Here is a 230,686-nt window from a genome sequence, read left to right on the forward strand (position 1 = left end):
GGCTGTCTTCTAGGCTTACTCGCTGTGAGCCAACCCCCATCGCAATGCCCATTTCACTGGCAGCTTCTGCCAAACGACAGTTGATGATTTCTGCGTCTTTTGCGCCGCCCGTCATGGAACTGATTAAAAACGGTAGCGCCAATGAATGACCAAGAAACTCGCTAGAAAGATCGATAGCGTTAAAGTCACATTCAGGCAACGCACAATGCTCAAATTCGACAGACTCAAAGCCCGCCGTTTTGCTTTTCATCTTCATGTCATGATGTAAAACAGCGTCAAGGTGTAAGTCTTTTCGATTAGATTGCGGAGCCATAATGTCACCCTAAAGTAAAACAGTCGCGCAGTATTGCGATCCTCGTCATTGACGTCAATGCGAAAATTCGGAAATTGAACAATTTATTTACCGAATCGAGCCTTGTGGGCTCTCGCTTTATGACTAAGGAACCATATCGAGGTGCAGCGTTTCAAACACTGCGCCTCACTGCTCTATTAAGCTTGGGTAACGATTGACAATGTTGCCACTCCGATGTGCCAAGAGTGGCAGTTCTATACGACATTTGAGCTATTGAGTCTCAATCGATTGAATAAGCGCCACCACCGTGCTGGTGGTAGGCGGAGTGAACTGTTCTGGATCATCAAAGAACTGAATTTTGTCTTTCTCTTCAACATGGAAAAGTGGAATCACCAGATTGTCTTTATGGTGCTCAAGGTAATCTTGGTAAGTAAAACTTTCACTTAACTTGGTGTGTTTGATTTCCGCACCTTGGCTCAACAAACTCGCCATTTGAGTGTAACTGACGTTGCCGCCCATCAACAATTTGCCGTGATACTCTTCCGCAACCGAGTGTTTTTCACTGCCGTTAGATTTGGTTTTCTGTAGACAATGTACTTTATCTTCGCCGAATTCACTGACAAATTGCATACAAGCCATGATATTGAAGTGTTGGTCTGGCGTTAGTGCCACCACTTGCCCGATACCAATCAGGTTCAGGTTGTCATCGGCGTGGCTAGAGATCGGATTGCCGTAGTAATGGTCTAAGCCCAGCATGCGAACTTGGCTAATGTAATCCCAGTTCGAATCGGTGAGCAGAACTTTGCGATCGTATCTCGCCAGTGCTTTTCCTATCTCTTGCGCCACTCGGTTTGCGCCAATCAATAGAAAGCCTCTCGGTGCGGGCTCAGCCACGCCCAGCACTTTAGCCATAGGGCGCGCCGTCGCACTTTGTAGTACCACGGTGCCGATGATCACCATAAAGGTCATTGGCACCAACAGCATGGCTTCTGAAATGCCATATTCTGTCAGCTTGATAGCAAACAGAGACGAGATGGATGCTGCAACAATACCGCGCGGCGCAACCCAAGAGAGGAACAGCTTATCTTTGAAGCTTAAATTACTGCGGATAGTCGAAGCGAAAATCGACAGTGGGCGAGACACCAATTGCATGAAAACAAACAGCAGTACCGCCCCACTACCCAGAGCTGTAAATTCATCAAGACTGATTCGTGCCGCTAAGAATATAAACAAACCAGTGATCAGCAATATGGTTAAATGCTCTTTAAAGTGCAGAATTTGCTGAATGTTGATGCCCTTCGCGTTCGCCAGCCACATCCCCATTACAGTGACCGTCAGCAACCCTGCTTCCGACTCCATTTGGTTAGAAATCGAGAACACACCAAGTACGACCATTAGTACTGAAAACGGCTGAAGATATTCCGGTAGCCAAGCTCTGCGCAGCACGGTTGCGACAGCCGCTCCAGAAGCTGCACCAAGAATCAAACCAACCGCAATAATGGTACCGAATACTTCTACGCTGTGGACGGCGTTGTGCGAAACGATGAATTCGTACACCATCACCACAAATAGCGCCCCCAATGGGTCAATTAAGATACCTTCCCAACGCAGAATGTTGGCAAGTTTGGAGTTTGGCCGAACCGTTCTGAGCAAAGGCACGATCACCGTTGGACCAGTTACCACGGTTAAGCTGGCAAACAAAATCGCAAGCTCCCAAGTAAAGTTAAGGAAGTAATGTGTCGCCACACTGGTTGCCACCCAAGAGATAATGGCACCGACAGAAACGATGCTCCAGACGGAACCGCTCACCCCACGAATTTCTTTAAAGTTAAGGGTTAAACTGCCCTCAAACAGAATCACCGCCACCGCGAGAGATACTAAGGGAAAAAGTAGGTCCCCGAGAATGTCGTCTGGGTTGAGCCATTGCAGAACAGGCCCAACAATAATCCCAGCTAACAGTAAGAACAGAATGGCAGGCAAGCGCATTCGCCACGCTAACCACTGACAACCTAAACCTATTACCCCAACCGCCGACAGCACCAGCGCTTCGTTGCCCACTTGCATTTATCATCACCTAATTTGTTATTGTTCTGGTGAGCTTTCACCCAAAACCGATTAACTCTATAAAAAAGATTAGTTTAGTGTGGATGCTCCGCCAGTTTTCGTTCAAATATGCGACTCTCTCTCAAAATTATCGGTCTGTGTTGTATACCCAAGTAACCTCGAGATGCTCGGTTCAGCGAGAATGACTGGGTTTGTAGACGCGGCGGCGATTTAAAGGTCTAGTGGGTCTAAATCAAGAATCGACAACAAAGTATACAAGCCCGGTCAACTCGCCCTTTGGGAGCGTGTCATTGACCCGATTGCTGCGTCAAACAACTTGGAAAGAGCAGGCTATTACGCTACGTTGTTTTCCTTGCTTGCTTTCGGTAAAAACAGGGAATCAATGACAACGCTCTGAATCCTGCATTTTGAAGTCACTTGGGTATATATCCCGTTAGCTTGTCACACAGTGAACTAAGCTTAGCTAAGTTGCTCAAAGTTAAGGATTCTCAAACAACGATAGGGAGTGCAGCAGTTGTTTATCTCATTAGCGGTTATCTTGGCAGTTTTCGCCATGCTCATCACGTTGAAAGCGGTCGGTCGAATAACGAGGCTCGAAGACGAAGTGTCTCAGCTTCATAAAGAACTAGCAGAGCTGCGTGCGCGTTGGTTTGAGAAAGACGCATCACCGATTTTTAAACCTGAGCAACAGGCTCCTCAGTCACAGCAAGCACCAACGCCACCTGACAACTCCAAACAACTCAATGGACCAGCGACAGAATCGGAGTCTGAGTCAGAAGTTGCACCTCTAGCAGCGAAAGAAGTGCCACAACCAATTGTTGAACCAAACCTCCCTTCAGCCGATGAAGTGCACATTGGTGAGCTGGCACAAAGCAGTGAATCCGTGTTCGAGAAACAAGCCAATAAGCTGCTGACCAACATCCAAGAGAACTGGTTGGTTTGGGTTGGCGCGCTCGCCATGTTGATTGGTGGAGGTTATCTCGTGCAAGTAATTGGCAGCCATATTGAGTTTTCACCAATCATGCGTGTGGCTATCGCATTCTCAATCTCTCTTGCTACAGTGGTGGCTGGTGAATGGTTCCATCGCCGCGAACAGAAAACCCCAGACCGAGCAGAACGAGCAAAAGGCTTTACTTACGTTCCTGCCGCCATTACTGGAACGGGGTTAACCGGGATTTACTGCACGGTGATCTTTGCATTTGTCTTCTATCAACTCTTATCGCCAAGTGCATCACTGCTGATCTTGGCGGGCGCGGCATTTTCAAGCTTAGCCCTCTCTCTGCGCCAGGGGCCTTTGATGGCCGTGCTCGGTTTAATCGGAGGTTACTCTGCCCCGCTTTGGATTGGTGGGGCAGAACCCAACTATTACTTACTCGCGGGCTATATCACTGCAATTTCAGTTGCCGCAACGCTACTGATGCAAAAGATCCGACACGCTTGGATTTCACCATCGATTACCGTGCCACATGTTTTGTGGATGTTGTTGCTGATTGAGAGCATGCCGATAGAGCAACTTTTCGCATGGCTTGCGATCTTCCTATCACTCAGTTTGTACCTGCTGTTTGCGGTGCCAAGAATGGGTTGGATACTCAAACCGCGTTACCGTCATTGCCAAGGCAGATGGACGCATCCACCGACAGGTATTGCTCTCGCGATTACATTATTAGTGCTGTCGGCATTGGCTCGCATGTCTAGCGTTGACACCGCTGAGATGATTTACTTCTATGCCTTCTTTACTGCCATGATTTGGCTGCCTGCCGTTCGTAAAACTTGGTCATTAAGAGTCTATTTGCCATCGATTTTGGTGCCTTCTACCGCGATCACGCTACTTTCTATCGCGCTTGAGTCTATCTATATGACAGAGGGGCAAACGCCGGTACTCATCGCGCTCGGCATTAGTATTGCGTTGATTGCACTGCGAACTTTATTCCAGACACTGGCCGGTGATCGCTCTCAACTGACAAGCATCCTATTCCTTGTGCTTGCCCCTGCAATGACCTTGATTGCCCTGCTTTACACATACGAGTTTATGAGTCGTCATGTTTTAGGTTGGACACTCTTCACCACAGTGATTGCGGTTTACTACACCTTGATCGGACAAAAATTCAAAGCTCTGACACTGGAATGCTCTGCCATCATGCATGCCATCATTGCCGGGACGGCTTTCGTTTGGCTGAATGACACGTGGCTCACGACTGCCATTTCGATTCAAGTGGCGGTGATGGCGCTGCAAACTCAAGCTAATTTGTTCCGCCCTGCTAGTTGGGCAGTCAAAGTCGCAATGGGCATCTTGGTCGTTCGTCTGACCCTATTACCGTTTATACCAGAGTGGCAGCCTGTCAATACGGGACACTGGGCTTGGGTGCTGATCAGTTATCTGCCTTCTTTGGGGATTCTTGCTTACGCTCGCACGGTATTGCACCGCTCAGATACAGAGCTCGCAAATTGGTTTGAAGGTGCGTTCTTACACGTATTCTTGATGGCGGTATTCACCCAAACTAACTTCTGGCTGACGGGGCAATACGGCTACCTTGGCTACATCGATTTCACTTCGGCGATTGTATTTGCTAACCAAGCATTGGTGATGGGTTTGGTTTACAGCTATCGCAGCCAGTTTGCGCAGCAACTAGAACGCGTTTATCAAGCTTACAGCTACCTACTTTGGGGCGTATTTGTTGTGTTGATGATGCTACTCAATAGCATTGAGTCACCGTTGATGATCAATAATGTTTCCGCTGAGTCCATGCCTGTGTTCAACATGCTGTCACTTGGCTGGCTACTACCTGCGATAGTTTTGCTAGTAACCGCTTACAAACGCTGGAATACATTGCAGATACCGCGCCCTATTATCGCAAGCTTTGGCCTTATCTTAGTGGCGGCCTGGCTAGGTATGTCGATTCGCCAGTTCTGGCAACCTATCTCGATGACACTAGCTCAGCCGACTGGCATGGCTGAGCTGTTTACTTACTCGATTGCTGGTTTGATTGTCGGCGGCTTACTGACTTGGGTTGGCGCAACACGTAAAGCAATGACGATTCAACGCATTGGCTTAGCCGTGTTGGCGTGCGTCGCGCTTAAGGTGTTCTTGTGGGATGTCAGATCATTGGATGGCTTCTGGCGTGCGATCAGTTTCTTGGGCCTAGGTGCATCACTGATTGGATTAGGATGGTTATTCCAAAAGCTCCATCGTTCGGTCGCGGAGCCTGCTGAGCAAGCAGAATAGAGTTCGAGGTTAAAAGAGATTCCCAACTCTTTTCTGGTTTTTGAAACCACACATAGAATCGAGAAGGGAATCTTATTGTATTCTTGAAGCGCTATTTCAGCAGTGCCACTACTGTGTGACGACGAACATTCGCTTGAGCATTCAACGCTTGGAACGTTGATGTAAACTGACCTGATGATGCTAAAAAGCTGTCCAGTGCACTATTTACTTTATCCACTGGCAGTACTTTTGCCTGGCTTTGGATCGACTGCATCTGAGTTTGTAACTCGCCATGAAATGACTTGGCTTGATCCAAACTGCTATGTACGTGTTGTAAATGCTTATTAACCTTAGCAATAGACTGTTTGATGCCATCGCGTGAACCCAAATCAAAACTGAGCTCTGTTATACCATCGGGCTCAGCTTTTAAATTCAAGGCGTTAGCCTGTCCCGCGGGGAAGCGATGCCCCTCACCAGTAACAAACACACGCTGTTGCATTTGGCTATATGCGCCCTCTCGAGCCTCGAATAAGATCGTTCCGTCTTCGGCAAGTGATGCACGCATGCCCATAGCAATTAAACTGCGATCGAGCATTTTTACTGTGCGGTTCCCATCGGCTTGCCCATCGAATTGAATCATTACCGACTGACCTTGCGGAAAATCTAAACGAATCTGTTCTGGCTTTTCACTCAATCTATGAACATTTAACCCTGGAATTGAAAAACGACGAATATCAGCTCTATCAAGTTTTAGATTAAGTTCATTGTCTACTACTTTTTTACCGTCAAACCTAGCTTGTTCCAGAGCGATATGTAAGTTCTGCTTTGAACGACTTAAGTTGTCCTGTAAACCCGATACATTTTGAGCACCTACATTCAAGGCTTGCGACAGATATCGCTTGATCGCAGTAAGCTCCTTGCCAATGACTTGCAAAGACTTAGACGCAATTTGCACCGACGTCGCTTGTTGTTGCCCTTGGGTCAGTAGTACCCCAGAAACAGAATAGGCTGACGTTGTGCCAGCCTGAGAAGGTTGTGGTCGCGGAGTTATCTTGCTACTAGAGTCCGCCGACCGAGTTGGCATGATAGAGGTCTGCTCTTGACCACCTAGTCGAATACTATGCGGCCTAACCTCTACTGTGCTCATTACCATAAAATAACTTCCTAACCTTATAGACGGTCAAACAAATTAAGATCGTTGATCTTCACGTAACTCGCTTGGGTTGCTTGTAAAGCTGCAAGGTAGTTACTCAAACGAACAGAAGCCTCACCATAATCTAATGCGGAAAGGTCACTGCTTACTTTGTCGACAAATAGTTTGTTCTCGCCATGAGCGCTATCAAGGAGATCCAAATTATTGTGACGGCCGCCAATCTCTGTCATTGCACCTAGAACATTGGCAGAAGTATCATCGATGACTTGAAGTGTTGCGTCTACTGTAGCTCTAAAATTAGGACTCGGAGTCTCAAATTCCACAATTAATGCATCAATCTGGTCGAGTACATTATTACCGCCGCTCAGTTCTAGTATGTCCTTGGCAGTCATGTTCGATTCCATAGTAACGCCTTTCGCGACTGTCACGACACGCTTATCACTGTTACCATCGATAACATAAGTACCACCAGCGCTATTTACTGCAGGAGTATCTGTCTTCGTCCCTGAGAACAGATAATGACCTTCTTCATCTTGAGCGTTAAATGATGACTCAACGGAATCTCGCAAGCTCTTGAGCTCGGTAATCATGCCATCACGGTCAGCATCCGTTAACGAGCCATTCGATCCCCACAACACAAGATCACGAATACTTTTTAAGCTCTCATTCACCGAATCTAAGTGCGTTTCTTGACTAGAAAGAGTGGTCTTAACGTTGGCAATATTCGACTGATATTGATTAATGGCGCTGCCTTCTCGCTCCAGATTGAGCAATTTGATTGAAGCCATCGGGTCATCTGATATTTTTGTCAAACGGTCACTTGTCGACATTTGTTGCAGCACTTTACCAAGGCCCGCATTATTACCTTGCAAGCTTTGTAACATCATTTGACTAAACTGACTGTCACTAATTCGCATCATTACTTCCTTTCTAGAATAACTGCAATACGGAGTCGAAAAGCTCATTTGCTGTGCTAATCACTTTCATATTGGCATTGTGAGCATTGGCAAATGTCATTAGATTCGCCGCTTCTTCATCACTATTTACTGCACTCACATTATCTCGAGCAGCATGGGCCTGCTTATTCACCGTTAACTTGGCGTCAAAATCTGCACTTGCTTGGCGCGCTTTAATTGCAGTCTCACCAACCATTGCCGTGAAAGCATCATTTAAGCTCAATGTCCCATACCCCGTAATCGCCATGGGTTTATTGCCAAGATCAATAATGCTACTCAGAACATCAGAATTGCCAGGCGTGCCATCACTCGAGAAAGCTAATTCATCAGGCTGAATATCTGTAATGGTTAAACTTGCAGAAGGGTTGGCTGGATCATAGCTAAACAAAGGCTTACCCGCGTTACCATTTAAGTCCTTTCCTGTAGCCAGTACTGCATTAAACTCGTCGGCCAAGGATTTAGCCATATCATCTAAAGCCACTTGATTTGGCTTCAACACGTCATTTTGGTAATCCGTAATGGCGCCTAACTTACCGCCCACAGCACCTAAGATCGCAAAATCCTGTTTTCCAAATTCAACATTTAAGTTGGCCATATACGGATCTGCGGGATCTGGGTTCGCTTTGATTTTCCCTGCTTCAGAGCCCATCACTAAAGGTTGCCCAGATACTAACGTTACTTGGATTGTGCCATCAGGCTGATTTGTCGTTTTTACTTCGATAACTTGTGATAGCTCACCAATCAGAGCATCCCTCGCATCCATAAGATGAGCGGGATTCCCTCCGGTTCCCTGCATTTCAGTAATCTGCTTGTTAACTTGTGCGATGTTACTCAGTAGACTGTTAGCATGTGAAGTCGCAGCATTACGCTGATCACTCATGTCTTTATGCTGATTATGCAGTGATTCATTTAAAGTATTAAAACGACGTGAGAGCGCTTCCGACTCATTAATGATTTGTTGTCGATAGGGAATAGACTCGGGTTTTACTGTCGCATCATTTAACGAAGCAAATAATGTATCTAGGCCAGCAGAAAGGCTAAAGCCATCTGCAGATAAGGTATTCTCTAGCAAGGTCATGCTAGCCGTATAGTTTGAAGCGTAGCCTGCAAGACTATTGGTTGACCACGTCTGTTTCACCAAGAACTGATCTGCAACGCGTCGAATACTCGTCACTTCAACACCAGCCCCTGGGCTCAGACGATCATAGGATCCAGCGCCCACCGATGCATTTACCGCTTGCTGACGACTGTATCCTGGGGTATTGATGTTGGCGACGTTTTGAGCTGTCACATCCAACGCAACTCGGTTTGCATTTAAGCCTGATAGTGCAATATTAACCAGGTTCATCTACAGCTCCACTTTTCGATTAAGTGGCTGAGAAAACGCCGTTGTCATCCCAGCCTCACTTAGTACTTGTCTTACTGAGGCGACCGCTTCAGCTGAAGAATTAAGAGCATCATCCATTTTTAGTGCTCCATCTTGATAAAGTTGTGATGTAGATTCCGCTTCTTTCAATCCCATCGTTTGGAACTTAATATCATTTGCAGAGCCGACCGCTAACGCCCCTCTGAGCTCAACTTCTCGCATTGAAGGACTTAACTGTTGCACTAACATATTTGCGATGCCTGAGTTTTGTTTTTTCGCGAGTTCAATCGCGAGCTGGCCATCGTACATGTCTCGGAAAACGCCTTGCTGCTGGCTCGCAAAAGGACTGTCCTTATCAGCTAGGACATCGCTACTGCTGCGCATTTGACGCAATACCATTTGCAAAAACATAGCTTCAAACTGGCCAGCTACCGCTTCAAGTGTCGCTTCATCATCATGACTATTTTTGATTCTATTTAGCGCACTATTGTCGTGATACAGTACATTCGTTAGTTGAGTTTGGTCATTATCTAACTTCATTTGATTCTCCTTAGATGACGACTAGCTCGGCATTGAGCGCGCCTGCTTCATTTAATGCCTGTAAAATGGACATCAAATCGGTCGGCGTTGCACCCAAGCTATTGACCGCGTTGACAATCGTGTTCAATTCAGTGCCCGGAGGCCAAATCACCATTTGAGCTTGCTCCTCATCAATGTCGATTTGAGTTTGATCAACCACTTTAGTCTCGCCATCAGCAAATGCGTTTGGTTGGCTCACTTGCTGTGATTCTGAAATACGTACTGTGAGGTTGCCATGACTGACAGCAGCTTCACCCACCTTGACGTTCTTACCAATCACAACAGTACCAGTACGTGAATTGAAGACGATTCGAGCTGGCTTTCTTCCCTCTACAACACTCATTTCTTCCAACATGGACATCATGACTACACGTTGCTGAGTATCCATAGGCGCACGCATTTCCACTCGCGCCTTACTAATAGCTTTCGCGACATTAGGACCAAAAGTATTATTGATTTCGCGAGCTATGTTTTTCGCTGTAGTAAAACTTGGTTTGCGTAGATTGAGGGTAATCTCTTCACGTTCATTGAAATCAGTAGCGATCTCTCGCTCCAGCGTTGCACCGTTAGGAATACGACCCGCTGTTGGAATATTAATGTTGATTTTGGAGCCACTTTTTCCCTCAGCTGACAACCCGCCTACCACAACATTCCCTTGCGCGACCGCGTAAACCTCACCGTCAATACCGCGCAGTGGCGTTAATAGTAGGGTGCCACCTCGTAAGCTCTTAGCATCGCCTATTGACGAGATAACCACATCTAAGGTTTGACCCGGACCTGCCATCGGGTCTACCGATGCCGTCACACTCACTGATGCGACATTTTTTAGTTTGGGATTCATACTGTCATCAATTTGTACTCCAAATTGGCGCAACATATTCGTGATTGATTGGGAGGTAAATTTAACTTGGTTACGGTCACCTTGCCCATTGAGGCCAACCACTAGGCCATAACCCACCAATTGGTTTTGACGTATGCCTTGCACATCCACCAAATCCATCAAATTAATTTCTGTATCCGCTTGAGTCGTAGTGACAACTCCTAAAGACAACACCATTAGGAGTGAAGATAAAAAGGCTCTGTGTTGTTTCATTAGAATGGTACCCAAGGGCTATTAAAGAACTGAGTCAACCAACCCGCGGCATTGCTATCAGCCAATGCGCCACGGCCTGAGTATGTGATTCGTGCGTCACCGATTCTCTGGGATGACACTTGGTTATTTCGGCTGATATCATCAACCCGGATAATGCCGCTCAAACGAATAAACTCATCACCTTGATTGAGTCGTAACCACTTTTCACCGCTAATTCGAAGCACACCATTTGGTAATACTTCATGAACTGTAACGGTAATTGCCCCTTGCAGTTTATTACCTTGAGAACTAGAAGCACTGCCATCAAAACTTCGGCTTCCATCAATGCTGACACCCAGCTCATCAATGGTTTGAGTGCCTATTGTCGGGGCAGCAAAATTTACACCAGACTTCTTACCAAATTGAGTTCCAGCCTTTTTGCTCGACTCCGTTTCTTCAGATAAAAGAACCGTAAGAATATCCCCGACACGATAAGCACGACGATCTTGGAACAGCGTCATCGTATATTGGTGACGATAAAGACTACCGGACTTGGCCTCTGGTAACGTATAGTCTAATTTTGGCGGCGCATACTCTTCGCTGTCTGGAGAGGGAGGTACAAACTCCTGCCTTCCAGCACAGCCAACTAACAACACCGCGATTAAGACCCAAGCTTGGGAAAGCGTTTTGATTGCTTTGTCTTTCATCATCACCACATTACTTACATTGATTGCGCGACAAACTTCAGCATGTCATCGGCAGCAGATACAACTTTGGCGTTCATTTCGTAAGCACGTTGTGTCGTGATCATATCAACCATCTCTTCAACGACTTGCACGTTAGAACCTTCTAATGCGCCTTGCTTAATGCTACCGACACCATCTTCACCGGCAACGAGTTCATCAGCAGCGCCACTTGCTTCCGTTTCTTTGAACAGGTTTCCGCCTACCGCTTCTAGACCAGCAGGGTTAATAAACTTCGCCAGTGTGATTTGACCAAGCTGTTGAGGCGTTGGGTCATCAGCACTTACAGAGGTTACTGTGCCATCAACACCGACCGAAATAGCCGCAGCGTTGTCAGGAATCTGAATTTGTGGCTCTAGTGGCAAGCCTTGGCTATTCACCATTAAACCTTCAGAGTTGATATGAAACTGACCATTTCTGGTATACATGATTTGGCCATCAGAGTTCTCAATCTGGAAAAAACCCTGTCCCATAACCGCCAGATCAAATTGCTGGTTGGTATTTTGTGTGTTGCCCTGAGTGAATACCTTTTGTGTACCGACCACACGAACACCCGAACCCAGTTGAACACCACTTGGTAGTTCGTTTACTTGGTCAACCTGTGCACCGGGCTGGCGTTGGATGCTGTAGAACAAGTCTTCAAACACGACTCGGTCACGCTTAAAGCCGACCGTGTTGACATTCGCAAGGTTGTTCGAAATGGCAGTCATTTTGGTATCTTGGGCTGCCATGCCTGTTTTACTTACCCATAATGCAGAGTGCATTGCTTATCTCCTTGGGAGGCGAAACTATCTCGCCGCCATTAATTTGTTGCCAGCTTGAGCTAGAGTCTCAGCGGTTTTCATCATGCGAACTTGCATTTCAAAGTTGCGCGTCAATGACATAACACTAAGTAATTCATCAATCGCAGATACGTTGCTGCCCTCTAGGTGCTCTGGGGCTATCTGTACCGTCTCATCAACCGGGAATGGGCCACCGTCAACATTGTGCAAAAGGCTGTCACTCTCTTTTTGCAGCTGCCCTTGAGGTGGATTCACCATTTTCAGAGTACCGACTTCCAGTTCAGCGCCACCGCCTGGTGGAGTGACGGATATTCGTCCTCTTTCACTGATTTCTACTTTCTGATAGTCAGGTAGGACGAGAGGGCCATTTTCACCGAGTAAAGGAAAGCCATTGATGCTCATAGCACCAAAAGTGTCGACCTTGATATTGCCCGCTCGGGTATACGCTTCTTCACCAGCAGGAGTTTCAACCGCGAAGAAACCATCTCCTCGAATTGCGATATCAAGTGGACGACCTGTTTTAATTAAATCACCGGCATCAAAACGAGTTGAAGCTGAGTTAGTGACGACCATTGTTCGGCCATCAAAACCTGCACCTTGCACTTGAACACTCTGCACTCTCTCCATATCCGCCCGAAAGCCTGCAGTATCAGCATTTGATAAGTTGTTGGAACGTACATGCTGAGCTTTTAGTACTCGGCTAGCTCCCGACGTCGCAGTAAATAGCAAGCTATCCATATCAGACCTCGTTAAACAGCGTTAAATAGGGCTTGAGTCAGTTTGTCACTGGTCGAAATGGTTTTCGCATTTGCTTGATAGTTGCGTTGGGCCGTCATTAAACTTACTAATTCGTTAGTCAAATCGACATTTGAGCCCTCTAATGCGCCAGGAGTTAAGCTACCAAGAACACCTGTACCCGGAACACCAACCGCAGGGGAACCAGAACCAAAGCTTTGCGTCCAAGCAGTACCACTAACCTTGTTAAGGTCTTGAGGGTTTGCAAAATCAGCCAACACAACTTGACCTTGCAGAAGAGACTGGCCATTCGTGTACGTTGCGTAAACTTCACCATTATCTTCAACACGAACGCCAGTCAGTTCTCCTGATGCATATCCATTCGGGCTGTTTGTGCTGACGCCGAATGCCGCACCAAATTGGGTTGTACCCGTTAGATCAACATTGACGCTCATATCCTGTGCACCAGAAGCTTTAAATGCAATATTGAAAGGAGTGGTTGGCGTTGCTAACTTACCATCGCTGTCAAAAGTAACCGTTTGTGCCGTAGTCGGCGCTGTCAAAGCCGTGGATCCACCATCAACTTCAATGTTCACTTGCCAAGTATTGTCAGCTGTCTTGGTAAAGTACTGAGTTACCGTGTGCGAGTTACCCAACGAGTCATGTACTTTGGTAGTGTAAGAAGAACTAAAAGTCTTTGGATCTTTTGAGTCAAAGGCTGCGGTAATAGCCGGAGAAGTCGCGTCAAAGTTGGCTACAAAGTCCATTTTATCTGTCGCTTTCGCACCCAAAGAAGCATTGGAAATTTTAATGTCGCCAACAGTACCGGACATAAGTTGGTTATTGCTATCAACGCTGTAGCCTTGCAGCTTTGCTCCATTGTTAGCGACAACATAATTGTTCTTATCAGGAGCGAAAATGCCTGCACGTGTGTACAGTGTTTGCCCTGAGTGATCTTTAGTCACAAAGAAGCCATTACCGTTTATCGCAAGATCCATCGCACGACCAGTACTGGTTACTGTGCCGTTTTTATCAAAGTTTTGCGAAATTGATGCCACTTCAACACCACTAGCCTGCATTCCACTGTAAACCGATGAGAACTCGGTTCGAGCACCTTTAAAGCCGAATGTCGACGCATTCGCAATGTTGTTACTGATCGTATTCAATTCCGAGTTAGTAGCATTTAAGCCACTTAGTGCAATATTAAAGCTCATAACTGACCTATATTTTCCTTATTGGGTTAAGCACCAAACTGAGAGATTTGATAAAACGGGACGCTACCGACACCGTCAACTTTAACGAGAGCTGCGCCACCAGTACTTGGGATACGCACTTGTTCTACTTTTCCTGCCAACAAAACATTCGGGCTTGCTTGGCCTTCTTCTACTTCAACTGAAACCGAATATTTGCCAGGCTTTAAACCGAGTTTTTCTGGGTCTATAGAAAAATCCACATCCCCAGCAGCATGGGCGCCAAGTGGCACCTTTGTTTTTTGACCATACTCATCTTTAACGACAAGCGTGACTTGGTTCGATGCATGCCCAAGTTCAATGCGCCCACTTTGCACGCCATCTGTGAGTTCGAATTCATTTGAAGAGACATAAACGGTTTGACCAACCAAGCCAGCGGTAGATAGCACCTGCATGTTATCGAGCAATACCATGCTGTTTTGCATCAAGCCGGACATGTTTTCCATACTCTGAACTTGCGAGAACTGCGCAAGCTGGCCAACGTATTCAGTGCCGTCCAACGGGTTCAGAGGATCTTGATTTTGAATTTGCGCGACCATCAGAGTGATAAACTCATTCTCTAATGACGTGGGGTTACTTGTGTCTCTAGGGTTATTGGACACTGCTGGTGTGTCATTTGAAGCCACGGCTACAGGGGTATCCGCTGATAGAGCGGTATATTGTGCAAGACTCATTAGCTGCCCTGCCCGAGTTTAAGCAAACCTTGTTGCATACTTTTCACATTGGCAAGAACTTCAACGTTGGTTTCAAAACTACGCGTTGCCGACATCATATCGGCCATTTCTGCCACAACATCGATATCTGGGTAGTAGACGTAACCCTCGTTATTCGCTAAAGGATTATGAGGTTCAAAGCGCTTCTCTGCCTGTCCGGCACTTTGTACTACGTCAACGACACGCACTTCAGCATTAGGGTAAGCACCGTTTTCTGTCGCCATTTGAGTTTTGTTATAAACCGTAGCAAAAACGGGTTTAAGGGCTTTATAGGCATCGTTGGGATTTGCGGATACCGCATCAGCGTTCGCTAAGTTACTCGCTACAGTGTTTAATCGCACGGTCTGTGCGTTCATTGCCGAGCCAGTAATTGAGTAAATATCGGTAAATGACATATTTAACGTCCTTCAATTGCTTTCGCCAGTCCATTAAATTTCATATTCAGAAACGTCAAGCTGGTTTGAAAATCCATATTGTTTTGAGTGAACTTCGCTTGCTCTACACCAAGCTCCACCGTATTCCCATCTTTACTATTTTGGTATGGCACCGTGTACTGTGTTTGTACCTGTAATTTCGGAATAGGACTGTTTACGCTGCCGGTAGTCATTTGGCTCATGACTGTTGTAAAGCTCAAATCTTTTGCCAGGTATCCAGGGGTATCAACATTTGCTAGGTTACTGGCGAGTACTTTGGTACGCTGAACACGGAAGTTAAGTGCGTCTGGGTGAACGCCTAGAGCACTATCAAATGTGATCGCCATGCAAGTTTCCTTTAAGTCGTTGTAATTCTGACTAATAAGAAACAAAATACGTGCCAACAAAATAACACCTAAAAATCAATGACCTACACAAACAAAGGGAACTCAAACTTCCGCCTTACGGAAGAAAACAATAGGACCTGGAAGCGAAAGATGATGGCGCTTCCGCGAATATTGCTTCCAATGATGTTGGGGCTTTATCTCGCTCCTAGTTCCGCCATTGGTGCAACCAATGAAGACATCATCAGACAGGATGTTTCCGCTCAGTTTGAACAAGAAGTAGCGAGATATGGCAATAACGCTGGATGGAGTAACTACCAACTAAGTTACGATTTATGGGTACCCAAATCAGTAAATCATCTGCCTAAATGCAACCAACCTCTTGTGGTTTCAGCACGAGATCATCAATCACAACCCGTTGGTAACCTAAAGCGTTCCGTCAGTTGCGATGACTTAACAAATAGTTGGCGTGTAAATGTAACCATTAAGTCTAATGTGTCGTTAGATGTTGTTGTGGCAGGCAACACCATTAACCGAGGTTCCTTAATTTCAACTAATGATTTAAAAATTGAACGTCGGATACTCTCAAGGCAGGATGACATCTTTACCAGTATGGCTAAGGCCACTGGCAATGAAGCAACAAGGCGTATTCGCAGCGGACAGTTGCTAAACCAGAATAACGTTGAAGCACCAGCATTGATTGAAAAAGGTAATGAAATTGTCTTGATCGCGACTAAAGATGGATTTACAGCCACGACAAAAGGCATCGCACTAGAAACTGGTTACCGAGGAGAACAAATAGAAGTACAAAATAAAACGTCTGGTAAAGTCGTTCACGCTATTGTTACCGGACTGAATCAAGCGAACACACAATTTTGATTTTGGACTCCAGTTATCACTTTTAAGTAAGGCCGCTCGTAAAGAAATAAAATACGTTTCAAGATGCGAAGGTTTTGAGCATAAAAAATCATGAATTTGATTTAACTATCGTCAATTTATGGTCGCCTAAGTTCAATAGAAGACGATGATTGAGGATTACAAAATGAAAATCGATAAAGTTGCTGGCGGACATGTACCACAAACAAGCTTACAGCAGGCAACGAAAAAGCCTCTTGAAACACCTGCAAGAGCACAAGTTCAAGAACATCATTTCCAAGCTGATACATCTGCGATCGATAGAGCTCAAAAAGAGATGGCTTCGCTTCCTAACGTAGATATGGAGAAGGTGGAACAGATTCGAAATGCCTTAACAAAAGGTGAGCTAAGCCTAGATACAAAAGCTTTATCCAAAGCATTAATGCAGTTCCATACTGGTCACGAATAAACCGACTGATGAGGAAACCGGTATGGCATCACTAACGTCTCAGCTAATTCAAACATTTGTAAAAAGTATTGCGATTGATATAAAACTTTATCAAGAGTTGCTAAGGCTCCTTCAAGAGCAAGCATCAATCTATCTAACCTTCGACAGTGATGCGTTGAATCGCAATATCGCGAAGCAGATGCCTATCCTCAATCAGCTAGGTACTCATGCGACAGAAAGAAGTCTGTGCATGAGAAAACTGCGTCTTCCAACCAATGAACAAGGTGTGCAACGAATATTTAATGCTCTCCCAGCAAAGCTGAACGTCAAAATTAGAGCTCAATGGAGCACTCTTGAAGGCTTAATTGAGCAGTGCCAAACGTTCAACCAACGTAATGGACAAAGCTCCGCAGCCTTTCATGAACTCATGAATCAACTCAAACATCCTGTTCAGCATACCTATGAAGAACAAACCTTCTAGCGTCAGTTGGGTTCGCTCGTCTTCATGGCTACCATTCCGACGTTGCTGGCCGAGCACCTGTTTAGTCATAGCAAGTCTAGTTGTCTCTACATTTGTCTTTGGACAACCTCATACTCAAGCTATCCAGAAGCAGGTCATGCTACTTCAACCCTATCAAGAACAAATCAACAAACGTCTTACACATTCTCAAGGTATTGTGGGGCACATTGCTACTCGATTGACGAAACAGTCACTGCCAAGATCTTTGATCCTCATTCCTATGCTCGAGTCATCTTATAACTCTAAAGCAATATCTCACGCAGGTGCTGCAGGTTTATGGCAGCTAATACCGTCCACTGCTAAACGGTTTGGCCTAAAAATAGACGCAACTCAAGATGAAAGATTTAACACAATTGAAAGTACAGATGCAGCGATCAGTTACTTAGCCTTTTTGTACCAGAAGTTTGGTGAAGACCTAGCCCTTACTTTGGCTGCCTATAACGCAGGTGAAGGGCGCGTCGACAGGGCAATAAGGCGAGCTAAAACTAATCAGTATTCCTCGTTAGTATTACCTGAGGAAACCATCCAGTATGTTGAACGATTTTATGCATTAAATCAGATTGTAAATTTACAAGAAGTAATACCACCACAAGCGAAGTCATACGCTTTGTTTGGGCCCAACTTTTCAGCTCAGAACCAGCCCCTGGTTGACTTAAAACCACTTCCTCCATTAATCAACCTTTAGTGCTAGCTATCTTGTAACTTTATGTTTTCATGCAGACAGATATTCCAACTCGTGATCTTGGTGCAAACATGTTCAAAAAAGTTACGTTATCTTATCTCGAAAGTAAGAATTGACAGTGGTTAGACTCAAGACAAGCTAATTCTAGCCGCTAGCTTTATGATATCTGTCACTATAGCTATGTAATTGGTGTGTAATCCAGCAGGTTAGACCTAATGATTATTTACACAATGAATATAAAACGGCTATTGTTTTTAAAAGAAGATAACTCAAGATGACGCTTCGCTTGCGCGTCTGGAATGAGTCCGGGTTCCGGGGGGGAGCTCGGACTTTTTTATTGGCTGGAGTTTATACCGTTAGTTGGTACTGATTTACAACAACTCTTTTGCTATCAACTGAAGCAAAAAGGTTTCGCGTTCAATGCTCATACCTTTTTTCGGGCTTTCTGCCATTGTCTTTTCATTATGTGCAATCGCATCATGAACATTCATCCAAACAGGACGCATGCCATTCTTCACCTCATAATCTTCATAGGATGTTTCACCTAACTCACGGTCGATCTTGCACGTGTAGCAATATGACGTCATATGCATCACATCCGCATCGTCTTTGTACCATGGACGAAATTCTTCGAAGATACCAAAAGGCTTGATGCTGTGAATGTTCTTCGCACCCGTTTCTTCTTCTAGTTCACGAACCAAACCCGCAATCACATCTTCGCCTTCATCGATACCACCTCCAGGCAATGTGTAGTCATGGTAACGCTCTGTATAGAGGAGCAGAACATCTTCACCGTCGAGCACAATAGCGCGTGCTGCATTACGTTGGAATATGATTTTATCATCCAAATGTTCGATGTCTGGGTGCGTAGTGGTTTTTAAATGTCTCATCGCAGGATCCGCTGTGAATATTTTGCGCGCATACTACCGAATTTTATACGTATTCCCAAGTTTCAATTTTAGCCATGATGCACGTGTTTCGGTCGAACAGTGAGCAAATTCTAAAATTGCGACAATTCCTGTATAAGCGTCGTGGTTTTAACAAACATAAGACAATATTTTACTTAAACTCTCCTATAATCAACACACTACTCGTAAATCCCATGCGGAGACCAAGAATGAAGAAGACGACTATTGTAACGGCAGTGGCAGCAGCAATCGTGTTGGCAGGTTGTTCAACTTATGAAGGTGCGACTCGCTCAAACGAATATGCATCTGCAGCAAATCCAGCAGCGGTATACTGCGTACAGCAAGGCGGCGAGCTAGAGACAGTGACCGAAAATGGTGAACGCGTGACTTACTGTCTGCTGTCTGAAAATGAGCGTGTTGAGCAGTGGGAATACTTCCGTAAAAACCACAAGCAAGAAGACGAGTCATAAGTATCGTCAACCTTATCGCAATCTAAGATTGCAAAACATCAACAAAGGAGCTCTCAGCTCCTTTTTGTTTACCGCAAATCTCCTTACATTACGGCACTTATCCCTTTATTTATCGGCATTACCGCATAGCGATACGATATCGAACGGCGTTTTATTTCTGACACTCCTCTGACATAACTTTCCAAGTGGTCAATAAAATTCTTCGCGCACATCACAAAATTTCACGTTTTTTCCACATTTTTATTGGAGCGGGTGGTCAGGATGAAAACAGATACAGTCAAACAAGCCGAAGCGGCACAATCCAACCTTGTTACAACAAACTCAAAAATCACAGAAGACTCAAAGCGCATCATCTACAAAGCGATGTTGAGTACATTGACCATCATTGCGATTAGTATTCTAGTGAACTTAAGTATTCGTGTAGATTACGTTCTCTTAGGCTCAAGCTTAGGTGAAACATCCGTCACTGAAACGCTTCAACTGATCATGTTAGCCGTCGCTTCTTGGTCTTTCTTTCGCATTTCTAAACAAGAAAGCCATGTATCTCATGCAGCGATCCTTATCTCAGGTTTCTTTGCTGTATTGATGATCCGTGAATTGGATTACTGGTTTGATATGATTCGTCATGGTTCATGGGTTTTCCCTGCCCTTGCAGTGACAGCCTTAGCTTGCGCTAAAGCGTACCAAGGTGGTAAAGGTACCGTGAATGAGATGGCAACTATTCTACAATTGCCATACATGAAGTTGCTTATCGGCTCTGTGATCTTGTTGTTGGTTTTCTCTCGCCTATACGGCATGGGCAGCTTCTGGCAGCACGTAATGGGTGAACACTACGTACGCGATGTGAAAAACATCTCTGAAGAAGGCATCGAGTTACTTTGTTACAGCCTAATCGCGCTTAGTGCGGTACGTACACGCCGTGAACTAAAACGCCAATAAGTTTAGTTTGCTTCTCTAGGTATTTGTCTCAGGATCAAGGTGTAGGTTCAGCGACGTAAGCATCGGATGGAACACGGCTAGCCCTTGCTCTGCTGCACAAACTGAATCATCAAAGGCCGTCATTTCGATGGCCTTTTTCATGTCTGCTATTTGCTTTTGGACATCTTGCCCTAAATCTAGCGCTTGAAGCCTCTCTACAGCTTGACGGGCGATTGCTAAAGGCTTTGCTCGTACCTCAACCAAATCACGCTTAAATACGCCACACTTTACTCCTTCTAGATACACTCGATACGTCGTAAGCTCATCAAACAGCAGAAACGCCTCGGCTAACACACCTTTATTGGGGTAAGGCACGCTAATATGTTTAGACAGTTTGAGGGGAATATTGAGGTATACTCCCATTTCCGCGCAACACGATTTCAATATTCGCAACAAACCTTGCTCATCCATTAACGTTTGAATCTCAATGATTCGCTCTAGGTGATAATCATTGGAGAGCAGAATAACCTCTAGGGCCTGTCCTGTGTGGCAAAGACCACTTCGCAATAATTCAGTGGCGGCATTTTGCATGTTCTGCACAGTATTGAGTGAACGGGTCTCGATTACGACTTGCTGCTCTGGAAAATCGATTCCTTTTGCCTCAATCAAATCACGAAAGTAGCCATACATTGCGTCCGCTTCAGATACAGTCTGCCCTTGGGTTATCCCACCACAAAACACCAATGCCGTAGTATCAAAACAGAGCTCGTTTAAAACATTAGACAGCGCTTCCACACGCGAACGGCCCTCAGCACTTAGCTTATCGTGCACCAAGCGCTTGCCTAGAATGATCACTACTTTGTTTAACTTCATTACCGAGATCTCAATTACTTGTACTTTCACGAACAATTTGTATACAAAAATTTGCTTTGCCAATACCCTTTCAGGCATTAACATCTAATTAACAATGTCGTTCTAGAGACCATGACAAAGGTCCGCAAAGAAAGGAAGTCAATTATGCTGTCGATTTTCGATATTTTTAAGGTCGGTGTTGGCCCATCCAGCTCCCACACCAATGGCCCAATGCTCGCAGGTTACCATTTCACTCAATTACTTAACGACTCTATGGCGAAAGTACATAAGGTGCAAGTTGACCTTTATGGTTCTTTGTCACTAACTGGAAAAGGCCACCATACAGACCGTGCAACCGTACTGGGGCTGATGGGAAATAAACCCGACACCATTAAAATGACTAGTGCAAAATCGGCGCTACAACATACCATTGAGCACGGTACGCTCTCAGTCGCTGGCGTACATGAAATCGTATTTAGTTATGATCACGATATTGTCTTCCATAGCGACAATCTCCCCCTGCATGAAAACGGCATGACGATTACTGCTTTCGGTGTGAACGGTGACCGAGTTGCTTTTGAAACCTACTACTCTATCGGTGGCGGTTTTATTGCAACGGCCGCCGAGTTGGAAAACGGCAGCAACGAAGCAGAAATTCCGGTGTCTTACCCGTTTAAGTCAGCCGACGAAATGCTAGAAAAAGCGGAGCAAAACGGGTTTAGCTTAGGCGGTATGATCCTGCAAAACGAGTTGGCTTTCCGCGAACAAGAAGAAATCGATCAAAAAGCAGAGCAGATCTGGAAAGTAATGTCACTATGTATGCAGCGCGGTTTTGATACCGAAGGCATCCTTGAAGGTGGGTTAAACGTAACACGTCGTGCACCAAACCTTCTTAAAAAGCTTGAAGCCAACGCGGCGGTAGAAAACGACCCGATGGAGATCATGGATTGGATTAATTTGTTCGCCTTTGCTGTAAGTGAAGAAAACGCAGCTGGTGGCCAGGTCGTAACGTCCCCAACCAATGGTGCTGCAGGTGTGATTCCCGCAGTCCTGATGTATTACCATCGCTTCATTAAAGAGTTGGATACCAAACAGCTAAAAGACTTCTTAGCCGTAGCAGGAGCCATTGGCATTTTATACAAAACCAACGCTTCTATCTCTGGCGCCGAAGTCGGCTGCCAAGGTGAAGTGGGCGTTTCATCCTCTATGGCCGCAGCCGGGCTAACCGCCCTTCGTGGTGGAAGTAACGAGCAAATCTGTATTGCTGCAGAGATTGCCATGGAGCATTCACTGGGCATGACTTGCGACCCAATTGGCGGTTTGGTTCAGGTTCCGTGTATCGAACGAAACGCTATGGGTGCAATAAAAGCCATCAACGCATCGCGCATGGCACTAAAACGGACCAGCAAATGCCTTATTTCATTAGATAAAGTTATCGAAACTATGTACCAAACAGGTAAAGACATGAATAAGAAATATCGTGAAACATCACTTGGTGGTCTGGCGGTGATTCATATGGCGCCACCGTGCGAATAGCATACTTTATATCAGTTATTGCTAATTGATAATTCTCATTGTTGGCGGACAAAATTCCGCCAACGTCTTTGTTCTTATGCCGAAATTACACCAACTCCTGTCCTACTCTCTCTTGCATATTATTTCAGCGACATTTCAAAACCTTAAAAACCACTCAAGAATAACCATCTTATAAATTGTTACTTTTTGGTCATTTATTCACGTAATTTCGAGTTGATCTAGAACAACACATTAGTGAGGCAAACGTTTCGCATTAGAAATTTTAGTGCATTAAATTCGTTTTATGCGACAATTGTTTCAATATGTAACATCCCGTTTAAGTAACATTTAACAGAAATAATAACTACCTTTCTCGCAATAGTGAGTATTTAATTATGTGGAATAAACTAAATAAATCTATGATGTTCTGCCAAATGATGTTTGGCTTATCATTTTACGGCGTGTTAGTCAGTCTAACGCGCTTTTTCTTAGAGGATCTGAATTACAACGAAGCTGATACCATGATGATCGTGGGTGCCTTTTCGGCAATTGGCCCGCTATTTGCGATTGCTGGCGGTTTCATCGCTGATAAATTTTTAGGTGCTTACCGTTCTCTATTGATTGCCTTCCTAGCATTCGCATCTGGTTACGTACTGCTTGTTCTTGGTGCTTCGGCAACCAACGTGCCGCTTTCTATGTGTGGTATCGCACTAGCAAGTTACGGCCGTGGCTTAATGTCTCCTTCTTACCCTAGTCTGTACAAACGTACCTTTAAATCTCAAGAAGACTTCGAGAAAGGCTACCCAATTAACTACTCAGTGAATAACGTTGGTGCCTTCCTAGGCCAATACTTGTTCCCTATGATTGTGCTAATCATTGGTTTTAATGGTGGTTTCACTATTTCAGCAGTGATGGCTGGCGCAGCATTGGTCATGCTACTTGTGTTCCGTAAAGGCTTGGTTGGCGTTGCTTCTGATCTAGATCGTCAAACCGTAAGCATGAAGAACTGGATTTTCTTCGCGATTATCTCAGTGGCGATGATTGCACTGGTATTCTTCATGTTCTCTAACATGGATATCGGTCAAAACATCGTTTACGCGATCGGCGGTTCTGCTATTCTTTACTTTGTTTCTTTGATGTTGAAAGCGAGCAAAGCGGAATCATTGAAGATGGGTACCATTCTTATCGTAACCTTCCTAACCACGTGTTTCTTCGTTTACTACGGTCAAATGATGACTTCAATGAACATGGTAGCGATCAACACTCTGAAAGGTTCTCTATTTGGCTTCATCCCACTAGAACCTGAAGCAGCAATGGCAATGAACCCTCTTTGGTGTATGGTTGGTGGCCCTATCGTTGCTGGCTTCTTTGGCATGCTAGAAAAACGCGACATTCACCTATCAACAGCGACTAAGATTGCATTGGCATTTGTGCTAACCGCTATCGCGTTCGGCATTCTGACTTTCGCGGTAACAACAGTTGGTGAAGATGTAATCATCCTGCCTGAGATCTTCCTAGCGATTCACTTCTTCCAAGCAATCGCAGAGGTTATCGTAGGTTCTATGGTAGTGGCATTCATCCTATCGGTTGCACCTAAGCACATTGAGAACTTCTCTGTAAGCTTGTTCTCTGTAGCCATCGCGCTCAGTGGCATCGTTGGCGCCGCATTCTCGACTTCTATCGCTCTAGAAAAAGGTCAAGAAATCACACAAGAGATCGTACAACACGTGTACGGCGAATACTTCCAGCTGCTGACTATCCTTGCCGTTGTGATGGTGGCTATCGCACTAGGCGCATCATTCATCATTCGTAAGATGCTTGAAGCAGCAAAACAAAGCGAAACTGAATTGGAAGTAGTTGAACAAAACTAATTGCTCATTTCACCTAAACGCAAAAACGGAAGCCAACTGGCTTCCGTTTCTTGTTCTAATAGCAGGCCATTTCAGGTATAGAGTTGAAAGCAAGAGCTCTTAGTTACTGCACCCACGTAACTGAACTGAGTATGCATATGCCTGCATCCCCTCTTAATATCGAACTGCCATCGTTTACAGCAGTACGAACCACTAAACTAATTACTGTTTCGTGTGATTCAATCCATCATCCAAACGTATTCAAAGCAAAACTAGAACTTGATTTGACCCAACACGCCTAAAGTAATTGCTTGATGATGTTTGTTGATGTATTCAATATCTTGCAAGTAAGCAGTATGGTGACAATCTTCCATATTCACTTGAAACTGCGCATCACCATTGGCTGCCATTAACCGTATATGGTCAACCAAAGCGGTTAAACGTAGTGTCATCATTTCCACCAATTCTTCGCGCTCTAATCGGGTGCAACCATAGGCATCACAGAAAATTTTTGCCCGTCGAATTTGATCTTCAAGCGTCCCCATCTTGTCATCTTCATCGGTCTTAAATGGGGCCCAGCCATAAATAGAAAAAGCGATATCCCAGATTCGAGGGGCTGGGTGAGCAGTATCAAAATCGAATACACCAACAACAACCTCCTCCTTTAAGGCCACGTTATATGGCATAAAATCGCCATGGCAGATGACCTCTTTTGGTAAGCGGGCTGGCAACATCCAATGGTGAACATCTTGAGCATGTTGTTTGAGGAAACTTTCCGATGCATCGTGAAAACGACGAAGCAGTTTTGCAGCAGATTTCAGTGCTATGAGCGAAGCGATATTTCCCTCTAGAGGGTAGTTGTAGCTCTCACCTTCAACAAAGGTAAGTAGTTCTTTTCCACCTTCAATCGACACCGCTTTTGGGCAAGCCGTAAAACCATGCTCATGAAGATGCTGGAGTAATTGATGGATAGTCATCGTCCAGTGACTTGCAGGTCTGCTGACCAAAGCTCCTTTACGATAAATAGCGTTGCCTCTACCACCTTCTAACACTTCCATTACTGCTCCTTAATAACCCGAAGGAAATGAAACGAACCGAATCATCTTATCACCCAAATTTTGCTCCAGGAGAGGAATAATGTTTCAGGTTGTAAAGTGAAGCTCATTTATCTTGATCAGAGTAACTCTAGTTTTGAGTTGAAAGCTTAGATTTGTTAAAGGCACCCCAATTTATTGTTTCTGTAACTAAAAGCCAGAAGAGAAAATGCGATAAATCAGGATCGCTAGCAAATAAAAAAGCCAGCGATAAACGCTGGCTTTTAAAAAATACTAAGTTAATAACGAATTATTTAACTTCTTCCGTTGTTTGATATTGGAATGCAGGAACAACCGCTTCTACGCGACGGTTCTCTTCACGACCTTCGCGAGTTTCGTTGCTCGCTACTGGGTTAGCTTCGCCCATACCTTTAACTGTCATACGGTCTGCTGCGATACCTTCAGCTTGGAAGTACTCAGCAACTGCTTGTGCACGCTTCTCTGTTAGCTGTTGGTTGTAAGCTTCAGAACCCGTTGTGTCACTGTAGCCGTTGATTTCAACTTGAGCTTGTGGGTAAGTGTTCATTAGCTCAACAGTACCGTTGAACGCAGAAGCATCTTGTAGTTCAGCACTTTCTAGACCAAATTGTGCTGTTGCTGTTTGAGCAGGGAACTCATTTTCAACAATACGAGTCGCTGGGCGAGTTTCAACTACTTCTTGAGCTACTTCTTCTTGAACAACTGGCTCAGAACCAAACTTGTAGTTGAAGCCAATACCGAAGAAGTCTGCATCCATATCGTTGATAATGTCATCAGACATATCTTGGTAACGTTGGTACTCAGCGCGCAGGCTCCAGTTGTAGTTGATTTGGTATTCAGCACCTAGAGAGCCAGTTGGTACGAAATCTTTCTCGTCACCAGCCATCATGTATGCAGCACCTACTTTAGCGAATAGGTTCCAAGAATCAGTTAGTGGTAAGTTGAACTTAGGAGCAAGAGTCAGTGCCCATAGGTCACCGTCTACTGTATTTAGACCAGGCTTGTTGAAGTTAGCCTTAAAGTTACCTAGGTAATCAACGCCGTATTCAGCTGCAACGTATTCATTGAAGTTGTAGCCAATATGCATGCTAGCAGCAACGCTATCATCGTCACATGGTGCATTTAGGTGGCATGCATCATTTAGAGAGTTGTAGCCAAGCTTGCCGCCGATGTAAGTGTCTGCAAGAGCAACATTCGACATTACGCCACCAGCTAGAACGGTAGCCACTGCAAGTGCGATTTTTTTCATTATTTTTACCTTTAATACGAAGGTGACCCGACTACTCTCTACCACCTATAGCGGTCATCACGACAGTCAGAACCTACACTGTTTCAAGTGATTAAAAATTACGTCAACAATACAACCATACTCATCTAAACGATGCCTTAAGTAAGTATTCCCCACCCAAAACCGTGGCTAGGGTCTTGACCCACAACGATCTCTATTTTCTTCCTGCACTGATAAGTCAGTTAAAAACAAAAAAGAACAGTTCTCTCGGATCATTCACTTCCAAGACAAGGGCTATCCGACTTGAGCCTCATGTGTACATAGTGACTAGAGAAGCTTTTGGCAGTAGTGAGTGCCAACATACACATCGAATACATATGATTTGTAAATGGTTGAGATTAGATAACTTTTGTGACGTAAATCTCAAAAGCGACTTTAACAGAACAACTCTCTTTATCGTAAATTAAATTTCTTATCGTAACGATTAGTTATTCTAATCAATAGCCAGATAAGCACCAGAAACTGAAGGATTTTTGTTTTAGTTGACGAAAAAGTTGACACAAACCACACATAAAGTGAGGAAAAGTCCTACAAAGAACACAGCCCGCGAAGTGCGGGCTGTGAACGAATTGGCTTAAATCTTGTCCGAGACCGCCAATGTGGCTGCCAAAACATCTTGCCCAAACAGCACACTACGCTCCGGAGACCACCCGTATAGCGGATCAGGATGGTTGTTATTGTCCTTGAATGGCATCTCAATGGTGTATGACAAACATTTGAATTGTTCCGCAACCCAATTCGAGCCGACCGTTAGGTTCGCTTTGCCTGGTTCATCTTTGTCATAACCAATCTCGTCTTGGAACTCTGGCGTAATAGTCAGAAGTGCTTGCTTAAACATATTTTCTAACTCGGCCATACCTTCATCATAAGAAGGAATACCTTCAGAACCCGCCACGAAGTTGTAAGGGATAGCTTCATCGCCATGAATATCAAGGAACATATCTACCCCAGTTTTTAGCATACGCTCACGAACTAAAAAGACTTCAGGGCTCTTTTCCATCGAAGGCGTTTGCCACTCACGGTTAAGGTTTACACCCACTGCGTTAGTACGCAAATGACCACGAATACCACCATCTGGGTTCATGTTTGGTACCACGTAAAGTACTGCTTTTTCTAGCAATGCTCGTGCGACCGTGTCGTTTTCATCCAGTAGACGTTGGATCATACCTTCCATAAACCACTCTGCCATGGTTTCACCCGGGTGTTGACGGGCAATCATCCAGATTTTCTTTTTACCTTCTTCTGGCTCACCAAAGGTCAATAGGCTCATGTCATTACCATCAAGCGTATGACCAAGCGTTTCTAGTTGGCAATGGTGCGCGCTTTGTGCCATGTGTAACAGGTCTAGGTGACGATCGTAGGTGTATGGTGCAAAATACGCGAAGTAGATTGAGTTGCGCTCTGGGATAACAGTGAAGCTCAGCGTATCGCCATCGAACTCTGCTGGAACACGGAACCACTCTTCACGATCATAAGACGCAACCACGTCGTAGCCTTGCCAGCCTTCTGGGTAAGCCGATTTTGATAGGTCGAGTAATTTGATGGTGTGTGATTGTTCGGTTTCTGTCTCAAGACGGAAGTGGAACCATTGGTAGAATTCCGACATATTGTCGTTAGGAATCTTAAGTTGGATGTCGTTTTTGTCGTCCGCTTTCACTACGTGAATGCTGCCACTGTCGAAGTTGCTGAATACTTTCATTCTATTACTCACCTTTGCATCTGAGCTTGAAAGACTGAGGCTAACACAAAGGCAACAAGAGCCCCTATTACTTTCACCTCTAGACTATCTGTTTGCGAGAAAAACATGCAGTTCACTCAGAATTACTAGGGGTTTAAAAATAGAAAAGTACGCTATTCAATGCTGGTAAAAACATCAATCATATACACTACCATTTAGACAATATATAAGCTTTAGTGGACGAGACCAAAAAGCTTATATATTATGAAATAAAGATAAAATATAACTTAGTATTATATTTATAATCATCGGTTACCTGATTCTCGCATGCGATACTTATATTTTAAGCTTAGTACAGGCTGATATAATATTTGTCCATTGGATTGGAGAAATTCATCAATAGTAACTTTTGCACTTATAACTTTAAATGATTGACGATCGACAAGTTCGAATGGAGTTTTAAGTTCATCACGAAGCTGCGGTGATGATTTAGTTTGATAACTTTGAATCATTTCAAAACCTTCATCATAAGCAGCTTGCTTGCTATCTACGATAATACCGTGAATAGTTTCAATATTATTTTCCCAATGATAGCCACCTGCTTGGGCTAAAATTGGAACTGTACCTAACGCGATAATACTTACTAAAGAAATTAAACGGTTCATAATGTTCTCCTTACTTACCTATAAATATCGAGTTCATGGAAGTCGATTTATTTAGGTTACATATAGAGACCTTTTTAAATTCAATTTAATTTCAGTTGTCAGTAATTATTTCTTTGGTTACTCCTCTAGATCTATAAGTACATTTAAACCAATCGAATTAACAGAAAGCAAACTTACATTTATGCCTACAGGTTGCATTCGTCATTATGAAAATGAGTTATAGCATCCTAGTTTTTATAACCAATCGAAGTAAGCCATCTCAATCCCGACATACTCTTACCAACCCATACAATACTACGCGTTCGTATTCTCTTAAGATAAATAAAAAACACCATTCAAAACCAATACATCAAAGCAAACCCATGCAAGCGTTCTATGTACAGCTATTGTTTCTGGTTTGCCTGTGTCGGAACGAAAAAGTTTAGACGAGGAGTCTGGAGCAAAAAAACATGAATAAATCCATCCTTCACCACACTAAGACCATTTACGCTGATGAATACGCCGCAGCATACAATCCAATTTGGGTATATCGAATTAAATTTATCGCTCGGGCACTTTTTTATCGGAGAGCTTTAATGCACCTTACTAATAATATAGAAGCTCCACTACTTGAAATGTTATGTTCGCGGACACACCGATTTTTAGAAAAGCCATTTCGTCCCTACATAGTGAAAAGCAGCCCCGCATTCAACCGCTCAGACCTTGTAGTAAGCCATTACAATCAGGTTTCAGAGCTTTTTTCTGTATCGAACATGCAACAAATTTACACGGATGTCGCGGGTTTAACGCTAACCGAATTTATGATTGACGACATCGCATATTCTGTACGATTAGTGTACGAACCACGTTACCAGAAAGAAGGTGATATGAGCCTAGTTCTATTTAGTGAGGAAGACGGTAACTTTTACACTCTTTCATTTACTTTAGGGGTTCAGCAAGGTGCTCGCATCATTATGATTGGGGGCTTACAGGGAGCGCCAAGCAGTGAAAGTAATAGCCTGAAAATAAAGAAATTAACACGAAAACTCTATGGTCAGAGACCGAAAAGTTTAATGGTAAGCCTACTAACACTATTGGCACAAATTTGGGGAATAGAAACCATCCTCGCCGTAAAAACACACTCTCATACTTACGCAGCTAAGCGTTACAGCAAAGGAAGAATCAAAACCGACTATGACGCACTCTGGCAAGAGTTGGGCGGGATAGAGTTCGACCGGAACTTCTACTCCCTTGCGGTGAATGCCCCAAGACGAGATATCGAAGATATGTCTCGTTCAAAACGTTCGATGTACCGTCGTCGTTATGAATGGCTAGACAACACCAAAGCAACATTCGAACAAGTACTAAGAAACTAAAAAGCTAAAAGGCTAAAAGGCTAAAAAGCTGAGGAGAAACGTTCATGCGTTATTCATTCGTTGCTGCTCTGGTGTTGTCGACTCTTTCTTTGTCTGCCAACGGAACCACCAGCGAACACATCATAGGTACAAACATTGGCTATGGCGGTGTGAACTACAACGCGCCGACGAGCGAAGAATCAGGCGACATGTTCTTAGGTGAGATTTATTACCGCTACATGCCAACGCATAACTTTGGTATCGAAGCAGGTTACAAAGGCGCGTTTGAAGGTATTGGTTCGATACTCGTGAGTCCGATTTCAGAAGTCACCGATACGAGCTTTTCCGGACCTCGCTTAAGTGGCTATGCTAGCTATCCACTGGGTTCAGGCTTCGAGCTTTACGGCAAGGCAGGTGTCACTCTCTACACTCTCGAATACACCTATAAAGTAAACGGTCAGAGCAAAAACATCGAACACTCAAGTGTTGGTGGTGAAGTGGCTGGCGGTATTGGCTGGAGCTATAAACACTTTGGTTTGAATGCAGAATATGTGTATTCAAAAAACAGCGATTTTGACTCTAGCGGCGTGATGTTTGGTGCGCAATTGCGTTTCTAAACAAGTCTTACAGGTTAATACAAAAGGCAGCTAGAGGCTCATTCGCTGCCTTTTCTTTTTTGTATTTACGGGCGCATACCCCGCTCATTAATTAATGCGCTAATGAACTAGTGCGTTAATGCCAAAATAATCCCCACCAGAATCGAAGTAACCCCAATACCCCGAGTGAGATACCATTTCTCAGACAGAAACCAAATCCCCATAAACAATCCAAACACAATGCTGATTTGCCTTAGTGCCACGACCAAGCTGACGTTGTCTGTCATAGTCATAGCAAACAGCACCAAACCGTAGGTTGATGCCATCATGACCCCTGCCATGCTGGCGGTTTTACGGATCTGCCAAGCTGTCTTAATCTCATCTGGCTTACCCGTAACTAAGCACCACACAAGAGCTGGAATACCTATCGCCCAAAACTGCACACCCAAGTAAAAGATCGCACTGTACTGATCATTCAAGATCTCTGACGCTTGTCCTGTGAGTAAACTCAGCGCTTCTTTGTCGACCACCGAGTAACCCGTTGTGCCTAGAGCGGCAATCAATGCCCAGAACACACCGACATTCAAATAAGAGCCCAATTTCATTTGACGAAAATTCGTCAGTGGTACCAGCATACAACCAAGGGTTATCAGCAAGAATCCAAGCCACTGCTGACTAGATAATTCATGCCCCAATGCCACACTGATTGCGCCAACCATCATTACAGGCAGCGCCCGAGCAATGGGATAAACCACACCCACGTCTGCGTGCTTATAAGCGACAATCAAACCGACCAGATAGACCATTTGTGAAATGCCGCTAATGAACAGCAATCCCCAAAACTCACTCGGTAATGATGTCCAGCCAATGGTTGCCAAATACCAAATCAAATAAGGGGTAAGAATGAAACATGCAGAAAAGCTGGCCGCCATAGTAAACGCGAGTCCAGAGCCTGAGTTGCTTTTACCAAGGATATTCCAACCCGCATGGAGAACAGCAGAAAAAACGACGAGACCAATCGCCAACAAATCCATTTCAATGTTCCTGTCTGAATAAAATAAAGGCCCCGAGATGGAGCCTTAGATGATGAGAAAATCCACTTAACGATTGAGTTCCGCCAAAGATTCAATGCTGATGGCATCGTGTCGCCAATACTCGATATCGCAATCAATCAACTCGCCGTGTTGGTTGTAGTTGATGCGCTCCACCACCATCGCTGGCGTGCCGGCTGTCGCGCGCAATGCCTGAGCCATTTCACCCAACAAAGTACTGGTTGAAATGCGGTAGCGAATCTTTTGATACGTCACGCCATAATGATCGCGGTAAATGTCTGTCAGTGAATTTGATAAATCGTAATCCAGCAGGTTCGGAAACAGCTCTGGGCGAATGTAGTTTGTTACGAATACCACAGGTCTATCTTCAAGGTATCGCACACGGTCGACTCGATACACATCCGAGAAAGGTTGCAAGTCCAGCAAGCGCGCGGCTTGTTTGTTTGCCAACGTCCCTTTTGCTGCGACCAACTCCGTTTTTGGCACACGATTTTGCGCTTTTGCCATGTTCGGGAAATTTAGCGTTTGGGTAGGGTCGTAACGCAATGGCTCAGGTGAGATAAACCAACCTCGGCGATCTTCGCGATAGATTCGACCTTCTGCTTCCAGCAGTGATAAAGCTTCACGCAGAGTGACGCGTGTAGTATCGAACGACTCCGCCAACTTACGCTCTGCTGGCAGTTTTTGACGCGGCGATAGCATGCCCGCTTCAATCTGTTCAACAATCGAATCTTTAATTTTTACGTATTGCACGAAGTGTCCTTATCTTTTGCGCCAAGCTTGTGTGCGATTCTCTAACAATTTACCCAAAGTCATCTGAACAATCTTCGCAATTGCGGCAGCAATCATGATCATGACAGCCATTGCCGCTGCAGCGCCAGTTTGACCGGCATCGTCCATATTCAGAATCGAGACCGAAGCCGGAATCGTATCGGTTGAGTAAAGGAATACTACCGCAGAAGTGGTGGTCAATGCATTAACAAACAAGTAAGTCGCAATGTCCAAAATCGCAGGTAAACACACAGGTAATGTCACTTTAAAGAACAACTTGTATTGAGGAAGCTTCACCGATGCTGCTGTGGCTTCAATCTCCGATGGCAACTGCTTTAGCGCTGTCAGTGCAGTCATGTGACCCACGGTGTAGTAATGCACTACCGTGTTAATCACCAAGAATGCCATGGTGCCATAAAGTACGTTCAGAAGATTGTTCGCATCATTGAAGTAAAAGATGTAACCCAAGCCAAGCACCATACCCGGAACCGCCATTGGCACCACGCTAAGCATTTGCATCACCTGGCGAATTGGACCGAACGCACGCCCTTTCTCAATGCAGTAAGCACCGACAAAGATGATGGCTGTACCAATAACTGCCGTCCAACCTGCCAGCGTTAACGAGTTGAAGAATGGACTCCAACCGTAAGTGCTCATTTCGGCAAAGTTGTAGTTGTTTAGCGTCAGTGCTTTGTTCCAAGGCCAGAACGTCACTAACGAGCCATACACCGCCATACCAAGTACTGCCAGCACTGCGATAGAAATGATGCTGCAGTAAACCAAACAAATGCTGTCGCGCGCTTTATTAGGTTCTGGCTGATAAGGCACCGAGCGAGTGTCGAATAAGCTCTTTTGTTTTTTCTGTACCCAGCGGTCTGCGCCAAACGCCATTACCGCAGGGAATAACAACATAATGCTAGTCACCGCACCCATGGCAAAGTTTTGCTGTCCCACGACTTGCTTGAAGATGTCAGTCGCCAGAACGTTGTAGCTGCCCCCAATCACTTTCGGCACACCAAAGTCCGTGATAACTAGCGTAAAGACGACGATAAGCGTACTGATCAAACCGTATTTCGCCGCAGGTAACGTCACCATAAAGAAGGTTTTGATGGGCGATGTTTTAAGTGCACGGGCGGCTTCATACAAGCGAGCATCTGAAGTACGCAGCGAAGTGGTTAAAATCATCAATGCATGAGGAAAGGTCCAGAAAATCAAACCCATCGAGATACCAATCACGCCGTAAATCGAGTTTCCTAACAGCATCTCTTTGGCAATGCCTTGATTACCGAAAAGGAAGATCAAACTGATCGCTGGTAACAAAGAGGGCGCAAGGATTGGCGCAGTACCTAGGATTTGAAACAAACCTTTAAACGGCATGCATGAACGAGTCAGCGCATAGGCATAGCCAAACGCAAGCACACCCACGACCGAGGTCACAATCACGCCCAAAGTGAAGGTGTTTCCCACCGACACCCACAAGCTTGAAGAGGAAAAGTACGTCGCAAAGTTTGCCAGACCGACAAATTCGCCATTGGCATTTTGCACACTCTTGGTCAACATTGCCCAAAGCGGCATTAAGATGAACAGCACCATCATGGTCGACAAGCCAGCGAGCAAGCCGAACAACACAAGGTTGTCGCGGCTAACACGTCCGAGTAGGGATTTTGCTTTGTCTTGTGTGGTCAGGCTATTCATCGTCATTGTCTTCGCATCCATGTTTACACCTACGCCGCTAGCGCTTTATCAACCGAGGGCACGGCGTAACCATGCAGCCCTTCTTCAGCAAACTGGATGTAACGTACATCGCCCGCCTTGATATTGAGTTTTTGAACCGTTTCCACAGGCACATCCACGACGATGGTTTTCGTTGAGCTGTCGTTTTGCAATACGCAATCAATGCGGAAAAACGCCCCCAGAAACTCGGTAGCGGTAACTCGCACAGGTAAAGAGTTATTGTAGTTTTCAACGAACTTGATGCTTTCAGGACGCACCGCAAGGTCAAAGCGGTCACCACGTTGGATCTTACGATTGGTCAAGCTTGGCGCTGGCATCAAGGTTTCGGCAATGCGTACTTGGGAGTCCGTTGCGACTGAGGTTTCAATAAAGTTCATGCTGCCGACAAACTCAGCGACAAAGCGCGTTGCTGGTTGTTGGTAGATCTCTTGAGGTGTACCGACTTGCTCAATCACGCCATGGTTCATCACCACAATGCGATCCGCCATCGACAATGCTTCGTCCTGATCGTGCGTAACCATGATGGTGGTGATGCCCAGCTTACGTTGCAGCTTGCAAATCTCATCACGTAAGTGAACACGTACTTTTGCATCCAGCGCTGACAGCGGCTCATCAAGTAGCAGTAGACCCGGAGATAGCGCCAATGCACGAGCCAAAGCAACACGCTGCTGCTGACCACCAGAAAGTTGGTTAGGGAATTTCTCTCCAGAGGTTGGAAGACCAATGGTTTCTAGCCAGTAATCTACTTTCTCTAACGCTTCTTTGGTCGACATACCTTGGTTCTTCAAACCCACCGCAATGTTCTCTTGCACAGTTAGGTTCGGAAACAGCGCGTAAGATTGGAATACGATGCCGAAATCGCGCTTCTCTGGTGGTAGGAATGTGGTCTCTTGACCGTTTTGAAAAATCGCACCAGACGTTGGTAAGTCTAGACCGGCAATGGCACGTAGCAGAGTGGTTTTACCGCAGCCAGAAGGACCAAGAAAACAAACGAACTCGCCCTTTTCAATCGCTAGCGAGATTTTCTTTAATGCAGTGAACTGTCCGAATTGCTTCACTACATTTTCGATATTTAGGTAATGTTGGTTAGTTGACATAACACACGCTCCAAATGGTATATACCAACTTTAGTTTTTGAGTGTTACGTTCCAATGACAAATTTATAGCCAGAAGATGACAAATAGATGAAGGGAGATGAAGTTTGTTCAAGTGGTAATTAGAGATTCCCGACTCACTCCTCCGTCGCTCTCGAGAATGACGTGGTAAGTGTGGATCATAAATTCTGAATCACACTCATTGCCTAGAATTACTAGCTTTGACTTTCACGCTATACCCTTAATATCGTCATTCCGGACGAGCCTAATCGAGCCATCCAGAATCTCTTACAGGCACTATATTCCGAGATTCCCGACCCGCTCCTCCGTCGCTCTCGAGAATGACGTGGTAAGTGTGAAGCATAAATTTTGAATCACACTCATTGCCTAGAATTACGAGCTTTGACTTTCACGCTATACCCTTAATATCGTCATTCCGGACGAGCCTAAGCGAGCCATCCGGAATCTCTTACAGGCACTATATTCCGAGATTCCCGACTCACTCCTTCGTCACTCTCGAGAATGACGTTGTGAGTGTGGATTACAAATTCTGAAATCACATTCGCGGCTCAGAACGACAAGTTTTGACCTTCACTCCATATACTTAAGATCGTCATTCCGGACGAGCCTAAGCGAGCCATCCGGAATCTCTTACAAGCACAATGCTAAGGAATTGCCTACTAACTCCTCCGCCGCTCTGGGAAATAACAGTCCAGCTGCGCTCAGCTTTTACAACCCCCTCCAACTCCCCCTTTTCTTGACATGGTTTGCCAAGCATTTGAATGTCGTTATCAAGAGGGAGAGTTTTCTTTGCTGCAGTGAGTTCGGTGCTTTCCCGACGTCATTCTGAAGGAGCCTAGGCGAGTATTCAGAATCTACTCGAAGCGCGTAGTGATGTTGCATTTTGAATTGAATTTTTCGCGAATGCAGAACCAGTCCCTCCCTTTTACCAGCGTGACTGTTGTAGTCCCTCGAAGTTAAAGCCAAGGGGAGGTTAGGTGGGGTTGCTGCTTTTAGGCTTTTGACTTTCGCCTCTTCTAAAAACAAAAAATCCACCTCAACCAAGGTGGATTTCAGCATTCAATTCAAAGCAAACTCAAAGCAAATTCAATTAAGACTTTGGCTCTGATTTCGCGTCAAACTTCTCAGACCAAGCCGCTAGAATCTCTGCACGCTTGCTACCCATTTGAGCGAAGTCCATCTTCGCCATATTCTCTTGAACGTTCGGGAAGTTAGATACGGTCGCTTTCACTTCTTTATGTGCAACCACTGGGTACATTTCTACGTAAAGCTCGTTTGCTGCTTTAGAGATTGACCAGTCGACAACACGTTTCGCTGCATCCGATTCTTTTACTAGACCAACGGCTTCTGATTCCCAGCCAATGCCTTTTGGTGTGATAACCGCTAGTGGTGCACCTTGTGTTTTCAGCTTCGCGCCGCGGCTTGCCATCGAGATACCGATAGCCACTTCACCCATACCCGCTTGAACACATGGCTTAGAGCCAGAGTGCGTGTAGTGTGCAATGTTCTTATCTAGGTCACGCATGTAATTCCATGCCTGATCTTCACCCATGTTTTGTAGCCAAGCAGAAACTTGCATGTAGCCAGTGCCTGAAGACGCTGGGTTCGGCATTGCAATGTGACCTTTGTAAACCGGCTTTGTTAGGTCTTCCCAAGACGTTGGTTTCGGTAGGTTAAGTTGTTTCGCTACCGCTTCGTTGAAACAAACTGCGTTAAAGAACGCATCGTTACCGAACCAAGCTTGGTTTGATTGAGGGTCGTTTAGGTTCGCATGCAGCTCTTCCAAACCTTTTGGTGTGTAAGGCTTAAGAAGACCTTCATCTTTAAGCAGTGCCATTGACGAGCCAGCAAGACCCCAAACCACTTCCGCTTGAGGGTTGTTCTTTTCTGCCAGCAATTTCGCCGTCATGATACCGGTTGAATCGCGAACCCACTTAATCTTGATATCTGGGTTATCTTTCTCAAACGCAGACTTGTATTTAGCAAGAATGTCAGTTTCGAAAGCGGTGTAAACCGTGACTTCCTGTGCTGCCATTGCATTCGTAGCTAGCAGAGAGACAAGTGCAGCCAGCGATCCTTTCATCAAACGGTTTTTCATCATTTTCTCCAGTTAATTTGGCTAAGTTTTCATTTGGTCTGTACCAGTTGACAATACCACCCTACTGAGCCTTTGTGACGAAATCATGACCATTAAATGGCAGTTTTACGAAAATTCGCGCTGAATAATCGTTCAATTGATCCGCCATTTTCTGGATATTAAAGTTTTATGAAATTGGAGATTCGCCTATTTACTGCCCTTTTCTTCCTCGCTAGAGTGAACTCGAAATTTGGTGTAGACCAATTAGACTATTCTGATGGAAATCGAGATGAAAAACGAATACCTACTACTGACTCCAGGTCCTCTATCTACTTCTGAAACAGTACGTGAAGCCATGCTAAAAGACTGGTGTACTTGGGATGATGAATACAACAAAGACATTGTAGAAGTGATCCGCACTAAGCTTGTAAAACTGGCGACGGAGCAAGACGGCTATACCAGCGTACTAATGCAAGGTAGCGGCACCGCGTCAGTAGAAGCGACAATTGGCAGCGCCATTGGCAAAGATGGAAAGTTGTTGGTTGTCGACAACGGTGCTTACGGTGCACGTATCGCTCAGATCGCTGATTACCTAAATATTCCATGCCATGTAGTTTCCCCAGGCGAAACATCACAGCCACACTTGAACGAGGTGGAAACTGCATTGGCATCGGATCCTGCGATCACACACGTGGCGATTGTTCACTGCGAGACAACCACTGGCATGCTTAACCCAATTGAGGCATTTGCTTCTGCAGCGAAAGCACACGGTAAAGTGGTAATTCTCGATGCCATGTCGAGCTTTGGTGGCATTCCTATCGATATTGCAGAATTAGGCATCGATTTTATGATCAGCTCTGCAAACAAGTGTATTCAAGGCGTTCCGGGCTTTGGCTTTGTGATTGCGAAACAAACTGAGCTAGAAAAGTGCCAATGTCAGGCACGTTCTTTGAGCCTTGATCTTTACGACCAGTGGCACTGCATGGAAGTGAACCACGGTAAATGGCGTTTTACGTCTCCAACGCACACGGTTCGCGCTTTCTATCAAGCATTGTTAGAACTGGAACAAGAAGGCGGCATTGAGGCTCGTCATAACCGTTACCAAACTAACCAGAAAACACTGGTTGCAGGTATGCGCTCTTTGGGGTTTGAGCCACTACTGAGTGATGACCTTCACTCGCCAATCATCACTTCTTTCTACTCTCCGACGCACAGTGATTACCAGTTCAAAGCTTTCTACACACGTTTAAAAGAGCAAGGTTTTGTGATTTATCCGGGTAAGGTATCGAACGCAGATTGCTTCCGTATCGGCAACATTGGCGAAGTTTACCCAGCAGATATCGATCGCTTAATCGGTGCAATTGAAAAAGCAATGTACTGGCAAGTTGCGTAAAGCAGCCTTCTGATTGAGAAAGCGTTATGACTCAGAATATCAAACCGACCCATTTTCGTAGTGAAGGCGATGTCAACACAACACCAGCGCGCCAAGCTTGGAATGCATCGATGGACGACGAACGCACGCAAGCTTTGTTGAAGCGTGATTCGAAGGTCTTTCTTCACCAAGCCATGTCAACGCCTTGCTTAGATACATTGGAATCAGCAGAAGGCATCTACATCCAAGATGTTACCGGCAAAAAGTACATGGACTTCCATGGCAATAACGTTCACCAGTTGGGCTATGGTCATCCGCATGTGATTAAACGTGTGCAAGAGCAAATTGCCAAACTGCCGTTTTCACCACGTCGTTTTACCAACGAAACCGCGATTGAATGTGCCGAAAAACTCACCCAAATCTGTGGCGGCGAATTGAACCGCGTGTTGTTTGCTCCAGGTGGCACATCTGTGGTTGGCATGGCACTTAAACTAGCGCGACACATCACGGGCAACTTCAAGGTGGTGTCGTTGTGGGACTCCTTCCACGGTGCATCGTTGGATGCCATCTCAGTTGGCGGCGAAGCGTGTTTCCGCCAAGGCATGGGACCATTAATGGCAGGTGTTGAACGCATCCCACCAGCCGTATCTTACCGTGGCGCTTTCCCAGTTGCGGACGGCAGCGACGTGCATTACGCCGACTACCTTGAATACGTGATTGAGAAAGAAGGCGGCGTGGGCGCGTTTATCGCAGAAGCTGTTCGCAACACGGATGTTCAAGTGCCAAGTAAAGCCTACTGGAAACGCATTCGAGAAATCTGTGACAAACACAATGTCATGTTGATCATCGACGACATCCCGAATGGCATGGGTCGCAGCGGAGAATGGTTTACCTACCAAGCCTACGACATCGAGCCAGATATGCTGTGCATCGGTAAAGGCTTGGGTGGTGGCTTAGTGCCTATCGCAGCCATGGTAACCAAAGACAAATACAACACCGCCGAGCAAATCTCCATGGGTCACTACACTCATGAGAAAAGCCCTATCGGTTGTGCTGCAGCACTGGCAACCATGGAAGCCATTGAGCAAGACGGCTTGCTAGATAAAGCCAAAACAGACAGCCAGTTCATGCGTGAAAAGCTGCTAGAGATGAAAGCCAAATACCCAGTGATTGGTGATGTGCGTGGTATCGGCATGTTATGGGGCATTGAACTGGTCACCGACCACGAAAGCAAAGCACGCGCGTATGACGAAGCGGAAGCTGTGTTGTACCAATGCCTCAACAATGGTGTGAGCTTCAAGGTGTCGCAAGGTAACGTGATTCAACTCAGCCCACCGCTGATCATCACTCGCGAACAACTAACAGAAGCGTTGGCGATCTTCGAAGAAGCCATCGCCAAAGTGTGCGAAGACTTTAACTACATTTAGGTTTTGTTGACCTTTTGAGCTGATTTTTGCAGCAGTTTGTGGGTTCTTTATGCAAGGCAGAGGCTTTGAGTTGTAGCTGTTCTACCTGATAAGCCGATAACGCAGGAGAAAGGAACCACAAACGCTGCCCGATGGGTTCGGCTAAAAGCGTTTTACTCTTTGTTGTGAGGTGTTGTGCTTAGAATGACTAGGCTACAAACCTCTCGCCGCGATTAAAACGCTTTTATCTCGAACAAAATTTAACCGCAAAAGGTCAACAAAACCTAGAGTCAATAGACCTCAACAAAAACCAATTTATTCAGAGCGCGGTTCCAACGTGTAGGCAAGCGCTCTGGCAAGCAAGAAAAAAGGATTGAACATGAGCATTTCACCAATTCAAGCAGTGATCTTTGACTGGGCTGGCACTATCGTCGATTTTGGCTCTTTTGCGCCAACCAGTATCTTTGTGGAAGCGTTCAAACAAGGCTTTGATTTCGAAATCGACCTTGAAGAAGCGCGCGAACCAATGGGGCTTGGTAAGTGGGATCACATCCAAGCTGTGGGTCGCATCCCTGCGGTTGATAAGCGTTGGAATGAGAAGTTTGGTCGCTCAATGACCAGCGAAGACATCGATGCAATCTACGCAGCATTTATGCCTTTGCAAAAAGCAAAAGTGGCTGACCATGCAGACCCAATCCTTAATGCGATTGAAGTTGTAAACGGTCTGAAAGACAAAGGCATCAAGATCGGTTCTTGTTCTGGTTACCCTCGCGAAGTGATGGAGGTATTGATTCCAGTGGCGACGGATTACGGCTACAAACCGGATTACGTAGTAGCAACGGATGACCTGCCTCAAGGTGGTCGCCCAGCACCATTTATGGCACTGAAGAACGTGATTGAGCTAAATGTTACTGACGTTAATGCGTGTATCAAAGTGGATGACGCCGCACCGGGCATCGATGAAGGTCACAACGCCGGTATGTGGACCGTTGGTTTGCTGCTTTCTGGTAACGAAGCAGGTCTAACGTTTGAAGAATACCAAGCTGCGGACGAAGCAACGCTTAATGCTGCTCGTGAAAAAGCGCGTGCAAAATTGCTCAAGAGCTCGCCGCACTACCTTATCGATACGATCGCTGACTTCCCAGAAGTGGTTGCAGATATCGAACGTCGCCTAGCGGCAGGTGAGCGTCCTTAGTCTTCATCTTCCACAAATAAAAGAAAACAAACGCCCCTTACGTGAGGGGCGTTTTTCTTTTTGGCACTATCTTAAGGAGGTTTGGCTTATTGAAGCGTACTTCCGTTAGATAGCAGCTTTCTTGTCGGCTCTTGCTCGGTGTATTCGACCGCATCGTGAGCGGCGAGTTTATCGACTTCCGCCTGTTCACCCACCACAACCAACACGTGTTGTTTCACCAGAGCGTCGACCACTTCAATGTTGTGCTGACTAAGAAGCGCTCTCACTTCGCTCTCTTTCCCTTCATGATACTTAACAAAGTAACGTGTAGGTTGCTGCTCGGCTTGATCTTGGCGTTCATCCACGAGAGGAAATCCTTGATTGTTCGCCAAGCTGCTTGAGCTCAGTCCGATTGCCAATAGTGCGGTAGCGCCTACCGCAGACAAAGAAAGTAAGGTCAACTTCTTCATAGTCACTCCTTATTGAAAGGTCAGAGTCCAACCGTTGATGGTGCCCGTGTCTCTTCTGGCATTGTCCACCGCTTTAAGTTCCCATGTGCCTTGTGATTCAAAACCAGAGAAATCCGCTTGGAAACTGGTTTTAATGTCGTTTGCACTGCCGCCCGCATTGTCGTGCAGTACCACTTGACCACCATCTGGCGACGTTAATGTGACATAAAGATCACCAATGTAGGTGTGAGTGATATCCAAGTCGATAGTCACTGAACCTGCATCGCCAGAGCGAGCCACATCTAATGAGCTTACAACGCCAGACGCTTTGTTATCAGGAATCGCTACCGCGTCCGAGTTGGTGTAGCTAGAAGGTGTAGAGCCGCCACCAGATGAATCACCCGAACCGTTATGCGTCGCGACAAGAGAAACACCAGAGTACGCGCTGTAGCCGTAAACCAATACTTCATATTGCCCTGCGCCAGATACGTTCAAGCTACAGCTTTCGCCATTACCGCCCGCCCATGAACGACAGTCGTAAGTGCTAGTGCTTGGTGTGCCATTAAAGCGTACGTAAAGGTCAGCATCACCAGAACCGCCACTCATGGTGAATGTCGCTTGCGTTGCGTCTGCAGGGACATCAAACACAAATACTGTGCTTGATTTGCTGCCCCCAGAAAGCTGCGTTTTCGCCACACCGTTTTCTAGAACGTTGTCGTTGCCAGAGCCGCCGCCATCCGGACCATTGCAGCCAGCATCTAGGTATTGCTTCGCCGCATCGGCATTCACCAGACCGTGACCAGTACGGTTATCACGGCCTGTTACGTCGATGTCCGTTGCTGTCTTGATCAGTGCGTTACGTACTTGCGCAGCAGTACAGGTTGGATGGTAACTCCACACTAAACCTGCAACACCCGTTACATGCGGCGTCGCCATCGAAGTACCGTTGTAGTACTCGTAGTCTTCACCCTTGGTGGTCGATACCGTGATCTCTTGACCAACGTAGCCCAATAGCTCCTGACCGAAGGCACGATCAACCGTTACCGACACAATACGCGCCGCGTTGTTTTGATCGACAAGGAAAGGATTCTGCAAACCCGGAAGCTCAGAGTTACTATACACAATCGCCGCACTTGCACCTGCGTTGTAACACGCTTGAACTGCATCGATTTCTGGGTAGTTGCCCGATGATTGGTTACCCACACGCTCAGTCAAACAGATCTTGCCCGACATATCGCCACAGCTGAAGCTGCTACCAGAGACGTCACAGCTTGCTAGTGTCGCCGTGATAGAGCCGGCTACTGGATCAGGACCGTAACTGCCGCCCGATTGGATCAAGCGGTTGTGAGGAACGATGCCACGATCGAACTGGCTAACACCGTTCAAACGAATGTCTGAAAGCTTACCTTCGCCAACTGTCACCGTAGACAGAATTGCTACACCCGGACCTGCGATTTCAACTTGGTCTGTCGCTTGAGAGAACGCCGCGTGATCACGCTTATCATCCACCGCCGCAACGGACATAACTGAGTCGTAAGATGCTGGGTAGCTGTGCGCAGTATTACCATCGTTACCCGCAGCGGCAATCAGCAGCACGCCTTGGTCGTAAATGGTTTGCAACGCGTTTTTTTCCGTCACACTCGATTGGCTACCACCAAGACTCATGTTGACCACGTTCGCGCCGTTGTCAGCACAAGTTTGTACCGCTTTCACCAAGCTGGATGAGTAGCCCCACCCCGCTTCATTGAACACCTTAACGATATGTAAATTCACGTTTTGGTTTGGCATGACGCCTTTGATGCCTTCCGTGTTGGCAATCGCAGCAATCGTACCTGCTACGTGCGTACCGTGAGCGTTGTTATTCCCCGGAACACTCCAAGAGCCGGTACCGCTATCGTTTGTACCCGACACTCGGTTACCACTCAGATCGTTGTGTGCGAGATCGTAGCCTGAATCAATGATACACACAGTGCGGTTACCTGCACTCGAGTCATCCAAAAGCTGAGCGTTAACCGCCTCGTAGCCCCATGGGATAGTCTCACTTAACAGATAACGCGGTGGGTCAATCTCCACGTATTCCACATCACTGCGGTTGCGCAGTTGCCCCAGTTCCGAGTCTTCCATCTCCACACTGTAGATTGCGCGGTTTCCTAGCTTTTCCACTTTACGCGCTTTGAGCTGATCTAAAACCGACTCTTGCGCGATGCGTGGCCCCCAGAATGAGTTTCCACCTAATGCTGAAGGACTGGACGTATCTTCTTTAAATTTGACGATGTATTTAGTCGGCAAGTTAGATTCGTCGAACCCCGTCAGAGGAGCCGCATGCGCTGACATCGAAAATGTCAGTGCCACTGCAACGGCAGACAATGAAAACAAGCCATTTAATTTAGTTGTTGTGTAGTGCATTTGCTCTATTCCTTTTTGAGCTGATTTTTATTCACTCTGTGTTCATGAAAAATCAATTACACGTCATTAACACGAGCTACTCAGCTATAGATTATCGATTAAAAATGCCAAACAATTTGTTTTATGAATGCACAACAATGAACAAAAGATCATCAAAACAACATATTTAGTTAACATACAAAAACATAACAAAAAACTTATAAAGCAATTACTTATTAACGAAAAAGTGAATGTTAAATTAATGTTGGTGAGTAATTATTCTATATTTTATAAAATTAACCCATTTACTAAATCTATTGAAACTAGATTGTGGTACCAAAATCAACATTTTGAATATTTAGATATTTGACTAATTAGTTCTTTTACTCAAAATGGGGTAGTAGATGAGATATATTCTCACTTAAATCATGACGATAATCATTACAGAAGAGTCAATCATGAAAAAAACGATCACATTATTAAGTGCATTACTCCCTTTCGCTGCTGCCCATGCTGCAGAACCTTCTTTGTCTCCAGAAATGGTCACCGCAGCACAAGTTGTTAGTGCTCAAAGCCACCAAACGTATACTTATGTTCGTTGTTGGTATCGAACGAGCTATTCACTTGATGAGCCTGCGACTGATTGGGAATGGGCAGAAAATCCTGACGGCAGTTACTTTACAATCGATGGCTACTGGTGGAGTTCAGTTTCTTTCAAGAACATGTTCTACACTGACACACCACAAAGCATCATCAAGCAACGTTGTGAGCAAACCCTTGATCTCGCGAATGAAAACGCTGACATCACCTTCTTTGCAGCGGATAACCGGTTCTCATACAACCACACTATCTGGAGCAACGATCCTGTAATGCAACCAGATCAAATCAACAAAGTGGTTGCGTTGGGTGACAGTTTGTCGGATACAGGCAATATCTTTAATGCTTCACAATGGCGCTTCCCAAACCCGAATAGCTGGTTCTTAGGGCACTTCTCAAACGGTTTCGTGTGGACGGAATACATTGCTAAAGCGAAGAACTTACCGCTATACAACTGGGCGGTTGGTGGTGCTGCCGGTGAAAACCAATACATCGCGCTGACGGGGGTCGGTGAACAGGTTTCCTCTTATTTGGCGTATGCGAAACTGGCAAAAAACTACAAGCCAGCCAATACCTTGTTTACGCTTGAGTTTGGTTTGAATGACTTCATGAACTACAACCGTAGCGTTCCAGAAGTGAAATCAGACTACGCTGAAGCCTTAATCAAACTGACCGATGCTGGTGCGAAGAACTTATTGTTGATGACACTGCCAGACGCCACTCGTGCGCCACAATTTACGTACTCGACTCAAGAAGAAATCGACAAGATCCGTGCAAAGATCGTGGAAATGAACGAGTTCATTAAAGCACAAGCGGCATACTACACGGCGCAAGGTTACAACATTACCTTGTACGATACGCACGCGCTGTTTGAAAGCCTGACCGCAAATCCAGAGCAACATGGCTTTGTGAATGCAAGCCAAGCTTGCCAAGACATCAACCGATCTTCATCAGCAGATTACTTATATCATCATGCATTGCGCTCGGAGTGTGCCTCTTCTGGCTCAGACAAGTTTGTGTTCTGGGATGTGACTCACCCAACCACGGCGACACATCGTTACGTAGCAGAACAAATGCTAGAACACAGCAATCAGTTATCTAATCACCCGTTCTAAACTACATAATTGGAGCCTCTCTTATTAGAGAGGTTCCCCAACATTCACAACAAGCGTAACAAACGCAATGAACTAAAATGCAATGCGATATTGTCTATAGATTGTGCCAATGCGTTGTTTAACAAAGATAAGAAGAACAAGGAGCCTGCGTGTTAAGGTTATTACAAATTGTGGCGCTGATTAACATCATCGCTGCTGCAGTGGTTTTTGCGCTATCTCACTACATACCTCAATTTCAATCCACCCATTTAAGTGATTTTCTATTCTTCGTCCTTGTAGTTATTTGGGCACTAGCGAAGTTTACTTGGGAAGGGGGCATGTACTCCCGCCATTCGGAATTCGATGATGAGTTCACTGATAAAGTGCATTCAATGGTAGCTCGACAGCATTTGGAGACAGACTTAAACAAAAACTATCAGCTTGGATTTATCTTTTTTATCGCAGGTTTACCGTCCCTTTTCATTAACCTTGCAATGATGATTTGGTAGCTTTATCAAAGCAGAACCTAAATCAGCAGCATTTAAGATAACGGTGTATTCAGCAGGCGGATCCTTCTTACACTAAACCTTTTAGTTTAGCTAACCCATATGCTGCGATGGTCACACAGTCTTTGATTTCACCGTCGATCATCATTTGCTCGAACGCTTCAACTGAGAACGAGCGCGTGATCAAGTCTTCTTCTTCACTGTCTAGCTGATTGCCCACTTCAGACAGCTCACTAGCGAAATAAACATGGCAAGTCTGGTTTAAGAACCCATAAGCGATGAACTGCGCACCAACGTATTCCATCTTATTGGCTTGCATGCCCGTCTCTTCTCGAAGCTCACCTTTTGCTAACTCAAGATGATCCGCATCTGGATTTGATTCCCATGCCCCTTGTGGGATCTCCCAACAACGTTGCCCTACGGTATAACGAAACTGCTGTACTAAGTGAATTACGCCGTTATCGATCGCCAGAATCGCTGCACAGTCTGGCTTGTCGACCACACCGTAAATACCTTCGGCTCCGCTAGGACGTTGGATTTTATCTTCACGTACCGTCATCCATTTGTTTTGATACACAACTTTGCTGTCGAGCTGCTTGATGTCTGCCATGAGAGTCCTTACTGCTTGATTCTTCGAAATTAGTTATTGGATTAGAAGCCATTCTAACGCTGTTTTCGTGTCAGTTTGTAGACGATTTTCAAATTCAACGCGCTTATTGGAATTCAATATATCCCATCAAAACAATCATTCATCACAATGATTACGATGGCGCGAAATGGCAAGTTTTCAATTCGAGGAACTCATATAGTTAACCCATCGACGCAAGGCATGGCTTTGCAAACTTGTTCACTATTGATTGAGGGTTCTTATGAGCGCATCGGATAAAGTCTACGGTTTCAACACTCCACAACGTCTGTTTGTTGGTTATACCTTGGCGGTATTGGTAGACCTTACGGTACTGAACTTCTATGACGAATATTGGGATTTCGTAACCATTGATTCGTTTACGATTTCTTTCGCCGCGGCATTGCTGCTTCAGTTGCTCTTGAAGCTGTCTATCAAAGCGGAACACAAAATCGCAGAGTACTTTAAATCGAAACCGGGTACAGCACCTAAGATTTACCGTGGTATCTCGACTTACATTATCTTGGTCGGTTCGAAGTTCGTAATGCTGGAAGCCATTAACATTATGTTCGGTGACAAGGTTGACTTTAGTGGTCCTTGGAACGGTGTTGTCGCCTTCTTTGCGGTGGTGTTTACCATCCTGATTTCAGAAGTCATCGTCGGTAAGGTTTACTTCAAGCTTGGTGAGAAAGAGCAACGAGAACAACGTGAATTAGCTGAAAACAACGCTAGCTAATAAGCAAGATCGATGAATACAAAACAGCATCGATAAAAACCAAAAAGCGCTGAGAAATCAGCGCTTTTTTCGTTTACTTGTTCACTTAAGCCACAAGGATGTTCTTAAGCTCGTTCAACGATTCCACCGTGTAGCTTGGTGCAATACGCTCATCCACACTTGCACCTGTGGTGTTCAACCAACACGTTTCAATACCGAAGTTGTTGCCACCTAAGATATCAGAATGCAGGTTGTCACCCACCATTAATACACGCGTCTTACATGGGTTCCCCATTTGCGTCATCGCGTACTCAAAGATGCCTAGATCCGGCTTGGCAATACCAACTTGCTCAGAGATCACTACGTGCTCAAAGTAATCCGTCATACCTGTACGTTCTAAGCGAATCGCTTGCAGCTCGGTAAAGCCATTGGTGATAATGCCCATCTTTGCATTACCTTGCAGCGCTTCCATCAACTCTTTCGCACCCGGCAGCAAAGTACAAATGTCTGCCATCGCTTCTAAGAATGCAGTGTTGAGATCCGCCGTCGTCGTATTGAGCTTTTCTGCCCACTCGGTAAAACGTTTGTGCTTGAGCTCATCTGCCGTCACTTTACCATCTTGGTAATCTACCCAAAGTGGCTTGTTGACCGTTTGGTAGTGGGCAAAATCTTGCTCGGTGAAGTCTACGCCTTTGCGAGAAAACATCAGCTGCAAACCTTTGAAGGCATCAAAGTGAAACAAGGTTTCGTCAGCGTCAAACAAGATCCAATCGTATTTCATTTTCTTCTTTCCAATATCCAGGTCGTTTTCTGCCGCATAGTCTAATTGTTTTCTTCTTTAAGATAATCTCTATAATTGGAAAATGATTGTATCGTTTTTCTCAACAATATAACTAGGAGCACACCGTGAATGCCATTGCGTCACTGCCAGTATTTGTCGCTGTCGTAGAATGCGGCAGCTTTTCCCTTGCCGCCAAGCAGTTAAACCTGACTAAATCGGCGATCAGTAAACGCATTAATCAACTCGAAGATGACCTCGGTATTCGCTTGCTTAATCGCACCACAAGAAAGCTCAGCCTTACCGAAGCTGGACGTCGATACTTTGAGTATGCTTCACAAGCAGTGAACCTTGCTCAGCAAGGTGTTGATGCCGTTTCTGAGTTACAAGGCTCACCTCAAGGCAGGCTCAAAATCACTGCGCCGATGTCTTTCGGCGTGTTGCACGTGGCACCACTTATCAGCGAATTTCTCGCACGTTACCCGAAAATTGAGGTCGATTTACAGCTAGAAGACGCCATGGTGGATTTGGTCGAACAAGGCTTTGATTTGGGGATTCGCATTGGCGAACTTGCGACTTCTAACCTTGTAGCCAAGCGCCTTGCTCCGTGTAAAAGCGTACTGTGCGCCTCTCCCGCATACCTAGAAGAATTTGGCGTACCAACTAAACCAAGCGATTTGGTGACACACAACTGTTTGCGTTATTCGTATTTCCGAGGCGGTGTCGAGTGGATGTTTATCAACAGCGGTAACGAATACAAAGTGCTGCCGAAGGGCAACTTTGTGGTCAACAACAGCGAAGCGATTCGCCAGTTGCTATTAAGAGGCTCTGGCATCGCGCAGCTACCGACTTTTATCGCCGCGAAAGACTTTGCTGCAGGCAACTTAAAACCCTTGATGGAAGAGTTCTCTCTCCCTGAGCATGCCATCTATGCAGTGTTTCCAGAGCGTAAGCACATGCCATTGAAAGTACGAGTGTTCATCGACTTCATCAGCGAGAAGCTCGGTACCGATACTCCTTACTGGGATCGCTACTAATAGGTGCTGGTACTTGATATCGTTTAGCGCGATTATATTTAGTTAATCTAATGTTTCATTTTTAACAGGTGCGTAACCATCACTAGAGCGCTAACTTAAGTAGCACGTTAACCACACCGGAGTGTGAAGCTATGAAAGTACTGATTCAATATACCCAAGCGGGTAAATATCGTGACCAAGCATGGGAATCACTGACGCTAAAAGCAAAAGGCGAGATGCAAGCCGTGACCCCTTCTTATGCCGCTCAGCTTATAGAGCAAAACAAAGCGACACTTGTAATGACCGAAGAGGAACAAGTGATCTTCCATTCTTGAATAAAAAGAGCCCTTTCTCTAGGGCTCACTGATAGATTGATTTACTCTCGGAGAAATGGGTGAACATCGTGAACTGAAGTTAGCGTTATTTTTTGACTGCTAAGTATAGGCTCCAGGCTAGCATCGCAATAATGCCTGTTGGGTACGTAATGAAGAGTAGCCAAGGTAAAGCTTCTGAGCCTCCCCTTACAAACGGCAAAACCTTTTTTACGACACCATCAATAAACAGAGGAACTAGAATTGGTGCTTGCATCAAGAAGTAAATTTGTAGGTAAACCAGATAACTTTTGAACCAGTTAGTCTGATTAAAATGCCCATAACTGGCCATCACCAACAAACTTATCCAGACAAAAATGTTAACCCTCGGGCTAAGAAGCATCTCGAACATAATATCTAGCGGTGTTTTCATTCCCTTCTTCCAACGCTGTTAGGTCATCTTTAACTTATGCATTCATTTGAGTAGTGAAATTCTGACATTTCTGCAAGATATTATCTGCGCATGGCGTTCAAGTTTTAAGCCTAAAAGCACCACATGACAAATAGAAAGGCCTGCTATGACGCAGGCCTTCGATTTAGCTACATTTTTTCAAATTACTCAAAATCACTCGCAGATGGCAAACGATCTAATTTTTCGTAGTACTCACCTGCCACCGAGCCGATGTCGCCATTTAGGTAAGCTTGAATAAGGGTTAGGTCTTTAATCCATAACTCTTTATCTGAATCTGATGCGCTAGCGTAGCCTGCGTAAACATTGTCTACCGCAAACATCATGCTACTTGTGTAGTCGTTGAAGATAAGGATCATCGCATCCGAATACGCGGCATAAACTTTAGCTTCATCGTGCGCTTTACCACCTTTAAAGCTCATCGTCGATGCGACTTCATCGTACACCAAATCACCTGATGCCATATTCGTCGCTACAAAGTTGGCGAATGATTCGTTGATTTGACCAACATTAGCAGCAATATCCTTGTCAATGGTCGCTTTCATGGCATTGACCATAGGGGCGTCTAGAAGCAATACTGCATCATGATAAGCAGACTTAATATCAGTTCGGAACGTTCCCCAAGCAGTATCAATGCTTGTAGCAATACTACTCAACTGACTCGCATCATAGTTATCAAGGTAAGTTTTTAGATCGTAACCTTCTGATGTTACTAACTGGTTCGCATAATCGTAAGCCAGTTTGTTTGCTTTGGTTGCAACAAACTTCTTCCCGTCAATTACAAATTCAACTTTATCACCAGCAATGATCCCGTAGCGATCTTGCTGCTTGGTAAAGGTGTCAAATTGAGCTTTACCACGAGACTTCACTTTGTAGTCATTAGATTGCATTTGACGTACACCCATCTTAAGGATCACGTCTCCAATACGCTCACGACTACGGCTATCAATACCTAAGAAGCCTGCAATACCTCTCGGCATTGGCGGTAACGACTCCATCTGCTCGGTAAGATGAAGATTGACTTTAACACCATTCAGTTGAGTGTATGCGTTACCATTTTTGTCCACCAATTCAATTGGAGTATTCAACGCATCACCAGCTACAATGTTGTTCATGATGTCTTCGTACTCAGCTTGTACTCCTGGGATATCAAGCAATGATGCAAAGCTAACCTCATCGGTGTAACGGTTAGAGAAGCGACGAGCAAGGAAGTAACTCGCAAGTGCTTTGTCAGGCCAATTACCCAATACAGAGACAGCGTTTGACCATGGGTAATCAGGGTCAAAACTACCAATTGAGTTTAGGAAGCGACCATTTTTCGTTTCAGCTACTGCCGCATAACCAGCTTCTGCGTCTGCAATAAATCTTGCAGATAACTCATCAAAACAAGACGCGCTTTGCAGATCATAATCAGCTGGAATCAGGTGCGAATTGTTATCTAACAATTGACCAAACGAAATAACTTTTTGACTGCCAGCTTCGTTCTCAATCACACACTGGTGTTCAGGAGTGCGTAATACATCCAAGAAGAATGCTGCTGATTTTTTCGCACCGTATGTATAGTCACAGAACCATGAATTGTCTGCTTTGCCTTCGCTACAGTATTGTGGGTTTGATGCTATACGTAGTAAGAAATCACCAGGTTTATCCGTGTTAGCGGCATAACCTAGGTTGGTGTACAGATTGTCAATACGCTCAAGATCTTCCATCTTGTCACGAATTGAGCTCATCTCCATATAGCGACGAACTAGGTAGCTCGGATAATCTGCAGAATAAAGGCCATTTGTTCCGTACAGCGCTAGATTGCGACGGTCATAGCTATCGATGTAGTTCTGCCATTCATAAGAGACAATTTCTTCTAGATTCGTACCTTCATCAAAACGGTTACAGTCACTGTTTAATGACACGTTACCGTCAGTACAGAAGTCGTAAGATTTACGTTCGATTTCATTAACCTTATCTAGATAGTACAGTACGCCATAACGAGTTTTCTCACTCTGTACTGCATTATCTGAAAGCGCAGCAGTATCAAAGCGACTAAAATCACAGTTATATAGCGACTTGCCAGCCTGATCTCCCGACAGTTGTTTCACTTCCGAACACACCATCAAAGATTCATTTGATGCATTACTGCCAAACTTGTAAGCAAAGCTATCTTCGTATGCTTGCTTGTCAGCTAGGTAGCGATTGTAGGCAGCTTTCTCTTCATCTGTTGCGTTGTCTGCAGGCTTCACAACTGGTGCAGGAGCCGCACCTGAAGAATCTTGAATAGTCTCAACCTTTCGACCGTACGCAAACTTAAACGCCGCGATATCATATAGACCCCATGTTGGTGTTTCATCCAACATGCTTGGCGCGTAGTCCATTGTTGAGCTATACGCCGGAATATTGTTTAAGCCTAGTTGATGCGCCTGCTCTAGCGTGTAGTAATTCGCCTTGTCATTTGACCCTTTGAAGTTATGACGCAATCCCATGTTGTGCCCAAGTTCATGCACTAGCGTGTTACTGTAGGTCGCTACGGTAATTGCATTGGCAGCTTCGACTTGCAAATCTTTTGGCAGGTACTTCCATCGTTTCAGATCACGAGAAACTTCGTTACCTGCATCGTCGCGTTTGATATCAAAGTAGCGTTCATCATCCAGCTTCAGGTTATCCAACATAGCCTTGTTGGTAGAAGAGACCCAAGACGCTTCAATTGGATAAACATTGTTTTCAGCCCAGAAGGATAAGCGATTCTCCTCAGCCTTAACAACATCTTCAAAATCCATGTTGTCATCAAAGCTTTCCTGAAGTTGTGTTGGGTTCTTAGTTGTTGCAGATGCCGCTACCACTTCGTCTTTAGATACCAAAGGCACATTGATATTTTCATTGGCTTTCAGCTTAGCCATCGCTGCCATGGTCGAAAGAGCTTCAATTCTTTTTGTTACTTCAGTTGTTACGCCTTGATCTTCAGTTGGCAGTGGAGCTAAGCCATCCAGATTAAGTTGGTTGCGGTTATAGAAGCGCGCTAAGTTATCCCAGTAGAAAGGTACACCAGTTCGTGCAACACCAGCATATTGGTTTACGTGCGCCTTAATGATTTCACCCGTCATCGGGTTAGAAACTGAAGGACCATAACCTAACAAACCATTTGCTAAAGGCTCATCAATCAGATTGATAACGTTGTAGCGTAAGTCACCAGGATGAACCCCTTCAGGTTTTGTTTTATTAACAATCTCTATTTCTGGTTTTCCTGCGTCAGCACCAAACACATTCAGCGCTTTGTTCATCTTGTCTATTGATTGAAGTGTCGCATCCAAAAATAGTTTGTTTTTCTCTTCGAAAAAGTTATCGGTCAAATAGTACTTGATCGAGTCTTGATCTGGGTTGAATCGATTTAGGTAAACGACATCACGATCATACTTGTTGGTTACTGGATTTAACTGCTTAGTCGACGTAGTGAAAAAGCCAATATCATTCTCATCACCTACAGGATACAAGATAGGTTGGTAACCCTCTGTAGCAACCTCACTCTCATGAACTAGCGAGTAATAGAAGCGAGATTTAAACGCTCCGTCAACCAGTGCTTCCTCTAGGCTCGCTTTAGTAGCAAAGTTGATGTATTGGGAGATTTTATCCAGGTCAATACGGAACGTACGCTCCAACTCAAAGTTGAGCACACCGTTCTTAGGATCAAAATCCCATGAGATTAGTCTTGGTGTACCTTGTTCAGAGATGCCATCGGTAACGCCGTATAGATCTTCCATGTTGAACTCTGAAATCTCTAGATCTTCAGGCTTTGGCGTAAAGTGGGTTTTCTGCTTGTAGTTTAAGCTAGCATCATCATTCGTTTCTTCTTTGTTAGTACAATCACCGTAAGAATCTTCCTGACAACGATAAGCAGCAAAGTCACCAGGAATGGTTAACACCTGCGCAAAGTTAACATCATCATCATCTGCGACGAATTTCTCTTCACCACAATAGTTATTCTCATCTTTTGTTAGATGAGCATCTGGGTAGTTTTTGTCATAGCTGCGAACTTCCAAGCCTTCTTTTGTGAAACACAGCTCAACATAGCGCGGTGAACCTTGAAGAAAAGGGAACTGATTTAACGCAAACCGAGGCGCTGCACCTGTAGTAGGCACATAGAACCATCGACCGTCCTTCAAGTCTTTAACCGCAACCTCTTTTGCATCTCTTTCAACATAATCATAAGCCTGATCGTCTGCACCACAGCCTGCAAGTGCTGCCGTAATTGCTGACACCAGTGTCAACTTCTTAAACATTATTCTGATATCCTTAATTTTATTTATTTTCCTAGAAGGAGTAATTCACTGTCGCGATGTACGAAGCTCTTTCTTGGTCGAGCAAGTCGATATTGCCAAGCGTCCCTCGTTCTGCATCTTGGTAGAAGCCAGTAGAAGACGCTGCCAACAGTAGTGACCAGTTTTCATCGAATTGGTAGGTTCCGTATAGAGCACCTTCATAGTGCCAACTGCTTCGTCGAGTTCCTTGATAACTGATGGTGTTCCCGCCTAAAGCTGTCATGCCTAGCGCAAACGAGTCCCAAGACTTTTCAGCGACCGAAAACAGTGAGTAAGTCCACTCTGTCAGCGAACGCCCGCCCATCGTTTTGTATTTATGGAAGTTCTTTTTAACTCGTGGTGAGATAGAGAAGTCGACGCTCCACAGAGAAAAAGAGACCGGGATCGCTATACGGAATGCGGTTTGTAGTTCATCCTTCCGCGAAGATTCTGAAGTTGGAATCGTAAATTGACCAGAAGCACCAATACTTCCCGTCTCACCAAATTCATATAGGTTTGAATATCTCATCCCTAAAACGGTATCAGTGGCGTAAGTACCCACTTCATCTTCAAGTGCACGATAGCCACCAGCGGATAAGTAAGCTTTGGTATCATCAGATAAGGCATAGACCAAACTACCACCCCATGAGAAATTGCGGACAGAACGGTGATCGTCCTTGTCATAGATGTTTGTATCGTAAGAGAGGTAAACGGACCCACTCAGATTACAAACAACGCAGGACGATTCTCCTTCATTTTGTGTAGATTCAATCCCACTGCTATCGTCTACGCTGGCTTCCTCTGCAAGTGACGGCATTGAAAATAGCGTACTTAACAACATAGCAAGTGGGGTCATCGTCCACTTAGTTGTGTGCTGCATGTTATAAAACTTCCATGAAAATTAAGTTTATTAGAATAAACTTAAAGACAAACAGATTATTGGCATAGCATTCCAAATAAGAATTAGACCAATAAACCTATCAACCATAAGAGTTTTCTTATGGTTAAATCCTTATTCTATTTTTGATAGATTTGATTTTAGCTATTCGCGTTATTTACAGTTATATCGAGTAAAAAATCACTGCTATTACAATAAAACCATCATTCTTTTTAAATTGTATAGCTCATATAAAGCAATCGATACCGTCACCAGAAAGAAAAACAAAGAACCATAACAATCAACAACTTGAATAATATTTATAGTTATATAAAACAGAGATGGTAAAATACACGCCACTTTAGAAAGCTCAGTTATGAGAACATCATTCTGTTATAACAATCCTTGTTATGTCATTTAGGTAGGTTAGCTATTAAGCCTTATAACTGGAAAATACAAATTAATGACATCATCAAAACCATCCGTTGCTAATAATGAATTTCGCATTTAAAACAAAAGATGGAAATAAGATCAAATTCGAACCTTCTAATATATTGAATTGATGCCAGAGTGGTTTGAATAGAAAATCACACATAAATGTCGATAAAATTTAATCAAACATTCACACAATGAATAGATAAGGGCGTGACAATTTAATAGCAGCACAGATGGGCTGCATATTTGTGAATTTCTATTCAAAAAATATTTTTTTATAAATTTCAATTTTATGTGATACAAATCACATTTAATCATAATGAGACGCACTACTGACTGTTGGTTAAGCGTTATCTATCTCATGAAATCTTGGAATTTGAAGGGATTTAACGTTACTTACCTTCCCTACTCTTGCTGACAAACTTGACTTATTTATCAATAATAGCAGCAACTTAGCAGTTGACTCTTATCCCTTCCAAACTAAGTTACAGACGATTGAAGACCTTGAGAGCAAAAACACTAACTCGATAAAGGTCTGGTTTGAATAGTCAGCGAATCAAAACGCACACTTATGCTCACCGTCTTGCATCATGATCATGAGTTAATCTTGTATGGTTTTATGACCGCAGTTCTCGCAAATCAAGTGACGAGAAAAATCATCCATGGAAGCGAGAAAAGCACCAAAAACGGTACTTTTTAGAAAGCCTGTAATGAATTCCTTTTTACTGCGATTCTTATCTCCCTCAAAAGCGCTTTTCTTTCTGACTAACACCACGACATGATGCGTTTCCACACCACATGAAGGACACATTAGAACTTCTGTCTTATTAGACATCTTAATCTCCTTAAGTTTTTGACACCCTCTTCACCAAGGTCTTGCATCAACCTTGTCTCGTAATACTCGAGCATACTCCGTTAACAACCTTGCATTATCTGCGCTTTTTCGATTGCCACATACCTCCCCTTGGTAGGTAATATTTGGACTGGAGTAGATAGGTAATACTTTTTCCTCGTAGCTCATAACGCTCCCGGCATCACCACAAAGCGCGCCATAGGCATAACTCTTAAGTTTGGGAAGATCCCACATGGCAATGCTTTCCCTAACTGGGAAGAGTTCTTCTTTCTCTTGTCTATCAAATGTTTTGATATCGTGTTGTGCCCAAGCTAAGTGACCTAACTCGTGTTCCAAAACGTTATCCGAGAATCGAAGATCCATGACGACAAACTGGGGCTTGATATCCACCCAGGCACTACCAAGCGTAACCATTCCTTCTTCACCCGACTCATTGGTCACGAGTGGAGGGGTTACCAAAATATAAAACTGATCAGGAGATTCTTCGTAGGAAGCCATAATGTACTCACCCAGTACTTGTTCTAGCGCATAGTTGGCCGTTGAAAAGTCAAAGATGGTGTAGCCAGACAAATCTACAAACTCAATAGACGCTTTCTTTCGCTCCATTGGGATACAAGAGTTTTGTAGTGTTTTGTTAGAAAACTGGATGCTGCGATCTACGTACGCTTCTATTTCTTCTACGTAAAGGTAGTCAAGTGTTCGTTCGTCAAAATAGAAGTTCAACCAAGTTGTAACGGTTTCCTCTTCTGAACATTTTGGGGTGATGAGTTTTCCATCAATAAGAGGTTGGAGATAAAATACAGTAGCAACTGAAACAACAGCCATCAGCAGGCAAGCCATTACAACATTCAATTTCATACATTCTTCTTATGAATTTCATAGACAGCAAAAATAAATACATGAAATTTATAAATTAATTTGAATGATATGTAAATAAGCGCTTATTGATTATGAGAATAAGCGCCTTGGGTATGTGTGCTTACTCGCCCTCGTTTAGGCGACGAATCAATTTAGCTGGCGTACCGCCATATAAACAATCCGGTGGTACATCGCTGTTTACCACTGAGTTAGCAGCAATCACAGAGCGAGCACCAATGGTCACGCCTTGGTTGATGACCGAATTGCCACCAATCCAGACGCTATCTTCAACTGTGATTGGCTTACAAAAGGTTTCCCACTTGAGTCGGCTGCGGTAATCGAGAGAATGCGAAGCAGTGTAGAACTGAACGCTAGGGCCGATAAGAACGTGGTTACCAATGGTGATTTTAGCGCCATCCAACATCACGACATTCATATTGATGAAGGTCTCTTCGCCAATTTCAATCGTCTTACCAAATTCACAATGCAGCGGAGCTTGGATGATGCTTCGCCCAACTTTACCAAATAGATTCTTTTGCAACACGTCGCGTTGAGATTCATCGGTATTGTTATTAAATGCCATCAACGCATGGGTTGCGTGAGTGCGGATCGCATCGATTTCTTTATCTGCACCATCAAACACTTGGCCAGACATCATTTTTTCTAGTTCGGTCACTGGATCATTCCTACAACTTTTGACCAAGCCAGATTAGCGTAAAAGGGGAATAAAAAAAGAGAAAAGCACGGGCTTTTCTCTTTCCTATTTTTTCAATTTTTCACGTGAGTGATTATACGATTTCCCAGCTGTGGGTCATCTCAACCCCTTCACCTAACATTAAGCACACTGAGCAGTATTTCTCTAGTGAATCCGCCGCAACTTTCGCCACGATTTCTGAGTCTAGTGCATCACCAGAAACTTCAAAGTGAATGTTTACTTGAGTAAAGATACGTGGCGCGGTTTCACGGCGCTCAGTGGTTAGCTTCGCGTTAACAGAAGCCACTTTCTGGCCTGCCGTTTTTAGACCATCAACAACGTCTACAGAACTACAACCACCTGCGGCCATAAGAACCATTTCCATCGGACTTGGCGCTGTTGCACCGCCATTACCATCCATCACGACTGAGTGACCAGATTGAGACTGACCTAGGAATTTAAAGTCTTCGACCCATTTTACTTCTGCTTGCATGGTTTCCCTCATTAATGCTTCTGCCTCACCGATGATTGTCTTCCGATGAGCGTGTATTTTATGCCGTTACTGTAGCCCCCTTGAAAAAAAGGGCAAAGAAATTTTCATCTTCACTGTAATTTTTTCGCTCTTCAGTCTGTCCTGTTACGTAAGATTCATTGAGAAAATGACGTTTGAGGAAGTTATGAAGAAAGTATCTAAGTTGTTGGTGGGATTCTCATTCACACTGCCTGTACTGTTCATCTTGCTAAGTAAAACAGGTACTGCCGATACCATGGATAAGATGAACGCATCACAAAAAGCTGACATCGCAACATTAGCAGGTGGTTGTTTCTGGTGTACCGAATCGGATTTAGAGCAATTACCAGGTGTGTTAGACGTGATTTCTGGTTATTCGGGTGGTGATTTAGAAAACCCAACTTATCGACAAGTCTCTTCTGGCAAGTCTGGCCATATTGAAGTGATTGAGGTGAAGTACGATCCTGCTGTTGTGAGCTACGAGCAAGTATTGGATTACTTCTTCCGCCATATCGACCCGACTGACGACAAAGGCTCATTCGTCGACCGTGGTCCCCAATACCGCCCTGCGATTTTCTACCATAATGCCGATCAAAAACAGGTTGCCGAGCGGTTTATGATGGAAATCGACAAGGCGATGATCTATCCAAAACCGTTGAAAACAGAGCTGATCGAGTTTGAAAAGTTCTACCCTGCGGAGTCGTACCATCAGGATTACTACAAGAAGAGTAGCCTGAAGTATAAATACTACCGCTACGCGTCTGGTCGCGATAAATACCTAGACGAAGTATTTGGTGATGATCGTAAAGACAACCCGAAGTCACTGCGTGAGCTCATTAATGAAAAAGACCTGATGACAAAAGTTAAGGTCTACGAAAAGCCTTCAGACAAAGAGATCAAAGCAAAGCTGACTGAACTTCAATACTACGTCACTCAAGAAGAAGGCACCGAGCGACCTTTCAACAATGAATATTGGGATAACAAAGAAGCTGGAATATACGTAGACATCGTAACTGGTGAGCCTTTGTTTTCATCAACCGATAAGTATAAATCCGGCACAGGGTGGCCGAGCTTTACTAGGCCGATCAATCCGGGTTACATCGTTGAGAAAACCGATTTCAAACTGGTTTATCCGCGTACCGAGATCCGCAGTAAATTTGGTGACTCACACATCGGCCATGTCTTCAAGGACGGCCCAAAGCCAACCGGCTTACGTTACTGTATGAATTCCGCTGCGATGAAATTTGTCCCAGTGAACAAGATGGCGAGTTTAGGCTACGGCGATTACCTGTACCTATTTGATAAGTAAATAGCCCCCTGTTTTAACCAAATTAGGAGTGAACATTCAGCGCGATGAAAGGTTTTGAATCCAACCTTCCCATGAAAGTCTGTCCGGTCTGTCAGCGCCCGTTTTCTTGGAGAAAGAAGTGGGCGCGAAATTGGGAGGAAATCGTTTATTGTTCTGAGCGTTGCCGAAGAAATAGATCAACGAAAACGTAGGGCACTCCGACCCTCTCTGCACATCGTGCTGCTTTGCTTTTGTAATAACGCTTTTACCAAGGCAATAACGTCCCATCATAAGCCCAAAACGCCCCGCTACCTTGCGGGGTTGCTTTTTCTATCAAGCCAAATAGATCCTTTGCGACTCGCTCTGGTGTGAACAACTTTCTCTCTGGCACATTGGTCTGGAAAGGTGCCGACAAAGCGGTATCCGTAGTACCTGGGTGAAGTGAAAGCACCGTGCCATGTTTGACCATTCTCTGCCATTCGATCGACATGGTTTTAAGGAACATATTTAGCGCAGCTTTCGACATTCGGTAGCTGTACCAACCACCTAACTGGTTATCACTAATACTCCCCACTTTGGCCGATATGGTAGCGAACTTGGGTGCAGTACTACGTTTGAGTTTGGGCGTAAAGTATTTGGCTAACAAAACACTGGGTAGCGTATTCACTGCGATGGTTTGTTGGAAAAAGTCGGCGTCGAGCGAGCTAAGGTTCTTCTCAGGGCCTTTCTCGTTGGTGTGCAACATACCAACACAGTTGACCAACCAATCGACATGTTCAATCTGCGCGCTAAGCGCTTTCACCCGCTCATCTTGCGACACGTCCAGTTGATGCCAAATCACATTTGGGTGTTGCCAATCTGGTTGCTGCTTACGATAAGTGGCATGCACGCGCGCTTGAGGGAACCGAGCGGCGGCTTCTTGCACCATCGCCAAACCAATTCCACCATTGCCACCGACGATGAGTATTTCCATCACAAGTTCTCCACGTTTTCTATGTAATGCTCTGCGGTATCGAGTATCGCTTGGCGTTGTTGTTCTTCCATGTTGTCCCAAGAGCGGAAAATCATCCCGATTCTTGGGTTGGTTGCGAGACGCTTGTCGTGCTTGTTCATAAAACGCCAATAAAGACTGTTAAACGGACACGAGCCTTCGCCACTGCGCGCTTTATTGTCGTAATGGCAACCCTTACAGTAATCGCTCATCTTGTTGATGTAAGAGCCACTCGCCGCGTAAGGCTTGGTGCCAACAATGCCGCCATCCGCAAACAACGCCATGCCACGAGTGTTCGGCATTTCGACCCATTCAATTGCATCAACATAGATACCGAGATACCACTCATCCACTTGGTCTGGATCTATCTCGGTTAACAAGCAAAAATTACCAGTCACCATCAAACGTTGGATGTGGTGTGCGTAGGCGTAATCGAGAGACTGACCAATCGCATTGCGCATACAGGCCATTTTGGTTTCGCCATTCCAAAAGAAGTCTGGCAGCTTTCTTTCTGCGCCCAACTCGTTCTTTTTCGGGTAATGAGGCATGTTTGCCCAATAGACGCCACGGATGTACTCTCGCCAACCTAAGATTTGGCGAATAAACCCTTCGACTTGAGAAATGTCGATGTCCGCGTTGGAGTGAAACGCCTTAAGAGAGGCATCAATCACCTCTTTCGGATGCAGCATCTTGCTGTTCAGCGAGAACGAAATTCGGCTGTGGTATAAGCTCCACTTAGCATCGTGCTGACCTATCATGGCGTCTTGAAAACGTCCAAACAATGGCAAACAGACTTGGCAAAAATGTGCGAGTAAAGAGAGGCTTTGCGCGCGATTAATCGGCCACAGCAAGTCACCCCCAAGATTTCCGGTGGTTTTGATGTCATGTTTTGCCAACCGCTCAATAATGCCACGTACGTCGGTACTGAACATCAAAGGTTGTGGCAGTTGTTCAATGTCTTTGACCTTGAGCTTATTACGGTTATGGGCATCGTAATTCCATTTCCCGCCAACTGGTTTGCCGTCTTGCATCAAGATGTCGAAGCGCTTGCGCATGCGGCGATAAAAGTGCTCCATCATGATGTGTTTGCCTTGAGGAAACTGCGATTCTATCTCCTCAAACGGCAACAAAAAGTGTTCCGAATCAACACATCGCGCCACGACCCCATCAAGCTTTAGTTTGGCTAACTGCTCTAGTAAACGGTATTCATCGGGGCGTTGATATTCAAACTTACTTGCACCAACTTCGCTCACGTAGTGATTTAAGACTTGCTCCAGATCGTCGAAGGATTGTGTGTCATCCAACGTGAGATGCAAAACTTGATGGCCTTCACTCTGACGCTCTTTCGCAAACTGTTCCATCGCAGAGAAAAACGCACACACTTTCTGAATATGATGCGTCACGTAGGTATTCTCTTGCTTGAGCTCCGCCACCAGGTAAAGAACACGGTCATCTGGTTGCTTAAACCAAGAATGCTCACTGTTGAGTTGATCACCCAAGACCAATCGTAGGGTTTCAAATTGCATTATGACTTCTCCTGCGATGACGACTTTTCAGTGCGTTCATTCATGATTGGCCAGTCAACCATATCAACACTATCCGAACACGCGTCTACACTGCGTCCTTGCCATCGGTTGATGAACTCCATGTGCGGGTCGTACATTTCGGTTTGCTTTTCGAGATTGAATTGTCGTGAGCCACGAGGATCAGCACCAACGCCCGCGAGGTATTGCCAATTTCCCCAGTTCGATGCCACATCGTAATCAACCAGTTGTGACTCAAAGTACGCAGCGCCATAGCGCCAATCGAGCCCTAGCTCATGCATCAAACAACTGGCGACCAACTGTCTGCCACGATTAGACATATAGCCCGTTTCGTTAAGTTGGTGCATGCAAGCGTTCACAATGGGAAACGGGGTTTCTCCCTTTTTCCATTGCTGAAAACGATGTGCATAAAAGCTCGTCAAAGGAACTTGATTGCGAATACCACCAAACCGGAATAACCGTCGTCCGTATCGACGTGCATACCAATAAAAGTACTCACGCCAAAGCAGTTCGAAGTAAATCCAATAGGTTGAATCATTTGCGCCATTCTCCGCTTCATAACGTTTCAACATGCCATAAATAGTTTTCGGCGACAGACAACCGTGGGCTAACCAAGGGGAGAACTTAGTCGAGTAATCCATACCATCTAAGCCATTACGCGTCTGCTTATATTCACTGGCTAATGTCGAGGAAAAATACTGGCGACTGTGTTCAAGCCCAGCTTGCTCTCCCCCTGAAAATAGCGCTGGCTTCAAGTCGCGAGTTAGGCTCAGTGTTGATATCGGGAGAGTTTCCGGCGCAGGTGGGAGTGCAGAGACTTTTTCGACTGGCTCTGAAATATGGAGCGCTTCAACTTGTTTGCGAAACTTCGTAAAAGTATCTGGTAAATCGTCTGTTTTAAATGGCAACTGCCTAGCACAAAAAAGAGTTTGCGCCTCTTGTTGGACAACAGAAATATGCGGGTATTCAACTTGTAACTTCGCAAGCACGGCTTGTTCATCGCAACCCGAAATAGCACTGACATAAAGACGTGAGACACCGAAGTTTTCAATAGCATGCTTTATCGCATGATAAGGATGCAAAATAACCACCAATAATCGCTGCTTCAATGTATTTAAAGATGAGTTGAGGCAAAATAATGACTCATCCAGAAACTGTTGTTTCGCAACACCAAACTGAGACACTTGCGCATATTGAGCTAAATAAGAAGATATCTTGGGGTAGCAATAAAGGCAGACAAGAAGATCAACTTCCGAAGTAGCTTTAGTTAAGTTTGGGTTGTCGTGCACTCTCAAGTCGTTGGTAAACCAATATAAGCCAATACTCATGATTTTATCTCAGATTTAATTAAACTCTCTCAACACGTTACGAGTAGAGCCTGAGATCGATCACTGTGTCAGAACATGGCAATAGGAAGCTCTTGTCTAGGTGTACTGAAATAGTAATTGCATATGGTTTACCTGACATCATTCAGCAAACTATTTGATAGTGAGCCAAGTTTTTTTTAATTTTTGGACTAAAAATGACAAAAATTAAAGCGATATTAACCAAAATTCGCTAACCTATGCGCAATACAGTTTGCTAGTGCTTTCGCGACAATGAGTGACGAATTTAAAAAATCGACTGCAAACTTAAAAAAAGCAGTCCCATTGATGATAAAAAACCACGTAGCTGCCACTCCAGCTAACTATGCGCTTTGGTATACCTACGTGGACAAAACCATTCCTGAGTTAAACCAGGAGTTGGATATGGTGCTTGAAAACTACGAAGTTTGCCCACCAGCAACCAACAAACAGTTATACAACAGTTATGTAGCCAGTAAGTCTGAAACCAGTTTAGAAGAGCTAAAGACAAATGTTGAGGTTCTGCTTGGTGAGGTTGCAAGCTCTATGACGGATACGTTGACCGACACTTCTTCTTTCTCCGACATGGTAGATAAAAGCTTTGGCCGCCTGGAAAAAGTGGAAGATGACGGTTTGAGCATTGAAGAAGTCATGGGTGTAATTCGTCAATTAGTTTCAGAATCAAGAGAAATTCGTCATTCCACCCGTTTTTTGAACAACCAGCTTAGCAATGCAAGCGAAGAAATCTCACGCTTGAAGCAACAACTGTCAGAGGTGCAAAAAGACGCACTGTTTGATGGACTGAGTCAGTTGTACAATCGCCGTGCGTTTGATAACGATTTACGTATGCTTACTAGTAGCAATCAAGCACTGAGCTTGATTATGCTGGACATCGATCACTTCAAAACTTTCAACGATAACTATGGCCATTTGTTTGGTGACACCGTTATCAAAGCCATTTCCAAAAAGCTCCAGCAAAGTTGCAGAGAAGGCATTAGTGCTTATCGATTTGGCGGTGAAGAGTTCGCATTGGTCGTACCGAACAAGTCTTTACGAATTGCACGCCAATATGCCGATACATTGCGACGCGTCATAGAAAAACTTCGAGTTAAAGATAAGCGTTCAGGGCAACAGATCGAAAGTATCACTGCATCTTTTGGTGTGGCAGAGTACCGTGTAGGTGATAGTGCGGAAGCGTTAGTCGAACGTGCGGACAAGCAACTTTACGAAGCCAAGCAGTTAGGTAGAAACCGAGTGATGCCGTTGTAAAACTGAGCTTCAATAAAAATGCTTTGTTCAACAGAACTAAAAACCCCAAGCGCGTGCTTGGGGTTTTGCTTTTCTTGGGCTGCTTAGTTAGTCGGCTAAGCTATCGATGATTTAATCAATGCTGTAGCAGTAGCTTAGGAAGTAATCATCGCCGTTTTTCGCGGTGTACTCTTTGTCTTCACTGCATGCCATTGGTTTACCTTTCTTGTCGCCTTTGATTAGGCTGATCCAATGACGCATTGCAGTTGGAGCATTACCAGTAAGTTCTGGGCTAAAAGTTGTTCTCGTTTCCAGTTGGATATCATCAATATCCATCAACTCCACACAGCCAGTACCCTTGTGACAACCAAACATCACTTCAGCGTGACTGCCAGATTCGTCTTTAAATAGGATTGATTTTGGATCTTCTTTTTCACCTGTATATGCCACGAAATGTTTTGGGCTTTTCAAACCACTGTGTGTTCCGTCTTTGAAGTAAGCCATAACATGGCGGTAGTCGATAACGTAGCTTGATACATCTTGATGTGAGCCGCTCTCTAATGGGAACATGCGGTCTAGTAGCTGCTTCGCCTTAACTTGTTTCTCGCTCTGCTGCTCAGCACATACCGCCTCGACGGCAAATACTGCTTCAGCGATAAATGGGCGTTCTTGTTGTTGGATGTCATTTTTATCGAAATTTAGCATATTCATCGTCGTTTCCTCGCACTTAAACACTCTTCCTAGAGTAAAAACTTAAAACCTTTGTTTAAGTTTCAGACAATTCTGTGAAGTAGATGGTTAATTTCCTTGCCTGCTCATTATGTAGACTAGCGAATTATTGACTACAATTTCACAACAAAAATTTTACAATGTGAATTTTACAAAATGTCTGTGTCAAAAAGTCTTATACGCCAATCTCACTTCTTAGGGACGAAAATTCGCAACCTAAGGAAAAACAACCATTTAACGATGGAGGATTTGTCCGCGCGCTGCGTACGAATTAATCCAGAGTATGCTCCTTCTGTATCTTACTTATCTATGATTGAGCGGGGAAAACGCGTTCCAAGTATTGATATGTTGGAAGTTATTGCTGAAGTTTTCCAAAAACAACCTACTTGGTTTCTGGATGATGAGCCTGAACTCGAAGCCATTACACCTAACAAGGGGAATCGAGGAGGCATCAGTGGTATGGCTTTAGAGCCAAGCTTCTTATTCTCTAATGAAATCCTACAAATCGCGATACCTGAAATGCTCTCACAGACCGGTATCACCGGGCGTCAGTTCGCGCATCTCTTAATTCGGGCGCACCAAGAAAATCACCAAAACCACTTCCCCGATCTAGAACGAGCTGCCGAAGAAGTTGGTTTGAAGCGTTTAAACCTGTCGGTAGAGGATTTAATCGATATTGCTAAATCGATGGGGCTAGACATTCGTTGGATAGATCGCTCTCCACAAGATGTGATCGACGAACTCGGTGTGAGTGCGAAGCAGTTGATTACTTCCTTTATGGAAGCACCTGGAACCATCTATTTAAACAAACGTATGCGCGATTACCCTACTCGTTTGAAGTACGATTTAGCCGTGTATATCGGCCATCGAGTCCTGCACAGCAGTGATGGCATGAGTAACGTGTTGTCTATTGGTCACCAGAACAACTGGGAGCAAAGTGGCGCACAGGTCTCTAATTCTGAGCTCAACTCACAAGACATTCTGCAAGCTTGGCGTGATTTTGAATCGAGCTTCTTTGCAGGCGCACTATTATGTCCAAAAGTGCCGTTTCGCCAGTTGCTTGATCGTTCTGGCTATGAAATCGATGTGCACAAAAAAGCGGGGGTTTCACCTTCGGTGGCGATGCGCCGTATGACGGTAGTGTCTCCTTATCCGCACTGGCATTACTTTGATGCCTATGGTCCAGGTAAGCTCAAAGCCGTATATCGAGGTAATGGTATCCCACTCCCATGGGGCAACATGCGTAAAGTGAACGATCCTTGTCAGCACTGGGCGGTATTCCGCCGCTTATCACAACCACTAGATACGAGCTCAGCTCAAATTTCCATCCTCAACGTAGGAGATGAACCAAGAATCTACTGCTGTGAGTCTGTCAACGTCTTCGATCCTGCAGGTAACAACCGTGTACTCTGTGCTGGTATTGATCTTAACCCTGCCATTTCTGCACAAGGTGGGGATGCCATTGAGATAGCCGAAGAGCTTAAGTCACTGTGTGTGACGTCAGGTGGAAGTACGGTTATCCCCCAGCATATTAAGAAAGATCTCACTACCATCGCAAAAATTCTTAATATCAACTGGATAGAGCGTGGTATTCAAACTCAAGCAAGATTGATTTGCTCTAGAGGAGCAGTCTGCCCGCGACAACCAAGTTGTTACAGTAAGTGTGGAGAATCAGGTGAGACTGGAGACGAAGCACAAATTATTGATCTTTAGAAAGAAAAAACGCCAATCACAATATTGTGATTGGCGGTATATAACTGTGAACAATATGTATTCACTAACAACGTCAGTTGGCTAGGTGACCCTCGGCTTAATAAGGGTCACTTTGTATAAAGCACGATGCGTGCCAACTTTGCAAAAGCTCATTTTCCTTGTTTTTTAGTGCATATTGATGAGTATTTAAACAAACCTTTCGCAAAATGCATTTTCATTTTGCAAATCAAACCAGATTCTGCCACTCAATTTGTTGATATTAATCACTTCATCAACAAAAAAAGCGGACGCCAAAGCGAATACTCAATTAATCCCATAAAGGCTCTCCTATACTTTGATTAACTGAGGAAAAATGACCTCGCATCGACGTTATAAAACCCAAGTTGGAGACCAAAATGACAAGCTTACTCCGCCGATTTCCTTTATATGTAGTGGTATGCATCGTGGCAGGAATTCCACTTGTGATTGCCATCATACTGTCTACCCAAAATGTCCTAGTTTTAGAGCGACAAGCTAAAATAGCAATAAGAGATACACAGTTGGTAGATTTGGCCACTAATTACGATAACTTGGCGCATAATTTGGCAGTAGAAAGAGGGCTCACAGCAGGAGTACTGGGTAGCAAAGGAAACCCAGAAATTGTGAATAAACTCCGCCAACAAAGATTAAAAGTCGACCTTGCCGTCTCTGCTCTCTCCCAATCTAATACTGACATGCTTGATAGCAAGCTGACTACATCACTTGCACAAGATATTCACCTACAACTAGCACAACTTAGCAAAGTCAGAAGTGGTGTTGATCAACTGGCACCTCATATTTCACCATTTCATTACTACTCAAATCTCAACCAACTCATCATCGACAACATTAAAATAGTGATCGCCGAAACTCAGAGTAACGAACTCACTCTTATAGGCGACTCCCTTGTTGCAATCGTGACAATGAAAGAACGAGCAGGACAAGTTCGTGGGGCACTTAATGGTGTATTTGCTAGCAAAACCGCAACCCCGGTGCTTTTTTCAAGTGTTAAAAGTTACATCCAGTCAGGGGACTATGCCCTGCGAGCAGCTCATATTGCGATGTTGCCGTCATACCAAGAGCAGTTAATGCAAGTTCAACGAGAACCTGCATGGAAAAATGTAGAAGAAATCCAACTTCGTTTTTTGGCACAAGAAAACAATCTTGGATCAATAGAAGGCCCTTCGGCAACTCAGTGGTTTCCGGTTGCAACACAACGAATTGGGTTATTGAACCAGCTTCGCAATGAAATGCAATCTGACATGTTAGCTCATGCTGAAGCTTTACTAAAAGACTCGGTATTCAACCGCAATGTCCTTATTGGCGTCACCCTAATCACCTCAATATTGCTGCTGGGTCTAGTATCGACGCTAGTACGTAGTTTGAGATATCGAGTTGGCTCCATGAAACAGAAACTCGGCCATATGACTGAACAACATGATCTTACTGTTGAGCTCACCCACAATGGACGTGATGAAATATCTGCTATTGCGAACAGTATCAACCAGTTAACCAAGAATATTAAAGACTTATTGTTCAATGTAACGGATACAAATACTCACAACACCGAGCGTTTGAATAGTATTGTCGACTCAACTCAGGAGCTAGACAATAGTAGCCGTTCAACCATTGCTAAATGTGACAATATCGCCACTGCAATGACAGAACTTGCTCAGTCAAGTATTGAGATCGCTCAATCCACGGAGAGAGCGTTGAGTGACACTAGTGAAATGAATAATAAAGTCCAAGAGTGTCAGCAGCAGAGTGAGCGTTCATTCGTCTCCGTAAAAAGCTTACTTGAGCAAATCCAAGCGACTGAACAGTGTATGGCTGAGCTGGAATCCGACACACAAAGCATTGGCCAAATTGTTGAAGCGATTAATGGTATTTCAGAGCAGACAAATTTGTTAGCGCTCAATGCAGCAATTGAAGCCGCGAGGGCAGGAGATCATGGTAGAGGTTTTGCCGTTGTCTCTTCTGAGGTTCGAGACTTAGCTCAACGTAGCCAAGAAGCAACAGAAAATATCAGCAAGTTATTAGATCAGATCACTGAAAAAACGCGATTTTCTGTGGAAAACATGGCCAAAAGTAAAAATGCCAGTGATATTACTTTTGAGGCAGTTAAGCGCGTTGACAATAGCGTGTCATTGTTAGAAACCAGCATTGAAAATGTCAATAATCACATCAACACTATCGCCCACTCTACAGTAGAGCAGTCTAAAGCTTGCGAAGCTGTCGACAAAGATGTCGACATATTAGCAGAGATAGCCAAAACAACAGGCCAACAAGCTGACACACTCAGCGAAGTGGTTTTGGGGTATCAAAAAGATACTCAGGAGCTGAATACGCAGCTCAGCAAGTTTAAGTTAGTTCATTAGCAAATCTAAAAGCCAAAAGCCTTGATTATCAAGGCTTTTACAATCCAAAGTGTTTCTGCTTGTACATTCGCTCATCAGCGATTTTCATCATTTGTTCCGCTGACATTAAAGAGGGTTGGAAAATTGCGTATCCCATACTTACTCGAATATAGATCAACTCATCTTCATAAATCACAGGCGTAGAAGAAAGAATATACCTGAGTTTTTGTAGCAAATTTTGGATATTGTCTTCTGACTTAGGGTTATGCATCATCACCAAGAATTCATCCCCTCCCATTCTTGCAACAATATCAGAACGTCGAAGACTATTTTTGATTCTATCAGCACATGCAACGAGTACTTTGTCACCTGCATCATGACCATAGGTATCATTGATGTGTTTAAATCGGTCTAAATCAATATTGATAAGCGCAAAGTCGTAATGCTTGTCGTAACGTTTCGCAATTTCAAATTGCTGACGATAGGATTTCATGAAGTAACGTCGATTCGGTAATTTCGTCAGCTCATCGTGGAAAGCCCGACTATCAGCAATCAAATACAATCGATAAATAGTAATAAGGAAAAAGCCCAGAAAAAACAGCACCGGATAACCGATTAACCTTGCTACATTCAACTCATACCAAGGAAGCTTATGATATAAATCACGGCTCTCATATACTTCTAATGCCCAGCTACCATAAGGAAAACGAACGGTCTCAGCAGCAATCACCTCTTTTGAGTTGGATTTATCACCAAAGAAGATATCTCCCTGAGATCCCATGCTGTTGTAACCCCGAATGACAAGATCACTCAACATAGAGTAATCAAGAATTCCAGAAGTTCTTAGCAAGCTTTCCATATTAATCACCGTGCTAATAGAGCCCCAATACTCATTGTTTTTTGGAGGGTCGACAAACACAGGAACACGAACAATAAGGCCTCGTCCACCTTGAACTAAATTTACTGGCCCAGAAATAAAGATCTCTTCAATATCTCTTGCTTTTTGGATCTGAGTCCATTGTTCAGGCACTTTTCTATAATCTAGCCCTATAATGCGCTCATTACCTTCCTGTGGGTATACATATTGGATGACATCATTTTTAGCGATCCCAATGATTTCAATATGGTTACTTTTTAAAAGGATTCTATTAGAAGCATCCTCCAACTCTGACGCATCTGGACTGGATGATAGCGTTACTAGCGTGGCCAATGTGCTAGTGGCATAAATATCTGCCATCATTTCTGCTTCTAGGTTAGAGCGAATGATGGATAATTTCTCTCTCGCTTTTACTTGAAGTCGCTCTTGTAAGAGCAAATGCTGATTGTGCTGATAAAGCTCAATTCCACCAATGCAACAAGCAATAAAAGTGAGGAAAAACAACGCAAAACCATAGCGTTTCTTCGACGAATATCGCATCGGGTCCTCACTGTTTCGTGATAGTCACGAAAATTATTATTGTTAAAATAGTTATTAATTTTAAGAATAACCAACGAAAATAGTAAAAGTAATACCTAGTTGGTAGTTTTATCACTTTCACAAAAAAAATGAGATACAGATGCGGGAAAATTTATTTAAAAGCTCACTTTGGCAGCACATTCCAAATGGGAAACTCTACTTTCAACAAGATTTTCTCTCATCAGTTGAAGCTGACCTTTACTTTAATGCACTTCGAAGTGGCTTACCTTGGCAACAAAAATCTATTAGGTTATTTGGTAAATCCGTCTTACAACCTAGGTTACAATCTTGGCATGGCGATCGCTCTTACACCTATTCTGGTTTAACTATGCCCCCTCACCCTTGGACGCCTGAGCTAGAAAAGCTACGAGAACAAGTCTCATGTCTATGTGAATCACCTTTCAATTCTGTTCTCGCAAACTTATACCGAGATGGTCAGGATTCGATGGGGTGGCATCAAGACAATGAATCAGAGCTAGGCCTAAACCCAATCATTGCCTCAATTAATCTCGGCGAATCAAGGCGCTTTCTTCTTAAGCATGTAAGCAACAATTCAGTCATTGAAGTTGAATTAACCCACGGCTCAGTACTTATTATGGCAGGTGAAATACAACATCACTGGAAACACTGCGTGCCGAAAACAAAGTTAAAGAAAGGCGAGCGCATCAACCTTACCTATAGAATGATTAAGTAAGCGATAGAAACCGTGATGTAAAACAAAACATTAGCCTGACCAATCGCTTACATTTCACTAGATTATCAGTGGTACTGTAAACCACCCTTCTTGTTATGGAATGTTGTTATGCGTTGCAAGCATCTTGGCATCGTTATTTTTCTCTCTGGCTCTCTGGTGGCCAACGCTCTAGCTGTCGAGGAGACGCCCCCTCTTACTTACTCTCAATCAGCTCAGGTCATTAAGACCACTTACGAAAGCCAACTTTTTTCTCTTAGCGCGTTCAAAGAAGGACACTTTGGTCTTCGCATGTACCGTCAAACACTCGATGAAAAGTATATTCCGGCAATCTGGACTGATATGGCACAAGTGGCAAGTCGCTTAAATCGCATTGCTGCCCGAGTACACTCCCCTGAACAGATCATTCTATATTCTGAAAAGCGCTTAGCTGGATACCATAAGAAACAAGATGAGCGAAGCCAAAGACGATATACAGTAACAAAACACCACCCTGAGTACATTTTCCTTGGCGTTGATCTCCTGGGGGCTTTAGCAAGAGCAGATGAATATGGATTGAGACATATAGAAGATCAAAAACTCAGAGAAATCATCAAGCGCTATGACTTTTCAATCTATGCAAACGACCCTGAAATGATTGAGGCTTGGGCTGCACAACTAGCCAATCAAGTATATTGGTTACGTCAGTTAGGAGAGCAAGACGTAGTCGATGAGTTTACACGTACATTTCGTGCAACTTATCCTGATGAAAGTGACAAAAAGCTTTCTCCACAGCAGTATATGAACAAGCTCTATGGCATGACTCACATTGTCTTTGCTGATTCTCGTTACTACCAAAACCAAGTAGATGAAGCGAAGCACCAATGGATTTACGACTACTTCCGTGAAAATGTAGACACAATCTTGCTGAGAGCAAAGGAAGATGTGATTGCTGAAGTGGGTATCACTTTTCTACTGGCTGGGCTGGAAGACGATCCTGTCGTGACAAAAACAAGAGAAGCCATTCAGAGTTCAATAAACTTAGAACAAGGGATGATCCCTTCCGTTGATGGGGAGTTTGATCTTCAGTATGGAGAACACCGAAATGTTCTCGCAATCATGTTGTTAGACTGGCAAAAAGTGAATCAAGCCCCCTACTTCAATCGCCATTCCGTAGCATTTAAGGATATCCCTTACGGACTGGAACCTAAGTAAAAGTCAGGTGGTGCTATAGCCAAATGATTTCAACATGAAGAACTCAGAGCACTATCACTGACTCCCGTTCATTAAAAGCGGTACGCCATCGTCAGCATTGGGCCATAAAACCGATAGGTCACATCTAACGCAGACTTGTCACTTTCATAATCGACGCCAACTTCGTAATAGTTGAATGAACCCGTCATACTGAATTGATCGGTAAAGAAGTATTTAGCACCTATGTCCACTTCCAGTAAATAACCCTTAATATCATCCACGGCTAAATAAAATACCTGCGCATGGCTTTTCAAAATCCAATCTTCTGTCAGTGAGTATTCTGCTCGAATACCCAAGTCAGGTAATGGTGCCGTGACATCATTCAAAACCGCCTCATCAACAAACATCACCGGGATCTCGTCTACCCCACTCACTTTTGCGCCTAGCTTTCCGTCCAGTCCTAATGACAACCACATCACGTGCAAGCCTGCTAACACATCTACAGCCCATTTTTCACTGGTGTAAAACTGATAGCCATACCCGACACGGGCAATATCAATATTCAACTCAGTTGTAAGCTTCGAGCCAGCCTGCACCGCGTAGGTCGTGCCATCAACGGTAATTTCAAAAGGTTTAGTTACAACGTTGCGTGTTGCTTCTCGATGGAGACTGCGCCAATCAACGTACACACTGTGTTTTGGATTGAAGTGATACTCCACCTCCAAATAAGGCAGTACGGTAAACTCTTTCAAATCAAGGTCGGATTCGAAATCAATGGTGCGTATTTGGTCGAGGTAAGGGTCGTAAGCGTTAAGTTTGGTGTCGGTACGAGAGAAAAATCCGCCGACTTCAATCTCCCATTCTCCAGCAACTACGCCAGAAGAAATGAGAGTAGCGAGGCACACTGTCCAACCAGCTTTGTTCATCATCCTTGAATCCTAAGCTATTGAATTTATTTCTTAAGATAATTGTAGTCATAGGAACAGAAATATGGGAAGACGATTCGATCGCAAGTTTAGATGAAACGATAGGTTCAATACCAAACATGCGAAAGACTTAATTATTTGTCAATGCATACCAACTCTTATTGATTTTAATTGGTTTGTAGCCGTACTCAACAGCTACCAATATCTTTCATATATAATATTGCCACCAGTGCGAGTACGATACTTCTCTAGTCCCAGTCCTTGCAGTACCGGAGAGGTGTCTTTGATCATCTCTGGATTACCACACATCATCACAAAGCTGCTTTGTTTAGAAAATGGTAAATCAGCACGATTAACCAGCTCTCCTGAAGCAATTAGCTCTGGGATACGACCTTGTAGCTTACCTTGAACACTCTCACGACTGACAATTGGCACATAACGCAGACGACCTTCATAACGTTGTTGAAGCTGTTCAATCAGGTATTTGTAGACTAGGTCTCTTTCATAACGCACACCATGAACAAGCACAATATTGTCGCTATGTGGCAACAGGTTTATGTCGTCTAGCAAAGAGAGAAATGGTCCAATACCAGTGCCTGTCGACAGCAACCACAGATCATTGGCATGTTTGGGAATGGTATCGTGAATAAGATCGCCATGTGCCGTTTCACCAACGTAGATGCTATCGCCGGATTGAAGCTGTTGCAACCTTGGTGTAAGTAACCCTTCTGGATTAGCTACGACTAAAAATTCGAGCCATTCAAACTGTTCACTGGGAGCATTCACTACCGAGTAAGCTCGGCTGATTGGGTTGCCCTGTTCGTCGAGCAAGGCGAGTTTGGTAAATTGTCCAGCCTTGAAGGAGAGAGGCGCACCAGAAACCCTTAAGCTAAACAGCTCACCTGTCCAGTCGATTCGTTTTTCTACTCTGGCAAGATTGAAACCTTTCAGTTCTGTCATTGGACATCTCCTTTTGGTTACGTTTCCTTAAACCTACGCCTCACAATAGGCTATGTAAAGTAATTAGCTTACAAAAACAAGTAAACATCTTATTTCACATCTCACACACAATTTTATTACATTTTAATCAGTTCCATCTAGAATAAATACTCAAAGTGATAAGTCGCTTGGCAAATTGCAGTAACAACGATGTAAAAGGAACATGAGCAATGGATACGTTATTAAAAAAATTCCCAGTGATTACCGAAATCAAAGTAGCGTGGGGAGAGATGGATGCCCTTCAGCACGTCAACAATGCCGTGTACTTTCGTTACTTCGAGACCGCGCGTTTAGACTACTTCAACAAGATTAATCTACTGGTTGATTTACAGACCTTCCATATCGGTCCAGTGCTAAGTGAAACCCAATGTCGCTATAAGCTACCCGTGACGTTTCCGGATACGCTCTTGATTGGCTCACGGGTAATCGACATGCAAGAAGACCGCATTACGATGGAATACCAGGTACTGAGTAAAAAGTGGGGCAAGATTGCGACGATTGCGACTGCTACTGGTGTGATGTTTGATTTTAAAAACAACGAGAAGGCATCGATTCCAGACCACGTACGCCAATCGATTTTAGACTTGGAAGGCTCCGTGGGCAGTACGCATCATTTGGAGTAATAAAGAGGCGAGAAGCGGGAGATTAGAGTCGAGATTCCCGACTACGAGATAAGAAAAGTTGCGTCATTCTAGTATATGGACTCCCTAGTTATTACAACTTATTTAGCTAGAATAGATTAGATGCATGCGTATATTCGGGTTTTAATGAGTAGCTAACTCGACCCTAGATGTATTCGCACCTTGATGCCATTTCGCGAGCGCGGAAATAATCCAAAGGAATGATCTGGCTCTTCAAGGTCGGTCTTACCTGTTCTTCGCTATATCAAGATGTAAATAACGTCTTTGACTTACTACTCGTAAGATAGAGGCGCTTGATACTCACTGCCATAATGAAGCAACGCCCAAGCCGTTCTTGTAGTCTTATTTGCTAAAGCAACCGCGGCTTTCATTAACCCTGCACGCTGAATCAGTGACTTGAGCCAAGTCTCTTTAACATTCCTTGGCTCTCGTTTATCTACAGCCTTCGCAACAGCAAGTGCTCCCTGTATCAAGCTTGAACGTAACTTCTTCTGTCCAACTTTTTTGCTGATACCCAGAAGGGTAACTCTTCCTCCAGTACTATGCTGTTTTGGAGTAAGTCCAATACAAGCCGAAGCCTCTCGACCATTTTTGAAGTTACCGCCATTGGCTCCTAACGAAAGATAAAGCCCTAAAGCATTGACTGGACCAACGCCCTCTAGAGCTTCAAGTTTTCTACATGCATTATGGTGCTTGAGGTGTTGGGTTAAGCTCGTTTCTAAATCTGCCCTCTTTTTTGCCAAGGTCTCATGCAAATGAAATGCGTTTGCTACGTGCTCTCTTAAGATATCAGGAAGTGAGTTCTGACCATCTTCCAGAATTTCAATAATGTGCTTTTTAAAGGCGCTATGTCCTTTGGGGATATTGAAGCCGAACTCTGAAAGCAAGGAACGAACCATGTTACTTGTCGCTGTCATCGAATCGGTCAAGTGCTGTCTTATCCTATCGATTGATTGTAGTGCCTGTTCATCAATAGACTTTAAAGCGACAAAACGGGCGTTAGCTTGCTGAGATGCAACAGCAATCGCTGTTGCATCATTCTTATCTGTTTTTTGTCCCGTTCGATATGCCGTGACATATTTTGGAGCAATGAGGCGAACCGAATGCCCATGGTTGCAACAGAACCGTCCCCAATAATGGGCAGTAGAGCATGCCTCCATAACCACGGTCGTTGGAGGTTGTTGTATTAACCAAGCTTTTAATTTATCGCGAGTAAATGCTTTATTAAACTCATCAGAACTTCCTTGAAGCTTACAAACTTGGAAAGAGTGCTTTGCTAAATCAATGGCGATAGTAGTAGACTTTTTCATGTATGGACTCCTTAGATTTAGGCTTTGACACCATAAATTCTAGCTCCCCCCTGAGGGAGGGAGTCCATACATCGCGAGCCTAGGCGAGACTAAGAATCTACTTACGGCTTACTGTGAACCATAGAGGGATCAATAAACGCAACATAACCTGAGAGTAGATTCTGAATCACGCTCGTTCCTCGCTGTTCAGAATGACGGTTCTCGTTTAGGTATTAACTCCACGATACAATCTAGAAAGTCACTCTGAACGAGCCCAAGTGAACCATCCGGAATCTCGCTTTAGATGTAAGAGTTCCCGCGACTGCGCACCTCGTCGCAATCGGGAATGATGCTGAGGAATTCTTCCAGCCTACGCGATAAGAAAAGTTGCGTCATTCTAGCGAGCCTAGGCGAGACTAAGAATCTACTTACGGCTTACTGTGAACCATAGAGGGATCGATAAACGCAACATAACCTGAGAGAAGATTCATCATTCCTCACTGTTCAGAATGATGAATCTCGTTTGGGTTCTATGCTCTACATACCATCTAGAAAGGCATTCCGGACGAGTCTAAGCGAGCCATCCGGAATCTCTCTTTTAGGCTTTCACCAAGACCAATTAGCAGAAAGTTTCGATGTACAGCGCTTCCACTTTATCTCTTGCCCATTGCGTTTTGCGCAGGAACTTCAACGAAGATTTGATAGACGGATCTTTCTTAAAGCAGTTCACACGAACGCGCTCATACATTCCGTTCCACCCAAAGTGCTCCACTAAACGGGTAACGATTTTCTCTAAACTCAACCCGTGAAGTGGGTTATTCGGCTGCTGTTGGCTCATGCTATTGATCCGGTAAAGTAAAGTCGCCGGCTAATCTAACTCAAACTCGCCGTGCCACCTAATGTTTTAGCCTTGAATTGCCCTAGGTATCTCCCCTATAGTAGCTCAAACTTCTAAAAAGCCCTTTTCACTATGAAAGCCCTCAACGATCTCAATATCTTTGTCGAAACCGCACGCCAAGGCAGTTTTTCGAGAGCCGCCAACAGTATGGATATGACACCAGCAGCCATCAGTGCATCGATCAAACGCCTTGAAGGGCAAATTGGCTTTCCGTTATTTGTACGCTCAACTCGTAGTTTGCGTTTAACTTCAGAAGGTGAGCTATTTTTAGATAAAACCACCCAGGCATTAGCAACCTTACAAGAAGGCTTGGATCAGATTTCCAGCGCGCGTGGTGAGCTATCGGGTCAACTGCACATTACTGCGCCGTCTGATTTTGGTCGTAACATGCTGCTTGATTGGGTTGATGAGTTTATTGAACTCTACCCAAATGTCTCTATCAAGCTGGAGCTCTCCGATAGCCTGACAGATATGTACACCAAGCCAGTCGACATCGCTATTCGCTATGGCGAACCTTCAGACTCTAACCTCATCATCTTGGCATTGTGCGGTGCAAATGAGCGTATCTTATGTGCATCACCTGATTATGTCGCTAACCATCCTCCACTCACACAACCAGAAGACCTGACTCTGCATAACTGTTTGTGCTATATGGTTGCAGATTCCACCTATAACAAATGGACACTGACACGCGCAGGTAACACTGAACAAGTAACAGTAAGTGGCAAACTACTGAGCAACGACAGCGATCTATCACATCGCTTAGCACTTAAAGGGAAAGGCATTGCCAACAAATCACTAATGGACATCAGTCAAGATTTGATTGAGGGAAGATTGGTACGCGTATTACCCGAATGGGATTGTGGTCCAGTACCCCTTTATATGGTCTGTGCTGACCGCCGTTTGCTCACCCCTACGATTCGAACTTTTCGTGATTTCATTCAGGAAAAGTGCTGCCAGCAGAGAGAAAAGGTACTGGCAACATTCTGTCCGAATCGTTAACCAACAAATCTCAAAGGGCGGATTTGCGTGTATTCAAGCAACGCGTTTTCTTCTAATGTAGAAAAACATTTTGCGATATGTGGGCTTTGTAGGTGCTTATCTAATGCTTCTTGCGATGCCCAAATTTCTTGGAACACAAACAAGCCTTCGATATTCTGGTCCAGATACAATTCGTATTGGCAACACCCCTCTTCTTCTCGAGTTGGCGCAAGTAAATCTGTCAGCAATTGGGTAACCTGTTCAATGTGATTTGGAAAAGCTTTAATTTCTGCGACTAGATGGATCATGGTTAAATCTCTTTAATTACGTTTATGTATTCCAACAATTTATACTTTCCAGTCCAAGAGAAAAATCGACGTTAGTTAATAACATCTTCAAAATAAATTTGAAAATCTTAGGGGATTGAGCGGACTCACTGAACTTGAGATTACCATGAGTAATAATGCTCGTTTTCCGCGACGTCACTAACTTTATGCTGCCTGAAAATAACACCATAACGACCTTTCTATGCAAAAAACTAGGTCATAACCACCTACGAATAGCGGGTGAATATTGGCATATCGAAAAGTTAGTTGCTTTGCAGTGCATAATGCTAAGTGAAGCCCCTAACTTAGAGGAAGGCCTTCTGTGGTGGAGTAAAACCATCTCACTTTTTGATCGTCGTTTGTACGTCAACGCCCGACGAATCCAAAATACAATCCAAATGCAAGTTGAATGTCGCACCACTGAAGTGCCAAGTTGGGCAGATTCCGTCTTTGATCTCTTGAGCATGCAATTAGAACTACTCAATTTGAATCCGTCGGTGCAATTGAATCCCCAAGTCCACTCTCCATTCACTGCCGATATTTTGGTATTAAAAAAGGCAGCCAACACCAGTCAATCGAGCGTATTTGATCTGGTTAAACATGTATATTTATTGCTTTCACACCAACCAATTGAACAACCAGAGTTATTGAGTGTGCTTAATGCTCTATTCGTCAAAAACAGCAATTATGCCCTCAAACTAGAACAAGCAGCTCAGCAATTAGGCGTGTCCAAACGTACTTTGCAGCGTCGACTGCAAGAAAAACAGATGAGCTACTCTCAATGCGTCGATTTTGCCAAGAAAAAGCACGCACTAACCCTACTTGCCGACACCCAACTGACCACTCAACAGATCGCCTATCAGCTCGGATATGAAGAGCCATCTAACTTTCATCGAACCTTTCGCCGTTGGTACCCATTTTCACCAATGCAATATCGCCAACAGTGTTTGGATAACCGAGCTCAAATCAACCTACAACCTATCCGGTTAAACTACGCCAAAGCCAATACCCTAGCCGAGAACGACATTGATCAGCCAGTCGGTAAAATCTGGATGGAAGTGGATAACATCGCATTCGAAAAAGTCGTGTCGGTGGAGTGTCGAGACCGTGATGGTGTGTGGCGCCGTTACCCCGCATTCTTCGAGCGTTTCTTAAACAACGGTACCGAACTTTGGGCTACCACAGAGCTTCCTGTCGCTCACCCACTTACTTTTAGACTGTGTTATGAAGTCGATGGCGAGCGCTACATTGATAACAACCACCAACGTGATTATGTCGTATCGAAAGGCCTACTGATTGGAACAACCGAGTATATCGTTCCCACGCGTCAAGCTATCCGCTGCAATGGGCAGTACACTCTGTTTATTGAACTGGCAAGCCGCATCAAAGAAGCGATAGCAGTAGATTGCTTCATTGATGAGAAATCAGAGCCCTACGCAATGGCGCTCACACACAGCTCGGAAGAATATACCTGTTGGACGCTGCAGTTACCATTACCAAGTACAGCCAAGAAGTGCCAATTTCGCCTTTATGATTCAACAGGAGCTGAATTAGCGAAGGAACACTATCCTAAACAGTATCCAATTGTGCAATCACTCAGTTAGAACTGTTGCCTAGATCATATTCGTTAGTATGTGACATCTTTTCACGTCTGTTTTGGCGCAGAATGACACTCTAAGTTTCAAGCATTTACTTTATCGTTTTCGCACTGCTGCACAACGGAGACAATAACCGTGTTTGAAACCTCATCTAACCCTATGAATAAAATAAAGATACTTCCTCTAGCTATTGCGCTTGCGCTATCTGGCTGTGGTAGTGACGAAACCACAACACAAGACTCAGGTAGCCATGTGGCATCTCCTGATTGGCAAGACCAGATCATTTACTTCTTGATGATCGACCGTTTTAATGACGGCGATGATGCCCTTAACGATCAAGGTCAAAATGAGTTCGATCCAACTTCTGATAAGAAATTCAGCGGTGGAGACCTTGTCGGTATCAGCGACAAATTAGGTTACATCGAAGATTTGGGTGCCACCTCTATCTGGATTACACCACCAGTTGCTAACCAATGGTGGGACGCAGAACAAAACTACGGTGGTTACCATGGTTACTGGGCTCGCGATTTCCAAAAAGTGGATGAACACTTCGGCAATTTAGAGAGCTATCAAGCGCTAGCGCGTGAAGTACATGCTCGAAACATGTTTTTAATCCAGGATATCGTAACCAACCACGTCGGTAACTTCTTTACTTATGATAATCCATACAGCTACGACCCAAGCTTACCGTGCCAAGGGTTCCGTATCATTGAAAATGCGCTACCAGCAGGACAAGAACTGCCTTATCCACTTAACATGAATGAGTGCAAAGAAGACGGCACAGGCTCCTACCACTGGACACCAAGCATCACTGATCACAATGACCCAGTACAAGAGAAAACCTGGCAACTGTCTGATCTCGATGATCTCAATACTTCCGATCCTGAGGTACGTGCATACCTAAAAGAGAGTTACCGCAAATGGATCCGTGAAGTGGGCGTCGACGGTTTCCGTATCGACACGGTTAAGTTTGTTGAGCACGATTTCTGGAACGACTTCCTTCACGCAGATGATGGTGTGATGACTCAGGCTGTAGATACTGGACGTGAGAACTTCCTTACCTTTGGCGAAGTCTTCGAAGCTTCCACACCTTACAATACGGAAGGTGAAGCGAAGATGCTGACATACATTGGTGAAAGTGGATCGCCGAAACAACTGACCTCGGTTCTAAACTTCCCTCTACAAGCGACTATGACTCGAGTGTTTGCTTCTGGTCAACCAACTGATTATCTTCGCTTCCGCCTAGAGAAGATGATGGAGATGTTCCCAAATCCATACATCATGCCAAACTTCATTGATAACCATGATATGCCGCGCTTCCTATCGCAGGGCAGTGTCAATGACATGAAACAAGCACTGATTACCATGATGGCAATTCCGGGAATCCCTGTCATCTACCAAGGTACAGAACAAGCAATGTCTGCAGCTCGCGACGCGATGTTTGCAGGTGGCTACCGTGAAGATGGTGATTATGTAGATTCATTTGACCAAAACAGCGAAATGTACTTGTTCATCCAAGAACTTGCCAAACTACGTACTGAGAACAAAGTCATGACGCATGGTGAGCTCAAAGTGATTGGTAGTGATAAAGCAGGCGCTGGTGTCTTTGCGTTTACTCGCACATTAGACAACGATGAAGTGCTGGTTGTCATGAACACATCAAACTCACCAATGCTGATGAACCAACTCGATGTGGAGCAAACTGGCGGCACCGTTTTCAATCAGCAAATCATGTCTAACTGGGCGGATGCACCAGAGCAGTTAGTGGCAGATGAAAATGGTCATGTAACACTCGAGCTACCTGCCAAGTCTGCGGTCATTTACTCAAAGACAAACGACACGCAATCGGGAGACACCCCAGACCTCAACATCCAACTGGCGCAAGATTGGGAAGGGCAAACTATCACTGATGATATCGTGATCACTGGCAGTGCCAACGCAAATGAGAAGTTGAACCTTGTCGTCGATGGTAACCTAGAAACCGCGCAAGCTATTACGGTGGGTGCTGACGGTCAATTCAGTGCGACTTTATCTACCCGTCACTTTGCGATTGGCGAGCAGCAACACCGCTTTGCAATTTACTCAACTGACAAAAAATCGGGTATTGAAGACGTAAACTTTGTGTCGAACCTGAGTTGGTCGAACACGCCAGACGACACTATTGATGATGCTGGCGATGCGCAAGACGGTATGGGCGGTCAAAATGGTAACTACTCACTACCAACCGACCCAACGTTTGCCAAAGAAAACAGCCAGCTGGCAATCAATAAAGCTGAGGTGTTCACTGTCGGCAGTAACGTACGCTTGACCTTCACCATGGACAAGATCACTGATACTTGGTTGCCGCCAAACGGTTTTGACCACGTTGGTTTCACCATTTTCATTGACTTACCAGAAGAAGCATCAACGAACTTATCCGAACTACCAAAAATCAACGCAAGCATGCCAAGTGGAACTTGGAGCCGCAACGCCGTTGTATTTGGCTGGCAGAGCTCTATCTACAACACTAAAGGTGCAGATGCGACAACATGGGGCGAGGCAGTCACACCAGCACCGACGGTAACCGTAGATAAAGCCAACAACACCATTTCGATGGACTTTGCGAGTGACGCACTTGGTCGTCCTGACTCGCTTGATGGTATCCGATTCTATGTGACGACCTGGGATTTGGATGGTCTATCTGCCACTTACCGCCCATTAGAGCAAGATAAAGGTCCATGGAACTTCTCTGGTGGTGCGTCGGATGAGAGCAAGATTTGGGATGATTTACCAATCATTAGCTTATCTGAATAGTCACTAAGACCCTGTACTAAAACCAAAAAGCAGCTCACCCTCGAGCTGCTTTTCAATACCCCTGAAATAGCCATACGAATCTAATTAAGCAACGACTTCACCCACAGCACTAAACTGTCCCATAACTTACCAATCCACGAACCTTCTTCGACAGCTTGATTACTCACTAGTGGATAACTCGCCACGGTTTTATCATCACTCTTCCACACGACTTTACCAACTACTTCCCCTTTTTCGATAGGTGCAATCAACGGCTCGTTAACGACTACATTTTTATCCAACCCAGCGGTTAACGAGCGAGGCAGCGTGAGATACACGTCTTGTGAAAAGCCCAACTCAATCTCACTGGTATTCCCCTTCCATACTTTGGCTGTAGCCAGCACCTCTCCCAGTTTCGCCACTTGTTTCGTGTCATAGAATCGAAAACCATAGTTGAGCAGACTCTTCGACTGGCTGATTCGTGACTGTTTACTTGGTGTTCCCATCACCACTGATATCAGACGCATTTTGCCTTCTTTGGCAGAGCTAACTAAACTGTAGCCCGCATTGCTGGTATACCCTGTTTTACCGCCGTCGACATCAATCGAGTTATCCCATAACAACTTATTGCGGTTGTATTGAGTGATTTTGTTCCACTTAAATACCTTTTCACTATATAGCGAGTAAACATCTGGCACATCATTGATGATGGATTGCATCAGCTTGGCCATATCTGTTGGCGAGGTTTGAATGCCCTCGCTATCTAGTCCATGCGAGTTAACGAAGTAGGTATCTTGCAAATCAAGTTTGTCAGCCCAGCCATTCATCAACGCCACAAATGCACCTTCACTACCGGCAACGTGTTCAGCGAGCGCGACACATGCATCGTTACCCGATTGAATAATCACGCCACGCATTAGGTTTGCTACGGTAATTTCGTCTTTGGGCTTAATAAACATTTTAGAAGAGTCAGGAAATTTAGCTGACCACGCGTTTTCACTCACCGTCACAGTGTCGTCCCAATTGAGTCGCCCTGCTTTAATTTCTTGCCCCACCACATAAGCCGTCATTAGCTTGGTCAAACTAGCAGGCGCTAACCCAGCTCGCGCGTTTTGCTCAGCAATAATAGCGCCGGATTGAAAATCCATTAGTACGTAACCTTTCGCCTGCAATTGAGGCGGATCCGGAGTCACCACCGCCAAGGCGGGAGCACTAATAGTCTGTAGTAGTAAACAAGCGAGCGTGACTCGGGTTAGTGACGTGTTCATCAAGCATCCTCCATGGTCAATGACCGCCAAATGTCTCGTTTCATAAAAACGGTAAGAGTGTGATTTCCACTATCAGATCATAGTTCACTCAGTGCATACCAACACGGAAAGATCGAAGAGTTTCTGTTTTGAGTGCCATTCAAGCTTCAAAAATCGAGTTCTTACAACAAATCTATTGTTTCTAATAAGGAATTCGATATCGTAAAGCGACTACAAACAAGGAAAGACCATAACAATGAACGCTCAATCATTTATCGACGCAGGATTGCATTACATCCCCCACTCGTTCACCGTTCCATTGGATTACCAAGATCAAAACAAAGGCACGATCAATGTCTTCGCTCGTTCCGTTTGTTTAGTGGGCGATGAAGACTCAGACAAACCGTGGTTAGTATATTTTCAGGGCGGTCCAGGCTTCCCTTCTCCTCGACCAAACGGCAATAACGGTTGGATCAAACGCGCACTGAGTGAGTATCACGTATTGCTGCTCGACCAACGCGGCACGGGTAACAGCAGTGTTATCAATCACCAAACGCTAGCGCACCTCACTCCAAAGCAGCAAGCAGAATACTTAAGCCACTTCCGTGCAGACAACATTGTTCGCGATGCAGAGTTTATTCGTGAGCAATTTGGCGTCGAGAAATGGGCAATTTTGGGTCAGAGCTTTGGTGGCTTCTGCTCATTAACTTACCTATCGTTGTTCCCAAACAGCTTGCTGCAAAGCTTCATCACGGGCGGTGTGCCTTCGATTTCTCGCCATGCCGATGACGTGTATCACGCAACCTTTAAGCGCACGATGGAAAAGAACCAAGCCTTCTTCCAACAATTTCCACAAGCACAGCAGCTATGCCAAAACATTGCTAATCACTTATTGGAGCACGAAGAGTTTCTGCCAAATGGTCAGCGCTTTACTGTCGAACAGTTCCAACAAATCGGGATTAACTTTGGCATCAGTGACACCTTCTTACCAACTTACTACTGGCTAGAAAGTGCATTGATTGAAGTGAACGGTAAACTTCAGCTTCGTTACGAATTCCTTAACGACATGCTGGCGCAGCAAAACTTCCAGACCAATCCGATTTACGCGATTCTGCATGAGTCAATTTACTGCCAAGGTTTTGCTTCTCAATGGAGTGCGCACCGAGTGCGTCAAGAGCACAATGCCTTCAACTACGAGCAAGGCAAACCGTTCTACTTCACCGGAGAAATGGTCTTCCCTTGGATGTTCGACCAATACGTGAACCTAAAACCACTGAAACAAGCGGCAGAGTTACTGGCTGAAAAAGCCGATTGGACGCCACTTTACGACGCAGAGCAACTGGCAAAAAACCAAGTGCCTGTGAGCTGCGCAGTCTATGCAGACGATATGTTCGTCGAAATGGACATTAGCCGCGAAACACTCGCTGCAATGCCAAACTCAAAAGCGTGGATCACCAATGAATACGAGCACAACGGCCTTCGCGCTGATGGCGAGCGTATTCTCGATAAATTGATTGCGATGGGTAAACAAACCGCAGCAAGGTTGAAGTGAGCAGCTAACGCTCAGGATTCGCTAAAAACCTAGATAGAAAAACGCCTCTTTATTACAAGATAGAGAGGCGTTTTTGATTCGATTCACGTTTAAATTAGCGCTAGTCTTTGACTCGTTTACTCATCATTTTGGTCATCACGCGGTAGCCCATCTTATGATAGAAGTCTTCCCCCTCGTGATTAAATGACGCCACTGTCAAACCAATCTCTTCGATATCTTGGCTGCACAAGTCACTCTCGATTTTGTCCATCAAAGACAAACCGATACCCAAATTACGGTGGCTTTCAGATACTACCAATTCGTTAATATAGCCAACGCGCTTTTCTGGAGAAAGCATCGAGTTTACGTCTCGAACCGTGCCAGAGATAAAGCCAACTGCTTGTCGATGTGAGCAAGCAATAAAAGCCGTGATGCTTCCATCCAAGTATTTATCGAAGATGTTACGTTCTTCCCTCAACTTCGCCATTTCATCCGGCGAACGATAGAAGTCGGGCTCTGCCTCATAGTGAGAAGTGTCAAGTTCGACCAAGAGTGTTTTCAACAGTGGGACATCTTCTTCTCTTAGTCTTCTGATATGAAACTGCTGCATATTGTATTCCTTTACCAACCGACCTGCATTCGACACAGGACGTCGCTTCAACTGATTATCGAATAAGAAGTTTTAAGGTTGTGAAGCGAAACAACAGTACAAATTTCAACCATTCATGTCGAGCTTGTTTTCAGAACTTTGATTGATTTTTACTGATAATTTGAACATCCACAAAGTTTAAAGTCGCTCCAACTCACCATTCTCATTGGCCCCCTATGAATGAACGCAACCAATATCCGCAAAGTTTGTCCGTATTTCCGACTAAATTACTCAGGTATACTCCAAACCGCTAAAATTATTAGGTATAGAACCCCATCATCGGCATACCGTTGAACCGTAAAAAGTGTAAGGAAGAATCATGAGTAAGTATGTTGTCTGCGCCCTGTATAAGTTTGTAGAACTGGAAAACTACCAAGAGTTGCGCGAGCCATTACTTGCCTTGATGAATACCCATGGCGTACACGGAACGTTGCTACTGGCAAGTGAAGGTATTAATGGCACGGTTGCAGCGACACGCGAAGGTATTGAGGCACTACTTACTTGGTTAAATGCCGAACCTCGCCTAACTGATATTGTTTACAAAGAGTCGTACTCAGACACTCAACCGTTTAACCGCACCAAAGTAAAACTGAAGAAAGAGATCGTAACATTGGGCGTTGAAGGCATCGATCCTCGTCATGTTGTGGGTACGTACGTAAAACCGCAAGACTGGAACGATCTGATTGCTGATCCAGAGGTGTTTGTTGTTGATACTCGTAATGACTACGAAATCGAGATCGGGACCTTTAAACATGCAGTTAACCCAAATACAGACACATTCCGTGAATTTCCTAACTACGTAAAACAGAACATGGATCCGGAGAAACACAAGAAAGTTGCCATGTTCTGTACTGGCGGTATTCGTTGCGAAAAGTCGACTGCTTACATGAAGGAGCAAGGCTTTGATGAGGTTTATCATCTAGAAGGTGGCATTCTGAAATACCTTGAAGAAGTACCGGAAGAAGAAAGCCTCTGGGAAGGTGACTGCTACGTATTCGACGGTCGCGTTGCAGTTAATCACCAGCTAGAAAAGGCAGACTACGATTTATGTAATGCTTGCCGCCTTCCAATCACCGAAGAAGACAAGCAATCTGAACTGTTCGAACAAGGCGTAAGTTGCCCGAAGTGTTTTGGTAAACACAGTGAAGAGCAAATCGCCCGCTTCCGAGAACGCGAAAAGCAAGTGGTTTTAGCAGCGGCTCATGGCGTTCAACACGTCGGCGGTGAAAGTGCAAAACAACGTGAAGAGCGACGCGCAGCCAAGCTTGCTAAAAAAGCGGCACAGCGCGGAAAAGCCTAAATACAGAAATGGCAATTTTCTCTACTCAGTCCATGCTGTCCTGCAAGGTTGGTGAGATGATCACGCCCTGCGCTTAAGCCCATTTCATAACCTTCAAGCAACACAGATTGTCGCATTGATAAGCGCTGCACACTGAAATCCTCTGGGGGGGCAATAACTCGGATATTTGTCCCTCTCGGTGGATTGCGAATGAACGCTAAAGACTCATTATAGTTTTGCGAACGATGCAGCATCGCTTCTGCCATTTGGGGATGTTCCGCAAACAGCTTTTTCATCAACCACGTTGTTTTGACTGGCTTCTTTTCATATGCCAACGGATGAGAAAGGATAACCGTGATATCCCGAGCGCCACGGCGATGAGCTTCGCGTACAGGAATTGAGTCCGCGACACCACCATCGGTATAGCAACCACCAGAGAAACACGGCGTGTGCTTGTAAGCAATAGGCAGTGCAGTCGTCGCTTCCATCGCATTATGAAAGTTATGACGATTGACACGATAATAGTCTGCCTTTCCCGTATTAACGTTAGTCGTCGTTGCTAGAAAAGGGATACCTTCAAACAGCTTTGCTTCATCCACTGGATACAAACGATTTGACTCTTCAAACAACCATTTTACGTCGATCAGATCACCGCCTTTTAAAAAACGAGTGGGATCAAAAAAGCGTTTGCTGGTTGCTAACTTGGTGATCACATTGATACTACGGTGCGGATAGTCAGTGAGATATCCGATCAAGTTTGATGCCCCTGCCGAGACGCCAATCGCAAAATCAAATGGTTTGTAGTCCTGTTCTAAAAATGCGTCTAGCACACCGCTAGCAAAGACTCCACGCATTGCTCCGCCTTCAACGACTATTGCTTTTGTTGCCATGTTTCCCCCAAATAAATACCCGAAAAAGACTACTGAAATTCGTGCTACAACAACAATTGGTTATTCTTATTATTGAAATAGAGGAAGTCTATGTATATCTGATACTGATTATGGAAACTAAATGTGCAAAACCTTTAAAAAGCTTTGATTATGATGGACAAAGTATCAGATCACACCTACTTCTTAGTACGGGTAATAACGTGCTCTTTCCAAGCTGTTGACGATGCTATTTCTTTACCAAAGGCTGCGCCAGTGACAAGCGCGAAGCATCTCAGGTTACTTGGACATAACTCAGTCCCCTCACCTTTAAGAATGGTCAATCTTCAAACAATTGAATTAAAGTTAATAACATACATCAAAGCCGTTAAAATCCAGTTAACGTTCGAAACTAAGGCTCTTACATTCTTCAAATGTCCAATTTAGATCATAATTACGGGATAAAGTTCTAATATTTGACATTTCGTTTTATACAGCAATTAACAGCCGTACGCCGATCACTCTTTACCAATAATCCGTGTGTATCATTCCGAATCAATCATTATTAGTAATGCCGACAAGGTACATATGATGATTATAGCGTTCAGTCTTAGTACAGATAGAATTAAGACCAGCATAAAAGAATTAGAGTTAAATCTAATATAGCTGAAAGTAATATATAAAGATAATTTAGCCAACAAAGCATTTATAAATATTATTGAATATGCATGTTCACAAGAATACCAAGCCAGTAAATCAAATCATGGATAATTCAATTCTAGTCCAATATAAATACTTTTCTGGCATCAGGAAAGCCTAACTAAGGCCGCTAATGAGTTACTTACTATGGAAACTAACTGCAAAAGTCATTACTTGGCGTCCAGACTAAAATCGGGAACGCATATTGAATTTAGCGTTTTTAATGTTTTACCTAACGTCCTCATGCTTCGGGGAGAAAACGTTTGTGTCCAATGGTCACTAAACCGCGTTGGAGTTGAGATTTCCGATTACGACAAGATGATCAAAATTGGCTTTCATTATATGCATGATGAAGTGGGAGATTGCCAATACTTCTTCTTTGACAAGGGAGAGAAGAGCGCACTGTTTAACTTTTTTAAAAGTCTGGGATTAGTTCGTATAGAGGAAAGCCAAGTCGATTAGGTTCTTCGAACCTCTGTCACCCAGATCTTACAACTCAGCTTTTATTTATAACTATTCCTATCGCCAAAAATAACTGGGAATGGTCAATAGTCTGTTCTTGTCATTAAAAGGAACTTAAGGGCTATTAAAAACTAAAAATAAATAAAAAACTTTTATGTATTAAACATCAGACAAATTAAACATTAATAATTGCGAGACTTAAAATGAATCTATCACTCAGAGGGAAAATAGCACTTGCCTCTATTGCTATATCCGCGACGCTATCGGCATCAATAATTGGATTGAGCACATCCAAAATGACATCTCTAACAGAGAAGGGAATCAAGACAAAAATAGTATCTGTGGCTGAAGTGACTGATAAGTTAGTGGCAAAGTGGGTCGATTCAAAAATCTCTGTACTTAATGGTGTCGATATTAAAGGGGACTTTAAACAAGCCGGAGATCAGGCAATAGAGTCCGCAGACTTAAAAGATGTTTTTTATGGTGAGAGTAACGGCCATTATCGTGGAGCCGCACTAAACGAAGACGAGATGCCAGAGGATGGGTTCGATCCGAGAACACGGCCTTGGTATAAAGGGGCGATGACAAGTGGTAAAACCATAATAACGAGCCCTTATCTCGACGATGACACCAACAAAATGGCCATTGCTATCGCTAAACCGATTACTGGCCCAACAGGGCTTGATGCCGTAATAAGTGTCGAACTATTCGTTGACGAGTTTTCTAAAGAGATATCGGAAATAACGGTTGGTGATAAAGCGAACATTTACTTAGTAGATAAAAGCAACGCCACGTTTATCGCGCACTCTAGAGGTGAGTTCTTATACAAACCAACCACCGAATACACCAAAGAATTCACCACCAGCAAACTGACTGACTTCGAGTCTGATCGAAAAATCCATCACGTGGACGTTGGTGGAGAGACAAAATTGGTGTACTTCATGCCAATACAGTCGACAAACTGGATCATTGCTGTTGAATTGGATGAGGCCACCGAAATGGCATCACTTCACGCCATTATTATCCAAAATGTCCTGTTATCTATCGTACTGATTTTCGCTTCAGCTCTGTTCATCATTTGGTTATCAAAAGTCTTACTAAAAGATTTACATACTGTCTCCGACGCCCTAGGGGAAATTGCTGATGGTGATGGCGATCTAACACAGCGTATCGATATCAAAAATCACGACGAGATCGGTGCCCTAGCGGAAAACTTCAATAAGTTCGTAGGAAACATGCATGGCATAGTCACTAGATTGAGCTCGGTATCCACCAACCTAAACAGTCAAGCGAATGATATGAACACTCAATCAGGTGAGAGAAGAATACTCATTCAGAACCAACAAGGCGAAGTGAATATGGTCGCTACCGCAATTCATGAAATGGCTAGCGCAACACAAGAAATCGCCAAGAACGCCGAAGGAACAGCAACCGCATCGGATAATGCTGTGGCTAAATGTAAAGATGGCGAGTCTCAAGTGGTAAGAACCCAAGAATCCATCAATGAATTGGCAAACGAAGTTCAATCCGCAACAGAGATCATTCTCAAGCTAGAAGACCACGGAAATGCGATTAACGCCGTACTCGCAACCATTCAAGATATTGCTGAACAAACCAATTTACTGGCGTTAAACGCAGCAATTGAGGCTGCTCGAGCGGGCGATGCTGGTCGAGGTTTCGCTGTAGTTGCAGATGAAGTAAGAATATTGAGCCAAAATACCCATAAATCGACCAAAGAAATTCAAGAAACCATTGAGACACTTAGGACAACGACAGCGGATGCGGTTGGCATTATGGAGACGAGTAGAGTGCTTGCGTCGAAAAGCGTGAGTGAAGCTGAGGCTGCCGCTTACAATCTCGGGAAAATCAATGAAGTCGTCGTCGAGATTAGTGATATGGCATCACAGATTGCAACTGCAGCAGAAGAGCAAGCGTCTGTGACCGATGAAATTACCAAAAATACTGAGATGATCAGAGATGCTGCAGATGATTTATCGGAAAAAGCCGTGATTGCGGAAGAGCAGTCTGTCGCACTATCTGGGTTATCAGGTGACCTGAACAAAGAAATAGGAAGCTTTAAGTTATAAGTACCGAGCCATCGCTCGGTTTAAGTCCAGTGACACTACTTAAGCTAAATAACCGCCATAAAAATGCCCGGCTTAACTCACCAGCCGGGCATACTTGAAGAAAAGGCTCTATGCAAAAACCGTTTTATAAGCGGCTGCAGCGCCATCAATGAACATCTGAGTACCGATAACGGCCAAGATTAAGCCCATCATTTTAGTAATAACGTTGAGTGCACTTGGGCCAACGGCTTTTACTAACTTGTCCCCAAATAAGAACATCACATAAGTGATCGTACAAAGGACGGCAAACGACACAATGGTAATGATGGTCTCTGTCATACCACCAGCTGTTGCAAAGTTCATGGCAGTTGCGAGCGTACCAGGGCCCGCTAAAATTGGCATCGCCAATGGGGAAACAGCAATACTCAATGCCGCTTGCTCTTGCTCAGGTGAATAAGCTTTTTCTTTGGTCTTTTTGTGGGTCGATTCCCCTTGCAGCATATGGAAACCGATTAGAAATACTAAGATGCCGCCCGTAATGCGCAGGGCGTATAGCGTAATCCCAAATAGATCGAATATGACTTTGCCAGCCACCGAAAACACAGCGACGATAACAAAGGCGATGAAGACAGATCGAAATGCGATTGAACGAACCGTTTGTTTATCTTCATCTGCCGTTAGACTTAGAAAGATAGGAATATTGGCGATCGGGTTCATAATGGCAAAGAAGCCCATAAACACTGTGACCGTATGAAGTATCAGCTCTTTCATGTTCTCCACATTCAGTAAACTATTGATTATTAAAATCAGTATATACCGAAGTTTATAAATATCGTCACTTTACGTTCAATTTACTTTGCTCAAGTTCGTCAAGTTCTGCCCTGTAACACAGTTTGTGGTGCGTACTGGTTTACGCTCCACTTAAATGTCGTTATGGTGAAGTTTCAACCAAATAAACGCAGCCCAAGGAAGTTAGCACATCATGAACAGCACGATTGAAACCATACTCGGTCATCGCTCCATTCGAAAGTTCACCTCTGATACTATTACCGATGAGCAGCGACAAACCATCATCCAAGCAGGCTTAGCCGCTTCTTCTTCAAGCATGTTGCAGGTTGTATCAATAGTTCGAGTCACTGATATAGAAAAACGTGAACTGCTGGCCGAATACGCTGGCAACCAAGCTTATGTAGAAAGCGCTGCTGAGTTCTTGGTGTTTTGTATTGACTATCAACGCCATGTCACTATCAACCCAGAAGTTCAGGCAGACTTTACCGAACTCACTCTAATTGGCGCCATAGATGCTGGCATCATGGCACAAAACTGCTTGTTGGCGGCAGAATCAATGGGGTTAGGTGGCGTCTATATTGGCGGCCTAAGAAACAGCGCAGCCCAAGTTGATGAATTGCTTGGCTTACCGCAAAACACGGCCATTTTATTTGGTATGTGTTTAGGTCATCCAGATCAAAACCCAGAAGTAAAACCTCGCTTACCAGCTGATGTCATCGTACATGAAAACCAGTACCAGCCGCTAAATCTTGAAGATATCCAAACGTATGATCAAACCATGCAAGACTATTATACGAGCCGTTCAAGCAATCAAAAACAAAGCACATGGTCACAAGAAGTCACCAGTAAGCTCGCGGGAGAATCTCGCCCTCATATCCTGCCGTACTTGAACAGCAAGAGGCTAGCAAAACGCTAATATCATTGAAATGATGGTTTATTGTATGAAATCGTTCATCAAACCATCATTTTGTTGAACCCACATCATATTTTGACCATAAGCCATCAGCTTTTTGGCAAAAACATAACAAAGCACTATTGACGCCGGACAAGAAAATAGACACTGGTCACAATTTAAGGCAAAACACATAAATTTTTTTAGAAAAATAGCCGCAATATTAACTTCTTTAAAATCAGCAAAATCCCAAATTTCGTGAGCCAATACGATAAATTAGAGCTAATTAGCAAACACTTTTATCAATTCTTCGTTACCCAACTCACAGAAATATAAAATTCAGCAATATATGGTTAGCTTTTTCTCATTTCATCGTCTATTGCCCCTCCTCAAAAAATTCTTTAGAGTGCGCCGGCCAGATGCAACTGGTTTCTTATTGAGCTTTTTATAAATTAAAACAACTAATACTGGCCAATAAAATTGTAATGTGTTGCTGTTTAGGCAAAAAAATAATGTTGTTCTTAACAACTCGCTCTTTACGTCAGATGAAAAAAAAGCATGAATTTCAACCATATAAAGCTAGGCAGTTTACTCCTTTCTTCTGTACTTCTCGCTGGATGTACAGTACCGGGCAGTCACTTATCCACGAGTGGAAAGCACATCGTTGAAGATAGCAATGCCAACACGGCAGCAGACTTTAACGTCTTTCCACTGACTCTTGATAAAGTCTCGCAGCTAAAAAGCTCAGATGTAGAGACCAAAGCTAACCCAACGCTTGACCATCAACTCGCGGCTTACGAGTATGAAGTCGGTCCTGGCGATATTCTAAATATCACGATTTGGGATCACCCTGAACTCACCATTCCAGCAGGCTCTTACCGTAGCTCTGAAGAAGCGGGGAACTGGGTACATGCTGATGGCACCATATTCTATCCATACATTGGTATTGTTGAAGTTGCGGGTAAAAATGTTCGTCAAATTCGTTCAGTTATTGCTAACAAGTTGGCGAAGTACATCGAGAGTCCACAAGTGGATGTGAGTGTTGCGGCATTCCGCTCCAAGAAATCTTACATCACTGGCGAAGTCAACAAGCCAGGGCAACAAGCTATCACCAATATCCCACTCACGCTTCTTGATGCAGTTAACCGCGCTGGCGGTCTAGCACAAGATGCAGATTGGCGTAACGTCACACTGACACGTCAAGGCAAAGTCGAAAACATTTCTCTCTATGCACTAATGCAAGAGGGTAACCTTACTGAAAACCGATTACTTCAACCTGGCGACATCGTGCATGTACCAAGAAACGACACTCAAAAAGTATTTGTTATGGGTGAAGTTAACGATCCTAAGCTACTGAAAATGGATCGCGCTGGCATGAGTTTGACCGAAGCTCTAAGCAATGTTGGTGGTATCAACCAACTCTCTGCAGATGCAACTGGCGTTTTTGTCATCAGAAAATCTCAAGATAATCAAACATTAGGCGACATTTACCAACTTGATGTATCTGACGCAGCGGCGTTAGTGATTGGTACTGAATTTGATCTGGAGCCTTATGACATTGTGTATGTTACTGCTGCACCAGTCAGCCGTTGGAACCGCGTTATTGCACAGTTAGTACCGACGATTTCAGGCTTCAATGAGCTGACAGAAGGTGTTCTACGCGTTAAAAACTGGCCGTAGTTCAAACGTTCTTGAAAGGGCTTATATGAAGAGGTAAGCCCTTTCCAATAGTTACTGATAAGGAACAAACCATGTTTTCAAACATTCTTGTCGTATGCGTAGGTAACATTTGTCGCTCTCCGACTGGAGAACGAGTGCTTCAACAACTTCTTCCGAATAAAAACATTTCTTCAGCAGGTATTGCCGTTGAGAAAAGTCGCCTGACTGGGAAACCAGCGGATGAGACAGCTACGCTAATTGCCTCGGAAAAAGGTTTTTCTCTCGAAAATCACCAAGCGCAACAACTTACTGCGCAGTTATGTACGAAACAAGATCTTATCTTGGTAATGGAACAAGGGCATATCGATGCATTGACAGAGATCGTTCCAGAAGCAAGAGGCAAGACTATGCTGTTTGGGCATTGGATGAATTCTGTCGACATTCCAGATCCATACAGACAAAGCAGAGAAGCATTTGATCATGCCTTTTCTTTGATTGAACAATCCGCTCATGCTTGGGCAAAAAAAATATAACTTCAGATTACTTGGCGAAATAAAAAAACAATGGCTAACCAAACTATAAGTTCATCAGCACCAACCGATGATGAAATCGATCTTGGGAAACTGTTTGGCATCTTAATAGATGCTAAATGGTTGATCATCGGTGTTACGCTCGTATTTGCAACATTAGGTATTGCGATCGCATTGCTATCTACACCAATTTACAAAGCTGATGCTCTAATTCAGATCGAGCAGAAAAGCTCTGGTGGCATTTCGGCGATGGTCGGCGATATGGGCGAGCTTTTTGCTGCAGAATCGTCGGCAACGACTGAGATTGAGATCATCAAGTCACGTATGATCCTTGGTGATACCGTCGATAAATTTAACCTAACGACGATTGCAACTCCGGACTACCTTCCTTTTATCGGTAAAGGTCTGGCTCGCATCAATGGCACTCAAGATTACATCTCAGTTTCAACTTTCGAGATGCCCCGTACCGCGCAAAGCTACAAGCATCAGCTTGTGGTAACCGATGCAGAAAAAGGCAGTTTTGATCTGATGCTTGAAGATCAAATTGTGCTTTCTGGCGTTGTTGGTCAAACGATTGAAATGAATGGCTACCGCATCAAAGTACGTGAACTGATTGCACAAAACGAAGACAGTTTTTCAATCGGAAAAATTAGCAAGCTTGACGCGATCAACCGATTGGCTTCACAACTGTCTATTTCAGAGCGTGGTGCGAAAACAGGTATTGTGTCACTGAGCATTGAAGGCGAATACCCTGAGCGTAACCAACAAATTTTGAATAATGTTGTGCAAAACTACTTCCTACAGAATGTAAGAAGAAACTCAGCGGAAGCGGAACAGAGCCTAAACTTTCTAAAAGATCACCTACCGGAAATCAAAGAGAAACTGACAGGCTCTGAAGACGTACTGAATCGTTTTAGACAAGAAAACGAATCAATCGACTTAAACCTTGAAGCGCAATCAACACTCAAAGTGATGGTCGCTCTTGAAGCGCAACTGAACGAACTGACATTCAAAGAAAGTGAAATTAGCCAAAAGTTCACGCAGGATCACCCAGCATACAAATCACTATTGGATAAACGTCAGACGTTACTGCAAGAAAAAGCCCGTTTGAACCGACAAGTTCAGAAGCTGCCAAAAACGCAGCGTGAAGTCCTACGTATGACACGTGATGTTGAGGTTAACCAACAGATCTACATCCAGCTTCTAAACAAAGTTCAAGAGTTGAACATTATTAAAGCTGGTACCGTTGGTAACGTACGCATTATTGATAGTGCACAGTCTTACGCTATCCCGGTGAAGCCTAAAAAGCCTCTTATCGTTGTTCTAGCAACACTATTAGGCGGTATGGTTGCCGTTGCTTTTGTTCTGGTTAAAACCGCTTTCCACCGCGGTGTCACTTCTCCAGACGAGATTGAACAAACGGGTATTTCTGTTTACGCAAGCGTTCCTAAGTCTGTACAACAACTGGAAGTGGCTAACAAGCTTAAGCGTAAAGGTAACAAAGACCTACTTCTACTAGCAGAAGAAAACCCTGCGGATCTTTCTATTGAAGCATTGCGTGGACTTCGTACCAGTCTTCATTTCGCGATGATGGAAGCAAAAAATAACGTACTTATGATCTCTGGTCCTGCGCCTTCAATTGGTAAGACATTCGTATCGACAAACTTTGCAGCAGTAGCAGCTAAGACAGGTCAAAAAGTGCTGCTAGTCGATGCGGATATGCGTAAAGGCTACCTGCAACAATGCTTCGGTCTGACAGCTGATAACGGTCTTTCTGATTTCTTGAGTGGCAAGATTGGTCAAGAGACAGTGATCAAACCGACTAAAGTTAATAACTTGGACGTTATTACTCGTGGTCAAGTGCCACCAAACCCTTCAGAGCTTTTGATGCACCCGCGATTTGTTGAGTTTGTAGAAAAAGCATCGCAAGAATATGACTTAGTGATCATCGATACGCCGCCAGTATTGGCAGTAACTGACCCTAGTATCGTTGGTGCGATTGCAGGTACCACCCTGATGGTTGCTCGCTTTGACCAGACGACATCGAAAGAGCTTGAAGTAGCTCGCAGTCGATTTGAACAATCAGGTGTAGAAGTCAAAGGCGTCATTCTTAACGCAATTGAGAAGAAAGCGGCGAGCTCATATGGTTATGGTTATTACAACTACGCCTACAAGAGTGAGTAATGTCGATACACCCAAGTTATTTAAACATCCTTGGGTATAACCATTAAATAGAAACTCAAAGCCCCGCAGTTATCGCGGGGCTTTTTAATCATTATCTAATTAACATAGCTTCTATTACTGCTTCTTCCATTGAAGAAAAGTGAGCACACTCAATAGCAAGAAGAAAGCAGGGTCACTCCAACCAAAGCCAACAAACACCCCAGTAATACCAGCGTAAGTGGTGATCACCACGCCTAAGAGATTCGTGACCAACAGCGCTTTGAACAGTTGCTTGGCTGTGTTGCTAGGTTCCACATCACGTAGCATCAAACTGACCGCAGCAATCCCACCTAAAAAGATCGACGTATGCTGCGATAAAAACAGCGCGTACTGGTCGTTAATTTGTACGCCATACATCGGCCACATCATGGTTGGCACAAAAAATAGCGCAAAAGCGAATACCGTATATATGACACCATGAACGGTTAGAAAGGTGCGGTTAGTCATAACATTACTCTCCGATTGGACCTTGGTTGATATTACTTAGCGGTGTATTAATATCGAATATCTGACCTCTTACTTCCTCGACACCCATCTGTTTCAGACGAGCAGTGTGCATTTCGAGATAAGCTTGCGCCGTTGCTTCATCTTCAAAAAGATAGATGCCACCGCCAAGTTTGTCATGTTCACTTTCCGTCCAAATTTTCCAAATCATGCCCGGCTCTTGATTAATTGACTTAGCTAAATCGACCAAAGCATTCGACATCTCTTCACCAAATGGGCCATGAAATTCAAAATCAACTTGCAGTAATTTCGCCATCTTGAGTCTCCTCTTATTATGACTCGCTTTCGATGGGAAGATTATTACCTTTATAAAACTGACAAAAAAGTTCATAATTTTGCCATTAACTGTGGAAAAAACTGACCAATGAGACTCAAAACAACCTTAGAGCAGTGGCAAACACTACAAGCAATTGAACAGGCGGGAAGCATTCAGTCAGCCGCAGTAACGCTCAATAAAAGCCATACCACGCTTATCTATTCGGTGAAAAAACTCGAAGACCAGCTTGGTATCAAGCTAATAGAAGTAAAAGGTCGTAAGGCGGGGTTAACCGAACACGGCAAGACGATGTTACGCCGTGCGCAATCAATGCTTGAGCAGGCTCGTGAACTTGAAATGATCAGTGAACAGCTAAATAGCGGTGTAGAGTCGCAAATTACGGTAGCTATCGATCACCTGTGCGATCCAAGTTGGCTCTATACTCCTCTTAGCGAATTTCTCACACAAAACAATACAACTTCAGTTCAAGTCGTAGAAACCTCTCTGAGTAAAACCACAGACATGGTGATCAATGAATTAGCGGACATCGCCATCATCAACCTTCCGATCACCAACTACCCTGCTGAAGCGTTTGGCACTACCACTATGGTCCCTGTGATCGCAGCTCAACATCCGCTAGCAAAGAAGGAACATATTTCATTGGCGGACTTTGCGACCACCAGCCAAATTGTGGTTCGAGATTTGGGGGAATCAGACAAAGAGAAGCGAGACGTAGGCTGGCTGCGCGCGCGACAAAGAATCACTGTGGACAATTTCGACCACGCGTTTAGAGCGGTTGAGCAAGGTGTCGGCTTCTGCCGCCTCCCAAAACATCTCGTTGAATACCGCCAAAATGACCGCCTCAAAGTAATTGACCTAGAGCATTCGAACCAATATCAAGTCGCATTGCACCTTACGTTACCTAAAGGGCCTAGAAGCGGCTCCGCAACGCTTGCTTTCTATCAAACCTTACTTAAAAGCGCCTCAACACGAATTTAGTCCTATACGCTCACGAGACTTCAAATGCATATTTTGTGACAGGAATCTTGGACATTTGATTGCACGACAAGGCTAGAGCACCTAGTATCAAGAAGCTCAAGCCTAAAGCACCCAACACTCGCGGAAAGAACTCGGTTCACGGCAACTCAACCTCCCTGCTCTTGTTAGCAGGAACAATCTGTTTTTACCTTCTTTTAAACTTCTAATAAGGCGAGTGTGGAAGAGATAAGAAAGGTGAAAAATGCAATCTCATAATAGCTTCTCTATTAACCTCAACCAGCAAAAGTCTCTGGCCAAAAAACGCTTAAAAGCGATCCGCCAAAATGATGAGCGTGCCTTACAGCAAGTTAAGCAGTTTCATACTCAGCCAGAAAAGCTTACGACAGAGTCCATTCAACTAGCAGATGTTCAACATGCCTTAGCAAGAGAACTCGGCTTACCTAGTTGGAGTAAGTTAAAGACGCATGTAGAAGAGTTGGAATTTCACAAGCTCGCCATCCATAACCGAGAACAGCCTCTAGATGCGGAACTAAAAACTCTGCACGTTCGATGTGGGCATGACATTCAGCAGCAATTGAAAACTTGTGGCTTTGAAGGTGAATTCTTGCCCATGATTGATCCTTTGTGCATCGGCCCCATTCCAAATGATGAAACGGCTTTTGTCGCAATCCGAGCACAATATGTCGTTGATACGTTGTTACCCGTAATGGGGCGTGAAGGCTCGGTGCAAGACATCGCCCTATCTGAGCAGAACAATATCAATACTCTGCTTGATGAGCAGTTTGAGCGAATTGTGTTTTGGGTAGAACATGATACCTATGATCAGTTCATGTTACTTCGAGGGTTAACACTTTTAGAAGAAACCGAAGGAAAAGTCATCGAGATCATCGAGTTCAATCAGTTTCCGGGAACCGAGCGTTTTATTGGCTTTGGGCAACTCCCTGCAGAGGCGGTTCGCTCATGCTGGCAGCATCGAAAGCCCGTCACATCAAAGCTTAGAAGCCAAGCTAAGCGTTGTTGGCAGACTTTGACATCACCGACTCCTCAATCCCTTATCGAATTGCTTTCGCAGCATGAGTTAGATTGTTTGCCAAATATTAAAGCTGCGATGAAACGACACCTTCAAGAGTTACCTCACTCGGAGTCAGGGTTGAGCTTCACCCAACAGTTGGCGCTAGAGGCATTGGCCGAACACAGCACACCAATCACCGTTAAAGATTGGTTTCAGGAATACCAAGAAAAAGAGCCTCTTCCGACGTTGGGTGATGTGATGTTTTATGCATTACTCCTCCCACTGACACGCAGAGACAAGCCACTATTTAGCATCGACTCATTGCAAAAAAACTGGTGGGAGCAACAAGTCTGTATTACTGAGCACGCTCAAGCATGTCTAGAGGGAAGCCAACCCATAACTCAAAACTACTGGGTCGGAGGCATGCAAGTCCGAGAATCAAACCTATGGATTTGGGATCACAATCAACTATCCAGTTTGAGCCATAAAGAGTGGTAACAGAACGCTCTATTTAACAACGATACCCATCTAGGAACAGCGTAAGTATATCTTCAATCGATTTCTTGCGCTGTTCAAGGTTTGGCACCTTGTGGTTAGCAATCAACTGAGGCCATAAAAAGTTACCTTTCAATAGACACATCAACATATTACTCATCATAGCCGGATTTAGGTTTTTGACTTTGTGATCGTCAATTGCCTCAGAAAACCACTTCTCTAATTGTTCATCCTGGCTCTGAAGTTGATGCAGATAGTTTTCCACAAGTTCTGGTGTGCGCATAAACTCGCTAATAACCATCTTAGCTAGTGGCAAACCAAAATCCTCATACATCGAATCGAGCTTAGCGAGTAAATAAGTGCGAAGTTGAGCCTCTATACTCTCTTCTGGTGAATACTGAAATTGTAGACGTGCCCTTTGAATTTCCATCACTGCTTGAATGGAATCAATAAACAACACATCTTTGCTTTCAAAATGGCGATATAGAGTTCGTTTGGAAGTGCCGGCTCGCTCGCAGACTCTGTCCATATTGGCACCTGAAAAGCCATGCTCGATAAATTCTTGTTGTGCGGCTTCAATCAGCGCAATCCGTTTTTTTTCTGAAAGCTTCATCGTTCTAAATTCACCAACCTCATGTAAGTGGCTGCAGAGTATAGCGCACAACAATACAAAGTACACTTTAAAGTTTACTTTTATAATTTTAGGAGTAAGATGCGCTCGCCGAAGTTAAGAAGCTGCTCTAGATCCGTTAAAAAACAGCAGTCCTTATCTCTCGCTAAAGTGCTTTTTCTCCATGATAAAGCTGTGATTTACCCGTGATGCTCATTAGATATTCATACCCCGTTCAAAACGGCTCTGGCTATATAATGATCGCCATGCTTAATGAAGTGACTTATGAAATTACCTTCTTTGCTTGTTGCTGCTTCTTGCCTCGTTACCGGAGTCGCGAATGCGGATTCAATTTCTCTGCCGATATGGAAAGAGAAAGCAGAAGCACTTGGCTACGAGTTACCAAAACCTTTTGGTTTAAACCTCAGCTATATGAGTATGGAACAAGGCATCAATGTCGACTCTATCGCACTAAAAGGTTTAGGCGGGATTGAAAAGTTAGTCGATATGCAAGCAGAACCAGGTAAGCAAGCCACTGACGTTATGACATTACGCGCCGATGTCTGGCTGTTCCCTTTCCTAAACGTTTATGGCTTGATCGGTACGCTTGATGGCTACTCAGAAACCGATGTAAACGTAAAGGTTAAGTTGCCGTTTGTGAAACCACAACGTATTGAAAATTTCCGCCTAGATCTCGATGGCTACACTAAAGGCCTTGGTTTTGTGCTTGCTGGCGGTTATGACCAATGGTTCGCATTGGTCGATGCAAGTTACACTCAAACCAATTTAACCGTTATTGATGGTTCAATTGATGCAGTTGTAGTTTCTCCTCGTATCGGTTACGACTTTCATCAAAATGGCGTACTGATTCGTTTTTGGGTTGGCGCTATGTATCAAGATGTCGAGCAAGAACTCTCTGGCTCACTCAAAGACCTTGGCTTACCGCCATCTTTAAGCGGATTAATGTCATCAGATGCCCGTTTTGAAGTAAAACAGCGTTTAGAATCTGAATGGAACACCATCGCTGGCATGCAATACCAAATCAATGAAGATTGGTACCTTTTGGGTGAAGCCGGTTTTGGTGATCGTCAAAGCATCTTCTTCTCTTTAGATCGTCGTTTCTAGGGTAACAAGAAGATGGAAGCCTCTTATACCCTTGCGCTAACAGCGCTGCTTAGTTCGTCATACGCTTTTGCTATGGAAAAAGACGAAAGTAGCTTAATGGATGACATCCTGACCAAGCTTGGTTCAAGTGAAACCGTGGATGAATCTAAATTAATCGACTGGGGTGTATTACCTGGTCCTTTTGTTAACCCAGAACAAGGGTTTGGTATTGGCGTTGCCGCAGTAGGTTTGTACACGCCTTACGACTGGCAAAAAGGCGATCCTTACTCGACCGTCACCCTTACTTCTTATGGTTCAACCTCAGGTTCTTACGGCTTGGGGTTAAACAATCGCACCTATTTAAAAAATGACAAAGTGCGTCTTTTAGGTGAGGCATGGATAAGCCATACCCCCGGTTACTATTGGGGTATTGGCAGCCAAGCCGCTGAAAACGAGAACAACAAAGTGCAGTATGAAGGGCAACGTTTACAGTTGAGCCCAAAAATCGCCGTTGAAGTCGCGCCAAATACTTACGCCAAACTTGGTTGGCAATGGCAGTCATTCAGTAAGGTCAACGGTGTCGATGGCGATATTCTTCCTTCAGAAGTTGCCGATGCCACTAGCAGTGGCGTCTTAGTCGGAATGGAATACGACACTCGTGATTTCGAACCGAACCCAATGCGGGGGCAGTTTCTCGATGTTGAATGGATTGCTAACCGAGATTCACTCGGCAGTGATGAAGACTACGATAACCTCGTTGCTAACTATCGTGTTTACCAACAATGGTCTGACACGACGATTATTGCAATGGAGGTATATTCACAATCGATTTTCGGTGACGCACCTTGGTTTGATTACGCCCAGCTAGGTGATGACCAGCGTATGCGTGGCTACTACCAAGGGCAATATCGCGATAAGCACCAGCTTTCTACACAAGTAGAAATTCGCCATACCATTGCAGATCGCCATGGTGTGGTTGGGTGGCTAGGTGCTGGTAATATCGCACCAACTTATCACGAGCTCTTTGAAAATAGCTGGCTACCGACTGTCGGGGTTGGTTATCGATTTGCCTTTAAGGCACGTATTAACGTGCGCGTCGATTTAGGCGTAGGTAAAGACAGCACCGGTTTTTATTTCCAAATTAATGAAGCATTCTAGGGGTATGGTTTGAAGAAAGCAGCACTATTACTACTAAGCCTTTGTAGTGGATTCGTTCACGCGCAACAACTAAAAGCACCGGTCGGCGTTAGACCGTGTTGTGCATTTGGTGTCGATCTCAAAGCGCAACTAGGAAGCGTGCCTGTTCCTTTCTTTTCTCTTGAGAATGTCTTATCCAGCAACGAAGTGGGTACTCACCACTATAACGACGGCAGCGAGTCAGTCTCTGGCAGCTTGCTAGGGCTGAATGAAGAAGCCAACGGTATTATCTTTACCGAACTAGGCGGCTTTATTGATACTGCCCACGTCCGTGATACCGCAGACTACACCTATTATTTGTTCACTCTCAACCAACATTATTTAGGTCGCGCTGCGCACCTAGATTTACCAGAAGAGCTACGTGTTCGTCGTATTCGTTGGTATGAACAAACAGAGCAACTGAGTGAAGAAGAAAAGCTAGATCGCAGTGCTCAAGCAGCAGCGTTAACGGCATTTCGCCTAGCTCAATGGCATGAAATTGCTCAGTGGTTCGGTATGGTATCCGTCAGTGGCTTTAAAGAACTGGCATCAGCATTCTCATCGGAAGATCTCTATTCCAACATGCTTGGGGCAAAGTTAGCCAAGCAAGTACTCCTGAACAACCCCGAACTCGATCAAATAGGCTTTTCGAAAGCAATGGACAGCGCTTTTAAACAAGCATTAAAGGACTTAAAAGCTCAGTCGAAAGCCGTCACTAAAGAGAAAATTCAACAACTCGATGGGGATTGGTGGGACAGCTCAAGACGCCTACCGGATAAGTGGGTGGTTCGCTTCCGTGATTACCATATGGCGCTGAAATTAACGCCGAACTATTCTGGCGCGAACCATGAACTTTCACTATCGGCGACTTTTGCGGATCAGCAGCCGATCGACAAATGGATGAGCGTTGAGTTTAGAGCAAGCGACGATGAAAAAGCGTTCTCCACACTTCCTAAATCATTATCATCAAAACCCATTTGGACACCCGCTGATTATCAACAGATTTCAGATTTTGCTCGCACTATCGATAACCAAACTCGCCCGTCATTGAACTGAGGTCGAAAACAACGAGTGAATAAAACATGCCTAGTTATTCACTAGGCAATGTATTACCCCATTCTATGCAAGTCGTTTTCTACCACTCAAGAATGTAAGAAATCATTTCTATCGGTTGTATGTTCGATAAAAATGTTAATTTACAAACTTTTCAACCATGAATTTCGTTACCATTCGGTTAAAAGTCTATTTTTTATAGTGATATAGTTCACATCTATTAACCATTCAGACGATTATTCTTTCGTGTTTCCACACTCCGCTGCTAATCTGCACGCCGCCTTGAAGTGAACTTAAGGTGCATAACTATAAGGAGTGTTCTCATGAATACCAAGAAGCCGATGTCGCTTACCAGCCGAGTAATCTTAGGTATGGTAGCGGGTATCTTGACAGGATTTGCAATTCGCACACTTTTTGCCGACAACGGATTTGTCGACGCATACATTGTTAATGGATTATTCGAAGTTGGTGGACAGATCTTCGTTGCCAGCTTAAAAATGCTTGTCGTACCGCTAGTGTTTGTTTCATTAGTTTGTGGTACTAGCTCTCTAAAAGACCTATCGACATTAGGTCGCATGGGTGGCAAAACCCTAGCTTTCTACGTAGCAACTACTGCTATCGCAATCACACTTGCTCTAACCATGGGTACCCTATTCCAGCCTGGCGCTGGTGCAGACCTAACCGCAGCAAGTTCATTCAAATCAGCAGAAGCGCCATCTTTGGGTCAGGTGATCATTGATATGTTCCCGACTAACCCAATCAGCGCAATGGCAGAAGGTAAAACTCTGCAAGTTATCGTATTTGCCGTCCTATTCGGTATCGCGATCAGTGCAGCAGGTAAGCCTGGCGAACGTATCGCCGCTTTCTTCTCTGATCTGAATGAAGTGATCATGAAGCTAGTTGCGATTCTGATGAACCTAGCGCCTTACGGTGTCTTCTTCCTAATGGCGAAACTGTTTACCGGTCTTGGTCTTGGTGCAATCTTGAACCTTGCCGAGTACTTTGTGGTACTAGCTGGTACGCTATTGCTGCACGGTCTGGTGACTTACAGCTTGATGCTAAAAGGCTTTACTGGTCTAAACCCAATTACGTTCCTACGTAAGATGGAAGACGCAATCATGTTTGCTTTCTCTACAGCATCATCGAATGCGACCATTCCGGTGACAATGGAAACAGCTAAGCACCGCATGGGTGTCGAGAACCGCGTATCATCGTTCACAGTGCCACTAGGCGCAACCGTGAACATGGACGGCACGGCGATCATGCAAGGTGTGGCGACAGCGTTCATCGCACAGGCATTCAACATCGACCTAACTATGGGTGACTACCTAATGGTTATCATGACGGCAACATTAGCGTCTATCGGTACCGCTGGTGTTCCTGGTGTTGGTCTAGTAATGTTGGCAATGGTATTGAACCAAGTAGGTCTGCCGCTAGAAGGTATTGCACTTATTATGGGTGTTGACCGTCTGCTTGATATGATTCGTACCGCAGTTAACATCACCGGTGACAGCGCAGTGACTATCATTGTTGCTAAATCGGAAGGCGCATTGGATGAAGCTCGTTTCAATGATCCAATGGCCGGCGTAGCCGAAGAAGAAGTGCATCTGAAACGTGCTGACGCCTAAATCGTTCTACGATTAAACTATCCTGTCTAAATGAAAGCCCCGATGGAAACATCGGGGCTTTTGTTTTATCTGCAATCTAAAGAATAGTTCATAGCCGCCCTACTCCGTCATCGAACTCAGCTTTTCTCTCGCTTGTTCTTCATGTTCGTCGGTAATGGCATTGCCGACAGAATTCGCCGCTAGGGTAAGTGCCGCCATGTCATCGGTAAAGCCGACGCCTGCTAGTACGTCTGGCACCATATCAGTGGGGAGAACAAAATAAGCTAGCGCACCGCCTAGAATTGCTTTGTGGCGAACGGCCGTATTTGAGTCCGTCATCGCAAGCCATGATTTGATGCCCATAACAGCAATCTCTTCGCCTGCTTTCTTGACGGAGTTCTTCATTTTACGCCAGAAGGTTTTCTCATCTGGCGCTTGCATCGTTTGGTCTAAGACGTCATCGGACGCCGAATTTACAGACATGCTTGTGGTCATCGTGCCTCCTAAATTTATGACTGTGGCATAGATATTAAGACGATGAACCTGAACGTAGGATTAATAGAGAGAACTAATAATAAAGAAAGGAGACGAGTTGGCTAGATATAAAAATCCCCAAACCGAAGTCTGGGGATCATGGTTTGGGAACCAAGCTTTAGAAGCAGAATGCCTTATTAAGCAATCTTCTCCAGGACACGCATCAGCATTTTGATACGTGGTTCGATAGACTCAAGCAACAAGTACTCTTGATCACTGTGGAAGCCTGCACCGATAGGTCCTAGACCATCCAAAGTTGGAACACCAAGAATCGCCGTGTTGTTTGCATCAGAGCCGCCACCTACTTCTTTCCAATTGATGCCGATAGCCAGTTCACTTGCAGCTTCTTCAACTAATGTCATCAGGCTTTCAGTTTGCGCGCTTGGCACCATAGAAGGTTTGTAAGCTTCACGAACCAATTCGATGCTCACGCCATCAACGAATGGTGTTTCTAGCATACCGTTTAGCTTGCTATCAACATCATCGTATTCTTCGTTGCTCCAGAAACGCACATCCACGATCGCTTCAGCATGTTCCGGGACGATGTTCGCACCGTTACCGCCAGAAACAATACCGACGTTCAACGTGGTACCAGATTCAAAGTTGGTCATCGCATTGGCTGCCAGAATCCAGTTCGCCATCTCGGTGATTGCGCTGCGACCATTTTCTGGCTCGTTACCTGCGTGAGCAGCAACGCCATTGAAGGTCATTTGGTAGCGAGCCATACCTTTGCGCGCTTTCACTAAACCACCGTCTGCACGTGCTGCTTCTGCAACCAGTACATTCTTAGCGTTTTTCGCAACTGATTGAATCCAATCCACAGAATCTAGAGAGCCCGTCTCTTCATCTGGGTTCATGCAGATAGCGATAGACAGCTTATCCAACACCGCTTGGTCTAGATTACGCATCGCGTACACGATGTTAAGCAAGCCGGATTTCATGTCCGAGACGCCCGGCCCGTAGGCTTTCTCTGCATCTTGAGACATTGGACGAAGCTCAGCGGTACCCACAGGGAACACGGTATCCATATGGCCAATCAGCATCACATCGATTTGCTCGGCTTCCGGCTTATTTCGAACTTCAAGACCAACACCCGCTCTGCCACAGTCGATGCGTTTTACGCTCCAACCAGACATCGCTTGGTACTTCTCTTCAAATTGAGAAGCAATGAACTCGATACCATTAGTGGTGTAAGTGCCACAGTCCACATTAATTAGCGGACGTAGCTCTTCTAGATATTCATTTAGAGAGAATTTCATGACTCACTCCTAGACAAACAGATTCATCACCAGCATCGCGCCAAACGCGTTCAATACTGAGATTGCAATCATAACTGGGATGTAACGACCTTCAGTACCGATTGGCCCCATAATACGACCCATATACTGAACTTGAGAGCCCATTAGGTAGATAGCAGGCGCTAGAATCGCGATGTGCGTGCCGTTCAGGATACCTTGGTCAAACAGCGTGATCACTACGCCAACCGCACCGCCCATCGACATCCAAGCACCGATCAATACCGCCGCAGCTTCACCTGGAAGACCAAACACTGCCATGATTGGAGAGAACACCGTGCCCATCAGATCAAGCGCCCCAGTGATTTGTAGCGCTTTGATGATAACGAACGCCATCAATACGTTTGGAACCGTAGAGGTAGTTGCAATCACCCAACCTTTCTTAGCACCTTCGACGAAGATATCCGTCACCATTGGTTTTTTCGCTTTAACGTCACCCATTATGCCGTTTCCTCTTTTAGGTTCTCTGATTTGTTTTGGTCTTGTTTGTCTTCTTTACCTTCCGTCATGTTTAGGTAGATACGGAAAAGGTTCGCACCGATGATCTTAAATGCGAACATCACTACAACTGCCAAACCAATGGAAGATGTAACTGCTAGAGAGCCGTCCGCCATCGTCAGCGTGAACAGCACTGCACCCGATGAGAAGAAGTTAACGATGGTTGCACCCGCAGTGAACTGGAACATTGTGAATACGTCCGTTTCGCGCTTAGTTAGGTGACCTTCATCTTTTAACTGACGTGTCATCGCCGCGCCTGCATCGGTACTTTGCAGAGAAGCAATCAAAGCCAGACCAGAGTTACCAGGGATGCCCATTAGAGGACGTAGAAGAGGAGTAAGAAGCTTACGAGCAGCTTCAAGTGCACCATAGTGCTCAAGTACATTGATCATACCTAATGCGAACATAACGGTTGGGATCAAAGTAAGCGCAAAAATGAAACCGTCACGAGCACCGCTACCGCCAGTACCGCGGAAAGATGTGGTCGCAGCTTGTACCGCTCCATCCGCACCTTCCGTTACGCCGTAGGCCACTTTACCGAAAGAGCCATTAAGCGTCGTAAAGTCGAATACACCATACCATTCGTTGGATTGCATCAGACCAGAAAAGAACACAACCGCAAACGCGAGTGCAATGTAGCACCCTATCGTCACCTTGCGTTCAGCATGAACAGGGCTTGTCATAAATTCACCTATATATGTAGAACAGAACACATAGATGATCCCTTGAACAACGTGCTAGAGAGATGATCAAAATCAATCCATTTACCGAACAGCCACACGGCTCAATTATGAAGTTTTATTTTATGATTTGAATCACATTTAAAAGATAATAAATATTTATGACCAAGATAAAGTATATTTATCTGAAAACTCACCAATCAAATCCATTAACAAAGCAAGCTAAAGTTTGGAACAATTTTGTTATTAACCACATTTTAGACGTGCTTCATGATTTGTTGGTTATTTGAGATTTCTTGACCAAAAACTAACAATTTTTCTGGGTAATTTAATTTAGGGTGGTTCGGTCATTACTTAGAGACTTAATCAGGGTTTGCCTTTTGCTTCGTTCACAATCCAACATCGCTCGATGGACACTCGCCCTTGTGGCTTGGGTTATCGTGATCTGTTTAAGCAAAAATGCAGGCTTCTATCAGTTTTGCCCACTAATCGCTGACCAAGTGACAACGGACCACGTGACCACACAGCAGCAAAAGAGCGAAGATGAAACAGGGCTCACGAAGCAGTGCGAGCTATCTGAAAAGCTGATTCAGGTTTCACAAAACCATCTCGACAGCTTTATTGTGCCTTTATTCCTGTTTACGTTTGTCTTGCTCTCCATCAGTGGCGGTGAACGTAACGCTTTCCGTCATCATACCGAGCCGATACCCGAAAAAGTTCGGGTGCACCTCAAACTGTGTGTGTTTAGAGAATAAAACCCGATAGCTATTCATCCTCAAATCAATTGTTTTATTTTTTAATCACTTCGCGACAAAAACCGCGAAGAAAGAGAGTTTTAGGAAAAATCATGAAATTCAAACGCACCCTTTTAACGGTAGCGCTTACGCTAGTGCCAATGTTTTCACAAGCAGCAGGAAAAACCACTCAGGAAAAACTGGATGACATTACGCAGATATTGCAAGAGAACCCGCAAGTCCTCGACACTTTGCATCAGAACTTACAAGAGTACGTCGCCTACCAAAAGTCATTCAGCTCGACGCTTGAAGAAGTGCGCGCTTACTTGAACGATGGCAGGCACTCGTCATTCGGAGCAGAGAACCCAGAACTGACTATCATCAACGTGACCGATTACAGCTGCCCTTTCTGTAAACGTCTTGAAGGTGAGTTGGCGAAAGTAGAGAAAGAATATCCGCAGGTAAAAGTGCTGAACATGACGGTATCGTTCAAAGAACAGTATGAAAAGAACGGTTACAACTCGGCAAGTTACGCGTTGAACGTTTGGCAGAACCAACATGACAAGTACAAACAAGTGCACGACTTGTTGGTGAAGAAGCCGGGTCCACATGATGCAAGTTCACTACAAAAAATCGCGAAGAAGACCGGCACAGAAGCACAGCTTGTCGACGACAAAGAGACCAAAGCGTTGTTGGATAAAAACTATGAGTACTTCACTCGCTTAGGCCTACGAGGCACACCAGCGATCATCATTAATGACCAAGTCATTCCGGGTTATGTACCTTTCGAAGAGCTTGAAAAAGTCATCGACCAAGAGCTAAAGAAATAAATTGCTTTCGAAATAGATAAGTAACAATCAAAAACAACAAAGCCCTTCCCTGATATCTCAAGGAAGGGCTTTTTCTATCTAGGCTTAAAACGCAGTTCTAACTACTTAGCACGTCCTACAAACGCCACAACGACTTTGTCATTGCCAAGCGAACGAGAGAACACATACGCGCCTTCTTGTTCGATCACTTGATGTTGACCTGCACCAATCGCTGGGTGCGCTTTACGGAACTGACCAAGGGTTTGCCAATGTTTGAGCAGCGCTTGCTTCTCATCCGATAGCTTCCATACCATGTCAGAACGCGTACCTTGATGGAAATCGTCCGCGTAAGGACCAATGTTACGACCAACTTCGTCACCGTAGTAAACCTGAACCGCACCTGGGCTCAGAAGCAATGCATTTGCCGCGTTACGTTGCATACCATAGTCTTTGAAACGTGCAAAGAACAACTCCGTATCGTGAGAAGACATATAGCTCACTGGGTTGAAGTCTTTCTCGTTAGCAATGGTATCCGCGTAACTTTGGTATGTGTCTGCCATTTGGCTAAAACACGCCGCACCTTTATCGAGCTTCTTCTGCATATCGAAGTTAATCAACGCATCAAAGCCATCGTCAAAGTATGGGCTGCGATAAGCGGTATGCCCCCATACTTCTCCCATCATCCAGAATGGCTGACCCGATTTGCCGTTCTCTTTGCGCCACTGTTCAAGGCTGCTTGATGCCTCTTCTTTTAGACGTTTCCACACATCACCTTCAACGTGCTTCACCGTATCGACACGGTAACCATCAATACCAAAGCGTTTCACCCAATCGGTTTGCCACTCAATCAAGTAATCCGCTACGGTGTAGTTATCACGCGCTTCTACGCGAGTGCCAGGGTTATCCAATAGCCATTGCGCAGGTTTCACGGCTTTGTCTGATTCGGTGATAAAGTCCGGCAAACCCGCCAATGACATGGTGATATCGCTACTGCCCGGCGCAGGGTAACCCGGTAACCCCGTTCTTACCCAGTCGCCACCCCACCACTTCGCCCAGTTTGGACTCTGGTAATCAATATTCTGGTGGTAGCTATGCCAGTTCTCACCCGCTTTTGGCTGCCAATCGCCCCACTTGTTTGGTAAGTCAGCATTTGGCTTTAACACCTCAATACCGTCAAACTGTAAATCCGCTAAGGTTGAATAACCGGTATGGTTGATTACCGCATCCATCAAGACTTTAAGGCCACGTTTGTGCGCTTCTTCCACCAGCACCTTTAGATCATCTTCGTTACCGAAGTTCTCATCAATCTTGGTGAAATCACGCGTCCAATAACCGTGGTAAGCGTAGAATGGAAATGAACCGCTATCGCCGCCACCCACAAAGCCGTGTACCTGCTCTACGATTGGTGACAACCAAATAGCGTCTGTACCTAAACTCTTGATGTAATCCAGTTTCTCGATCACGCCTTTTAGGTCACCGCCGTGGAAGGTTCCGATCTCTTCTCTGCCGTCTTTCTTACGCCCATAACTGTTGTCATTGCTTGTATCGGCGTTGTTGAAACGGTCGACCATCACGAAGTAAATGTTGGCATTACGATAGTCGAACGGCACTGCTTCTTTGGTTTTCTTCACTGGCTCTAGTAGCACCAAACCGCCAGAGTCTTTACTTGGCGTTAGCGACACTTGTTGATCTTTCACTTCGACCATTTGCCCAGAGTAAGCATCACGCAACTTGGTGCCGTCGGGGAAACTGTCACCTAACGCAATGGTGACTTCGCCGCCTTGATAAACCTCACATTGCACTTGTGGGATTGGGCGTTTGAATTCTGTCTTGGCGGCTTTCTTAGGTTCACGCTTGAAGCGCAGTGTTTTCGCTTCCGCATCAAAAGCGAAAGAGTAATCGCCGGTAAATCGGATTTTTAACGGCAGTTCCGTTGGCTTTCCACAGTTCAGTGCGATCGGTTTGTTGAATTTCACCTTTTGACCATCGGGCGCGACACAATCGCCTTCGACGCCCGTGATTTTAAGCGTATAGCCGTCTTTGGTTAATGGCACAACCAGAGGTTGCTCAGCACTCAATGGGAAATCACGACTGTTGGTCGTGGTCGAAATGGTGATGTTTGGCTCGGCGATGGCACTTGCCGATGCAAGCAATAAGGTAGTCGTAATCAGGTTCAGTTTCATCGTTCAGTCCATTGGAAAAGTAACGCTAAGTTATTAGATTTATTCACGCTAATAATAAATGGATGAAATACTGAACACATCATTCTAAAAGGCTACGCCCTAAAGCTTGTGATGCTTCACATTTTGCTTTTATCGGGGCGTAGTTCTATTTATCCGAGTTTTGGCAAGAAATTAAGCCCCAAATATCTATAACTGCACATTGCCAAGATTGCGCATTTGGGTCAGCGCCCAATTGGTGCGATACTGCGTATAGTTGGTATATGGGTAAACTTTGATTTTATAAGGATTAGGCAGAACCACTGCCAGTCTTGCCGCTTGCCATTGGGTCAGTTGGCTAGCATGAATACCATAATAGTTTTGCGCTGCCGCTTCGATACCATAGATACCAGGGCCGAACTCAACCACGTTCAAATACACTTCAAGAATGCGCTCTTTACTCCACATCACTTCCATCAATAGAGCAAAATAGAGCTCGTAAGCTTTGCGCACATAAGAGTGAGAAGGGAACAGAAAGACGTTCTTCGCAGTTTGCTGGGTAATAGTACTCGCGCCACGTGACGGACCATTTTTCCCGGCCTCTGAAATCACTTTGAACAGTGAATCAAAATCTACACCAAAGTGATGTGGGAACTTCTGGTCTTCCGTTGCCATCACTGCAAGTTGAATGTTTTTTGAAATCTCAGATAACGGCACCCACTCTTGTTGGCTGCTTTCTGGAAAGCCCTCTGGTGGCGAGATCATGCGGCTGATCTTCCATCCCCACACTGGTGGATTAACGTATTTGACGAAGCCCACCAACAACACGGGAGTCAGTAACAAAACCAAGAAAATTTTGAATAGAAACAACTTCAGTCTTTTCAGCATGCTTTATTTGCCTAACCAGAGTAAGAAAGACACCGCTTTTACTATTACCTTTGCGGCTGTTTAATCAAATGGGTGCGAAGATTGCCTGATTCAAGTTAGAACAACAAGTTTACAAGGTCAAAAATTGGTTAAAAAAAACCCGATTTACAATGTAAACCGGGCTTAGTGTTTGATTAATTAGAGTTATTTAATCAGTTTGTAGAACACGGTTGATAGCGGAGGCAAACGCAGCTCAATAGATTGAGGCAACGACTCACTTTCTACTGCTTCAGTGTCTACGCTCTTAAGCACTTTAAAGTTACTACCATCGTACTTGGTGTCATCACTATTAAGTAACAGTTCATACGTACCCTTCATTGGAACGCCCAAACGGAAGCGCTCATGTGGCACTGGTGTAAAGTTAGTAATCACCAAGATACGTTCACCGTCTTGGCTGATACGTTCGTGTGCTAGGATGCTAGCATCTGCTTCATCTTGTAAACGCCATTCAAAACCTGCAGGTACACAATCTTGATCGTGCATCGCCGCTTCGTTGCGGTATAAGTGGTTCAAGTCTCGAATCAGTGATTGCACACCATGGTGGCGAGCAAACTCCAGCAAGAACCATTGTAGCTGGTCATCGTGGTTCCACTCTGCCGTTTGACCAAGCTCTGCCCCCATGAAGTTCAGTTTCTTACCCGGCTGACCATACATGTAACCAAAATAAGCACGTAGGTTAGCCGTTTGCTGCCACTCATCACCCGGCATCTTGTTATGGATAGAGCCTTTACCGTACACCACCTCATCATGAGAAAGCGATAGAACGTAGTTCTCACTATGCGCATAAACAAGCGGGAATGTGATGGTATTGTGGTGGTATTTACGGTGAACAGGATCTTCTTGGATGTAAGAGAGACTATCGTGCATCCACCCCATGTTCCACTTAAAACCAAAGCCAAGCCCGCCCATAAAGGTTGGTGCAGATACGCCTGGAAATGCGGTCGATTCTTCTGCAATCGTCATCGCATTCGGGAAGTGTTTGTAGACCTCTTCGTTCATCCACTTCAGAGTCGCAATAGCATCGTAGTTCTCGTTGCCGCCATCCGCATTTGGGATCCATTGATCATGGCTGCGTGAGTAATCAAGATAAAGCATCGAAGCCACTGCATCCACGCGAATGCCATCAATGTGAAATTGCTCGAACCAGTACAGCGCATTAGACACAAGGAAACGACGTACATGTTCACGACCTAAATCGTAAATGTATGAGTTCCAATCTTGATGCCAACCACGACGCGGATCTGGGTCGTGGAACAGTGGCGTACCATCAAAGTTTGCTAAGCCATGATCATCCGATGGGAAGTGTGCAGGAACCCAATCCAGTACTACACCAAGACCCGCTTGGTGACATGCATCAACAAAGAATTTGAAATCATCAGGAGAGCCGTAACGACTCGTTGGCGCAAACAGACCTACTGGTTGGTAACCCCAAGAGCCAAAGAACGGGTGTTCAGAAACTGGCATCAGCTCAACGTGGGTGTAGCCCATATCTACTAGGTATGGCACAAGCTCAGCAGCCAGTTCACGATAGTTTAAGAAATCACCATCTTCGTTACGCTTCCAAGAACCTGCATGCAGCTCGTAGAAAGAAAGAGCTTCATCGCGCTTTTGTGTCACTGGGCGATTTTGCCATTTCGCATCTTGCCACTGGTAGCGATTGTGATCATATGTGATCGAAGCAAATGACGGATATTGTTCTGAGTAAAAGCCCCAAGGGTCTTGCTTGTGAGGAAGCCCTTCCCCATTTGGACCTTTGAGTTCGAATTTGTATTGTACGCCCTCTTCCAAGCCTGGGATGAACAAACCCCAGATACCGTAATCTAGGCGTTGCATTGGATGACGACGGCCATCCCATTGGTTAAAGCAGCCAACCAGACTAATTGCCGAAGCATGAGGTGCGTAAACAAGGAAACGCACACCAGAAACATTTTCACCACCGCGTTCAATAGTCACAAATTGTGAGCCCATGTAGCGGTACATGTCTTTTGGTGTATGCAGGTGTTCGTATTCTTGGTATATGTTGTGGTACTGGTACGGGTCGTCAATTAACTGTTCAACGCCATTCCAATCCACCGCAAGTTGGTAATGAGTCAGGTGTAAGTCGCGCTTCTCTTTTAGGATGAAGCCGCTCTCGCCTTCGCGTTTTAGATTAATACGTGGCTCACCGCTGACAATTAGCTCAACTTTGTCTGCACCTGGCATCCATACACGTAACGACCCTTCGCCATCATCAATGAATGGACCAAGTGACGCAAATGGGTCTGAGTAAGCCGCTTGAGATAATAGTTCGTAAGCACGTTCGTGGTTTTTCTTTACCTTAGTTTTCAAATCTTTCTCCCTAGCACCATTATTCTCCATATATTTTCGAATATTGGTTTCCACAGCCAAACGTTGTGAATTCACATAAAAGACTCTGTTATTGAATTTAACAGCGTCAAAAAGCAAAAATGCCCGCTATTTTTGCGGGCATAATAACGGTACTTCATCCTAACGGATTGTGCCGATTCAATGAGTGACCTAGGCTTTACTTTCGTACCTCGGTACAATTAATTTAAGTATTTGCTACATCACTCATTTCACCTTATTTGCTCGCTTTCGCGCGCACTTCAGTTAGGCGCTTAGAAATGCGGTTAACGTCTTCGCGGCTGAAGATTTCATCTAGGTTCATCGACAGTTTACGACGCCAGTTAGGGTACTCATTTACTGTACCTGGAATGTTGACTGGTTGATCCATCTCTAGCCAGTCTTCAAGTTGAACACTCAGCAGCGCAGAATCACCAGCAGCAACGTGCAACTGTAACGCTTCACTTAGGTAAGTATCCATCGGCACATATTGTGCGTCATGGCCAATACCTTCTGGCAGGTAACCATGCCAACGAACACTGTCTAAGATGCCTTGCTTACATTTCAGACGATCTGCAAACAGACCTTCTAATTGCTGCTCGTCTGGGTATAGACCGATCTCACGCCCCATCTTCAAGTCATCACAATGCCAGAAGCCACGTAGTGTTGGCATATCGTGCGTACACAGTGCTGACATAGACTGTTCAGCGTAATGCTTCGGAGAAATGAAGCCGCCGTCATCTTTTGATGTTTCGAAGAAGAATACTTTGTACGAGTGAACGCCTGCATCACGCAGGATATCGACGATTTCATCAGGCACTGTACCCAAGTCTTCACCGATAACTGAACACTGATGACGATGTGACTCAAGTGCTAGGATTGCAAGCATGTCTTCAACTGGGTAGTACAGGTAAGCGCCTTCAGTTGCCTTCTCACCTTTTGGAATCCACCACAGACGAAGTAGACCAAGAACGTGGTCAATACGAAGTGCACCACAGTGCTTCATGTTCGCACGTAATAGCTTGATGTACGCGTCGTAACCCGTCGCTTCCAACACTTGTGGGTTAAGCGGTGGTAGACCCCAGTTTTGACCTAGAGGGCCAAGGATATCTGGTGGAGCACCGATGCTCGCATCCAGTACTAGCGCACCGTCATCAGCCCAAGTCTCGCTACCGGAATCCGCAACACCAACCGCAAGGTCGCGGTACAAACCAACCGTCATGCCTTTTTCTTCAGCCAGTGCTTGTGCTTCTTTGATTTGATCGTCAGCAATCCACTGTAAGTACATGTACAGGTGAACACGCTCAGCATTGTCTTTGATGTACTTCTGAGTCGCAGCTGAATCAAATGTACGGTATTTTTCAGGGAATACCGGCCAGCCCCACACGCTTGAATCTTCAGCATGCAGTTCACCGTGCAGCGCATCGAATGCCGCTTGATGAAGTAGACTTTCGCCGCCTAGTTCAACGAACTCTAAGAATGCACGAGCTCGGTCAGTGTTCTTATCTAGATGACGCGCTTTGAACTCACTAAATAGCAGCGGTAGAACGCTCATCTTAAGCTCAGATACTTCGGTGTAGTTCACCCAGTGTGATTCACGCGCTTTTTGTAAACGTTGCTGGAACTCTGCACTGCCAACACGTTGCTGTGCTTCAGCACTTAACGCAAATTCAGGCACTGAACTTACGTCGATGTACATGATGTTCAACCAACGACGAGAAGACGGGCTGTATGGGCTCGCACCTTCTGGGTTCGCAGGGAACAATGAATGAATTGGGTTCAAACCAATGAAGTCACCGCCACGAGATGCGATGTCGCTTACCAACTGCTTAAGGTCGCCAAAGTCACCGATACCCCAGTTGTGCTGAGTGCGCAGTGTGTAAAGCTGAATGCTTGGACCCCATAGCTTTTTGTGTTGGTTTAAATCTTCTTGTTTGAAACACGCTTTCGGTGTGATGATCAGTGACATTTCGTAAGGTGTCTTACGACGTTTACGACTGATGATCAGTTTGTGGTAACCCCATGCCAAGTTCTTTGGCAATGCAAACACTAGAGGGCCACCCTCAGCTCGTTCATCACGAACAATTTGCGACTGAAGATAGCCTTCAAGTACCTCTCCTTGTTCTGTTTCTAAACGCCAGCTAAATTCACTCTCACGAGCACTCGTACCTAGGTTTAGTTCCACTTCGACAGGATCGCCGTCGCGTAAAACAAGAACAGGGGCTAGTACGTCTTTTTTATGTTTTCGTTCAGCAGAAGCTAGTAGCTTCTCATCGCTGCTAGTATCGTAGCCAAGTGAAGTGAGCAAGCGGCGCAGAGTCTCTTCAGAAACTTTTGCTTCGTCTCCCCACGCGCTGACGTAGCTGTCAGCCAATCGCGCCATGTCTGCGACTTTCTTTAATGCTGTTTGTTCTTTCATCGCTTTCTCCGAAGGTAATACCAACACCTTCCATGTAGGGTTTTATTGTTATCAATAATTTATCTTTGAAATGACCAAAGGTAGCGCTCGGCTACCTTGGTCTTAACTGGGTTCTATTAACGTTTTACCGCTTCAAGTTTCCAGATGTTGTTCACATAGTCTCGAATCGAGCGGTCTGATGTGAACTTACCAACTAGGGCGGTGTTAAGAATTGCTTTCTTAGCCCAGCCTGCTTGGTCTTTGTATTGTTTGCCCATTTCTTCATGCGCTTTCACATAAGATGCGAAGTCAGCAAGACATAGGTATGGGTCACCGCCATCTAGTAGGCTATCGAATGTAGCGCGTAGCAGGCCTGGTTGACCTGGCGTGAACTCGTCACCTGTTAGTAGGTCTAGGGACGCTTTCAGTAGGTGGTCAGCATTGTAGTAGTCGTATGGGTTGTAGCCAGCAGCTTTCGCTGCTTTTACGCCTTCAACGTCTAGACCGAAGATGTAGATGTTCTCGTCGCCCACTTCTTCACGGATTTCAACGTTCGCACCATCCATCGTACCGATAGTTAGCGCACCGTTTAGAGCCATCTTCATGTTACCAGTACCAGATGCCTCTTTACCCGCTAGCGAGATTTGTTGAGAAACGTCCGCTGCTGGGATTAGCATTTCAGCCATGCTTACACGGTAGTCAGGGATGAATACCACTTTCAGCTTGTTGCCAATGCGTGGGTCGTTGTTGATCTTATCTGCAATCTTGTTAATCGCGAAGATGATCTCTTTCGCTAGGTGGTAACCTGGCGCCGCTTTAGAACCGAAGAAACATACGCGTGGAGTACACTCGAAGTTTGGATCGTTGATAATGCGGTGGTATAGAGACAAGATGTGTAGCAAATCAAGTTGCTGACGCTTGTACTCGTGCAGACGCTTGATCATCACATCAAAGATAGCGTTAGTATCTAGCTCGATACCCATGTTCTCTTTAACCCAATCCGCTAGGCGCTGTTTGTTTTCTTTCTTAACAGCCATGAATTCTTTTTGGAATTTCGCGTCTGTTGCGTACTTGGCAATACCTTCTAGTTGCTCAAGTTTCGCTGGCCACTCAGAACCAATCTTACCAGTGATAAGGTTAGATAGACCTGGGTTACAGAACTTCAACCAACGACGAGGTGTAATACCGTTTGTCACGTTATGTAGACGAGTTGGGTACATCTCGTGGAACTCTGGGAATAGGTCTTTCTTAACTAGCTCAGAGTGAAGTGCTGCTACGCCGTTAACTGCGTAAGAACCGATTACACATAGGTTAGCCATGCGAACCATGCGGTGGAAACCTTCTTGGATGATAGAAAGCTTAGCTTGCTTCTCACCGTCACCAGGCCACATCTTACGAACTTCTTGTAGGAAGCGGTGGTTGATTTCAAAAATGATTTCCATGTGACGTGGAAGTAGACGCTGAATTAGCGACTCCGACCAAGTCTCTAAAGCTTCTGGAAGTAGTGTGTGGTTCGTGTAAGCGAACGTGTTTGCACTGATTTCCCATGCCGCTTCCCAAGTTAGACCTTTCTCGTCTACTAGGATGCGCATTAGCTCAGGGATAGCGATAGTTGGGTGCGTATCGTTAAGCTGGATAGTCTCTTGCTTCGGTAGATCCGCTAGCGAGTAACCTGCTGCTTCGTGGCGACGTAGAATGTCGCGTACAGACGCTGCTGAGTGGAAGTACTGTTGCATTAGACGCAGTGTTTTACCTTTCTCGTGGTTATCGTTCGGGTAAAGTACTTTTGTGATGTTACCTGCGTCGATCAGCGCGTGTTGAGCTTCGAAGTAATCACCGTTGTTAAAGCTTTCTAGTGAGAATGGTGCGATAGCCTGACATTCCCAAAGACGTAGCGGGTAAACCGTATCTGATTCGTAACCTACGATAGGCAGATCCCAAGGCATTGCTTTTACAGACATACCTGGAACCCATTTACGAACTTCTTTACCGTTCTCGTTTACCACTTCAACGTGACCGTAGAAGCCGATTTCTTGTGCAAGCTCTGGACGAGCCACTTCCCAAGGGTAACCTTCTACACCGCGCCATGCGTCTGGTGCTTCTTGTTGGCGGCCGTCTTTGAACGACTGCTTAAATAGACCGTACTCGTAATGCAGGCCGTAACCTACAGTAGGGAATTCTTGAGCGGCACATGAATCCATGAAACATGCAGCTAGACGACCTAGACCACCGTTACCCAATGATGGGTCGCGTTCTTCTTCTAGAAGGTCTGTTAGGTTGTGACCTAGCTCAGCCATTGCTTCAGTGATCTCTTCGTAAAGACCCATGCTGATTAGGTTGTTACCAGTCAAACGACCGATAAGGAATTCTAGTGAAAGGTAGTTAACGCTTTTCGCTTTTTGGATGCGAGGGTCAGCTTCAGTAGCAAGCAAATCACAAGTAGTGAATTCAGCCAGTGCACGACCCATTGCTAGGTACCATGCGCGGCTGTCTGCGTTTTCAATAGTGTGTGCGTAAGTCACTGATAGGTGTTTCTTTACGCTTTCTTGGAACGACTTCTTGTCAAATTTTTTCTGTTGAGTAGGTTTCATTAAGAAATTCTCACGTCTTGTAGTAATTCATCTGCCATACATCCTGCATTTCCCCCTGTGAATAAACATCCTCCTATTTCTCCTCCTTAACGGGAGTAGGAAGTAGGGCGTAGAGAGGGGACCATTGCGAAGTTAGTGATCTAACTCTCAACACGAGGCTCATTAACCGAGTTCTTAGTGATTAGGATCACACCGAATCGCCACCAAGATTACTTTTTTAAAGTGATGATATTTATTACGCCATTTTTGCTTGTTGCAAAAACTGTATGCTCGATCACACAAAAACAGCGATTAAAATCGAATTTCCCTTAATATGCGCGCAACTGCGTTTATACACGTTCACTACATTCGATTTTAAAGTGAGCTAAATCACAAATTAAGGGCGTAGTTGGTGGTAATTCCATCAACTCTTGAGAATTAGGAAGTGGATCAAAGTAAGAGACATTTCGGATGTCGTAACATCCACAACACATCGGAAAGTAGTATAAAAATTAATCAACGCTGCCCGTTTACGTTCGTTTAAGAATTATTTTTCGCTAGCTCATGTACCTAAGTGATCTCTAGCCACATTTTTAGTCGTGCTGCATCCGCTAGATGAATAGGCACCTTGTGGTGATAAAAAGTAAAACGGATTGATTGCTAGATACACATAAACAAAGGACATATAAAATGTGGATCCCTTCTAAACTTACTCGACCTGGACGATTACACAATGCCATTGTTCGCCCAAGAGTATTGGACCTACTACAACAAGCGCCCTTTTATAAGCTGGTTTTATTTCGCTCACCAGCTGGTTACGGAAAAACCACCATGGCTGCACAGTGGCTATCAGACAAGCCAAACGTTGGTTGGTATAGCATAGATGACAGTGATAATGATGGTTTTCGTTTCGTTAATTACCTTTTGCAAGCACTGAATAAAGCAACTAACCATAGCTGTTCGAACTCTCAGAAACTGGCTGAGAAGCGTCAGTTCTCGTCATTGCGTTCTTTATACAGTGAAGTTTTCGCTGAAATGGCCGATTTCCAGCAAGAATGCTACATCGTTTTGGATGACTATCACCTAATCACTAATGATGAAGTCCATGAGTCCATGCGATTCTTCCTCAAGCACATGCCAGATAACCTCACTGTCGTTGTAACCAGTCGCGCCAACCCTCCGTTGGGTACCGCAAATTTACGTGTTCGTGACCTGATGATCGAAATTGGCAACGAAATGCTAGCGTTTGATATCGAAGAGACCACTCGCTTCTTCAATCAACGAATCGAGGACGGCATTGATGAAGATACCGCAAATAACCTACGTACCTATGTAGAGGGATGGCCTTCAGCACTGCAATTGATTGCCCTCCAAGCTCAGCATCAAAATCGCACACTCGCACAGACTGTCGAATCGGTGTCTCAGTTTAACCACGCTCATTTATGGGATTACCTCGTTGAAGAAGTATTTGACCTACTGGATACAGAAACACGTCATTTCTTAATGCAAGTATCTGTCCTTGATCATTTCAACGACGGACTAGTATTTGCACTAACACAACGTGAAGATGCACTAGGGATGATCGAGTCGTTAAACCGTTACGGCTTATTTATCTATCCACTTGAAGGTGAGCATAACTGGTTCCGCTTCCATAACTTGTTTGCAGAATTCTTATCTCACGAACGTCTAGCTCGCATTCCTCAACAAGAGAAAGATCTTCACCGCAATGCTGCCGTCGCTTGGCTGCAACAAAAAGCACCTCACCAAGCGATTCATCATGCTCAAAAGTCTAATGACAAAGATCTTGTGGTTGAAATTCTTAACGAGTTTGGTTGGAAGATGTTCAACCAAGGCGAACTAAGTACGCTAGAGTCAGCAATTAATCAGCTAGATAGCGACCTGCTATTTAGTCATCCTAAACTCACCATGCTCAGAGCATGGTTGGCACAAAGTCAGCACCGTTACAATCAAGTTGGGCAACTACTAGCGGAAGCAGAAGAAGAACACCGTAAACGCAACATTGAGCTGGATATTCATTATCAGGGACAAGCTAACGCGCTACTTGCTCAAGTTGCCATTAACAGCAACCAACCAGAACATGCGCTTGAACTTGCAGAATTAGCCTTAAGCCAGTTAGACCACACCGTATATCGCAGCCGCATCGTAGCAACCTCAGTCGTGGGTGAAGTAAACCATGTATTAGGTAAACTCGACCGCGCTTTACCTATGATGCAGCAGACAGAGAAACTGGCGCGTCAATATCAAGTTTACCATCAAGCACTTTGGGCTATTTTGCAACAAAGCGAAATCTTGATTGCTCAAGGCTATGTTCAAGCAGCTTTCGAATTGCAAGACTCGGGCTTCCGTTTGATTGAAGATCAGCAGCTGCAACACGTTCCTTTGCATGAGTTCTTACTGCGCATCCGAGCACAAGTACTGTGGTGCTGGAACCGCCTAGATGAAGCAGAAGAGTGCGCTTACAAAGGCCTACAAATTCTAGAAAGCCATTCACCGAGTAAGCACTTACACAGTTACTCTATGCTGGCACGAATCGCCATAGGCCGTGGTGAACTGGATAAAGCGGGCAAGTTCATCGAGCACATGCAGCATTTGATGAAACAATCCACTTATCACGTAGATTGGATGGCAAACGCCTCTTTGTCTCTGATTTTGTTCTGGCAAGCACGTGGTAACACTGAAGCAATTCAAGAATGGTTAAACTCGGCAGTGAAACCAGAGGCCGCATGTAACCATTTCTCTCAACTCCAATGGCGAAACATCGTCCGTGCCCATATCAATTTAGGCCAGTATGATGACGCTCGACAAGCACTTGATTTCCTACAAAGCGAAGCGTCTCGAGCAAATTTGATCACAGACACTAATCGCAACTTAGTGGTTGACGCAGTTTTGGCTGCCAAGTTAAAAGATGAAGAGAAAGCAAAAACGCTACTTAAAGAAGCGTTAGTCATGACCAATCAAACTGGCATGGTGGGGAACTTCCTCATTGATGGTGCAACCATTGGTGGTCTACTTGAAAAGCTCAGCCTACGTCATGAACTAGGCGATCTAGAACGCCACCGCGCTCAGCAATTGATGAAAGACATTTCTTCAAACCAGCGCAGTCGTTCGATTCACTTTGATGAAGACTTTATCGAGAAACTAGTGAACCACCCGAACGTACCGGAGCTTGTCCGCACGAGCCCACTGACACAACGTGAGTGGCAAGTTCTCGGCCTAATTTACTCAGGGTTTAGCAATGAGCAAATTGCACAAGAGCTTGATGTCGCAGGTACGACCATCAAAACTCACATTCGCAACTTGTACCAAAAGCTAAATATTGCCAACCGTAAGGAAGCAATCGTGACAGCTGAGAACTTGTTGCAATTAATGGGTTACTGATTTAGCGGATTAAATAAAGCGTAAACATAAGGGTTGGCGTAATGCGTCAGCCCTTTTTTATTACTCAATAATCTTTGAAAAGTGCAAATTGCAAAGCACGTAAGAAACGTTGTACATATACCCAAGTAACCTCAAGATGATTGGGTATACAACAGGCAAAAAAATAGCCAACCGCAATTAGTGCGATTGGCTTATATATATTGTGAACAAATTTTATTCACTAACAACGTCAGTTGGCTAGGTGACCCTCGGCTTAAGAAGGGTCGAGATGTATTATGCATTAACTATGCCAACTTTAAAACTACTCTTTTTGGGTATAATGTCGCATATCAAATCATTACTCTTAGCGAAAAATTGCATTACGCAAAAATCATTTGCAAAAGAAAATTGCAATATGCAAATTATATGAAATGATGATAATTAACTCACCAAAGGTAGAACATCTTACTTAGTTACACATCCCAATAAGAAATTGAATATGAATTCATACTTTTTTGACATCAATGTTTGTATACTCACAGCCACTTACATGACTTAGTATTTGAGAAATGAATTATTTAATTACCTTCTTTAAAGGGATAGCCATGGGCGCAGCTGATGTGGTACCAGGCGTATCAGGCGGCACCATCGCATTCATCACTGGTATTTATGACACTTTGCTCGAAAGTATCCGTCGCATTAACCCTTCTCTTTTTTCAATTTGGAGAAAGGAAGGCTTTAAAGCCGCATTTACTCACGTTAATGGCTTTTTCCTGATCTCATTGTTTGCAGGTATCCTCACCAGTATTGCAACGTTAGCAAAGCTGATTACATGGCTGCTGGAAACACACCCAATCCCAATTTGGTCATTCTTCTTCGGTCTTATCTTGGTATCGGTGTATCACATCATTCGTCAAGTAGAACAACGTGATGCGATTCGCTTTGTCGCGCTGTTAATTGGTATTGGCTTTGCCTACTGCATCACTGTGCTCAAGCCACTTCATATGGAACCAACAGCGATCAATACCATTCTTGCTGGCGCTATCGCGATCTGTGCAATGATTCTACCGGGTATCTCTGGAAGCTTTATTTTGCTTTTGATCGGCATGTACGCGCCCGTATTAGGTGCAGTTAAAGGCTTCCAGGTCGATATCCTTGCGCTGTTCCTTGTAGGCTGTGTGGTTGGTCTTTTGTCGTTCTCTCACTTACTATCTTGGTTGCTACGCAAATTCCGCGATTTAACCTTGATGTTCCTGACGGGCTTGATGATCGGTACGCTACCAAAAATCTGGCCTTGGAAAGAGACATTAACATGGCGCATTAACTCGAAAGGTGAGCAAGTGCCATTGCTAGAGCAAAACCTGTCACCGTTTGAGTTTGAGCATATCACGTCTCAACCATCGCAACTGGTGCTAGCCGTAGTCATGATGCTAGCCGCTATTGCACTGGTACTTGGTTTAGAGAAGTTTGCAGACTCAGACAAGTAAAGAAAAATCACACAAACGATCGTTTCAGAAGCGGAGCCAATGGCTCCGCTTTTTTATTGGTGTGGGTTGAAAACATAGCTTTAAATACATAAGCATACCTCCGAACTGATTCAAGACTAGGTTACTTTGGTATAGTGCACAGTTTGTCGAAGTCACGAGTTTTCCCATATGCTATCTGTGCTAGGATGCACTCAATGTTAAGTGATAAGTACTGAATCTTAATGAAAGTGTTACAAATCGCAGGGATAGCCGTGGCACTGATCGCTGGCTTTTACGCGCCAACCCTAATCAAAAATTTTTCTTCAGCGCCCGAGCCTAGGTCGCTCGATGAATACTGCTTCCTATCCACCGAGCCTTGCATCCAAGATGATGTTGCGATGACGCTCAGCGTCGATACTGCTCAGCCTCTTCTACCCGCCCAGCTCGAAGTCGAATGGCAAGACAGTGAAGCCGAACAGCTCGTATTAAGCTTAGCTGGTCGAGAGATGGATATGGGTAAACCAAAGTTTGTGTTGAAAAAAGTCTCACCAGGAAAATTCGTGGGTGATGTGATATTGCCTGTTTGTACACACGATTCAATGACGTGGGTTGGTGAGCTTTCCGATGGCAAAGACACCATTTATCCAGCGCTAAAAATGCAAAGATAAGGAACTGACATGAGCCGTAATTGGTCTCTCTTTCTCGTAGTAGCCTTTGTCCTCGGGTTTGGTACCAAAACTTACCTAGATGGGCAAAAAGAAGTAGAGAAAAAACAGCAAGTCTCCACGGAGCAAAGCATATTGTTCGGAGAGGGCGAGCAACCCGTCGATATCTTCGATATCAGCGATGATCGTATCCGCATTGTCTATTTCGGCTTTACTCGTTGCCCAGATGTGTGCCCAACATCCTTAGCCATGCTGGCAGGTGCACTCAATCAAATCGATGACTCACAAAAATCGCAGCTACGCCCAATGTTCATCTCGCTTGATCCAGAGCGCGATGAAGCAGACGCGTCAGCGAAATATGCTCACTACTTCCACCCCATGATTGAAGGCCTGTCGGCGCCACTCGACGTGACCACTCCGCTCGCTCACAAGTACGGTGTTATTTTCCGTAAAACGGAACTGGAAGGGTCAGAGCTGAAATACACGCTCGACCATAGCTCTTACTTCTATTTCTTAAAGCCAGACGGAACACTCATCACTAAAGTGCCGCATACCTTAACGCCTGCGCCAATTGTCGAGGCGATAACCAAACTGACTGCAGAAGGAAAAACCAATGAAAGCTAAGCATGCAATCAAAACGTTAGCACTCTCCACCCTACTTCTAAGCCCTTTGGCACAAGCGAATCTCAACGTGATGCCACATGAGCCGTATGCGCGAGCGATGGCGCCAGGCGCTGTCACTAGTGCAGTCTTTGTGACCTTTGCTAACCGAAGCCAAGAAGACATCAATATCATCGCTGCAGCAACCCCAGCAGCGGGAAAAGTTGAGCTGCACGATGTGATTAAAGAAGGTGACGTGATGAAGATGCGTCAGGTAGACCACATCACATTAGCGGCAAAAGAAACTACAGAGCTAAAACCGGGCAGCCTACATATCATGCTATTCGAGCTTACTCAGCCTCTGAATGAAGGCGACGAAATCGAAGTGACGGTAACTTACGATAACGGTCAAAAGCAAAGCTTTACCGCACCAGTAAAGAAAGTCATGGCAGGAATGAAAAAGCACGAACATCACCACTGATTCTTGCTCGGTACATCAATCCAAAGCTCCTCTAGCATGAGGAGCTTTTTTATTCCCTCAACCTTTGCTCCTTTCAATGATCAGAAGCTGTCCTCACACTTCCCAATGCTAATTTTTGTGTTCTAAATCAGGGTTAATCAACCACCGCTGAGATATAAATGAGGCTTTGCTACCACCTGAGCTTCTCACTATGTTAAAAGCCCTATCTCGCCTATTCAAAATGCTGACGCAAGTAAACCCACATCTAGAACAAGATATCGACACCATCATGAATGCCATCGGTGGCTTGGATAATTTAGTTGAAACCGGAGCTTGTGCGACGAGACTGCGCTTAACTCTCAAAGACACCTCCATCGTGAATCAAAAAGCACTGAAAGATCACGGAGCACATGGCGTGGTAATCATAGATGAACGCCATATCCAAATTATCTATGGCGTAAAAGCCAATACTTATTCGCAAGAGATGGAAGAGCGTCGAATAAAGCACACAAATAACGCGAAGGAGTTGTAAGAATCGAATCACAGCCGCTATACTCCGGCCGTTAACTCACCAACTGAGAGGAAATATGATGATTGTAATGGAAAACACTAACTGGGCAGCGAAAGGGTAAACGTCCACTTTTTCTCGTGGCTAAGCCACAACACCTCCCTTCTTTGCCCGGTCTTCACCGGGGTCAGCTCTATGCGAATTAGACCCTAATGCGATTTGTATTAAGGCGCTTTGTTGCGTCCGGGATAATTCAACAATGAATAAAACACATTCTTTTTGTGAATCACTACTTACTCAACCTAACCCACTAAAGCTATTAGGTTGGAAACCATTTTTTCAACAACAACTGACGTTAGACGATTACGAAGACACACTCTTTGCGCGAGTGATTGCTCACCATCGTAGTGGCTATGTCGTGGTTAGCGAACAAGGTGAAACCCACTTACCTATCCAAGCTTCGCTACCCAGCATGACCGTAGGCGACTGGGTAATATTAAACTACCAGCAACAGTTTTCTCGTTTACTTGAACGCCGCAGTTTGTTCAGCCGTAAAGCTGCGGGCAGTAAAGTAGCCGAGCAGCTTATCGCCGCCAACGTGGATACGGTATTTATCGTGTGTTCACTCAACCACGATTTTAACCTTAGCCGAATTGAGCGTTACTTAGCACTCATCAATGAATCCGACGTCGAGCCCGTCATTGTGCTGACAAAAGCCGACTTATGTGACAATGCTGACGAGCTCAAAGCTCAGGTACTAAAGCTTGATCCTCTGCTTATGGTAGAAAGCGTCAATGGTTTGGATGAATCAGACGTTGCCAAGTTAATGAGTTGGTGCAGCGAAGGTCAAACCGTTGCGTTCATCGGCTCTTCTGGCGTAGGAAAGTCCACCTTAGTGAACACCCTACTTGGCGAACAAGAACAAGCAACTGGCGGTATTCGTGAGGATGACAGCAAAGGCCGACATACCACGACCTCTCGCTCAATCCACCTGCTGCCTTCCGGTGCGATCTTAATGGATACACCGGGAATGCGTGAGATCCAGTTGGCAGACAGTGAAACAGGGGTCAGCGAAACCTTTGCTGACATTGAAGCGCTAGCAGAAAGCTGCCGATTCAATGATTGCCAACATCAAACCGAACCAGGCTGTGCCGTTCAAAGTGCGATTGAAGACGGCTTGTTGGAGACGCGCCGCTTTACTAACTACCAGAAGTTATTGCGAGAACAAGCTTATAATGGTGCGACTCTCGCTAAGCAGCGAGTACAGAACAAACAGTTCGGAAAAATGGTGCGCAATGTTGTGGGTGAAAAACGCAAACGACAACAAGGTTACTAGATTGTTACACCCAGAAAAACCATAGAACATAGGAGGCTAACGCCTCCTTTTTTTATAACTTTATAAAATTACACCTTTCATAACAGACAATACTTTACAACATTTAACATCAATTAAAGCAACATTGAGCAAACATTTAAACTAAAAACAAACTAAAACTAGACACAAAATATTACCAAGCTAAGATATGTGATATTCAGCAAGAAAATGGCTGGATTTATAAAAATAGGATAAGTAATCAAATTGCAGGAATGATGTATGCAACACAACAGTCTCGTTGCCCGATACGCTCGCGGTAACCTCGTTCTCCAAATCCTCGTCGGTATTGTTCTCGGTACGTTGCTTGCAACGATTGCTCCTGAACATGCTGAAAGTGCAGGATTACTCGGTAGCCTTTTCGTAGGCGCTTTAAAAGCAATCGCTCCAATTTTGGTATTTATTTTGGTTGCCGCTTCAATTGCAAACCAAAAGAAAAACCAACACACTTACATGCGACCAATTGTGGTTTTATACCTGATGGGTACGTTCTTCGCAGCACTGACCGCCGTGGTTCTGAGCTTCCTTTTTCCTACCAATCTAACTCTGGTAACCGGTGCTGAAGGTGCAATGCCACCTCAAGGCATTGCTGAAGTATTGCGAACGTTACTATTCAAACTGGTTGATAACCCAGTCAACGCCCTAGTAGAAGCAAACTATATTGGTATCCTTGCATGGGGTGTTGGTCTTGGTCTTGCACTGCACCACGCATCTGCAACAACTAAAGCAGTATTCGAAGACCTAAGCCACAGTGTTTCTCACATTGTTCGCTTCATTATTCGTCTTGCTCCATTTGGTATCTTTGGCCTAGTGGCTTCTACCTTCGCTACAACAGGCTTTGGTGCGCTTGCAGGTTATGCTCACCTTCTTGCCGTATTGCTTGGCGCTATGATGGTTATAGCTCTAGTTGTTAACCCAGCGATTGTCTATGTAAAGACCAAGCAGAACCCTTACCCACTCGTGTTCCAATGTCTACGTGAAAGTGGTGTAACCGCATTCTTTACTCGCTCAAGTGCTGCAAACATCCCGGTAAACATGGCGCTTTGTGAGAAGCTAAAACTAGATGAAGACACATACTCTGTCTCAATTCCTCTTGGCGCGACCATCAATATGGCTGGTGCTGCAATCACCATCACGACTTTAACCCTAGCTGCCGTTCACACTATGGGCATTGAAGTAGACCTAATGACTGCAGTACTACTGAGCATCGTTGCTGCAGTATCGGCTTGTGGTGCATCTGGTGTTGCCGGTGGTTCTCTACTACTTATCCCACTAGCGTGTGGCCTGTTTGGTATCTCAAACGACGTAGCAATGCAGGTTGTTGCGGTTGGTTTCATCATCGGTGTGATTCAAGACTCTGCTGAAACAGCGCTAAACAGCTCAACAGACGTTATCTTCACTGCGGCTGTTTGCAAATCAGAACAGCAAAAAGCTCAGTAAGACTTAAGCATCTGTAAGATCTACGCATCTTTGATGTGAAAAATAGAAAGGGGAGCCGAAACGGCTCCCCTTTTTTGTGTAAACGCCAATCAATACAGCCACACCAAACTAATCCACAAATCAAGAGGAGCCATATGCTCCTCTATTCACACTTTGATCATACTTCAAGTTTTTGTCAGGATTTTCTGAAACACATAATTTGTCCTTAAATTTTCGAAAATCGATGCGTAGAATCCCGCCCTGTTATGCGTATGGTTGAGTTGTACATAGGGTAAAAACCAATGAGATTGTTGTCTGGATTCTCGTCAAAAGAGTGGCTGTTAACCGCCGTGGTACTCGGAGGGTTAACCGTAGCCACAGTCCATTATTCTAACCAACGCACTTCTGCCGCCCGCAGTGCTGCAATCCAAGTTCTGTTTGCTGACATGCAGTATTACGTCTCACTCCTACACAACAATGCAAAAGCGTTTAAGCAGGACCAAGGCGCAAACCAGTGCGTCCTAACAGCACTTGGCTATCAAGATTTCTACAACGGTTATCCAGAGACTCAAAGTGAGTGTGGTGAGCAAGTTGGATTTTTCGACAATCTGACCATCACTGATGAGATGAAACAAGCAGACTTGGTCTTTATCGAAAACAATCGTTATTCAATTGTCGGTTACGGCAATGACGAATCACCAGGGGCACTGATGGCAAATCAGTGTTACACCTACTATCGAATGGATAGCAAAGGCGTTGATGGACACAGCTTTAGAATTGACACCACTGGCTGTTAATGAAGATCAAAAAAGGGAGCACAGTGCTCCCTTTTTCCTACCAACGATTAGATTTAGCTTAATGTCACTTCTTCCAATGGGAAGTGCTTACCAGGCTCAACAAACTCTTGTTGTGCGGCAATGGTTTGTAGTTCCCATTCACCCGCTTGGTAAGTCGCGTTAAGCACACCGTAGCAAGCATCATGACAATGCTGGAATGCTTGTTTTGGTGTCCAGCCTTTTAATAAGCCAGCGGTAAAGATCGCTGAAATCAAATCACCTACACCTACTGGTGCTTTTTCAAATTCAAATTGTGGACGCTTAGCAAGGAAAGTACCTTCCTGCGTAGCCAATAACATATTGAAGCTTGTATCGGACAGGCAGTATAGATGTTTAACTAATACTACTTTTGGACCTTTAGCTAATGCGCGCTGACAAGCTTCAATCGCATCATCTAAGGTGTGAATTTCCATTTCTGCAAATTGAGTAAGCTCGAACTGGTTCGGAACGATCACATCTGCCATCGGCATAAGACGAGTTAATAAATGGTCAGCAATACCCGGTGCAACAATACAGCCTTTATCTGGCGCGCCCATTACCGGATCACACACGTAAAGCGCTTCTGGGTTAGCTTGTTTTACTTTTGCCACCGTTTCGGCCACGGCAAGACACTGCTCTGCACTGCCTTGGTAACCAGTAAGCACTGCTTCACATTTTTCCAATGCGCCAATATTGCCAAGGCCACGAACCAACTCGTTGATGTCGTCAGCAGAAAACGCACGACCCGTCCAACCTTCTTGATATTGGGTGTGGTTAGAAAATTGAACAGTGTGAATAGGCCACACTTCGAAACCCATGCGTTGCATTGGGAAAACAGCACTGCTGTTACCAGCATGGCCAAAAGAAACATGCGATTGTATAGAGAGGATACCTTGCATAGTACCAGACCTCTTCTTTTAATTATCAATAGTTCAAAGACAGCGGCAAGCGCCAATTTACGAAACCAGTAGTGTATCCGACAAACCTAAATTCTCTCACTCAATTCTCGCCGTCTTGGCTTGAATCGGTTGGAGAGCTGGTTTTCAGTACCATTTTCTTAATTTCCATTTTGTCTTTATTGAGCGCAATTTCGAGGGTATCCCCTTCCCTTATCCCGAGTTCACTCAGGATCACGCTTGGAATGACTACGACGGTATCGTCACCGATTTTAACAGGTTGGCTAATCATCTTTCGTCCTCCAAATGTCAAAAATGAGTTTTCACGTTCTGAATGGCGAGTAATTAGGTGGTCTCCCAAAAAATAAAGCAAAAGAGCCTTCCACACCGCGTTTGGGAAGGCTCGATTGAAAAGCTTAGTTAGCTAGAGGTTCGTGCTTCGAAGCGATCAAGCCGTAAGCACTCCAACCTAGGAAGGTTACAATAGAGCCCCACATCATTGCGTCATAGCCAGAACCGTACAGTGCGTAGAAGCTGTATACCGAACCAATCAGAGCAATAATGTTTGTCGTCTTCATTTCGCGCTCAGGCACATGAGCCACTTGCTGCATAATGAAGATTGCGCCCATACATAGGATGTAAGGAACAACGTTGGTTACCACCGCTAGGTTAACCAGCGCTTCAAACTGCTCATTCAATGTTGGTGAGATGGTCATCAAAGACAATACAGATTGAATCACAGTGATCGCCACCATACCTTTGATTGGCGTACCGCGTTTATCGACTTCTGAGAACAGTTTAGGGAAGAAGCCTGCATCTGAAGATGATTTGAATACTGAAGCGATAGTGAACTGCCAACCCAATAGAGAGCCTGCACACGCTAATACCGCCATACCTGCAACCACTTTACCAGCTGTAGAACCTAACATTACCGTCCATACAGTTGAGAATGGCGCTGTAGATGCTGCTAGTTCAGAGTTCGCTACGATACCAGAACAGATGTTAGTTGAAACAATGTAAACCACAGCCGCAATTAATGTACCGCCCAATACAGCGATCGGTACGTTCTTTTCTGGGTTTTCTACTGCTTCTGAGTTTGCACAAGCTGATTCTAGACCTAGGAACGCCCATAGAGTCATCGCGATAGACGCACTTACCGCTTCACCAAATGGTAGGTGATGTGGGTTCCATGCTTCAACGTACATTGTTGGGCTAAAGTAGAACCAACCAACAATACCCAAAGAACAAACCGGAAGGATAACGCCCCATACAGTGAACGAACCAATTTGACCCGTGATCTTTGCACCACCAAAGTTAGCAAAGGTACAAATCCAAAGGATAGCGATGGTATACAAACACGTTTCAACTGGTGATAACGTCACTTCAAAGAAAGCGGAGCCATAACCGACACAGGTAATCGCAATCGCAATGTTGGCAATCAGTAGTGACAAACCATAGGTCCAGCCGGTCATAAATGCACCCGATTTACCAAACGCATAAGAGGCATAACCATTCATACCGCCTTCACGCTTACTAAAGCGACCACATTTTGCAAATACATACGCCAAAGCTAGTGAGCCTGCCGCAGTGATCAGCCAAGATAGAATCGAGATCGTGCCCACTTGCGCCAACTTACTTGGCAACATGATGATGCCCGAACCCGCCATGTTAATGAATGTCAAAATGGTTAACTGCACCACCGACATTTTTTTAGTTTCAGTACTCATAAATTATTCTCCACGAATAAACGGTTCGCACCAGAGCCTGATGGCTCGGTGCGAACGGGGTAGATTAATCTTTTAGGACGTAACAGTGTGCAGTAGTGCGACCATTGACATCTTCTAGGTAAACACCTTGAATTTCAGGTGCGAAGCCTGGGAAGCGGTTGATACCCTCTTCAAGTGATAGGAAGTAATCCACAACTTGTTGAGTCCAAACCTCACCTGGGATAACACATAGGATGCCTGGAGGGTAAGGAAGCGCACCTTCTGATGCGACGCGACCACTTGCTTCTTTTAGCGATACATAGTCACACTCGCCACGGAAGTATTTGCGGGTCGCAACGTCTGGTTTGTGAACCATTGTTGGGAAGTATTCGCTACGGAACATCGCTTTTTGTAGCTGTTTAACGTTCAGCTCTTTGTACATGTCGTGCATTTCTTGACATAACTGACGGATGGTGTAACCGCGGTAACGTTCTTTGTTCGCTTCAAATACGCGTGGCAGTACGATACTTAATGGTGCGTCATCACGAATGAATTTCTCGAAGCGGTTGATCTGTGCCACTAGGTGACGGATCTTACCCATATCTTCTGCTGGTGTTAGCAGGAATAGGATAGAGTTCAAGTCACACTTCTCAGGAATGATGCCGTTTTCACGTAGGAAGTTAGCCAACAACGTTGCAGGAATACCGAAATCTGCATAACCGCCATCTTCAGCAATACCTTCTGTTGTTAGCAGCAGTTTACATGGGTCAACGAAGTACTGACCTTCACCGTAGCCTTCAAATTTGTGCCATTTTGCGTTTGGCTCAAACATGAAGAACTCTTTGTTAGATGCGATTTCGTCAGTGTCGTAGCTGCCCCATGGCTTACCATTAATTTCAGTAGGTACGAATGGGCGGATCAGTTCACAACTCTTAAGGATTTCTTTACGCGCTTCGATACCAGTCTTCACAGCATCACGCCATAAGCGCAGACCTGCTTCGCCGTCGTGGATCTTCGCGTTCACATCCAATGCAGAGAACAATGCATAGAACGGAGAAGTTGATGCATGCATCATAAACGCATTGTTGAAGCGTTTGTGGTTACAGTAACGAGCCTGCCCTTTGATGTGTGAATCTTTCTTATGAATTTGCGATGTTTGAGAGAAGCCAGCTTGTTGTTTATGAACAGACTGAGTCACAAGTACACCTGCGTCTTCTGGTTTCAGATCCAGTAACAGTGGTGAACAGTCTTTCATCATTGGAATAAATTGCTCGTAACCAACCCAAGCAGAGTCAAACAAGATGTAGTCACATAGATGACCGATCTTATCCATCACGTAACGTGCGTTGTAGATAGTACCATCGTAAGTACCAAGCTGGATGATAGCTAGACGGAATGGACGTTCATCACGAGCACGCTCTGGTGATACTTTCGCGATTTGAGCTCGGATGTATTCTTCATCAAAACAGTGCTCGTCCATACCACCGATAAAGCCCCAAGGGTTACGCGCTGTTTCTAGGTAAACTGGCGTACCACCTGCTTGGATTAACGCACCATGGTGGTTTGATTTATGGTTGTTACGGTCAAACATCACCAAGTCGCCCTCGGTCACCAACGCGTTACATACCACTTTGTTTGACGCTGAAGTACCGTTTAGTACGAAGTAGGTTTTGTCTGAGTTAAAGACTTTCGCTGCATGAGCTTGAGCTTGGTGTGCAGAGCCTTCGTGGATAAGCAAGTCACCTAGGTCAACGTCGGCGTTACATAAGTCACTACGGAACAGGTTTTCACCGAAGAAATCGTAGAACTGTTTACCAGCTGGGTGTTTCTTGAAGAACTGGCCGCCTTGGTGTCCAGGACAGTCAAACGCAGAGTTACCCATATCTACGTAATGAGTCAATTGCTTGAAGAAAGGAGGAAGTAAACGGCTTTCATATTTAGTCACCGCTTCATTGATTTGACGACAGTAGTACTCGATTGATTGTCTTTCTAAATCAATCACACCAGTCAACCAAACATAATCTTCTGCTGAAACTGGCGTCTCATCAATAACTAGGAATACAGGAATGCCGTAGCCAGTTTCAGAAATTGCTTTATGTAGACCAGCTTTAATATCTGTAGAGGTAATAATAGCTGCGCCAACATCTGTTAATTCAACATGATCTAATGGTTGTAGGGATCTATTGTAGGTTTCATCCAGAGATTCAGATAATAAACTAAAATCTTCTGGCATGTAATTACTAACACCAATTACTAAACGGTTCATTTGGAATATCTCTTATTTGTTCTTTAAAAACGACAGGTACAGATATTACAAAGGAAATTAATATTTAAAATTCAAAAAACAAATTTCGTGACTATATGTTCATTATTAAAAGACTTATTTTGTCGAAATTAAATTTCGGGACTTCAATCACTTTTAAACTATGAGGCTGATGATATTAGATTTGGTTATTATTGAAACTAATCATTAAAATTGTGTGATTTAGACTACCATTATTGGAAAACAAATATTAGAAAAATAAAATTTTGCGATTTCAATCACTATATATAACTTGGCATTGTAATATTAGTGATTACCAATAGATGCAATTTAACCAAATTTAAACACATAACAAAAAAGCCATCAACACAAACGCTGATGGCTTTTTACTTTGAATGGTAGGTTAATACAAAATCAATTAAATAAATGACTATCGAGTTTTACTCCACCATTTGACCATTGCTGGTAGCGCTTAACGGCTATACCCGATGAATACATCGTATGTTTACAGTCCATACACTCAACGAAGTAAAGACCACTCATACCTGCCATCACATGTAACCTTCGGCTATCACAACGCTTACAAGACAAACGTTGCACCTTTGAGTTCACATCCACTCTACGTGCAAAGTTTAGCGTTTCATGGGTGCACAATGCCTCTACGGCGCTGTCTTTGAAGGGATGTTCACTCAGCAAATGGTTAATCGCATAATCGTAAACAGGGGGAATCGAAGATTTGCCACTCTCTATATTGGTTATCTTAGCCACGGAAACACCCAACAAAGACGCAAACTCCACTTTGCTGTATTCCAAGATAAACCTTGATGAGATGAACTTATCTGCACTAATGATTCTCAACATACACAAATCTCTACTAAAGTATATCTAGGAGGCTAAAGCAACCTCCGACTCTATACTAAAAATGTTAAATAAAATCACTTCCTAAATCTTTTAGAACTACGTTCTATATTATTATTCGCTAGAGACCATACTAAAGGCATGAGCTTTCAATATAAGTCAGAGTTTTAAGTTTGCTTTTTACTAATACAAAAATTAATAGCTGCTATTAGTTAAACTAATTTGTATCCATTAAAGTTATTAATTTGTCATTTATTGAGCAAACTTACTTTTTATTTTTAGCGAACATGATTTGAGCTATATTAGGTAAAAGAAACAAGGGGGGAAATCCCTCTATATTGAAAAAACACTTATAAAGAAGATCATGTTTCCATTTTATGTTGAATACAAGGACAGAAATCGTACTCTTGAAATATACAATCATTAGCAAAAAATAATATTTCTAAATATTTAGGATAAAAGTTTTAAAGACAAAAGTAGCGTGAGATTAACACTAGTGTAAGAAATACTTTAATATGCAACCACACTCTTCATGCATCGACATACTGAATGTCAGGAATGTCAATTAGGTATATAAAAAAGCCCAAGTAACGGCTGTTACTTGGGCGATAACGAAGAGACTCACAAACTAGGGAGCATTAAGTCTAATGCGGCTTCTGAGGAGACAGGAAGTTCTGAGTGAAATCTAATGCCTCTTTTGACAGTGTCGTTTCAGGAGAAGTGCCACCCACATTCGCACCATCAAGTTGCTCGACGCTCTGTGGATCAAAAGTAGCATCACTCTGGATGACACCTTCCATTTCTTCATCATTTCCGGGGACTAACAAGTCTTCTTCATTTGGAAAATATGGCTCACGGCTATATACCTTATTCAGCGCACGTATAATTGAGTGCTTCTTAACAGCTCCAGAACTCAACTTCCGTTGCAGCGGCTTTGCGATGGCTTGCAGTCCGACGACAACATCAACACCAATATTAGCCGCAACCTTATCTCGCAGTGTTTTTGCAGGCTCATAGCCAAAGCTAGCCGATAAGAAAAGCCAAACATAAGCTATCGCATTACCTGTCTTTCCATTGTCCTTCCACGCCTCACCCGCATGATACATGGCTTCTGCATTACCGCTCTCAGCCGCTCTTTCTAGCCAATAACATGCTTTTTGGTGATTTTGCTCTACCCCGGTACCGTATAAATAACACAATCCAACTTGTATTTTTCCTTCAGGGCTTTCTTCTTCCGCTGCACGCATATACCAGTAGAGGGCATCAGCTTCATTTCGAGCAAGATTGTCTGGAGACTTTTGCCAATCTCCCATATACAGTATTGCCGGGATGCACTTCTCCTCGGCGGCTTCCTGTATTAGCTGCAATCCTTTAGGGATGTTTTTTTCCGTGCCCCGCCCAAAGATCAACGCTTTTCCAGTCGCAAACTTAGCTTCAATGTCACCCTCAACGCCAGCAATTGCGATTCGCCAAAAGTTAGCTTGCTCTTTGAGAATGACATCTTCACGCATTCGTTCACTCAAACGTACAACGCCATACATTCCTGTCACGTTGTCTAGCTTTGCCGCTTTGTCGTACCAGTAATACGCTTTCTTAACGTTGCCTCTTTCTGCCTCTTTTGCCAGAAACAGGATCGTCGGTATATGACCCGTTTCTGCTTTAAATTCCCGCTCTTTGATTTCTTGTTCGCGAGCCTTTTGCATCGCTCGACGATAAGCAGCTTCGCGAGCCTTCTTTTCAAGCTCAATACGCTTTTTTCGCATCGACAGCGATATCATCCAAACAAAAATCAGAATAAGAGAAAGGCCAGTTGCACCAATAGCAATCCCCATGCTACTCATAGTTAGCCTCTTTTATATTTCGGCTTAAACATACCCCAATGGGGCGCTTAAAATGTATCTTTATTATATAACGACCATTTGAGTAAAATCTGAAGTTTGAGACCGTAAGGGGACTGCTATCACTACGTAATTTGTAAATCTTTTTTCTACTTACAAATTAACTACTGGAAATTTATAGATATCAATCACACAAATGGGGATGAGAGATTCTCCTCCCTTATCATCCCCCCGCTCTACTCCTCACTTAATTTATGTATTAGCTTTGAGTTGCACCTCTCATTATGTGTTGAGTTTAGTACTTACTTTGTGATCCAAACTCATACTGTGACTAAATTTTAACTTGCAAATAACTTAGCTGCCTGCTTTCACATTTTGCTGATGCATCAGTGTATTAGCATTTACGTGCACATTTCCTCTAGAGCATCTTGCTCTGCCTACTTTCAGATTTTTATAACAATGGATATGTAAACGTGGACAACAAAACATTTAAACTATCTACCGTTGCGAAAACGGTTCTACCGCTTCTGTCAATTGCGGTACTTAGTGGCTGTGGCAGCGACAGTACAAATGATGACAACACCAATCCTGGTAACTCCGGCTTATACCCTGCTGGAGAAAATGAAGTCGTTGTTTATTACAAACGAGATACTGCAGCAGCATCTACTGCAAGTGATTACGAAGGCTGGGGACTACACTTATGGAATGGTGAAGGCTGTACCAGTACCGATCTCGATGCAATGGGAATTAGCTCAAGTGGCACAGATTGGAGCGCTCCTCGCCCATTTGACGGCATCAGCGATACCTACGGTGCGTACTATGTACTTAAAGTAAACCCAGATGCGTCTGATCCGCATGAGTGTATGAACTTTATTCTTCACAATGGTGATGACAAAGCATTCGGTAGTGCAAACTCTAAAGTTGAGCTAACGAAAGTTGGCGAGTCAAAAGGACTATTTGGCTTCCACGGAAGTAGTGAGCTTTACTACGAGCCGATTGAAGAGCGCCCAGTAGAAATTGATGGCCAAAAAGCCCATTGGTTAGATGCAGAAACCATCGCTTGGGAAGCTGCCGAAAACGCTGATTCAATCAAGCTGTACTACAGCTTGAGCAACGATATCAAGATGGGTGAAGACAAAACAATTACCGGCGGCACTGCAGTTGAACTCACCAAGGTTGGTGAATTATCGGATGAGCTGAAGTCTCGTTTCCGCCACCTTGCTGGCTTAAAAGCTGCGGGCATTAGTGTGGATGCAGATATCCTTCACAAAATCCTAAAATCACAAATCGTGATGGTTGCATACAATGCAAATGGCGATGTCACTTCGGCAACTGAAGTGCAAAAACCTGGGGTTCTTGATGCGGTATTTGCAGATGCTGAAGCTGGTAACGCAATCGGCCAAGAGCTAGGGGCAATTGTTGAAGGAACGGCTGCGACATTCAAACTTTGGGCACCGACTGCTCAAGAAGTAGAGCTGGTCCTTTATGATGAAAACCTAAACGAACAAGCAACAGTCGCTATGACAGAAGACCCTGAAACGGGTATCTGGGCTTCTGAGGCACAAAGCAATGTAGTAAATCAGTACTACCGCTACCAAGTGAAGGTCTACCACCCAACAACAGGTAAGATTGAAACTCGCCTAGTAACAGACCCTTACTCATTGAGCTTGTCTGAAAACTCTTTGTACTCTCAAGTTGTTGATCTCGATGACTCTAACCTAAAACCTGCAGGTTGGGATAGCTATGAGCGTCCAACTGTGAAAAAAGATGAAGACCACGTACTGTACGAATCACACCTGCGCGATTTCAGCTTCAATGATAGTAAAGGTACAGCAAGCCTGAACGGCAAATACCTAGCCTTAACAGAAGCAGATCGTGAATCAGTATCTCACCTTCAAGCACTGAAAGACGCAGGTCTAACTACGCTACATATCCTTCCTGCCTTTGACATCGCAACCGTGGATGAGAATGCAGAAAACCGTGTTGATATTACAGATACGGTAGGAAAACTTTGTGGCGTGAAACCGGAAGCGGCTGTTTGTGGTACAGAAGACAACGGCAAAGTAATCGAAGATCTGCTTAACAGCTACGATCCTTCGACAGGCGCTGCGCAAGCTCTGATGAACGATCTACGCATGTTAGATAGCTTCAACTGGGGCTACGACCCATTCCACTACACTGTGCCTGAAGGCAGTTACGCAACCGATCCAAACGGTTCTAAGCGTATTCTTGAGTTCCGTGAAATGGTTCAAGCTACGCACAAAATGGATCTAAAACTTATCATGGACGTGGTTTACAACCACACCAATGCATCTGGCGTAAATGATAAGTCTGTACTCGATAAAATCGTCCCTGGATACTACCACCGACTAAATGTAAACACTGGTGGTGTTGAAAACTCTACATGTTGTGACAACACAGCGACTGAAAACTTGATGATGGGTAAACTGATGGTTGACTCATTATTGATTTGGGCAGACGACTACAAAGTTGACGGTTTCCGATTCGACTTAATGGGCCACCAACCAAAAGACGTGATGGTTTACGCGCTAGAGCAAGTACGTAAAGTTGACCCTAACACCTTGTTCTACGGTGAAGGTTGGGACTTTGGTGAAGTAGCAAACAACGCACGCTTCGATCAAGCAACCCAAATCAACATGGCAGGCACAGAGATCGGTACATTCTCTGACCGTCTACGTGACGCGGTTCGCGGTGGTAGCCCATTTGATGGTGGTGTAGATTCTGAGGGTAAACATCCTCTTCGTTTCAACCAAGGTTTTGGTAACGCAGCGTATCCAAACGAAGAAACCAAAACTGACTCAGATGCTGTTAATGGCCGTCTACATAACCAAGATCTCGTTCGTCTCGGCATGGCTGGTAACCTAGCAGAATACGTACTTCTAGATTACAAAGGCGACACTAAGCTTGGTAAAAACGTAGATTATAACGGTGCTCCTGCGGGCTACACTAAGATGCCTTCCGAGAATATCTCATACGTTTCTAAGCATGATAACCAAACCTTATGGGACAACAACGCTTATAAAATCGCGACAGGTACAAGCTCTGCAGAACGCGCTCGTATGCAGTCTGTATCGCTATCTACAGTGATGTTAGGACAAGGTATTCCATTCATCCACATGGGTTCTGAGTTGCTTCGTTCTAAATCAATGCAGCGTGACTCTTACGATTCTGGTGATTGGTTCAACCGTGTTTTCTTCGACGGAAGCGACAACAACTGGAATGTTGGTCTACCTCGTGAAGACAAAGACGGTGCGAACTGGGAGCTGATCAAGAAGATCATCGCTGACACGAGTGCATTGCCTAGTAAAGATGATATTGAGCTAACGAAACAACAATTCCTTGAACTACTGAAAATGCGTAGCACAAGCGAACTGTTCCGCTTAGATACCGCTCAAGACGTGATGAACCGTGTAGACTTCCGCAATGTTGGTGACAACCAAGTTGAAGGTCTAATTGTCATGTCGATTGATGACGGCACATCTGCAGGTGCAGATTTAGATCCAAACTACGATGCAATCGTCGCTGTAGTTAACTCGACATCTACTGCTCAATCCTTCACGGTGAAAGGCGCTACGGGCTTCGAACTGCATGAAGTTCAACAAAACTCAGCGGATGACATCGTGAAAAACGCGAGCTTCTCTGGTGAGACATTCACAGTACCAGCACTAACCACAGCGGTATTTGTTCAACCACAAGCTGGCGCGCAAGGTGCTGGCCTACCAGTAAATACTGACAACAAAGACGTATCAAGCATTCCTCCTTACGGAGAAACTGCGGTTTACGTTAAAGGCACAATGAACGGTTGGTCTGATAACAGCGACTGGGCAATGACCTTTATCGGTAACGGCATGTACTCAGTAACAGGTGTACTAGAAGCAGGTGAGCACGAGTTTAAGTTTGCTGACGCAAGTTGGTCAAATCCAAACATTGGCTGTGACGCTGCAGACCAAGCAAGTGGCTCATTGAACCTTGGTTCAGAAGGCAACTGTAAGCTGTCTGTTGCAGAAACAGGTAAATACAGCTTCACCTTGAACGCTCTACACGTTCAAGATCAAAGTGTTGATAAGCCGGTTGTATCAGTGACCAAGTCTGCAGATGCGCCAACATTTGGTGAAACTGCGCTTTACCTACGTGGTGATGTAACGGACGCGAGCTGGGCAGCAATTGAAACAGCCAAGTTTAGCTATGTTGCAAACGATGTTTACGCTCTAGATATCACCCTAACAGCAGGTAAGTTCGACATGAAGATTGCAAGCTCTGATTGGGCAGCAGCAACGAACTTCGGCGGTCAAGGTGCAATTGAGTTTGGCACTCCTCTAACCATGGAAGCAGGTAGTGCAAGCGGCAACATCAGCATTACACTACCTGAAGATGGAAGCTACAACTTCCACTTCAATGCAGCAGACAAATCAGCTCCAATCGTAACTGTAACGAAGAACTAATACAGTAGGCGCAATCATGTGCTAGTTTGGGGAGGTTAATACCTCCCCTTTTTTATGCCAATAAATAGAATTTTAAAAAGCCGCCAAGTTAATCCGTTTAACTTAAGCAGCTTTTGTATTCTTTATAGTTGAGGGTTAATTACCCCAAATCATCTCAACAAACTCAGGATGATCGATGAACGGATTACGGTTACCTTGGAAATCAAATACCTGTTGGTTACGGCTGATTTCTTTCGTGCTCACCGGATCGTTTTTGTGCCAACGCTTAAGCATGTTGAGCATCCATGGTTCAAATACCGTTGTGCTTGTACCATTGAGAACCGCGTCTGAACTGCTAGAGTTCATCTCCCAGTTGCCGATTACGTTTTCGTAGCGTGTTGCCATGTAGAAATACGCACGAGCAAAGTCGCCTTTAAATGCGTCTATCGGCTCAAATACTGTGCCTGAGTAACCCAAAGACGCGCTCGCCGAACCTAATTTTGAACCATTACTAGAAATGTAAGTGCTGCTACCCACCTCACCAAATGGCCAGTTGCTGCGCTTCGCATTAACATAGCCATCCGTTGCAAACAGATGGTGGCCATCTGAGTTCATTGGCTCGACTTTACCGCCAAACCAACTTTTCGGGAATGAATGTTCGCGGTTATAGCAATCTCCCTCTTTACTGTATTGACCACATTGGTCTGTGACTTTAGTGAAACTAACCGTGTCATTGCCTAGCGGCTTTTCCGAATACATATCAAGGATCGAACCGTCTTTTTCGTAGTAGTTATCCAGATCCGCTTCTTTCACCAAGGTCCAAATCGCTGAGTAACCGCGCCCCGTGTGATTATTGATGATATTGAACAACGCCGTTTTCAATGCAAAGCCAGTTTTGCCCTCCGCCGCTTTGTAGTATTCCCCAACCACAGGTGGCGTGGTTGCCTCACCAAGGGTGAAACTGGTGGTTTGCGATTGAGTAAACTCTCCACCTGATGCTAGCGTTTTTTGACCTAACATCAACGCGTATGAGCCGTTGCCACTACTACAGCAAATACCATCACCGTAGCTATCATTAATGGTAAATTGATAGTCGCCATCGGCTAGACACATGGTTTTTTCATAGGTTTTAGAGGAATCGAAACCTTGACCAGAGAACAGTACTTTTGATTGGTTGTCCTTCAATTCCCAACTGGTTTCAGAGCCGTAACTGTCAGTCGTTAAAGTCAATAGGATTTCATTGTCGTTGCAGCTTTCAACTGGAGGCTGAGTACCACCGTTATCTTGGTTCGGCAGGAAGTTATCAATGAACACCACTTCTGAGCCATCAAAGCCCGATTCGTCATAGAATCTTAGACCGACGTTAATGGTTTTATTTGATGATGCAGTATAGCTGTGTGTTAACTGTTGCCATTGATTGGTTTGCTTAGGGTTTGAATAGCCATGGTACCCATCGACAATCAGACGCGCCTTTACATTGCCTTCTGTGTGGTAAACAGAAACTGCGAATGGGTAGGTTTTCCCTTGTTCCACATTAATGGTTTGCAAAAAGTCGGTGTTACTTTGTGTCCCCGTATTCACGACCACTTGTGCCGCCAAACCGCCGGTCTGCACTTGGTTACTGGTAGGAGATACCGCAATACCAGAATCAATCACCGTCCATTGTGTTGGCGTGTTGCCACTCCACTGTTCGAAGTCACCGTTGATGACCTCACTGTAGGCGAATGGAGAGCAAAGCAAAGGTAGAATAAAGAGGGGTTTCGCTATGGATTTCATTATAATTTTCCATTAGTTATATAAATCCATGAAAAGATAAACATAATGGTTACATATAAATAAGCGTCAAATCACAGTTTTACGTTGCACGAATGTGAATATTCTCATTATCGTGCAGAGCATCTCACAAACTGCGTACTGTTTATATCCAAGTAACCTCGCAATGCTTGGTTCAGCGAGAATGAGTTGGTTTGAAGGCAGAAGGTAACAACAATTGTTCGATATAAAACAAAAGCATAGCGGAAAAGAAAAAAGCCAAGTGAGAGCCTATGGGGGCCAGCAACTGCACTTGGCTTTGAATTGATGAGTAGAACTTATTGTGCGCTAGGCGTCACTTTAAAGAAGCGTCCCTGTAACGATGACATTGGGATCAGGTATTGCCCATTGCTTGGCGTGATTTGTTGGTTTGTCATTAAATCCACCAGCACTTGATTACTACCAACTTGAGCCTCTGTTAACACAATATTGCGCGCACTCTCTAGGGTATTCAACGCAAACAATACTTGGTCATCACCAGACTTTTTCAAATCTACATAACTGCCATTGCTTGCGACCAAATTAGTACGAGAACCTTGGTAGAGAGCTGGGTGTGCTGCACGTAAGTTCATCAATGACTTCACGTAGTTCTTTAAGTCTACTTGGTTAGCATCTAAGGTTGCTGTTACACCTTCAACCTTGGCGCTACTGCGAGCAACATGGTCATCACACACGCCTCTAACAGCACAGGTGTTGTTGTCTTCTTTGTCCGCAAAGTCTTCCACTTGATCGCCAATCTCATCACCGTAGTAGAGAGTGATTGGTCCTGTATACGCGGCTTGGAAAGCAAATGCTGCTTTATGACGTAGCCAGTATTCCGCATCATTGATATCGGCTATGCCACCACGCTGAATTAAATCACCAAAACGAACCAAATCGTGATTACCAATCATCAGGTTAGGTTGTGCATGCGCCGGATATTGGTGTTGGGTTTGAAAACCGTTGTCGAGCCAATCTACACCTCGTCCCCCCACGCCACTTTCGTTAACGGCAAGCGTTTCCACGATACGGTAGCGCATAGGAAAATCAAACGCCGAGCAAAGCGCAGGAGCACTTGTTGAACCATAAGCTTCACTGGCAATTTCCGATTCGCCTTTCCAAACTTCCGCCACCATATAGCCTAATGGATTCACTTGTTTACCGTCAGCATTGGTGTAAGTGACATTTTGTGAAGCTTCATCGACTGCTTTACGAATTTTCGTCCAAGCATCAGTTGGAACTTGATATGCCTGATCTAAACGCCAACCATCAATTTTTAGCTCTTTCACCCAATAAGTCGCCACTTCTTTATAGAAGTTTAAGCTTGCAGGGTAATCCACTGGGTTGCTTGCGCCGGAAGGCAGTAAACCAGATGGCGACGGCTTGATCAGGCCTTCTTTGTGGTGACCAAAGACACCATCAAAGAAGACATACAAACCACGCTTGTGGGCTTCATTAACTAACGTTCTCGCGGTTTCCAAGTCGCCAAAACGGGGATCAATTTTGAAATAGTCTGTGGCGAAATACCCTGTTGCATCCAAACGATCCGCCCAATGATCTTGGCCGTCAATGGCTTCAGACTCAAAAATTGGTGTTAGCCAAATCGCGTTTATGCCTAAGTCTTGTATATAGTCGAGTGAATCAATAATACCTTGCAAGTCTCCATTGTGATGACTCGTTCCGTAGCCAGTGCCGTGACCAATACTGGAATCTCCATCCACAAAACTCTCCACCATGATCTGATACATGCGAAGTTGATTACTTTGCTCCATCGTACTCGTTTGGCAGGCATAGCTCGTGTCAGGCAATGGAGTATTACTATTATCATCTCCACCAGATGAATTACACGCTGATAGTGCTCCCGCAATGCTAAATGCCAACAATGTTTTATATAGCGATTTATTATATCGGTTGTTATTCATAAAACTTTCCAAAAATAAAATTAACCCCTGCAGGTATTCCATACAGGGGTTAATAAATAAAAATATATTTTAAATAACTAAATGGAATATTATTGGCACTTATTAACCATTACATGAAGAGGTTTTCCTTTACCCTCGAACTGAAGACTCCATACATATTTTCCATCTTCTTTTATTTCAACAACAGTATCTGTTCCGTAACCACCAAATGTTAGCGGTGTTAATTCACCTACATTCATTCTGTTACCTTTTGCAGTAAATTGCGGGAACCATAACTCGGTTGCATACTGCATTTTGTAAGAACCTACTTTTTCTTGAGTTACTGCTTGATAAAAGTTGTTTCCTTTATAAGCGTACTGGCGCTGAGGTACATGTTTCCAATCTGAATCAGCAAACGTACCTACAACAAATAACGGTTTAGAAATCGGGCCTTTCACTGCACTATCTGGGTTATCACAAGCCGCCATGAAAGCCACAACTTCTTCTTGGGACATATTTACAATAGATTCAGCAGCGGCTTCTGGTTCAGAGGTAGATTGGCAACCGGCAAGGGCAACAAGTAAGGCAGCAGCAAGCGAAGTCTTCATCATGTTCATTTTCACGTTAATTCCTTTTTAATAATACAAAGTAAAAAACTGACAAATAAGATGTTGATATATATAAGACATCAAACACAATATAAGGAAAGATATTCTATAAACAACTTAAGCAGTTTACTCTGATAGGTTTAATCATTTCCTAATCGACAGCGAGTTAAGGTTAGGAATATTATTTATATTATTGATCTGAAAAATATAAAAAACAAAGTAAAACAAATAATTTTGTGAATAAGTTAACTATATGTAGGGGTGTATTTTTAGAGGAAAAAATACTATAAAAAAGGTCAACATAATGCTGACCTTTTTTATTCTATTATTTGGTATTCACCGCTTTCACAAATACTTCTTGTGCACCTTCGATGCCCAATTCTTTTGCCTCATCAAGCAGTGTAAGAGCTTTCGGAATATCGTTTGCAGTTACTGCCGCTTTGATTGCGTTATGGTAGTAACTTGTTAAATCCGTACCTTGAGGAATATTGTCGTTTTTCGCGACAATCTTGGTATTTACGATGTCATTCGCAGATACCGAAAAACGGAACTGGCCAAGTGGGCTATGTTTCGCTTGAGGATCAGCAATGTCAGGCGGCTGAGTATGTCGTGCCATAGCAAAGGCTTTTGCAGGATGCAGTACCTGAGTGCTGCCTTTTAGATCGGATGAAGTGGTGTAGATCAGTACATGCAGCTCATCACCTGTCATGTCTGGAATTACATTAAGATCAAGTACAAACTTATCATCATCGAGTAGTTTTGCTGGTTCATACTTAAACTGTGAGAAATCTGCTTGGTAGATAGTTTCGCCACGGGAGTTTATTACTGCAACGTTTGGCGCGTAAAACTGCAATTCTTTGCTTACGAACGTCTCAAGTTTAATATCAAGACTGCCACGGTTACCAGGAAGTGCAAATGCAGCGATTGCACCAGCACTCTCGCCATTTAGCAGCATCTGGCTTTTATCGGTCAAAGCAAACTCAGTAACTAAAGGTACTTCAACGGGAATCCATTGAATATCACTCGATTGAGTGATCACCTGTTGTTGACCATTCGGGCTCATTTCTACTTGATCGATAGTAGAACAGCCTGTAGCCAACATTCCCAGTATCACGGGAGCAAGCCATTTTTTCATTACCGTTAACCTCAACTCTTCTTGTTTTAAAATAAATACAGCCAGAGAAATTCTGGCTGTATCATTCTAGGACAATTTAGGACTTAAATGGTCAGATGATTACCACCAAGCTTCAGCTTGTACACCGAATTGGAAAGAATCGTCAGAACGACCGTTGTCAAACTTCTTAGAGCTGTTGTCATCATCAGCTGTTAGGTAAGAAGCGTATAGGCGGATTTCAGGACGAGCCCAGAAGCTAGAGCCAGCAGACCAAGCTTGCGCTACAGTGAATTTACCGTAAGTGCTTTCGAAACCATCGTTATCATCCATAGCGTAACCCGCTTCGAAGATAGTTTTGTGGTTGTCGTCCCACTTGTACATTGGGCGAACTACAGCAGAAGCAGTCTTCCACTTGTCTTGACCACCCCACATTTCTTCACCTACACCGTAAACTAGTTGGTGACCCATTTCCCAGCTTTCGCCCATGCTGATCACACCCCAGTTAATGAAGCGGTAACCAGATGCACCATCTTTTGCTTCAGCACCGTACCAGCTGCCGTCGCCGTAGAATGCCATTGTCTTAGAGTAACCTTCAGTACCGTATTGGAATACAGTTTTGTTGAAGCCTGCATCTAGACCCTGAGTCAACTCAGCAGTGAACATTACACCGTCTTTAGCATCTTTAGTGCCGTTTGGAGCAGAATCAGTCTCGTTAACTAGAGCGTAGTTTAGACCTAGTTCTAGAGAAGCGTTGTCCCATACTTGTAGGCCAGCGTAACGTGCATCAAGAGTGTTCACGTTTGCCGCTTTACCGTCGTTACCTGGGTCAGCGATGTCAGAGCGGTCGTTACGAATCCATGCTAGAGATAGTTTACCTGGACCTGCTTCGATGTTCTCGATACCAGCACCTGCACCAGAGATGTTCCAGTAGTAGAAGTCAGAGATATGGATGTCGTGGCGTTGGTAGTAACGTTTACCAGCCCAAAGAGTTGCTTCTGGAGCGAAATCTAGAACACCTTTTGCTTGAACGTTGAACTGACGAAGAGCAAATTGTGCATCGTCAACACACTCAACTTTATCGCCTGCGTCGTTTAGACCACAGTTAGTTGATGTGCTTTCCCAGTCGTTCGAGCCGTTAGAAGTCATTGCGAACATAGAGTCTACGTAGAACGTTTTACCGTTGTTGTTGTAAACTTCTTTACCTAGTTGAACTTCACCGTAAACGTCGCCTTCGTTACCTAGACGACCTACTTTGTTCTTTTCAAATGTAACCTGTTGGCCACCGTCAGCACTTACACCAACGCCAGCACGCATGTAACCATGGAAATCCACCGCGAAAGCAGAACCAGCAGCTAAAGTTGCAGCTACAGCAGCAGCAATTGCACTTACTTTTTTCATTCTTAACTCCATTAAGGGTATTTATAATTCTGTCTTCCCTGCTCTCTCCTTCAGTGTAATAGGCAGTAAAATCCACCAAAAGAAAAAGAGGTAAGATGGGAACAAGTCCCCGTTTGTTTCAACAGTCTTAAGGTTACCCAAGGCGTACAAGGATGACTTCCTCCACCCCAAACTAATTTGAGGGGGATGAGAAGGGATGAGAGAAATTACCGAATGGTGTTTTTTCGAGTCAGATCACCAATCTAGGGAGGAATTAGTAAGTTTATTCAGTTTTAAGTCACTACAAAGTGATAGCCATTTCATATTTTTGCAAAATATGGGTAGTAGAAAGTAATTAAATTACATTTATATTTTTGTCGTTTAGGTGGTTGACCTTAGTAAGACAAAGTTTTTTACTTATAGTTTCTTAAAGGTAGCAATAAAATTAAAAAAAGATTCCCTAATGACAAGATTTCACTCTCGCCCGTATCCACTTGGTGCAACTTTGAATACAGAAGGTTGTAACTTTTCAATTCATGCGCCAAACAGCAAAGACATCCAACTCGCTTTGTTTTCTAGTGAGAGCGAATACACTTTGCACGATCTCCCCTATGAACACGCCGGTATTCGCCATACCTTTATCCCAGATATCAAGCCTGGGCAAAAATACGGTTACGTTGTAATACATAAAGATCAACCTTTGTTAATTTCCGACCCTTACGCAAAATCGATTGATAAAGCCCTTTACTACCAACCTCCCTTCTCTCCAGCCAAAAGCTTTGATATGCCCAAATGTGTCGTTACCCAAGATGACTTTGATTGGCAAGATACCGATCACCCTCGCATTCCAAGAGAAGAAATGGCATTGTTTGAGACCCATGTGAAAGGACTAACGAAACAGCACCCTGGAGTAAAAGATAGTGACCGAGGGCGCTACTTAGGGTTGGTTTCTCCAGAAATGTTGGCTTTCTATAAACAGCAGAATATCAACACTCTACAGCTATTGCCGATCGCAGCCTGTATGCATGAACCACATCTGTTAAAAATGGATAAGGTGAACTACTGGGGCTATAACCCTTACTTGTTCATGGTTCCGGACCCGCGTTATGCCGAAAAAGATGCCGTAAAGGAACTGAAAACCACCATTCGTGAGCTGCATAAACACGGTATCGAAGTGATTCTCGACGTGGTTTACAACCACACAGCTGAAGGAGGAGAAGGCCCTACTGTCTTTAACCTAAAAGCACTCGACTCACACTTTTATATTAAGCATGGTGAGCACTTCGCAAACTACACTGGTTGTGGCAACACGGTTGACCTAACTTACCAGCCAGCGTTAAACCTTGTTATGGATACTCTGCGCTATTGGGTCAGCGAATTTAAAGTCGACGGTTTCCGTTTTGACTTGGCTGCCACGCTTGGTCGTCAAGGGGACGATTACAACCCTGAAGCTGCATTCTTTAAAGCGGTCGCGCAAGACCCAGTTCTTCGCGAGACTAAGCTGATTGCAGAACCTTGGGACATCGGTCCTAATGGCTACCAAGTGGGTAACTTCCCATTTGGTTGGAACGAGTGTAACGACAAACTACGAGACATCTCCCGCAGCTTCTGGCGCGGCGACCAAGGTTACCTAAAAGAGTTTGCGACGCGCTTGATGGGCTCTCGTGATATCTACAGCGCAGCAAATTGGCCGTATAAACTCACGGTCAACTACATCACCTATCACGATGGTTTTACCTTGCAAGACCTGGTGTCTTACAAGCAAAAACATAACGAAGCCAACGGCGAAGAGAACCGTGACGGTCATGGTGATAACCGCTCGGAAAACTATGGCGTTGAAGGTGAAACCGACAACCTAATGGTCATTGCTACGCGTGAAAAACAAAAGCGCAATTTAATGGCTAGCCTGCTATTTGCATTCGGCATCCCACATATTCTTACTGCGGACGTGTTATCACATACACAAGGTGGTAATAACAACGCCTATTGCCAAGATAATGAAACCAGCTGGTTAGATTGGTCGAGTACGGAACGTAAGCAACACTTTAAAACGTGGATGTCGCAAATGGTGGCAAACCGTAACCAATATATGGTGCCTTTCATCCAGGCGTTTAGTGGTGAGAATCGTAATAACAACCGCATTTTCTGGCGCCGCATTGATGGCAGCTTGATGGAACATGACGATTGGAATCGCTTGAGCTCCGTTGCTTTGCATTTAGGAATTGGCAAAGATGGAGAAGAACTCGTTTACCTGATCAACCAAACCAATGTCCCTGCTCGCTTTAAGCTTCCGAATGAACGGGATCAAGAATGGGTAACGATTTGTGATACTAACGTTCGTAACCTGAATCCAGGTCATGCTGAAGGCGAAGTATTGTTATCGCCAACCTCCATGGCTATTCTTCATTTCCAACCATAAAACACAACATCCCGACACGACTTGCGCGCCCAGACTTAAATCTGGGCGCTTTTCCAACTGACTTTTAGATACAGAGTTTTCTTTCTATTATTGAACACACCATACGCATTGTTATGAACATGAAATAAGTCTAATATTGGTAGCCAAATCACATTATAAAACAAACGTTATTTGGCATGGCTTTTCCTAAACTTTTAATACGTATACTACGGCCTTATTTGGTCATCCTCGCGGGCTTGATGATCTATCTAGCTCATTCCCAATTTGTTGAATCTGAAACGATGGTTTATCACCAGTCTCAGACAAACCTGATCACTGCTGATAGGCTTATCCGCTCACAAATTGAAGCTACCTTCAGTAAATTCTACCTACTAGAAAGAGCATTGCGGGCTAACAATAACGACTTGCAAAGCGACGATTTTCTAGCATTAAGCGATGGTATCCTCGATTACTCACCTCAATACTCAAACATTTTGTACACGAAAAATGAGGAAGGGATTGCTTACGACTTATCTAACCAAGTCACCCTGTCAGATACTTCTAATATTCATTGGCACAAACTCGATACCATCAGTGACAACTTCTATATCTCATCTTTATATCCAAACCAAAAACAGGAATGGGTATTTGCGGTGAAACATGTTCTCCCGAACTCTCACTACCAACTGTGGATTGAGTTCAACCTCCTGCATTCTACTCAACAGTTACGAGGCTTAAAAACACTAAGCAAAGGTTACGTTTTTGTTGTTGATAGAGACACCGGAAGACTTGTATTTCACCCAAACCCTAACCGCATAGGTAAAAAGTCCATCAGCTTTCACGGCGGCATACATGAAAAAATTGCCAACGGCCTCCTATTTGGGAAGCATGAGTACTACTACAAAGATAACTTCAAAGTTTCAGTTTTTGATGCAGACAACTCACTTAATTGGGTGTTTGTTGCCGGCACAGATCGAGCCGATATTTTAAGCAGTAGTTACCAGTTTACTCTCACTGCTGCCGTGATAGCATCCCTGCTAGCTCTTGCTATTATTATCAACTACCTTACGTATCAACTGCATTTATCGCTGGCTAAGCTAAACCGAGCGAAGAATATTGGCGAGTTCAAGATCCAACTTAAAAGTGTGCTTCACCGCTTCTGCTTTGATCGGGGTATACAGTTCTGCATTTACGATAGTATTAACCACAGTTTTTATACTCTCGATTACCACGGTAATAAAAAGCTCACCTTGTCTGATGCCAAGCTAGCAGCAACCTTTTCTCAATCATCAATATCCTATCGCAGTAACAAGTACTCGGATGCACTGGCTCAAAAACTCAAAGTACGAGGACACCATTACCGCATTCCATTGTATGATGGTCAGGAGTTACTGGCGGTCACTTACGTTTGCTGTCGCTTCCCTACTTACAAATGTATTCTCAACTTAATCCAAAACTATGCGCAAATCGCGTTAGCAAACCTAAAGTTACATGACCGTTTACGTCATCGAGACCCGATGACACAACTAGAGAATAAAGCGTGTCTGGCTACAAAAGTGGCTCGAGAGCTGGGCAATGAGAACCGTTTTATTGCGATGATCGATATCGATAACTTCAAGTACATCAATGATAAATATGGTCACCCAGTTGGTGATTTAGTGATTCAAAAAACAGCTGAAGTAATGCGAGAAAGCTTCCCTAAGCCGAAGGGGATTTGCTTAGCGCGTTATGGTGGTGAAGAGTTTGCTGTTGTATTTCAAGCCAATAATGAGTTTGATGCCAAACATCAGCTTGACGGCTTCCTTACTGCATTGCAGAGAAGTCATTTATCCCTTGGTTGTGGTGATGTCCGATTTACCGCAAGTATCGGATTTACTCCATTAGAAACCAGTTACCACCATGTTGTGGAGCAAGCTGACAAAGCGTTGTATCAAGCAAAAAGATTGGGCAAGAATCGAGTCTGTCATCTAAAAGCGGCATAACGCATCCCATTCAAAGACTCACAAAACCAGAACGCAAGTCGCTCTGGTTTTTTTATTTTATTACAGTCACTTAGTTTGCCAATTGAGTTCACTACACCTCTCTTCCCTCTGAACTTAAATCCATACAAATTCAACACCTGTTACAGAGCAGCGTTAACCTGTTCTGAACAAGTGTTTATTTTTCTTTGATTTAATTTAACCACTATGACGAATAACCTTAGCTACATCAGGGGATTGCACATAGCCAGTTGAAAATGAAAGAACTTGACGATTATGTAGAGCAAACAAATTTAGACCTTACTGACGAAATGTTAGAGGAGCTAGGTTGGATCAGCGACAACGTTCATCAAGTACTCTGCTGGGCTATCGCCGCCATCCTAGTCGTTGTATTGATTTGGGGTATTTTCTAATGAATACATCTAATTCCTCTTATGGTCAGGTTTACCTTGTTGGTGCAGGTACGGGTGATGCGTCGCTACTTACCATCAAAGCATTTCGTCTACTCAACCGCGTCGATGTAGTGCTCTATGATCATCTGGTTTCCGAAGAAATCTTGGATGTGATTCCACGAAAAACCCTAAAAATTTGCGTGGGTAAACATTACGGTAAGCGCTCGCAAACTCAGGCAGAAACCAACGAAATGATGAAGGGTTATGCAATTACAGGTCTCACTGTATGTCGCTTAAAAGCGGGCGACCCTTTTGTATTTGGTCGAGGTGGTGAGGAAGCGGCCTATTTAACTCAGCAAGGTATCAGCTATGAGGTTGTACCGGGTGTAACGGCGGCACTTGGATGCTGCGCTTACGCGGGGATACCGGTCACTCATAGACAAGTTTCGAGGGGTGTAACCTTGGTAACGGGCCGAAACTGTAACGATGCTAGCGAACCTAATTGGAGCGCACTTGCCGCCATCGACCACACCCTTATTTTCTACATGGGGCTACACAAAGCAGAAGCGATCACAGACAACCTTATTGCACATGGTCTCGCGCCAGATACACCTTGCGCCATTGTCAGCAATGGGACACGAGAAAATCAAAACAAGATCGTCACTACCTTAGCCGGACTGTATGAAACCTGCAAAACGCAAAATCCACCACTACCCGCAATTATAGTAGTTGGATACGTGGTTTCTCTTTCGCAGTCACTGGAGTGGTTTGAATCCACCACCGAGCCCTGTTTAGAACGCACGATTCATTAGTTTTTGAAAATAATGAGATAGAACAATGCCTAAGTTTTTAACTACTCAGCAAATGGGTTCGGCTATCGAGTCGTTACGTCAGAGCTACAAGGTGATGGCGCCCGTCTATGAAGAATACGCGGGGCGTTTTGCCCATACGCCCAACTTAGATTACCAAGAACTAGAAAGTTATGGCCAACTGGAGTGGAAAGAGAAAAGCCACTTTTCACCCAAAGAAATCGTTTTTCCGATCACGGAAACTCTGTTTTGGTTTAACGCCGACGAATTACGAGAATCTCGCGTTGATGCGCGTCCTATGTTTTTGTTTCTCAGAGCTTGTGACATCAATGCGCTCAAAAGCCTTGATTACATGTTCTTAGAAAACGGCGGTCACGAAGATTTCTACTACAAACGTCTACGCCAAAAACTCAAGCTTGTACTGATCGAGTGCAGCGAAAGTTTCGAAAACTGCTTTTGCGTCTCGATGGGTACCAACAAAACCGACAACTTCGCCGCTTCAGTTCAATTTAGTGAGCACGGCGCAGTTGTCACCGTAAAAGATCCAGAGTTAACGCCGTATTTTTCACAGGGCAAAGACGTTGAGCACAGCGTCAGCTTCGTTACGTCTAATCCCATCAAAGTACGCACTCCGGACTCAGTCTGTGATGACCCAGAAAAGATACGCGAGACCTTACTTAACCACCCCGTTTGGTCTGAATACGATTCGCGCTGCATTGGTTGCGGTCGCTGTACATCGTCGTGTCCGACGTGTGCCTGCTTCAATGTGTTTGATGTAGTGTACAACCAAGACGCTAAAGTCGGTGAACGTCGACGCCAACACTCGAGTTGTATGATTGATGGTTTCTCAGACATGGCAGGCGGTCATAGCTTCCGCCACAGAAACGGCGAGCGCTTACGTTATCGCGCCTTACACAAGGTCAACGACTTTAAATCTCGCCAAGGTGAACACCACATGTGTGTCGGATGCGGACGCTGTGACGACCGATGCCCTCACTACATCTCATTTAGCAACATCATCAACAAGATGACATCGATTGTAGAGGAGGCGCTCTAATGTGCGATTGTGAAAACAAAATGCTGCCGCAAAGCTACCCGATTATTCATATCGAAAAGCACACAGAACTAGAATGGAACTTTCGCGTCGCGTGCGACTTTCCAGTGCACTACGGACAATTTGTCGAAGTGGGTTTATCCCTAGTGGGCGAAGCACCCATTTCCGTCTCCGATTACGGCTTAGGTTACGTCGATTTGCTGATACGTAATGTCGGCAAGGTAACTAGTGAGCTATTCCAATTAAACGCCAGTGATCGTGTGATGATGCGCGGTGCAATGGGCAACGGTTACCCGATGGAAGAGTACCAAGATAAACACCTCATTGTGGTCGCGGGCGGCACTGGCGTTGCTCCGGTCAAAGGGTTGATTAACTACTTTCACAACAACCCCAGTGATGTGAAAAAGATGTCTTTGATCCTCGGATTTAAAAACCAAGATGCAGTACTGTACAAAAACGACTTACTGAATTGGTCTTACTCCAATCACGTCATCACCACGCTAGATGATGGTGGTGACGAGCATTTCTATGAGAGCGGTTTAGTAACCGAACACATCAATAAACTTGACCTCTCTGACAAAGAAAACATCCGCGTCATCGTTGTGGGCCCACCGATTATGATTAAGTTCGTCGTACAGGACTTCTTATCCAGAGGCATTCAAGAAGATCAGATTTGGGTCGACTACGAACGCCGAATGGCTTGCTCTGTGGGCAAATGCGGTCACTGCCGAATTGGTGACAAATACGTGTGCCTGGATGGTCCAGTTTTCCGTTATGACCACGCTAGAGCCATGATCGATTAGGAGGGAATCACAATGACGATGGACGTAGATATCATCAAAATGCGCGCCAATGGCGATTACCGCCTATCGAAAGTACGTGGCGAGTGCATGATCAGCGTACGCATTCCAGGTGGCATTATGCCCGCCTACTTGCTCGGGGCCGCGCAAGAGATCGCCGAGAAATGGGGCAACGGTGTCATTCACCTCACCACGCGACAAAAACTGGCAATGCCCGGCATTCGCTATGAAGACATTCCAGAGGTCAACAAAGCGCTTGAGCCTTTCATCAAAGACATCACCGTCAATACGTGCGGCATTGAAGTCGAAGACACCCAAGCGGGTTATCAGTCGATTGGTGGGCGCAATATTGTCGCGTGTCAGGGCAGTCGAATCTGCCAGAAAGCCAATACTGATACCACAGGCTTAGCGCAGCGAATGGAGCGGCACGTTTACCCAAGTAAATATCATTTAAAAATGGTCATGGCAGGCTGTCCGAACGACTGTGCCAAAGCCAATATGGCAGACTTTGGTATCTTAGGTATCGCCAAGATTAATTTCGAGAGTCATCGCTGTATTGGTTGCGGCGCCTGCGTTAAAGCGTGTGCGCACCACGCGGTAGATTGCTTGTCACTCAAAGACGGTAAAGCAGTGAAGGAAGAGAGCAAATGCATTGGCTGCGGCGAATGTGTGCTTGCCTGTCCGACTCTCGCTTGGCGTCGAGACCCAAAACAATTCTATATGGTCAAACTGGGCGGTCGCACTTCGAAGAAGACCCCTCGCGTTGGCAAGATGTTCCTCAATTGGGTAACGGAAGACGTCCTACATTCTGTCATCGACAATCTGTTCGAATTTGAAAAAGAGATGCTGGGCGGTAAGCCGATTTACCTACACATGGGGCATCTGATTGATAAAGGCGGCTACTTGCGTTTTAGAGAGCGCGTCTTAGATGGCGTTAGCCTAAATCCGGAAGCCAAAGTCGCCGAACGTATGTACTGGGCAGAAGATGAATACGTAGCGAACATGCACGTGAAATAGGCAATCTTCCTCCATATTATATTTTGAGCACCTGCATTTGTGCTCCAAGCCAGGATGGGCGGTTTCATTCTGGCTTGTTTTATACCAATCACAGTAAGTACCCAGTGTTAACGCAGAAAAGACACTTGAGAACAAGGCTAAAATTTTTGATAAGTAATTATTCTACAATCAAATTTTTAAACGAAGTTATCGAGCGTTATAACTGACTAGAATAAATAGCTATTAACTACGATTGGTATATTGTTCCTCGACCCTACCCAAAGTACTAAACACTCAATACTGGGATCTAATAGAGCGACTAATCTCGCAAAATATAATGCTTAGTAACACCTAAAGTTACTTTTAGTTCTCTAAACTGTAACTTGCTCTGTATTGGTAGTCGTGATACCTCGACTCAGGCAATCTTCCTCTCAAGCACGGCTCACACTGATAACCAAAACCAGAGCCAAGATACAATTTTTGAGAGTCGTCATTATGAAAACCATCAAATCCATCATCATCGCACTGCTATTTGCATCTACCTTATCTGGCTGCGTTTCGACACCCGGTAATTATCGTTTAGCACCCAACGTTCGCCCTACTTTGATGAACGCCAATATCAACGTTCAACCACTGGTGAATACCGCGGTCTCTGTCGGAAAAGTTGTATTACCTTATGCAATTTCAGCAGGACACGCTTACGTTAATTCGCCTTACTTCTTGATGCGATAGCCACACCAAATTCATAATGGTCACACCGACAAAAAACAAAGCCGATGCTTCTCAGTGCATCGGCTTTTTTGTTGGTTAGACTTGCTCAACTCATTATTCGCAAGGCGGAGCTAGGTGAATCAAAGCCAATCCACCCAGTGATGTCTCGCGGTATTTCTTGTTCATGTCTTTGCCCGTTTGGTACATGGTTTCAATCACCTTATCCAACGAGATCAAACATTTACTATTACGCTTTAATGCCATGCGAGAAGCATTGATCGCTTTCATTGCGCCCATCGCATTACGCTCAATACACGGTACTTGCACTAAGCCACCAATTGGGTCACAAGTCATGCCTAGTGAGTGCTCCATGGCAATCTCGGCCGCAATACAAATTTGCTCATTGCTACCACCACGTAGCGCTGTTAGACCGGCTGCCGCCATGGAAGAAGACACGCCGACTTCGCCCTGACAACCCACTTCGGCACCCGAAATAGACGCATTAGTTTTGTACAAGATGCCAATCGCACCGGATACAGAAAGAAAGTCTTTAAGCTGTTTGGTATCGAGCTCTTTGATGAAGCGATGGTAGTACATCAATACCGCAGGAATCACACCTGCCGCACCATTGGTTGGAGACGTTACGACTTGTCCACCAGCGGCGTTTTCTTCACTTACAGCAAAAGCAAACAGGTTAATCCAATCCATGATTTCCATTGGATCGTTTTCGATTGCTGCATTTGCTTCAAGCTTCTTCAGCAAGTTAGGCGCACGGCGGGTCACATTCAAGCCGCCATCCAAGATACCTTCTGTCTCGAAACCACGCTCCATGCAACGCGTCATCACACGCCAGATCTGTTCTGCGCGTTGATTAATGGCTTCCATATCCTGAAACGCTTGTTCGTTTTTCAGAATCATGCCGCCGAGACTCATGCCATTCTTCTCTGCCTGTGCCAACATTTCGTCCGCACTGGAGAATGGAAACTCAACTTCTACGGGCGCAGTCGCACTGCCATTTTGCAGTTCATCCGCCGTTGCGATGAAACCACCACCGATAGAGTAGTAAGTTTCAAACCCAACCTGATTGCCGTGCGCATCTAACGCAGTAATCGTCATGCCATTCTCATGCAGAGGAAGGTTCTCTTCGTGGAACAACATATCCGTTTTGTAGTTGAATTCGATTTCATGACGGCCATCGACAGACATCATGCCCTCTTCAATCGCCTTGCGCATCGCTTTGTTCGCAGAAGCGATTTTGATGGTATCTGGTTTGTTACCCAACAGACCCAAAATCGTTGCGCGGTCAGTATGGTGACCAATCCCCGTTAACGAGAGTGAGCCGTATAAATCGACTTGAATACGAACCACTTTTGCCAAGTTCGATTCAATCAAACGAGTGAAGTGGTAACCGGCGATCATTGGGCCATTAGTGTGAGAGCTAGAAGGGCCCACACCAATCTTGTAAATATCAAAGATGGACAGCATAAACTTACCTATTACGACAATGCAGCATAAAGCCAATCAGGGAGAATCATACAAGCAGCGATGGTCGCCACAGCGAACACCAACAGCCCGTAATGGCTTGCAGTTGGCTTTGCAAAAAGATGTTTTTGATTATTGATAAAGATTTGTTGCTCGGCAGTCACAGCGCCCCAACGACGGCTAACTAACACACCAAACAAAAGGAACACGAACGTACCAATTGGCGCGAACCACGGCCAAGCCACGTCGAGATACATGGCAGTAAAAACCGCAATCACACTCATGATACTGCCAACGATCACGCCTTTTTCGTTGGCTTTCGCCCAGAATAAACCAAGCACGAATGAACCCAAACGGATACCAACGAAGATAGAAGTCAGACTAGCGATGGTTTTGAGTACCGATTCATTCGATACCGCCAGAAGAGCTGGCACTACCACCATGGCCGCAGCAAGCAAACTCATCTTTCTTGCGACTTTTTCGTAGTGCTCATCATCGGCACTTTTGCGAACGAAACGCTTGTAGATATCGAACGTCGCGACGGTCGCCATCGAGTTGTAGGTCGAGTCCAAGGTCGACATTGCGGCCGCTGCCAATGCGGAAATGATCAAACCAACGACGATCGGGGTAGTGTGGTTGAAGACGAAGTCCAAAATCACTTCGTTGCTGTTTTCAAACGATTGATCTTGATAGAAAATATTCAAAAGAACACCGAGTACCGCGAAGAATAAGTACACGAAAAACGCACCGTAACCACACAACAGCATCGACTTCTGTGCCGTCTTTTCACATTTCGTCGCTAACGTACGTTGAATGATCAATTGGTTGGTGCCGTACACACTCAAATGCAAAAAGCTCACTGCAACCACGCCAGCCCAGAGTGTGGTATCCACACCTAAATCAAAGTCTAAGTTGATGATATTCAGGTGATCACGAGAAAGGTAATCTGCCGCATTAATCTCTGTCACTAGAATGGCAAAGATAGCGATGCTGCCTGCAACCAATACTGCAGATTGCAACATATCGGTCCAGATAACCGTGGAAATCCCGCCTGCATAGGTATAACAAGCGGTGAAAATACTAATGTAGATAATGGCTTCAGAAATACTGATAGGCAGAACTTGCACTAAGATCAGCGCCACGGCATACAAAATCACACCCGCAGAGATACATTGAACCACAATAAATACAATCGAGTTGATGGTTCTTGCATACACTCCAAAGCGGTGCTCAAGGTATTCATAAATCGAAGTCAGACCCAGCTTATAGAAGACAGGTACAAAGAAAATGACAGTGAAAAAGATAACGATGGGATAGTTGAGGTGAATACTCATCGCTTCCATGCCAGAGCTATAAACCCAACCAGGCATCCCTACAAACGTCATCGCACTAATGTAAGTCGCAAGTATCGAAACACCTGCCGTAAACCAGCCAAACTGCTTTCCACCCGTGGAAAAGTCGCCACCATTGCTGTAGCGCTTATTCACTAAATAGCTGATTAGTATGGTAATTACTACATATAACGCAATCACCACAAAACTTGAGTACGTAACCATTTTAAGGTTTTCCTAATTCTGGGTAGCTAATTATTATGCCCAGATATTACTGTAAAAAGGCATTTCTAAACGACAATCCCACTGTAAGTGTGATTATCATCACCAATATAGGCGAAAATGTATTCAAAATCGCCAAAACCGCCGATTAGTGAGATCCTTGTCACCAAAACCCACAAAATGGGTACGCATTCATTTTAAAATTGATTTTGATCACGGATCTAATAACCTTAAAAAAACTATGATTCACCCCGACACGAAATCGAAGATGATCCAAATAAGATCGTGTTCATTAAGTTTGAATAGCAACAAATCCTAAGTGAAATAGAGGTTTATCGGTCATGAATGCCAAAAGACACATGAGCGAAGTTCCTATGATTCAAAGGGTAGCTGCCTATCTAGCGATACTGGTTGGTTACTTTTTCTATTGTTATAACTTTGTAATTATTGACTACGTACGCCCATACATCGTTGAAGCGTATGATGGTATTAGCCTGTCAGACACTGCCCAGTTCTATACATGGCAGTCGGTTGGTGCACTCATCGGTGCATTGAGCTGTGCTTGGTTCGCAACAAAATTTGGTAAGAAATCCACTCTTATTACCATCACAGCCCTAAACGGTGGCGCAACAATCATTAATATGATGTTCACCGACTACACAACATGGGCAGCAATGCGTTTCATCATTGGTTTGTCACTGGGTGGTTACTTCACCGTAGCAGTGAGCCTGATGATCGGCCTATTTACGCCAACGGTACGTGGTAAGTTGACGGCATTCGCGTCTTCTATGTTCTCTGTAGCACTGATGGTAATGGGTGCGTATGCAGCATTTATTGCAAGCATCGATGCACCATGGGAAAGCCTAATGCTTGTAGGTGGTATCCCACCATTGGCAGCAGCTGTGGTCATGATCTTTGTACTACCTAGTGACAGCAAAGTGATCGCTTACGGTGAAGAAGAACAAGCAAAATCGGAAGCATCAGATGCACCAGCGAAAAAAGGCTCTTGGGGCGAAATGCTAAGCAAGCCTTACCGTAAGATCACATTAACGTGTCTATTACTGGCTGGCCTTAACTTCTACGGTTTCCAATTCTTTGGTGGCTTCGTAACCACTTACCTACGTGATGTACGTATGTTCGACGGTGCAACCATCGGTCTCATCTTCTCTATCTCAGCATTTGGTTCACTGTTTGGTGCGTGGTTCTGGGGTTGGGTAGCTGACAAATTCGGTCGTAAGGTGAACGCATTTGGCTTCATCCTAGCGGGCATCATGGTTTCAATCTTCTTTGTTGCACCTGGCGACATGGTGATTGGCGGTCTAAACATGCTGGCTCTACTCGGTCTGATTTACAACTTCGGTCTGTCTTCTTCAGCGGTATGGGGTGGTTACTTCTCAGAACTGTTCCCAGCACACCTACGTAGCTACGGCGCAGCGCTATTCCACGGCGGTCGTATCCTCGGTATGTGGGCACCAATGGTACTTATCTTCATCCAAGAGCGTACCGACCTACAAACCGCAATGTGGGGTTCACCAATCGTATGGATCCTTGCTGGTCTTCTATGGCTATCACTGCCAGAGACACTAAAAGGCGGTGTGTTCGATAAGAGCAAAAAAGCCGAAGCAGCAAAAGCGTAACTGAATTTCAAAAACTCCGGCTGGCTCCCCAGCCGGATGAGAAAACTTAATTTCGAGTCCTGTTCCCAAAGCCGACTCGACAGCAAATAAGAGAGTTTATTATGTCTAAATATCAAGAAGCGAAACGCGTTGTACGTGAATACTTCAGCGCAATGGAAAACGCAACTCACGAGAACGTAGCAGAAGTACTAAAAGCACATACTTCTGAAGATTACCTATGGCGTGGTGTTTACCCATTCCGTGAGCAACAAGGCGCTCAAGCAGCGGCTGACGTTTTCTGGGCTCCTTTAATGAAATCAATGACTCGCATGCAGCGTCGTCAAGACATCTTCATCGGTGGTGAGAACGAAGTAACATCAGGTGAAATCTGGGTAATGAGCATGGGTCACTTCATGGGTCTATTCGACGCTGAATACCTAGGCATGCGCCCAACTGGCAAAATCATGAACATCCGTTACGCAGAATTTAACTGCGTTGATAACGGCAAGATCACTAAGACTGGCCTATTCCTAGACCTTCTAGGTGCAATGGACCAAGCGGGTTGTTACCCACTACCACCATCAACAGGTAAGCACTTCGTATACCCTGGTCCTCGTAACCACGACGGTCTACTGTTCGAAGACGCAGCACCAGAAGAAGGCGTAGCAACACTAGCACTAGTGAACAAGATGGTTGATGACCTATCTGCACTCAACGACAGCGGCGCAATGGGTTGCCCACCAGAAGTTCTTGAAAAGAGCTGGTCTAAAGACATGATCTGGTACGGTCCATGTGGTATCGGTGCGTCTTACACAATTCCTCGTTACCAACAGCAGCACCAATTGCCGTTCCGTAACAATCTGAAAGACAAGAAGTTTAACGGCCACGTATGTCGTTTCGCAGAAGGTAATTTCTCTTGTTTCTTCGGCTGGCCAAACCTATCTAACACGCCAATCGGTGGTTTCCTAGGTATGACAGGCGGTGAAGTACGAGCTGACATGCAAGTGGTTGACGTTTACTACCGTGACGGCGACAAGCTATCTGAGAACTGGGTACTGATCGACCTTCCTTACTGGCTAAAACAGCAAGGTTTAGACGTGTTCGAGCGTACTCAACAGATCCTAAACCCTTCTCTATAAGAAGTTCTAGGGGCGGATTGTCAACCCGCCTTTATGTTGCCTGAATCCCCTCTCGGTTCAGGCGACATGCTCCCAACTCGTGCCTCAAGGATGGGGCACAACCTCAAGATAGAACCCTCATTCACAACGGGCATGAACGCACGGTGGCTTTCTGCGCCCTGAATAACGAGATTGATGATGAAAAAATCGACCCTTTCTGCAGTGATTTTAGCAGCGCTTACTTCTAGCTCAGCCTTTGCTGCACACACTTTTGTTAATGACGCTGGCGACAGCCTAACCATCGATGGCCGTTTCGATCTTCGCTATCAAAACCGTGGCGGTGATGACAACGGCGAATGGAACAGCGGCAGCTCACGTTTCGGTTTGAAAGGCCAAATGGGCCTAGATAACGGCTGGACTGGTTTCGGTCACGCGGAATGGGGCTACAACTCTGGCGCGAACGGCGACAACATTTACGACCGCTTGCTATACGCAGGTGTTGATCACGAAAAATACGGCAAAATTGCTGCGGGTACTAAGCAGTGGTCTACCTTCTACGACGTAGCATGGTACACCGATTTAGGTCGTGTATTCGGTACTCGTGGCTCAGGTGTTTACAACCTAGCTGACTGGGGTATCGCATCCGGTGCTGGTCGTGCAGAAAACTCAATTACGTACCGTAATTCTATCAATGAAAAAGTGAGCTACGGCTTTACTTACCAAACCACGCGTGAAGATGTTGCTCTAGCAAGCAATGCTACAGCCTCACTGAAAAACGGCATGGGTGCGTCGATCACTTACAAACCGGTTGATGGCGTAACAGTCGGTGCGGCTTACCATCAAAATGAAGTTGCGGATCTAGACGCAAGCGTGGTTGGCGTAGAAAACGGCGACAACATGCGCATCATGCTATTGGGCGCGAACTACAGCAACGGTGCCTTCTACGCGGGCGCGACTTTCCACGTTGGTGAAAACTGGGAAGCAGTGAGCCAAGGCGGTACGGACGTGATGTTCGATACCCTAGGTGGCGAAATCTACACTTACTACCACTTCGACAACGGCCTACGCCCAACGTTGAACTACAACTACATGGAAGATCGTGGTGACGAGACACAAGGTTACGAGCGTAACTTGCTGATTCCTGGTGTTGAATACCACTTCCAGAAGAACAAATTCCTAGTTTGGACTGAATACCAGTTCGACCTAGGTAAAGATCAGTACGATGGCAGCAAATTCGAAAACCGTGATGATCAATTCGCGGCGGGTATTCGCTACTACTTCTGATAACCACGAGATAAGTTATTTCGGTTACGTAACTTATTCGATTTAGTGGAAATGGGAAATAAGAGCAAGCCTTACCTTTTATGGGTAAGGCTTTTTTCGTATGCAAAAATGAAATGTGACTTGGGTACTACCCAAATTTCGCCATCAAAGACAATCTAACCCTTTATTTACTTAAACCTTGCTTATTTCTCTTTATGACTACGTACCTATTTGTGTTAACCTAGTCACAGTTAAACTGACTTATGAATCAACTCACATGAATCCTGCAAAACAAACCGTAACATCGAAGGACGTTGCCAAACTGGCTGGCGTTTCTCAATCTACTGTATCGCGTGTGTTTGTTCCGGGCAGCTCAGTGTCAGAAAAGACCAAGCAAAAGGTCTTCGAAGCCGCGAAAGCCCTAAACTACCGTCCAAATGCTTTTGCACGTAGCTTGACCACCAACGAATCTAAGTTGATCGGTTTGGTATTCCCAGATGCGGACTACCCTATCCACATGAAAACACTTCAATTGATTTCAAGTGAATTGCAAAAGCAAGGCTACTCAGCGGTGTTGATTCCATGGCAAGTGGATGATGAAGACAACCACTCAATCCCGAACATCTTCCAATACCGCGTAGATGGTGTCATTGCCGCTTCCGCTACCTTCAACAAATCACTGTATGAAGAGTGTGAGGAGTTCAATATCCCTATCGTTCAGTATGCACGCGTCGTAGAAGGTACTAAAAGCAGTTACGTTATCAGTGACAACTACGAAGCTGGCCAACAAGCGGCGCAACTTCTGCACGAAAGCGGGGTGAAAAACGCGGTTTACCTGACGGGTGAAGTGCCAACCTTTACCAACGACGAGCGCCAAAGTGGCTTCAGTTCTGAGTTTGAAGACTTAACGGGTAAAACACCACGCATCATTGAAGCGAGCTATGACTACGCAAGTTCACTGGATAAAGTACGTGCAATGCTAACCAATAAGAATCGTCCAGAAGCCGTGTTCTGCGCGACTGACAACCTTGCAATGGCGGTAATGGACATTGCGCGTATTGAGTGTGGTATTCGCATCCCTCAAGATCTAAAAGTCATCGGCTTCGACAACATCCCACAAACGGAATGGTTGAGCTACCAACTGACCACTTTCCGTCAAGACTTCCGTCGTCTAGCACGTGAGTGTGTGAAAATTATCGTTGATCAAATAAACAATAAAAACAGTAGCTTGGTGAAAATGATGGTGCCAGTCAAATTGATAGAGCGTAGCACCACCAAAGCCTAATCCCAGAGATGCCAACCCAAGCTGTTGGCTTTTTTATTTCCTCATTTCTTCTGTCTCATGCCGCCTATTCCTTACTTCTAAATTTTCGAACCAATGGTTCATTTGGTGTTGTAAGAATTAATGAACCGGCGTATATTTATGAACCATTACAGTATATGAACCAATTCCAAGAGACGTATTGCACCCATGGCTACCTTTCTCTATACGCGCTACTCCCCTAAAAACCGAGCTTACCCAGAGCAGATCGACGCTTTAAAAGCCTTTGCTCCCGAAGCAATTCACCTTGAGGACAAGGTACGCGGCTGCACGCCACCAGCGGAGCGACAAGCCTTTCAACAGCTCTTAAGTACCGTGCAATCTGGCGACACCGTTGTACTTTGGTGGCTAACCGCCTTTGGCCGAGACTTCAGCCAAGCCTTAAGCACGATTCAAACCCTGCTTAACAAAGGTGTCACCCTAAAAACCGTTTGTGAACCACTGACCTTTGACCCTGGTTCCGTACAAACGCAAACCTTGCTTTCGCTGCTTTCTGGCTACGGACAAGTGCAAACGCAACATCGCTTGTTCGCCGCAGAACAAGGCCGCAAAGCACTAAAAGACGACCCACAGATGTGGAAGCAGAAATTCCGAGGTCGCCCTGCAGACAAAGCGAAGCATCAGCACATTGCGACTTTGCTTCTGGAAGGCAATACGCTACAAAGCGTCGCAGAACAATGCGAAGTCAGCCTATCAACGGTGAAACGTGTGAAAGCCAAACTGAATGAATTTGATGATGAAGGAAGTTTGCGCCGCCGTGGTGATGGTGAAAAATCATGAGTCGACCGTTCGAATTTAAAACCATATTACTAGCATGTTTGATCATCAGTGTGGGTCAACTCAGTATGGGCTTGGTGTTTCCGTCATTGCCTTGGATCGCAAAAGACTTTGATATTTCTCTCGACCAAGCTCAGTTGTTGGTAAGTGTTTACTTACTTGGGTTCGGTCCTTCTCAGTTTATCTACGGTCCAGTATCCGATGCGTTAGGCCGTAAAAAAGTGCTGTTGGCTGGCTTGTTGATTGCCATGCTCGGTCTGTTGATGATCATCTTCCTCAGCCACACGTTCACAGGCATGGTGGCGGGACGTTTTCTGCAAGGGTTAGGCACTGGCTGCTGCGCGGTACTAGCTCGCGCATCAACTCGTGACCGCTTCAATGGCTCAGATCTGCCAATCGCACTATCCTACATTGCAATGGCTGCTTCTATCACACCGTTGGTTGCGCCTGTTATTGGTGGTTTCATTAACGCCCACTTCGGTTGGACCATGGTATTTATCTCATTGCTCGGCTACGTATCATTGGCTTGGATTGTGATTGTAGTGCGCTTTAAAGAGACCGTCACACAAACCTCAGCACTGCCACCACCGAAGAAAATGCTGCTGCAATATCGTGATCTGCTGACGTCTCGTTACTTCATGAGTTTTGCCAGCATTGGTTGGCTTAACTTCAGCCTGATGATCACCACCGTTTCAGTGATGCCCTTTATCATGCAAAACCAAATTGGCATGACATCCGATCAATACGCAATGTGGGCACTAATCCCTGCGTTCGGCATGATTTGCGGCACAAGTATTTGTAACCGTGTACGCCCTATCATCGGCACGAAGAAGATGCTGTTAGTAACGCCAGTCCTGCACGTAAGTTCGGCATTGTGGCTGTTCTTCTGCCCTGTTGAAGCGTTGTATTTAATGCTTGGTCAACTGCTGATGATCTTAGGTAATGCCATCGCGCTACCTTGTGCTCAAGCTATGGTCATGCAACCTTACAAGAAACAAGCAGGGGCAGCTGCGGCAATGTCGGGCGGTGGTCAAATGGTGGTGTCATCGATTGTGAGTATGGCATTGGTACAACTCGGTTTAAGCCAAGCGTGGCATCTGTCCTTGGTAATTGTCGTTTTCGCAACCATTACACTAACCAACATTCTGCGTGGTTTTTCTACCGAGCAGCCATTAGAGCATTGGAGCCGGGATTTACTCTAGTTCAGTTTGTACCAAGAAATGAAGTGTATCATTAGGTCAATAATGGTACTGTACTGAACAGTTTTATTTAGGTTGATTTAGTCATGCGCGCATCTACTGAAAAGAAAAGAACTCGAATCATTGACGTCGCCACCGAACTGTTTATTGAACAGGGTTACAAGGACACCTCACTCGATCAAATCGTCGCAATTTGTGGTGGCTCAAAACAGACCTTATATCGCTATTTCTCCAACAAAGAAGGGCTGTTTGTCGAAGTGCTCGCGCATAACACCAAGACTGGCTTAGAATCCGTTTTCCAGCTTTCTGATAAGCAGAATGAACCACTAAGAGATACCTTAGAGGATTTTGCTAAAAAATACCTGCGTGGCATTTGCTCTAACCCAATATTGTCGCTTTATCGCATCATTTCTGCCGATTTCAACAAACATGATTCGGTCCCAAACCAGTTTTGGCAAACCGGGCCGCAACGTATTCACCAATATCTGATTGAGTTTTTAAAAACAGACACTATCAGCCAACAACTCAATATCGATGATGCGGATCTGGCTTGTGATCAATTGCTTGCATTAATCAAATTAGATTATCAAAACATGGCGCTAATGGGTTTTGATTTCCTCAGTGAAGAAGAGCTAGAAGCGCACACCAAGAAAGCAGTAGCAGCATTCCTAACTCTCTATCAGCGATAAACCTAAAGACAACAAAGGGAGCATATTGGCTCCCTTTGTAATTTTTTACTGCTTAGTTGCCTAACTATTTTGGCTACTCGGGCTATTTTACCTAGTCTCAGTGTGCTTCTTGTTTTGCTGCCAGTTTCTTACCAATCAACAAAATCGGTGCAAGGGCAAAAATAGAGACAATAAACATCACCAACGAATTACTCAGCGCCAATGTCGTTACTTGCTCTTTGACGACTGCGCTAATTTGGCTCATACCGAGTGCTGGATTGGGTAAGCGTCCATGAGTGAGAATCGCGCTGCTCAGTGCCTGCTCGTAAGATGCAAACACATGGTTGGAGCCATCCAGTGTACGACCAATTTCGCCCGATGCTTGCGCACTGTGATTTTGAATCACACGAGAGAAAAACGCCCCGCCAATGACCCCACCCATGGTTCGAAACAGATAGAAGTTCGCAATGCCTTCTAAACGTTGACCTACTTGGAAATACATTAATACGGCAATCGTGACCGACACATTCAATAAGCCAACACCAAAACCACGCAGCAACATTGGGGTTGGTAGTGATTCTGTGCCTACAAAGCTTGGCAGTTGACTAAACTCGTGTACCGACACCAGAATCATCAGTACACCAAAAGGCACTACTGCATCCGCTAACGGGCGACGGAAGTAATACACCAATACACTCACCAACATGGCGTAAAACGATGGCAATTGCGCATAACCCGCATTAAGGCTGTTATAGTGCATCGCCATTTTTAGGAAGTTGGCAAACAGCACCGTACTTGCCATCACGGCAAAGCCTGCAAGGAAAGCGTTGTACATGAACACGTTGGTCTTTAACTTGCCATGTAATTGCATTGATGCGGTATTCAAATGATGCGTTTTCACCAACTGGTACACCGCCAATAAAGCAAATGCCGCCGCCACTGAAGAAGCCTTTACAAACCAGTCTGAATCCAACCAGTTGTAGTAGCTGCCGCGCATTAGTAGAAAAACCACCAAACTCATCGTTAACGCGAGCACGAGGTACACTGAAGCTGAGGACTTTGGCTTGGCTTCAATCTCAATCACCTGAGGTTTGTATACGCCAATCATCACTAAAGCGGAGAAAAACAGCCACGCCGATACAATATTCAGTAGTGACCATTCAAACACTTCAACAATCTCAGCCACCAGCCATGGATAAGCCCCCATTGGTAACAATGTTGAGAAGATCAGTGTCAGTGCAATAATCGCAGGCAACCAACGCTGCTCAAAGGTATTGAGTAGATAGAGATTCACTACCACCAATAACATGCTCATGAAAAAGCCACTCACAAGCCAAGTTAGCGTGAACAACAGCGCATGCTGACCTGCCCAATAGAGCACAAGGTTCATTGCCAAGCCCACCAGTAACGAAGAGTACAATGGCAATAACGTACCAAACTTACGTACCAAGATTGGGGTAAACATAAACCCCAATACTTGAGTGATCATAAAGCCGATTTTCACTAGCTCGACTTCATCCGCAGACAAACCGGATGTGGCGGCCATCTCATGGGACAACTCGGTAAACATCACCGAATTGATCCCAAAAGCCGCAATGGCGAACAGCGCAAAAATCAGCAAAGGTGAACGTGTTTTCATGACGATTAACCTTGCGTTGTAGTCTCAATAGACACTTCAGCCGACAAGCCAGGGTAGATGCGCTGTTTAAGCTCTTGTGGGATATCCAACTCGATACGCACTGGCACACGCTGTACTACTTTCACAAAATTACCGGTCGCATTTTGCGGTGGCAGTAAACTAAACTGCGCGCCCGTTGCTGGGGTTATGGAAGTTACACGACCATGTAATGGATGATCAGGGAACATGTCTAACACCACTTCCACGTCTTGCCCTTGTGCAACGTTTTCCAATTGAGTCTCTTTGAAGTTTGCCTCAATCCAAACGTAATCCGGCACCATCACAATCAACCCCATGCCAGGTTGAACAAACTTACCCACTTGCACTTGTCTGCCTGCCACATAACCATCAAATGGCGCTCTAACGATGGTTCGCTCAAGGGCGATATTCACCAATCTCAAGTTCGCTTCGGCTTGCTTACGTTGCGCGGTTAACTGCATCTTTTCTGTTACTAATGCGTCAAGCTGCTTCTGTTCAGCCGCTAGCGCTAACTTAGCCGTTTCAAGATTGCTGCTCGCTTCAATAGAACGCGTTCTTTGCGCTTCAAATTGGTTCTTACTCACCGACTGCTTTTGTACCAAACGAGACAGACGTTTGAACTCCGCCGCTTGATGTTCCGCGTTCGCACTTGCACTGTGAATGCCCTGCTTCGCCTGCTCAATCTTCACCAGCTGCATTTCGGTTTTGGTTTGGTTTGCGGTCAGCGCTGCGTTTGCGACATCTAACGCCGACTTTGCGATTTCTTGATTGGCAATGAAATCTTCATCATCAATCGAAAACAGAGGTGTACCTTCGCTTACCCACTGGTTATCTTCGATAAAAATCAGGCTTACTTGCCCACCAACTTCTGGAGAAATGGCCGTTACATCTGAGTGAACATAAGCATTATCTGTTGTCACTGTATTTGGCTGATACAAAGCACAACCCGCAGCAAACAACGAACCAATAACAAGCGATAACGCAATGACTTTCTTCTTCATTCTTGAAACCCAACTAAATGATTTTCACAAACTGCACTGTACCGTACAGTTTTAGTAAAGATACATTTGATCATTACTAAGAAGGAAAGATCCATCCTGCTGATTTTTAATGATCTTATTTGAGGTGTTGTTTTTGAGTTCTTGCGATGAAGCCTAGAAAATAGCCATCGATAAAAACAAAAAAGGCGACACGGATGGTCGCCTTTGCTTAATGAAAATACTTATTTATTCACGCTTATTGCTGCGCAACTTTCACTGGCGGTTTAGTTGACCCCGTATAGTCAAAGTCAAATGCGATGCCATCTTTAGTGATATCCAGAGTCATGCCCCCAACCAACTGGTTTTGTAGGCTCATCGTTACATCTTCAGGGACAGGTTCACCCGATACTTGTGATGCAGTTTCAATCACTTCCAATACTCGCTCAGAGTCCATGGTAAAGCTCAATAAACCATTCGCCGTTAGAGGCTGAGCCATCACTTTTTCGCTAGCTGCCGCCGCCGCATCACCACTGTAAAGCGTTAGATGACTACCATTGAGGCGAGCAAAAACATTCATTGGTTTACCTGCGTAAGGTTCAAGCAAACCGCCTATGTTCACTGGCTGATTATCTGGTTGAATTTGCACTTGCGCGAGCTCAGGCATGAACATTTGTGCCGTTTGCAGCAACATATTTGGATCGTCAGCAGAGACAGAGAAGATCGCATCCAATTGGCCTAGCTCTGGGCCATACTGACCATTCATATCCACATCAAGTCCGAACATCTCCATGCTTAGACCTTTAAGACCATTTGCCATGCCTGCACCCATACTGATCGCCGGCGCTGGGTTTTGACCACGCATTTCTCTTTGTGCTTCAGCCAGAATTGAACATTGATACTGTGGTGTCGTTAGGTCAGTCCAAATCTTACCAATTGCCGGAGCAAGCGTTGCAACATCAATACCTAAAGCTACGCTAAACATGCTCTTTTCACCGTTCGATTCAGCCAACACACCGCGCATCGATTGCAGTGCATCAAGAATTACTTGGTTCTTAGATTCAACAACAAAACCACCATTAATGCGTGCTTTGCCGCTTTCTACCGTATATTCAGCAAAAGCCACTGACTGAGGCCAGTTTTGAGCAATTTGGGTAAATTCCGTATGACAAGCTGACGAACGCAGTTCCTTCATCATTCGTTCGTTTTCGAACAACTTTAACTGACGAGCCATCATATTGCCGTCTGCCGTTGTCAGGCCTTTTATTATCTGTTGATGATCAATTAAACCGAACGAGTTTGCACTTTCACCATATTTAGATTGCAGTGTAGCCAGTCGACCTGTATCGAGGATATTCTGGGCTGGCGCTTCTAATCCTAGCGCCATTTTTAAAGGGTTTGCCTCACCAAGCATTGGAATGTCGACAGTGATGGTTAATACGTTGTCAATAACAGCAACAACAAGCCCTACACCTTTTTGAGGGTCTTGAACATCCGCCATTTCATAGCGACGATATTCTACCGTATCAAGCTTAACGGTCTGATGGGTAATCCCTGCTTTTTTCTCTTGTTGATCAAGCGTAGTCCATAGCGCTTTAGGAGTCTCAATCGGCAGTTTGTATACAGGAACCGCACCCAGAGTATAAATAATAGGGTTTATTGTGTCGCCCGTACCTAAGAATGCCTTTAGCGTTTCTGGAGAAGACGCACTTTCTAAATAAGCATCAATGAAATTGAGAACAAATTGTTGTTCAGGACTTAACTCTTCGCCCATAAACAAATCGGCAAATGAGCCCTGTTCTGCGGTACCAAACGCATTTAAATACTCATAGTGATTAAACGCTTCTGTTTGATAAGTCAGCATCAACGTATCCGCAGGAACTTGTGCAAGTAATGCATCACCATTGCTACCTTGAGCAACTTCATTTTGATACAGATAACCAGCCCCACCTGCTGCGGCAACAACAGCAGCCGCCAATAATAATTTTTTCACGCTCTACTCCATTTGATGGTGGTATGAAGGAGTCCTTCAGAGACCTAACCAATTTGACATATAAAACAAACATCATAAACAGACCAGGCCTTGATTCAATTAACAATTACCTTTATTAATGGATATCTCAGAATTTATAAGATAAAACGTGATCTCGTTTGGAAAGTAGTGGCATTGCGCTCCCCCTCGACCATGGAATCTCATTCGTTAAATCAAATTTGAGCTTTTTGTTGAACCTTTGACGTAACATCACGATCTCACAACCTAACTTCTGGTTGTACTGGAGAATTCGACTGCGTTTTCGTAGAGTCTAGACTCGCTCGATATATGAACAATCTTTGCCGAATAAATCTATGAAAGACCAGTTAACCATATCCGTTTCTACCATCAACGGCTCGAAGCATTGGTGCGTAACCAAAGCAATGCAAACACGCCTTAAAAGTTTGATAGCAGCGATGTCTATAGGGGTATGTGCAACGACAGGATTGGTGTTTTATCTTTATTCAGCAGTCGATAACGCAGAGCTAAGACAAGCCGAGTTAGCACAACAATCTATTGGTCTATCTGAAGAGCTAGAACAGTTAAAACAACTCAAATCTGAGCTCGAGAATGATCTTTCAGAAAGAGAAGACCGCATTACAACTGTATCAGAGCGTTTATCAGATTTAGAGTCATCACTTGGAATGGCATCCGCAGTGGATTTGACAAACCTAGAATCTCGCCTAGATACCGCTGCCATTACATCGAATGTACGTATTGCAATGCTAACTCAGATCCCAAGCGGCTCGCCGGTAGGAAAAGAGAGAATATCTTCTGGTTTCGGCAAACGTATCCACCCTATAAGCAAAACAGCGAAGATGCATCGCGGTTTGGATTTTGCCGTCAATATTGGAACACCAATCTATGCACCAGCCGATGGCGTCGCTGAGGTCACAAGACGAAGCAATAAAGGTTCGGGTAACTTTCTTCGTTTGCAACATTCATTTGGCTTTTCAAGTTCTTACTCGCACTTGAAAAGTTTTAAGGTGAAGAGTGGAGAGTTTGTCAAGAAAGGCCAACTTATTGGGGTATCCGGAAACAGCGGGCTATCTTCAGGCCCACATCTACACTATGAAATCCGATTTGTAGGCCGAGCTTTAAACCCAAGGCCATTTGTCGATTGGAATGTAAACGATTTCGAAGCAATATTCAGTAAAGAACGAGGTATAAGATGGGAATCTTTAGTCAACACCGTGGAACAGAGAATCGCCAAGCAACTTCAACTCTCATCGCCAAAGGATGTGCTGTTAGCGGAGAACTCAAACTAGAAAATGACATCCAAGTAGATGGCGTAGTAAACGGTCAAGTGAATGTCGATAGTACACTCATTGTGTCTGAAAGTGGTCGTGTAAAAGGCGACGTGTACGCTAATAAACTGATTATTAATGGTATCGTCGAAGGCAATTGCTACGCCGAACAGATTCAAGTTCTCGAGAAAGGACGCATTACCGGTAAGGTTTGGAGCAATAACCTTAGCATTGAACCGGGTGGTAAGTTTTTTGGTGAAGCGGCAGAATTACCAGAAAAAGAAGTCATTTCACTAAAGAGCAAAACACAAGAGCACCAAAACCAACAGAAATCGCAAATTACAGCAAACAAGCCAGAATCCCGTAAGCAGGCATAATGGCGTCAAACATAGATTCTCATATGCAAATACAAAGTCAGAGGATTGTGAAATTTCATTCACCATGAAAAATATTGCTAGTTGATTTTCATTACGCTCGACTATGATTCGCGCTCCTGTGTTTTTGTGATTATTTGAATGAAAATTTATACCGCTATTATCACGGCAGCCCTTGCTGCAACAACACTTATCGCTCCTGCTCATGCGGACGATAAATTCACTTTAGGTCGTACTATTTTGCTAGAACACGGCAACCTTGCAGCAAAGATCCCAATGGTCATTTGCCGCAATACTAACGCGATCAAAGTGAAAGCAGAGAAAGACTTAGAATTAAGAAAAGTCGTTGTGAGATTCCAGAATGGTGATGAGAAAACCATTCGATTCCATCGTGACTTAAAGAAAAACAAAACGACTGACTGGCGTTACTTTGGTTACCGCCGTTGTGTAAAAAACATTGAAGTCTACGGTAATTCAGAAGGCTCAAAAGCAGGCGTTCGCGTTTACGGTAAAGAGAAGAACGACTAGATATCAACTAAAAAGGACGACCAAATGGTCGTCCTTTTTCATTAGGATTTAGGATTTAGGATTTAGGATTTAGGATAATCGTACTTCGTTTCGCACCCTTACCAAAAGAGTGCCGCGCCTGATTCATCACTTCTTCTAAGGTGAGCGATGTTGCCATGTGCTCCACATCAGACAGTACATCAATATCGTAACCTTGGATAAGGTACCTAGTGTAAGCCCAACCTCTATCCCCTGGGAGGTCAGCCAATTCACTCATATCTAAAACAAGTTGCTTCACCGCCGTATCCAGTTCATCTTGAGTAATATTGACCAACAATTCATCAATTGTTTCATCAAACACTTGCTCTACTTTCGACACTGCCTTCGGATCAACCTGTGCTTCAAAGAACCAGTCAGTTACCTTTTCTCGGTCTTGTACGATCGAATAAACCGCCGGATTGTAATCTAAACTCGCTTCTTCACGTAGACGGTCAAGAACTCTAGTGGAACTGATGCGCTGCAACACATCTTCGATAAAAATCGTTCTTGTCGAAGTCGGTTGCTCACTACTGTTAGTCAGCCTTAACAAAAAGAACGCGGACGGTTCATGCCCATCAGTAAACTCTATGTGTGACGTCGCATCTGGATTGTATTTCACACTGTAATCAACAGGTGAGGCTAACTCGAGTGGTATTGACGCAACATACTTGCGTAACAGAGGGGCAATAGATTGAGCGTCTAAATCCGCTACAATCACCATTTTGAAGCCTCTATCCTTTAAGAATAGGGTGTCGTGAACCGCCAGAATTTGCTCAGCAGTCACACCCTCTACATCATCAGGCAACACCATTCGATGGCGACTATTCGGAATATAAGCATTTTGGTTGACTGCTCTTAGCCATTTACCAATAGGTGAGTTCAGAAAGGTGGTGCTTTCTTGGCTATATTCTCTCTTCACCGCTGACAACTGACGAGCATCTACCTTAATTTCTGTAGCAACGTTGTACACGCCATTGAGTGCATTCGCTAATTGCTGTTTCGGTGCAACCATCTCAACGCCATGATGGGTATCGCCCAGCAAAGGATACATACTCATCTCGTGTGTGCGTAAAAAGTTGTCCAATTCTGGTCCCGAGAAGTCACCTAAACCACTTCTTGCACCAACTAGACTTGCCAGCTCATATGCGGCGTAAAGTGAAGGATCCAGTGCTGCTTTCCCCCCCTGGCTTGCGAAGAAGACATGAGCACGGTCTCCTGCTTTTTTATCTTGCTGGAACCAGACTTCAATACCATTCGACAATGTAAATACGTCAAAGCCACCTTGGTGTGCCTGCTTTGAAATGATCTTCCCCTCCACGCTCGGCTGGATGAAACCTTCCGTCTTAGTAGACATCATCAAGGGCTTTACACCCGGCTTCTGATAAGCAGCTTCGATCAAAGAAAGTGCATTAGAAAACTGTGTTTCTTTTTCCCCTTGAGCCATGCCAATAACAAAGGCTGGTTGTTGTTCCAACAGTTCACCTAACTGCTTATTTACAGCTTTAACATCAAAGTATGTAACGAACTCACTCAAGCTTGATTGATAGTCTTGCTTTGACTGACTAACGATATTCTGTTCAAGCTCAAACACTCGAGCATCAACATAACTATTAGGTTTGCGCTTGCTCCAGTCACTATCGATGTTTGTTAGTTCACTGCGAAAACCTGCCATCACCGCTTCCAACTCTTCGGCATTAACCCCATGATCACGCAGTGACGCTAACGTACCAATGAACAGCGATTGCATTTCGCTTCTTAGCTCTGGAGAAAATGAGATTCCCCCAGAAGAAATGCGGCTGAAATTATTAAAGTGAGTCTGGACATAAACGTATTGGAATGGTTGAGCAGCATCATTGAGCACAGCGTATATTCTTTGTTGAATCAGCTGAGACATCACTTCATCCTCCCAAGCTTGATGCTGCTGCTCGCGGGTTTGATAACCAATAGGACCGCGGTCAATTGAGTAATGAAGACTCGGAGATTCCATCTTGCTGCTATCCAATAGCATGGATTCCGTGTTTACTTGGATATCGCGTCGTTTAACGATCTTCTCTTCAGAAGTACGCTTCCAATCAGAAAACTGCTCTTTAATCAATTTGCTAAGTTGTTCAACATCAACATCCCCGGAAACAATCAATTCGGCGTACTGAGGTTGGTACCACTTTTGATAAAAGCTCATTAGATCTGCCGCTGTCGCGCTCTCTATTGAAGCTTTAGTACCAATAGGGTCGTGCTCAGCATACAACGTACCTTTGATTGAAGCTTCATAGGCGTTGTAACTCAAAGACTTGTCATCTGGCATAGCTCTTCGCCACTCTCCGAGAATAACACCCTTCTCTTTTTCCACCTGCTCAACATCAAATGAAATACCTTCACTAATATCTCGCATCCAAGTCAATGCCTCTTTAAGCATTTCATCATTAACAAGGTCGAGCTTATAGGTTGTTTCTTGGTAAGACGTAAACGCGTTGATATCTGCACCAAAGCTGCCTCCAGACTGTTCAAACAGCTTAATGACATCATTACCAGAAAAGTTCTGACTGCCGTTGAAAGCCATATGCTCTATAAAGTGCGCATAACCTTTTTGGTCCACGGTTTCTTGGAATGAACCAATATTCATCTTAAACCGTACTGAGACTTCTTCGTCTTGGGTTGGGTAAATGTGGAATTTCATGCCATTAGCAAGTTGGTCAACATGCCAATTTGAATCCGGCTTGATCGGCGTCGAGGAAGGTGCGAGAGCACAGCCCGACAAAAGAAGTACAGGGAATAACAACATATTACGCATAAATATCGCCCTAATTAACAATAACTAGCCGAAATATATCGTTCACACTCTATGCGTTAAATTTAATATGAAATTTCTTCTCAATTTATTTGAGTTAGGTCGCAATTTATAAAATGATAATCATTTCATAAAATAAACCTTTAATTATGAGTAACGGCATAAGATCCATGCCTCAATTTGATTTATAAATTCAATAAAATCCCAATAGTAAGACTCAGATCGGCATTTATTTCGAACAGTAAAATATAATAGGAGTGCAATACATTTAATAATTCTATAATAACTACTTAGCGATATTTTTTATGCTTAAAAACCTATCTTTGAAAAACAAGCTGGCTATCTCAGCCAGTGCTGCCATTATCCTCGGGGGAGTTTTGGTAGAGGGATTGTCTTTTCGAGATGCCTTGCAAAGACTTGATGTTGAAGTTGAGCAGCGCCTTGAAAGTACAAGTGCTTCCTATAATCAATACGTAAGTGATTGGCTACTCTCAAAAGAAAGAGCGTTAAAGTCACTATCTCAGGATGCAGAAAAGTCAGCAATCGTCACCTATTTAAAACAGGTAAAAGATTCCGCTGCTTTTGATAACGTATTCCTTGCTTACCCAGACGGTACTCAAGATAACGCAAACGGCGTTGTGCTTCCGCCGGGTAATGACGACCCTCGCAAATGGGGTTGGTACACCAACGCCATTGCAAATCCATCACAAGTATTCATTGATAACCCAACTGTCGCCGCAGCAACCGGTGCGAATGTCGTCTCTTTAGGTAAAGCCATTAACTTACATGGTCAAACATCAGTACTCGGTGCTGACGTGGAGATTGGCGATATCATTAATAGCCTTGATAAAGTCATTCTTCCAGGTAAGGGCTACATGTTCATTGCCAACGAGCAGGGCAAAGTATTCATTCATAAAGACAGCAAACTCCTTAATCAACCAATCAGTAAGTTAGGGTTAAGTTTTCAGGACATTGCCGCTATTTCTCAATCAGGTAATGACCGTCAAGTCAGTGTAGATGGAAACACCTTCGTTGTTTTTGCGAAGAAGATTGAAGGCACTGAGTTAACGACTGTGACTGTCATCGACCACAACTCTTTGATCGAACCACTTTATGACGCGGTTTGGGGACAAATCATCGCAACCAGTATCGTGGTTATTCTTTGTGTCGCTCTATTTAACTTGTTGTGTAACATCCTTTTTCGTCCACTTTACAACGTTTCTAATGCGCTATCGCAAATCGCCAATGGTAGCGGTGATTTGACTCAACGTATCGAGGTAGAAAATCGCGATGAAGTTGGTGAGCTAGCGGAAAACTTCAACCTATTTGTTGCTAGCTTGCAGGAGTTGATTGGCCATATCCGTCATCAAGCGGTCGATCTAAACCAACGCTCTGAGGCAAGTACTCAAAGAGCAATTCAATCTGTTGACGAACTAAACCACCAACAACAAGAAATCACCATGGTTGCGACCGCAGTAACCGAGATGGCATCTGCGACACAAGAAATCGCGTCACACGCAGAGCAGACGGCAAAAGCGGCAATTGACTCTTCAACCAGTACTCAGAATGGTCATGGCTTAGTGGTGAATACCAAAGAATCGATCAACAACTTGTCGTCTGAAGTTAATCAAGCAAGTATTGTCATTGGCGAATTGAATCAACACGCACAAGACATCAACACTGTGCTGTCAACGATCCGTGATATTGCTGAGCAGACTAACTTACTAGCACTCAACGCTGCGATTGAGGCGGCGCGAGCAGGTGAGCAAGGTCGTGGTTTTGCTGTAGTTGCTGATGAAGTTCGCGTACTGTCACAACGCACGCATACTTCAACGGAAGAGATAAAATCGACCATCGAAACTTTACAGCAAACAACTCAACGCGCCGTTGCGATAATGGAAAGAAGCTCAGAGCTTGCCATTGGCTCGGTAGCAGACGCCGATCAAGCAGCGATGGCTCTTGATGAAATTAACTCAGCAGTTGCTCTTATCAGTGACATGGCAACGCAAATCGCAACCGCAGCTGAAGAGCAAACCCATGTAACCAACGAGATCACACAAAACGTTACCACAATCAAAGATGTAACCGATCAGCTTGTTATTGGTGCAGAAGAATCAAAACACGAATCTTCACAACTAAAATCGCAAGCAGAAGATCTCAACTCAAAAGTGGCGACATTTAAACTCGCATAAAGCATACTTTTAATACTTAATGATAAACCCCGCCATATCGCGGGGTTTGTTTTAGCTAGGGTCTGCTTATCTTTTTAAATCGCAACACACATCGGCGTATCTGAAATAGGGTCACGAAACACCCTAGCCTTGAGGTCAAACACCCTTCTCAGTAACGTTTCAGTAAACACCTCATCCGGAGTACCTTGCGCGACTAGTTGCCCTTTTTCAAGTACCACCAAATGGTCGCAATATCGACATGCCTGATTGAGGTCATGCAGCACGACGACTACCGTTTTTCCTTTGCTGTTCATCTGTTGCATTAGTTTCATTAATTCGACTTGATGCGACATATCAAGATACGTCGTCGGCTCATCCAACATGACTACTTCCGTATCTTGTGCCATTACCATAGCAATCCATGCTCGCTGGCGTTGACCACCGGATAACGACTCAACAGGCTGATCAGCAAACTCAAATACTCCAGTATCATGCATCGCTTGCTCAACAATAACTTGATCCTCTTTCCCTAGTTTTCCCCAGTGAGATACATAGGGTGAGCGTCCGTATTCAACCAGCTTTCTCACGGTAATTCCCTCTGGGCTGACCAAAATTTGTGGCAACAGCGACAACGAACGAGCTAGCACTTTATCGCCATAGCTCGATAGCGGTTTCCCTTCGAACATTACTTCGCCTGATACTGGCTTATTGATTCTGACTAAGGTTTTTAACAAGGTCGATTTTCCGCAGCCATTAGGGCCGATCAGCGCAGTAATTTTGCCCTTGGGAATGGAGACAGATAAGTTTGGAATAATTGTGTGTTTGCCGTACGCGACGGAAAGGTTCTGCGTTTCAAGCATGGTTACCAACCTCGATAACGATAAAGTAAAAAGATGAAATACGGCGCACCAATTACCGAGGTAAGCACGCCAGCTGGCAACTCAATCGGAGGTTGCAGCCCTCTAGCTAACCCATCAGCACAAGTCACCAATAGTGCCCCTAATAGCGCAGAAGCCGGGATGAGTAATTTGTGGTGATGACCGAACAGCAAACGCGCTAAGTGGGGTGCCAATAAGCCAACAAAGCTGATGGTCCCCGCGACCGAAACACTGATGCTGGCTAGCAATACTGCCGCAACCAAAGCAAGAACCTGAACCTGTTTCGGCTGAGTACCAAGTGTGGTCGCACTCTCCTCACCTAGCCCCATGACATCCAGCCGCCAAGCCAACCAAAATGCTAAGGGTAATAGCAAGATTAACGCACTCCAGATAAATGGCACTTGCTGCCAGTTTCGTCCCCATAAGCTACCAGTTAGCCAAACCATCGCGGTGTTGATTTCAATTGGATGAGTAATCAATAAAAAGTCGATGCCACTCGCCAAAAAGGCACTCACCGCGATACCAATTAGCGCTAACCTCGCCGGTGTGGGTTTTGCACGCCATGCCAAAGTGGCGATCAAACCTGCAGCAAACAATCCGCCTAACATTGTAACTAACGGCAGCCAGCTAACAGATGCGTTCGGAAACCAAACCAGACTTGCCGTTGCTGCAAGCCCAGCGCCAGCACTGATCCCCATGAGATCGGGCGAGGCGAGTGGGTTGCGAATAACGCCTTGCACCAGCATGCCAGAAAGCCCTAACCCCGCCCCGACACCTACAGCGAGCAACATACGGGGTAAACGGTATTGATGAATCACAAAGTCATCACTCGAAAGCGCCATTAAATGATCCATGACTTGAGAGACCGATAGGGAAGCCGCCCCAACCATTAAGCTTGTAGTAGCCACAGTGATGAGAAGCCCAATCAATAGCAATAGTTTTGTTTGATGAAGCATTATGATCTCCTCATCGCGATCAGAATAAAGCACGGAGTGCCAAGCAGAGCAGTGATAACGCCTACCGGAGTTTCTGTTGGAAACGCAATCGCTCGTGACAACGCATCAGACCAAGCCACTAAAGCCGCCCCTGTTAAGGCACAAATGGGAATCAAGAGATGGTAGTTATGGCCAATCATAGGTCTAACTAAATGAGGAACAAGCAAACCAACAAAACCGATAGGCCCAGCGATCGCCACACTGGTTCCAGCAAGCAAAACGATGGCAGCACCGCTTAGTAAACGGGTAAGCCGAATATTATTTCCTAGCCCGATGGCAACTTCTTCTCCCAGCGCTAACAGGTTAAGGTTGCGCGCCAGACTCATGGCCAGCAGCAAACCAACCACGGCAGGAGGCCACAGTTGCTGCCACTGCTCTTCATCCACACTGGAAAGTGAACCCGTCAGCCAATGCAGCACGCTGTAAGCCATATCATCGGCGAGGATCAGTGCCGCTCGGGTAAGGCCAATAAGTAGCGCACTGACAGCGATTCCCGCTAAGACCAAGCGCAACGGATGAGAACGAGCAGAGAAGAAACCACCAAGGAACATAACAGCTAAGCCACTAAGTAAGGCACCACAAACTGCATTTAGGATGGGGTTCATCTCGTGTAGTAAAGGCACGCCAATGGCAGATAAGGCCATAAAACACGCCGCTCCTGCATTAATGCCAAGAATCGATGGCGACGCCAAAGGGTTGCGAGTTAATCCTTGCATCAACAAGCCAGAAACGGCGAGACAGGCACCAATTATCAAACTGGCATAAGCTCGTGGTGCTCTCAGTGTGGCGAGAATTTGGTGGGACATATTACTCTCATCGAATTCCAGCCAAACTTCTTTTAAATCATGCATAGTGATCGAAAAGTTTGACCACCCCAGCATAGACACGACATAGCCGGAGAATACTAAACCTAGCACCACCAACGTAAAGAGCAGCTCTTGCCATGGAAAGGGTGACAAGCACGAGCGACCATCAGACATCGAAGTTTCACTCATGATGCATCCACAATCTGCTCTAGATTTTTCGCCATCTGCTCGGCAGCAAGCATGCCCCGATTGAGAGACCACAACTCTGGTGACACCTCTACAATCCGTTGTTTTTTCGCTGACGTGAGCAACTTGAATAACTGATTCTTCTGCCAATCATTCACCACATTTGGATGCGAATACGCTCCGATCAGCAACCAATCTGGGTTGGTTTTAAGCAGCAGTTCAAAACTAGTAGGAAGATAAGCCTGCTCGGTTGGTTGAGTTATTGGGCTAGCGATGCCTAGTGCAGCGAGTACTCCACCGGCGTAAGAGATTGGACTGTGCAGCCACATCCCTTTGTCCGATACCACTGCAAACTGAATACTCTGCTTGAGAGAGAAACGCTGCTTGAACTCAGCCATAGTCTGCCGATGCAATTGAAGACGCCGCTCCATCTCCGCTTGTTTATTGAGGGCAATGCCCACCTTATGAGCCGATCGTAGATTCTCTTGATACGTCTCACCTCGGCTTTTCAACAACAGCGTTGGGGCAATCCGTCGCAAATCTTGATAGATAGTTCGGTGACGCTCGGCATCTGCAATGATCAAATCAGGCTTGAGCACTGCAATCGCCTCTAAGCTTGGCTGCGAACGCATCCCGACCGATTGCCATGGTTGAACTAACTCACGTACTGCGGGGATCACGCGAGAAGCATCATTATCATCCGCGACACCAATTGGTGACTCTCCCACTGCGGCGAGCGCATCTACAAAGGAAAACTCCAAAACCACCACCCGTTGCGGCGTAGTGGCTATCTCAAACTGTCCTTGCTCATCCTGTACAACTCGGGTTGTCGCGGAGCTAGAAAACGCGAAAAAGCTCAGCAGTAACAAAATAAAGATCATTGCCCACCATTGTGTAGACGAGAATCGGCTTGTATTTTTCATATTTATTTTCTCCAGCGCCAAGATCGTCAAAGTCGCCAAGATGAATTGGCGACTTCTATTCCCAACTAATTTGGGTCTATTTCTCTTCAAATCCTTACGCGTTAAAACTGGTAATTCAGATCCAAGGTATAAGAGCGTCCCGGAGCGGGATAACGGCCTACAGGGCTGGTATCAATGCCTCGGAAATAATAGTCCTCGCCAAACAGGTTGTTCACGGCAACATTCATGTGCAGCTTGCCTTTGTCATCCTTGTACAAATCGGTACCAAGATTGAAGTTCCAAACCATATAAGCTGGCACTTTGCCCTTGGCACCCGTTTCGTCTTCAGCACTAGTGTTCGCATTGTCTGCATATGCATCGCTGAAGTAGTAGCCTGACAAGGTTGTATCAATGCCAGTAAAGGTGTAAGTCGCATCCCAGCTAAACTGATGTTTGGAGGTGTAAGCCAGCTGATTACCCTTGTTTGGACCGTTTTCTTCTAGGGTGGCATCCAAGTAGTTGTAACTCGCACCTAAACTCAGAGCTTGTAGCGCTTTCGGAACATAGCGACCAGAAAGTTCGATACCTTGGTGAAGCGTTTTACCGATATTGTCGAAGGTCTGTGTCGCACTTTGCCACTGCAGTTGGTCTTTAAAATCAATACGATAAAGTGCGGCATTAAAACTGGTTGAATCTTGGTTATAACGCGCCCCTAACTCATAGTTCCATGCCAGTTCACTGCCCTCTTCACCAAGACCACGAATGTAAGCAATTTGCGGAGCACGCAGTGATTTCTGGGCATTGGCATACCCAACCCACTGCTCCGTCAAGTGGTAAGCCACCGTTAAGCCAGGAAGCCATTCCGTTACCTTGTTGTCTGCGCTCTGAGATTTGCCTAAATCATCAAACCTCATGTCGACAGATTCATAACGGACACCTGGTGTAACTTTTAACGCATCATTAAACAGACCTATTTCATTGCTGATATAGCCCGCAAATGCATCCGTCTCTAAATGCCAATCACGCGGTACTTTGGTTTCTCCGCCTGCGATTGGAGTTTGAGTCAGCTTGTAGTCGATGTATTCATTGACGTAACGAGCCCCCACAATCCAGTTTTGCGTAACGGACTTGCCTTCGAAATACATCGCCAACTTTGGCTCAACTCCATAAACTCGGAACTCACGCGGAGAGGTACGAATATCGGTTGATGGCAGAGACGGATCGGCCCAATGCCCACCGGCACTGTTAAAGCCCCATTGGAAGAAACGCTCAGAATTGTGTCCAAATGTCAGCACCTCTAGCTCTGCACTATCAGCAATATTTAGATCGTGTAGATACTTCACACTCCAACGCGTTGATTTACCTTGATACTCATCGTACGGACGTTTCGATTGAGTGCGGTCTTTCTTATAGTCTTCCGGAGACAACGCGCCCGGCATTTGCGTATCCGCATCGTAACGTTGAATGAAGGCTTGTAGCTCTTGCGTATCGCTTAGTAGCCATTGCGCCTTGGCTTGGAAGTTCTTTACGTCAGTATCAGAATGATCTCGGAAGCTCTCGCCTTTTAAAAAGTTACCTTCGAGTTGAATAGCGAAAGTGTCCGTCAGCCAACCTCCAGTTCGTAGATAGAAATCGTTGAGCGGAGTGTCACCTGCTTCAAACACTGTCAGGCGGTTACTGATTTCAGTTTGCCAAGTGTTTGGAATCGGTTTGGTAACCAAGTTAATTACACCACCTACGTTGTTCGGGCCATATTGCACTGCGGCACCACCGCGAACAATATCGATTCGATCCAACATAGATAACGTTGCAGGGAAGATAGATTGCCCAGTGTGACCATAGGGAGCAAGAGTCAGTGGCACGCCATCCATCAAGAATTGAGCATGGCCACTGCGGCTCGCTTTTAGGCCACGAACAGAGATATTTGGCAGTACCCCAGTACCAGTTTCATCTTGTACTTTGATCCCCGGCACGCTCTGCAGTGCGGCATCAATAGAATGCGCAGCCGTCTTTTCGATTTGTTTGCTAGTCAGAACAGTGCGGGCACCTGGGTATTCTTTCACATCTTCCAACTCTGAATTACCAATAACACTCCCTGTTACAACAACGGTTTCCATGATTTTTGTTTGAGGCTCTGAAGCGGCAAATGCACTCATGGATGTGATAGATGCAATGGCCGTTGCAAGGACGCTAAGGCGCAACTGCGCTTGAGGTTTACCATCCAAATTCTGGTAAAGCATGGGAATCTCCTTTGAGATAGGTGCGGGTCAAAGTAATAATCTTGTTTTGACCCGATGGGCTAAATAACCTCGAAATGAGGTGAAACATCGACGATTGAGTCGTCAAAAAACCAATGAGGCCTTAGAAATGAGGCCTTAGAACTGGTATCCATAAGTGAGCATAAATTCTGCAGGAGCACCGTAACCAATCTGATTTAAGCCAGATTTGCCATTGGTCGCGCCAAGGATGTATTTCTCGTCAAAAATGTTGTAAGCGTTGGCTTGAATTTTATGACGACCAGTTGTGTACGCAGCCATCAAATCAACCGTGGTGTAATCACCCAAAGCGACAGCTTCGTCATTGCCCGCATAACGGTCCCCAACGTATTTCACACCACCACCCAAACGCCAGTTATCGTCGAGCTGATAAGTACTCCAAAGTGAGAACAAGTGGTCAGATACATCATTTGGTTTTTTACCCGTATCTTTATCTTCAGCATCAAGGTAGCTATACCCTACCGAGATATCCCATTGCTCATTGATCTGACCGCGAGCTTCCAACTCAATACCTTGGTGACGAGCTTCAATCTTATCGATCACATCACCATCAACGTTGGTTTGTGGTTGCTCTTGGTCAATTTGGAAGATCGCCGCATTCAGCATTAAAGCGTTGTCCAACAAGTAGGCTTTTGCGCCGACTTCTTTCAGATCTGTATGGAAAAATTCCGCCAGTTTGGGATTGATGTAAATGCCCGAGTAAGGCAATTGCCATGAGCGAGCTAAGCTTGCATATACCGACATGTCGTAGTTAATACGGTAGACCAGACCTGCACGGTAGCTAACCTTGTTGTCATCCAAATCTTCTTTTGTAGCGCCCGCTTTTTGCTGCTCAAGATCCATCGAGTCGTAACGTACATTACCGATCACTGACAAGTCACCAAAGGTGTATACATCCTGAATGTAAATGCCTGTCGTGGTTGTTGTGTTGTCTCGGAAAGGCTTGAAACCTGGATCTGGCGTTGGCCCTACGATAGGGTCATAGATATTTTTGGGTGGTAATGTTTTGTTGCTCGCCAAGGTGAGATCGATATTGATCTGGTTAAAGTCGGCACCGATCATCAATTGGTTTGATTCTGTCTCCCAAACCAATTCTGACTGTAGCGTTGTCGTGGTGCGAGGGTCATAACCAAAGTTATTCACAGTTTGAGAAACTTCGTTATCAGTTACGGTTCCCTGTCGCGTACCCTTTTGCTTAAGTTCAATATGGTTGTAAGACGCACGGTTAGTCCATGCCCATTCATCATTCAAACGCCATTCATAATTAACCGCAATGCGAATGCTGTCAGACTTTTGGTAGTCATTGGTGCCACCAAAGAAGGTGCTTTCGGAAACATCTACTGGCTTACCATTTTTCGATGGTACCCCACGGTAAGGGACAAGCTCTTGGTGTGCGTACTCGACATCAAAATCAACCGTATGCCCCTGCGCAGGTAAAACTCGGATAGCCGGAGCGATGAAGAAATCATTCGAATCAACATGGTCAACGTAAGAATCCGCTTGTCGATATTCTAAGTTGATTCGTGCATTGACCTTGTCGCTAAAGGCCATTGAGCTATCGATCTGCCCAACAAATTGGCTATTACTGCCAACACTACCGTTAACACTTGTGAACTTGTCACCATTTGCTCGTTTCGTCACCAAGTTGATGATACCACCAGCCGATCCTCGACCATACAACGCGCCAGCTGGGCCTTTCACCACTTCGACACGTTCGATATTTGCTAGGCTACGATATGATTGCAGTGTGCCATCATCACGCATGCCATCACGGTACATATCATTAAGCGCATCAAATCCGCGGATAACAAACTGGTCTCGGCTACCTTCGCCTAACGTGTTGTTCACACCAGCAACACCATCCAAAGCATCGACCAAACGAACTGCACCGCGATCTTGCATTTCCGTCTTAGTAACCACCGAAACGGCTTGCGGCACATCTAACCACTCCACGTCAGTTTTAGTGCCCGATTGCGGCATGTGTTCTGCGTAGCCTTCGTATTGATGACCGATCACTTGTTGTGTTTCATCTGCCACAACACCTTCTTCCGCCTGCACATTCGAAGCCACTGCTGCTGCGGTCAATGCTCCTCCAATCGCTAATGCGAGAGGGGACAAGGTCAATCTCATATTCATTTTCTAATTCCGTTTTTGTTTATAAAACTGCCAACGGTTGCGAATGAAAACAAATATCATTTAGCTTTGCAATATAAATTTTATGATCTATATTTGTTTGCCCTATGTGATCAGGGTAATAAAAAATAATTAATACAAACAAAATTATAACTAGTGCCTCTGTCCCAAAATCTCAAAAGAGACTGATTGGAAGCCGGCTGTGAGCAGACAGCAAACAACGTTAGAAAATTAGGAAAGCCCCATGAAATCTACGATGATCATCGTGAGTCATGTCGTCAATGATGCAGTTACTAACGGCTTCGTACCTGCAGCAAAAGCGATGGGTCTCCACGTCGTATTGATCACTGACCATAAGCTCAACCACCTAAAACTGGCCAGTGACGATGACCTCTTCAATCCGGACATCATTCTGGAATGTGATGTATTCAACCCTCTTGAGCTTATCGAGACCATAACGGAGCAAGGTCTTAAACCCGATGCTGTTTTCAGTAACAGTGATCACCTACAAACCTCGACGGCAATCTGTGCTCAGTTTTTTGGTGTTGCGGCAAAAGACTGGACAGTCACGCTTAAAGCCAAAAACAAACATTTAACCCGTCAGATGCTTAACGAAAAATCGTTACCCAACATTCAAAATGTGTTGCTTCATCGCGATATGGTTTCCGAGTTTGATTTTACCTTCCCTGTGGTGGCAAAACCCAAAGAAGGAGTGGCAAGTTTGGATGTACAGCGCTGCGATTCACAAGCGGAGCTAGATAGTTATTGCGATACATTTTGGCAAAAACACCCAGCGGCCCCTATTTTGGTGGAGGCGTTTTTGCAAGGCCCGCTCATCACAGTTGAAACCCTTGGTGACGGAGAAGAACTGATTCCAGTTGGCGGGTTCGATGTTGAACTTTCTCCTCCTCCGTACTTTATTGAAACTGCTGCTAGTTGGAATGGTGCAAACAGCCTCCATTACCGCGACGAGTGTTTACGTCAGCTGAAAGCGTTCGGTGTTGGTTTTGGTGTTTGTCACAGTGAATTTATCGTGACGGAATCTGGTCCGGTATTAGTCGAAATCAACTACCGAAGCATTGGTGACGGACGAGAGTTCTTACTCGACAATCTTAGCCGAGGCAGCTGGTTCACCACCATCCTGAATCTTCATCTTGGTAGCAAACTCGACCGTAATTTTCGCATCGATGGCAGTGCTCAGGTACGTTACCTAGTCGCCCCACACAGTGGCAATATTGAGGGCACATCTACGTCATTCATCCATCAAGACGGTGATATCGTCACTCAACAGCAGGTGCTAAAAAAAACAGGCGACTACTTCCAAAAGAGTTTTTCCAACAAAGATTACTTGGCAAGAATTTCGATTGCGTCACCTTCCGGTCAACCACTAGAAGCAACACTGCAGCGCGCCCTATCTCGCTTTAATCTCACACCTGTCAACGAGGTGACCGCATGAACGAAAACGCTTTATATCTGACTCAACGTCTGATCGATACCTGCTTACGCGAAGACCTATTTGGCTTACTATCTCGAGGCAGATTCATCACTAAACTCCCAAACAATCTGGGGCTCACATCTTATCCACGTGAACAAATCTGGCTGACATTTGTAGGTACAGATTTCACTCTCTACCTACCGGTTAAACCGAGCTATTACATGCAACGCTGGATATACGGAAAGCAAGATGACTCAACATGCGATGGCTGGATAATTGAAAGAAATGACCTTGTAGAACGACAGCAGCACTACCAAAATTGGATTGAATTTCTCAAGGCAAGCGCTCATGAAAGCTCACATTTCCTATTGGATGGCTACTTACAGGAGCTAGAATGCGCAGAGAAACACAAAGGCTTGTGTGATAACGCGTTCGAGCAACATTCTGACTCACTGATGCAGCCTATTTCTCAGCTCGACAGTTGGGAGAAAAAACTGTTGCGTGCCGATCAGATCGCCTCTTACCTCGATCACCCATACTACCCAACCGCTCGCGCCAAATTTGGCTTGAGTGATAAAGACCTTGCTCAATACGCACCAGAGTTTGCACAAAGCTTTACCTTGCGTTGGCTAGCTATTGAGAAATCACTGGTAACCCTAACCAGCTCACAGCCCAAATGCTGGCCAACGATGGAGCAAGTCGGGTTACCGGCAGACTTCGCGCAGAGCCATGTGTTATTCCCTGCTCATCCGTTAACGCTGCAAAGTTTAGCATCCTTACCTGAAGGCGTGCTGGCAGCACCCACTGCCTACTTAGATGTCACACCAACCTTGTCTGTGCGTACGGTGGTCGTAAACCAAGCGCCGCATGTTCACATTAAAGTCCCATTAATCATGCGCTCATTAGGCACTAAGAATATCCGCTTAATCAAACCTTCCACTCTTTATGACGGCCACTGGTTTGAACGCCTGCTTACTCATTTAGAGCAAACCGATCAAACATTAAACGGCACGCTTTTCCACTGTAATGAAAAGCACGGCGGTCATGTTGGTGAAGACAAAACCTTCGCTTACATCGTACGTGAGTATCCAATCACCCATAGCCAAGACAAAGCGTTGGTTCCTGTTGCAGCACTGGCAAGCCCTATGCCAGATGGCCGATTGTTCTTAGAACACCTTGCTGAGCAGTACTACCAGCAAGACACTCTGGCTTGGTTTAAAGACTACGTTGACCTGTTGTGTAAGGTGCACCTCACCTTATGGCTTCGCTACGGAATCGCGTTGGAGTCCAATCAGCAAAACGCCATCATCGCGTTTAATGAACAGGGAAAAATGATGCTGGCGATGAAGGACAACGATGCAGCACGGATTTGGCCTGAGCGCTTCAACCCCTTTGAGCAGAACTCTCCGGTTAAATGTGATCAATTACTGGACCAACGCATTAAAGTAGATGACGAATTGGCGCTTGGGCAGATGTTTACCACCATCACTTTACAATTGGATATTGCGGCAATAGTGGAAGCAATGGCCACAAATGGGATCACCTCTTCAGCTTCTCTGTATGCCATTGTCGCACACAGCCTGTCTCAGCAGCTTTGCTCTCTGCGTAAATCAGGCCACGATACCAAACTGGCACACGAACTGCTGTTCGATTCGCCAGATTTGTATGCCAAATATTTATTGAGTTCAGGCAGTCTGCTATCAAAAGAGGCGTCTGGCGCAAGCGACATTAATAAGTTCTACGGCTTGTCCGCACCCAACTTCTTGCTGCTTACCAGCGAGGAAGCACAAAAGGCTTATCTTGCTGCTATCAAACAAAGCGTGAGCTAACTCATTATGACCAAACTCATCTACAGCGTCTTGCTTTGCCATTTCATCGCCGCGTTTGCTGCTCTCGGTATGCCTTTGTTCTTACCTGTAGTTTTACCAACACTCGGCACGCAGATTGATACCGATTGGGCTGGGGTATTGTTTATTTTACCCACCTTTTGTACTGCGGTGGCAGCAAGGTTTTGGGGACAGTTTGCAGATAAATATGGCCGACGCCGTTCACTGCTGCGTGCTCAACTTGGTCTTGCAGCAGGCTTCGCTATATGTGGTCTGGCGAACAACCTAACAATGTTTGTGTTTGGTCTTATCGTTCAAGGAACCTTTGGCGGCACGATGGCCGCCTCTAATAGCTATTTATCTAGCCAGATTGAAGATGCTAAAACACTTGGCAAGTCGCTTAATAAAACTCAACTATCGGCTCGCTTAGCCCTGATCATCGCCCCAATTGGCTTGGGCTGGGGTCTATCGGAAACCAATCCGCTCAATGCTTATCTCTGGTTGTCCATTATGCCCTTGCTAGCGCTAGCCATCACGCTAACACTGCCTGCGGATCAAACGATAAAACCATCGGCTGTTCGTAACCAAGCTTTTGAAGAAACTCAGCGCAATGAAAACCAATCGCTGCGTACTCTGTATTGGGTGTTCGGCGCACAGTTCAGCTTCGCTTTTTCCATGGTTGTGACCTTCCCGTATTTCTCGCCATATGTGCAGCAATACGGCACCACAAACCAAGCGTGGATTGGATTTTTGTACGCGCTGCCACACGGCGTTTATCTCTTGTTGGCTGGGAAAGCTCATCTTTGGTCGGAGTGCATCAATGGCCACCAGCCGCAGCGCACCTTGTGGTTGGGCTTTGGCTTGCTTTCACTCAGCACCGCAATGCACTTGGTTCACTATGAAGCTGTACTGATCAGCGCTCGCCTTACCTTTGGCCTTGGCATGGTTTGCTGCTATCAAGGTTTACACCAAGCATTGGCCAAACGGCTCGACCGGCAACAGTGCGGCAAAGTGTTTTCACGCTTTGATGCAATGTCGAAATGGGGTGGCGTCGCCGCAGGGTTATGTGCATCTTTCATCTCTAGCTTCGGCTGGCTTGAGGTTCCTTACCTACTTTCTGCGTTAGTCAGCATCGCAACACTCATTGCGCTGATTATCCACTCAAAATTTGGACATCAACATGTTACACACTCCATCCTCTCCGACTGACCACTTGGCTGAAAACCGAGTCAAGTTCAACCATGAGAAAGCCCAACTCAACACCGTTATGGGCATTTTAAACTGTTACTTGCGTGAATACGCGATACCAAATCAACAAGTTGAATGGCAATGTCACTCGACCACACTGCCGCAAACACTTAAAAGAAACTATACCTCGCAACAACTTGTGACCATCCACCTCTCCGAGCAAGACAGTTTGCTTGTCCTGCCCGTTGAGTACGCAAGCAGGTTGGGCAAAGTGAAGCTTGCCGATATGCCTTGGGCGAAAATGCCCGGGGCAAGTTGGTGCAAACTCAATACCAGTCAACAAACACTAACGCTGCTACTCAATTACCTTAAACAAGTACTGGCGATCCCTTTCAACCATGAGTTAGTTGAACAGATGGAAAACAGCTTATTGATCACTGAGCAGTTTCTAAATTCGAACAACCAACCTCAGCAACACAATGCCTTTATCGCATCTGAGCAGTCTTTAATTTGGGGACACACTTTCCACCCCACCCCAAAAAGCCGTTCAGGTGTGAGCATGGATGATTTGCTCGCATGTTCACCTGAAGTGGGAGCAAGAGTACCTTTGTATTGGTTTGAAGTAGACAGCGATTTACTGGATGTTTTGAGTTCAGATAACCGCGCAGCGCCACAAGCAATGCTGGAACAGTTAGCTCCAGAAAAACTGAGTACAAAAGCCACCATGCTTTACCCTTGTCACCCTTGGGAAAGCTATACCATCTTGCAAAACCCATTGGTCAAGCTGGCGATTGAACAAGGCAAAATTACCCCTCTTGGTTTAGGCGGCGAACATATGTTGCCAACATCCTCAGTGCGCACGCTTTACCATCCGGATATGGATTGGTTTGCGAAGTTCTCCATCAACGTTCGTTTAACCAACTGTGTTCGTAAGAATGCTTGGTATGAACTGGATAGCGCGGTACAACTAACCTCGATTCTGCACCCAATCAAAGAAAGCGAACAATTGCATAATCCCGTATTCAAGGTAATGACCGAACCTTATGCAACCACGCTCAATCTAGCGAGTCTCGCAAAACAGCAAGAACAAGAGGTGACCAAAGCTCGCGAATCGTTTGGCATTTTATATCGAGAAAACTTCACTCTGAGTGAAACTGATATCTTGCAACCAACCTTAGCTGGAGCACTATTTGCCTACGATAAAAACGGCAATAGCTGTATTGCCAAGCAATTAAAAAGCAAAGCAAAAGTATCTCGAAGCCAATACACCGACATCGCTACCTTATGGTTCGAACGCTACCTTCATTGCCTCATCCCTGGCGTGTTTAACTATTACTTCAAACATGGTGTGGCATTTGAACCCCACTTGCAAAACACCCTAATTGGCTTTGAAAAGGATATGCCGTGCTGCGTCTGGATTCGAGACTTAGAGGGCACCAAATTATTGCCAGAGTTTTGGCCACTAGAAACATTGAGCCATCTATCAGAACGAGCGCGCCAATCGGTTTACTACAGCCGAGAGCAAGGTTGGAACCGCATCGGATACTGCACCTTTATCAACAACATCAGTGAAGCAATTTTCTTCATTGCAGAGGGAAACCAAGGACTGGAACAAACGCTGTGGAATTCTGTCGCTAGTGCCATAACACGTTGGCAATCGGTCAATGGTAAACAACCAGAACTCAGCTCTTTGCTCGATGACGGACACTTCCCAAGTAAGAACAACTTCACCACGCGCTTAATGCAAAAAGCAGATAAAGAATCCAGCTACACACGAGTGAAAGCACGATGGATAACTCAACGTCAAGGAGCAGATCATGCTTAACTCTACTGCGCTTCCTGAACAGATTAAGTCCGAAGTCCTACTCTTAGCTAAACAGCAAACCGAACCCTTGTGTGCATACCTTTATGACCTCAATGCGCTAGAGCAGCACATCAAACAAATGCGTCATGTGCTACCGCAAAACGTTGAGCTGTTTTATGCCGCAAAAGCCAACCCCTCCGCTCCCGTTTTAAAGACACTGGCACCATACGTAGATGGTTTTGAAGCGGCCTCAGGCGGAGAACTCTCCCACCTCCACCAGCAGCAACTCAACAAACCTCTAATCTTCGGCGGACCGGGAAAAATGCCGAGTGAGTTAGCACAGGCGATTGAGCTCGATGTAGAGGCGATTCACGTTGAAAGCCTAACCGAGTTACAACGCATTGGCTCGCTGACGGAAACACTCAAGCGCCAAGCATCAATTTTCCTACGGATGAACATCGATATTGGTGACATCACCTTAAGCAAACTAGCAATGGGCGGAAAGCCGACCCCATTTGGATTGGATGAAACAGAACTGAACAATGCTCTGACTTTGTTGCGTGACTACCCCCAAGTAAAGTTAAAAGGCTTCCACTTCCACCTTATGTCGCATCAGCTTGATGTCGATCGTCACCTTGCATTGATGCAACGCTATTTCCAAGTGGTCAAAGCCTGGCAAGCGAAGTTTGAGCTAGGAGAATTGATGATCAATCTTGGTGGTGGCATGGGAATCAACTACCGAAATCCTGAGCAACATTTTCCGTGGATGGAGTTTTGCGACAAGTTAGAGTTCCTTATCGCCAAAGAGCAAATTCAAGGCTGGAAACTGCGCTTTGAATGTGGGCGTTACATCTCTGCACCTTGTGGCTATTACGTAATGGAAGTGTTGGATATTAAACAGAACCTTGGGGAGAAATTCATTATCGCCCGTGGAGGCACACATCACTTCCGCACACCTGCTGCACAAAGTCATGATCATCCGTTTACCATTGTGGAAAAACAACTGCCACCTGCTGTCTCGCAGCCAATACACCATGAAAAAGCGACTCTCGTTGGCCAACTATGCACACCAAAAGACGTACTGGCACGCAATCAACATATTGAGCAGATCGACATTGGCGATTATGTGGTTTTCACCCTAGCCGGCGCTTATGCATGGAACATCTCCCATCAGAACTTTTTGATGCATGAACCACCGGTGTTCCACTATTTCTGATTAGAAACGGCAAATCAGCCCCCACACGATTGGGGGCTTTTTGTTATCAACTTCTGACAATCTAGTAATAATAAATTGATTCAGATTAATAAAGCGTTAACTAGCGCTAGATCACACTTTTGAACCCCGTAGAATACGTGCTGAATTTCTAGCTGAATAAGAGTGAAAGAGTGACACGCGATCAATTTGAGTTATTAGCGCCGGGTGGCGACCTGGATTCCATCAAAGCGGCTATTGCTGCGGGTGCCGATGCCATTTACTGCGGACTAGACCGCTTTAATGCGCGCAACCGAGCAACCAACCTCACCTTAGATAACTTGAATGGCGTGTTGCAGCTTGCGCATCAGCACAACTGTAAGATCTTCCTGACTCTCAACGTGTTAATTCTGGAAAGTGAAATCCCTGCTATCGTACGTTTGCTCAGCCAGTTAAACACCACAGCGATTGATGGCGTGATAGTGCAAGATCTGGGTTTGGCTTACATTCTCAAGAACCACTTTCCGGATTTAGACGTACACGCTTCAACTCAGCTCAACACGCACAACGAAGGGCAAATCCTGTTCCTGAATCAGTTAACGGCAAGCCGTGTAAACCTCTCTCGTGAACTGAATATTCATGAGATCAAGCATCTTGCTCAGTTTGGTCGTGAGCATGACGTGATGATGGAAGTGTTTGTGCACGGCTCTTACTGCATTGGTTTCTCTGGCATCTGTTACATCAGCTCTGCGCGCAACGGGGCTTCGGGCAACCGTGGTCGCTGCAGCCAGCCTTGTCGTGAGCAATACGAAACCACCAAAACAGGCAACAGCTACCCTCTCAACATGAAGGACAACTCAGCATTTGGCGATTTAGAAGCGCTTGCCGATGCGGGTGTGTATTCGTTGAAAGTGGAAGGCCGCATTAAGAAATCTCACTACGTTTACACCGTGGTCGATAACTGGCGTAAACAGATTGACCGATTGTGTGATGGCATAGAACTGTCGAACGACACCACAGAGTTGTACACCGTATTTAACCGCGATTTCTCTAACGCGTTTTTGCAAGGTGATTTCGGTAAAGCGATGTACATCGACAACCCTCGCGATCACGCCGTAAAACACTTCTCGAAGATCTACAAGTGCGAATCCGCTGATGATTTGCAAGGCGTGAAGAAGAAACTCTACGACGACAAAACCGCAATCATTGAGAAGGTTGCAGAGAAGACGCAAGATTTTGATGTAACCTCTACACAAGCCTCTGGCAGCAGCCTAAAAGGCGCGATTGATGTACCGACATTACCGACGCTGCCTCAACCACAATTACGTGAAGGCGCACCTAAGCTATCTGTATTGATTTCATCAGCAGAAGACGCAGCGCTATGCGAATACAGCGACGTCGATGTGTACTTCCAGCTCCCAATGGGATTGGCCGGTGAACTGAATGCAATGATCGATTTGTTCCAAACAAATCCGACATTAAAACCTTGGTTCCCTGCAATTTTGATTGGGGACGATTACCAAGCGGCACGAGCATTCTTAGAGGTCGTGAAACCTGCATTGTCGATCACCAATAACTCTGGCGTGGGCATTTTGGCTCAAGCGCTAGGATTAGGTTGGGTCGCTGGTCCGCAGATGAACACCGTGAACTCCTACTCGTTCAAATGCTTGCAAGAAGAATTCGCCGCAAGCGGTGCGTTTATCTCCAACGAGCTGAACATGAAGCAGATGCGCCACATTAAGCGACCACACAACATGCGCAGCTACTACAGCATTTACCACCCGAACACACTGCTGACCAGTCGCCAGTGTTTGTTCCAACAAACCGAAGGTTGCCGCAAAATTAAGGTTAACAAAGGCTGTTTGAAACGTTGTGACAAGCGAACATCGATCATCAACCTAAAAGACAACCCGTACGTGGTGCAAAAGCAAAAAGGCAGTCACAACTCTATCTACAGCGAACATAACGTGTTGAACCTACAATTGCTGCAAGATTTGCCGCAGCTGTTAACTGACGTGTTAATCGACCTGCGCGATATCCAGACAGAAACCAAAGTCACGATGACCAAGCCTGAGTTGATTGATGCCTTTACGGCCTTGCTTGATGAACACAATCAGCAGAATACTGAAGCACTTAATGCTGCGGTTCAACCGACTGCAAACGCTCAATACTTGAAAGGCTTGTAAACGAATCTCATCAGGTTCAACTGCACAATGTATGGAAGACTTATGCACCCTATGAAGCAAGAAACACTGAGCTACTTTGATGATTTGAACTACAGCGTAGTGACACAATCAGAAGCAGTTTACGAGCTCAAACAAAACCGTACGGGTTTAACTGTTGAGCTTAACTTTTCAGTGCTTGGTAAAGGCGAATTACCCACAGAAAGCGAGCAAAAAACCGATAAGAAGCTGTATTTCATCGATCTTGACGACATTGAAAACATCGGCTTTGAAGCACTCGAACCTTTCGTTGTTGGGCTTGGTGAACATTGCTCCATGGTGGTGTATGAGGAAGAGTTCTTTGAACAAAGCATGAAAGAGATATGGATGTTCCTCTCGAACGACCCGCGTGATCGTGACGTGTTCAACGACAGTAAATTTTATCGGGCTTAAGACCGCATCTTGGGTTGGTTAATGTTAATCGCCTCAAACTACGACTTAGACATCTTGAACACTCGCCTTGCACTGACTACAATGGCGCACTTTTTTTACGGACTTCAAGGTCACACAAAATGACAGATACAGCTAAACCAGCTCTACCAGATCACCTATCTGGCAACCCACGCAGCCCATTCTTTGTAAAAGAGTGCTTCGATCACCAAATCGGTATTCGCTTCAAGGGCCAAGAGCGCACTGACGTTGAAGAGTACTGTGTTAGCGAAGGTTGGGTAAAAATTGCTTCTCCTAAAGCAAAAGACCGCTTCGGTAACCCAATGCTTATCAAGCTTAAAGGCGAAGTTGAAGCGTACTACGTATAAGCTAGCCAATGATTACAAAGCCTGAGAAATACTCTCAGGCTTTTTTATTTGTTCCCAATAAAGCTGCTTTAAGAGAGTGTACTCTCCACATTGAACGGCCCTTCAATACTATCCACCACAAACGTTTTCACTTCCATCTCGTCATCCCAAAACGACTCTGACCAACCAGCTTTGTGTTTTAAGTGACGAACAAAATCAATCGGGTTTGGCAACTGCTCCCATACTTGAGGTAGAAACAGAGCTCGACGCTGCCGACACGATAAAATAAGCCCAACCTTATGTGTCGCTAAATAGCCAAGCAATGCTTGCTCTGATGCAACAACCAATACCTCAGGTAATGACAACACCGACACCTCCACAGAAAGTGACGATAATTGTTTTTTACTTAGAGGGGTAAATCTTGGGTCTTGAAACGCACTCGCTAATGCTTTGTCATGCACATCGAGCGCAAGACGCTGATGAGCGACAATAGTGCCAATGCAACCTTGCAGCTCTCCATGTACTTTTAAGGTCACAAAACTCGCCCCAACTTCCCTTAATCTTGGTAGGCACTCACCAAGGCTTGGTGGCGTGGCTGGTTGACCAGCGAATCGGCAACGAATAGCATCACAAGCAATGTTGAACAACTGCGTGAGCTCTAACTCATTCAGGATCTGAGACGAGATAACTGGCATAACCCACCACACGTTGTTGATCTCCGTGTTCAGTATCACCGGAGTTGATTAATGTTTTCCTAGATAATTGATAGCCTCTGCCCTTGGCCAATAGCAGTAACGCATTGAGTGCCGTAAAGCCACAAGCCTGTTCTGGCTTCAGTGTCGCTTGGTAAGCCTCAATTTGCTCACACGTCTGTTTATCCAAACTCTGCGCTTGTGAGTAAGAGTGGTAGTGGCTTAAATCACTGCTCACCACCAACAAACTATCATCACCAAGCCAAACTGGGTCAAGTAACTCTGCCATTCGAGCTGGTGAGATTCGACTGGTCAATATAGGCAAGAGATGAAATGCTCCAAGGTAGGTTTGTAACAACGGCAACTGTACTTCAAGACAATGCTCTGGGGCGTGCGCTTCATCTGAGATCAGCACGTCTTCCTGTTCTGCCAATATTGCTCGCCATTTGCGATCGATCTCGATATTCCCTAAAGGGGTCGAAAACCAATCAACGCTCGGTAATGCGCAGCCCAAAAAAGAAAGGTGATGACTTGGGCCAAGCAAAATCACCCGATGGATTCTATCGGCTTGCGATTTTAAACAATGGAACGCATCTGCTGCCACCTCTCCTGAGTAGACATAACCAGCATGAGGCACGACCAAAGCTCTGATCTGCGACTGGTGTTCGCGCGCACTCTGCTTCTCCCAACTTTGGATCATTGAGCTTAGTTGTTGCGACGAATGCGGATAAAAGTGCCCAGCCACCGCTGGAGGACGAACATGCATACCGATCCCCTTATCGTGCTCACAAAGGCCAGCGAAGTGCCATACTTAACTTTAAGTATAGAAGCAGATTTAATTGAGAGTTTACCATGCCATCCTATCCCGCATCGCCTCCCGAATTTTATCCAACTTCCTATTGGCATCGACTCGATGACGGTCGTGTAATTTGCGACTTGTGTCCAAGGCAGTGCCGCTTAAGAGAGGGAAAAAGAGGAGCATGCTTTGTGCGCCAAGCTCACAACGGAGAAATTTCCCTAACGAGCTATGGACGTTCGAGTGGGTTTTGCATTGACCCGATAGAAAAGAAACCGCTTAATCACTTTTTTCCGGGTAGCTCCGTACTCTCATTTGGTACCGCTGGGTGCAACTTAGGTTGTAAGTTTTGCCAAAATTGGCATATCAGTAAGTCGCGGCAAATTGATACTCTCGGTGCACCCGCCATGCCCGAGCAAATCGCTCAAGCTGCCAAGCAACATGGCTGTAAAAGCATTGCATTTACCTACAACGACCCTGTCATTTTTATGGAATACGCTGTAGACACAGCTCAAGCTTGCCATGAACTCGACATATCAAGTGTCGCAGTCACCGCAGGCTATATTTGCGATAAGCCTAGAGTTGAGTTTTTCCGCCATATGGATGCCACCAATGTAGATTTAAAAGCATTTACAGAGCGTTTTTACCATAAGCTTTGTAGTGGTCACCTCGCTCCAGTATTGGACACCCTACTCTATTTACATCACGAAACGGAGGTATGGTTTGAGATCACCACCTTGCTAATCCCCGGAGAGAATGACAGCACTGCTGAGCTAGAAGCGATGACTCGGTGGATTTATGACAACTTAGGCAGCAACATTCCGATTCACTTCAGTGCCTTTCATCCAGATTTTAAAATGCTGAGTACAGAGAAAACGCCGCTCAGCACAATCCAAAAAGCCCGACAAATCGCACTCAACAACGGCCTTAACTACGTATATGTGGGTAACGTCAGTGACGAAGATGGCGATAGCACGTATTGCCCCAAATGCCATCAAAAAGTCTTAGCTCGGAACTGGTATCAGCTAGGAGAGAGCCATCTAACAAATGAGGGTCAGTGTGAATATTGTGGTTTTCAACTTGCGGGGCGATTTGGAACACTCACCCATCCATTTGGCAGAAAACGGATTCCCGTCGTGATCCGCTAGTCATAAGCCATACTTTGCGTGGTAAATAAGCTTTATCAACGCTAAGTTAAACCGCAAAGAATGAAAACTCGTAAGCATTAAAAAATGGCATAAGGATATGGCATGAATGGGCCGCTAATAAAACTCCGTCACGCTTCAAAAAACTTTATCGATGGCAAACAAACGCACTGCGTTCTCCAAAATGTCGACTTCAGGCTAGCTACAGGCGAAAGCGTAGCTTTGACGGGTGCGAGTGGTAGCGGCAAAAGCACCTTACTCAATGTTATTGCTGGCTTTGAGCCACTTTCAGATGGCGAATTATGGTTAGATGACGATAACACTGCAGCTTGGAAAGATCCTCAATGGAGCCGCTTTCGTCATCAAAAACTCGGTGTCATCTTTCAACAATTTAATTTGTTAACGCCCCTAAACGTAAAGCAAAATATCGCCTTTCCTCTACACTTGAACCAACAAAAATGGAATGACTGGTGCGATTATCTGGTAGAGACACTTGGCATCAGCCAACTTCTCGATAGACACGTTTCTGCCCTTTCTGGCGGCCAACAACAACGAGTAGCCATCGCCCGTGCGTTAGCCCATAAACCCAAACTTCTCCTTGCTGATGAACCCACAGGTAACCTCGATCATAAAGCCGGATTAGAGGTGATGAAGCTAATGAGTGAAATCACCGCACAAGGTAATACCGCGGTACTTTTGGTGACTCACAGTCCCGAATGTGCTGAATTTATGCAAACGCAATTACTGTTAGAAAATGGTCACTTGAATAACACTCCGTGCAATAACCCACTGAGCAACAGTCTCAGTGGACAACAAGACCATGAGCCACGTCATGAAGCAGGCTAAGCTTACGAGTATCAAAGTCACGCACGCCAAACTAACGCTGAATCTGTTTGCGGCGCATTACCGACAAGCGCCCTTGCAAGCGGCGGCAATTTTAATCGGCATCGTGCTTGCGGTGACTCTTTTCGTCGCTGTGCAGGCCATCAACCTCAATGCCAAACGTAGCTACGCGGAATCTACCGAGCAGCTAAGTGCCCAAGCGCAAAACCTGATTATTCCTCCAGCCGGGCAAAACTATCTGCCTGAATCACTCTACTTCACCCTGAGACAAAATGGTCTCAGTGCAACCTTGCCTGTAATTGAAGGACGAATAAGGGATGAGCATGGCCGTCGCTGGTCGGTGCAAGGCAGTGAATTGATTGCCGCTATCTCCTCACGCTCTCGTTACTCATCGAATAGTGCGCACAACGTTTCTCTATTCGACAGCGTATTACCTTTGCCGGAACTTTTAGGCGGGGAGCCCATTGTAATGATGAGCCAATCGCAGCACCAAAACCTAGGTGAAGTAGAAACACTGATTCTGGACGACATCCCAACTCGAGTGGTGGTATTGCCTGACGAATGGCAACTGGGAAGTCGAATGTTGATGGACATAGGCTTCGCCCAACAGATACTCAATAAACAAGGCCAGCTCAGTTACATTGCCGTGTTCGATACTGGCTTCAATACAGGTAAAGACACGCAAGCAAAATGGCAGAAGCTGATTGGCGAGCAAGGACAATGGATTTCCAATAATCAAAGTACAGACCTTGGCTCGCTGACCGACAGCTTTCACCTCAATCTCACCGCGATGAGCTTACTGGCGTTTTTGGTTGGTTTGTTTATCGCCTATAACGGCGTGAAATACAGCTTACTCAAGCGCAATCGGCTGCTCGTACAAATTCAGCAAGCAGGTATCGCACCGAGGACCATTTTTACCGCACTGCTGATTGAACTGATCATTTTGGTCACCATCGGAGCTTCAGTTGGTTTTGTACTAGGCATGCAACTCAGCCATTGGTTACACCCAACCGTAGCACTGACGCTTGAGCAACTTTATGGCGCGACACTCCTTCCTGGCACTTGGCTGTGGCAATGGTGGATGCAAGCTCTGCTGTTAACCTTAGCAGCGACACTACTAGCGTGTTGGCAGCACTTTAAACAGCAAGTCCATCAGCCTCTCTCATCTCATGGTGGTTTTTATCAAGCGCCAGAAACCTCCAATGAAAACCAATTGTTCGTGATGGGTCTTGTATTAACAACTCTCGCACTCGCTGGGTTATGGCTAAGTGAGCATCACCGCTTCACCATGGCATGGCTTGGCGTGTTAGTGGTTTCGATCCCTTTATACCTGCCCAAAACGCTGAGCGTATTAGCGAACGTATGTGAAAAACGCACCCATTCCGGCTTGACGCAGTATCTATTCGCAGAGCTGCGCGAGCTGATATCGCCGCTTTCTCTCGCCATGATGGCGTTGCTACTCGCAGTAACCGCCAATTTAGGCATGAACACCTTAGTTGGTAGCTTTGAATCAACGCTAAAACAGTGGCTCGAACAAAGGCTACATGCCGACATTTACGTTAGCCCTGCACAGGGTGAAATCACCAATGTGGAACGCGCCCTAGAGCAGTTCGACAAGGTCGAAACCGTCTACAAGCAATACTATGTCGACGATAACCTGCAAGGCTTACCGATTTTGCTGGGCACCAAAGACAAGGACACCTTAGAGCAAACCATGGTGTTCAAATCGCACCTTGATAACTTCTGGCGACGTTTTTACCAAGGTGAATTAATCGCTATCAGTGAGCCGACCGCAGTAAAACTGGGCTTATCACTTGAAAGCGGACTACAGCTTGATGCCATTCCAAACAAAACTCTGCTTGTGGGGGCAATTTTCCATGATTATGGCTCGCCAAATGGTGAAGTGTTACTGGCTCCAAAGTTGTGGCGAGAAAGCGGTTTTACCGATCTACCGACGAGCCTTAGCATTAAAGTCTCTGACGATCCAAAACTCATTTATGCCCAACTGCGCGAGCAACTGAATCTGCATCCAAGTCAGCTCTACGATCAGGCGCAAATCAAATCCATCGCGTTGGATATATTCTCGCAGACCTTTGCCATTACGCGCGCACTCAACGGCGTGACTTTGATGGTGGCGGTGATTGGTTTGTTCAGTGCTTGTTTCATGTTACTCGACGCGCGCAAAGCCGCCATTGCAAGGCTGTATGCCCTTGGCGTCAGCCGTCGGAAATTAATGACCATGGTGGTCGGACAGATCGTCGCTTTGGTCAGCTTTACTCTGGTGATTGCCCTGCCCCTCGGTGCTATGGTGGGTTATGTACTGACAGACATCGTCACCTTACGCGCTTTTGGTTGGAGCTTAACTTATCTGTGGAATTGGAGTGATGCCCTTAGCATCGCGGCGATCACCATCTTGGTGGCAGTGATCGCAACCTTGATTCCGCTGTGGCGATTGGTCAGCAAACCTGTCGTCTCCAGTTTGCAAAGCGAGGTGTTGTAATGAGTCAATCAGCAAGCAAACTTACTCTACTCATAAGCAGCTTATTCCTGTTCGGTTGTGAAGATACGCAGCAACAAAATATGGGCACGTTGTTGGGCAATGTAGACACGCAAATCGAAAGCAATCCATTCACACCGGTTCTGAAGGGCGTTGAACTCACCTTTCCTACCGACCATCAAGCGCACCCGAATTTTCGTCATGAATGGTGGTACTTAACCGCTAACTTAATTGATGAAGAAGGTAATCCTCTAGGAATACAGTGGACACAATTTCGCTTTGCTGCTGCGCCGCCGACAGGCGAAGATGAAGTGAAGAAAACCGAGTGGCAAACTCAGCAAATCTACATGGCCCATAGCGCGGTTACTACGCAAGGCAAACATTATGCTGATGAAAAGTGGTCTCGTGACCAAGCCGCACTGGCGGGCGTCGACGCATCACCATTTCGAGTCTATCTCGATGATTGGCAGTGGACCTCTTCAACTGACGATCTCTTCCCCGCCACGCTAAATGCCAATTCAGAGCAGTTTGGTTACTCACTCAAACTGACCAGCTCCGCACCTTATCAAAAACAAGGTGAACAAGGTTACAGCACCAAAAGTGCCGATGGTCAGGTGGCTTCGTATTACTACAGCCAACCGTTTATTGATGTCTACGGTCAAGTCATTATCGACGGCAAAACCCATCAAGTATCAGGCAAAGGTTGGATAGACAGAGAGTGGAGCTCGCAGTTCTTACTCGACTCACAACAAGGCTGGGATTGGTTCGCACTGAGGTTAAGCGAAGAAACCAGCTTGGTGGTATTCCAACTGCGTGACACCAAAACGGGAAAAGCGAGTTTTTCCAGCGCAAAACTGATGCTGCAAGATGGTTCGGGCATAGCTATCCCACAAAAAGACATTCAGTTAGAGGCAACCAAGCAAACAGAAATCCAAGGCCACAATTATCCAACCCAGTGGCAAGTATCGATTCCTAACCAGCAAATTGAACTTACCGTTTCTGCACTCAACCCGAACGCAAAAATGCCGCTTTCTGTGCCTTATTGGGAAGGCCCAGTACGCATTGATGGCTCTCATTCTGGAACGGGATATATGGAGCTGACGGGGTATTGAGAATTGTGACATCTCACCCATTAGGGGGAATTGATAGCGTTTATGTTGTTGCATATTACATGGAGAACCAAACATGAAAGATGCACTGCTAAGCGCTTTAATTACTGAGTTTGCCAAGCTAGAACAGGTAGAAGCCGTTGCCCTAGCCGGATCCAATAGTACTCAAACCAACGACTCACTCTCTGATTATGATGTTTATATCTACACAACAAACGATATTCCGGTTGCCACCAGAAAGGCCATCACATCCCAATACTGCTGCCATATGGAGTTAAACAACCAATTCTGGGAAACGGAAGATAATGGACAGTTAAACAACGGAACAGAAATAGAGCTGATATATCGAAATATTGACTGGCTTGCACAAGAACTCCAGCGCGTGGTGATTGATCATCAAGTGAATGTTGGCTATAGCACCTGCTTTTGGGCAAATTTAATCCACTCAAAAATCCTATTTGACCGACATGAGAAGCTTTCGTCTCTTCAAGAAAGATATCGTATTGATTACAGCAAAGCGCTTTCAGCAGCCGTGATCGCCAAAAACCTACCGCTTCTTCACCACGCCGCGCCTGCCTATCCCAAACAAATTGCCAAAGCCATTAAACGGGATGATTACATCAGTGTCCAACACCGCTTAAGTGCCTATTTAGCCAGCTACTTTGATGTGTTGTTTGCTATCAACTTTATTCCTCACCCTGGCGAAAAGCGTTTGGTTCAGCTTGCTAAAAAATGGTGCAAAGTTCTACCTATTGGTTTTGAGGATTCCATGAAAAGCTTAACTTGTTTAGACGGGATGAAATATGATCAACTCTCATCTGAGCTCGATTTAGCAACAAATAACTTAATCACAGCCATTAAAGAATCTGGTTTCACAGAAAATATTGATGGAGCGTAGAGTTCAACCAAACACAACCAAGTGCTAAACTCCGGTTCTATTTCATTCTGTGATTAAAAGGAAATGCGATGAACCCGATTATTGCGCTGCTGAAAGAGAACAATATCAGCGATGAGCAAATCAACGCGATTTTTCAGACTCTGACACAAAACCCTCTAGCGGCAATGGCAACAATCAGCCAACTAGGTTTGCCACAAGACAAGCTACAAATGCTGATGGCGCAAGTAATGCAAAACCCTGCGCTAATCAAAGAAGCAGTGGAAGAGCTAGGATTGGATTTCTCAAAGGTTGAAGAAGCAAAAGAGAAGCTTCAGAGCCAGAATCAAGCTAACTAAGCACTAGTCGCCAACCACTTGATATTAAAGGCCGTTAAACTCAAACATTTGGGAATAACGGCTTTTTTGTAAGCGCTATTTTCTCTTTCACGCCACGCATTTCTCACCCCCTAGCCTTGCAAGCCTATTTGGTTGCGGTACGCTTTGAACGTAGAAAATAGGGTGGATAGAACAAGGAAATACTGCAATGCGCGTCGATTATCAACAACGGCTGATTCCTGTGATTCGTTACTTGGAACAGAATTTCAATGAGCCACTCAACCTGCCAGAAGTGGCCGCGCTGGCGAACCTGTCTCAATATCATTTTCACCGTACCTTTAAAGCCGTACAAGGCGAAACACTGGCAGATTTCATTCGACGCTTGCGCTTAGAAGCCGCTGCGGACGAGTTGTTCAAATCCAAACAATCTGTACTTAACGTCGCCTTAGAGTATGGATTTTCTAGCTCGCAGAGCTTAGCCAAAGCCTTCAAGCAACATTATGGCGTCACGCCAACCGCCTTTCGCGACTGCGAAAACTACCAGCAATTTTCTGAACTCGCGCGAAACAGCAAGATTGGACACACACTGCGCAAGAATGGAAACGAACTAAATTCCAGCGATTCATATACTGGCTCTGAACTCACAACATGGAGCAACAATATGGAAACGCAAAACTTTGAAAAAGCAAAACTGGCCTATATTCGTGTTAACGGCCCTTACGGCCAGGGTTACGAAGAACCATCAGGCCGCTTGTATCAATGGGCAGGCATGAAAGGGTTGGCGGGCAATACCTGCATCTTCATTTATCACGATAACCCAGAAATCACGCCAGACGAGAAGTGTCGTACTGATATCTGCTTGATGGTGCCAGAAGATACCGAAGTACCAAAAGGCATTGAGCTACAAGACTTCCCCGGCGGTCATTACGCGGTGATACGTCAGCACATTACCGAATTCAGCCAATACCCTAAAGCATGGGATGACTTGATGAGCGAAGTCGTTGAGTCCGGCATTGAAAACGACTGTCGACCTTGCTTCGAACTTTATCATAGCTACGATCCACAAACGCATCATGCAGACGTCAGCTTCTGCACAGCCATCAAATAAACCAAAAGCCTGCGTAATTGCAGGCTTTTTCGATCTTAAGCAAAGTGCAAGCCCCTCTGTAATTGATTGTTCTTCTCTATTGTCACTCTTCTTTTATCTTCAATAAAACCTATCAATGCAAACCCACTTACATCGGATATGCCTATCAAGTGAAATAGGAAATGGCTATCAATAGGATAGTTACAAGCGATTTTCCTTAAACACACTCCGATGAGAATATACTTTCCGAAAGCAACAACAGCTCAGCTTAAAACATTCAAAGGAAAGTAAATTATGATTAATACTCAAATCAAACCATTTGCAGCTACAGCGTACAAAAACGGCGAATTCGTAGAAGTTACAGAGCAAGACGTTCTAGGTAAATGGGCAGTATTCTTCTTCTACCCAGCAGACTTTACGTTTGTATGTCCAACAGAACTGGGCGACCTAGCAGACCACTACGAAGAGCTACAAAAACGTGGCGTAGAAGTTTACTCAGTATCAACTGATACACACTTCACTCACAAAGCGTGGCACGACAGCTCAGACACAATCGGTAAGATTCAGTACTACATGCTTGGCGACCAAACAGGCAACATCACAAACAACTTCGGTGTGATGCGTGAAGGTCAAGGTCTTGCAGACCGTGCAACGTTCCTAATCGACCCAGAAGGTACTATCCAAGCAATGGAAATCACTGCTGAAGGTATCGGTCGTGACGCAGAAGACCTACTACGCAAAGTAAAAGCAGCTCAATACGTAGCAGCGCACCCAGGCGAAGTTTGCCCAGCGAAATGGAAAGAAGGTGAAGAGACACTAGCTCCATCACTAGACCTAGTTGGCAAAATCTAAGCCACTGAAATTTAAGTTCTAATCAGTTCCCGATTTCCTTTTTCTGATTAGAACTGAATTAGAGAGCACTTCAGGTTAGATACCTTGACGACCTTCTGCCTGATTTGCTCTCTCCCCCTCAGGTTTTATCTACAGTAACCACTTTTTAGTTTTAATTAAGGTAGTAACAACTATGTTAGACCAAGCGATCCAACAACAACTCAAACAATATCTGGCTAATGTAAAAGAAGAAGTTCGTTTAGTGGTTAGTCTAGATGAAAGCAAAGCATCGAATGACATTTTGTCTCTAGCGAACCAAATCGCAGAGATGAGCGACCTAATCACCGTTGAACGTGACGACAACGCAAGCGCACGTAAACCAGTGATGGCGGTAACTAACCCAGCAAAAGGCACAGCACTACGCTTTGCAGGCTTGCCAATGGGTCACGAGTTTACCTCTCTAGTATTGGCACTGCTTCACTCTGGCGGTCACCCAATCAAACTAGAACCAGAAGTGATTGAGCAAATCGCAGCACTAGACAAAGATCTAGACGTCGAAATCTTCATTTCACTGTCGTGTCAAAACTGTCCGGACGTGGTTCAAGCGTTCAACATGATGGCGGCGATCAACCCGAAAGTAAAAGCAACCATGATCGACGGTGGTTTGTTCCAAGATGAAGTGAAACAACGCGACATCATGGCCGTACCAAGCGTATTCGTGAACGGTGAGCTATTCGGTCAAGGCCGTATGTCTCTGACTGAAATCCTAAACAAAGTGGATGACGGCGCGAGCGAGAAAGCGGCGAAAGCACTGAGCGAAAAAGACCCATACGACGTACTTGTTGTCGGCGGTGGCCCTGGTGGTAGCGCAGCTGCTCTATACGCCGCTCGTAAAGGTATTCGTACTGGCGTTGTTGCTAAGCGTTTTGGTGGTCAGGTTATGGACACCATGGCAATTGAGAACTTCATTTCGGTAAAACGTACTGAAGGTCCAAAACTGGCAACAGACCTAGCAGAACACCTAAAAGAATACGACGTAGACGTAGTGACTGAGCAACAAGCTGAGAAGCTAATGGGCGCAGCACACACAGAAGACGGTTTGATTCACATCCAACTTGAAAGCGGCGCAACGCTGAAGAGTAAGAGTGTCATCCTAAGCCCTGGTGCACGCTGGCGTGAAATGAACGTTCCGGGTGAACAAGAGTACCGCAACAAAGGTGTCGCATACTGCCCACACTGTGACGGTCCACTGTTCAAAGGCAAAAAAACTGCGGTTATCGGTGGTGGTAACTCAGGCATCGAAGCAGCTATCGACCTTGCTGGTATCGTAGAACACGTAACGGTTCTTGAATTCGCAGACGTACTTCGCGCAGACCAAGTTCTTATCGACAAAGCGAACTCACTACCAAATGTAGACATCATCACGATGGCGCAAACTACTGAAGTTGTGGGTGACGGCACTCGCGTAACAAGCTTGAAGTACAAAGACCGCAACACAGATGAAATCAAAGAGATTGAACTGTCAGGTATCTTTGTTCAAATCGGTCTAGTACCGAACACAGAATGGCTAAAAGATTCAGAAGTAGCCCTATCTGAGCACGGCGAGATTGAAGTCGGCAGCCGTGGCGATACTAGCCTAGAAGGTGTGTTCGCAGCGGGTGACGCAACAACCGTTCCTTACAAACAGATCATCATTGCGATGGGTGAAGGTGCAAAAGCAAGCTTAGGCGCATTTGACTACCTAATCCGTAAGCAAGGTTAATCTCCAATTTCTTGAGCACAAAGCGCACGGTGCTGTGTTTTCTTCCCCGGAAAACCAATCGGGGCACCGTGACAGCGATGAGTAACAAGAAATAAAATCAAAAAACCTAGAAGCCCAAAGACTTTGCCAGCAGGTATTAACTGCTGGCTTTTTTGGTTTGGGGGACATTTATAAAATACCCATTTACAAACAATCACTTAACAATAACGGATAACCCATCGACAAAATAACACTTCTTACTTCTCCACCTATTGAACTGACTTCAAATAGGCTCAATATCAAGACTAATTGCATATAGGAGGCTACATGCCACAACAACTAGTTATCAATTGGGACGAACCAGCTTCGATATCTGGACAACACTTTCCGGAAGACAAACTAAATAGAGCAAAATATGCTGAGTTTCTGACAAGGTTTCTTTCAAATCAGGGCTTCGATGAAGCAAGAGAAGAAGGAGAGCAAAAAAGAAACTATGTTCTCAATTTAAACTCCGAGTGGGGCTCTGGGAAAACTTACTTCTTGAAGCGTTGGGCAAACGACCTCGAAGAGCACTATCCTGTCGTTTACGTCGATGCATGGGAAAAAGACTATTCTGAAGATCCCTTGATGACGGTAGTGTCTGCAATCATCAAGGATTTAAAAGCTCAAGCAGGAAAAGATGAAGAAAAATTTACAGCTCCAACGAAACTAATTGGCCTATTGAAAGCTGCGGCTCCAGGTATTGCAAGGGGAATGTCGAAGCGTTTTCTTGGAATTGACCCTGTAATAATCATGGAAGCCGGAGAAAAAGAAAATGGAGCAATTGAATCAATTACAGTACCGAGTGACAACGGGGAATCAATAGATCTAAGTCATGCAGGTTCTGATGTTGTGAAGCACTTGATCAGAGAACATGAAGCTAAAAGTGAGGCAATATCTAATCTAAAGAAAAACGTAGCTCAATGGGTAGAAGCTGTTAAAGCTCTCAAGAGTATCTCATTTCCTGCTTTTATCTTCATCGATGAGCTCGATCGTTGTAGGCCAAGTTATGCAGTTGAGATGCTCGAAACGATAAAACATATCTTTGATATTCCTGGTGTGGTGTTCGTTGTGGCTACTGATACAGAGCAATTGCAACATGCTGTCAAAGCAGTTTATGGCGAGGGTTTTGATGCCAGAGTTTACCTTGGACGTTTCTTCAATAGCCGCTTTAGCTTAAAAGCCCCCTCTCTTGAAAACTTCCTAGATGCGCATAGTGACTCTTACAAACTAGCACCTAGTTACTTGAACGATTTAGGCGTCAAGTTATTACCATATACTCAGAGTGAAAAAGAAACTTTGCAGAATATCGCCGTAGTGTTGAATGCGTTTCGAATGTCACCAAGAACTTCACTTCAAATTGCAGATAGAGTCATCGCAACCATATCTCATATGCCCAAAAACTCCTCACTAGACATATTGATGTTAACCACTCTTCATTGCTTGAGAGAACGAAATGAAGGACTGTTTAAAGACATTGTTTCTGGTGGATTCAAAAGAGTTGAAGGGACTGGAGATAGCTCTAAAGTTATTTACTTAAGCTCCTTTTTGGAAAGTAACATGTCATTAATTGATGGCATCATAGCAACTTACCTAGAACCATCATCGATTGCATCGCGCCTGCGGTTGAGTAGTCATCAAACATACGGAAATTTCTATAAAGACGGCATCTATAAGTTCACATATCAGGAATATTTGAGAGACCTATTTGCCCCTCATTTTGAATCAATTGAACATACGCCCGCATACGTATTTGGCCTTTCTGGTACTTCGCGTAGCCCAACACAAACTTCCCTTGAAAAATGCGCAAAAAGACTCAAAGAACTGCATGAAGATTCGGAGATAGAAAGTGCTGGTATAGAGTGGATGAAATACATCTATTTAAATGATAGGTACGATTCCATCAGCAAAGAGCAGTATCAAGACTTTGTTGAACTCTCATCAGCACTTGACTGGATGGGCAAAGAAAAGCTCTAAAATCTGATAAACCAATACCCTCCCCCTTGATAACCGCATTCAAATGCTTGGCAAACCATGTCGAGAAAAGGGGGAGCTGGAGGGGGTTGCAAACACATAACCTAGCATTCAGCCTCAAACCACCAACCCCACCTAACCTCCCCTTGTATCAAACTCCGAAGCTCTCAATACTCCGAGCTCAAAGGGGAGGGACTGGTTCTGTACTAACGGATAATTCAATTCACAATGCAACATCACAACGCGCTGAAATTAGATACTGAATAACCGCTTAGGCTCCTTCAGAATGACGATGTTCGTTTAGCGCTCTCTTACCGTCATTCCCACGAACCTAGGTGAGACTGGGAATCTACTTACCACAAACTCGAACGAAAATAATTAGCAAACCATGCCGAGAAAAGGAGGAGTTGGAGGGGGTTGTAAGCACATAACCCAACATTCAGCTTCAAACCAACAACCCCACCTAACCTCCCCCTTGTATCAAACTCCAAAGCTCTCAACACAACGAGCTAAAAGGGGAGGAACTGGTTTCGTGTTCGCAGATAGTTCAGTTCACAATGCAGCATCACAACGCGCTGAAATTAGATTCTGAATACTCGCTTGGGCTCCTTCAGAATGACGATGGGAAGGCACTGAACTGACCGTAGCAAAGAACAGCCCTTCCCCTTAATTAATTCCAATATGGAATACTTGGTATAGCCACCAACCCAGTTACATTCAAAAAATCACATAGGTAATATTCACTCATCGATTAAACGGCAAGAACAACCGAGATGAGTACAAAGTTAACTTACCGCGATTGCTTGTCAGTCCAAAAAACTCTCGTCTCACACTTTCTCCGGTAGTGAGCCAATAGGCGAGATAACACCCACTCTTTATACACCGTATGAAGAACGAAACATTTTAAGATTAGACAAGGTACAGAAGATGGATATGCAACAGAAACTGCAACAATTGCTAGACAAACAAGAAATGACAGAAGTGATGTACAAATTCGCTCGAGCGTTAGACCGAGTCGATGGCGAATTAATGAAATCAACCTACTGGGAAGATGCGATTGAAGAACATCAAGATCCAATTTTCCCTGACCTGTTTTTCTACAACGACAATGCTCACGCGTTCGTGGAGCCTGCTATGGAAGGTTTCCGTGCGCTAAAAGCAACTCAACATCGCATCAGTAACCCACTGATTGAAATTGATGGTGATACTGCAACGGCGGAATGTTACGTCTGGGCATACCATGTACATGAAGAGAATGGTGTAGATAAAGAAGGCATTCTTGGCGGTCGCCACCACTTCCACTTCGAGCGTCGTAACGGTGAGTGGAAGATCAAACATCGCTCAACGGTATTTGATTGGAACCAAAATCAAGACGCATCGGCAATTTGGGCTGATAACTACAGCGACAAATACCGTGGTAAACGCGATAAAAGTGATGATAGCTACAACTACATCAATATCTAAGTTATTGATGGTGAAAGGGGAGCTCGACTCCCCATTCCTTGAAGACAACCCTCTATTCATACCTTGGAGTACTCACTATGACCATTCCCGGACTTAAAAAACCAGACCATATCGGTATTACCGTTCCAAATATTGAAGAAGCGATTGCGTTTTTTACTCAGTATTTTGGCTTCGAGGTCGCTTACGAATTTGGCCCTTTTTCTTCAGACGATAACTGGATGTCTGAACAACTCAATGTTCACCCACGTGCTGAAATCAGCAAGATTGCCATGATGAACGCAAGAGGCATTAACTTAGAGCTATTTGAGTACGCAGATACCGTTGAGCGCAGTAAAACAGTACCAAATAATGCAGATATTGGTGGCCATCATCTTGCGTTCTATGTCGACGATATGAATGCCGCCGTCGCTTATCTAAAACAGCAAGGCATCAAGGTACTAGGCGAGCCAACAGTAATGACGGAAGGGCCGACAGAAGGTGAATCTTGGGTTTACTTTATGGCACCTTGGGGGATGCAATTAGAACTGGTCTCATATCCAAATGGAAAAGCATATATGAAGCAAAGTTCGGTTGGGCTATTCGACCCACGATAAACATATCTTTCGTCATCTTGATGATATTCGCCAAGAGCAATAGATAGTCCTTGGCACTTAAACAACCATTTTCACAACGAGCGATGCACAGCCATTTCACTCACCACTCTTCGTGCGAGCTCGTTGCGATTATTCAAGCGTACAGCTTGCTATGTTCTATCTTTGCCTTAAGAAAATCGATAAAGCTGCGTACTTTTAACGGTACGTAACGATTTTGTGGATAGACCGCATTGAAAGGAAGCGGTTTGACTTCGAACTCATCGAGCACTGTAACTAGCTGCCCTGACTCAATAAACTCACTTACCATCCACACAGGTAGTTGAGCAATGCCCACACCATCAATGGCCAATTGCAGAATTACATCACCATTGTCACATCGACAACTGCCAGACACAGGGATAGCGAAGTTTTGCTCATTTTGATTAAAGTGCCATACATTGATCGACTTTTGCATCGAATAAAGAATACAGTTGTGTGAGGTCAACTGAGTTGGTGTGGTAGGTATTTGATTTTCTTCTAGATAACTAGGCGCCGCGACAAGTACCATTGGGTTATGAAATAAATGTCGGGCGACTAACGTTGAATCTTCTAACTGTTTGGCTCTAATGGCAATATCGATTCTTTCAGCAATCAAATCAACGTGATTGTCACTCAAGTGTAAGTCCACTTTTAGCTCTGGGTAGTCTCGCAAAAATTCGGCTAACACGGGCGCAATAAATTTTCTGCCAAAGACGACAGGAGCAGAGACTCTTAATTGACCTGTCGGTCTTCCCATTTGAGAACGAGCATTAGACTCAGCTTCATCTAACTCACTAAGAATCGACACACAGCGTTGGAAATACTCTTGCCCAACTTCGGTTAATGACAACTCGCGACTTGTTCGAGTGAGTAACTTGACTCCCATTAGAGCTTCTAAAGCGGCCACTTTTTTACTGATAGTCGCCTGACTTGTCCCCTGCTCTCTTCCTGCCGCAGAAAAGCTTCCTGTTTGTACAACAAGCACGAATGCTCGTATTGCTCCTAACTGATCCATATGATTACTCAAATTAAGCCGATCTAATTGGCATGGTTTAGTTCTATTCAATAATGGAATAAATGTAACATGCATTGGCCAGATTGGTACTCTTTAATGGAATGACCTATAACAAGTGACTAGCAGGGAGTCGGCCAGGTCCACATTCGTCATCCATTCAATTTAGACCGTTATCAAAGGCTTGTACAAAAGAGCTGCAATTTGCTTCTTCATCTGGATAAAGATAGGGCGATCAAAACCGCCGCCCTAGTTAATGTATTAGAAAGCGATCAACGCTGCTTGGCGAAGACTTGGGTCCAGTAATAACGATAGCTCGCCGATTGGTTCTCCACCATAGATGCCCCCATCTGGTCGAAGTCGGCGTTCATGATATTAAGGCAGTGCCCTTCACTTGATAACCAAGCGTTCATTACCGCATTGATTGAGCTTTGCCCAGCTGCGACGTTCTCCCCCAGCCTGCTCCAAGCATAACCCGTGGCATTGACTCGGCTGGAAAGAGTACTGCCATCCGAGCCGGTATGGCTCATAAAATCACTGTTTGCCATATCGCTAGAGTGCCCATACGCAGCACTTTCTAAATCGTAACTCCAAGTCAGAACTCCAACGGGAGGCATTGTTTTTGAGCCACATTGCTGGGTTTTAGAGCGAGCGTCGTTGACTGCGGCAAGCATCTGCTCAGCAAAGGTGGATGCTGTTGATGGTGTATCAGAGGGTTGTGAGCCGCTATTCGCGGATGCTGACGACTCTCCGTCGCCACCACATGCGCTGAGAAGTAGCGCCAATGCTGGCACTAAAATCTTTGTTGGCATTGTCTGTCCTTATCTGTATGACGAAAAGCGAAACACGCTTTCGATAACTAAGTCCAATAAGCTAACAAAAACCAATAAAAGCGCCATATGGTGCAAGGTGTTTTAACCAAATGCTCACGCTACGCTTTCATAGCCCACATTCGATTGATTCTCAAACTGGTTTCACCTTTCCTGAGAGGCAAAACTTACCTGACTCACAAAACATTACCTTTCTGGTATTAGTCCTCAATAAATCGCAACTCCAGCGATACATGAATGATGGTTTGGCTTATCTTTTATTTGGTGAAAACCTTTTCTTTTTCAGGCACTAATCAAAAATACGTTACGCAAACTTCCTCTAATTCATAGTGTTCTCCATTCATATTTAGCCGTCGTCATTCGATATATTTAAATGAGGTAAATTTCCCTTCATTTCATAAGTCGTTACACAACTCGGACCTTTAGGGCTTTACATCTGGCGCGAGGAGTAGAACACTTCCCCCAAAGTAATATTGAAGCCGACATAAGTAGAGTCAGTAAAATTATGAGTAACACCACGGCGAAAAAGTCGAATCCATTAGTCGAAATCCTGTTTAACGTCATCATCCCTTCATTTATCCTGATGAAGTTCAGCGGTGAAGAGCACCTAGGCACAGCCATGGCATTAGTTGTCGCTCTGCTGTTCCCAGTGGTTTACGGCGGCATGGATCTTATCCGCAACAAGAAATTCAACTTCATTTCCGCGCTAGGTTTCATCAGCGTGCTTTTGACTGGTGGTATTGGCCTATTAGAGCTAGACACTCGTTGGTTAGCGCTGAAAGAAGCCTTAATTCCAGGTTTGATTGGTATTGCAGTATTAGGCTCAACCTTTACGCGCTACCCGTTAATGCAGAAGATGCTATTGAACGATACGGTTTTAAATCTACCGCTTATCCACGAGCGCTTGGAGCAAAATGGCAAAACTCAAGCATTTGAGCGCTGCTTAATGTCTTCGAACTACCTATTCGCAAGTACGTTTGCCTTCTCATCAGCGATGAACTACTTCCTAGCGACGTGGATTGTTACCAGCCCAGCAGGTACAGCGGCGTTCAATGAAGAATTGGGTAAACTGACACTTTACAGTTACCCGATGATTGCCATCCCAAGTATGTTGATGATGTTTGGCATTTTTTACTACATCTGGCGTCAAGTTCGCGCGATGACGTCACTAGAAACTGAGCAGATTTTCCATACCAAGTAATCATTACTTAGCGGTACGAAGATAAAAGACCCCGATGCTTGGCGACCAAGCATCGGGGTTTTGTTTTTAAACCTGATAACGAGTGTGCGTTTCTGAGCCTCAAGAGAGACCTTAGCCGACTAAAGTGATATCACGCTCTTATTCACTTTGAGGTAGTTGCCCCTCTATCTAACCATTCAATAAATGCCGCGTTCTTTGGTCTGTGTCGCTGCCCATTCAGGCCAATTAAATCATAGCCACGCTCGCTCAAAAGGCACCTTTAACCTAAACAGGCTGACTGAGCATAAACACCACCACTAATGCGAGGCTGCTGCCCATGCATCGGTTTACCCACACCACCTTTTGTGGTGACTGAATAAAGCGGTTCAATACGGTGCCAAAGTACGCCCACGCAAACATCCCCAGCACACCGGTTCCCACCATCACGCTAATGATGATCACCACTTGAGTTAGGTAATCATTGTTTGGCGAGATAAATTGAGAGAACACCGTTAGCGAGGCAACCCAACTTTTCGGATTGAGAATTTGCACCCAAACGCCAGATAAAAAGCCGGACTTTTTCGCATTCGAATCATTGTCGAGTTCCATTGTGGCAATCGACCATGCGAGATACAGCAGGTAGGCTGCACCAATCCACTTCAACGCCGTGTACAAATCTGGGTAAAGGGTAAACAAACTGACAAGCCCCACACTTGCACCAACCAACATGATGATCACCCCGACTGCGTTGCCCAATACAAACGGCACAGTCGCAGAAAACCCATATCGGCTTGAAATACCTAACAGCGCGACGTTACCTGCTCCCGGCGTTAAAGAAATATAAACGGCAAACAACAAAAATGCCGCCAACAATTGAGCACTCATGCACTCTCTCCCAAAAAGTAATCAACGAATATGGGAACAGTCTAAAGATTTGGGTAGAAAGAAAATTGCTATCTGCGCTACGATAAAAGCCAATTTGAGCAGACTATTTCCAGAGTGACCATGAAAAAGAAAGAATCCACCAACTTTGAATTGGATAGTACTGATTTCGCCATCCTTGACCATATTCAGAAAGATGGTCGCATGAGCAATTCTAAGCTTGCCGAGACCGTCAACCTGAGTGAAACACCCTGCTGGCGACGCTGGAAGAAAATGGAAGAGGAAGGTTACATTGAGGGTTACGCTGCAAAGCTGAACCGTAAAAAACTCGGTTTCCAAGTCTCTGGTTTTACGCTAGTTACCCTCGGCAGCCATGAAGTAGAAAACACCACGCCTTTTGAAGACTTTGTCGCAGAAACCGATTGGATCTTAATGTGTCACTGCATTGCTGGCAGCGCAGATTATATGGTTCAAGTGGTGGCTCGAGACTTAGACGAATACTTTGACCGCATCAGTGCGATTCGCCGTGTGAAAGGCATCAGTGCTATTCAATCCAACGTATCCGTAAAGGAAATTAAGAGTACTTTCCAGTTGCCGTTAGAGTAGTGTGATGGACGAGATTGATGCTGTAGACAAGATTGCACTCGCTATCCCCGTCGACCATGAACGCGAAACTGCTGTGGGGTGACATCAAAATAGGCTTTAAACGCTTTGATGTATGACGAGTCGTTTTGATACCCCACGTGATCGGCAATGTTTTGGATAGAGAGCTCCTCGTCTAGCAAAGACAGCGAATAAATCAGCCGAATTTGCTGCCGCCAAAGTTGAAACGAGGTGTTGAACTCTTTGGAGAACAGGCGCGACAATGTTCGCTCGGATGCACCGACTTTCTCTCCCCACTGTTTGAGTGACCAATCCAATGCTGGCGTGTCGGTCAGCGCTTCGAATATCAGCTTTAATCGCCTGTCTTCTGGCAGCAGTAACTGAAAGGTCTGCACGTTGTCTCTCATGATTTGATCGTGGAGTACGCCAAGCAAGCGCGATACTTCCTCATCACTCACGACCCCTTTACATTGGCGGCGTATTTCCTGTAGCAGCTCGTTCAAGAACGGCGTGAGAGTGATGGTTCTAACTTGATGCTCATACTCAGTACCGAACTTAGGGTTCAGATAGATACCTACAAATGTCGTATGGCTTAGCGCGATGGATTCATGTTGAATACCCGCAGGCACAAACAGCGCAGAAGTATGGGGCACAAGGTGCTGGTAATGATCGGTTTTGGTTTGCAATAGCCCTTTGAGCGGGAAGATGACTTGATGCCACGTGTGTTGGTGCATCGCGTCAATGTAACCTTTGGGCATGTCGATGGTCTTAACCAGTGCTGGTGAGTGAGGATTGGCAGCCATCATCTCATTGGAGGTCATAACACCGGAGTGAGAATCGATTTGGCGGGTTGGCATCATTAACTGTCCTTACATCCCTACTCTGACACAAGTTCACTAGGCTATCATGCTCGGCAAAGTGAATGAAGCAGTGAGGTGCGACGTATGCGATATCAAGTTGAAATATCCAAAGAAAACCAACTCTTATTCAAAGTCGATATTGATAACATCAACCAAGACAAATGCGAAACACGCTACTTAAAAAGCACAGAAAAGCGCATTGAACTACTGGCAGCGATCCCGGTATTCAAATCATTGGGCGAACGATAACGTGGTTTTGTCTCACACCGTTTGGCAAATCAGTTTCAGGCGATAAGGAAAGAATATGAAGAAATTAGGCGTAGTTAACAGCGTATTAGCAGGTAAAACCGTTGCTTTTGCACATGGTGCGAAAAGTGCGATTAACAAACAGGTTCTGCCGCAGCGTCAGCATGCAACAGAGCTGGGTTTTACCAATGATGAACAAGGCGATCCGCGCTTTCATGGTGGGATTCAAAAAGCCCTTCATATTTACCCAAGCGAGCACTATTCGGTTTGGCAACAAGAGTTGGGCGATAAAGCGATTTTCCAGTCAGCTGGCGCGTTCGGTGAGAACTTAAGCTCAAGCGGCGTAACAGAAGCGTCCATTTGCCTGAAAGATAAAATCCGAATCGGCACAACCTTATTGGAAGTATCCCAAGGTCGCATGCCTTGCTGGAAACTCAACGTCCGCTTCGAGCAAAACGACATGGCGAGAAGACTGCAAGACACGCTTCGAACAGGCTGGTACTTCCGAGTGCTACAAGAGGGCGATATCGGCGCTGGTGACGAGATTATTCTGTGCGAAAGACCCTATCCAGACTGGTCATTGGCTCGCATCATGGGCGCTGTGTTTACTGGTTGCCTAGATAAAACAGAGCTAAGCCAACTGGCGGAACTTCCATTGGTTGAATCTTGGGGCAAGCTTGTAGAACGTCGCTTGGAAACGGGTGAAGTCGAAGATTGGGAAATGCGTTTGGTTGGTCCAACGACTAAGTAGTTTTAAGAACTCCCCTAAAGTCATCAACAAGAGAATAATTAACCATTCATCACTATATACGTTCATTTATGCCGCTATGAGGAGCTTTATCTCATAGTCAAAACCTTCGTTACTTTGCTCTGTATCGTGTATTAAAACAAAGCAAAGGAGAAAGGCGATGAGCGGGCAGTTAGTAAGATTGGTTTTAAGATGGACACATATTTTCTGTGCTCTGTTGGTGGGCGTTGCACTTTATTCACCGCTGAAGGCAAACGAGTTGTTCATGACCTTAACGTTATTTGTGCTTGTTCCTGTTGTTGCTATCACAGGCGTTATGATGTGGAAGCAAGGGAAAGTTATGACGTTTCTTTGCCGTAAGAAAACTATTTAATCAAAACAATAGCCAAACTTGTCACCATGCCCTCAATTATTGTGGGCATGGTTTTTCTTATTTTGAAGCTCCATTCATTCCTATTATCTTCACCATTGCATTCTTCAGTCATACACCATCATGACACTTCCATACGCTCTACTGATAGAGGGTTACACACCCGTTTTGTACACTGTTCAAAATTAAATAATTAGGACAGAATAATGAACAAAACACTTATCGCATTATTAACGCTAACTACAGCAGGTACAGCGACTGCAGGTGACACTTACATTCGTAACGGTAACATCTACAACAATGAAGGCGGCTGGATGGTTGAAGCTGGCGTGGTACACGCGAGCGATCTTTTCAAAGACCAAAAACACAACACTGCACCAGTCCTAAACGGTGGCTACCACGGTGAAGACTTCAACGCAGATTTAGGTGGTATCAACTACCGTTTCCTTGGAAACAACGATGAACTAATGAACATGAGTGCTTACGTGGTAGGTAGCGGTGTACCTCGTGATAGCGATGTAGCGAAAAGCCTAAAAGGTACTAAACGACGTGATATCGCGATCGATCTAGGTTTGAACGCAGATTTCAGACTTGATCCAAACAACGTGGTTTCAACTTACCTACAACATGATGTATCAGGCGCTTACAAAGGCTTCCAAGGTGGGGCGACTTACTTCCATATCATGAATATCGGTAATGTTGATTTAGTACCATTTGCGAGTGTGTCCTACCAAAGCAAAGATTACGTTGATTACTACTTCGGCGTAACAGACAAAGAAGCACGTGCAAACCGCAAAGCGTACAAAGGCGACGCAACCGTAAACTACGGTTTAGGTTACAAACTGGTAGTGCCAATCACTGAGCACTGGCAAATCAACCAAGTATCACAATACACTCGCCTAGGTAGTGGCATCAGCGATTCTTCTATCGTAGACAGTGCAAACCAATGGGCAGTAGGCGCGACAGTTTCTTACAACTTCTAAGCACTACCCCCTATTTAGACACTCACTCCATTTAATTAAAAAGCCATCATTACGATGGCTTTTTGTTTATTTGGTTTTGTTCATTTCGCTTTAGGCGCTTGGCGTTTCGGCTTGCCTTGGAACTGCTTAATGCTCTTTTTGGCATTGGTTCGGCGATTGGCTTTTTTATCACGTGGGGCGCGTTTGCTTTCGCCTGTTGAAGGCTTATCCGTTACTGGGAAACCCTCAAGATCTTGCGTTGGCAATTCACGTTGAGTCAGGTTACGAATCGCGGTAAGCGCTTCGGCTTCTCCATGGCAGACTAGCGACATTGCAACACCTTGCTCGCCTGCACGGGCGGTACGTCCAACTCGGTGAACGTAAGTCTCTGCGTGCATTGGCAACTCAAAGTTAATCACTACTGGTAGTTGCTCGATGTGAATACCACGGGCTAATAGATCGGTGGCAATTAGCACCTGTGCTTGCCCAGATTTAAACTGCGCTAGCGCGTCTTCTCGCTCTGCTTGGCTCTTATTACCGTGCAGCGCATTGGTTGTGATTCCAGCTTTGTTCAACTTCTTCGCTAAACCATCTGCATTCTCTTTCGCGCCAATAAATACCAATACCTGTGTCCACGCATTTTGCTTGATCAGTTCAATCAAGGCTTTGGTTTTACTGCCTTTATTGACGAGATACAGCGTTTCGGCAATATCTTGATTGGTGCTGTTTTCTTGATGCGCTGCTACCTGTTTTGGTGCGTGCATAAGCTGCTTGACTTTGCCCTTCAACTCATCAGAAAACGTTGCTGAGAACATCGCGGTTTGGCGCGGGTTTGAAACCTGCCCTGCAATATTTTGCACGTCAGGCCAAAAGCCCATATCCAACAAGCGATCCGCTTCATCCAACACTAGGTAATGGATATTACTCAGGTCCAAACCGTTGTTCGCCAGATCAATTAAACGACCTGTTGTCGCCACAAGAATTTGAGGGTTTGCCGCAAGTGCTTGTAGTTGCGTCTCTTTATCCACGCCACCACACAAACAAACTGCGTTGAGACCAATAGCTTGACCAACTTGGTTGATCGCCTCGCTCACTTGTGTCGCCAGCTCTCGCGTTGGTACTAGAATCAGCGCTTTTTGCTCTGGATTTACACTTAGCTTTTCCAACAAAGGCAAACCATAAGCAAGGGTTTTGCCGCTGCCCGTGTTCGCTAATGCCAATACGTCTTTACCACTGAGTAGCTCAGGAATAGCCAAAGCCTGAATATCAGTTGGCTTCTTAAAGTCTTTTGGCAGTGCGTGAATCAGCTCAGAACTCAAAGAGAGAGTAGAAAATGGCATTAGCTTAACCTTGTGCTTTTGGTTGAAGAGGCAGTAAAACAATATAGATGCAGTAAATCGCAGGCGCGGACTTTACCACAACCTCGCTAGTGAGCCATCTTATTTTAAAGCAAGTCACTCATTGAGGAGGTTCAACCTCAAGCATAATGCAAGACTTAAGAATGAAGCTGATAAGTACCACGAATCGGATAGTTATTCTCCGGATTACGAATAAACGCCAAACCAGACAGCAAAACATTCAGTTCTGGACGAACAAATGGGCCGTTTGATATATCAATGATCTGTACTCGACCTTGATCATTAACAACAAACAAACCAGGTTCTGCGAACAAATGGTCTGTTTCTTTGTCAGAGCGAGGCTCAGAAATATACAAGCCAAGTGTTTGCATCTGAGCAACTGTCAGACCATAAGCGATTGGATACGTGACGTTTAGTTTATCCATGTGTTGAGTAACTTGCTCCTCACTGTCCGCCGAGACCGCTACGATATCAACACCAACTTGTAAGAACTGAGCTTTTAGCGCTTCCAGTTCATTTAGGTAACGAGTGCACAATGGGCAGTGTTTACCTCGATAAACCACCACCAGGCGCCAATCTGCTTTGCCAGAAGGCTGACCTAACTCGATGCTGCCACCATTAACTGTTGGCAAAGAGATTGAAGGAAACAAATCACCCGCTGTAAATTTACTTGTTGTCATTACTTAGCCCTTTTAGTTTCACATTATTTAAGATTAAAAGAGCATGACATGGGTTGGAGTAGAGAGCTTTTACGCCCTCACATGTCATGCCCAAATAAACAGACCGGAGATAAATCTGAATCTATTCAGAGCCTGCATCAAACGATTACTTTCACCAAGCTAGCGCCGATAAAAGCTGGTAATAACAACACTGATAACACCGTCATACAAATTCACCTCTTGGCTTTGAAAGTATATTAAAGTCAAACACCAACGACTAAAAGCAACGAAAATGACTAGCATCTATTCTTATTTGGAATGGTTAAAACAAAAAAGCGCAGAGCCGAGACTCTACGCTTTTGAAGGTGTTTTACATTGTAAATCGTTACTTTGTGTAGAACGCGCGTTTTAATGCCATTTCTAGACCACGAACTTCAGCAAGGCCCTTCAAGCGGCCAATGGCTGAGTAGCCTGGGTTGGTCTTCTTCTTCAAGTCATCCAACATTTGGTGACCATGGTCAGGGCGCATTGGAATTAAACGATTATCGCCTACTTCTGCGCGGCGTTGTTCTTCATCCAGAATCGCCATCACCACATTGTACATATCCACATCGCCATCAAGGTGCGCCGCTTCGTGGAATGTCATTGGGTTGCTTTCTTCACGCTTGGTTGAACGCAAGTGAGTGAAGTAAACACGATCGCCATGCTTTTTGATCATCTTAACTAGGTCGTTGTCACCACGCACACCGTAAGAGCCCGTACACATGGTTAAACCGTTCATTTTGCTTGGTACTTTTTCGGTCAACCAATCAATGTCTTCGATGGTTGAAACAATACGCGGCAAGCCAAGAATTGGGCGCGGTGGATCGTCTGGGTGCACAGCAAGCTTCAAGCCATGCGCTTCACATACTGGCATGAGCTCTGCCAAGAAATGCGCCATGTGCTCACGCAACTTGTCTTTACTGATGCCTGCGTAGCGATCCAATTGTGCTTGGAACTCTTCTAACGTGTAGCCTTCTTCTGCACCCGGCAGACCAGCAATAATGTTACTTGTCAGTTGCTGGATTTGCTCCGCCGTCATGTTGTTAAAGTATTCCAGCGCCTGCGCTTGTTCTGCTTCGGTGTAATCCGCTGCGGCGCCCGGACGTTTAAGAATGTGTAGCTCAAATGCCGCAAAAGCGATTTGGTCAAAGCGCAATGCTTTAGAACCATCCGGCATTTCAAATTCTAGGTCGGTACGCGTCCAGTCGAGTACTGGCATGAAGTTGTAGCAGACCGTATCTACGCCACATTCTGCAAGATTACGCAGCGTTTGTTTGTAGTTGTCTATCCATTGTTGGAAGTTGCCTGTCTGAGTTTTGATTTCTTCGTGAACAGGAACACTTTCAACCACCGACCACGTTAAACCTTTCTCTTCGATAATGGCTTTACGTTTTAAAATCTCTTCTTTCGACCACACTTCACCGTTTGGGATGTGGTGCAAGGCATTCACAATGCCTGTTGCGCCTGCTTGACGAATATCGTCTAGCGACACGGGGTCATTCGGACCGTACCAACGCCAAGTTTGTTCCATGACACTCACCTTTTTTAAGACGCACTCAGCCCGCTCGAATTATTCAAGCTAAGTGCACAACGACTTCTTAATATGCAGCCACGACAATGCAGCTGCGCTGACTAGAGCCGACCGAAGCCGGCAATGTGGTTAACCGTTTTCAGCGCCCTGCAGAACAACAGGGTTGGAGCTGAATAAGTAACCATCAAAATCTGGGTCATCGATGTCAGACAGCTCCAACAGGCGCTGTTTAACGTTTTCAAGGTGTTGCCACATGGCATTTTTCGCAGCG

At 44.9% G+C, this 230,686-nt stretch carries 195 protein-coding genes (2 of these 195 only partly in view); 100 read left to right on the forward strand and 95 right to left on the reverse strand.

What is annotated here, in order from left to right; all coding sequences use genetic code 11:
* Window positions 1–313, reverse strand: the 5' portion of a protein-coding gene (fni, locus tag ACTS60_RS15070) for a type 2 isopentenyl-diphosphate Delta-isomerase (RefSeq protein ID WP_440888904.1). The gene continues 707 nt to the left of window position 1, outside the view; only the first 313 of its 1,020 coding nucleotides appear in the window; the start codon lies at window positions 311–313; its stop codon lies beyond the left edge, outside the window.
* Window positions 314–562: 249 nt separating this feature from the next.
* Window positions 563–2,356: a cation:proton antiporter gene (locus ACTS60_RS15075; protein ID WP_440888905.1), complete on the reverse strand. Its 1,794-nt coding sequence runs from the start codon at window positions 2,354–2,356 to the stop codon at window positions 563–565.
* Window positions 2,357–2,861: 505 nt separating this feature from the next.
* Between ACTS60_RS15075 and ACTS60_RS15080 the strand changes: the two genes are divergently transcribed.
* Entirely contained in the window at window positions 2,862–5,579 is a 2,718-nt protein-coding gene (locus ACTS60_RS15080; RefSeq protein WP_440888906.1) for a DUF2339 domain-containing protein, read from the forward strand.
* 91 nt (window positions 5,580–5,670) lie between these two features.
* Here the strand turns inward: ACTS60_RS15080 and ACTS60_RS15085 are convergent, their stop codons facing one another.
* From ACTS60_RS15085 to flgB, 12 genes are read right to left on the reverse strand one after another with little or no spacing between them, the layout of a single operon-like run.
* Complete coding sequence (locus ACTS60_RS15085) at window positions 5,671–6,711, reverse strand: flagellin (RefSeq protein ID WP_440888907.1); 1,041 nt, start codon at window positions 6,709–6,711, stop codon at window positions 5,671–5,673.
* A gap of 17 nt (window positions 6,712–6,728) precedes the next feature.
* Window positions 6,729–7,628, reverse strand: a complete 900-nt coding sequence (gene flgL, locus ACTS60_RS15090) for a flagellar hook-associated protein FlgL (RefSeq protein ID WP_440888908.1) — start codon at window positions 7,626–7,628, stop codon at window positions 6,729–6,731.
* A 13-nt stretch (window positions 7,629–7,641) separates the two neighbouring features.
* Window positions 7,642–9,015: a flagellar hook-associated protein FlgK gene (gene flgK, locus ACTS60_RS15095; RefSeq protein ID WP_440888909.1), complete on the reverse strand. Its 1,374-nt coding sequence runs from the start codon at window positions 9,013–9,015 to the stop codon at window positions 7,642–7,644.
* Entirely contained in the window at window positions 9,016–9,573 is a 558-nt protein-coding gene (locus tag ACTS60_RS15100) for a rod-binding protein (protein ID WP_440888910.1), read from the reverse strand.
* Between the two features lie 10 nt (window positions 9,574–9,583).
* Complete coding sequence (locus tag ACTS60_RS15105) at window positions 9,584–10,705, reverse strand: flagellar basal body P-ring protein FlgI (RefSeq protein ID WP_440888911.1); 1,122 nt, start codon at window positions 10,703–10,705, stop codon at window positions 9,584–9,586.
* Complete coding sequence (gene flgH / locus ACTS60_RS15110) at window positions 10,705–11,394, reverse strand: flagellar basal body L-ring protein FlgH (protein WP_010450834.1); 690 nt, start codon at window positions 11,392–11,394, stop codon at window positions 10,705–10,707. The genes ACTS60_RS15105 and flgH overlap by 1 nt, the downstream gene beginning before the upstream one ends.
* 11 nt (window positions 11,395–11,405) lie before the next feature.
* A complete protein-coding gene (gene flgG, locus ACTS60_RS15115; protein WP_010450831.1) occupies window positions 11,406–12,191 on the reverse strand; it encodes a flagellar basal-body rod protein FlgG in 786 nt (261 codons plus the stop codon).
* A gap of 24 nt (window positions 12,192–12,215) precedes the next feature.
* Window positions 12,216–12,947 (reverse strand): flagellar basal-body rod protein FlgF, encoded by a 732-nt coding sequence (gene flgF, locus ACTS60_RS15120; RefSeq protein WP_440888912.1) that lies wholly within the window; start codon window positions 12,945–12,947, stop codon window positions 12,216–12,218.
* A gap of 11 nt (window positions 12,948–12,958) precedes the next feature.
* A complete protein-coding gene (flgE, locus tag ACTS60_RS15125; protein ID WP_440888913.1) occupies window positions 12,959–14,158 on the reverse strand; it encodes a flagellar hook protein FlgE in 1,200 nt (399 codons plus the stop codon).
* Between the two features lie 26 nt (window positions 14,159–14,184).
* A complete protein-coding gene (gene flgD / locus ACTS60_RS15130) occupies window positions 14,185–14,868 on the reverse strand; it encodes a flagellar hook assembly protein FlgD (RefSeq protein ID WP_440888914.1) in 684 nt (227 codons plus the stop codon).
* Complete coding sequence (gene flgC / locus ACTS60_RS15135) at window positions 14,868–15,302, reverse strand: flagellar basal body rod protein FlgC (protein WP_440888915.1); 435 nt, start codon at window positions 15,300–15,302, stop codon at window positions 14,868–14,870. The genes flgD and flgC overlap by 1 nt, the downstream gene beginning before the upstream one ends.
* Window positions 15,303–15,304: 2 nt before the next feature.
* Complete coding sequence (gene flgB, locus ACTS60_RS15140; protein ID WP_440888916.1) at window positions 15,305–15,667, reverse strand: flagellar basal body rod protein FlgB; 363 nt, start codon at window positions 15,665–15,667, stop codon at window positions 15,305–15,307.
* A 150-nt stretch (window positions 15,668–15,817) separates the two neighbouring features.
* Between flgB and flgA the strand changes: the two genes are divergently transcribed.
* The 4 genes from flgA to ACTS60_RS15160 all read left to right on the forward strand — a co-directional run bounded on the left by flgA (window position 15,818) and on the right by ACTS60_RS15160 (window position 18,172).
* Window positions 15,818–16,543 (forward strand): flagellar basal body P-ring formation chaperone FlgA, encoded by a 726-nt coding sequence (gene flgA, locus ACTS60_RS15145; protein ID WP_440888917.1) that lies wholly within the window; start codon window positions 15,818–15,820, stop codon window positions 16,541–16,543.
* Between the two features lie 163 nt (window positions 16,544–16,706).
* On the forward strand, window positions 16,707–16,988 hold the full coding sequence (gene flgM / locus ACTS60_RS15150; protein ID WP_440888918.1) for a flagellar biosynthesis anti-sigma factor FlgM: 282 nt from the start codon (window positions 16,707–16,709) through the stop codon (window positions 16,986–16,988).
* A gap of 22 nt (window positions 16,989–17,010) precedes the next feature.
* Window positions 17,011–17,448 carry a flagellar export chaperone FlgN gene (flgN, locus tag ACTS60_RS15155; RefSeq protein WP_440888919.1) on the forward strand — a complete coding sequence of 146 codons (438 nt, stop codon included), beginning with the start codon at window positions 17,011–17,013 and terminating at the stop codon, window positions 17,446–17,448.
* A 136-nt stretch (window positions 17,449–17,584) separates the two neighbouring features.
* Window positions 17,585–18,172 (forward strand): lytic transglycosylase domain-containing protein, encoded by a 588-nt coding sequence (locus ACTS60_RS15160; RefSeq protein WP_440888920.1) that lies wholly within the window; start codon window positions 17,585–17,587, stop codon window positions 18,170–18,172.
* Window positions 18,173–18,540: 368 nt separating this feature from the next.
* Here the strand turns inward: ACTS60_RS15160 and ACTS60_RS15165 are convergent, their stop codons facing one another.
* Complete coding sequence (locus tag ACTS60_RS15165) at window positions 18,541–19,059, reverse strand: NUDIX hydrolase (protein WP_440888921.1); 519 nt, start codon at window positions 19,057–19,059, stop codon at window positions 18,541–18,543.
* Window positions 19,060–19,286: 227 nt separating this feature from the next.
* Here ACTS60_RS15165 and ACTS60_RS15170 point away from each other — a divergent pair, with 227 nt between their 5' ends.
* Both ACTS60_RS15170 and ACTS60_RS15175 read left to right on the forward strand, forming a co-directional pair.
* Window positions 19,287–19,547: a putative hemolysin gene (locus tag ACTS60_RS15170; RefSeq protein WP_440888922.1), complete on the forward strand. Its 261-nt coding sequence runs from the start codon at window positions 19,287–19,289 to the stop codon at window positions 19,545–19,547.
* 261 nt (window positions 19,548–19,808) lie between these two features.
* Window positions 19,809–20,486: a hypothetical protein gene (locus ACTS60_RS15175; protein ID WP_440888923.1), complete on the forward strand. Its 678-nt coding sequence runs from the start codon at window positions 19,809–19,811 to the stop codon at window positions 20,484–20,486.
* 15 nt (window positions 20,487–20,501) lie between these two features.
* Here ACTS60_RS15175 and ACTS60_RS15180 read toward each other — a convergent pair whose 3' ends face one another.
* Window positions 20,502–21,338 carry a YdcF family protein gene (locus tag ACTS60_RS15180; RefSeq protein WP_440888924.1) on the reverse strand — a complete coding sequence of 279 codons (837 nt, stop codon included), beginning with the start codon at window positions 21,336–21,338 and terminating at the stop codon, window positions 20,502–20,504.
* A 144-nt stretch (window positions 21,339–21,482) separates the two neighbouring features.
* Between ACTS60_RS15180 and ACTS60_RS15185 the strand changes: the two genes are divergently transcribed.
* On the forward strand, window positions 21,483–22,853 hold the full coding sequence (locus ACTS60_RS15185) for an L-serine ammonia-lyase (protein ID WP_440888925.1): 1,371 nt from the start codon (window positions 21,483–21,485) through the stop codon (window positions 22,851–22,853).
* Window positions 22,854–23,227: 374 nt separating this feature from the next.
* Window positions 23,228–24,703 carry a peptide MFS transporter gene (locus ACTS60_RS15190; RefSeq protein WP_440888926.1) on the forward strand — a complete coding sequence of 492 codons (1,476 nt, stop codon included), beginning with the start codon at window positions 23,228–23,230 and terminating at the stop codon, window positions 24,701–24,703.
* A 251-nt stretch (window positions 24,704–24,954) separates the two neighbouring features.
* Here the strand turns inward: ACTS60_RS15190 and ACTS60_RS15195 are convergent, their stop codons facing one another.
* The 4 genes from ACTS60_RS15195 to ACTS60_RS15210 form a co-directional block, all read right to left on the reverse strand.
* Window positions 24,955–25,740 carry a phosphotransferase enzyme family protein gene (locus ACTS60_RS15195; protein ID WP_440888927.1) on the reverse strand — a complete coding sequence of 262 codons (786 nt, stop codon included), beginning with the start codon at window positions 25,738–25,740 and terminating at the stop codon, window positions 24,955–24,957.
* A 286-nt stretch (window positions 25,741–26,026) separates the two neighbouring features.
* Window positions 26,027–27,004 (reverse strand): outer membrane beta-barrel protein, encoded by a 978-nt coding sequence (locus tag ACTS60_RS15200; RefSeq protein ID WP_282066444.1) that lies wholly within the window; start codon window positions 27,002–27,004, stop codon window positions 26,027–26,029.
* Window positions 27,005–27,617: 613 nt separating this feature from the next.
* On the reverse strand, window positions 27,618–28,742 hold the full coding sequence (locus ACTS60_RS15205; RefSeq protein WP_440888928.1) for a M14 family metallopeptidase: 1,125 nt from the start codon (window positions 28,740–28,742) through the stop codon (window positions 27,618–27,620).
* Window positions 28,743–29,026: 284 nt separating this feature from the next.
* The gene (locus ACTS60_RS15210) at window positions 29,027–29,386 is read right to left on the reverse strand and encodes a DUF3316 domain-containing protein (protein ID WP_440888929.1); all 360 of its coding nucleotides are present in this window, start codon (window positions 29,384–29,386) and stop codon (window positions 29,027–29,029) included.
* A gap of 449 nt (window positions 29,387–29,835) precedes the next feature.
* On the opposite strand from ACTS60_RS15210, the gene ACTS60_RS15215 reads away from it, so the two are divergent.
* Both ACTS60_RS15215 and ACTS60_RS15220 read left to right on the forward strand, forming a co-directional pair.
* A complete protein-coding gene (locus ACTS60_RS15215) occupies window positions 29,836–30,741 on the forward strand; it encodes a VirK/YbjX family protein (protein ID WP_440888930.1) in 906 nt (301 codons plus the stop codon).
* Between the two features lie 44 nt (window positions 30,742–30,785).
* Window positions 30,786–31,337: an outer membrane beta-barrel protein gene (locus ACTS60_RS15220; RefSeq protein WP_440888931.1), complete on the forward strand. Its 552-nt coding sequence runs from the start codon at window positions 30,786–30,788 to the stop codon at window positions 31,335–31,337.
* A 107-nt stretch (window positions 31,338–31,444) separates the two neighbouring features.
* Here the strand turns inward: ACTS60_RS15220 and ACTS60_RS15225 are convergent, their stop codons facing one another.
* The 5 genes from ACTS60_RS15225 to ACTS60_RS15245 all read right to left on the reverse strand — a co-directional run bounded on the left by ACTS60_RS15225 (window position 31,445) and on the right by ACTS60_RS15245 (window position 38,089).
* Window positions 31,445–32,350 (reverse strand): EamA family transporter, encoded by a 906-nt coding sequence (locus ACTS60_RS15225; protein WP_440888932.1) that lies wholly within the window; start codon window positions 32,348–32,350, stop codon window positions 31,445–31,447.
* A 66-nt stretch (window positions 32,351–32,416) separates the two neighbouring features.
* Window positions 32,417–33,121, reverse strand: coding sequence for a phosphonate utilization transcriptional regulator PhnR (gene phnR / locus ACTS60_RS15230; protein WP_005442366.1), 705 nt, complete (start codon window positions 33,119–33,121; stop codon window positions 32,417–32,419).
* Window positions 33,122–33,130: 9 nt separating this feature from the next.
* Window positions 33,131–34,855, reverse strand: a complete 1,725-nt coding sequence (locus ACTS60_RS15235; RefSeq protein ID WP_440888933.1) for a putative 2-aminoethylphosphonate ABC transporter permease subunit — start codon at window positions 34,853–34,855, stop codon at window positions 33,131–33,133.
* An 8-nt stretch (window positions 34,856–34,863) separates the two neighbouring features.
* Entirely contained in the window at window positions 34,864–35,970 is a 1,107-nt protein-coding gene (locus tag ACTS60_RS15240) for a putative 2-aminoethylphosphonate ABC transporter ATP-binding protein (protein ID WP_005395343.1), read from the reverse strand.
* Between the two features lie 1,108 nt (window positions 35,971–37,078).
* The gene (locus tag ACTS60_RS15245; protein ID WP_005384363.1) at window positions 37,079–38,089 is read right to left on the reverse strand and encodes a putative 2-aminoethylphosphonate ABC transporter substrate-binding protein; all 1,011 of its coding nucleotides are present in this window, start codon (window positions 38,087–38,089) and stop codon (window positions 37,079–37,081) included.
* Between the two features lie 265 nt (window positions 38,090–38,354).
* On the opposite strand from ACTS60_RS15245, the gene phnW reads away from it, so the two are divergent.
* The 3 genes from phnW (at window position 38,355) to phnX (ending at window position 42,038) form a co-directional block, all read left to right on the forward strand.
* Window positions 38,355–39,458, forward strand: a complete 1,104-nt coding sequence (phnW, locus tag ACTS60_RS15250) for a 2-aminoethylphosphonate--pyruvate transaminase (protein ID WP_440888934.1) — start codon at window positions 38,355–38,357, stop codon at window positions 39,456–39,458.
* Between the two features lie 26 nt (window positions 39,459–39,484).
* Window positions 39,485–40,864: an aspartate aminotransferase family protein gene (locus tag ACTS60_RS15255; protein WP_440888935.1), complete on the forward strand. Its 1,380-nt coding sequence runs from the start codon at window positions 39,485–39,487 to the stop codon at window positions 40,862–40,864.
* A 358-nt stretch (window positions 40,865–41,222) separates the two neighbouring features.
* Window positions 41,223–42,038, forward strand: coding sequence for a phosphonoacetaldehyde hydrolase (gene phnX, locus ACTS60_RS15260; RefSeq protein WP_440888936.1), 816 nt, complete (start codon window positions 41,223–41,225; stop codon window positions 42,036–42,038).
* A gap of 86 nt (window positions 42,039–42,124) precedes the next feature.
* Here phnX and ACTS60_RS15265 read toward each other — a convergent pair whose 3' ends face one another.
* Both ACTS60_RS15265 and ACTS60_RS15270 read right to left on the reverse strand, forming a co-directional pair.
* The gene (locus tag ACTS60_RS15265) at window positions 42,125–42,487 is read right to left on the reverse strand and encodes an ATPase (RefSeq protein ID WP_440888937.1); all 363 of its coding nucleotides are present in this window, start codon (window positions 42,485–42,487) and stop codon (window positions 42,125–42,127) included.
* A gap of 9 nt (window positions 42,488–42,496) precedes the next feature.
* A complete protein-coding gene (locus tag ACTS60_RS15270; protein ID WP_440888938.1) occupies window positions 42,497–44,872 on the reverse strand; it encodes a S8 family serine peptidase in 2,376 nt (791 codons plus the stop codon).
* A 434-nt stretch (window positions 44,873–45,306) separates the two neighbouring features.
* On the opposite strand from ACTS60_RS15270, the gene ACTS60_RS15275 reads away from it, so the two are divergent.
* A complete protein-coding gene (locus tag ACTS60_RS15275) occupies window positions 45,307–46,563 on the forward strand; it encodes an SGNH/GDSL hydrolase family protein (RefSeq protein WP_440889157.1) in 1,257 nt (418 codons plus the stop codon).
* Window positions 46,564–46,712: 149 nt separating this feature from the next.
* Window positions 46,713–47,051, forward strand: coding sequence for a hypothetical protein (locus tag ACTS60_RS15280; RefSeq protein WP_138942487.1), 339 nt, complete (start codon window positions 46,713–46,715; stop codon window positions 47,049–47,051).
* Window positions 47,052–47,118: 67 nt separating this feature from the next.
* Here ACTS60_RS15280 and ACTS60_RS15285 read toward each other — a convergent pair whose 3' ends face one another.
* The gene (locus ACTS60_RS15285) at window positions 47,119–47,658 is read right to left on the reverse strand and encodes an NUDIX domain-containing protein (protein WP_038886283.1); all 540 of its coding nucleotides are present in this window, start codon (window positions 47,656–47,658) and stop codon (window positions 47,119–47,121) included.
* A 259-nt stretch (window positions 47,659–47,917) separates the two neighbouring features.
* Between ACTS60_RS15285 and ACTS60_RS15290 the strand changes: the two genes are divergently transcribed.
* Complete coding sequence (locus tag ACTS60_RS15290) at window positions 47,918–48,409, forward strand: hypothetical protein (protein ID WP_440888939.1); 492 nt, start codon at window positions 47,918–47,920, stop codon at window positions 48,407–48,409.
* Between the two features lie 85 nt (window positions 48,410–48,494).
* Here the strand turns inward: ACTS60_RS15290 and yjjG are convergent, their stop codons facing one another.
* The gene (gene yjjG, locus ACTS60_RS15295) at window positions 48,495–49,169 is read right to left on the reverse strand and encodes a pyrimidine 5'-nucleotidase (RefSeq protein WP_010450736.1); all 675 of its coding nucleotides are present in this window, start codon (window positions 49,167–49,169) and stop codon (window positions 48,495–48,497) included.
* Between the two features lie 125 nt (window positions 49,170–49,294).
* On the opposite strand from yjjG, the gene ACTS60_RS15300 reads away from it, so the two are divergent.
* Together ACTS60_RS15300 and ACTS60_RS15305 are read left to right on the forward strand one after the other, a co-directional pair.
* The gene (locus ACTS60_RS15300) at window positions 49,295–50,203 is read left to right on the forward strand and encodes a LysR family transcriptional regulator (RefSeq protein ID WP_005432509.1); all 909 of its coding nucleotides are present in this window, start codon (window positions 49,295–49,297) and stop codon (window positions 50,201–50,203) included.
* 131 nt (window positions 50,204–50,334) lie between these two features.
* Window positions 50,335–50,517: a hypothetical protein gene (locus ACTS60_RS15305; protein ID WP_010645366.1), complete on the forward strand. Its 183-nt coding sequence runs from the start codon at window positions 50,335–50,337 to the stop codon at window positions 50,515–50,517.
* 85 nt (window positions 50,518–50,602) lie between these two features.
* Here ACTS60_RS15305 and ACTS60_RS15310 read toward each other — a convergent pair whose 3' ends face one another.
* The 7 genes from ACTS60_RS15310 to ACTS60_RS15340 form a co-directional block, all read right to left on the reverse strand.
* Window positions 50,603–50,926 carry a hypothetical protein gene (locus tag ACTS60_RS15310; protein ID WP_409575388.1) on the reverse strand — a complete coding sequence of 108 codons (324 nt, stop codon included), beginning with the start codon at window positions 50,924–50,926 and terminating at the stop codon, window positions 50,603–50,605.
* Between the two features lie 182 nt (window positions 50,927–51,108).
* Window positions 51,109–55,227 carry a M66 family metalloprotease gene (locus ACTS60_RS15315; RefSeq protein ID WP_440888940.1) on the reverse strand — a complete coding sequence of 1,373 codons (4,119 nt, stop codon included), beginning with the start codon at window positions 55,225–55,227 and terminating at the stop codon, window positions 51,109–51,111.
* Window positions 55,228–55,258: 31 nt separating this feature from the next.
* Window positions 55,259–56,125 (reverse strand): hypothetical protein, encoded by an 867-nt coding sequence (locus tag ACTS60_RS15320; protein WP_088879500.1) that lies wholly within the window; start codon window positions 56,123–56,125, stop codon window positions 55,259–55,261.
* A gap of 1,033 nt (window positions 56,126–57,158) precedes the next feature.
* Entirely contained in the window at window positions 57,159–57,392 is a 234-nt protein-coding gene (locus tag ACTS60_RS15325) for a hypothetical protein (RefSeq protein WP_038886275.1), read from the reverse strand.
* 30 nt (window positions 57,393–57,422) lie between these two features.
* Window positions 57,423–58,268 (reverse strand): hypothetical protein, encoded by an 846-nt coding sequence (locus ACTS60_RS15330; protein ID WP_010450727.1) that lies wholly within the window; start codon window positions 58,266–58,268, stop codon window positions 57,423–57,425.
* Window positions 58,269–58,389: 121 nt separating this feature from the next.
* Window positions 58,390–58,944 (reverse strand): sugar O-acetyltransferase, encoded by a 555-nt coding sequence (locus ACTS60_RS15335; protein WP_282065387.1) that lies wholly within the window; start codon window positions 58,942–58,944, stop codon window positions 58,390–58,392.
* 112 nt (window positions 58,945–59,056) lie between these two features.
* Window positions 59,057–59,455 carry an OsmC family protein gene (locus ACTS60_RS15340; protein WP_182052530.1) on the reverse strand — a complete coding sequence of 133 codons (399 nt, stop codon included), beginning with the start codon at window positions 59,453–59,455 and terminating at the stop codon, window positions 59,057–59,059.
* A gap of 184 nt (window positions 59,456–59,639) precedes the next feature.
* On the opposite strand from ACTS60_RS15340, the gene msrB reads away from it, so the two are divergent.
* Together msrB and ACTS60_RS15350 are read left to right on the forward strand one after the other, a co-directional pair.
* Window positions 59,640–60,782, forward strand: a complete 1,143-nt coding sequence (msrB, locus tag ACTS60_RS15345) for a peptide-methionine (R)-S-oxide reductase MsrB (RefSeq protein ID WP_440888941.1) — start codon at window positions 59,640–59,642, stop codon at window positions 60,780–60,782.
* A 44-nt stretch (window positions 60,783–60,826) separates the two neighbouring features.
* Window positions 60,827–60,973 (forward strand): DUF2256 domain-containing protein, encoded by a 147-nt coding sequence (locus ACTS60_RS15350; RefSeq protein WP_440888942.1) that lies wholly within the window; start codon window positions 60,827–60,829, stop codon window positions 60,971–60,973.
* Between the two features lie 53 nt (window positions 60,974–61,026).
* Here ACTS60_RS15350 and ACTS60_RS15355 read toward each other — a convergent pair whose 3' ends face one another.
* The 3 genes from ACTS60_RS15355 to ACTS60_RS15365 are packed head-to-tail and all read right to left on the reverse strand — an operon-like array spanning window position 61,027 to window position 64,624.
* Complete coding sequence (locus tag ACTS60_RS15355; RefSeq protein WP_440888943.1) at window positions 61,027–61,734, reverse strand: SDR family oxidoreductase; 708 nt, start codon at window positions 61,732–61,734, stop codon at window positions 61,027–61,029.
* A complete protein-coding gene (locus ACTS60_RS15360) occupies window positions 61,734–63,278 on the reverse strand; it encodes a cryptochrome/photolyase family protein (protein WP_440888944.1) in 1,545 nt (514 codons plus the stop codon). The genes ACTS60_RS15355 and ACTS60_RS15360 overlap by 1 nt, the downstream gene beginning before the upstream one ends.
* Window positions 63,278–64,624 carry a DASH family cryptochrome gene (locus ACTS60_RS15365; RefSeq protein ID WP_440888945.1) on the reverse strand — a complete coding sequence of 449 codons (1,347 nt, stop codon included), beginning with the start codon at window positions 64,622–64,624 and terminating at the stop codon, window positions 63,278–63,280. The genes ACTS60_RS15360 and ACTS60_RS15365 overlap by 1 nt, the downstream gene beginning before the upstream one ends.
* A gap of 270 nt (window positions 64,625–64,894) precedes the next feature.
* Between ACTS60_RS15365 and gefA the strand changes: the two genes are divergently transcribed.
* Window positions 64,895–65,908 (forward strand): diguanylate cyclase GefA, encoded by a 1,014-nt coding sequence (gefA, locus tag ACTS60_RS15370; RefSeq protein WP_407833707.1) that lies wholly within the window; start codon window positions 64,895–64,897, stop codon window positions 65,906–65,908.
* A 111-nt stretch (window positions 65,909–66,019) separates the two neighbouring features.
* Here gefA and ACTS60_RS15375 read toward each other — a convergent pair whose 3' ends face one another.
* Entirely contained in the window at window positions 66,020–66,598 is a 579-nt protein-coding gene (locus tag ACTS60_RS15375) for a malate synthase (RefSeq protein ID WP_010450715.1), read from the reverse strand.
* Window positions 66,599–66,772: 174 nt separating this feature from the next.
* Here ACTS60_RS15375 and ACTS60_RS15380 point away from each other — a divergent pair, with 174 nt between their 5' ends.
* Both ACTS60_RS15380 and ACTS60_RS15385 read left to right on the forward strand, forming a co-directional pair.
* Entirely contained in the window at window positions 66,773–68,329 is a 1,557-nt protein-coding gene (locus tag ACTS60_RS15380) for a DUF3612 domain-containing protein (RefSeq protein WP_440888946.1), read from the forward strand.
* A gap of 395 nt (window positions 68,330–68,724) precedes the next feature.
* A complete protein-coding gene (locus ACTS60_RS15385; RefSeq protein WP_440888947.1) occupies window positions 68,725–70,725 on the forward strand; it encodes a methyl-accepting chemotaxis protein in 2,001 nt (666 codons plus the stop codon).
* A gap of 37 nt (window positions 70,726–70,762) precedes the next feature.
* Here the strand turns inward: ACTS60_RS15385 and ACTS60_RS15390 are convergent, their stop codons facing one another.
* Window positions 70,763–72,121, reverse strand: coding sequence for a diguanylate cyclase (locus tag ACTS60_RS15390; RefSeq protein ID WP_440888948.1), 1,359 nt, complete (start codon window positions 72,119–72,121; stop codon window positions 70,763–70,765).
* Window positions 72,122–72,254: 133 nt separating this feature from the next.
* Between ACTS60_RS15390 and ACTS60_RS15395 the strand changes: the two genes are divergently transcribed.
* Together ACTS60_RS15395 and ACTS60_RS15400 are read left to right on the forward strand one after the other, a co-directional pair.
* Window positions 72,255–72,854, forward strand: a complete 600-nt coding sequence (locus ACTS60_RS15395; protein ID WP_440889158.1) for an alpha-ketoglutarate-dependent dioxygenase AlkB family protein — start codon at window positions 72,255–72,257, stop codon at window positions 72,852–72,854.
* A gap of 108 nt (window positions 72,855–72,962) precedes the next feature.
* Window positions 72,963–74,045, forward strand: coding sequence for a DUF3541 domain-containing protein (locus tag ACTS60_RS15400; protein WP_440888949.1), 1,083 nt, complete (start codon window positions 72,963–72,965; stop codon window positions 74,043–74,045).
* 71 nt (window positions 74,046–74,116) lie between these two features.
* Here ACTS60_RS15400 and ACTS60_RS15405 read toward each other — a convergent pair whose 3' ends face one another.
* Together ACTS60_RS15405 and ACTS60_RS15410 are read right to left on the reverse strand one after the other, a co-directional pair.
* A complete protein-coding gene (locus ACTS60_RS15405) occupies window positions 74,117–74,953 on the reverse strand; it encodes a DUF481 domain-containing protein (protein WP_440888950.1) in 837 nt (278 codons plus the stop codon).
* Between the two features lie 192 nt (window positions 74,954–75,145).
* Entirely contained in the window at window positions 75,146–75,910 is a 765-nt protein-coding gene (locus ACTS60_RS15410) for a ferredoxin--NADP reductase (RefSeq protein ID WP_440888951.1), read from the reverse strand.
* 209 nt (window positions 75,911–76,119) lie between these two features.
* On the opposite strand from ACTS60_RS15410, the gene ACTS60_RS15415 reads away from it, so the two are divergent.
* Entirely contained in the window at window positions 76,120–76,572 is a 453-nt protein-coding gene (locus ACTS60_RS15415) for an acyl-CoA thioesterase (RefSeq protein ID WP_440888952.1), read from the forward strand.
* 290 nt (window positions 76,573–76,862) lie between these two features.
* On the opposite strand, the gene ACTS60_RS15420 is transcribed toward ACTS60_RS15415, so the two are convergent.
* Window positions 76,863–77,900 (reverse strand): IS110 family transposase, encoded by a 1,038-nt coding sequence (locus ACTS60_RS15420; protein WP_440888953.1) that lies wholly within the window; start codon window positions 77,898–77,900, stop codon window positions 76,863–76,865.
* 598 nt (window positions 77,901–78,498) lie between these two features.
* Complete coding sequence (locus ACTS60_RS15425; RefSeq protein WP_005374929.1) at window positions 78,499–78,717, reverse strand: VF530 family DNA-binding protein; 219 nt, start codon at window positions 78,715–78,717, stop codon at window positions 78,499–78,501.
* Between the two features lie 132 nt (window positions 78,718–78,849).
* Between ACTS60_RS15425 and ACTS60_RS15430 the strand changes: the two genes are divergently transcribed.
* On the forward strand, window positions 78,850–79,779 hold the full coding sequence (locus ACTS60_RS15430; RefSeq protein WP_440888954.1) for a LysR substrate-binding domain-containing protein: 930 nt from the start codon (window positions 78,850–78,852) through the stop codon (window positions 79,777–79,779).
* On the opposite strand, the gene ACTS60_RS15435 is transcribed toward ACTS60_RS15430, so the two are convergent.
* Window positions 79,776–80,066: a putative quinol monooxygenase gene (locus ACTS60_RS15435; protein ID WP_440888955.1), complete on the reverse strand. Its 291-nt coding sequence runs from the start codon at window positions 80,064–80,066 to the stop codon at window positions 79,776–79,778. The genes ACTS60_RS15430 and ACTS60_RS15435 overlap by 4 nt on opposite strands.
* A gap of 185 nt (window positions 80,067–80,251) precedes the next feature.
* Between ACTS60_RS15435 and ACTS60_RS15440 the strand changes: the two genes are divergently transcribed.
* Window positions 80,252–81,688 carry a helix-turn-helix transcriptional regulator gene (locus ACTS60_RS15440; protein ID WP_440889159.1) on the forward strand — a complete coding sequence of 479 codons (1,437 nt, stop codon included), beginning with the start codon at window positions 80,252–80,254 and terminating at the stop codon, window positions 81,686–81,688.
* A 129-nt stretch (window positions 81,689–81,817) separates the two neighbouring features.
* On the forward strand, window positions 81,818–84,475 hold the full coding sequence (locus ACTS60_RS15445) for an alpha-amylase family glycosyl hydrolase (RefSeq protein WP_440888956.1): 2,658 nt from the start codon (window positions 81,818–81,820) through the stop codon (window positions 84,473–84,475).
* A gap of 80 nt (window positions 84,476–84,555) precedes the next feature.
* On the opposite strand, the gene ACTS60_RS15450 is transcribed toward ACTS60_RS15445, so the two are convergent.
* Window positions 84,556–85,722: a D-alanyl-D-alanine carboxypeptidase family protein gene (locus ACTS60_RS15450; protein ID WP_440888957.1), complete on the reverse strand. Its 1,167-nt coding sequence runs from the start codon at window positions 85,720–85,722 to the stop codon at window positions 84,556–84,558.
* A gap of 235 nt (window positions 85,723–85,957) precedes the next feature.
* Here ACTS60_RS15450 and ACTS60_RS15455 point away from each other — a divergent pair, with 235 nt between their 5' ends.
* Window positions 85,958–87,253 (forward strand): alpha/beta fold hydrolase, encoded by a 1,296-nt coding sequence (locus tag ACTS60_RS15455; protein ID WP_440888958.1) that lies wholly within the window; start codon window positions 85,958–85,960, stop codon window positions 87,251–87,253.
* Window positions 87,254–87,353: 100 nt separating this feature from the next.
* Here ACTS60_RS15455 and ACTS60_RS15460 read toward each other — a convergent pair whose 3' ends face one another.
* Complete coding sequence (locus ACTS60_RS15460; protein ID WP_440888959.1) at window positions 87,354–87,842, reverse strand: GNAT family N-acetyltransferase; 489 nt, start codon at window positions 87,840–87,842, stop codon at window positions 87,354–87,356.
* Window positions 87,843–88,200: 358 nt separating this feature from the next.
* Between ACTS60_RS15460 and trhO the strand changes: the two genes are divergently transcribed.
* Window positions 88,201–89,181: an oxygen-dependent tRNA uridine(34) hydroxylase TrhO gene (trhO, locus tag ACTS60_RS15465; protein WP_440888960.1), complete on the forward strand. Its 981-nt coding sequence runs from the start codon at window positions 88,201–88,203 to the stop codon at window positions 89,179–89,181.
* Here trhO and ACTS60_RS15470 read toward each other — a convergent pair.
* Window positions 89,178–90,050, reverse strand: a complete 873-nt coding sequence (locus ACTS60_RS15470) for a patatin-like phospholipase family protein (RefSeq protein WP_440888961.1) — start codon at window positions 90,048–90,050, stop codon at window positions 89,178–89,180. The two genes, trhO and ACTS60_RS15470, sit on opposite strands and share 4 nt — an antisense overlap.
* A gap of 1,340 nt (window positions 90,051–91,390) precedes the next feature.
* Here ACTS60_RS15470 and ACTS60_RS15475 point away from each other — a divergent pair.
* Entirely contained in the window at window positions 91,391–93,274 is a 1,884-nt protein-coding gene (locus tag ACTS60_RS15475; RefSeq protein ID WP_440888962.1) for a methyl-accepting chemotaxis protein, read from the forward strand.
* Window positions 93,275–93,382: 108 nt separating this feature from the next.
* On the opposite strand, the gene ACTS60_RS15480 is transcribed toward ACTS60_RS15475, so the two are convergent.
* On the reverse strand, window positions 93,383–94,024 hold the full coding sequence (locus tag ACTS60_RS15480; protein ID WP_440888963.1) for a MarC family protein: 642 nt from the start codon (window positions 94,022–94,024) through the stop codon (window positions 93,383–93,385).
* A 211-nt stretch (window positions 94,025–94,235) separates the two neighbouring features.
* On the opposite strand from ACTS60_RS15480, the gene nfsA reads away from it, so the two are divergent.
* The 4 genes from nfsA to ACTS60_RS15500 all read left to right on the forward strand — a co-directional run bounded on the left by nfsA (window position 94,236) and on the right by ACTS60_RS15500 (window position 99,307).
* Window positions 94,236–94,958: an oxygen-insensitive NADPH nitroreductase gene (nfsA, locus tag ACTS60_RS15485; protein WP_440888964.1), complete on the forward strand. Its 723-nt coding sequence runs from the start codon at window positions 94,236–94,238 to the stop codon at window positions 94,956–94,958.
* Window positions 94,959–95,492: 534 nt separating this feature from the next.
* Entirely contained in the window at window positions 95,493–96,614 is a 1,122-nt protein-coding gene (locus tag ACTS60_RS15490; RefSeq protein ID WP_440888965.1) for a polysaccharide export protein, read from the forward strand.
* A 71-nt stretch (window positions 96,615–96,685) separates the two neighbouring features.
* A complete protein-coding gene (locus tag ACTS60_RS15495; RefSeq protein WP_440888966.1) occupies window positions 96,686–97,126 on the forward strand; it encodes an arsenate reductase/protein-tyrosine-phosphatase family protein in 441 nt (146 codons plus the stop codon).
* A gap of 30 nt (window positions 97,127–97,156) precedes the next feature.
* A complete protein-coding gene (locus ACTS60_RS15500) occupies window positions 97,157–99,307 on the forward strand; it encodes a polysaccharide biosynthesis tyrosine autokinase (protein ID WP_440888967.1) in 2,151 nt (716 codons plus the stop codon).
* Window positions 99,308–99,421: 114 nt separating this feature from the next.
* On the opposite strand, the gene ACTS60_RS15505 is transcribed toward ACTS60_RS15500, so the two are convergent.
* Complete coding sequence (locus tag ACTS60_RS15505; RefSeq protein ID WP_440888968.1) at window positions 99,422–99,793, reverse strand: hypothetical protein; 372 nt, start codon at window positions 99,791–99,793, stop codon at window positions 99,422–99,424.
* 4 nt (window positions 99,794–99,797) lie between these two features.
* A complete protein-coding gene (locus ACTS60_RS15510; RefSeq protein ID WP_440888969.1) occupies window positions 99,798–100,106 on the reverse strand; it encodes a monooxygenase in 309 nt (102 codons plus the stop codon).
* Window positions 100,107–100,214: 108 nt separating this feature from the next.
* Between ACTS60_RS15510 and ACTS60_RS15515 the strand changes: the two genes are divergently transcribed.
* Both ACTS60_RS15515 and ACTS60_RS15520 read left to right on the forward strand, forming a co-directional pair.
* Entirely contained in the window at window positions 100,215–101,105 is an 891-nt protein-coding gene (locus tag ACTS60_RS15515) for a LysR family transcriptional regulator (RefSeq protein WP_440888970.1), read from the forward strand.
* 241 nt (window positions 101,106–101,346) lie between these two features.
* Window positions 101,347–102,615: a DUF1835 domain-containing protein gene (locus ACTS60_RS15520; protein ID WP_440888971.1), complete on the forward strand. Its 1,269-nt coding sequence runs from the start codon at window positions 101,347–101,349 to the stop codon at window positions 102,613–102,615.
* Window positions 102,616–102,628: 13 nt separating this feature from the next.
* Here ACTS60_RS15520 and ACTS60_RS15525 read toward each other — a convergent pair whose 3' ends face one another.
* Window positions 102,629–103,225, reverse strand: coding sequence for a TetR/AcrR family transcriptional regulator (locus ACTS60_RS15525; protein WP_440888972.1), 597 nt, complete (start codon window positions 103,223–103,225; stop codon window positions 102,629–102,631).
* A gap of 282 nt (window positions 103,226–103,507) precedes the next feature.
* Between ACTS60_RS15525 and ACTS60_RS15530 the strand changes: the two genes are divergently transcribed.
* The 4 genes from ACTS60_RS15530 (at window position 103,508) to ACTS60_RS15545 (ending at window position 108,183) form a co-directional block, all read left to right on the forward strand.
* A complete protein-coding gene (locus ACTS60_RS15530) occupies window positions 103,508–104,347 on the forward strand; it encodes a TonB-dependent receptor (protein WP_440888973.1) in 840 nt (279 codons plus the stop codon).
* 12 nt (window positions 104,348–104,359) lie between these two features.
* A complete protein-coding gene (locus ACTS60_RS15535) occupies window positions 104,360–105,484 on the forward strand; it encodes a BamA/TamA family outer membrane protein (RefSeq protein WP_440888974.1) in 1,125 nt (374 codons plus the stop codon).
* A gap of 9 nt (window positions 105,485–105,493) precedes the next feature.
* Window positions 105,494–106,558, forward strand: a complete 1,065-nt coding sequence (locus tag ACTS60_RS15540; protein ID WP_045390707.1) for a DUF4056 domain-containing protein — start codon at window positions 105,494–105,496, stop codon at window positions 106,556–106,558.
* 320 nt (window positions 106,559–106,878) lie between these two features.
* Window positions 106,879–108,183 carry a dicarboxylate/amino acid:cation symporter gene (locus ACTS60_RS15545; RefSeq protein WP_038883284.1) on the forward strand — a complete coding sequence of 435 codons (1,305 nt, stop codon included), beginning with the start codon at window positions 106,879–106,881 and terminating at the stop codon, window positions 108,181–108,183.
* A 99-nt stretch (window positions 108,184–108,282) separates the two neighbouring features.
* Here the strand turns inward: ACTS60_RS15545 and ACTS60_RS15550 are convergent, their stop codons facing one another.
* The 4 genes from ACTS60_RS15550 to ACTS60_RS15565 all read right to left on the reverse strand — a co-directional run bounded on the left by ACTS60_RS15550 (window position 108,283) and on the right by ACTS60_RS15565 (window position 111,172).
* A complete protein-coding gene (locus ACTS60_RS15550; protein ID WP_440888975.1) occupies window positions 108,283–108,657 on the reverse strand; it encodes a YkvA family protein in 375 nt (124 codons plus the stop codon).
* A 176-nt stretch (window positions 108,658–108,833) separates the two neighbouring features.
* Complete coding sequence (locus ACTS60_RS15555) at window positions 108,834–109,955, reverse strand: M20 family metallopeptidase (RefSeq protein WP_440888976.1); 1,122 nt, start codon at window positions 109,953–109,955, stop codon at window positions 108,834–108,836.
* Between the two features lie 9 nt (window positions 109,956–109,964).
* Window positions 109,965–110,432, reverse strand: a complete 468-nt coding sequence (locus ACTS60_RS15560; RefSeq protein ID WP_005374849.1) for a YjiG family protein — start codon at window positions 110,430–110,432, stop codon at window positions 109,965–109,967.
* Complete coding sequence (locus ACTS60_RS15565; RefSeq protein WP_005437881.1) at window positions 110,432–111,172, reverse strand: nucleoside recognition domain-containing protein; 741 nt, start codon at window positions 111,170–111,172, stop codon at window positions 110,432–110,434. The genes ACTS60_RS15560 and ACTS60_RS15565 overlap by 1 nt, the downstream gene beginning before the upstream one ends.
* Window positions 111,173–111,594: 422 nt before the next feature.
* Here ACTS60_RS15565 and ACTS60_RS15570 point away from each other — a divergent pair, with 422 nt between their 5' ends.
* Together ACTS60_RS15570 and ACTS60_RS15575 are read left to right on the forward strand one after the other, a co-directional pair.
* Window positions 111,595–111,924 (forward strand): hypothetical protein, encoded by a 330-nt coding sequence (locus ACTS60_RS15570; RefSeq protein ID WP_440889160.1) that lies wholly within the window; start codon window positions 111,595–111,597, stop codon window positions 111,922–111,924.
* A gap of 92 nt (window positions 111,925–112,016) precedes the next feature.
* Window positions 112,017–112,733 (forward strand): DsbA family protein, encoded by a 717-nt coding sequence (locus ACTS60_RS15575; RefSeq protein WP_440888977.1) that lies wholly within the window; start codon window positions 112,017–112,019, stop codon window positions 112,731–112,733.
* 101 nt (window positions 112,734–112,834) lie between these two features.
* Here ACTS60_RS15575 and ACTS60_RS15580 read toward each other — a convergent pair whose 3' ends face one another.
* From ACTS60_RS15580 to ACTS60_RS15600, 5 genes are all read right to left on the reverse strand, one after another.
* Entirely contained in the window at window positions 112,835–114,895 is a 2,061-nt protein-coding gene (locus ACTS60_RS15580; RefSeq protein ID WP_440888978.1) for an alpha-amylase, read from the reverse strand.
* A 186-nt stretch (window positions 114,896–115,081) separates the two neighbouring features.
* Window positions 115,082–115,759, reverse strand: coding sequence for a monofunctional biosynthetic peptidoglycan transglycosylase (gene mtgA / locus ACTS60_RS15585; protein ID WP_440888979.1), 678 nt, complete (start codon window positions 115,757–115,759; stop codon window positions 115,082–115,084).
* Window positions 115,760–115,942: 183 nt separating this feature from the next.
* Window positions 115,943–118,156, reverse strand: coding sequence for a 1,4-alpha-glucan branching protein GlgB (gene glgB / locus ACTS60_RS15590; RefSeq protein ID WP_440889161.1), 2,214 nt, complete (start codon window positions 118,154–118,156; stop codon window positions 115,943–115,945).
* Window positions 118,157–118,379: 223 nt separating this feature from the next.
* Window positions 118,380–120,560, reverse strand: coding sequence for a 4-alpha-glucanotransferase (gene malQ, locus ACTS60_RS15595; RefSeq protein WP_440888980.1), 2,181 nt, complete (start codon window positions 120,558–120,560; stop codon window positions 118,380–118,382).
* 116 nt (window positions 120,561–120,676) lie between these two features.
* Window positions 120,677–123,130, reverse strand: a complete 2,454-nt coding sequence (locus ACTS60_RS15600; RefSeq protein WP_045390686.1) for a glycogen/starch/alpha-glucan phosphorylase — start codon at window positions 123,128–123,130, stop codon at window positions 120,677–120,679.
* Between the two features lie 669 nt (window positions 123,131–123,799).
* Between ACTS60_RS15600 and malT the strand changes: the two genes are divergently transcribed.
* The 9 genes from malT (at window position 123,800) to ACTS60_RS15645 (ending at window position 133,774) form a co-directional block, all read left to right on the forward strand.
* Window positions 123,800–126,508, forward strand: a complete 2,709-nt coding sequence (gene malT / locus ACTS60_RS15605; RefSeq protein WP_440888981.1) for an HTH-type transcriptional regulator MalT — start codon at window positions 123,800–123,802, stop codon at window positions 126,506–126,508.
* A gap of 548 nt (window positions 126,509–127,056) precedes the next feature.
* The gene (locus ACTS60_RS15610; RefSeq protein WP_440888982.1) at window positions 127,057–127,974 is read left to right on the forward strand and encodes a DUF368 domain-containing protein; all 918 of its coding nucleotides are present in this window, start codon (window positions 127,057–127,059) and stop codon (window positions 127,972–127,974) included.
* A gap of 221 nt (window positions 127,975–128,195) precedes the next feature.
* Complete coding sequence (locus tag ACTS60_RS15615) at window positions 128,196–128,621, forward strand: hypothetical protein (RefSeq protein WP_440888983.1); 426 nt, start codon at window positions 128,196–128,198, stop codon at window positions 128,619–128,621.
* A gap of 9 nt (window positions 128,622–128,630) precedes the next feature.
* On the forward strand, window positions 128,631–129,242 hold the full coding sequence (locus ACTS60_RS15620; protein WP_440888984.1) for an SCO family protein: 612 nt from the start codon (window positions 128,631–128,633) through the stop codon (window positions 129,240–129,242).
* The gene (locus ACTS60_RS15625) at window positions 129,232–129,699 is read left to right on the forward strand and encodes a copper chaperone PCu(A)C (protein WP_440888985.1); all 468 of its coding nucleotides are present in this window, start codon (window positions 129,232–129,234) and stop codon (window positions 129,697–129,699) included. The genes ACTS60_RS15620 and ACTS60_RS15625 overlap by 11 nt, the downstream gene beginning before the upstream one ends.
* 190 nt (window positions 129,700–129,889) lie before the next feature.
* On the forward strand, window positions 129,890–130,210 hold the full coding sequence (locus ACTS60_RS15630; RefSeq protein ID WP_440888986.1) for a glucose PTS transporter subunit EIIB: 321 nt from the start codon (window positions 129,890–129,892) through the stop codon (window positions 130,208–130,210).
* Window positions 130,211–130,445: 235 nt separating this feature from the next.
* Entirely contained in the window at window positions 130,446–131,522 is a 1,077-nt protein-coding gene (gene rsgA / locus ACTS60_RS15635; RefSeq protein WP_440888987.1) for a ribosome small subunit-dependent GTPase A, read from the forward strand.
* A 258-nt stretch (window positions 131,523–131,780) separates the two neighbouring features.
* Window positions 131,781–132,998, forward strand: a complete 1,218-nt coding sequence (sstT, locus tag ACTS60_RS15640) for a serine/threonine transporter SstT (RefSeq protein ID WP_440888988.1) — start codon at window positions 131,781–131,783, stop codon at window positions 132,996–132,998.
* A 281-nt stretch (window positions 132,999–133,279) separates the two neighbouring features.
* Complete coding sequence (locus tag ACTS60_RS15645) at window positions 133,280–133,774, forward strand: type IV pilin (RefSeq protein ID WP_440888989.1); 495 nt, start codon at window positions 133,280–133,282, stop codon at window positions 133,772–133,774.
* A gap of 53 nt (window positions 133,775–133,827) precedes the next feature.
* On the opposite strand, the gene pdxY is transcribed toward ACTS60_RS15645, so the two are convergent.
* From pdxY to ACTS60_RS15675, 6 genes are all read right to left on the reverse strand, one after another.
* Window positions 133,828–134,691 carry a pyridoxal kinase PdxY gene (pdxY, locus tag ACTS60_RS15650; protein ID WP_440888990.1) on the reverse strand — a complete coding sequence of 288 codons (864 nt, stop codon included), beginning with the start codon at window positions 134,689–134,691 and terminating at the stop codon, window positions 133,828–133,830.
* 100 nt (window positions 134,692–134,791) lie between these two features.
* Entirely contained in the window at window positions 134,792–134,980 is a 189-nt protein-coding gene (locus ACTS60_RS15655; protein ID WP_440888991.1) for an AbrB/MazE/SpoVT family DNA-binding domain-containing protein, read from the reverse strand.
* A gap of 124 nt (window positions 134,981–135,104) precedes the next feature.
* A complete protein-coding gene (potE, locus tag ACTS60_RS15660) occupies window positions 135,105–136,415 on the reverse strand; it encodes a putrescine-ornithine antiporter (RefSeq protein ID WP_038883235.1) in 1,311 nt (436 codons plus the stop codon).
* 64 nt (window positions 136,416–136,479) lie between these two features.
* A complete protein-coding gene (gene speF, locus ACTS60_RS15665) occupies window positions 136,480–138,660 on the reverse strand; it encodes an ornithine decarboxylase SpeF (RefSeq protein ID WP_440888992.1) in 2,181 nt (726 codons plus the stop codon).
* A gap of 411 nt (window positions 138,661–139,071) precedes the next feature.
* On the reverse strand, window positions 139,072–139,518 hold the full coding sequence (locus ACTS60_RS15670) for a helix-turn-helix domain-containing protein (RefSeq protein WP_010450595.1): 447 nt from the start codon (window positions 139,516–139,518) through the stop codon (window positions 139,072–139,074).
* A 641-nt stretch (window positions 139,519–140,159) separates the two neighbouring features.
* Window positions 140,160–141,356 carry a tetratricopeptide repeat protein gene (locus ACTS60_RS15675; protein WP_440888993.1) on the reverse strand — a complete coding sequence of 399 codons (1,197 nt, stop codon included), beginning with the start codon at window positions 141,354–141,356 and terminating at the stop codon, window positions 140,160–140,162.
* A 470-nt stretch (window positions 141,357–141,826) separates the two neighbouring features.
* Here ACTS60_RS15675 and pulA point away from each other — a divergent pair, with 470 nt between their 5' ends.
* Window positions 141,827–145,816, forward strand: coding sequence for a pullulanase-type alpha-1,6-glucosidase (gene pulA / locus ACTS60_RS15680; protein ID WP_440888994.1), 3,990 nt, complete (start codon window positions 141,827–141,829; stop codon window positions 145,814–145,816).
* Window positions 145,817–145,951: 135 nt separating this feature from the next.
* On the opposite strand, the gene ACTS60_RS15685 is transcribed toward pulA, so the two are convergent.
* The 5 genes from ACTS60_RS15685 to ACTS60_RS15705 all read right to left on the reverse strand — a co-directional run bounded on the left by ACTS60_RS15685 (window position 145,952) and on the right by ACTS60_RS15705 (window position 152,607).
* Window positions 145,952–147,571, reverse strand: coding sequence for an endonuclease (locus ACTS60_RS15685; RefSeq protein WP_440888995.1), 1,620 nt, complete (start codon window positions 147,569–147,571; stop codon window positions 145,952–145,954).
* 314 nt (window positions 147,572–147,885) lie between these two features.
* The gene (locus tag ACTS60_RS15690; RefSeq protein WP_440888996.1) at window positions 147,886–149,508 is read right to left on the reverse strand and encodes an alpha-amylase family glycosyl hydrolase; all 1,623 of its coding nucleotides are present in this window, start codon (window positions 149,506–149,508) and stop codon (window positions 147,886–147,888) included.
* Window positions 149,509–149,597: 89 nt separating this feature from the next.
* Window positions 149,598–150,104 carry a glycosidase gene (locus tag ACTS60_RS15695; RefSeq protein ID WP_440889162.1) on the reverse strand — a complete coding sequence of 169 codons (507 nt, stop codon included), beginning with the start codon at window positions 150,102–150,104 and terminating at the stop codon, window positions 149,598–149,600.
* Between the two features lie 316 nt (window positions 150,105–150,420).
* Window positions 150,421–151,230 carry a MalM family protein gene (locus ACTS60_RS15700; protein WP_440888997.1) on the reverse strand — a complete coding sequence of 270 codons (810 nt, stop codon included), beginning with the start codon at window positions 151,228–151,230 and terminating at the stop codon, window positions 150,421–150,423.
* Between the two features lie 99 nt (window positions 151,231–151,329).
* A complete protein-coding gene (locus tag ACTS60_RS15705; RefSeq protein WP_440888998.1) occupies window positions 151,330–152,607 on the reverse strand; it encodes a maltoporin in 1,278 nt (425 codons plus the stop codon).
* A 442-nt stretch (window positions 152,608–153,049) separates the two neighbouring features.
* Between ACTS60_RS15705 and glgX the strand changes: the two genes are divergently transcribed.
* The 8 genes from glgX to ACTS60_RS15745 all read left to right on the forward strand — a co-directional run bounded on the left by glgX (window position 153,050) and on the right by ACTS60_RS15745 (window position 161,746).
* Window positions 153,050–155,005, forward strand: coding sequence for a glycogen debranching protein GlgX (glgX, locus tag ACTS60_RS15710; RefSeq protein WP_440888999.1), 1,956 nt, complete (start codon window positions 153,050–153,052; stop codon window positions 155,003–155,005).
* A 239-nt stretch (window positions 155,006–155,244) separates the two neighbouring features.
* Entirely contained in the window at window positions 155,245–156,966 is a 1,722-nt protein-coding gene (locus ACTS60_RS15715; RefSeq protein ID WP_440889000.1) for a diguanylate cyclase domain-containing protein, read from the forward strand.
* A 254-nt stretch (window positions 156,967–157,220) separates the two neighbouring features.
* Window positions 157,221–157,376, forward strand: a complete 156-nt coding sequence (locus ACTS60_RS15720) for a hypothetical protein (RefSeq protein WP_440889001.1) — start codon at window positions 157,221–157,223, stop codon at window positions 157,374–157,376.
* Entirely contained in the window at window positions 157,376–158,167 is a 792-nt protein-coding gene (gene cobA / locus ACTS60_RS15725) for a uroporphyrinogen-III C-methyltransferase (RefSeq protein ID WP_440889002.1), read from the forward strand. Before ACTS60_RS15720 ends, cobA begins: the two co-directional genes overlap by 1 nt.
* 25 nt (window positions 158,168–158,192) lie before the next feature.
* The gene (gene asrA, locus ACTS60_RS15730) at window positions 158,193–159,221 is read left to right on the forward strand and encodes an anaerobic sulfite reductase subunit AsrA (RefSeq protein ID WP_440889003.1); all 1,029 of its coding nucleotides are present in this window, start codon (window positions 158,193–158,195) and stop codon (window positions 159,219–159,221) included.
* On the forward strand, window positions 159,221–160,021 hold the full coding sequence (asrB, locus tag ACTS60_RS15735) for an anaerobic sulfite reductase subunit AsrB (protein WP_440889004.1): 801 nt from the start codon (window positions 159,221–159,223) through the stop codon (window positions 160,019–160,021). The genes asrA and asrB overlap by 1 nt, the downstream gene beginning before the upstream one ends.
* A 12-nt stretch (window positions 160,022–160,033) precedes the next feature.
* Window positions 160,034–161,035: a sulfite reductase subunit C gene (gene asrC / locus ACTS60_RS15740; RefSeq protein ID WP_440889005.1), complete on the forward strand. Its 1,002-nt coding sequence runs from the start codon at window positions 160,034–160,036 to the stop codon at window positions 161,033–161,035.
* 474 nt (window positions 161,036–161,509) lie between these two features.
* Entirely contained in the window at window positions 161,510–161,746 is a 237-nt protein-coding gene (locus ACTS60_RS15745; RefSeq protein WP_440889006.1) for a hypothetical protein, read from the forward strand.
* A 93-nt stretch (window positions 161,747–161,839) separates the two neighbouring features.
* Here ACTS60_RS15745 and ACTS60_RS15750 read toward each other — a convergent pair whose 3' ends face one another.
* Window positions 161,840–163,210, reverse strand: coding sequence for an L-serine ammonia-lyase (locus tag ACTS60_RS15750; protein WP_440889007.1), 1,371 nt, complete (start codon window positions 163,208–163,210; stop codon window positions 161,840–161,842).
* Window positions 163,211–163,221: 11 nt separating this feature from the next.
* Window positions 163,222–164,763: a sodium:solute symporter gene (locus ACTS60_RS15755; RefSeq protein ID WP_440889008.1), complete on the reverse strand. Its 1,542-nt coding sequence runs from the start codon at window positions 164,761–164,763 to the stop codon at window positions 163,222–163,224.
* A 338-nt stretch (window positions 164,764–165,101) separates the two neighbouring features.
* Between ACTS60_RS15755 and ACTS60_RS15760 the strand changes: the two genes are divergently transcribed.
* The 7 genes from ACTS60_RS15760 (at window position 165,102) to ACTS60_RS15790 (ending at window position 172,743) form a co-directional block, all read left to right on the forward strand.
* Entirely contained in the window at window positions 165,102–166,397 is a 1,296-nt protein-coding gene (locus tag ACTS60_RS15760; protein WP_440889009.1) for an MFS transporter, read from the forward strand.
* 101 nt (window positions 166,398–166,498) lie between these two features.
* Complete coding sequence (locus ACTS60_RS15765) at window positions 166,499–167,515, forward strand: nuclear transport factor 2 family protein (RefSeq protein ID WP_054390777.1); 1,017 nt, start codon at window positions 166,499–166,501, stop codon at window positions 167,513–167,515.
* Between the two features lie 177 nt (window positions 167,516–167,692).
* Window positions 167,693–168,778, forward strand: a complete 1,086-nt coding sequence (locus tag ACTS60_RS15770) for a porin (RefSeq protein ID WP_440889010.1) — start codon at window positions 167,693–167,695, stop codon at window positions 168,776–168,778.
* Window positions 168,779–169,034: 256 nt separating this feature from the next.
* Window positions 169,035–170,042 (forward strand): LacI family DNA-binding transcriptional regulator, encoded by a 1,008-nt coding sequence (locus ACTS60_RS15775; protein WP_409387323.1) that lies wholly within the window; start codon window positions 169,035–169,037, stop codon window positions 170,040–170,042.
* A 186-nt stretch (window positions 170,043–170,228) separates the two neighbouring features.
* Window positions 170,229–170,858, forward strand: coding sequence for a recombinase family protein (locus ACTS60_RS15780; RefSeq protein WP_440889011.1), 630 nt, complete (start codon window positions 170,229–170,231; stop codon window positions 170,856–170,858).
* Entirely contained in the window at window positions 170,855–172,057 is a 1,203-nt protein-coding gene (locus tag ACTS60_RS15785; protein WP_440889012.1) for a multidrug effflux MFS transporter, read from the forward strand. Before ACTS60_RS15780 ends, ACTS60_RS15785 begins: the two co-directional genes overlap by 4 nt.
* A gap of 83 nt (window positions 172,058–172,140) precedes the next feature.
* Entirely contained in the window at window positions 172,141–172,743 is a 603-nt protein-coding gene (locus tag ACTS60_RS15790; protein WP_440889013.1) for a TetR/AcrR family transcriptional regulator, read from the forward strand.
* 97 nt (window positions 172,744–172,840) lie between these two features.
* Here the strand turns inward: ACTS60_RS15790 and ACTS60_RS15795 are convergent, their stop codons facing one another.
* The 3 genes from ACTS60_RS15795 to ACTS60_RS15805 form a co-directional block, all read right to left on the reverse strand.
* Window positions 172,841–174,361, reverse strand: a complete 1,521-nt coding sequence (locus ACTS60_RS15795) for an MFS transporter (protein WP_440889014.1) — start codon at window positions 174,359–174,361, stop codon at window positions 172,841–172,843.
* A 5-nt stretch (window positions 174,362–174,366) separates the two neighbouring features.
* On the reverse strand, window positions 174,367–175,380 hold the full coding sequence (locus ACTS60_RS15800) for an HlyD family secretion protein (protein WP_440889015.1): 1,014 nt from the start codon (window positions 175,378–175,380) through the stop codon (window positions 174,367–174,369).
* A gap of 235 nt (window positions 175,381–175,615) precedes the next feature.
* On the reverse strand, window positions 175,616–177,349 hold the full coding sequence (locus tag ACTS60_RS15805; RefSeq protein WP_440889016.1) for a hypothetical protein: 1,734 nt from the start codon (window positions 177,347–177,349) through the stop codon (window positions 175,616–175,618).
* Between the two features lie 353 nt (window positions 177,350–177,702).
* Between ACTS60_RS15805 and ACTS60_RS15810 the strand changes: the two genes are divergently transcribed.
* The 3 genes from ACTS60_RS15810 (at window position 177,703) to ACTS60_RS15820 (ending at window position 179,537) form a co-directional block, all read left to right on the forward strand.
* Window positions 177,703–178,656 (forward strand): M23 family metallopeptidase, encoded by a 954-nt coding sequence (locus tag ACTS60_RS15810; protein ID WP_440889017.1) that lies wholly within the window; start codon window positions 177,703–177,705, stop codon window positions 178,654–178,656.
* Complete coding sequence (locus ACTS60_RS15815; RefSeq protein WP_440889018.1) at window positions 178,560–179,012, forward strand: bactofilin family protein; 453 nt, start codon at window positions 178,560–178,562, stop codon at window positions 179,010–179,012. Before ACTS60_RS15810 ends, ACTS60_RS15815 begins: the two co-directional genes overlap by 97 nt.
* A gap of 138 nt (window positions 179,013–179,150) precedes the next feature.
* Entirely contained in the window at window positions 179,151–179,537 is a 387-nt protein-coding gene (locus ACTS60_RS15820) for a DUF2541 family protein (protein ID WP_440889019.1), read from the forward strand.
* A 55-nt stretch (window positions 179,538–179,592) separates the two neighbouring features.
* Here the strand turns inward: ACTS60_RS15820 and ACTS60_RS15825 are convergent, their stop codons facing one another.
* Window positions 179,593–182,343 (reverse strand): M16 family metallopeptidase, encoded by a 2,751-nt coding sequence (locus tag ACTS60_RS15825; protein WP_440889020.1) that lies wholly within the window; start codon window positions 182,341–182,343, stop codon window positions 179,593–179,595.
* A gap of 302 nt (window positions 182,344–182,645) precedes the next feature.
* Between ACTS60_RS15825 and ACTS60_RS15830 the strand changes: the two genes are divergently transcribed.
* Window positions 182,646–184,532, forward strand: a complete 1,887-nt coding sequence (locus ACTS60_RS15830; protein ID WP_440889021.1) for a methyl-accepting chemotaxis protein — start codon at window positions 182,646–182,648, stop codon at window positions 184,530–184,532.
* A gap of 74 nt (window positions 184,533–184,606) precedes the next feature.
* On the opposite strand, the gene fecE is transcribed toward ACTS60_RS15830, so the two are convergent.
* From fecE to ACTS60_RS15860, 6 genes are all read right to left on the reverse strand, one after another.
* On the reverse strand, window positions 184,607–185,371 hold the full coding sequence (gene fecE, locus ACTS60_RS15835; protein WP_440889022.1) for a Fe(3+) dicitrate ABC transporter ATP-binding protein FecE: 765 nt from the start codon (window positions 185,369–185,371) through the stop codon (window positions 184,607–184,609).
* Window positions 185,372–185,373: 2 nt separating this feature from the next.
* A complete protein-coding gene (locus ACTS60_RS15840) occupies window positions 185,374–186,345 on the reverse strand; it encodes a FecCD family ABC transporter permease (RefSeq protein WP_440889023.1) in 972 nt (323 codons plus the stop codon).
* Window positions 186,345–187,379: a FecCD family ABC transporter permease gene (locus ACTS60_RS15845; RefSeq protein ID WP_440889024.1), complete on the reverse strand. Its 1,035-nt coding sequence runs from the start codon at window positions 187,377–187,379 to the stop codon at window positions 186,345–186,347. The genes ACTS60_RS15840 and ACTS60_RS15845 overlap by 1 nt, the downstream gene beginning before the upstream one ends.
* Complete coding sequence (locus ACTS60_RS15850; RefSeq protein WP_440889025.1) at window positions 187,376–188,299, reverse strand: Fe(3+) dicitrate ABC transporter substrate-binding protein; 924 nt, start codon at window positions 188,297–188,299, stop codon at window positions 187,376–187,378. The genes ACTS60_RS15845 and ACTS60_RS15850 overlap by 4 nt, the downstream gene beginning before the upstream one ends.
* Window positions 188,300–188,400: 101 nt before the next feature.
* On the reverse strand, window positions 188,401–190,518 hold the full coding sequence (locus tag ACTS60_RS15855; protein ID WP_440889026.1) for a TonB-dependent receptor family protein: 2,118 nt from the start codon (window positions 190,516–190,518) through the stop codon (window positions 188,401–188,403).
* 135 nt (window positions 190,519–190,653) lie between these two features.
* The gene (locus ACTS60_RS15860) at window positions 190,654–192,690 is read right to left on the reverse strand and encodes a TonB-dependent receptor (protein WP_440889027.1); all 2,037 of its coding nucleotides are present in this window, start codon (window positions 192,688–192,690) and stop codon (window positions 190,654–190,656) included.
* A gap of 241 nt (window positions 192,691–192,931) precedes the next feature.
* On the opposite strand from ACTS60_RS15860, the gene ACTS60_RS15865 reads away from it, so the two are divergent.
* The 8 genes from ACTS60_RS15865 (at window position 192,932) to ACTS60_RS15900 (ending at window position 203,112) form a co-directional block, all read left to right on the forward strand.
* On the forward strand, window positions 192,932–194,143 hold the full coding sequence (locus ACTS60_RS15865) for an ATP-grasp domain-containing protein (RefSeq protein WP_440889028.1): 1,212 nt from the start codon (window positions 192,932–192,934) through the stop codon (window positions 194,141–194,143).
* Window positions 194,140–195,951: an IucA/IucC family protein gene (locus tag ACTS60_RS15870; protein ID WP_440889029.1), complete on the forward strand. Its 1,812-nt coding sequence runs from the start codon at window positions 194,140–194,142 to the stop codon at window positions 195,949–195,951. The genes ACTS60_RS15865 and ACTS60_RS15870 overlap by 4 nt, the downstream gene beginning before the upstream one ends.
* A 6-nt stretch (window positions 195,952–195,957) precedes the next feature.
* Complete coding sequence (locus ACTS60_RS15875) at window positions 195,958–197,157, forward strand: MFS transporter (RefSeq protein ID WP_440889030.1); 1,200 nt, start codon at window positions 195,958–195,960, stop codon at window positions 197,155–197,157.
* Window positions 197,129–198,961 carry an IucA/IucC family protein gene (locus ACTS60_RS15880; protein ID WP_440889031.1) on the forward strand — a complete coding sequence of 611 codons (1,833 nt, stop codon included), beginning with the start codon at window positions 197,129–197,131 and terminating at the stop codon, window positions 198,959–198,961. The genes ACTS60_RS15875 and ACTS60_RS15880 overlap by 29 nt, the downstream gene beginning before the upstream one ends.
* Complete coding sequence (locus tag ACTS60_RS15885; RefSeq protein WP_440889032.1) at window positions 198,954–200,156, forward strand: type III PLP-dependent enzyme; 1,203 nt, start codon at window positions 198,954–198,956, stop codon at window positions 200,154–200,156. The genes ACTS60_RS15880 and ACTS60_RS15885 overlap by 8 nt, the downstream gene beginning before the upstream one ends.
* Window positions 200,157–200,326: 170 nt before the next feature.
* Window positions 200,327–202,318, forward strand: a complete 1,992-nt coding sequence (locus ACTS60_RS15890; RefSeq protein ID WP_440889033.1) for a peptidase U32 family protein — start codon at window positions 200,327–200,329, stop codon at window positions 202,316–202,318.
* Between the two features lie 42 nt (window positions 202,319–202,360).
* The gene (locus ACTS60_RS15895) at window positions 202,361–202,747 is read left to right on the forward strand and encodes a hypothetical protein (RefSeq protein ID WP_045390563.1); all 387 of its coding nucleotides are present in this window, start codon (window positions 202,361–202,363) and stop codon (window positions 202,745–202,747) included.
* A gap of 119 nt (window positions 202,748–202,866) precedes the next feature.
* On the forward strand, window positions 202,867–203,112 hold the full coding sequence (locus tag ACTS60_RS15900; RefSeq protein WP_010453814.1) for a DUF3297 family protein: 246 nt from the start codon (window positions 202,867–202,869) through the stop codon (window positions 203,110–203,112).
* A 68-nt stretch (window positions 203,113–203,180) separates the two neighbouring features.
* Here the strand turns inward: ACTS60_RS15900 and amrA are convergent, their stop codons facing one another.
* Window positions 203,181–203,786: an AmmeMemoRadiSam system protein A gene (gene amrA, locus ACTS60_RS15905; protein ID WP_440889034.1), complete on the reverse strand. Its 606-nt coding sequence runs from the start codon at window positions 203,784–203,786 to the stop codon at window positions 203,181–203,183.
* On the reverse strand, window positions 203,755–204,549 hold the full coding sequence (gene amrB, locus ACTS60_RS15910; RefSeq protein WP_440889035.1) for an AmmeMemoRadiSam system protein B: 795 nt from the start codon (window positions 204,547–204,549) through the stop codon (window positions 203,755–203,757). The genes amrA and amrB overlap by 32 nt, the downstream gene beginning before the upstream one ends.
* An 86-nt stretch (window positions 204,550–204,635) precedes the next feature.
* Here amrB and amrS point away from each other — a divergent pair, with 86 nt between their 5' ends.
* The 12 genes from amrS to ACTS60_RS15970 all read left to right on the forward strand — a co-directional run bounded on the left by amrS (window position 204,636) and on the right by ACTS60_RS15970 (window position 219,114).
* On the forward strand, window positions 204,636–205,727 hold the full coding sequence (amrS, locus tag ACTS60_RS15915) for an AmmeMemoRadiSam system radical SAM enzyme (protein ID WP_440889036.1): 1,092 nt from the start codon (window positions 204,636–204,638) through the stop codon (window positions 205,725–205,727).
* Between the two features lie 102 nt (window positions 205,728–205,829).
* Window positions 205,830–206,570: an ABC transporter ATP-binding protein gene (locus ACTS60_RS15920; protein WP_440889037.1), complete on the forward strand. Its 741-nt coding sequence runs from the start codon at window positions 205,830–205,832 to the stop codon at window positions 206,568–206,570.
* A complete protein-coding gene (locus tag ACTS60_RS15925; RefSeq protein WP_440889038.1) occupies window positions 206,557–209,067 on the forward strand; it encodes an FtsX-like permease family protein in 2,511 nt (836 codons plus the stop codon). The genes ACTS60_RS15920 and ACTS60_RS15925 overlap by 14 nt, the downstream gene beginning before the upstream one ends.
* The gene (locus ACTS60_RS15930) at window positions 209,067–210,176 is read left to right on the forward strand and encodes a lipocalin-like domain-containing protein (RefSeq protein WP_440889039.1); all 1,110 of its coding nucleotides are present in this window, start codon (window positions 209,067–209,069) and stop codon (window positions 210,174–210,176) included. The genes ACTS60_RS15925 and ACTS60_RS15930 overlap by 1 nt, the downstream gene beginning before the upstream one ends.
* A 73-nt stretch (window positions 210,177–210,249) precedes the next feature.
* Entirely contained in the window at window positions 210,250–211,071 is an 822-nt protein-coding gene (locus ACTS60_RS15935) for a DUF4037 domain-containing protein (RefSeq protein ID WP_440889040.1), read from the forward strand.
* Between the two features lie 68 nt (window positions 211,072–211,139).
* Window positions 211,140–211,406 carry a DUF2999 family protein gene (locus tag ACTS60_RS15940; protein ID WP_440889041.1) on the forward strand — a complete coding sequence of 89 codons (267 nt, stop codon included), beginning with the start codon at window positions 211,140–211,142 and terminating at the stop codon, window positions 211,404–211,406.
* Window positions 211,407–211,593: 187 nt separating this feature from the next.
* Window positions 211,594–212,493: an AraC family transcriptional regulator gene (locus ACTS60_RS15945; protein WP_440889042.1), complete on the forward strand. Its 900-nt coding sequence runs from the start codon at window positions 211,594–211,596 to the stop codon at window positions 212,491–212,493.
* Between the two features lie 273 nt (window positions 212,494–212,766).
* Window positions 212,767–213,324 (forward strand): alkyl hydroperoxide reductase subunit C, encoded by a 558-nt coding sequence (gene ahpC / locus ACTS60_RS15950; protein ID WP_005374632.1) that lies wholly within the window; start codon window positions 212,767–212,769, stop codon window positions 213,322–213,324.
* Between the two features lie 172 nt (window positions 213,325–213,496).
* Window positions 213,497–215,065: an alkyl hydroperoxide reductase subunit F gene (ahpF, locus tag ACTS60_RS15955; RefSeq protein ID WP_440889043.1), complete on the forward strand. Its 1,569-nt coding sequence runs from the start codon at window positions 213,497–213,499 to the stop codon at window positions 215,063–215,065.
* A gap of 306 nt (window positions 215,066–215,371) precedes the next feature.
* Complete coding sequence (locus ACTS60_RS15960) at window positions 215,372–217,060, forward strand: KAP family P-loop NTPase fold protein (protein WP_440889044.1); 1,689 nt, start codon at window positions 215,372–215,374, stop codon at window positions 217,058–217,060.
* Window positions 217,061–217,990: 930 nt separating this feature from the next.
* Window positions 217,991–218,521 carry a nuclear transport factor 2 family protein gene (locus ACTS60_RS15965; RefSeq protein WP_440889045.1) on the forward strand — a complete coding sequence of 177 codons (531 nt, stop codon included), beginning with the start codon at window positions 217,991–217,993 and terminating at the stop codon, window positions 218,519–218,521.
* 77 nt (window positions 218,522–218,598) lie between these two features.
* Entirely contained in the window at window positions 218,599–219,114 is a 516-nt protein-coding gene (locus tag ACTS60_RS15970; RefSeq protein ID WP_440889046.1) for a VOC family protein, read from the forward strand.
* A gap of 133 nt (window positions 219,115–219,247) precedes the next feature.
* Here the strand turns inward: ACTS60_RS15970 and ACTS60_RS15975 are convergent, their stop codons facing one another.
* Together ACTS60_RS15975 and ACTS60_RS15980 are read right to left on the reverse strand one after the other, a co-directional pair.
* Complete coding sequence (locus tag ACTS60_RS15975) at window positions 219,248–220,147, reverse strand: LysR family transcriptional regulator (RefSeq protein ID WP_440889047.1); 900 nt, start codon at window positions 220,145–220,147, stop codon at window positions 219,248–219,250.
* Between the two features lie 269 nt (window positions 220,148–220,416).
* Window positions 220,417–220,956, reverse strand: a complete 540-nt coding sequence (locus tag ACTS60_RS15980; protein ID WP_440889048.1) for a CAP domain-containing protein — start codon at window positions 220,954–220,956, stop codon at window positions 220,417–220,419.
* A 523-nt stretch (window positions 220,957–221,479) separates the two neighbouring features.
* On the opposite strand from ACTS60_RS15980, the gene ACTS60_RS15985 reads away from it, so the two are divergent.
* The gene (locus ACTS60_RS15985) at window positions 221,480–222,175 is read left to right on the forward strand and encodes a VC0807 family protein (protein WP_440889049.1); all 696 of its coding nucleotides are present in this window, start codon (window positions 221,480–221,482) and stop codon (window positions 222,173–222,175) included.
* A gap of 264 nt (window positions 222,176–222,439) precedes the next feature.
* Here the strand turns inward: ACTS60_RS15985 and ACTS60_RS15990 are convergent, their stop codons facing one another.
* Window positions 222,440–223,039: a LysE family translocator gene (locus ACTS60_RS15990; protein ID WP_440889050.1), complete on the reverse strand. Its 600-nt coding sequence runs from the start codon at window positions 223,037–223,039 to the stop codon at window positions 222,440–222,442.
* Window positions 223,040–223,159: 120 nt separating this feature from the next.
* Here ACTS60_RS15990 and ACTS60_RS15995 point away from each other — a divergent pair, with 120 nt between their 5' ends.
* A complete protein-coding gene (locus ACTS60_RS15995) occupies window positions 223,160–223,642 on the forward strand; it encodes an Lrp/AsnC family transcriptional regulator (RefSeq protein ID WP_005450000.1) in 483 nt (160 codons plus the stop codon).
* A 41-nt stretch (window positions 223,643–223,683) separates the two neighbouring features.
* Here the strand turns inward: ACTS60_RS15995 and ACTS60_RS16000 are convergent, their stop codons facing one another.
* Complete coding sequence (locus ACTS60_RS16000; protein ID WP_440889051.1) at window positions 223,684–224,499, reverse strand: AraC family transcriptional regulator; 816 nt, start codon at window positions 224,497–224,499, stop codon at window positions 223,684–223,686.
* An 84-nt stretch (window positions 224,500–224,583) separates the two neighbouring features.
* Here ACTS60_RS16000 and ACTS60_RS16005 point away from each other — a divergent pair, with 84 nt between their 5' ends.
* The 4 genes from ACTS60_RS16005 (at window position 224,584) to ompV (ending at window position 226,846) form a co-directional block, all read left to right on the forward strand.
* Window positions 224,584–224,748 carry a hypothetical protein gene (locus ACTS60_RS16005; RefSeq protein WP_440889052.1) on the forward strand — a complete coding sequence of 55 codons (165 nt, stop codon included), beginning with the start codon at window positions 224,584–224,586 and terminating at the stop codon, window positions 224,746–224,748.
* 55 nt (window positions 224,749–224,803) lie between these two features.
* Window positions 224,804–225,496, forward strand: coding sequence for an MOSC domain-containing protein (locus ACTS60_RS16010; protein ID WP_440889053.1), 693 nt, complete (start codon window positions 224,804–224,806; stop codon window positions 225,494–225,496).
* A gap of 157 nt (window positions 225,497–225,653) precedes the next feature.
* On the forward strand, window positions 225,654–225,866 hold the full coding sequence (locus ACTS60_RS16015) for a hypothetical protein (protein ID WP_440889054.1): 213 nt from the start codon (window positions 225,654–225,656) through the stop codon (window positions 225,864–225,866).
* 203 nt (window positions 225,867–226,069) lie between these two features.
* On the forward strand, window positions 226,070–226,846 hold the full coding sequence (gene ompV / locus ACTS60_RS16020; RefSeq protein WP_440889055.1) for an outer membrane protein OmpV: 777 nt from the start codon (window positions 226,070–226,072) through the stop codon (window positions 226,844–226,846).
* An 80-nt stretch (window positions 226,847–226,926) separates the two neighbouring features.
* Here ompV and ACTS60_RS16025 read toward each other — a convergent pair whose 3' ends face one another.
* The 4 genes from ACTS60_RS16025 to ACTS60_RS16040 all read right to left on the reverse strand — a co-directional run.
* Complete coding sequence (locus ACTS60_RS16025; protein ID WP_440889056.1) at window positions 226,927–228,165, reverse strand: DEAD/DEAH box helicase; 1,239 nt, start codon at window positions 228,163–228,165, stop codon at window positions 226,927–226,929.
* Window positions 228,166–228,320: 155 nt separating this feature from the next.
* Window positions 228,321–228,863 carry a peroxiredoxin-like family protein gene (locus ACTS60_RS16030; protein WP_440889057.1) on the reverse strand — a complete coding sequence of 181 codons (543 nt, stop codon included), beginning with the start codon at window positions 228,861–228,863 and terminating at the stop codon, window positions 228,321–228,323.
* Between the two features lie 364 nt (window positions 228,864–229,227).
* A complete protein-coding gene (gene uxuA, locus ACTS60_RS16035; protein WP_440889058.1) occupies window positions 229,228–230,415 on the reverse strand; it encodes a mannonate dehydratase in 1,188 nt (395 codons plus the stop codon).
* A 129-nt stretch (window positions 230,416–230,544) separates the two neighbouring features.
* Window positions 230,545–230,686 carry the final stretch of an FCD domain-containing protein gene (locus ACTS60_RS16040; protein ID WP_440889059.1) on the reverse strand. The gene runs 650 nt beyond the window's last position, so the window shows 142 of its 792 coding nt (coding positions 651–792); its start codon lies off the right edge, out of view — the gene reads right to left on this strand; its stop codon occupies window positions 230,545–230,547.

This window comes from Vibrio sp. WZ-1 (assembly GCF_052037695.1).
GTDB lineage: Bacteria > Pseudomonadota > Gammaproteobacteria > Enterobacterales > Vibrionaceae > Vibrio.

Coding starts and splice junctions, on each gene's coding strand:
- ACTS60_RS15075 (WP_440888905.1), bottom strand. CDS start 2,356: ATGCAAGTGGGCAACGAAGCGCTGGTGCTGTCGGCGGTTGGGGTAATA.
- ACTS60_RS15085 (WP_440888907.1), bottom strand. CDS start 6,711: ATGGTAATGAGCACAGTAGAGGTTAGGCCGCATAGTATTCGACTAGGT.
- flgL (WP_440888908.1), bottom strand. CDS start 7,628: ATGCGAATTAGTGACAGTCAGTTTAGTCAAATGATGTTACAAAGCTTG.
- flgK (WP_440888909.1), bottom strand. CDS start 9,015: ATGAACCTGGTTAATATTGCACTATCAGGCTTAAATGCAAACCGAGTT.
- ACTS60_RS15100 (WP_440888910.1), bottom strand. CDS start 9,573: ATGAAGTTAGATAATGACCAAACTCAACTAACGAATGTACTGTATCAC.
- ACTS60_RS15105 (WP_440888911.1), bottom strand. CDS start 10,705: ATGAAACAACACAGAGCCTTTTTATCTTCACTCCTAATGGTGTTGTCT.
- flgH (WP_010450834.1), bottom strand. CDS start 11,394: ATGATGAAAGACAAAGCAATCAAAACGCTTTCCCAAGCTTGGGTCTTA.
- flgG (WP_010450831.1), bottom strand. CDS start 12,191: ATGCACTCTGCATTATGGGTAAGTAAAACAGGCATGGCAGCCCAAGAT.
- flgF (WP_440888912.1), bottom strand. CDS start 12,947: ATGGATAGCTTGCTATTTACTGCGACGTCGGGAGCTAGCCGAGTACTA.
- flgE (WP_440888913.1), bottom strand. CDS start 14,158: ATGAGCTTTAATATTGCACTAAGTGGCTTAAATGCTACTAACTCGGAA.
- flgD (WP_440888914.1), bottom strand. CDS start 14,868: ATGAGTCTTGCACAATATACCGCTCTATCAGCGGATACCCCTGTAGCC.
- flgC (WP_440888915.1), bottom strand. CDS start 15,302: ATGTCATTTACCGATATTTACTCAATTACTGGCTCGGCAATGAACGCA.
- flgB (WP_440888916.1), bottom strand. CDS start 15,667: ATGGCGATCACATTTGATAGTGCTCTAGGCGTTCACCCAGACGCACTT.
- flgA (WP_440888917.1), top strand. CDS start 15,818: ATGATGGCGCTTCCGCGAATATTGCTTCCAATGATGTTGGGGCTTTAT.
- flgM (WP_440888918.1), top strand. CDS start 16,707: ATGAAAATCGATAAAGTTGCTGGCGGACATGTACCACAAACAAGCTTA.
- flgN (WP_440888919.1), top strand. CDS start 17,011: ATGGCATCACTAACGTCTCAGCTAATTCAAACATTTGTAAAAAGTATT.
- ACTS60_RS15160 (WP_440888920.1), top strand. CDS start 17,585: ATGCTACTTCAACCCTATCAAGAACAAATCAACAAACGTCTTACACAT.
- ACTS60_RS15165 (WP_440888921.1), bottom strand. CDS start 19,059: ATGAGACATTTAAAAACCACTACGCACCCAGACATCGAACATTTGGAT.
- ACTS60_RS15170 (WP_440888922.1), top strand. CDS start 19,287: ATGAAGAAGACGACTATTGTAACGGCAGTGGCAGCAGCAATCGTGTTG.
- ACTS60_RS15175 (WP_440888923.1), top strand. CDS start 19,809: ATGAAAACAGATACAGTCAAACAAGCCGAAGCGGCACAATCCAACCTT.
- ACTS60_RS15180 (WP_440888924.1), bottom strand. CDS start 21,338: ATGAAGTTAAACAAAGTAGTGATCATTCTAGGCAAGCGCTTGGTGCAC.
- ACTS60_RS15185 (WP_440888925.1), top strand. CDS start 21,483: ATGCTGTCGATTTTCGATATTTTTAAGGTCGGTGTTGGCCCATCCAGC.
- ACTS60_RS15190 (WP_440888926.1), top strand. CDS start 23,228: ATGTGGAATAAACTAAATAAATCTATGATGTTCTGCCAAATGATGTTT.
- ACTS60_RS15195 (WP_440888927.1), bottom strand. CDS start 25,740: ATGGAAGTGTTAGAAGGTGGTAGAGGCAACGCTATTTATCGTAAAGGA.
- ACTS60_RS15200 (WP_282066444.1), bottom strand. CDS start 27,004: ATGAAAAAAATCGCACTTGCAGTGGCTACCGTTCTAGCTGGTGGCGTA.
- ACTS60_RS15205 (WP_440888928.1), bottom strand. CDS start 28,742: ATGAAAGTATTCAGCAACTTCGACAGTGGCAGCATTCACGTAGTGAAA.
- ACTS60_RS15210 (WP_440888929.1), bottom strand. CDS start 29,386: ATGAACCGTTTAATTTCTTTAGTAAGTATTATCGCGTTAGGTACAGTT.
- ACTS60_RS15215 (WP_440888930.1), top strand. CDS start 29,836: ATGAATAAATCCATCCTTCACCACACTAAGACCATTTACGCTGATGAA.
- ACTS60_RS15220 (WP_440888931.1), top strand. CDS start 30,786: ATGCGTTATTCATTCGTTGCTGCTCTGGTGTTGTCGACTCTTTCTTTG.
- ACTS60_RS15225 (WP_440888932.1), bottom strand. CDS start 32,350: ATGGATTTGTTGGCGATTGGTCTCGTCGTTTTTTCTGCTGTTCTCCAT.
- ACTS60_RS15235 (WP_440888933.1), bottom strand. CDS start 34,855: ATGGATGCGAAGACAATGACGATGAATAGCCTGACCACACAAGACAAA.
- ACTS60_RS15240 (WP_005395343.1), bottom strand. CDS start 35,970: ATGTCAACTAACCAACATTACCTAAATATCGAAAATGTAGTGAAGCAA.
- ACTS60_RS15245 (WP_005384363.1), bottom strand. CDS start 38,089: ATGATGAAAAACCGTTTGATGAAAGGATCGCTGGCTGCACTTGTCTCT.
- phnW (WP_440888934.1), top strand. CDS start 38,355: ATGAAAAACGAATACCTACTACTGACTCCAGGTCCTCTATCTACTTCT.
- ACTS60_RS15255 (WP_440888935.1), top strand. CDS start 39,485: ATGACTCAGAATATCAAACCGACCCATTTTCGTAGTGAAGGCGATGTC.
- phnX (WP_440888936.1), top strand. CDS start 41,223: ATGAGCATTTCACCAATTCAAGCAGTGATCTTTGACTGGGCTGGCACT.
- ACTS60_RS15265 (WP_440888937.1), bottom strand. CDS start 42,487: ATGAAGAAGTTGACCTTACTTTCTTTGTCTGCGGTAGGCGCTACCGCA.
- ACTS60_RS15270 (WP_440888938.1), bottom strand. CDS start 44,872: ATGCACTACACAACAACTAAATTAAATGGCTTGTTTTCATTGTCTGCC.
- ACTS60_RS15285 (WP_038886283.1), bottom strand. CDS start 47,658: ATGGCAGACATCAAGCAGCTCGACAGCAAAGTTGTGTATCAAAACAAA.
- ACTS60_RS15290 (WP_440888939.1), top strand. CDS start 47,918: ATGAGCGCATCGGATAAAGTCTACGGTTTCAACACTCCACAACGTCTG.
- yjjG (WP_010450736.1), bottom strand. CDS start 49,169: ATGAAATACGATTGGATCTTGTTTGACGCTGACGAAACCTTGTTTCAC.
- ACTS60_RS15305 (WP_010645366.1), top strand. CDS start 50,335: ATGAAAGTACTGATTCAATATACCCAAGCGGGTAAATATCGTGACCAA.
- ACTS60_RS15310 (WP_409575388.1), bottom strand. CDS start 50,926: ATGAAAACACCGCTAGATATTATGTTCGAGATGCTTCTTAGCCCGAGG.
- ACTS60_RS15315 (WP_440888940.1), bottom strand. CDS start 55,227: ATGTTTAAGAAGTTGACACTGGTGTCAGCAATTACGGCAGCACTTGCA.
- ACTS60_RS15320 (WP_088879500.1), bottom strand. CDS start 56,125: ATGCAGCACACAACTAAGTGGACGATGACCCCACTTGCTATGTTGTTA.
- ACTS60_RS15325 (WP_038886275.1), bottom strand. CDS start 57,392: ATGTCTAATAAGACAGAAGTTCTAATGTGTCCTTCATGTGGTGTGGAA.
- ACTS60_RS15330 (WP_010450727.1), bottom strand. CDS start 58,268: ATGAAATTGAATGTTGTAATGGCTTGCCTGCTGATGGCTGTTGTTTCA.
- ACTS60_RS15340 (WP_182052530.1), bottom strand. CDS start 59,455: ATGCAAGCAGAAGTAAAATGGGTCGAAGACTTTAAATTCCTAGGTCAG.
- msrB (WP_440888941.1), top strand. CDS start 59,640: ATGAAGAAAGTATCTAAGTTGTTGGTGGGATTCTCATTCACACTGCCT.
- ACTS60_RS15350 (WP_440888942.1), top strand. CDS start 60,827: ATGAAAGGTTTTGAATCCAACCTTCCCATGAAAGTCTGTCCGGTCTGT.
- ACTS60_RS15355 (WP_440888943.1), bottom strand. CDS start 61,734: ATGGAAATACTCATCGTCGGTGGCAATGGTGGAATTGGTTTGGCGATG.
- ACTS60_RS15360 (WP_440888944.1), bottom strand. CDS start 63,278: ATGCAATTTGAAACCCTACGATTGGTCTTGGGTGATCAACTCAACAGT.
- ACTS60_RS15365 (WP_440888945.1), bottom strand. CDS start 64,624: ATGAGTATTGGCTTATATTGGTTTACCAACGACTTGAGAGTGCACGAC.
- gefA (WP_407833707.1), top strand. CDS start 64,895: ATGAGTGACGAATTTAAAAAATCGACTGCAAACTTAAAAAAAGCAGTC.
- ACTS60_RS15375 (WP_010450715.1), bottom strand. CDS start 66,598: ATGAATATGCTAAATTTCGATAAAAATGACATCCAACAACAAGAACGC.
- ACTS60_RS15380 (WP_440888946.1), top strand. CDS start 66,773: ATGTCTGTGTCAAAAAGTCTTATACGCCAATCTCACTTCTTAGGGACG.
- ACTS60_RS15385 (WP_440888947.1), top strand. CDS start 68,725: ATGACAAGCTTACTCCGCCGATTTCCTTTATATGTAGTGGTATGCATC.
- ACTS60_RS15390 (WP_440888948.1), bottom strand. CDS start 72,121: ATGCGATATTCGTCGAAGAAACGCTATGGTTTTGCGTTGTTTTTCCTC.
- ACTS60_RS15400 (WP_440888949.1), top strand. CDS start 72,963: ATGCGTTGCAAGCATCTTGGCATCGTTATTTTTCTCTCTGGCTCTCTG.
- ACTS60_RS15405 (WP_440888950.1), bottom strand. CDS start 74,953: ATGATGAACAAAGCTGGTTGGACAGTGTGCCTCGCTACTCTCATTTCT.
- ACTS60_RS15410 (WP_440888951.1), bottom strand. CDS start 75,910: ATGACAGAACTGAAAGGTTTCAATCTTGCCAGAGTAGAAAAACGAATC.
- ACTS60_RS15415 (WP_440888952.1), top strand. CDS start 76,120: ATGGATACGTTATTAAAAAAATTCCCAGTGATTACCGAAATCAAAGTA.
- ACTS60_RS15420 (WP_440888953.1), bottom strand. CDS start 77,900: ATGAAAAAGTCTACTACTATCGCCATTGATTTAGCAAAGCACTCTTTC.
- ACTS60_RS15425 (WP_005374929.1), bottom strand. CDS start 78,717: ATGAGCCAACAGCAGCCGAATAACCCACTTCACGGGTTGAGTTTAGAG.
- ACTS60_RS15430 (WP_440888954.1), top strand. CDS start 78,850: ATGAAAGCCCTCAACGATCTCAATATCTTTGTCGAAACCGCACGCCAA.
- ACTS60_RS15435 (WP_440888955.1), bottom strand. CDS start 80,066: ATGATCCATCTAGTCGCAGAAATTAAAGCTTTTCCAAATCACATTGAA.
- ACTS60_RS15440 (WP_440889159.1), top strand. CDS start 80,252: ATGCTGCCTGAAAATAACACCATAACGACCTTTCTATGCAAAAAACTA.
- ACTS60_RS15450 (WP_440888957.1), bottom strand. CDS start 85,722: ATGAACACGTCACTAACCCGAGTCACGCTCGCTTGTTTACTACTACAG.
- ACTS60_RS15455 (WP_440888958.1), top strand. CDS start 85,958: ATGAACGCTCAATCATTTATCGACGCAGGATTGCATTACATCCCCCAC.
- ACTS60_RS15460 (WP_440888959.1), bottom strand. CDS start 87,842: ATGCAGCAGTTTCATATCAGAAGACTAAGAGAAGAAGATGTCCCACTG.
- trhO (WP_440888960.1), top strand. CDS start 88,201: ATGAGTAAGTATGTTGTCTGCGCCCTGTATAAGTTTGTAGAACTGGAA.
- ACTS60_RS15470 (WP_440888961.1), bottom strand. CDS start 90,050: ATGGCAACAAAAGCAATAGTCGTTGAAGGCGGAGCAATGCGTGGAGTC.
- ACTS60_RS15475 (WP_440888962.1), top strand. CDS start 91,391: ATGAATCTATCACTCAGAGGGAAAATAGCACTTGCCTCTATTGCTATA.
- ACTS60_RS15480 (WP_440888963.1), bottom strand. CDS start 94,024: ATGAAAGAGCTGATACTTCATACGGTCACAGTGTTTATGGGCTTCTTT.
- nfsA (WP_440888964.1), top strand. CDS start 94,236: ATGAACAGCACGATTGAAACCATACTCGGTCATCGCTCCATTCGAAAG.
- ACTS60_RS15490 (WP_440888965.1), top strand. CDS start 95,493: ATGAATTTCAACCATATAAAGCTAGGCAGTTTACTCCTTTCTTCTGTA.
- ACTS60_RS15495 (WP_440888966.1), top strand. CDS start 96,686: ATGTTTTCAAACATTCTTGTCGTATGCGTAGGTAACATTTGTCGCTCT.
- ACTS60_RS15500 (WP_440888967.1), top strand. CDS start 97,157: ATGGCTAACCAAACTATAAGTTCATCAGCACCAACCGATGATGAAATC.
- ACTS60_RS15505 (WP_440888968.1), bottom strand. CDS start 99,793: ATGACTAACCGCACCTTTCTAACCGTTCATGGTGTCATATATACGGTA.
- ACTS60_RS15510 (WP_440888969.1), bottom strand. CDS start 100,106: ATGGCGAAATTACTGCAAGTTGATTTTGAATTTCATGGCCCATTTGGT.
- ACTS60_RS15515 (WP_440888970.1), top strand. CDS start 100,215: ATGAGACTCAAAACAACCTTAGAGCAGTGGCAAACACTACAAGCAATT.
- ACTS60_RS15520 (WP_440888971.1), top strand. CDS start 101,347: ATGCAATCTCATAATAGCTTCTCTATTAACCTCAACCAGCAAAAGTCT.
- ACTS60_RS15525 (WP_440888972.1), bottom strand. CDS start 103,225: ATGAAGCTTTCAGAAAAAAAACGGATTGCGCTGATTGAAGCCGCACAA.
- ACTS60_RS15530 (WP_440888973.1), top strand. CDS start 103,508: ATGAAATTACCTTCTTTGCTTGTTGCTGCTTCTTGCCTCGTTACCGGA.
- ACTS60_RS15535 (WP_440888974.1), top strand. CDS start 104,360: ATGGAAGCCTCTTATACCCTTGCGCTAACAGCGCTGCTTAGTTCGTCA.
- ACTS60_RS15545 (WP_038883284.1), top strand. CDS start 106,879: ATGAATACCAAGAAGCCGATGTCGCTTACCAGCCGAGTAATCTTAGGT.
- ACTS60_RS15550 (WP_440888975.1), bottom strand. CDS start 108,657: ATGACCACAAGCATGTCTGTAAATTCGGCGTCCGATGACGTCTTAGAC.
- ACTS60_RS15555 (WP_440888976.1), bottom strand. CDS start 109,955: ATGAAATTCTCTCTAAATGAATATCTAGAAGAGCTACGTCCGCTAATT.
- ACTS60_RS15560 (WP_005374849.1), bottom strand. CDS start 110,432: ATGGGTGACGTTAAAGCGAAAAAACCAATGGTGACGGATATCTTCGTC.
- ACTS60_RS15565 (WP_005437881.1), bottom strand. CDS start 111,172: ATGACAAGCCCTGTTCATGCTGAACGCAAGGTGACGATAGGGTGCTAC.
- ACTS60_RS15575 (WP_440888977.1), top strand. CDS start 112,017: ATGAAATTCAAACGCACCCTTTTAACGGTAGCGCTTACGCTAGTGCCA.
- ACTS60_RS15580 (WP_440888978.1), bottom strand. CDS start 114,895: ATGAAACTGAACCTGATTACGACTACCTTATTGCTTGCATCGGCAAGT.
- mtgA (WP_440888979.1), bottom strand. CDS start 115,759: ATGCTGAAAAGACTGAAGTTGTTTCTATTCAAAATTTTCTTGGTTTTG.
- glgB (WP_440889161.1), bottom strand. CDS start 118,156: ATGGAGAATAATGGTGCTAGGGAGAAAGATTTGAAAACTAAGGTAAAG.
- malQ (WP_440888980.1), bottom strand. CDS start 120,560: ATGAAAGAACAAACAGCATTAAAGAAAGTCGCAGACATGGCGCGATTG.
- ACTS60_RS15600 (WP_045390686.1), bottom strand. CDS start 123,130: ATGAAACCTACTCAACAGAAAAAATTTGACAAGAAGTCGTTCCAAGAA.
- malT (WP_440888981.1), top strand. CDS start 123,800: ATGTGGATCCCTTCTAAACTTACTCGACCTGGACGATTACACAATGCC.
- ACTS60_RS15610 (WP_440888982.1), top strand. CDS start 127,057: ATGAATTATTTAATTACCTTCTTTAAAGGGATAGCCATGGGCGCAGCT.
- ACTS60_RS15615 (WP_440888983.1), top strand. CDS start 128,196: ATGAAAGTGTTACAAATCGCAGGGATAGCCGTGGCACTGATCGCTGGC.
- ACTS60_RS15620 (WP_440888984.1), top strand. CDS start 128,631: ATGAGCCGTAATTGGTCTCTCTTTCTCGTAGTAGCCTTTGTCCTCGGG.
- ACTS60_RS15625 (WP_440888985.1), top strand. CDS start 129,232: ATGAAAGCTAAGCATGCAATCAAAACGTTAGCACTCTCCACCCTACTT.
- ACTS60_RS15630 (WP_440888986.1), top strand. CDS start 129,890: ATGTTAAAAGCCCTATCTCGCCTATTCAAAATGCTGACGCAAGTAAAC.
- rsgA (WP_440888987.1), top strand. CDS start 130,446: ATGAATAAAACACATTCTTTTTGTGAATCACTACTTACTCAACCTAAC.
- sstT (WP_440888988.1), top strand. CDS start 131,781: ATGCAACACAACAGTCTCGTTGCCCGATACGCTCGCGGTAACCTCGTT.
- ACTS60_RS15645 (WP_440888989.1), top strand. CDS start 133,280: ATGAGATTGTTGTCTGGATTCTCGTCAAAAGAGTGGCTGTTAACCGCC.
- pdxY (WP_440888990.1), bottom strand. CDS start 134,691: ATGCAAGGTATCCTCTCTATACAATCGCATGTTTCTTTTGGCCATGCT.
- ACTS60_RS15655 (WP_440888991.1), bottom strand. CDS start 134,980: ATGATTAGCCAACCTGTTAAAATCGGTGACGATACCGTCGTAGTCATT.
- potE (WP_038883235.1), bottom strand. CDS start 136,415: ATGAGTACTGAAACTAAAAAAATGTCGGTGGTGCAGTTAACCATTTTG.
- speF (WP_440888992.1), bottom strand. CDS start 138,660: ATGAACCGTTTAGTAATTGGTGTTAGTAATTACATGCCAGAAGATTTT.
- ACTS60_RS15670 (WP_010450595.1), bottom strand. CDS start 139,518: ATGTTGAGAATCATTAGTGCAGATAAGTTCATCTCATCAAGGTTTATC.
- ACTS60_RS15675 (WP_440888993.1), bottom strand. CDS start 141,356: ATGAGTAGCATGGGGATTGCTATTGGTGCAACTGGCCTTTCTCTTATT.
- ACTS60_RS15685 (WP_440888995.1), bottom strand. CDS start 147,571: ATGAAATCCATAGCGAAACCCCTCTTTATTCTACCTTTGCTTTGCTCT.
- ACTS60_RS15690 (WP_440888996.1), bottom strand. CDS start 149,508: ATGAATAACAACCGATATAATAAATCGCTATATAAAACATTGTTGGCA.
- ACTS60_RS15695 (WP_440889162.1), bottom strand. CDS start 150,104: ATGAACATGATGAAGACTTCGCTTGCTGCTGCCTTACTTGTTGCCCTT.
- ACTS60_RS15700 (WP_440888997.1), bottom strand. CDS start 151,230: ATGAAAAAATGGCTTGCTCCCGTGATACTGGGAATGTTGGCTACAGGC.
- ACTS60_RS15705 (WP_440888998.1), bottom strand. CDS start 152,607: ATGAAAAAAGTAAGTGCAATTGCTGCTGCTGTAGCTGCAACTTTAGCT.
- glgX (WP_440888999.1), top strand. CDS start 153,050: ATGACAAGATTTCACTCTCGCCCGTATCCACTTGGTGCAACTTTGAAT.
- ACTS60_RS15715 (WP_440889000.1), top strand. CDS start 155,245: ATGATCTATCTAGCTCATTCCCAATTTGTTGAATCTGAAACGATGGTT.
- ACTS60_RS15720 (WP_440889001.1), top strand. CDS start 157,221: ATGAAAGAACTTGACGATTATGTAGAGCAAACAAATTTAGACCTTACT.
- cobA (WP_440889002.1), top strand. CDS start 157,376: ATGAATACATCTAATTCCTCTTATGGTCAGGTTTACCTTGTTGGTGCA.
- asrA (WP_440889003.1), top strand. CDS start 158,193: ATGCCTAAGTTTTTAACTACTCAGCAAATGGGTTCGGCTATCGAGTCG.
- asrB (WP_440889004.1), top strand. CDS start 159,221: ATGTGCGATTGTGAAAACAAAATGCTGCCGCAAAGCTACCCGATTATT.
- asrC (WP_440889005.1), top strand. CDS start 160,034: ATGACGATGGACGTAGATATCATCAAAATGCGCGCCAATGGCGATTAC.
- ACTS60_RS15745 (WP_440889006.1), top strand. CDS start 161,510: ATGAAAACCATCAAATCCATCATCATCGCACTGCTATTTGCATCTACC.
- ACTS60_RS15750 (WP_440889007.1), bottom strand. CDS start 163,210: ATGCTGTCCATCTTTGATATTTACAAGATTGGTGTGGGCCCTTCTAGC.
- ACTS60_RS15755 (WP_440889008.1), bottom strand. CDS start 164,763: ATGGTTACGTACTCAAGTTTTGTGGTGATTGCGTTATATGTAGTAATT.
- ACTS60_RS15760 (WP_440889009.1), top strand. CDS start 165,102: ATGAATGCCAAAAGACACATGAGCGAAGTTCCTATGATTCAAAGGGTA.
- ACTS60_RS15765 (WP_054390777.1), top strand. CDS start 166,499: ATGTCTAAATATCAAGAAGCGAAACGCGTTGTACGTGAATACTTCAGC.
- ACTS60_RS15770 (WP_440889010.1), top strand. CDS start 167,693: ATGAAAAAATCGACCCTTTCTGCAGTGATTTTAGCAGCGCTTACTTCT.
- ACTS60_RS15775 (WP_409387323.1), top strand. CDS start 169,035: ATGAATCCTGCAAAACAAACCGTAACATCGAAGGACGTTGCCAAACTG.
- ACTS60_RS15780 (WP_440889011.1), top strand. CDS start 170,229: ATGGCTACCTTTCTCTATACGCGCTACTCCCCTAAAAACCGAGCTTAC.
- ACTS60_RS15785 (WP_440889012.1), top strand. CDS start 170,855: ATGAGTCGACCGTTCGAATTTAAAACCATATTACTAGCATGTTTGATC.
- ACTS60_RS15790 (WP_440889013.1), top strand. CDS start 172,141: ATGCGCGCATCTACTGAAAAGAAAAGAACTCGAATCATTGACGTCGCC.
- ACTS60_RS15795 (WP_440889014.1), bottom strand. CDS start 174,361: ATGAAAACACGTTCACCTTTGCTGATTTTTGCGCTGTTCGCCATTGCG.
- ACTS60_RS15800 (WP_440889015.1), bottom strand. CDS start 175,380: ATGAAGAAGAAAGTCATTGCGTTATCGCTTGTTATTGGTTCGTTGTTT.
- ACTS60_RS15810 (WP_440889017.1), top strand. CDS start 177,703: ATGAAAGACCAGTTAACCATATCCGTTTCTACCATCAACGGCTCGAAG.
- ACTS60_RS15815 (WP_440889018.1), top strand. CDS start 178,560: ATGGGAATCTTTAGTCAACACCGTGGAACAGAGAATCGCCAAGCAACT.
- ACTS60_RS15820 (WP_440889019.1), top strand. CDS start 179,151: ATGAAAATTTATACCGCTATTATCACGGCAGCCCTTGCTGCAACAACA.
- ACTS60_RS15825 (WP_440889020.1), bottom strand. CDS start 182,343: ATGCGTAATATGTTGTTATTCCCTGTACTTCTTTTGTCGGGCTGTGCT.
- ACTS60_RS15830 (WP_440889021.1), top strand. CDS start 182,646: ATGCTTAAAAACCTATCTTTGAAAAACAAGCTGGCTATCTCAGCCAGT.
- fecE (WP_440889022.1), bottom strand. CDS start 185,371: ATGCTTGAAACGCAGAACCTTTCCGTCGCGTACGGCAAACACACAATT.
- ACTS60_RS15840 (WP_440889023.1), bottom strand. CDS start 186,345: ATGCTTCATCAAACAAAACTATTGCTATTGATTGGGCTTCTCATCACT.
- ACTS60_RS15845 (WP_440889024.1), bottom strand. CDS start 187,379: ATGAGTGAAACTTCGATGTCTGATGGTCGCTCGTGCTTGTCACCCTTT.
- ACTS60_RS15850 (WP_440889025.1), bottom strand. CDS start 188,299: ATGAAAAATACAAGCCGATTCTCGTCTACACAATGGTGGGCAATGATC.
- ACTS60_RS15855 (WP_440889026.1), bottom strand. CDS start 190,518: ATGCTTTACCAGAATTTGGATGGTAAACCTCAAGCGCAGTTGCGCCTT.
- ACTS60_RS15860 (WP_440889027.1), bottom strand. CDS start 192,690: ATGAATATGAGATTGACCTTGTCCCCTCTCGCATTAGCGATTGGAGGA.
- ACTS60_RS15865 (WP_440889028.1), top strand. CDS start 192,932: ATGAAATCTACGATGATCATCGTGAGTCATGTCGTCAATGATGCAGTT.
- ACTS60_RS15870 (WP_440889029.1), top strand. CDS start 194,140: ATGAACGAAAACGCTTTATATCTGACTCAACGTCTGATCGATACCTGC.
- ACTS60_RS15875 (WP_440889030.1), top strand. CDS start 195,958: ATGACCAAACTCATCTACAGCGTCTTGCTTTGCCATTTCATCGCCGCG.
- ACTS60_RS15880 (WP_440889031.1), top strand. CDS start 197,129: ATGTTACACACTCCATCCTCTCCGACTGACCACTTGGCTGAAAACCGA.
- ACTS60_RS15885 (WP_440889032.1), top strand. CDS start 198,954: ATGCTTAACTCTACTGCGCTTCCTGAACAGATTAAGTCCGAAGTCCTA.
- ACTS60_RS15895 (WP_045390563.1), top strand. CDS start 202,361: ATGCACCCTATGAAGCAAGAAACACTGAGCTACTTTGATGATTTGAAC.
- ACTS60_RS15900 (WP_010453814.1), top strand. CDS start 202,867: ATGACAGATACAGCTAAACCAGCTCTACCAGATCACCTATCTGGCAAC.
- amrA (WP_440889034.1), bottom strand. CDS start 203,786: ATGCCAGTTATCTCGTCTCAGATCCTGAATGAGTTAGAGCTCACGCAG.
- amrB (WP_440889035.1), bottom strand. CDS start 204,549: ATGCATGTTCGTCCTCCAGCGGTGGCTGGGCACTTTTATCCGCATTCG.
- amrS (WP_440889036.1), top strand. CDS start 204,636: ATGCCATCCTATCCCGCATCGCCTCCCGAATTTTATCCAACTTCCTAT.
- ACTS60_RS15920 (WP_440889037.1), top strand. CDS start 205,830: ATGAATGGGCCGCTAATAAAACTCCGTCACGCTTCAAAAAACTTTATC.
- ACTS60_RS15925 (WP_440889038.1), top strand. CDS start 206,557: ATGAAGCAGGCTAAGCTTACGAGTATCAAAGTCACGCACGCCAAACTA.
- ACTS60_RS15930 (WP_440889039.1), top strand. CDS start 209,067: ATGAGTCAATCAGCAAGCAAACTTACTCTACTCATAAGCAGCTTATTC.
- ACTS60_RS15935 (WP_440889040.1), top strand. CDS start 210,250: ATGAAAGATGCACTGCTAAGCGCTTTAATTACTGAGTTTGCCAAGCTA.
- ACTS60_RS15940 (WP_440889041.1), top strand. CDS start 211,140: ATGAACCCGATTATTGCGCTGCTGAAAGAGAACAATATCAGCGATGAG.
- ACTS60_RS15945 (WP_440889042.1), top strand. CDS start 211,594: ATGCGCGTCGATTATCAACAACGGCTGATTCCTGTGATTCGTTACTTG.
- ahpC (WP_005374632.1), top strand. CDS start 212,767: ATGATTAATACTCAAATCAAACCATTTGCAGCTACAGCGTACAAAAAC.
- ahpF (WP_440889043.1), top strand. CDS start 213,497: ATGTTAGACCAAGCGATCCAACAACAACTCAAACAATATCTGGCTAAT.
- ACTS60_RS15960 (WP_440889044.1), top strand. CDS start 215,372: ATGCCACAACAACTAGTTATCAATTGGGACGAACCAGCTTCGATATCT.
- ACTS60_RS15965 (WP_440889045.1), top strand. CDS start 217,991: ATGCAACAGAAACTGCAACAATTGCTAGACAAACAAGAAATGACAGAA.
- ACTS60_RS15970 (WP_440889046.1), top strand. CDS start 218,599: ATGACCATTCCCGGACTTAAAAAACCAGACCATATCGGTATTACCGTT.
- ACTS60_RS15975 (WP_440889047.1), bottom strand. CDS start 220,147: ATGGATCAGTTAGGAGCAATACGAGCATTCGTGCTTGTTGTACAAACA.
- ACTS60_RS15980 (WP_440889048.1), bottom strand. CDS start 220,956: ATGCCAACAAAGATTTTAGTGCCAGCATTGGCGCTACTTCTCAGCGCA.
- ACTS60_RS15985 (WP_440889049.1), top strand. CDS start 221,480: ATGAGTAACACCACGGCGAAAAAGTCGAATCCATTAGTCGAAATCCTG.
- ACTS60_RS15990 (WP_440889050.1), bottom strand. CDS start 223,039: ATGAGTGCTCAATTGTTGGCGGCATTTTTGTTGTTTGCCGTTTATATT.
- ACTS60_RS15995 (WP_005450000.1), top strand. CDS start 223,160: ATGAAAAAGAAAGAATCCACCAACTTTGAATTGGATAGTACTGATTTC.
- ACTS60_RS16000 (WP_440889051.1), bottom strand. CDS start 224,499: ATGATGCCAACCCGCCAAATCGATTCTCACTCCGGTGTTATGACCTCC.
- ACTS60_RS16005 (WP_440889052.1), top strand. CDS start 224,584: ATGCGATATCAAGTTGAAATATCCAAAGAAAACCAACTCTTATTCAAA.
- ACTS60_RS16010 (WP_440889053.1), top strand. CDS start 224,804: ATGAAGAAATTAGGCGTAGTTAACAGCGTATTAGCAGGTAAAACCGTT.
- ACTS60_RS16015 (WP_440889054.1), top strand. CDS start 225,654: ATGAGCGGGCAGTTAGTAAGATTGGTTTTAAGATGGACACATATTTTC.
- ompV (WP_440889055.1), top strand. CDS start 226,070: ATGAACAAAACACTTATCGCATTATTAACGCTAACTACAGCAGGTACA.
- ACTS60_RS16025 (WP_440889056.1), bottom strand. CDS start 228,165: ATGCCATTTTCTACTCTCTCTTTGAGTTCTGAGCTGATTCACGCACTG.
- ACTS60_RS16030 (WP_440889057.1), bottom strand. CDS start 228,863: ATGACAACAAGTAAATTTACAGCGGGTGATTTGTTTCCTTCAATCTCT.
- uxuA (WP_440889058.1), bottom strand. CDS start 230,415: ATGGAACAAACTTGGCGTTGGTACGGTCCGAATGACCCCGTGTCGCTA.